Source organism: Flagellimonas rhodophyticola, assembly GCF_049332665.1.
GTDB lineage: Bacteria > Bacteroidota > Bacteroidia > Flavobacteriales > Flavobacteriaceae > Flagellimonas.
Window position 1 is genome coordinate 2225858 of the sequence record NZ_CP186326.1, and the last position, 230686, is coordinate 2456543.

The 230686-nt window shown below is 38.2% G+C and carries 185 protein-coding genes, 2 tRNA genes and 1 pseudogene (2 of these 188 cut by a window edge); 108 read left to right on the forward strand and 80 right to left on the reverse strand.

The genetic code is table 11. The features are described 5' to 3' along the window. A protein-coding gene (locus ACOKFG_RS10015; protein ID WP_422861168.1) for a DUF1223 domain-containing protein crosses the window boundary here: on the forward strand, nt 1-557 show its 3' portion. The gene continues 226 nt to the left of window position 1, outside the view; 557 of the gene's 783 nt are visible here — the last part of the coding sequence; the start codon falls outside the window, past its left edge; the stop codon is at nt 555-557. On the opposite strand, the gene ACOKFG_RS10020 is transcribed toward ACOKFG_RS10015, so the two are convergent. Genes ACOKFG_RS10020 through tsaD form a run of 3 tightly spaced genes read right to left on the reverse strand, consistent with a single transcriptional unit; the run spans nt 554 to nt 2647 of the window. Further along, on the reverse strand, nt 554-1258 hold the full coding sequence (locus tag ACOKFG_RS10020; protein WP_299484949.1) for a 16S rRNA (uracil(1498)-N(3))-methyltransferase: 705 nt from the start codon (nt 1256-1258) through the stop codon (nt 554-556). The two genes, ACOKFG_RS10015 and ACOKFG_RS10020, sit on opposite strands and share 4 nt — an antisense overlap. After that, a complete protein-coding gene (locus ACOKFG_RS10025) occupies nt 1259-1588 on the reverse strand; it encodes a TfoX/Sxy family protein (RefSeq protein ID WP_299484952.1) in 330 nt (109 codons plus the stop codon). A gap of 30 nt (nt 1589-1618) precedes the next feature. Beyond that, complete coding sequence (gene tsaD / locus ACOKFG_RS10030) at nt 1619-2647, reverse strand: tRNA (adenosine(37)-N6)-threonylcarbamoyltransferase complex transferase subunit TsaD (protein WP_298793830.1); 1029 nt, start codon at nt 2645-2647, stop codon at nt 1619-1621. A 102-nt stretch (nt 2648-2749) separates the two neighbouring features. Between tsaD and ACOKFG_RS10035 the strand changes: the two genes are divergently transcribed. The 4 genes from ACOKFG_RS10035 (at nt 2750) to ACOKFG_RS10050 (ending at nt 10233) form a co-directional block, all read left to right on the forward strand. After that, nucleotides 2750-7162, forward strand: a complete 4413-nt coding sequence (locus tag ACOKFG_RS10035; protein WP_422861169.1) for a translocation/assembly module TamB domain-containing protein — start codon at nt 2750-2752, stop codon at nt 7160-7162. 140 nt (nt 7163-7302) lie between these two features. Then, nucleotides 7303-8289, forward strand: coding sequence for a 6-phosphofructokinase (pfkA, locus tag ACOKFG_RS10040; protein WP_298793832.1), 987 nt, complete (start codon nt 7303-7305; stop codon nt 8287-8289). A gap of 20 nt (nt 8290-8309) precedes the next feature. After that, nucleotides 8310-9311, forward strand: a complete 1002-nt coding sequence (gap, locus tag ACOKFG_RS10045) for a type I glyceraldehyde-3-phosphate dehydrogenase (RefSeq protein WP_298793833.1) — start codon at nt 8310-8312, stop codon at nt 9309-9311. Nucleotides 9312-9381: 70 nt separating this feature from the next. Then, complete coding sequence (locus tag ACOKFG_RS10050) at nt 9382-10233, forward strand: N-acetylglucosamine kinase (RefSeq protein WP_422861170.1); 852 nt, start codon at nt 9382-9384, stop codon at nt 10231-10233. Here ACOKFG_RS10050 and ACOKFG_RS10055 read toward each other — a convergent pair. Together ACOKFG_RS10055 and ACOKFG_RS10060 are read right to left on the reverse strand one after the other, a co-directional pair. Continuing rightward, a complete protein-coding gene (locus ACOKFG_RS10055; RefSeq protein WP_298793835.1) occupies nt 10226-10606 on the reverse strand; it encodes a RidA family protein in 381 nt (126 codons plus the stop codon). The two genes, ACOKFG_RS10050 and ACOKFG_RS10055, sit on opposite strands and share 8 nt — an antisense overlap. A 25-nt stretch (nt 10607-10631) precedes the next feature. After that, nucleotides 10632-13274, reverse strand: coding sequence for a putative LPS assembly protein LptD (locus ACOKFG_RS10060; RefSeq protein ID WP_422861171.1), 2643 nt, complete (start codon nt 13272-13274; stop codon nt 10632-10634). 181 nt (nt 13275-13455) lie between these two features. Between ACOKFG_RS10060 and ACOKFG_RS10065 the strand changes: the two genes are divergently transcribed. The 13 genes from ACOKFG_RS10065 to ACOKFG_RS10125 all read left to right on the forward strand — a co-directional run bounded on the left by ACOKFG_RS10065 (nt 13456) and on the right by ACOKFG_RS10125 (nt 28048). After that, nucleotides 13456-14664, forward strand: a complete 1209-nt coding sequence (locus ACOKFG_RS10065; protein ID WP_422861172.1) for an N-acetylmuramoyl-L-alanine amidase family protein — start codon at nt 13456-13458, stop codon at nt 14662-14664. 67 nt (nt 14665-14731) lie between these two features. Beyond that, a complete protein-coding gene (locus ACOKFG_RS10070) occupies nt 14732-15697 on the forward strand; it encodes an MlaD family protein (protein ID WP_422861173.1) in 966 nt (321 codons plus the stop codon). A 3-nt stretch (nt 15698-15700) separates the two neighbouring features. Further along, entirely contained in the window at nt 15701-17023 is a 1323-nt protein-coding gene (locus ACOKFG_RS10075) for a 4Fe-4S dicluster domain-containing protein (RefSeq protein WP_422861174.1), read from the forward strand. Between the two features lie 10 nt (nt 17024-17033). Beyond that, on the forward strand, nt 17034-17819 hold the full coding sequence (locus ACOKFG_RS10080) for a (Fe-S)-binding protein (protein ID WP_422861175.1): 786 nt from the start codon (nt 17034-17036) through the stop codon (nt 17817-17819). After that, complete coding sequence (locus tag ACOKFG_RS10085) at nt 17820-18302, forward strand: ABC transporter ATPase (RefSeq protein WP_299484966.1); 483 nt, start codon at nt 17820-17822, stop codon at nt 18300-18302. It begins immediately after the preceding gene. 74 nt (nt 18303-18376) lie between these two features. Beyond that, complete coding sequence (locus ACOKFG_RS10090; protein ID WP_299484968.1) at nt 18377-18856, forward strand: DUF6252 family protein; 480 nt, start codon at nt 18377-18379, stop codon at nt 18854-18856. 367 nt (nt 18857-19223) lie between these two features. Then, entirely contained in the window at nt 19224-19802 is a 579-nt protein-coding gene (locus ACOKFG_RS10095; RefSeq protein ID WP_299484970.1) for a Crp/Fnr family transcriptional regulator, read from the forward strand. A 208-nt stretch (nt 19803-20010) separates the two neighbouring features. Then, on the forward strand, nt 20011-21090 hold the full coding sequence (locus ACOKFG_RS10100) for a zinc-binding dehydrogenase (RefSeq protein WP_299484972.1): 1080 nt from the start codon (nt 20011-20013) through the stop codon (nt 21088-21090). Nucleotides 21091-21276: 186 nt separating this feature from the next. Next, nucleotides 21277-21951, forward strand: a complete 675-nt coding sequence (locus ACOKFG_RS10105; RefSeq protein WP_299484974.1) for a ZIP family metal transporter — start codon at nt 21277-21279, stop codon at nt 21949-21951. Between the two features lie 253 nt (nt 21952-22204). Beyond that, nucleotides 22205-25117: a glycoside hydrolase family 3 N-terminal domain-containing protein gene (locus ACOKFG_RS10110; protein ID WP_299484976.1), complete on the forward strand. Its 2913-nt coding sequence runs from the start codon at nt 22205-22207 to the stop codon at nt 25115-25117. A gap of 29 nt (nt 25118-25146) precedes the next feature. Next, nucleotides 25147-26289: an N-acetyl-alpha-D-glucosaminyl L-malate synthase BshA gene (bshA, locus tag ACOKFG_RS10115; RefSeq protein ID WP_299484978.1), complete on the forward strand. Its 1143-nt coding sequence runs from the start codon at nt 25147-25149 to the stop codon at nt 26287-26289. A 69-nt stretch (nt 26290-26358) separates the two neighbouring features. Next, nucleotides 26359-26748 carry a hypothetical protein gene (locus ACOKFG_RS10120; RefSeq protein WP_299484979.1) on the forward strand — a complete coding sequence of 130 codons (390 nt, stop codon included), beginning with the start codon at nt 26359-26361 and terminating at the stop codon, nt 26746-26748. Nucleotides 26749-26869: 121 nt separating this feature from the next. Next, a complete protein-coding gene (locus ACOKFG_RS10125; protein ID WP_299484981.1) occupies nt 26870-28048 on the forward strand; it encodes an OmpA family protein in 1179 nt (392 codons plus the stop codon). A 103-nt stretch (nt 28049-28151) separates the two neighbouring features. Here the strand turns inward: ACOKFG_RS10125 and ACOKFG_RS10130 are convergent, their stop codons facing one another. From ACOKFG_RS10130 to ACOKFG_RS10145, 4 genes are all read right to left on the reverse strand, one after another. Further along, nucleotides 28152-29345, reverse strand: a complete 1194-nt coding sequence (locus ACOKFG_RS10130; RefSeq protein WP_299484983.1) for a hypothetical protein — start codon at nt 29343-29345, stop codon at nt 28152-28154. Continuing rightward, on the reverse strand, nt 29338-29937 hold the full coding sequence (locus ACOKFG_RS10135) for a DUF7151 family protein (protein WP_298789292.1): 600 nt from the start codon (nt 29935-29937) through the stop codon (nt 29338-29340). Before ACOKFG_RS10135 ends, ACOKFG_RS10130 begins: the two co-directional genes overlap by 8 nt. A 99-nt stretch (nt 29938-30036) precedes the next feature. Then, nucleotides 30037-31062 carry an ATP-grasp domain-containing protein gene (locus ACOKFG_RS10140; protein WP_298789293.1) on the reverse strand — a complete coding sequence of 342 codons (1026 nt, stop codon included), beginning with the start codon at nt 31060-31062 and terminating at the stop codon, nt 30037-30039. After that, the gene (locus ACOKFG_RS10145) at nt 31063-32424 is read right to left on the reverse strand and encodes a CoF synthetase (RefSeq protein WP_298789294.1); all 1362 of its coding nucleotides are present in this window, start codon (nt 32422-32424) and stop codon (nt 31063-31065) included. It lies immediately after the preceding gene. Nucleotides 32425-32827: 403 nt separating this feature from the next. Here ACOKFG_RS10145 and ACOKFG_RS10150 point away from each other — a divergent pair, with 403 nt between their 5' ends. Beyond that, nucleotides 32828-35209 (forward strand): fibronectin type III domain-containing protein, encoded by a 2382-nt coding sequence (locus tag ACOKFG_RS10150; protein ID WP_299484986.1) that lies wholly within the window; start codon nt 32828-32830, stop codon nt 35207-35209. Nucleotides 35210-35284: 75 nt separating this feature from the next. After that, complete coding sequence (locus ACOKFG_RS10155) at nt 35285-36658, forward strand: tyrosinase family protein (RefSeq protein WP_422861177.1); 1374 nt, start codon at nt 35285-35287, stop codon at nt 36656-36658. Between the two features lie 42 nt (nt 36659-36700). Here ACOKFG_RS10155 and ACOKFG_RS10160 read toward each other — a convergent pair whose 3' ends face one another. Beyond that, complete coding sequence (locus ACOKFG_RS10160) at nt 36701-37063, reverse strand: metal transporter (protein WP_299484990.1); 363 nt, start codon at nt 37061-37063, stop codon at nt 36701-36703. 9 nt (nt 37064-37072) lie between these two features. Then, nucleotides 37073-39307, reverse strand: a complete 2235-nt coding sequence (locus ACOKFG_RS10165; protein ID WP_298789298.1) for a TonB-dependent receptor — start codon at nt 39305-39307, stop codon at nt 37073-37075. Between the two features lie 186 nt (nt 39308-39493). Here ACOKFG_RS10165 and ACOKFG_RS10170 point away from each other — a divergent pair, with 186 nt between their 5' ends. Further along, on the forward strand, nt 39494-39868 hold the full coding sequence (locus ACOKFG_RS10170; protein WP_298789299.1) for a hypothetical protein: 375 nt from the start codon (nt 39494-39496) through the stop codon (nt 39866-39868). Between the two features lie 56 nt (nt 39869-39924). Further along, entirely contained in the window at nt 39925-41280 is a 1356-nt protein-coding gene (locus ACOKFG_RS10175) for a CoF synthetase (protein ID WP_299484992.1), read from the forward strand. Nucleotides 41281-41384: 104 nt separating this feature from the next. Here the strand turns inward: ACOKFG_RS10175 and ACOKFG_RS10180 are convergent, their stop codons facing one another. Further along, nucleotides 41385-42020, reverse strand: a complete 636-nt coding sequence (locus tag ACOKFG_RS10180; RefSeq protein WP_298789301.1) for a sugar transferase — start codon at nt 42018-42020, stop codon at nt 41385-41387. 323 nt (nt 42021-42343) lie between these two features. Here ACOKFG_RS10180 and ACOKFG_RS10185 point away from each other — a divergent pair, with 323 nt between their 5' ends. The 19 genes and pseudogenes from ACOKFG_RS10185 to ACOKFG_RS10275 all read left to right on the forward strand — a co-directional run bounded on the left by ACOKFG_RS10185 (nt 42344) and on the right by ACOKFG_RS10275 (nt 64823). Then, nucleotides 42344-44407 (forward strand): hypothetical protein, encoded by a 2064-nt coding sequence (locus ACOKFG_RS10185; RefSeq protein WP_298789302.1) that lies wholly within the window; start codon nt 42344-42346, stop codon nt 44405-44407. A gap of 218 nt (nt 44408-44625) precedes the next feature. Further along, nucleotides 44626-45783, forward strand: a complete 1158-nt coding sequence (gmd, locus tag ACOKFG_RS10190) for a GDP-mannose 4,6-dehydratase (RefSeq protein ID WP_298789303.1) — start codon at nt 44626-44628, stop codon at nt 45781-45783. Continuing rightward, nucleotides 45784-46872, forward strand: a complete 1089-nt coding sequence (locus tag ACOKFG_RS10195; protein ID WP_298789304.1) for a GDP-L-fucose synthase family protein — start codon at nt 45784-45786, stop codon at nt 46870-46872. Between the two features lie 70 nt (nt 46873-46942). After that, nucleotides 46943-48283, forward strand: a complete 1341-nt coding sequence (locus ACOKFG_RS10200; protein WP_298789305.1) for a flippase — start codon at nt 46943-46945, stop codon at nt 48281-48283. Nucleotides 48284-48470: 187 nt separating this feature from the next. Further along, entirely contained in the window at nt 48471-50321 is a 1851-nt protein-coding gene (gene asnB, locus ACOKFG_RS10205; protein WP_422861178.1) for an asparagine synthase (glutamine-hydrolyzing), read from the forward strand. A 472-nt stretch (nt 50322-50793) separates the two neighbouring features. Beyond that, nucleotides 50794-51081, forward strand: a pseudogene (locus ACOKFG_RS10210) (CatB-related O-acetyltransferase); the annotation flags it as partial. Between the two features lie 4 nt (nt 51082-51085). After that, entirely contained in the window at nt 51086-52243 is a 1158-nt protein-coding gene (locus ACOKFG_RS10215; protein ID WP_298789307.1) for a hypothetical protein, read from the forward strand. Nucleotides 52244-52420: 177 nt separating this feature from the next. Then, complete coding sequence (locus ACOKFG_RS10220; protein WP_298789308.1) at nt 52421-53431, forward strand: O-antigen ligase family protein; 1011 nt, start codon at nt 52421-52423, stop codon at nt 53429-53431. Nucleotides 53432-53525: 94 nt separating this feature from the next. After that, nucleotides 53526-54407 (forward strand): hypothetical protein, encoded by an 882-nt coding sequence (locus tag ACOKFG_RS10225; RefSeq protein ID WP_298789309.1) that lies wholly within the window; start codon nt 53526-53528, stop codon nt 54405-54407. A gap of 3 nt (nt 54408-54410) precedes the next feature. Then, nucleotides 54411-55529, forward strand: a complete 1119-nt coding sequence (wecB, locus tag ACOKFG_RS10230) for a non-hydrolyzing UDP-N-acetylglucosamine 2-epimerase (protein ID WP_298791615.1) — start codon at nt 54411-54413, stop codon at nt 55527-55529. Continuing rightward, nucleotides 55529-56743 (forward strand): UDP-N-acetyl-D-mannosamine dehydrogenase, encoded by a 1215-nt coding sequence (gene wecC / locus ACOKFG_RS10235; protein WP_298789310.1) that lies wholly within the window; start codon nt 55529-55531, stop codon nt 56741-56743. The genes wecB (ACOKFG_RS10230) and wecC overlap by 1 nt, the downstream gene beginning before the upstream one ends. Before the next feature lie 17 nt (nt 56744-56760). Then, complete coding sequence (locus ACOKFG_RS10240) at nt 56761-57837, forward strand: glycosyltransferase (protein WP_298789311.1); 1077 nt, start codon at nt 56761-56763, stop codon at nt 57835-57837. Nucleotides 57838-58152: 315 nt separating this feature from the next. Then, the gene (locus tag ACOKFG_RS10245; protein ID WP_299485003.1) at nt 58153-58500 is read left to right on the forward strand and encodes a CatB-related O-acetyltransferase; all 348 of its coding nucleotides are present in this window, start codon (nt 58153-58155) and stop codon (nt 58498-58500) included. A gap of 20 nt (nt 58501-58520) precedes the next feature. Next, entirely contained in the window at nt 58521-59525 is a 1005-nt protein-coding gene (locus ACOKFG_RS10250; protein WP_298789313.1) for a polysaccharide biosynthesis protein, read from the forward strand. Beyond that, on the forward strand, nt 59525-59953 hold the full coding sequence (locus ACOKFG_RS10255; RefSeq protein WP_298789314.1) for a hypothetical protein: 429 nt from the start codon (nt 59525-59527) through the stop codon (nt 59951-59953). The genes ACOKFG_RS10250 and ACOKFG_RS10255 overlap by 1 nt, the downstream gene beginning before the upstream one ends. 4 nt (nt 59954-59957) lie before the next feature. Further along, nucleotides 59958-61100 (forward strand): NAD-dependent epimerase/dehydratase family protein, encoded by a 1143-nt coding sequence (locus tag ACOKFG_RS10260; protein WP_298789315.1) that lies wholly within the window; start codon nt 59958-59960, stop codon nt 61098-61100. Nucleotides 61101-61120: 20 nt separating this feature from the next. Continuing rightward, nucleotides 61121-62254 carry a non-hydrolyzing UDP-N-acetylglucosamine 2-epimerase gene (wecB, locus tag ACOKFG_RS10265; RefSeq protein WP_298789316.1) on the forward strand — a complete coding sequence of 378 codons (1134 nt, stop codon included), beginning with the start codon at nt 61121-61123 and terminating at the stop codon, nt 62252-62254. Further along, the gene (locus tag ACOKFG_RS10270; protein ID WP_298789317.1) at nt 62242-63444 is read left to right on the forward strand and encodes a glycosyltransferase family 4 protein; all 1203 of its coding nucleotides are present in this window, start codon (nt 62242-62244) and stop codon (nt 63442-63444) included. Before wecB (ACOKFG_RS10265) ends, ACOKFG_RS10270 begins: the two co-directional genes overlap by 13 nt. Before the next feature lie 134 nt (nt 63445-63578). Continuing rightward, nucleotides 63579-64823, forward strand: coding sequence for a GNAT family N-acetyltransferase (locus ACOKFG_RS10275; RefSeq protein ID WP_298789318.1), 1245 nt, complete (start codon nt 63579-63581; stop codon nt 64821-64823). A 47-nt stretch (nt 64824-64870) separates the two neighbouring features. On the opposite strand, the gene ACOKFG_RS10280 is transcribed toward ACOKFG_RS10275, so the two are convergent. From ACOKFG_RS10280 to ACOKFG_RS10290, 3 genes are all read right to left on the reverse strand, one after another. Next, entirely contained in the window at nt 64871-65650 is a 780-nt protein-coding gene (locus ACOKFG_RS10280) for a hypothetical protein (RefSeq protein WP_298789319.1), read from the reverse strand. A 230-nt stretch (nt 65651-65880) separates the two neighbouring features. Continuing rightward, nucleotides 65881-67215 (reverse strand): UDP-glucose dehydrogenase family protein, encoded by a 1335-nt coding sequence (locus tag ACOKFG_RS10285; protein WP_298789320.1) that lies wholly within the window; start codon nt 67213-67215, stop codon nt 65881-65883. Between the two features lie 246 nt (nt 67216-67461). Beyond that, the gene (locus ACOKFG_RS10290; RefSeq protein ID WP_298789321.1) at nt 67462-68490 is read right to left on the reverse strand and encodes an NAD-dependent epimerase/dehydratase family protein; all 1029 of its coding nucleotides are present in this window, start codon (nt 68488-68490) and stop codon (nt 67462-67464) included. A 326-nt stretch (nt 68491-68816) separates the two neighbouring features. Between ACOKFG_RS10290 and ACOKFG_RS10295 the strand changes: the two genes are divergently transcribed. Genes ACOKFG_RS10295 through ACOKFG_RS10310 form a run of 4 tightly spaced genes read left to right on the forward strand, consistent with a single transcriptional unit; the run spans nt 68817 to nt 75081 of the window. Then, on the forward strand, nt 68817-69950 hold the full coding sequence (locus tag ACOKFG_RS10295) for an aminotransferase class I/II-fold pyridoxal phosphate-dependent enzyme (RefSeq protein ID WP_298789322.1): 1134 nt from the start codon (nt 68817-68819) through the stop codon (nt 69948-69950). Beyond that, the gene (locus tag ACOKFG_RS10300; protein ID WP_298789323.1) at nt 69947-71893 is read left to right on the forward strand and encodes a nucleoside-diphosphate sugar epimerase/dehydratase; all 1947 of its coding nucleotides are present in this window, start codon (nt 69947-69949) and stop codon (nt 71891-71893) included. Before ACOKFG_RS10295 ends, ACOKFG_RS10300 begins: the two co-directional genes overlap by 4 nt. 13 nt (nt 71894-71906) lie before the next feature. Continuing rightward, a complete protein-coding gene (locus ACOKFG_RS10305; protein WP_298789324.1) occupies nt 71907-72671 on the forward strand; it encodes a polysaccharide biosynthesis/export family protein in 765 nt (254 codons plus the stop codon). A gap of 40 nt (nt 72672-72711) precedes the next feature. Further along, complete coding sequence (locus ACOKFG_RS10310; protein ID WP_298789325.1) at nt 72712-75081, forward strand: polysaccharide biosynthesis tyrosine autokinase; 2370 nt, start codon at nt 72712-72714, stop codon at nt 75079-75081. Here the strand turns inward: ACOKFG_RS10310 and ACOKFG_RS10315 are convergent, their stop codons facing one another. Together ACOKFG_RS10315 and mnmE are read right to left on the reverse strand one after the other, a co-directional pair. Continuing rightward, entirely contained in the window at nt 75082-75822 is a 741-nt protein-coding gene (locus ACOKFG_RS10315) for a CpsB/CapC family capsule biosynthesis tyrosine phosphatase (RefSeq protein ID WP_299485012.1), read from the reverse strand. Between the two features lie 74 nt (nt 75823-75896). After that, nucleotides 75897-77267 carry a tRNA uridine-5-carboxymethylaminomethyl(34) synthesis GTPase MnmE gene (gene mnmE / locus ACOKFG_RS10320; protein ID WP_298789327.1) on the reverse strand — a complete coding sequence of 457 codons (1371 nt, stop codon included), beginning with the start codon at nt 77265-77267 and terminating at the stop codon, nt 75897-75899. Nucleotides 77268-77426: 159 nt separating this feature from the next. Between mnmE and ACOKFG_RS10325 the strand changes: the two genes are divergently transcribed. Together ACOKFG_RS10325 and ACOKFG_RS10330 are read left to right on the forward strand one after the other, a co-directional pair. Next, a complete protein-coding gene (locus ACOKFG_RS10325; RefSeq protein ID WP_298789328.1) occupies nt 77427-78737 on the forward strand; it encodes a CoF synthetase in 1311 nt (436 codons plus the stop codon). Between the two features lie 419 nt (nt 78738-79156). Beyond that, entirely contained in the window at nt 79157-79516 is a 360-nt protein-coding gene (locus ACOKFG_RS10330; RefSeq protein ID WP_298789329.1) for a DUF4870 domain-containing protein, read from the forward strand. Between the two features lie 59 nt (nt 79517-79575). Here the strand turns inward: ACOKFG_RS10330 and ACOKFG_RS10335 are convergent, their stop codons facing one another. The 6 genes from ACOKFG_RS10335 to ACOKFG_RS10360 all read right to left on the reverse strand — a co-directional run bounded on the left by ACOKFG_RS10335 (nt 79576) and on the right by ACOKFG_RS10360 (nt 85603). Next, nucleotides 79576-80658: a hypothetical protein gene (locus ACOKFG_RS10335; protein WP_298789330.1), complete on the reverse strand. Its 1083-nt coding sequence runs from the start codon at nt 80656-80658 to the stop codon at nt 79576-79578. Between the two features lie 187 nt (nt 80659-80845). After that, nucleotides 80846-81964: a DNA polymerase III subunit beta gene (dnaN, locus tag ACOKFG_RS10340; protein WP_298789331.1), complete on the reverse strand. Its 1119-nt coding sequence runs from the start codon at nt 81962-81964 to the stop codon at nt 80846-80848. A gap of 110 nt (nt 81965-82074) precedes the next feature. Continuing rightward, nucleotides 82075-83739: a gliding motility-associated ABC transporter substrate-binding protein GldG gene (gene gldG, locus ACOKFG_RS10345; RefSeq protein WP_299485015.1), complete on the reverse strand. Its 1665-nt coding sequence runs from the start codon at nt 83737-83739 to the stop codon at nt 82075-82077. Further along, on the reverse strand, nt 83739-84470 hold the full coding sequence (gene gldF / locus ACOKFG_RS10350) for a gliding motility-associated ABC transporter permease subunit GldF (RefSeq protein ID WP_299485017.1): 732 nt from the start codon (nt 84468-84470) through the stop codon (nt 83739-83741). Before gldF ends, gldG begins: the two co-directional genes overlap by 1 nt. Next, entirely contained in the window at nt 84470-84772 is a 303-nt protein-coding gene (locus ACOKFG_RS10355; RefSeq protein ID WP_299485019.1) for an antibiotic biosynthesis monooxygenase family protein, read from the reverse strand. Before ACOKFG_RS10355 ends, gldF begins: the two co-directional genes overlap by 1 nt. Then, complete coding sequence (locus tag ACOKFG_RS10360; RefSeq protein ID WP_299485020.1) at nt 84773-85603, reverse strand: SAM-dependent chlorinase/fluorinase; 831 nt, start codon at nt 85601-85603, stop codon at nt 84773-84775. 122 nt (nt 85604-85725) lie between these two features. Here ACOKFG_RS10360 and ACOKFG_RS10365 point away from each other — a divergent pair, with 122 nt between their 5' ends. From ACOKFG_RS10365 to ACOKFG_RS10400, 8 genes are all read left to right on the forward strand, one after another. Then, nucleotides 85726-86679: a PhoH family protein gene (locus ACOKFG_RS10365; protein ID WP_298789336.1), complete on the forward strand. Its 954-nt coding sequence runs from the start codon at nt 85726-85728 to the stop codon at nt 86677-86679. A 6-nt stretch (nt 86680-86685) separates the two neighbouring features. Next, nucleotides 86686-87642, forward strand: coding sequence for a phosphoribosylaminoimidazolesuccinocarboxamide synthase (locus ACOKFG_RS10370; RefSeq protein WP_422861179.1), 957 nt, complete (start codon nt 86686-86688; stop codon nt 87640-87642). 94 nt (nt 87643-87736) lie between these two features. Further along, the gene (locus ACOKFG_RS10375) at nt 87737-87991 is read left to right on the forward strand and encodes a DUF4212 domain-containing protein (RefSeq protein WP_422861180.1); all 255 of its coding nucleotides are present in this window, start codon (nt 87737-87739) and stop codon (nt 87989-87991) included. Nucleotides 87992-87994: 3 nt separating this feature from the next. Beyond that, nucleotides 87995-89767 carry a sodium:solute symporter family protein gene (locus ACOKFG_RS10380; RefSeq protein ID WP_422861181.1) on the forward strand — a complete coding sequence of 591 codons (1773 nt, stop codon included), beginning with the start codon at nt 87995-87997 and terminating at the stop codon, nt 89765-89767. Nucleotides 89768-89990: 223 nt separating this feature from the next. Beyond that, nucleotides 89991-91898, forward strand: a complete 1908-nt coding sequence (acs, locus tag ACOKFG_RS10385) for an acetate--CoA ligase (RefSeq protein ID WP_298789340.1) — start codon at nt 89991-89993, stop codon at nt 91896-91898. A gap of 348 nt (nt 91899-92246) precedes the next feature. Beyond that, entirely contained in the window at nt 92247-93479 is a 1233-nt protein-coding gene (locus ACOKFG_RS10390) for a M14 family metallopeptidase (RefSeq protein WP_422861182.1), read from the forward strand. A 26-nt stretch (nt 93480-93505) separates the two neighbouring features. Next, the gene (locus ACOKFG_RS10395; RefSeq protein WP_298789342.1) at nt 93506-96739 is read left to right on the forward strand and encodes a SusC/RagA family TonB-linked outer membrane protein; all 3234 of its coding nucleotides are present in this window, start codon (nt 93506-93508) and stop codon (nt 96737-96739) included. 12 nt (nt 96740-96751) lie between these two features. After that, nucleotides 96752-98173 (forward strand): SusD/RagB family nutrient-binding outer membrane lipoprotein, encoded by a 1422-nt coding sequence (locus ACOKFG_RS10400; RefSeq protein WP_298789343.1) that lies wholly within the window; start codon nt 96752-96754, stop codon nt 98171-98173. Nucleotides 98174-98267: 94 nt separating this feature from the next. On the opposite strand, the gene ACOKFG_RS10405 is transcribed toward ACOKFG_RS10400, so the two are convergent. Genes ACOKFG_RS10405 through ACOKFG_RS10415 form a run of 3 tightly spaced genes read right to left on the reverse strand, consistent with a single transcriptional unit; the run spans nt 98268 to nt 101788 of the window. Beyond that, nucleotides 98268-99842 carry a D-aminoacylase gene (locus ACOKFG_RS10405; RefSeq protein ID WP_298789344.1) on the reverse strand — a complete coding sequence of 525 codons (1575 nt, stop codon included), beginning with the start codon at nt 99840-99842 and terminating at the stop codon, nt 98268-98270. A 53-nt stretch (nt 99843-99895) separates the two neighbouring features. Beyond that, nucleotides 99896-100759, reverse strand: a complete 864-nt coding sequence (locus tag ACOKFG_RS10410) for an aminotransferase class IV (RefSeq protein WP_298789345.1) — start codon at nt 100757-100759, stop codon at nt 99896-99898. 33 nt (nt 100760-100792) lie between these two features. After that, complete coding sequence (locus ACOKFG_RS10415) at nt 100793-101788, reverse strand: hypothetical protein (protein WP_298789346.1); 996 nt, start codon at nt 101786-101788, stop codon at nt 100793-100795. A 107-nt stretch (nt 101789-101895) separates the two neighbouring features. Here ACOKFG_RS10415 and ACOKFG_RS10420 point away from each other — a divergent pair, with 107 nt between their 5' ends. Together ACOKFG_RS10420 and ACOKFG_RS10425 are read left to right on the forward strand one after the other, a co-directional pair. After that, on the forward strand, nt 101896-103395 hold the full coding sequence (locus ACOKFG_RS10420; protein ID WP_299485028.1) for a PLP-dependent aminotransferase family protein: 1500 nt from the start codon (nt 101896-101898) through the stop codon (nt 103393-103395). A 231-nt stretch (nt 103396-103626) separates the two neighbouring features. Further along, entirely contained in the window at nt 103627-104157 is a 531-nt protein-coding gene (locus tag ACOKFG_RS10425; RefSeq protein ID WP_422861183.1) for an O-acetyl-ADP-ribose deacetylase, read from the forward strand. A 72-nt stretch (nt 104158-104229) separates the two neighbouring features. Here the strand turns inward: ACOKFG_RS10425 and ACOKFG_RS10430 are convergent, their stop codons facing one another. Genes ACOKFG_RS10430 through ACOKFG_RS10445 form a run of 4 tightly spaced genes read right to left on the reverse strand, consistent with a single transcriptional unit; the run spans nt 104230 to nt 114214 of the window. After that, nucleotides 104230-104523 carry a hypothetical protein gene (locus ACOKFG_RS10430; protein WP_422861184.1) on the reverse strand — a complete coding sequence of 98 codons (294 nt, stop codon included), beginning with the start codon at nt 104521-104523 and terminating at the stop codon, nt 104230-104232. Nucleotides 104524-104525: 2 nt separating this feature from the next. Further along, nucleotides 104526-110369, reverse strand: a complete 5844-nt coding sequence (locus ACOKFG_RS10435; RefSeq protein WP_422861185.1) for a DUF6443 domain-containing protein — start codon at nt 110367-110369, stop codon at nt 104526-104528. A 4-nt stretch (nt 110370-110373) separates the two neighbouring features. Next, complete coding sequence (locus tag ACOKFG_RS10440) at nt 110374-110835, reverse strand: hypothetical protein (protein WP_422861186.1); 462 nt, start codon at nt 110833-110835, stop codon at nt 110374-110376. A 10-nt stretch (nt 110836-110845) separates the two neighbouring features. Further along, the gene (locus ACOKFG_RS10445; protein ID WP_422861187.1) at nt 110846-114214 is read right to left on the reverse strand and encodes a hypothetical protein; all 3369 of its coding nucleotides are present in this window, start codon (nt 114212-114214) and stop codon (nt 110846-110848) included. Nucleotides 114215-114832: 618 nt separating this feature from the next. Here ACOKFG_RS10445 and ACOKFG_RS10450 point away from each other — a divergent pair. Beyond that, nucleotides 114833-115141 (forward strand): hypothetical protein, encoded by a 309-nt coding sequence (locus tag ACOKFG_RS10450; protein ID WP_422861188.1) that lies wholly within the window; start codon nt 114833-114835, stop codon nt 115139-115141. A gap of 74 nt (nt 115142-115215) precedes the next feature. Here the strand turns inward: ACOKFG_RS10450 and ACOKFG_RS10455 are convergent. Continuing rightward, nucleotides 115216-115289, reverse strand: a tRNA-Met gene (locus tag ACOKFG_RS10455). Nucleotides 115290-115423: 134 nt separating this feature from the next. Between ACOKFG_RS10455 and ACOKFG_RS10460 the strand changes: the two genes are divergently transcribed. Together ACOKFG_RS10460 and ACOKFG_RS10465 are read left to right on the forward strand one after the other, a co-directional pair. Continuing rightward, nucleotides 115424-115807, forward strand: coding sequence for an START-like domain-containing protein (locus ACOKFG_RS10460; RefSeq protein WP_298789356.1), 384 nt, complete (start codon nt 115424-115426; stop codon nt 115805-115807). Between the two features lie 54 nt (nt 115808-115861). Beyond that, nucleotides 115862-116707 (forward strand): aminotransferase class IV, encoded by an 846-nt coding sequence (locus tag ACOKFG_RS10465; RefSeq protein ID WP_422861189.1) that lies wholly within the window; start codon nt 115862-115864, stop codon nt 116705-116707. A 3-nt stretch (nt 116708-116710) separates the two neighbouring features. Here ACOKFG_RS10465 and ACOKFG_RS10470 read toward each other — a convergent pair whose 3' ends face one another. From ACOKFG_RS10470 to ACOKFG_RS10490, 5 genes are all read right to left on the reverse strand, one after another. Then, nucleotides 116711-117271 carry a YqgE/AlgH family protein gene (locus tag ACOKFG_RS10470; RefSeq protein ID WP_422862190.1) on the reverse strand — a complete coding sequence of 187 codons (561 nt, stop codon included), beginning with the start codon at nt 117269-117271 and terminating at the stop codon, nt 116711-116713. A 120-nt stretch (nt 117272-117391) separates the two neighbouring features. Then, nucleotides 117392-117664 carry an HU family DNA-binding protein gene (locus tag ACOKFG_RS10475; protein ID WP_073176939.1) on the reverse strand — a complete coding sequence of 91 codons (273 nt, stop codon included), beginning with the start codon at nt 117662-117664 and terminating at the stop codon, nt 117392-117394. Between the two features lie 176 nt (nt 117665-117840). After that, nucleotides 117841-118806 carry a methionyl-tRNA formyltransferase gene (fmt, locus tag ACOKFG_RS10480; RefSeq protein ID WP_422861190.1) on the reverse strand — a complete coding sequence of 322 codons (966 nt, stop codon included), beginning with the start codon at nt 118804-118806 and terminating at the stop codon, nt 117841-117843. Continuing rightward, a complete protein-coding gene (locus ACOKFG_RS10485; protein ID WP_422861191.1) occupies nt 118787-120673 on the reverse strand; it encodes a RecQ family ATP-dependent DNA helicase in 1887 nt (628 codons plus the stop codon). Before ACOKFG_RS10485 ends, fmt begins: the two co-directional genes overlap by 20 nt. Continuing rightward, nucleotides 120673-121236 (reverse strand): AAA family ATPase, encoded by a 564-nt coding sequence (locus tag ACOKFG_RS10490; protein ID WP_422861192.1) that lies wholly within the window; start codon nt 121234-121236, stop codon nt 120673-120675. Before ACOKFG_RS10490 ends, ACOKFG_RS10485 begins: the two co-directional genes overlap by 1 nt. An 88-nt stretch (nt 121237-121324) precedes the next feature. Here ACOKFG_RS10490 and ACOKFG_RS10495 point away from each other — a divergent pair, with 88 nt between their 5' ends. The 3 genes from ACOKFG_RS10495 (at nt 121325) to murA (ending at nt 123672) form a co-directional block, all read left to right on the forward strand. Next, complete coding sequence (locus tag ACOKFG_RS10495) at nt 121325-121612, forward strand: DUF493 family protein (protein ID WP_298789361.1); 288 nt, start codon at nt 121325-121327, stop codon at nt 121610-121612. An 83-nt stretch (nt 121613-121695) separates the two neighbouring features. Beyond that, entirely contained in the window at nt 121696-122349 is a 654-nt protein-coding gene (locus tag ACOKFG_RS10500; protein ID WP_298789362.1) for a DUF4290 domain-containing protein, read from the forward strand. 15 nt (nt 122350-122364) lie between these two features. Next, nucleotides 122365-123672, forward strand: a complete 1308-nt coding sequence (gene murA / locus ACOKFG_RS10505) for a UDP-N-acetylglucosamine 1-carboxyvinyltransferase (protein ID WP_422861193.1) — start codon at nt 122365-122367, stop codon at nt 123670-123672. Nucleotides 123673-123741: 69 nt separating this feature from the next. Here the strand turns inward: murA and ACOKFG_RS10510 are convergent, their stop codons facing one another. The 8 genes from ACOKFG_RS10510 to ACOKFG_RS10545 all read right to left on the reverse strand — a co-directional run bounded on the left by ACOKFG_RS10510 (nt 123742) and on the right by ACOKFG_RS10545 (nt 132760). After that, complete coding sequence (locus tag ACOKFG_RS10510; RefSeq protein ID WP_298789364.1) at nt 123742-124608, reverse strand: polysaccharide deacetylase family protein; 867 nt, start codon at nt 124606-124608, stop codon at nt 123742-123744. Between the two features lie 9 nt (nt 124609-124617). Further along, nucleotides 124618-126591 (reverse strand): tetratricopeptide repeat protein, encoded by a 1974-nt coding sequence (locus tag ACOKFG_RS10515; protein WP_298789365.1) that lies wholly within the window; start codon nt 126589-126591, stop codon nt 124618-124620. A gap of 163 nt (nt 126592-126754) precedes the next feature. Then, nucleotides 126755-127759 (reverse strand): pirin family protein, encoded by a 1005-nt coding sequence (locus ACOKFG_RS10520; protein WP_299485052.1) that lies wholly within the window; start codon nt 127757-127759, stop codon nt 126755-126757. A gap of 2 nt (nt 127760-127761) precedes the next feature. Next, nucleotides 127762-128646, reverse strand: a complete 885-nt coding sequence (locus ACOKFG_RS10525; RefSeq protein WP_299485054.1) for a VOC family protein — start codon at nt 128644-128646, stop codon at nt 127762-127764. Nucleotides 128647-128710: 64 nt separating this feature from the next. Continuing rightward, nucleotides 128711-130138: an amidohydrolase gene (locus ACOKFG_RS10530; RefSeq protein ID WP_422861194.1), complete on the reverse strand. Its 1428-nt coding sequence runs from the start codon at nt 130136-130138 to the stop codon at nt 128711-128713. A gap of 117 nt (nt 130139-130255) precedes the next feature. Further along, on the reverse strand, nt 130256-131566 hold the full coding sequence (locus ACOKFG_RS10535) for a cryptochrome/photolyase family protein (protein ID WP_422861195.1): 1311 nt from the start codon (nt 131564-131566) through the stop codon (nt 130256-130258). Further along, nucleotides 131566-132258, reverse strand: a complete 693-nt coding sequence (locus tag ACOKFG_RS10540) for an SDR family NAD(P)-dependent oxidoreductase (RefSeq protein WP_422861196.1) — start codon at nt 132256-132258, stop codon at nt 131566-131568. Before ACOKFG_RS10540 ends, ACOKFG_RS10535 begins: the two co-directional genes overlap by 1 nt. A gap of 4 nt (nt 132259-132262) precedes the next feature. Then, entirely contained in the window at nt 132263-132760 is a 498-nt protein-coding gene (locus ACOKFG_RS10545; RefSeq protein ID WP_422861197.1) for an SRPBCC family protein, read from the reverse strand. A gap of 206 nt (nt 132761-132966) precedes the next feature. On the opposite strand from ACOKFG_RS10545, the gene ACOKFG_RS10550 reads away from it, so the two are divergent. Then, a complete protein-coding gene (locus tag ACOKFG_RS10550; RefSeq protein WP_299172686.1) occupies nt 132967-133809 on the forward strand; it encodes a DUF2911 domain-containing protein in 843 nt (280 codons plus the stop codon). 47 nt (nt 133810-133856) lie between these two features. Here the strand turns inward: ACOKFG_RS10550 and ACOKFG_RS10555 are convergent, their stop codons facing one another. The 8 genes from ACOKFG_RS10555 to ACOKFG_RS10590 form a co-directional block, all read right to left on the reverse strand. Next, entirely contained in the window at nt 133857-135563 is a 1707-nt protein-coding gene (locus ACOKFG_RS10555; RefSeq protein ID WP_422861198.1) for a sodium:solute symporter, read from the reverse strand. Nucleotides 135564-135673: 110 nt separating this feature from the next. Next, a complete protein-coding gene (locus ACOKFG_RS10560; RefSeq protein WP_422861199.1) occupies nt 135674-138205 on the reverse strand; it encodes a PIG-L family deacetylase in 2532 nt (843 codons plus the stop codon). 103 nt (nt 138206-138308) lie between these two features. After that, complete coding sequence (locus ACOKFG_RS10565; RefSeq protein ID WP_422861200.1) at nt 138309-139256, reverse strand: septum formation inhibitor Maf; 948 nt, start codon at nt 139254-139256, stop codon at nt 138309-138311. A 35-nt stretch (nt 139257-139291) separates the two neighbouring features. Continuing rightward, complete coding sequence (locus ACOKFG_RS10570; protein ID WP_422861201.1) at nt 139292-139894, reverse strand: Maf family nucleotide pyrophosphatase; 603 nt, start codon at nt 139892-139894, stop codon at nt 139292-139294. Further along, nucleotides 139887-140414, reverse strand: coding sequence for a KdsC family phosphatase (locus tag ACOKFG_RS10575; RefSeq protein ID WP_422861202.1), 528 nt, complete (start codon nt 140412-140414; stop codon nt 139887-139889). Before ACOKFG_RS10575 ends, ACOKFG_RS10570 begins: the two co-directional genes overlap by 8 nt. Continuing rightward, nucleotides 140398-141159: a Rossmann-like and DUF2520 domain-containing protein gene (locus ACOKFG_RS10580; RefSeq protein WP_422861203.1), complete on the reverse strand. Its 762-nt coding sequence runs from the start codon at nt 141157-141159 to the stop codon at nt 140398-140400. The genes ACOKFG_RS10575 and ACOKFG_RS10580 overlap by 17 nt, the downstream gene beginning before the upstream one ends. Before the next feature lie 84 nt (nt 141160-141243). Beyond that, nucleotides 141244-141621, reverse strand: coding sequence for a hypothetical protein (locus tag ACOKFG_RS10585; protein WP_299485070.1), 378 nt, complete (start codon nt 141619-141621; stop codon nt 141244-141246). 80 nt (nt 141622-141701) lie between these two features. Further along, nucleotides 141702-142073 carry a hypothetical protein gene (locus ACOKFG_RS10590; protein WP_299485073.1) on the reverse strand — a complete coding sequence of 124 codons (372 nt, stop codon included), beginning with the start codon at nt 142071-142073 and terminating at the stop codon, nt 141702-141704. A 97-nt stretch (nt 142074-142170) separates the two neighbouring features. Between ACOKFG_RS10590 and ACOKFG_RS10595 the strand changes: the two genes are divergently transcribed. Continuing rightward, nucleotides 142171-142851 (forward strand): RNA polymerase sigma factor, encoded by a 681-nt coding sequence (locus tag ACOKFG_RS10595; protein ID WP_299172709.1) that lies wholly within the window; start codon nt 142171-142173, stop codon nt 142849-142851. Between the two features lie 233 nt (nt 142852-143084). Next, nucleotides 143085-146252 carry a cytochrome c biogenesis protein CcsA gene (gene ccsA, locus ACOKFG_RS10600; protein WP_422861204.1) on the forward strand — a complete coding sequence of 1056 codons (3168 nt, stop codon included), beginning with the start codon at nt 143085-143087 and terminating at the stop codon, nt 146250-146252. 3 nt (nt 146253-146255) lie between these two features. On the opposite strand, the gene ACOKFG_RS10605 is transcribed toward ccsA, so the two are convergent. Further along, the gene (locus tag ACOKFG_RS10605; protein WP_299485077.1) at nt 146256-147581 is read right to left on the reverse strand and encodes a M14 family metallopeptidase; all 1326 of its coding nucleotides are present in this window, start codon (nt 147579-147581) and stop codon (nt 146256-146258) included. A 230-nt stretch (nt 147582-147811) separates the two neighbouring features. On the opposite strand from ACOKFG_RS10605, the gene ACOKFG_RS10610 reads away from it, so the two are divergent. From ACOKFG_RS10610 to bshB1, 3 genes are read left to right on the forward strand one after another with little or no spacing between them, the layout of a single operon-like run. Continuing rightward, on the forward strand, nt 147812-149221 hold the full coding sequence (locus ACOKFG_RS10610) for an MATE family efflux transporter (protein WP_299485079.1): 1410 nt from the start codon (nt 147812-147814) through the stop codon (nt 149219-149221). A gap of 35 nt (nt 149222-149256) precedes the next feature. Further along, nucleotides 149257-150426 (forward strand): trans-sulfuration enzyme family protein, encoded by a 1170-nt coding sequence (locus tag ACOKFG_RS10615; protein WP_298789385.1) that lies wholly within the window; start codon nt 149257-149259, stop codon nt 150424-150426. A gap of 1 nt (nt 150427) precedes the next feature. Beyond that, nucleotides 150428-151150, forward strand: coding sequence for a bacillithiol biosynthesis deacetylase BshB1 (gene bshB1, locus ACOKFG_RS10620; protein WP_298789386.1), 723 nt, complete (start codon nt 150428-150430; stop codon nt 151148-151150). Here the strand turns inward: bshB1 and ACOKFG_RS10625 are convergent, their stop codons facing one another. Then, on the reverse strand, nt 151151-153238 hold the full coding sequence (locus ACOKFG_RS10625; RefSeq protein WP_298789387.1) for a tetratricopeptide repeat-containing sensor histidine kinase: 2088 nt from the start codon (nt 153236-153238) through the stop codon (nt 151151-151153). It lies immediately after the preceding gene. Nucleotides 153239-153549: 311 nt separating this feature from the next. On the opposite strand from ACOKFG_RS10625, the gene ACOKFG_RS10630 reads away from it, so the two are divergent. Then, nucleotides 153550-153625, forward strand: a tRNA-His gene (locus tag ACOKFG_RS10630). A 140-nt stretch (nt 153626-153765) separates the two neighbouring features. Here ACOKFG_RS10630 and ACOKFG_RS10635 read toward each other — a convergent pair. Continuing rightward, on the reverse strand, nt 153766-155325 hold the full coding sequence (locus tag ACOKFG_RS10635) for a M28 family peptidase (RefSeq protein WP_298789388.1): 1560 nt from the start codon (nt 155323-155325) through the stop codon (nt 153766-153768). Nucleotides 155326-155397: 72 nt separating this feature from the next. Next, nucleotides 155398-156240, reverse strand: a complete 843-nt coding sequence (locus tag ACOKFG_RS10640; protein WP_299485085.1) for an AraC family transcriptional regulator — start codon at nt 156238-156240, stop codon at nt 155398-155400. Nucleotides 156241-156371: 131 nt separating this feature from the next. On the opposite strand from ACOKFG_RS10640, the gene ACOKFG_RS10645 reads away from it, so the two are divergent. From ACOKFG_RS10645 to ACOKFG_RS10660, 4 genes are all read left to right on the forward strand, one after another. Beyond that, complete coding sequence (locus ACOKFG_RS10645) at nt 156372-157277, forward strand: dihydrodipicolinate synthase family protein (RefSeq protein WP_298791619.1); 906 nt, start codon at nt 156372-156374, stop codon at nt 157275-157277. After that, nucleotides 157278-158288 carry a 4-hydroxyproline epimerase gene (locus ACOKFG_RS10650; RefSeq protein ID WP_422861205.1) on the forward strand — a complete coding sequence of 337 codons (1011 nt, stop codon included), beginning with the start codon at nt 157278-157280 and terminating at the stop codon, nt 158286-158288. It abuts the gene before it with no gap. A gap of 2 nt (nt 158289-158290) precedes the next feature. After that, nucleotides 158291-159547 carry an FAD-dependent oxidoreductase gene (locus ACOKFG_RS10655; protein WP_298789391.1) on the forward strand — a complete coding sequence of 419 codons (1257 nt, stop codon included), beginning with the start codon at nt 158291-158293 and terminating at the stop codon, nt 159545-159547. Between the two features lie 71 nt (nt 159548-159618). Further along, nucleotides 159619-160542 (forward strand): hypothetical protein, encoded by a 924-nt coding sequence (locus tag ACOKFG_RS10660; RefSeq protein WP_298789392.1) that lies wholly within the window; start codon nt 159619-159621, stop codon nt 160540-160542. Nucleotide 160543: 1 nt separating this feature from the next. Here ACOKFG_RS10660 and ACOKFG_RS10665 read toward each other — a convergent pair whose 3' ends face one another. Both ACOKFG_RS10665 and ACOKFG_RS10670 read right to left on the reverse strand, forming a co-directional pair. Further along, nucleotides 160544-160939, reverse strand: a complete 396-nt coding sequence (locus tag ACOKFG_RS10665; RefSeq protein ID WP_299172776.1) for a VOC family protein — start codon at nt 160937-160939, stop codon at nt 160544-160546. A gap of 3 nt (nt 160940-160942) precedes the next feature. Then, the gene (locus tag ACOKFG_RS10670; RefSeq protein WP_422861206.1) at nt 160943-161578 is read right to left on the reverse strand and encodes an alpha/beta hydrolase; all 636 of its coding nucleotides are present in this window, start codon (nt 161576-161578) and stop codon (nt 160943-160945) included. 72 nt (nt 161579-161650) lie between these two features. Here ACOKFG_RS10670 and ACOKFG_RS10675 point away from each other — a divergent pair, with 72 nt between their 5' ends. The 15 genes from ACOKFG_RS10675 (at nt 161651) to ACOKFG_RS10745 (ending at nt 179760) form a co-directional block, all read left to right on the forward strand. After that, entirely contained in the window at nt 161651-162070 is a 420-nt protein-coding gene (locus tag ACOKFG_RS10675; RefSeq protein WP_422861207.1) for a PaaI family thioesterase, read from the forward strand. Next, nucleotides 162054-163115 (forward strand): chorismate-binding protein, encoded by a 1062-nt coding sequence (locus tag ACOKFG_RS10680; protein ID WP_422861208.1) that lies wholly within the window; start codon nt 162054-162056, stop codon nt 163113-163115. The genes ACOKFG_RS10675 and ACOKFG_RS10680 overlap by 17 nt, the downstream gene beginning before the upstream one ends. A gap of 54 nt (nt 163116-163169) precedes the next feature. After that, nucleotides 163170-164906 carry a 2-succinyl-5-enolpyruvyl-6-hydroxy-3-cyclohexene-1-carboxylic-acid synthase gene (gene menD, locus ACOKFG_RS10685; RefSeq protein WP_422861209.1) on the forward strand — a complete coding sequence of 579 codons (1737 nt, stop codon included), beginning with the start codon at nt 163170-163172 and terminating at the stop codon, nt 164904-164906. A gap of 27 nt (nt 164907-164933) precedes the next feature. Then, a complete protein-coding gene (locus ACOKFG_RS10690) occupies nt 164934-165275 on the forward strand; it encodes a DUF2853 family protein (protein ID WP_299172786.1) in 342 nt (113 codons plus the stop codon). Nucleotides 165276-165350: 75 nt separating this feature from the next. After that, nucleotides 165351-166181, forward strand: a complete 831-nt coding sequence (locus ACOKFG_RS10695; RefSeq protein WP_422861210.1) for a CvfB family protein — start codon at nt 165351-165353, stop codon at nt 166179-166181. Between the two features lie 152 nt (nt 166182-166333). After that, nucleotides 166334-166933 (forward strand): SPOR domain-containing protein, encoded by a 600-nt coding sequence (locus ACOKFG_RS10700; protein WP_298789400.1) that lies wholly within the window; start codon nt 166334-166336, stop codon nt 166931-166933. Between the two features lie 2 nt (nt 166934-166935). Continuing rightward, nucleotides 166936-167844 (forward strand): 1,4-dihydroxy-2-naphthoate octaprenyltransferase, encoded by a 909-nt coding sequence (gene menA, locus ACOKFG_RS10705; RefSeq protein ID WP_422861211.1) that lies wholly within the window; start codon nt 166936-166938, stop codon nt 167842-167844. Between the two features lie 31 nt (nt 167845-167875). Beyond that, nucleotides 167876-168631 (forward strand): response regulator, encoded by a 756-nt coding sequence (locus ACOKFG_RS10710; RefSeq protein ID WP_298789402.1) that lies wholly within the window; start codon nt 167876-167878, stop codon nt 168629-168631. Between the two features lie 549 nt (nt 168632-169180). Then, a complete protein-coding gene (locus ACOKFG_RS10715; protein ID WP_298789403.1) occupies nt 169181-171142 on the forward strand; it encodes a histidine kinase dimerization/phosphoacceptor domain -containing protein in 1962 nt (653 codons plus the stop codon). An 80-nt stretch (nt 171143-171222) separates the two neighbouring features. Next, nucleotides 171223-172275, forward strand: a complete 1053-nt coding sequence (locus tag ACOKFG_RS10720) for an o-succinylbenzoate synthase (protein WP_422861212.1) — start codon at nt 171223-171225, stop codon at nt 172273-172275. Beyond that, nucleotides 172266-173204, forward strand: coding sequence for a lysostaphin resistance A-like protein (locus tag ACOKFG_RS10725; protein ID WP_422861213.1), 939 nt, complete (start codon nt 172266-172268; stop codon nt 173202-173204). Before ACOKFG_RS10720 ends, ACOKFG_RS10725 begins: the two co-directional genes overlap by 10 nt. Beyond that, nucleotides 173185-174267 (forward strand): AMP-binding protein, encoded by a 1083-nt coding sequence (locus ACOKFG_RS10730; RefSeq protein WP_299172796.1) that lies wholly within the window; start codon nt 173185-173187, stop codon nt 174265-174267. The genes ACOKFG_RS10725 and ACOKFG_RS10730 overlap by 20 nt, the downstream gene beginning before the upstream one ends. 31 nt (nt 174268-174298) lie before the next feature. Further along, entirely contained in the window at nt 174299-175645 is a 1347-nt protein-coding gene (locus tag ACOKFG_RS10735; protein WP_422861214.1) for a M24 family metallopeptidase, read from the forward strand. A gap of 82 nt (nt 175646-175727) precedes the next feature. Then, nucleotides 175728-177530: a carboxypeptidase-like regulatory domain-containing protein gene (locus ACOKFG_RS10740; RefSeq protein WP_422861215.1), complete on the forward strand. Its 1803-nt coding sequence runs from the start codon at nt 175728-175730 to the stop codon at nt 177528-177530. Between the two features lie 49 nt (nt 177531-177579). Beyond that, nucleotides 177580-179760: a TonB-dependent receptor plug domain-containing protein gene (locus ACOKFG_RS10745; RefSeq protein WP_299485106.1), complete on the forward strand. Its 2181-nt coding sequence runs from the start codon at nt 177580-177582 to the stop codon at nt 179758-179760. On the opposite strand, the gene ACOKFG_RS10750 is transcribed toward ACOKFG_RS10745, so the two are convergent. Beyond that, complete coding sequence (locus tag ACOKFG_RS10750) at nt 179761-181389, reverse strand: acyl-CoA carboxylase subunit beta (protein ID WP_299485108.1); 1629 nt, start codon at nt 181387-181389, stop codon at nt 179761-179763. Between the two features lie 66 nt (nt 181390-181455). On the opposite strand from ACOKFG_RS10750, the gene ACOKFG_RS10755 reads away from it, so the two are divergent. The 3 genes from ACOKFG_RS10755 (at nt 181456) to ettA (ending at nt 184420) form a co-directional block, all read left to right on the forward strand. Further along, nucleotides 181456-182439 carry a Gfo/Idh/MocA family protein gene (locus tag ACOKFG_RS10755; protein WP_299485111.1) on the forward strand — a complete coding sequence of 328 codons (984 nt, stop codon included), beginning with the start codon at nt 181456-181458 and terminating at the stop codon, nt 182437-182439. 74 nt (nt 182440-182513) lie between these two features. Further along, nucleotides 182514-182690 carry a CAL67264 family membrane protein gene (locus ACOKFG_RS10760; RefSeq protein WP_168796318.1) on the forward strand — a complete coding sequence of 59 codons (177 nt, stop codon included), beginning with the start codon at nt 182514-182516 and terminating at the stop codon, nt 182688-182690. Between the two features lie 38 nt (nt 182691-182728). Further along, the gene (ettA, locus tag ACOKFG_RS10765) at nt 182729-184420 is read left to right on the forward strand and encodes an energy-dependent translational throttle protein EttA (protein WP_298789412.1); all 1692 of its coding nucleotides are present in this window, start codon (nt 182729-182731) and stop codon (nt 184418-184420) included. A gap of 7 nt (nt 184421-184427) precedes the next feature. On the opposite strand, the gene ACOKFG_RS10770 is transcribed toward ettA, so the two are convergent. Together ACOKFG_RS10770 and ACOKFG_RS10775 are read right to left on the reverse strand one after the other, a co-directional pair. Beyond that, nucleotides 184428-185111 carry a hypothetical protein gene (locus ACOKFG_RS10770; protein WP_299485113.1) on the reverse strand — a complete coding sequence of 228 codons (684 nt, stop codon included), beginning with the start codon at nt 185109-185111 and terminating at the stop codon, nt 184428-184430. A 66-nt stretch (nt 185112-185177) separates the two neighbouring features. Then, on the reverse strand, nt 185178-185933 hold the full coding sequence (locus ACOKFG_RS10775; RefSeq protein ID WP_299485115.1) for an MBL fold metallo-hydrolase: 756 nt from the start codon (nt 185931-185933) through the stop codon (nt 185178-185180). Between the two features lie 167 nt (nt 185934-186100). Here ACOKFG_RS10775 and ACOKFG_RS10780 point away from each other — a divergent pair, with 167 nt between their 5' ends. Then, nucleotides 186101-186988, forward strand: coding sequence for a hypothetical protein (locus ACOKFG_RS10780; RefSeq protein ID WP_299485116.1), 888 nt, complete (start codon nt 186101-186103; stop codon nt 186986-186988). Between the two features lie 76 nt (nt 186989-187064). On the opposite strand, the gene fumC is transcribed toward ACOKFG_RS10780, so the two are convergent. Beyond that, nucleotides 187065-188462: a class II fumarate hydratase gene (gene fumC, locus ACOKFG_RS10785; RefSeq protein WP_299485117.1), complete on the reverse strand. Its 1398-nt coding sequence runs from the start codon at nt 188460-188462 to the stop codon at nt 187065-187067. 139 nt (nt 188463-188601) lie between these two features. Here fumC and ACOKFG_RS10790 point away from each other — a divergent pair, with 139 nt between their 5' ends. Beyond that, nucleotides 188602-188775, forward strand: coding sequence for a hypothetical protein (locus ACOKFG_RS10790; RefSeq protein WP_190808553.1), 174 nt, complete (start codon nt 188602-188604; stop codon nt 188773-188775). Nucleotides 188776-188806: 31 nt separating this feature from the next. Here ACOKFG_RS10790 and ACOKFG_RS10795 read toward each other — a convergent pair whose 3' ends face one another. The 3 genes from ACOKFG_RS10795 to prfB form a co-directional block, all read right to left on the reverse strand. Further along, nucleotides 188807-189292: a hypothetical protein gene (locus tag ACOKFG_RS10795; RefSeq protein ID WP_298789417.1), complete on the reverse strand. Its 486-nt coding sequence runs from the start codon at nt 189290-189292 to the stop codon at nt 188807-188809. Nucleotides 189293-189396: 104 nt separating this feature from the next. Beyond that, entirely contained in the window at nt 189397-189738 is a 342-nt protein-coding gene (gene arsC / locus ACOKFG_RS10800; protein WP_422861216.1) for an arsenate reductase (glutaredoxin), read from the reverse strand. 44 nt (nt 189739-189782) lie between these two features. Next, nucleotides 189783-190878 (reverse strand): peptide chain release factor 2 gene (prfB, locus tag ACOKFG_RS10805; RefSeq protein WP_299485121.1). Its coding sequence is split into 2 segments (ribosomal slippage): nt 189783-190814 and nt 190816-190878, totalling 1095 coding nucleotides; the frame shifts between segments, so codons are not numbered across the junction. Between the two features lie 82 nt (nt 190879-190960). Here prfB and ACOKFG_RS10810 point away from each other — a divergent pair. Genes ACOKFG_RS10810 through ACOKFG_RS10820 form a run of 3 tightly spaced genes read left to right on the forward strand, consistent with a single transcriptional unit; the run spans nt 190961 to nt 195293 of the window. After that, nucleotides 190961-193363: a zinc-dependent metalloprotease gene (locus tag ACOKFG_RS10810; protein WP_422861217.1), complete on the forward strand. Its 2403-nt coding sequence runs from the start codon at nt 190961-190963 to the stop codon at nt 193361-193363. A gap of 29 nt (nt 193364-193392) precedes the next feature. After that, on the forward strand, nt 193393-194259 hold the full coding sequence (locus ACOKFG_RS10815; protein ID WP_298789421.1) for a glycoside hydrolase family 16 protein: 867 nt from the start codon (nt 193393-193395) through the stop codon (nt 194257-194259). Between the two features lie 5 nt (nt 194260-194264). Continuing rightward, entirely contained in the window at nt 194265-195293 is a 1029-nt protein-coding gene (locus tag ACOKFG_RS10820; protein ID WP_298789423.1) for a GntG family PLP-dependent aldolase, read from the forward strand. On the opposite strand, the gene ACOKFG_RS10825 is transcribed toward ACOKFG_RS10820, so the two are convergent. Then, nucleotides 195294-195620, reverse strand: coding sequence for a YbaB/EbfC family nucleoid-associated protein (locus ACOKFG_RS10825; RefSeq protein WP_298789424.1), 327 nt, complete (start codon nt 195618-195620; stop codon nt 195294-195296). 60 nt (nt 195621-195680) lie between these two features. Here ACOKFG_RS10825 and ACOKFG_RS10830 point away from each other — a divergent pair, with 60 nt between their 5' ends. The 3 genes from ACOKFG_RS10830 (at nt 195681) to ACOKFG_RS10840 (ending at nt 200317) form a co-directional block, all read left to right on the forward strand. Further along, on the forward strand, nt 195681-197825 hold the full coding sequence (locus ACOKFG_RS10830) for a S9 family peptidase (RefSeq protein WP_422861218.1): 2145 nt from the start codon (nt 195681-195683) through the stop codon (nt 197823-197825). A gap of 67 nt (nt 197826-197892) precedes the next feature. Further along, nucleotides 197893-198933: a PLP-dependent cysteine synthase family protein gene (locus ACOKFG_RS10835; protein ID WP_422861219.1), complete on the forward strand. Its 1041-nt coding sequence runs from the start codon at nt 197893-197895 to the stop codon at nt 198931-198933. 124 nt (nt 198934-199057) lie between these two features. Then, nucleotides 199058-200317, forward strand: a complete 1260-nt coding sequence (locus ACOKFG_RS10840) for an aminotransferase class I/II-fold pyridoxal phosphate-dependent enzyme (RefSeq protein WP_299172838.1) — start codon at nt 199058-199060, stop codon at nt 200315-200317. 51 nt (nt 200318-200368) lie between these two features. On the opposite strand, the gene ACOKFG_RS10845 is transcribed toward ACOKFG_RS10840, so the two are convergent. Both ACOKFG_RS10845 and ACOKFG_RS10850 read right to left on the reverse strand, forming a co-directional pair. Next, nucleotides 200369-201490: a GTP cyclohydrolase gene (locus ACOKFG_RS10845; RefSeq protein ID WP_422861220.1), complete on the reverse strand. Its 1122-nt coding sequence runs from the start codon at nt 201488-201490 to the stop codon at nt 200369-200371. A gap of 66 nt (nt 201491-201556) precedes the next feature. Beyond that, nucleotides 201557-202540, reverse strand: a complete 984-nt coding sequence (locus tag ACOKFG_RS10850; protein WP_299172844.1) for a transporter — start codon at nt 202538-202540, stop codon at nt 201557-201559. 86 nt (nt 202541-202626) lie between these two features. Between ACOKFG_RS10850 and ACOKFG_RS10855 the strand changes: the two genes are divergently transcribed. From ACOKFG_RS10855 to ACOKFG_RS10870, 4 genes are read left to right on the forward strand one after another with little or no spacing between them, the layout of a single operon-like run. Next, nucleotides 202627-202887 carry a DUF4834 family protein gene (locus tag ACOKFG_RS10855; protein WP_299172847.1) on the forward strand — a complete coding sequence of 87 codons (261 nt, stop codon included), beginning with the start codon at nt 202627-202629 and terminating at the stop codon, nt 202885-202887. 24 nt (nt 202888-202911) lie between these two features. Continuing rightward, nucleotides 202912-205344, forward strand: a complete 2433-nt coding sequence (locus ACOKFG_RS10860; protein WP_422861221.1) for a YfhO family protein — start codon at nt 202912-202914, stop codon at nt 205342-205344. After that, nucleotides 205344-206627 carry a glycosyl transferase family 1 gene (locus tag ACOKFG_RS10865; RefSeq protein ID WP_299172853.1) on the forward strand — a complete coding sequence of 428 codons (1284 nt, stop codon included), beginning with the start codon at nt 205344-205346 and terminating at the stop codon, nt 206625-206627. Before ACOKFG_RS10860 ends, ACOKFG_RS10865 begins: the two co-directional genes overlap by 1 nt. Next, nucleotides 206612-208072, forward strand: coding sequence for a polysaccharide biosynthesis C-terminal domain-containing protein (locus tag ACOKFG_RS10870; RefSeq protein ID WP_299172856.1), 1461 nt, complete (start codon nt 206612-206614; stop codon nt 208070-208072). The genes ACOKFG_RS10865 and ACOKFG_RS10870 overlap by 16 nt, the downstream gene beginning before the upstream one ends. Before the next feature lie 96 nt (nt 208073-208168). Here the strand turns inward: ACOKFG_RS10870 and ACOKFG_RS10875 are convergent, their stop codons facing one another. The 5 genes from ACOKFG_RS10875 to uvrA all read right to left on the reverse strand — a co-directional run bounded on the left by ACOKFG_RS10875 (nt 208169) and on the right by uvrA (nt 221889). Continuing rightward, nucleotides 208169-209395 carry a hypothetical protein gene (locus ACOKFG_RS10875; protein ID WP_422861222.1) on the reverse strand — a complete coding sequence of 409 codons (1227 nt, stop codon included), beginning with the start codon at nt 209393-209395 and terminating at the stop codon, nt 208169-208171. A gap of 112 nt (nt 209396-209507) precedes the next feature. Beyond that, on the reverse strand, nt 209508-211454 hold the full coding sequence (locus ACOKFG_RS10880) for an OmpA family protein (protein WP_298789445.1): 1947 nt from the start codon (nt 211452-211454) through the stop codon (nt 209508-209510). Between the two features lie 9 nt (nt 211455-211463). Continuing rightward, nucleotides 211464-212405, reverse strand: a complete 942-nt coding sequence (locus ACOKFG_RS10885) for a PorP/SprF family type IX secretion system membrane protein (RefSeq protein WP_298789447.1) — start codon at nt 212403-212405, stop codon at nt 211464-211466. Between the two features lie 27 nt (nt 212406-212432). Then, complete coding sequence (locus ACOKFG_RS10890; protein ID WP_422861223.1) at nt 212433-218834, reverse strand: DUF7507 domain-containing protein; 6402 nt, start codon at nt 218832-218834, stop codon at nt 212433-212435. Between the two features lie 277 nt (nt 218835-219111). Next, nucleotides 219112-221889: an excinuclease ABC subunit UvrA gene (gene uvrA / locus ACOKFG_RS10895; RefSeq protein WP_422861224.1), complete on the reverse strand. Its 2778-nt coding sequence runs from the start codon at nt 221887-221889 to the stop codon at nt 219112-219114. 248 nt (nt 221890-222137) lie between these two features. Here uvrA and ACOKFG_RS10900 point away from each other — a divergent pair, with 248 nt between their 5' ends. Next, on the forward strand, nt 222138-222719 hold the full coding sequence (locus tag ACOKFG_RS10900; RefSeq protein WP_298789451.1) for a sigma-70 family RNA polymerase sigma factor: 582 nt from the start codon (nt 222138-222140) through the stop codon (nt 222717-222719). A 244-nt stretch (nt 222720-222963) separates the two neighbouring features. Here the strand turns inward: ACOKFG_RS10900 and ACOKFG_RS10905 are convergent, their stop codons facing one another. Then, a complete protein-coding gene (locus ACOKFG_RS10905) occupies nt 222964-223629 on the reverse strand; it encodes an endonuclease III domain-containing protein (RefSeq protein ID WP_422861225.1) in 666 nt (221 codons plus the stop codon). A 55-nt stretch (nt 223630-223684) separates the two neighbouring features. Between ACOKFG_RS10905 and bcp the strand changes: the two genes are divergently transcribed. After that, nucleotides 223685-224137: a thioredoxin-dependent thiol peroxidase gene (bcp, locus tag ACOKFG_RS10910; RefSeq protein WP_422861226.1), complete on the forward strand. Its 453-nt coding sequence runs from the start codon at nt 223685-223687 to the stop codon at nt 224135-224137. Between the two features lie 54 nt (nt 224138-224191). Here bcp and ACOKFG_RS10915 read toward each other — a convergent pair whose 3' ends face one another. After that, a complete protein-coding gene (locus ACOKFG_RS10915) occupies nt 224192-225646 on the reverse strand; it encodes a TonB-dependent receptor (RefSeq protein WP_422861227.1) in 1455 nt (484 codons plus the stop codon). Between the two features lie 75 nt (nt 225647-225721). On the opposite strand from ACOKFG_RS10915, the gene ACOKFG_RS10920 reads away from it, so the two are divergent. Beyond that, nucleotides 225722-226498 carry an MBL fold metallo-hydrolase gene (locus ACOKFG_RS10920; RefSeq protein ID WP_422861228.1) on the forward strand — a complete coding sequence of 259 codons (777 nt, stop codon included), beginning with the start codon at nt 225722-225724 and terminating at the stop codon, nt 226496-226498. Between the two features lie 17 nt (nt 226499-226515). Further along, on the forward strand, nt 226516-227010 hold the full coding sequence (locus tag ACOKFG_RS10925) for a hydrolase (RefSeq protein WP_422861229.1): 495 nt from the start codon (nt 226516-226518) through the stop codon (nt 227008-227010). 242 nt (nt 227011-227252) lie between these two features. On the opposite strand, the gene ACOKFG_RS10930 is transcribed toward ACOKFG_RS10925, so the two are convergent. The 5 genes from ACOKFG_RS10930 to ACOKFG_RS10950 all read right to left on the reverse strand — a co-directional run. After that, on the reverse strand, nt 227253-227732 hold the full coding sequence (locus tag ACOKFG_RS10930) for a DUF1877 family protein (RefSeq protein WP_298789462.1): 480 nt from the start codon (nt 227730-227732) through the stop codon (nt 227253-227255). A 163-nt stretch (nt 227733-227895) separates the two neighbouring features. Continuing rightward, nucleotides 227896-228561, reverse strand: coding sequence for an alpha/beta hydrolase (locus tag ACOKFG_RS10935; protein WP_422861230.1), 666 nt, complete (start codon nt 228559-228561; stop codon nt 227896-227898). A gap of 9 nt (nt 228562-228570) precedes the next feature. Beyond that, nucleotides 228571-228894 carry a DUF4870 domain-containing protein gene (locus ACOKFG_RS10940; RefSeq protein ID WP_422861231.1) on the reverse strand — a complete coding sequence of 108 codons (324 nt, stop codon included), beginning with the start codon at nt 228892-228894 and terminating at the stop codon, nt 228571-228573. 4 nt (nt 228895-228898) lie between these two features. Continuing rightward, nucleotides 228899-230152: a dihydroorotase gene (locus tag ACOKFG_RS10945; protein ID WP_422861232.1), complete on the reverse strand. Its 1254-nt coding sequence runs from the start codon at nt 230150-230152 to the stop codon at nt 228899-228901. Then, nucleotides 230149-230686: the end of a BatA domain-containing protein gene (locus ACOKFG_RS10950; RefSeq protein WP_422861234.1), read on the reverse strand. Its footprint extends 1385 nt past the window's final position; only the last 538 of its 1923 coding nucleotides appear in the window; its start codon lies off the right edge, out of view — the gene reads right to left on this strand; the stop codon is at nt 230149-230151. Before ACOKFG_RS10950 ends, ACOKFG_RS10945 begins: the two co-directional genes overlap by 4 nt.

Sequence of the window (230686 nt, forward strand, 5' to 3'; positions counted from 1 at the left end):
TCGCGCTATCATACCATGTAGATTATTGGAATTATATCGGATGGGAAGATCCGTTTAGCAAATCCACTTATACGAAAAAACAAAGGGAGTACAATCAGAAGTTTCGATATAGAAGTAACTATACTCCACAGCTGGTCGTAAATGGCAGGGAACATTTTGTAGGATCCAATGCTGCAAAACTAACTTCCAAAATCACAACGTATAAAGACAGAAAAACTACCAACAATATAACACTCGATGGTATTGTGAAATCAGACTTTGGCATTTCATTCGATTTTAACCTGGAAGGCGATATTAAAGGAAGACAGCTTAGGGCTGTTTTGGTTTTGGATGAACGAACAACTTCGGTTAAAAAAGGTGAAAATAGGAACAGAACCTTAAAGAACAGTAACATCGTAATTGCAGAAAAATATATTCCCTTACAATCATCAAGGGGAAAGTCCTCTATCTCCATACCAAGCATTGCATCGAGGGGCGAAGATTTGACCTTAATTCTGCTTGTTGAGGCTGATAACCTTGATGTTACCGCTGCTGCAAAAGCCTCTATGAAGCTTTAATTGTTGATAATGGAAACCACAGAACAGGCTACTATGGCAGCGGTTTCTGTTCTTAAACGGGTATTGCCCAATGCAACAGGAACAAAACCTTTTTCTATTGCACCAGTGATTTCAGGAACGCTAAAATCTCCTTCGGGTCCTATTAGTATAGTAATGTCTTTATCAGCGGCTATGCGCCTTTTCAATTCCATTTTTTCGCCCTCATCGCAGTGTGCGATGAATTTTAAACCTTTGACTTCTTCATTAAGAAAGTCCTTGTAGGCAATTGGCGGATTCAATTTTGGCAAAAAAGTTTGTAGAGACTGTTTCATCGCTGATTGGACGATACGTTCCATTCGTTCCATTTTAATCGTTTTTCTTTCGGAACGTTCGCAAATTATTGGAGTTATTTCGTCCACACCGATTTCTGTAGCTTTTTCCAAAAACCATTCATAACGGTCATTCATTTTAGTTGGTGCCACGGCCAAATGCAGCTTATAGCGTTTAGGAACGCTCTTATCTTCAGAAATAATCTGGACTTTACATTTTTTAAGGTCCGCTTCAAGAATTTTTGCTTCAAAAAGATAACCCCTTCCATTTGTGATATGCAAAATATCACCTTCTTTCTTTCGAAGAACCTTTAGAATGTGTTTGCTTTCTTCTGCTGAAAAGAAAAATTGCTTAAAACTATTATCGAGTGTAGGATTGTAGAAAAGTTGCATTTATTTCAATTTACTTTTTGCATGCTCCAGACCCAGTTCCATCCATTGATGAAGTTGCTCTTCTGTCTTGAAACCTTCGGGCGACACGAAAATGAATTCTTTCATTGGTTTTCCGGTAAAATCCATAGGCCTTACAAATTCTTGCTGTAATACCTTTTCCATTTTGGAATGGATTACACGGACCATCAAATCGTTTTTAACAGGCCCAACGGTCATTTTTCCTTGATACAGAAAGGCCACACCTCCGAACATTTTCTTTTCGGTAAATTCTTCTGGAAAAAGTGAAGCCGAGCTACGGATTCTTTTCGCTAACTCTTCGTCATATGCCATACTCCAAATTTAAAGGTTAAGGTTCAAAAATCAATTTCCAATGGTATAACGTGCCTTTGCCGCAACCTTTTGGTCTGTGAATTGTCCATCAAGGAACTTTAAATACCCAACAATACCGATCATTCCAGCATTGTCGGTGCAATATGAAAATTTAGGAATGTAAGTTGTCCAACCCATTTTTTCTTCAGCCTCCTTAAGTCGTGCTCTAATTCCAGAATTTGCGGCGACACCACCGCCAATAGCTACTTGTTTTATACCGGTTTGTTGTATGGCAAGTTTTAGCTTATCCATCAAAATTTCCAAAATGGTATACTGAACCGAAGCACAAATGTCTTTAATGTTTTCTGATACAAAGTCTGGATTTTTTCTGGTTTCCCTTTGAATGAAATAAAGGATACTGGTTTTTAATCCGCTAAAACTGAAGTTTAGACCATCTACCTTGGGTTTTGGAAAAGGAAACGCTTTTGGATTTCCCTCCCGAGCATATTTATCCACCAATGGGCCACCAGGATAAGGCAGTCCCATAAGTTTGGCACTTTTATCAAATGCCTCGCCTACGGCATCATCTAAGGTTTCGCCAAGAACCTCCATATCAAAATAGCCATTAACTCGCACGATTTGGGTATGGCCCCCACTAATGGTCAATGCCAAAAATGGAAATTTAGGAGCTGTCATGGTCTCATCCTCAATAAAGTGGGCTAAAATGTGGGCTTCCATGTGATTTACCTCTATTAAGGGAATATCTAGTCCCAAAGCCAAGGATTTGGCAAAAGACGTTCCTACCAACAAGGATCCCATGAGCCCAGGACCTCTGGTGAAAGCTATGGCCGATAGTTGTTTTTTATCGATATTTGCCTTGGCCAAGGCTTGATGTACTACCGGAACAATATTTTGTTGATGTGCCCTAGATGCCAATTCTGGGACAACACCTCCATATTGCTTGTGTATTTCTTGTGTTGCCACAACATTACTCAATACTTTTGTATTGCATAAAACTGCTGCAGAAGTATCGTCACAAGAAGATTCTATTGCAAGAATGTAATTTTTTTCGATTGCCACTGATTTTGGAACAAAAATTGGTCGAGCAAAGGTAAAACATAAAGCCCTATCAGAAAACTTAGGAAAATACTGCTTCGTATACTATTGGCAATTCTGCTGATAATGGTCCTAGGTTCGCTGATTCTTTCCATTCCGGCTGTTCAAACAAAAATGGCCAAGTATGCCACGAAATCCCTGAACGAAGAATTCGGAACAAATATTCAAATAAACCGTTTAGGACTTTCTCTCTTTAATCTAAATGCAGGGATTAAAGGTATTTATGTGGAAGATTATAAAAAGGATACGCTAGTATATATCCGTAAACTTTCCACTTCTATTTTGAACATTCGGAATATGGTGAATGGAAAGATGGAATTTGGAGATATTGATGTTGAGGGGTTGTTCTTTAATTTGAAAACCTACATAGGAGAACGTGACACAAATCTTGATGTCTTTGTCGACAAATTGGATGATGGTAAACCACGGGCACCAGGCACACCTCCATTTTTTATGTCTTCGGATGAAATACAGATTTCCGAAGGAAGGTTTCGGCTTTCAGATGAAAATTTAGAAAATGAAGAAACCCTGAACTTCACCAATATGAAAGTCCAGGCCAGTGATTTTCAGATTTTAGGGCCGGATGTTTCTTTGAATATTGAAGACCTCTCCTTAATGAGTAAAAGGGGCATTGCCTTGGAACAACTCGCCACCAATTTTAAGTATACCAAGACACAAATGCGGTTTGATTCTTTGCGAATAAGGACCAAAGAATCTGAATTGAAGGGAGATATGACCTTTAACTACAACCGGGAAGACTTAGCGGAGTTTGTAGATAGAGTGCAGATTGAGGCAGATTTTGATGAATCTATCATTGCGATGAATGAAGTGAACAGTTTTTACAACGAATTCGGGAAGAACAAACAGGTTTCGCTCTCCGGTAGCTTTAACGGAGTGCTGAATCAGCTTAAAGTAACCGACCTTTTTATACAATCGGAAAACACGGGAATTCGCGGAGATTTTGAGTTTTACAATATGTTGAGCAAAGAAGCTCCTTTCATTATGAGGGCCGATATGAAGAATCTGACCTCAAGTTATTATCAACTTAGATCAATATTGCCCAATATTTTGGGTAAGAACATACCATCCTCCTTTCAAAAATTAGGTCAATTTACCATCCGCGGAGATGCTGAAGTAACTGAAACATCATTAGATGTGCAAATCAATTTGAATACCGATATCGGAAGTAGCTATACTGACCTTCAAATGACCAATATTCATACTATTGACGATGCCTCTTATATCGGTTTTATCTCACTTATCGATTTCAATCTTGGAAATTTTGTTGAGTACGAACAATTGGGATTGGCCACCTTGGATGTAAACGTGGAAGGAAAAGGGTTTATCTCAGAATATTTGAACACTGAAGTAATCGGGGAGGTATACAAATTGGAATACAATAATTATGAATACAATAACCTTCGGGTTTCTGGAATTCTTAAAGATCAACTTTTCGATGGTTCTCTTGTAAGTGGAGATGAGAACTTTAAGTTTGATTTTAAAGGATTGGCCGATTTTGGAGCGGACGAGAACAAATTCAACTTTATAGCGTCGGTGGACCATGCCGACTTAAAACGACTCAATTTTATTAATGATAGTGTTTCCATCTTTAAAGGGAATTTGAACATGGATATTGAAGGAAGCACTTTGGACAATATAATAGGGCAAGTCAGATTTTCGAATACCACCTATCAAAACAAGAATCAGACCTATTATTTTGAAGATTTCGCGGTGGCTTCCTCATTCGACCAGGATACCGTTAGAACTGTCGAGATAAACTCCCCCGATATTATCACGGGATTTGCCAAGGGAAAATTCAAGGTGAACGAACTTGGCCGTTTGGTTCAAAATTCAGTGGGAAGCATATACACTAATTACAAACCCTTCGAAATTTCAGAAGGCCAGGAATTGAACTTCAACTTTAAAATTTACAATAAGATTGTAGATGTTTTCTTCCCAGAGGTAATCTTTGGTCCCAACACTTTCATTCGGGGCAATATCGTCTCTGACGAAGGAGACTTTAAACTCACATTCAAATCCCCAAGTATTGCTGCGTATGGAAACGAGTTTGATAATATTGAACTCAAAATTGACAATAAGAACCCCCTGTTTAACACCTTCGTTTCGGTGGAGGACATGTCAACCATCTATTATGATGTAAAAGACTTTAACCTCATCAACACTACGCTAAAGGATACACTTTTCTTTAGAACGGAGTTCAAAGGAGGTCTAGGTTATGATGACAAATACAACCTAAACTTCTACCATACGTTCAATAAAGAGAACAAATCGGTAATAGGATTGAAAAAATCCGATATCAATTTTAAAGGAAATACCTGGGTTTTAAACAAGGACGCCAACAACAAGAACAAGGTTATCATCAATAGAACCTTGGATAGTATTCGAATCGAAGATGTTGTAATGGACAACGAAAACCGAGAACAAATTCGATTACGTGGAGAGTTGGCCGACTCGACGTACAAAGACTTAGATCTACAGTTCAAGATTGTTTCCTTGAATAAAATTACTCCAGTGATCGATAGTTTGAAGTTGGATGGGTCAGTCGATGGTTTTCTCAATATACTTCAGAAAGATGGAAAATATCTGCCCACCTCAAGTTTGAACGTTTCAGATTTTAGTGTAAATAACAGACGATTAGGGGATTTGGAAATTGGAATATTTGGAAACAATGATCTATCACAGTTTGGGGTAAGTACTTGGTTGAATCAAAATGGGCTCGAAAAAATGAGCATTAATGGAAAGGTGACCAATATCAACAACAAACGTGAGCTTGATTTGGCAGTTAACTTTACTGATTTCGATTTAGAACCTTTTAGTCCATTGGGAGAAGATGTTATTTCCAATATCCGGGGTAGTTTGGGTGGATTTGCCAAAATTACCGGGCCGGTGAATAATCCGTCCATAAACGGGAGTCTGACTTTAAATAATGCTGGGATTGGCATCCCATATCTAAATGTGGATTATGATTTTGCACCATATTCGAGAGTGCGTCTTTTTGATCAAACATTTTACTTTGAGAATATAGAGCTATCAGACGTTGTAGAAAATACTACAGCCACTTTGGATGGAACCATAAATCATACTGGGTTTGGTGATTGGTCATTGGACCTGGATGTGGATACCAAGAATGACCGTTTCATGATTTTGAATACCGGGTTTGATGAGGAGGCATTGTATTATGGTACAGGTTTTATAAATGGAACAGGAAGTATTTATGGGCCTACTGATGCCCTTAATATATCTGTGGATGCGTCCACTGCTCAAGGCACTGCGCTTAAAATCCCGTTAAGTGATGTCACCAGTATTGGAGATTATTCTTTCATCAACTTTATTGAAAAAGGGACCTCAGAATCGTTTAATGAAGAACGAGTACTTCAAGATTATCAAGGTTTAGAAATGGCCTTTGACCTTGTTGTTACGCCAGATGCCGAAGTAGAGATTGTTGTAGATCAGAATACAGGCAGCTCCCTAAAAGGAACGGGAGAAGGAATTCTTTTGATTGAGATCAATACAAATGGTAAGTTTAATATGTACGGAGAGTTTGTCGCCGTTACTGGAGAATATAATTATAGGTTCGGAGGTGTAATCGATAAGAAATTCCAAGTGCGTCCAGGAGGTACTATTCTTTGGGAAAGGGACCCATTGGCTGCACAGCTAAATCTTGAAGCTGTTTATGCATTGAATGCCAACCCTGCACCGCTTTTAGATAATCAAGGTTACACCGGAAGAATACCCACTGAAGTTGTGGTGCGACTTGATGGGGAGTTGGAAAGTCCCACCATCAATTTTGATATTGATTTTCCGGGAGCCAATTCAGTAATTCAATCGGAAATAGAGTACAGGCTTCAAGATCCTACCATAAAAGAAAGAAATGCCTTTTTCTTGTTGGCTCAAGGAACTTTTGTAAACGAGCAAACGGGAATCAACCAACAAGCAGTGACCGGTAACCTGATTCAAACAGCCTCTAGTCTATTAAATCAAATTTTGGCAGGAGAAAACGATAAGTTCAACCTAGGCGTTTCCTATGAGCAAGGCTATAACGACCCTAATGCCGAAATTTTAACCGAAGATAGAATAGGGGTAACTGTTTCTACCCAAATCTCGGATCGGGTTTTGGTCAATGGTAGAGTAGGGGTTCCGGTAGGTGGAGTTTCTGAAACTGTAGTGGCTGGGGATGTAGAAGTTCAGGTTTTATTGAATGAAGAAGGTACACTTAGTGCTAAAATATTTAACCGTGAGAACCAAATCCAGCAATTTTTAGCTGAGAGACAAGGATACACCCAGGGAGTAGGTTTATCGTACCAGGTTGATTTTAATAGCTTTAAAGAATTGATGCAAAGAGTATTCAGAAAAAAGAAAAAAGAAAAAGCCTTACCTGAGCCGGAACAATCCACCGAAATTATGGGAAAAGATAGTTTGATTCGATTTATCCCAAAGAAAAATACCATCAAAAAATAGGCTTTTCAACATTGTGATTTTCACAATTTTTCTACATATTTTTTACGAAAACGTTTGCGAAACACCTTGAAAACAAATTACTTAATAAGTCATTCAATAATTAAATAAAGTTTCCTAGTTTTGGGCTCTTAAAATTTTGAATGGCGAAAGAAATTAAGAAAATAGGGGTGTTTACATCAGGAGGAGATTCCCCTGGAATGAATGCGGGAATTCGCTCTGTTGTGCGTACTTGTGCCTATTTAAATATTGAATGTATTGGTATCTACAGAGGGTATCAAGGAATGATTGAAGGAGACTTTAAAACCTTGGATGCACGTAGTGTAAACAATATTATAAATAAGGGTGGAACAATCTTGAAATCCGCTCGTTGCGAAGAGTTTCGAACCAAAGAGGGTAGAGCTAAGGCGCATGAGCAATTGTTGAAGGAAGGCATTGATGCTTTTGTAGTCATCGGAGGAAATGGAAGCTTTACCGGCGCCCTATTATTCAACGAAGAATACAACTTCCCAATAATGGGTATTCCTGGGACCATTGATAATGATATTTTGGGATCCACCTATACCATTGGTTTTGATACAGCGATTAATACCGTTGTTGAGGTAATCGATAAGATTAGGGATACAGCTAGCTCACATAATCGACTTTTCTTCGTAGAAGTGATGGGCCGGGATGTTGGCCATATTGCGTTAAATGCTGGGGTTGGAGCTGGAGCTGAAGAGATTCTTATACCTGAACAGAACTTGGGACTCGAAAGACTTCTTGATTCACTTAAGCGAAGCAAGAAATCAGGGAAGTCATCTAGTATTGTGATTGTCGCCGAAGGCGATAAAATAGGAAAGAATGTTTTTGAACTTAAAGAATATGTCGAGGAACACCTGCCAATCTACGATGTCAGGGTATCCGTACTTGGGCATATGCAAAGAGGTGGAAACCCGACGTGTTTTGACAGGGTGTTGGCCAGCAGAATGGGCGTAAAAGCAGTAGAAAGTCTCTTGGAAGGAAAATCTAATTATATGGTGGGTATTCGTGACAATAACCTTATTCTCACACCTATAAGCGAAGCAATTAAAGCACATACAGAAGTGGATGAAGAGCTCATTCGAGTTTCTGATATAATGACAACATAACAAAAATTAAATACAGTAAAATGTCAAATTTAAAAATAGGAATTAACGGATTCGGTAGAATAGGAAGATTGGTGTTTAGAGCCACCGTAGAGAGAGATGACGTGGATGTGGTAGCTATCAACGATTTGTTGGATGTAGAGCACCTGAAATATCTTTTGGAGTACGACTCAGTTCATGGAAGATTCAATGGAACTGTAGAGATCAAGGATGGGAATTTGGTAGTAAACGGCAAAACTGTCCGTATTTCAGCCGAGCGTGATCCTAAGAATTTGAAGTGGGATGAAGTAGGAGCGGATATTGTTGCAGAATGTACTGGAATCTTCACTACGTTGGAGACTGCCCAATACCATATAGACGGTGGTGCTAAAAAAGTGGTTATCTCAGCACCTTCCAAAGATGCTCCAATGTTTGTAATGGGAGTAAACCATAATGAAGCAAAAGCATCTGATACTATTGTTTCAAATGCTTCTTGTACCACCAACTGCCTTGCTCCAGTGGCTAAAGTATTGAATGATAAATTCGGTATTGAAGAAGGACTTATGACCACGGTTCATGCTACAACAGCGACACAAATGACGGTTGACGGGCCATCAAGAAAAGATTACAGGGGAGGACGTAGTGCGCTATTGAATATTATTCCAGCATCAACCGGTGCTGCAAAAGCGGTAACCAAGGTTATCCCAGAACTTTTGGGAAAACTTACAGGGATGGCGTTCAGGGTTCCAACTGCTGATGTTTCCGTAGTTGACTTAACGGTAAGACTTGAAAAAGAAACTTCATACGAAGAAATTAAAAAGGCCTTCAAAGATGCTTCCGAAGGAGATTTGAAAGGTATTTTAGGATACACAGAAGAAGCCGTTGTCTCTCAAGATTTTGTTGGAGAGGCCAGAACCAGCGTATTTGATGCAGGAGCTGGAATGGAATTGAATTCCAAATTTTTCAAGATAGTTTCTTGGTATGATAATGAAACAGGGTATTCAAACAAATTAGTTGACTTGGCACAGCACGTAGCAAGTCTATAATTTAGTATCTTACAAATAAATCCTGGAGAGGAAGCCCTTTCTCTCCAGGATCCAACCTAAAACCTGATTTATGATATTGATTGTAGACAGTGGGGCGACCAAATCTGACTGGATTGCACTTAATGATAACGGAGATCAATTATTTCTTACCCAAACGTTGGGATTAAGTCCAGAGGTGCTTACAAGAGAGGTCATCGAAGATCGTCTTGCGAACAATTTTGAGCTTTCAAAAAATAAGGATGAAGTAAATCAGTTATATTTTTACGGTGCCGGATGTGGTACCGATCGCATGAAAAAGTTTCTAAAGGAAATCTTTAAGGACTTTTTTCCAAATGCGAAGGCGGAAGTAAGGGAAGACACTTTTGCTGCTATTTATTCTACTACCCAAATCGGTCATCAAGGAATCGTTTGTATTCTTGGAACAGGATCCAACTGTAGTTATTATGACGGACATCAATTGTTTCAAAAAGTAACCTCATTGGGCTATATTTTGATGGATGATGGAAGCGGTAATTTCTTCGGAAGGAAATTGCTCCGTGACTATTACTTCCACAAAATGCCACAAGATTTGGGCATCAAATTCGCCAAGGAATACAACCTCGAAGCGGATGTGATCAAAGAGCATCTATACAAGCAACCGAATCCAAATACGTATTTAGCCACATTTGCCCGATTTATCATTGAAAATAAGGAACACCCTTATTGCAGAGGTGTTATAGATAAAGGTTTACAACAGTTTGTAAACAACTACATCATGCAGTTTGAACTGGCCACAAAAGTTCCAATAAGTTTTGTAGGCAGTATTGCGTACTTTCTAAGGGAGGAACTTGCTACCGTACTAGAACGCAATGATTTAATCTTAGGTGTGATTCGACAAAGACCGATAGAAGGATTGGTCGAATTCCATAAAAAGACTATTTAATCGCAATCATAGAAATCTCAACGTTGACAAACTTGGGAAGATTTGCTACTTCTACAGTTTCTCTTGCTGGAGCTGTTTCTGCATCAAAATAACTGCCATAGACTTCATTGATTTCAGAAAACTGATGCATATCCTTAATGAAAATGGATGTCTTTATTACGTTCTCAAAGTTCATTCCAGCTTCTTCAAGAATCGCCTTTAAGTTTTCCATGGACTGTTGGGTTTCCTTTTTAATATCTCCCTCAACCAGCGAACCTGTGGAAGGATCTATTGGAATCTGTCCAGAAATGTAAAGCGTGTCTTTGATAAGTACAGCTTGGTTATAAGGTCCAATCGGTGCAGGAGCTTTTGGCGTATTGATTATTTTTTTCATACTGATAAGGTAAGTATTAAATAAACTATCTTCTAAAGGGTTGACTTCGATTTTCCCATTTAAGGTCGCTAAGTAGTGAGCTTTTTATCCCAATAAAAAAGTACCATCGCTCAAATCGACCAAAAGGGGTCCAATCGAAACTGAGACGGAAACTATCCAAATCCCTTTTAAAATTAAATCGTGTATCGGTAAAACCCTTGTTTTTTAAATCGTATCCAGAGTTAAACCCAACTTCCCATTTAGGAGTCAATTGTATATTGCCCGAAAACATCAAGGAATGGTTGGTAATCTCCCGCTGTCTGTTATTGTTGTTATAGGATGCAACATAGGTTAGGCGCATGTCCCAAGGCGTCTTGTTCGCGTAGAGTTCACTTTCGACCTCTTCATCTTCTTTTTTGTCCCTTCCCCTGTCAAAGAATGATTCATCGTCCCTGGCTCCTCTAAGCTCGAATGGATTATCGCCATAGTTTGGATTGTTCGACTCGGAGCCTTGGTCTTTTTTCTGCCCTCCTTTCTTGAACATATCACTATTCAATGAAAAGCCGGTATTTAATCGAGCCGATGTCAGGCGTACCAGTCCACCACCATTATTCACATTAAATGTGTTTATTCGACGTCCATTGTTATCAATGGCATACGGATCAAAACTCGCTGCAAAGTTGATGGGCACGTTCTTAATAATTTCTGTGGCACCACTGAGATTAATTGGACTCAGTTTTAAAGAATCTGCTTCAAAATTATAACTGGCATTCAGGGTAAGATTACTCAAAATACTGACTTTTCTTGGCTCTGTTGCGGTGGAATCCTTGTCACGAACTTTAGCCTCAAGCGTGTTTTGTAGCGAAAAACCTATCGAATTGCTTTTACCCAATGAGGGCCGTCCATAAATACTGGTTTCAAAAGGAGTGTATTGCACATCATCACCATCACCATCCGTATAGGTCTCATAAAACTGCTCAAAGGATGGAGCGTATGAATAACTTATGGAAGGTCGCATCACATGTCTAATGGCCTGTATCTTCCTATCTTCTCCAAAATTTACGGTTCCATAAAGGGTAGTTCCTATGCTGGCCCCTAAATTGTATCGGTTAAAGCGATCAAATCCAGGAATGGTATCTGTTACAACGGCCTGTTCTTCCTCGTCGAACCTACGACTTACAGTTTCGAGAGTCCAAACATCCTCATAACTACCACTTAAAGAGACACTCATGTATTTTGCAACCTTAAAGTTCGTGCTTAATGGAATTCTATGTCTTGCACCAATTCTAGCATCCTCGAACATTTTACTTGTAAAAAAGTCTTCTTCTGTTGTGGTAATACTGTTTTGAGCGTTTAAATCGTATTGGAAATTGATGTTTTGAATAATTCCCTTTTTTATTCCATCCCTTTTCGCAAATGGAAAAATCCGTTCCATACTTGTTTGAAGTGTCGGTAATGACATTTGTATGGCTTGCGTACGTGAGTTTTGGGTGTGCGTCAGCGTTAAACTGGCATTTACTGATGGATATTCTGGAAAGGTCTTCGAATAACTTATCGACGAAGCAAAAGTGTTGGTTTGGGAATTATTTCGGTTTATCTGATTCAGGGAATTGGTAAAGAACTGACTACTACCCAGGTTTACTGATGCCGAAAAACGCGAATTTGGATTGGATTTTGGATCTTGGGTATGCTGTATTCGAATATTATAGTTGCTTGTTCTGCTAAAATCATCAAAACCTTTCTGGCTTTGTATTAAATTTTCATAGTTAAAATTGATATTCCCCCGAAACTTATAGCGTTTGGTGTATATAGATTGTCCTCGAAACCCATAACTACCATTAGTGTAGAAATCTCCGGTGAGACTTAAATCCACATAATCACTAATCGGGAAATAATATCCTCCATTTTGCAAAAAATATCCTCGTTGCGGGTCATTACCAAAAGTTGGGAACAACAATCCAGCGACTCTTCCCGTTGTAAGTGGGAAATATGCAAAAGGTAGGGCGACGGGTGTCGGCACATCCACGATGTAAATGTTACTGAACCCTGCAATAATCTTCTTTTTTGGTACAAATTTGGCCTTACGGACTCTGATATAATAATCCGGGTCGACCGTATCTTTGGAGGTGGTAAGCTTACCTTCGCTTAAAAAATAGACAGAATCATTCTCTTTTTTGGTAACCTCCGCATACACCTTCATAGCATCTGAACCCAACTGGCCCAGTCCGGCTTGTTGCTCTGTTCGGGAGTTCCAAATAAGGGCTTTTTGTGTATCGAAGTTAAATCGGATGGAATCTGGACGCACTTCATTATCCCCCTGCTTGAAAAAGGGCAGCTGAGAATACGTTCCGGTTGAATCCCTAAGTCTACCCGCATACACCTCATTCTTAATGTAGTCCATTACAATGACCCCAGCCTTCAGTTCCGTGTCCTGATAATAAATTTCTGCCTCGTTGTACAAATAAATCTTGTTGTCTCCTTGGCTTAGTTTTACGTAATCTTTTGCTTTATATTTAATTTTATCAAGCAGCAATGGTTGTTTTCCCTGCACAGAATCAACTTGCGAAGAATCACGGGCTATTGAGTCATTTAGAATGTTTGGAGGAAGTAGCGGAGCTGTAATGGTATCTTGGACCACTTTAAGAGGCAAAGGCTTGATTAAATCCTCTTGGGCCGCAAGTTTTGCCATACCGCCAAGTAGAATAAATAGGAATACTAAAAGATGTTTGTTTGCTTGCAACGCGATAAATCCTATTTTTGTGGAAGTTTGGCTCAGTTTTTGGGACCAAACTTACATATATTTTTTGTTCCGATTATTGGGGATTACAATATTTTTAACCTTATAGGAATACCATAATTACACAGTTCTTATGAAAAAAAGTCAGTTAGGTTTTTTAATTTTCATCATCGCAGTCCTACCCCTGACTTCGTTTACCAAAAATGATACCCAAATACCTCCCAAAGACAAATTTGTGGTGGTTTTAGATGCTGGTCATGGCGGCCATGACCCTGGAAACTTGGGAAATGGTCATCTAGAAAAGAACATTGCACTTGCCATTGTACTCAAGGCAGGAGCAGAATTGGAGAAGGATCCAAGTATAAAAGTAATCTATACACGCAAGGATGACTCCTTTGTAGACTTATTTAAACGCGGTGAAATAGCCAATCAGTCCAATGCGGACCTTTTCGTCTCCGTTCATTGTGATTCCCATGGTTCTGATGCACATGGGGCAGGCACTTTTGTATTGGGACTACATAAGAATAAGCAAAACTTTGAAGTTGCCAAAAAGGAAAACTCGGTTATTTATTTAGAGGATAATTATGAGCAAAAATATGCCGAATACGATATTAATTCTCCAGAATCTGTAATCGGACTTACGATTATGCAAGAAGAATTTTTGGAGCATAGTATTATGTTAGGCAAGAAATTACAGGATAATTTCACCAAAAAACTGCGTAGAAAAGATAGAAAGGTAAAACAAGCTGGTTTCATAGTACTTCATCAAACCTTTATGCCCAGTGTATTGGTAGAGGCCGGTTTCTTGACCAACAAGAACGAGGGTTCCTATTTGAATTCCTCAAAAGGGCAGGGCGAAATGGGAAAAGCCATTGCAGATGCCATTATCACCTATAAAAATGATATTGCACAAGGGTTTGAGGCCAATCACACACCGGTTGTTATTGAAGATTCTTCCGGGGCGTTGCATACCACTACTAAACAAGAGCAACAGACACCTAAAAAGGAAGATAAGCCTGCAGTTGCTGATAATGCCAAAGCGTCTTCCGATACAAAAGCAGCCGAACCTAAAAACCCCATTACCAATAATGGTGTAGTTTTTAAAGTACAGTTGATGGCAAGCGCAAAGAATATTTCCCTAAGGGGAGAGAACTTTCGAGGGCTCGACGTCTTATCCAAAGAACCATATAAAAATCTTTATCGATATATGTATGGGAATGCAACCTCATACGATGCTGCTAAGAGACTAAAGTCCAGAGCAGATGCCAAGGGATATACCACATCCTACATCGTTGCGTACAAAAATGGAACTCGTGTTTCGTTGAAAGAAGTCCTTAAATAGGGATACGTTACATAGGTCCTTTGTAAAAAATATTCCTAATTTTGTTAGGAACAGTAAACCAAATTTTTTGAAACTATCAAGGGAAATCAAGACTGGGATTATAGTACTCTCAGGTATTGTAGCATTTATCTTTGGATTAAGTTACCTAAAATCATCCTCCTTATTTGAAGATACGAAGACATTGCACGCGGTCTATGACCACGTTGGGGGCATTCAATCCGGAACACAAGTAACCATCAATGGAGTTGTAGTTGGTAATGTGATTGGGATTAAGATAAAGAATGATAAGTTTCAATCCGTAGTAAAACTTTCCATTGACGACAAGTATAATTTCTCAGTAAATAGTAGTGCTGAAATTTATGATACGGGAATTATTGGAGGCAAGGGTATTCAAATTATACCGGTTTTTGATAACGCTGCAATGGTCAAAACAGGAGATACACTTAAATCGAGTATCAAACCTGGACTTACCGCTTTGGTGCAAGAAAAACTAACACCACTTCAATTAAAAGTTGAAGGGGCTGTTTCTCATGCCGATTCGCTGCTAATTAATGTTAACGATGTGCTTGATGATAGAACAAGAGTTGAACTGAGACAAAGTATTGCGGGGCTGAATGCACTGATAAGCTCTTTCAAATCCAGTGCGGATAAGTTGAACATCCTATTGGAAGCCAACAAAGGCCAATTGGACCGTTCGTTGAAGAATGTTGACAAGATCACGACGAACTTCTCTATGCTTTCAGATTCGTTGGCGAATGCTGGTTTGGCAAAAACTGTTGCTGACTTTCAGAAAACAGTTACCCGATTGAATGGTGTATTAGGTAAAATTGAACAAGGAGAAGGATCTTTGGGTAAGTTGGCGAATGATGAAAAACTTTATGAAAATTTAACCGAGGCTTCAAAACAGCTGGACCTTTTGTTACAAGATTTCAGGCTTAATCCAAAACGCTATGTGAATGTTTCTGTATTTGGAAAAAAGCAAAAAGACTACGAACTTCCAGAAAACGACCCTGCTGAACAAAACCAGAATTAATATATGGAGTATTTGCCCAATATTCTTTTTACCATAGCCTTGATAATAGGTGTTGGTTTCTTCACCAAGAACATAAAAAAGTTGTCTCGAAACATCAAATTGGGAAAAGATATTGATGTTAGTGACAACAAACCCCAACGTTGGAAAAATATGTTCAGAATAGCTTTGGGCCAAACCAAAATGGTGGTAAGACCGGTCGCAGGCATTATGCACATTCTGGTCTATGTTGGATTTATCATCATCAATATTGAGGTATTGGAAATCATTATAGATGGTATTTTAGGTACGCACCGCATATTTGCCCCGGTAGGAGCTTTATATGATTTTTTGATAGGTTCCTTTGAGATATTGGCACTCTTGGTAATTATCGCCGTTGTTGTTTTTTGGATTAGAAGAAACCTGATCAGACTTCAGCGTTTCATCAAACCGGAGATGAAAGGTTGGCCCAAAAAGGATGGAAACCTTATCCTATATATAGAATTTGTGCTGATGCTGCTGTTTTTGACAATGAATGCAACTGATTTCCAGTTACAACAGCTGAATGCGCCGCATTACACAAAAGCAGGAGCCTTTCCCATAAGTCAATTTTTAATGCCACTCTTTGATGGAATGTCGATTTCATCACTTGTATTGGTAGAAAGGACAGCTTGGTGGTTACATATCTTAGGAATTTTGGCCTTTTTGAATTATCTCTATTACTCTAAACACCTTCATATTCTACTGGCATTTCCAAATACGTATTATGGAAAACTAAAGCCACAAGGAGCATTTAACAACTTGGAAGCTGTTACCAATGAGGTAAAATTGATGATGGATCCCTCCGCGGACCCATATGCAGCACCCGCGGATGATGCACCAGAACCAGAAAAATTTGGCGCTTCTGATGTTATGGACCTAAACTGGGTCCAGTTGCTAAATGCATATACCTGCACGGAGTGTGGAAGGTGTACATCAGAATGCCCTGCAAACCAAACAGGAAAGAAATTATCCCCCAGGAAAATTATGATGGATACCCGTGATCGTCTAGAGGAAGTGGGTAAGAATATCGATGCCAATAAAGGTGAATTTGTTCCTGACGGGAAACAGTTGCTGGACGACTACATTTCAAAAGAAGAACTATGGGCCTGTACAACTTGTAACGCATGCGTTCAGGCGTGTCCGATAAGCATAGATCCCTTATCTATTATTGTTGAGATGCGGCGCTATTTAGTCATGGAACAATCTGCCGCACCCACAGAATTGAACAATATGATGTCCAATATTGAAAATAATGGAGCACCATGGCCGTATAACCAAATGGACCGCTTAAACTGGGTAAACGAATAAATCAGTTGCTATGAGTGAAGAACTTAAAGTAAAAACCATGGAGGAATTCATGGCTCAGGGTACACAACCGGAAATTTTATTTTGGGTGGGTTCTGCAGGTAGCTATGACGATAGGGCGAAAAAAATTTCCCGTGCTTTCGTGAAAATTCTGAATAGCGCCAATGTCGATTTTGCTGTATTGGGACCAGAAGAGAGTTGCACGGGTGACGTAGCAAAGCGTGCAGGCAATGAGTTTTTGTTTCAAATGCAGGCTATGATGAACATTGAGGTCTTAAATGGCTATGAAATAAAGCGCATTGTAACCTGTGACCCTCACTCCTTCAACACCTTGAAAAACGAATACCCCGGTCTAGGAGGAAATTATGATGTGGTTCACCATACCCAATTCATTAAAGAATTATTGGATGCCGGACGTCTATCCCTTGCTGGTCAAGAATACAAAGAAAAGCGAATCACATTTCACGACCCATGTTATTTGGGAAGGGCAAACTCGGTTTTTGATGCTCCTAGAGAAGTACTTAAAAAGACCAACGCCAATATTGTGGAAATGAAACGGCACAAAAAGACAGCACTATGCTGTGGAGCTGGTGGGGCACAGATGTTCAAAGAACCGGAGAAAGGAGATATGGATATCAATGTGCTACGCACAAAAGATGCTTTGGAGACCAACCCCAATATTATAGCAACAGGTTGTCCATATTGCAATACGATGATGACAGATGGGATTAAAGCCCACGAAAAAGAGGATGATGTCACCGTTTTGGATGTGGCCGAACTAATCGCAAATTCTATTTAAATGCTAGTTGATTTTAAGTCACTTCCGGACACCTCAAGAATTTGGATTTATCAATCAAATCGTGGTTTTTCAAGTGAGGAACTCGAAGAAATTGAACAAGCACTAGAACAATTTCTGAAAGACTGGACGGCCCATGGGAGTGAATTGAAAGCTGGTTTTGAAATTAAATACAATCGATTCCTGATAATTGGGTTAGACCAGACCTTGGCGGGAGCGTCAGGTTGCTCCATTGATGCCTCTGTGCATTTTATTCAACAGTTGGAACAAAAATATGATGTAAACCTTCTGGACCGCATGAATGTTTCCTTCAAACAAGGTGAATATGTAGCCTATAAATCCTTAAAGGATTTCAAAAAAATGGCTAAGGACAAAGCAATTTCCAAAAACACTATTGTTTTCAACAATTTGGTGGCCAATAAAATGGAGTATTTAGAGCATTGGGAGGTGCCTGCCAGTGACAGTTGGCATTCACGATTTATATAGCTCCAGCCGGTCTGAATATTCCTTTACGCAACCATTGCTACTAAGCTCCATCCTCTTTATAAACTTACCTAGCCATGAAGCGGATTTATTTAATTTCTGGGGTATTACTTTTTGTCTTTGGAGGGATTGTTTCCTGTAGCAAAGATGACGATCAAATAGAGGCTGATTTTATTGTTGCAAAAATAAACTCCGAAAATTGGAAAGGAATTCCGGAAGTGAATCTAAATATGGTCAATGACACTCTTATTTTATTAGGAGTTGGAAACGAGGAAGTGGTTGTTTTTAAGATTAAATTTAATGGTAAAGGAGTGTATAATTTGTCTGGAACTCAATCTAGTTATTACACAACTGTTGGTGGTGATGTTATTACCAGCTTATACATTTTAGAGGATGACCTAACATCTCAAATCACAATTTCAGATTATAGTTCAGAACAAAATATAATAAGGGGAAATTTTAAAATATCCCTTATACAAGATTGGAGTAATCCTGAAAATAATATTAATTCATTAAGTTTTACGCAAGGCGAATTTAAGGGCACTATCGTCAAATAAAATGTTTCTCAATATTACCTCGAATAGTAACCTTATAAAATACCGTGGCTGTAATTAAATAAGGACGGTATAACTTCTTTTTAGCGAACAATCAGTTTGTTGTAGACCTCCATTTTGCATTCATCTTCACTCATAACCTTTTTTCTCTAACCAACACGTGGTACGACTTTCGATTCACCCGCAAATAACACTATCTTTATTAGCATAAATCGGCCCTCACAATCACTGATAAGTTACTTTTCCTTCCATAGGCTCTAGCACATCAGTGTCTAAGATGGTAGTCCCTATTTCTGAGAAAAGCTCGAAATTCTGACTTACCATAGTTGTGTGGCTTTTATCGGCAAGTCTCAAAGAAAAACATAAATCGATGAGTATTTACACAGGAATATTGAACAATATAGCTAGATATGTTACACTATCTGATGACGAAACAGAACAGTTTATTTCAATATTAAAAACCACTAGAATAAAGAAAAGGCAATTTGTGATACAACCAGGGTTTGTATCTGAGTATAGAAACTATATTGTAGAGGGAGCGGTAAGAGTTTTTTATTTAGATGACCATGGAAAAGAACATACGGTAAGTATTGGAATAGAGGATTGGTTTTTTACAGATTTCCACAGTTATTTAACCAGAACTCCGGCGGAATACTATGCTGAAGCTCTTGAAGACTCCCTAATTTTACAAATGAAATATGAAGACGTTGAAGACCTTTGCAGTAGAATACATCCTCTATGTCAGTATTTCAGATTATATATAGAAAGGGCCTTATCCCATTCTAATCAACGAGTAATTACCAACATTAGTAAAACTTCTGAAGAGCGATATTGGGAGTACGTTAATAAATATCCTCAAATAGCAAATAGAATACCTCAGTATGTCTTAGCCTCCTATTTAGGAATTTCTCCAGAATCAATAAGCAGAATCCGTTCTGATAAGAAGTAAAATTGATTTATATCAATTTTACTTCTTGACAAAAGTCAAGCTTTTTTCTTAACACAGGTCATATTTATCTCTTCGCATATGACGCAATTTTGTCATGTCAATAATTAAAAATTTGGTTTTAAGGTTTATTCGACCGATAAATCTGTCAAGCTCAACCTTAATCCTAAAAATTGACAACAAATGTAGTTCAAACTAAAAATTCAAATACATGAAAGCAGTTGTTTATAAAGAAAGAGCAAAAATCGAGGTTGTGGATATACCTAAACCACAACTTTTAAAAGATGATGATGTTATCGTACGTATTACACTTGCAGGTGTTTGCGGAGCGGATTTGGAGTTTACCCAAAATGGACCTGAAATGGGCTTGTTTGAAGGGATGCGAATAGGACATGAATTCGTTGGTGTCATAGATCAAGTAGGAAAGGATATTCACACCTTAAAAGTTGGAGACCGTGTGGTAGCTTCAGCAATGTTTGTTGACGGAGATTGTTACTATTGTAAACGAGATTTACCTTCAGCATGTGATCATGGAGGTCTATTTGGAACACCACTTTTTGCTGAGCATGGAGGTGATGATATCCAAGGAGGTCAGGCCGAATTTATCCGAGTTCCTTATGGTAATACATCACTATTTAAACTTCCAGAGGGTTTAACTGGAGAGGAACACGATACCAAAGTTCTTCCATTGGGAGATAACTTTGCCACCGGTTACCATGGTGCATTAAATGCGAATATCAAAACAGGTGAAACGGTAGTGGTTATTGGCGATGGTGCGGTTGGTCTAAGCGCAGTAATGGCAGCTACGTTATTTGGTCCTTCTACTATTATTCTTGTAGGTCGTCACGATAGTCGATTAGAATTGGCAAAAACTATTGGAGCAACACATGTTGTAAATTCAAAAAACGAAGATCCAGTTGCATTCGTTAAATCACTTACGGAGGGAAGAGGTGCAAATTCTGTTATAGATTCAGTCGGTAATAAAACTGCTATTGCACAGGGTATGGAAATGACTCAGGCTGGCGCTTCGATAAGTGTTCTAGGATTTGGTCACCTTTATGAACCAGTAGAACAGCCTTACTCATCGGCCTTGTTTAGAAACATAACTATTCACACGGGTGTTGTAAACGTAGCTGCCTATATGGAAAAATTACTTCCTATAGTTGAAAGGGGTGTTATAGATCCAAGTAAAATCTTTACTGATATTTTACCATTGTCAGAAGCGGAAAAAGGCTATGATTTAATGCGTGACCGTTCATCGGGAACACTTAAAGTGGCTTTGCGGCCTTAATCCTTTCGGATTAAAAATTTACAATGACAGCAAATTGATGTGTCGAAAGACATTTTAAAACTTTTTTGGCACATCAATTTAGCAGCTTTTGAATGCGCTTTAAGGATATATGATAATCATATTTGCAAACCACTCCCATATAGCTAAAACGAATTACAAAACCCATCAATTACAAATAATAACCTGATGAATAAGTATTTACTCCCAGTTATTGCCATTGCTGTTGGTGTTATTATTGCATCTGTCACCAAAAAACAAAAATCGATAGGCACTAAACTCTTATTATCATTTAGTGGCGCATTTCTATTAGCATTAGCTCTTTTTGATTTATTGCCCGAAGTGTATCATCATTTAGAAGCCAAGCAAACTGGACTTTTCATAATGTGCGGTATCCTATTGCAAATTATTTTGGAGTTTTTCTCTAAAGGTGTTGAACACGGCCATGCCTATGCTAATAAAGAAGGAGAACAGTTTCCATGGATACTATTTATAAGTCTTTGTATTCATAGTTTTTTAGAAGGGTTTCCTATTCACCAAAATAATGATATGGTGTATGGTGTGTTGATCCATAAAATTCCAATAGCAGCATTGTTAACTACATTTTTATTTCAATCTAAGTATAGCAAAGTTCAGATTATTGGTTTTCTGGTGATATTTACCGCAATGACCCCTTTAGGAACCTACATATCTAATAATACGGTATTAGCTACTGAATATTTAGACATTGTTAATGCTATAGTAATCGGTATCTTTTTACACATTGCTACAACCATCCTATTTGAAACCGGTGAAGGTCATAAGTTTAATTTGTCAAAGCTGGTAGTTATATGTTTGGGTATTTCAATGGCTCATTTCATTTAAAGGTTCTAAAAGAATAGTAAAGAGTGGTTTGGCAGGAATTCTGCGCAGTTTTGGAAAGTGATTCCGTGGTGGCGGGAGCTTATAATTTTAGTTGAAAAAGTGAGGCAAATCAGCTACCACTCTTTATTAAAACAGAAGTATTCGTGCTCTTGGTTTATCTAAAATCTCCTTAATTTATCCTAATAATTGTGCATTCCTCGATGAAATGCAATATTTTTATTCGTTGTAAGTTCATGTCTTAGACAAGATATTTATGCGGATAAACCTTTACTTTCCCATTTTCTTATTGGTTTTATATAGTGTCCACGGTCAAAGAAACCCGTTGGTCACTAAAGATTCCTTGGTGCAATCTAATTGGGTGGAAGCCAAATATGATAGTATGTCGCTAGAGGAACGTGTGGGGCAGCTGTTTATGGTAAGTGTCGCTTCCAACCAAAATAAATCTGCAACCGATGCCATAAGAAAGCTCATTGTAGAAGAGCATATAGGGGGTGTCATTTTTTCGAGAGGCGGTCCGGTTAGACAAGCAAAGCTGACCAATAGCTATCAGGCAAGTGCAAAAATACCCCTGCTTATTGGAATGGATGCCGAATGGGGCCTTTCCATGCGATTGGATTCTACCTATGCGTTTCCATGGAATATGACCCTCGGAGCCATTCAAGACAGTTCTATTGTTGAAAAAGTGGGATATCAAATTGGCAAACATGCTAAACGACTTGGTGTACATATCAATTTTGCACCAGATATTGACGTAAACAATAACCCAAAGAACCCCATTATCGGAAATCGTTCCTTTGGCGAAGACCCTCTCAATGTTACCCAAAAAGGAATTGCTTTTATGAATGGGATGGAAGCGGCCGGGGTGTTATCCTGCGGGAAACACTTTCCAGGACATGGCGATACTGCAACGGATTCTCACAAATCACTTCCTGTTATCAATTCGACTAAACAACGATTGGATTCCGTAGAGTTGTATCCATATCGACAGTTGATAGGCAATGGATTGAGTTCCGTGATGGTAGCTCATTTAGATGTTCCTAATCTCGAAATTATGCAGGGATTGCCATCTTCACTTTCAGAACAAATAATTACTGGAGTTTTGAAAGAAGAAATGGGCTTTGAAGGCTTGATTTTTACCGATGCCCTCAATATGAAGGCGGTTTCTGAATTTGTTCCGGAAGGAGAAGTTGAACTTGAAGCTTTCAAAGCTGGAAATGATATGTTGCTCATGCCCGAAAATGTATTGAAAGCTAAAGAAAAACTTATTGAGGCATACACAAAAGGGGTAATCAGTGAAAATCGTTTGGCCTATTCCGTCAAGAAGATTCTTATGGCCAAATACAAGGCCGGCCTTCATGATTACGCTCCTGTTGATCTGGAAAATCTGTATGGTGACTTAAATGATGTTGAGAATGATGTTGTCTATGAGAATGCCATAGAGCATGCAATTACCACGGTCAAAAACAATTTCTCTTTACTTCCAGTCAAGAAATTAGAGAACAAAAAAATTGCATATGTGCAGTTTGGTGATGCTTCTGGGGAAACATTTTTAAAGACTTTGACCAAATACGCCAAGGTTACACGTATTAAGGCAATGGATGCTGCTGGTTATAAAAAAAGCCTAGCGGATTTTAATTTGGTCATTGTCGGGTTCCATAAGAGCAATGAAAGTCCTTGGAAATCCTATAAACTTTCGAAGAATGAATTGTTTTGGCTACACGAAATAGCAAATCTGCGAACAAGTAACACTATTTTAAGTGTTTTTGCCAAACCTTACGCGCTTTTGGATGTGCTTGATTTCAGAACAATAGATGGATTGATTATGGCCTATCAAAATAGCGATATGGCACAAGAAGCAGCAGCAGAGGTTATTTTTGGAGCTATAGGCGCCAATGGGAAGTTACCGGTGTCTGCCCATCCAGAATTCCCAGTGAACACAGGTACTTCATTAAAACCCTTGCAGCGTTTGGGTTATAGCATCCCAGAACGAGTGGGTTTAAGTTCATCACGATTGGCCGTTGTAGACACTTTGGTCAATGCCGGCTTGGATTCTTTGATGTTTCCCGGAGCGCAGGTATTAATTGCTAAAAAAGGAAAGGTAATTTACAATAAGAGCTTTGGTAAGCCTACGTATGATTCTGAAGAGAAAATCAAAGGCGACCATATTTATGACTTAGCTTCATTGACCAAGATACTATCAACATTACCCTTGATAATGAAAATGGAGGAAGAGGGTAAAATAGCATTGAACGATACCTTCAAAGAACTTATTCCGCAGTACGATTCCACGGAACTAAAAGATGTAACCGTACTCAAAGCGCTGTCGCATTATGGGCGTTTGCCTGCTTGGATCGCTTTTTATATCGATACATTGACCAAAAGTCGAAAACCTTCCAGCCAATTTTACAGGAATGCACCAACGGATGGTTTTTCATATAAGGTAGCTGATAATTTGTATTTGACGGATGCCTATAAAGATTCCATTTACAATAGAATTGGAAGACAGAGTCTAAAATCGAACCGATATCGCTATAGCGATGTGGCCTATTACGTTTTCAAAAAATATATTGAGGATACCTATGACCAGTCACTGGATAAATTGATTCAGGAATTCTTGATCAACCCTATGGGACTTGACCATACTGCGTTTAATCCACTGGAAAAGTTCCCGAAAGAAACTATCATACCTTCCGAAGAAGATAATTATTACCGCCACCAGACCGTTCAAGGCTATGTTCATGATATGGGAGCGGCAATGCAGGGCGGAGTTGGGGGACATGCCGGCTTGTTCAGCAATGCCATGGATGTGGCCAAAATCATGCAAATGTATTTACAAGGTGGAGTTTACGGAGGAAAACGCTTTTTGACAGACCGGACCATAAAGAAATTCAACACATGCTATTTCTGCCATAAAGATGTGCGACGTGGGGTTGGTTTTGATAAGCCCCAATTAAAGGATAGCGGACCAACCTGTGGATGCGTTTCAAGGAAAAGTTTTGGTCATAGTGGATTCACCGGCACCTACACATGGGCAGATCCTGACGAAGAATTGGTGTATGTATTCCTGTCTAACCGAACGTACCCGTCCTCAAGCAATACCTTGTTGATAAAATCGGGACTGCGGACTAGAATTCAGCAGGCGATTTATGATTCTATTATAAATTAGGCTTAAAATATTGCCTTAGATTTGTTCTTATGAAGATAGCTATAGTTTGTTACCCCACTTTTGGAGGTAGTGGCGTTGTAGCCACTGAATTAGGCATTGCCCTAGCCGAAAGAGGGCATGAAGTGCATTTTGTGACATACAAACAGCCGGTGAGATTAGGGCTTTTGAGCAACAATATTCACTTTCATGAGGTTCACGTTCCAGAATACCCACTTTTTCATTATCAACCTTATGAATTAGCCCTGTCGAGCAAGTTGGTGGACACAATTAGGCTGTATGGAATAGAATTATTACACGTTCATTATGCCATTCCGCATGCATATGCCGGATATATGGCAAAAAAGATGTTGCAAGAAGAAGGAATTTTTATTCCAATGATTACCACGCTTCATGGAACTGACATAACACTGGTTGGAAAGCATCCATTTTACAAACCAGCGGTGAATTTTAGCATCAATAAATCTGATGTGGTGACTTCGGTTTCAGAAGGATTGAAACAAAAAACTTTGGAGATTTTCAATATTGAAAAAGATATTGAGGTAATCCCCAACTTTATTGATTCATCAAAATACCAATCCGACTATACCGATTGCCAAAGGTCTTTGATGGCCAATGAAGACGAGAGAATCATTACACATATCAGTAACTTTAGAAAAGTCAAGAACATCCCAGACGTTATTCATGTTTTTTATAGAGTTCAGAAAGAAATTCCAGCTAAACTTATCATGGTTGGTGAAGGACCGGAAAAAGAATATGCAGAACAACTTTGTGATGATCTTGGAATAAAAGACAGGGTTGTGTTTTTGGGGAATAGCAACGAGATTGACAGAATCCTTTGCTTTTCAGACTTGTTTTTATTGCCGTCCAAATCCGAAAGTTTTGGTTTGGCAGCTTTGGAAGCAATGATTAATAAAGTCCCTGTGATTTCCAGTAATACCGGTGGTATTCCTGAGGTAAACAAACATGGAGTTTCTGGTTATCTTGCAGATGTAGGCGATATCGAAGAGATGGCATCCAAGGCAATGCATATTTTAAAAGATGACGATGTGCTTGAAGAATTCAAGAACAATGCCAATAAGGTGGCTTCTAAATTTGATATATTGAATATTTTACCGCTTTATGAAGAGGTATATGAAAAGGCCTTTAAATCCAGATTCAAGAACACTTTTTAATTTATGAAATACTTCCTGTTGATATCGTTTCTCTGTTTGGTTTCATGTAAGGCCCAAAAAGACACGAAAATGAATACCTCTGAAAAAGGAGATATGGAATTGATTGCAAGCGATGCTTACAGCGGCATTGATAACTACGAAGCATCTGTAATACAGGACTCCAAGTCATTGAATAAATTTTACGGGAGAATCAATCAGACAAGAAAACCTGGCCTGCCCGTACCTCAAGTTGATTTCTCCAAAAATGTTCTTTTGGTAATGTGTTTGGGAAAACAAAAAGGGGAAACAACCCCTTTACTCACAAAAACAGAAGAAGAGAATAATATTTTGATTACCATAGAATTATCAGACAAAACTAGCAGTTTGGAAGCTGAAAACTCTCTAATGTCCTATCCCTTTTATATTTATAAACTTCAACACACGTCCAAGGAGGTAAGCATACAAAAATCTGGATTTTAAAAGCGGTCTAATCAAGATTTTGACTTCTTATCGAAAATAAGAGCACTTCAAAGTACAAAGCAAAAAATTACCATAGGGTTGATTTAGCTTTGCCCTGAAAAGAACCTCAAATCTTATTCATATGAAAAGTGTAAAACCTCTTGTTGCGGCACTTATTTTATTTAGTTCCCTCAACCTAGTTGGTCAAGATGTCCAGCTCACAAAAAAAGATAGTATTGTATATAGTTATTGGTTGGTAACCTTGGGAACAAATTTCGTAGATGATTCTGGAGACGAATTCGGGAAGCTATTCGACCTTAGCGCAGGTTGGAACACTGTTCCATATCCCTCAAGGGCCAGTATTGGTCGTTATTTTGAAAACGGATTAGGGCTGGAAGCTATTGCTAGTTATAACAAGTACGATGCAGGAAAAATAGTGGACAATGCTGTGAATCCAGGAGATGTGGATTATTTCGGTATTGATTTTAGGGTAAGTTACGATTTGAATAAGATACTTGGAGAAATGGGCTTTTTTGATCCGTATGTTGGCATTGGCGTTGGTTATACAGATGCAAACAATCAAGGAAGGGGAACATATAATGCAGTTGTCGGTTTTAGAACTTGGTTTTCTGACCACTGGGGACTAGATTTTAATTCCACTGGAAAATGGGCTATGAACACCGAAAATGCCACTAACCATATTCAACATGCTGTTGGTGTTGCGTATAGATTCAATGTCAAGAAAGGGCTTTCAAGGAAAGGAGAAGAGAAATTGGCATTGTTAAAGGAATTGGAGGCCGAGCAGCAAAGAATTCAAGATTCCATCGCAGCGAAACAAAAAGCCGATGAGGAGGCCAGACTTTTGGCTGAGCGCTTGGATAGAGAGAAAGAAGCAGCACGACTAGCCGAGGTCGAGAAAGCAAAGAAAGATGCTGAAGACGCTAGGTTAGCCCAAATAAAAAGGGCAATTGATAAATTGTCCAACGTCTATTTTAAGCTAAATTCGTCCTACCTTACCACAAATGATAAAGTGATATTGGATAAGTTGGTGAACATAATGAAGAATACACCAAGTTTAGTGATAGAGGTAAATGCCCATACAGATTCCAGGGGAACAGATAAGTATAACCAGTGGTTATCTGAAAAGAGAGCGGAAAGAACTGTAAAATATATATTGTCTCAAGGTATATCTAAAGATAGAATTCAGCTTGACGCCTTTGGTGAAACCCGATTGACCAATGAATGTGAAGATGGAGTTAATTGTCCGGAGAGGAAACATAGTGAGAATAGAAGGTCGGAGTTTAAGTTGATCGCATATTAAAAGCGAATTACAAAGAAAATCTTGTTCGGTAAATACACTTGAAAAAGATTATAATTGACAAAGGGGGTTAATAACCCCCTTTGTCAATTAAGTAAATAAAACCTCATTGTTTTTTGTAGTCTGATAGCTCGGTTCTCATCGTTTTTTGATTTTCCATGAGTACTTTGTTTTGTTCTATTAGTTGTTTTATTTGCTTGTTCTGTTCTATGGTGTATAACGTCAATTCTTCAATCTTTTGAAGCAGTAAAGCGTCCATCTCGCCAAGATCTATGCCATCCTTCTCAATTTTTTTCTGTGAAGGGATATTGGGTAAATGCCCATTGCGTTTTATAAATCTATTTACATCCTCCAACTTGGGTAATTTGTAATTATCCCTAAAAACAAAGTCTGGCCAATCAACATTCAATCTTACATTTACACCCTCTGCAATAATACTTCCCAATACAGCCAACTGATATCCAGCAGGTACCGTTGCAGTTCCAATACCTACTGTGCCTTGGGTATAAGATATATCGTTTCCGTTTACATCCCACAAAGGCATCTCAATAGGTGTTCCATTTATTAAAAGTTGAGTTGCATTTACCGAACCAGAAACATCTAAAAGGAAAGCCGGGTTGGTGTTGCCAATACCGATGTTTCCAGTATTATAATAGGCGTCATTGCCTGCTGTGGCCCATGGAGACGTTTCTAACGGAGTCCCGTTAAGGAGTAATTGTGTTGCATTTACAGCTCCGGAAACGTCCAAAAGGAAAGCCGGGTTGGTGTTGCCAATACCGATGTTTCCAGTATTATAATAGGCGTCATTACCTGCTGTGGCCCATGGTGATGTTTCTAACGGAGTTCCGTTAAGGAGTAATTGTGTTGCATTTACAGCTCCGGAAACGTCCAAAAGGAAAGCCGGGTTGGTGTTGCCAATACCGATGTTTCCAGTATTATAATAGGCGTCATTACCTGCTGTGATCCATGGAGACGTTTCTAACGGAGTCCCGTTAAGGAGTAATTGTGTTGCATTTACAGCTCCGGAAACGTCCAAAAGGAAAGCCGGGTTGGTGTTGCCAATACCGATGTTTCCAGTATTATAATAGGCGTTATTGCCCGCTGTGATCCATGGAGACGTTTCTAATGGAGTTCCGTTAAGGAGTAACTGAGACGCATTCAAAGAACCGTTTACATCCAACTCAAATGTAGGATTGAGAGTCCCAATACCCACATTACCTGAAGCGGGAAACAGGTTCTGAGCACTTGATTCAATACCCAAAACCATGAATGCTACTATAATCAAACTATGCTTATTCATATTCTCTGATTTCAAATGAAAGATTATCGAAATTATCCTGGAAAAAATTGATTCCATTTTGTAATTCTAATCGAATACTATTCTCAGATAACACTTCTCCGCGAACATTAGTATGACTGCTTGGAGTGGAGTAGAAGATTACTGTCTTGGACAAGTCGATGGTTTTATCTAGTGTACCTATATAGATGCCAGCGGATTGTCGGACCCATGAAATATTCAATTCTAAAGTATTTATGACAATCGAGCTAGTAGGGTTTTCTGCGTTTGACTGACTAATTAATGCAACATAATTTGTAAACGGGAAGTCAGGCTCCACCAGATTGCAAATGAACTCCTCTTGAGTAATTTCTTCATTATCGAGTTGACCATTTCTATTCAAATCAAGGCCAGAACCAATCTTATAACCGCCATTGGGGCAATTGGTTCCCGGTTGTTCAACGACCACCTGTAGGGCACTGTTTAATCCATTAACTCCATTTGTGCCATTGGTTCCATCTTCACCGTCTTCTGGACTACATCTTGAAAAAAAAAGACCTATAGTAATAAACAAAGCTAAAAGAGATGTTGACTTAATTGTCTTTAATGCTTGCATTTGGTATAAATTTGTTATCGTAAAAAGCAATTATGATGTGTGGAATGCAAATCTACAAAACACCTATAAATGTCCTATTAACTAATGGGGTCAATATTTTCAATCTTCTGAAATTTTCATGAGGTTATCATATTTTGAAAAGGTCAACCCTGGTGCGAAATTATTGAATTTATCCACATCGGTTTGTCCATTTAGCCAGGAAATATAGATAGCGGGCGTATTAATTCCGGCTTCATGTGAAAATGGATAACCTCCACCAAATCTGGGATTCATTTCCAAATAGTAGATTTCATTTTTATGGACAAAGAAATCGCAATCCATATTCCCAACATGCTTGGTATTTTCAGCAATTATTTTCGCTGTTTCAGAAAATTTAGAATCTATTATTGATACGGCCTTATCTGTTTCTCCTGATCGCATTGCCAGTTTTTTACGTACAAATGAATCATAATGATTGCCTTCAAAATCGTTTAAAATATCGATCCCATATTCTTCGCCATCAATTTTTTCCTGGATAAGAATACTTTTTTCAATATCCTCTGAGCTTGCATTTTTTAATATCGATCTTTTTACTTTAATGTGTTGCAGGTTATAGGCCAGTTTAAGTTCTTTTTCATTTTCGGCTATATCAATAGAAATTGACGCACTTCCCCATCTGGGCTTAATGATTAACGGATAGATTAACTCTGAATTCTGAATTGCATCAAGAGCGTCTTGAATGGTTAAATATGTTTTTGGAGTGTTTACTCCAATGTTTTTGAAAAAAGTAAAAGTTCTCCACTTGTCAAAGGCAATTCCAATGGCATTTGGGTCAGAAATAATAATTTTGGCGCCCTGATTTTCAAGATCTTTTTTATGCTTCGATAAAATAGGCAACTCAAGGTCATTCAAGGAAATAACGGCATTAATTCTTTCTTCTTTTATTACTTTTTTCAAGGCAGGTATATAGGCAGGGTCATATATATTGGGAACTTTTCTGGCTATGTCAGCATCTACTAATGCGGGGGCTGAAAGTTGCATATCTACGGCAACAACATTTCCGTTTCCGTTTAGTGCTTCCTTAAAGTATTTAATGAGATAATTTCGTCGTCCAGCGCAGGTAAAAAGAATATTGGTGTTTTTCATCTAAAAAGTTGGCTTGGTAATAAAAGAACTATCCAATGCATTTTGCAGAAGCTGTTCCGAATACAAATTTCGTGTAATTTTTCTTTTTTTGGAACTCAACAATGGAATTTCATTAACGTATTCAACTGCTACTGCGGCATCGTCGCCAACAATTGATTTAAAAAGAGCTACTAGTTCGGTCTCTTGCAAAAACTCTTCTCTTACATTTATTTTAATAGCATATCCAGTTTTTTTGGTTTGGATAAACTGTATTTGCTCTATTTCTGGATATTGGGGCAAAATACCCATAAACTTAAAGGGACTTATCATTGTTCCCTTTGTGTTAAATAGGATATCGGCTTTTCTGCCCTCCACTGTTTCAAGTACCGGAAATGAATGGTTTTCAACATTTGTAACTGCTCCAATGTCTCCGGTATCATAGCGTATCATTGGTGTGGCATGATTATATAGGTCAGTTATGACAATGCGACCCAGTTCACCTGGTTTTGCGGGAACATCCTTCTTAAAATCCAAGATTTCCAGAATGTAGCTGGCCCAATTAACTTCAAAATAATTACTATCAATACTCTGTTGAGCTATTATTCCATTTTCAAAATTTGAATATCTCGACACCATTGGAGCATCAAAATAATGGGACATTTTATTTCTTACATGATTACTTAGGTTTTCTGACATCCCTATTATAGACTTAATATTACAATCAAGAGGTTTTGAATTTATAGAATCTAGGAAGTCACAAATTTTTTCTAACCCAGAAGGGTAAGCTAACCAGCCTTTGGGAGATTTGTCTTTTTGAAGCCTTTTTAAAAAGGATTCAATATAACTTGGATTAAGATTTTCAATATTGATTTGATGTACGTTCTGTATGAAGGCGGAAATCTTATTTTTCTTTAGATTTTTGTTCCATAATCTTAGATAAAGCAATTTATCTCCTAGTGTATACCCGGCTTTTCCTGCAAAATATATAGTATCCGCAGTGTTTCTATGTCTTTTCTGTTTAGTTTGATAAACCATAAAAGGTGTTCCTGTGGATCCACTTGTAAATATGGTATGCAGTTTGGTCTTTCTGGAAGATGCTATTTGGAACTGATTAAAATTTTCTTTTATGATATGCTTGTTAGTTACCGGAAAATCTTGAAGAGATTTGTAATTTTTAAAATTGCTATAATAAGGAGCTTCATGAACTACCTTGTTTAATAGGTCCTTGACTTTAGCTTCATTCTTTTTTTTAAGTAAATCAAATGAATTTTGACCAAGCAATAGCTGAATATCTTTTAATTCTTTTAAGATTTTTCTTCCTTTTAAAGTATCTAGAATCCAAAATGATAGGTATCTAAGCTTAGAAGGTAAATTGTTTATCATTGCAAAATGAGTTAAGTTCAGGTCTAAAAATTAAGGGGCATTAATTTTTAAGTTTTTTTGATTTTGTTTTAAATCATTACAGTATTGGAAACGTTTTGTTTTTTTGAGTCACATTTCATTTCAAGTATATACGTTGAAATTTGTGAAATGGTTTGTAAGTACTGATAATGTCAAGAATTTTCTGCTTTATTGTAACAACGCAAATTCCTCTTAAAAAGTGTAATAAAATATCGATTTTGCCCATTGGAATACACTTGTTTTTTTCATTCGGTAAAGACTAAAGTTTCAGTTGCAGTTTTTTTTTGCGTTTCATCGATATTTTATGTCAAAATAATCGATTGTTATACCTGTAATATACCTTTGTAATAATCTCCCGTTCATCAACCTTATAAACCTCGTACCGATGGTCAAAAAACTACTTCTATCTTCATTTCTTTTTGGAACTTTTATAGTATCATCTCAAAATTTACATACCCAGTCAAATGCAGCTTCTATTGAAAACGAATCTGATAGTACAACAGGCTGGACAGGTTTGGGAGTTATTAGTTCAGACAACACAGAAGCACAATCTGGTAACTTTGGTATAAGAGTAGAGTCTACTGCTAACAATGGAAGAACTTTGGAATACACTTTTAGCGCTACCGTGGGGGTGGATTACACGATCCGTATTTGGGCAAAACAGGGACCTCAGGTTTCTAACGGAAACAACCCAGCCTTTGCCAATTGGACCGGTTTTAATGGTTTTTCAACAACTACGATTGCTAGTGCGAACTGGGTAGAGTACGTTTTTAATGTTACTGCTACCAATGCAAATCCATTGATAAGGGTGTACACCAGCCCCTATCAATTGAGGTTTATTGCAGGTAATACAGTGATTATAGATAGTGTCTCCATAATGGCCGACGGAAGCGACACAGAGGCCCCAAGTGCGGTTTCCGATTTGTCTTCTTCAAATACGACGGATTCAAGCACCGATTTATCATGGAGTGCATCCACTGACAATGTAGGTGTCACCAATTATGAGGTCTTCCAAGATGGTGTCAGCATTGCCAATACGGGAACAACCACTAATTTTAATGTAACTGGCCTTGCTCCGAGTACCGGCTACAACTTTACGGTCTTTGCGGAGGATGCCGCAGGCAATACTTCCACAGTGAGCAATACTGAGGCGGTAAACACTCTTGCCGATAGCCAGGCTCCCAGCGCAATAACAGACCTGGCTTCATCAAATACAACGGAAACCACTACAGATCTATCTTGGTCAGCGTCGACCGACAATGTAGGTGTCACCAATTATGAGGTCTTCCAAGATGGTGTCAGCATTGCCAATACGGGAACCACGACCACATTTAATGTTACGGGTCTTGTGGCAGATACGAGCTATGATTTTACTGTTTTTGCAGAAGATGCCCAAGGAAATACTTCTACGGTAAGCAACACCGAAACCGTGAATACGCTTGCAGGTCCTGATACGGAAGCCCCAAGTGCGGTTTCCGACTTGTCTTCTTCAAATACGACGGATACAACAACCGATCTTAGTTGGAGTGCATCCACTGACAATGTAGGTGTCACCAATTATGAGGTCTTCCAAGATGGTGTCAGCATTGCCAATACGGGAACAACCACTAATTTTAATGTAACTGGCCTTGCTCCGAGTACCGGCTACAACTTTACGGTCTTTGCGGAGGATGCCGCAGGCAATACTTCCACAGTGAGCAATACTGAGGCGGTAAACACTCTTGCCGATAGCCAGGCTCCCAGCGCAATAACAGACCTGGCTTCATCAAATACAACGGAAACCACTACAGATCTATCTTGGTCAGCGTCGACCGACAATGTAGGTGTCACCAATTATGAGGTCTTCCAAGATGGTGTCAGCATTGCCAATACGGGAACCACGACCACATTTAATGTTACGGGTCTTGTGGCAGATACGAGCTATGATTTTACTGTTTTTGCAGAAGATGCCCAAGGAAATACTTCTACGGTAAGCAACACCGAAACCGTGAATACGCTTGCAGGTCCTGATACGGAAGCCCCAACTGCTATTGTTGACTTGACTGCTTCAGGTACTACTTCTGTAGGAACAAGCTTGTCTTGGTCCGCTGCTACTGACAATGTTGGTGTTACCAATTATGAAGTCTTCCAAGATGGTGTCAGCATCGCCAATACGGGAACAACAACTTCATTTAATGTTACAGGTCTTGTGGCTGATACGAGTTATGATTTTACGGTCTTTGCGGAGGATGCCGCAGGCAACACTTCTACAGTTAGTAATACAGAAAATATAACTACCCTCACAGGAGCAGGAATAGTTGACTATACTTCGGAAAATGCTAATCTAAACACTGTGGATTGGACGGTAAGGGATTTGTTTGCCGATCAGAACGTTGGGATCGGGACTACGGATACTCAAGGATATAGATTGGCTGTCGCAGGTAATGTTATAGCGGAAGGAGTAAAAGTTGAATTGCAAGGTAACTGGCCAGATTTTGTCTTCTTAAAGGATTTTGATTTGATGAAATTGGATGAAGTAAGAAGGTATATCAAGGAAAATGGACATTTACCAAACATCCCAAGTGCTGAAAAAGTGAAAGAAAATGGAATTGATTTGGGAGTAATGGATGCCAAATTATTGCAAAAAATAGAAGAGCTAACGCTTTATTTATTGGCCCAAGAAGCCGAGATGAAAAAAATGAAGGAGGAAAATGCAAAAATAAAAAGTATTTTGGCCAGATTAGATGCCCTAGAAAATCAGGGCAAGAATGAAGAGGCAAAAAACTAGGTTGTTACCGAGAACTATAGTATGTTTCTCTAAACAATATTCAAACTGAAAATACGTGCAGAAACTTTCTGTCTTATGAAAAAAAATTACCTTATAATTAGTTTCGCATTAGCCTTATTATTTGCGCAAATTTCCACAGCTCAAAGTATTCGAAAGAACTTTTTGGAAATGACGGATTATGAAAAGGCAGAATTGGTAAATGCATTTTATTTATTGCGTAATGGCCCTGATTTGTTTAACGATTTGGCTACATTCCATGGAGATTTTTTCAATTTCGATAACGATGTGGATCCTACACAATTGGATTTGCATTTTAATCTTCCTGGTGAACCGGAAAGGGAAATATTCTTGCCCTGGCACAGAAGAATGATGTTTGAAATGGAACAGGCAGTTCAAGATATCAATCCCGAAATAAGTTTGGCATATTGGAATTCCGCTGTAGATCAGTCAACAACTGGACCTTTATGGGATGATGACTTATTGGGTACTTTTGACGCCAATTGGTCTTTGGGACGCAACTTGGGCAGTAATGGTCCAATGCCAGTACCTGCTGATATAGTAAATTTATTGGCAGAAGCTGACTTCTTTACTTTTTCGAACAGATTGGAAAGACAGGCAGTGCATAGAGGAGCTCACGTTTGGACGGGCGGTGCGATGCCCACTCCATTGTCTCCTAGAGACCCAGTATTTTTCTTTCACCATTCCCATGTGGACAAGGTATGGGATGATTGGGAAGAAATTCATCAAAACTCTGCTTATATTACTACCTCCATGTTGCGTTATGATGGAACTTATGTTTTTGACGGAACGACTTTACCTTTGGTAGATCCTAACGATATTACCGATACAAGATCATTGGGTGTTTTTTATGCTGAAAATGGATTGGCAGAATTGGACAATTATATAGTTAGCAACACCTATAACTCTGAAGAGGTTTTCTACTATCAATTCAATATTGAAGCGGGTAATAACTTTTTGGTGCCTGCAGGAACCGTTAGTAGGTTTGAGTCGGTAAATGAAATTAATTTGACCCCTGGCTTCGAGGCTGCTCCTGGATCTTCCTTTCAAGCAATAATTGATACCCAAAATGCAGGTACAAGTAAATCTGGCCCCGTAAGGTTTGTTAAACCATATCCTTATTCCGAAGACTTGTTCAAGCCTATTGTATGGGAAGAGACCAATTCAACGGTCAATGATCAAAAAACTGTGATTATTGCAGCTCACCCTAATCCGTTTACAGAAAAAATAACAATAAACTTGAGCAAGCGTACAGATTGTGTTATTGAGGTCTTTAACATGATGGGAATGAAAATACGTGAAGAAGCTTTCCAAAATACCGATACTCTGATAATAAAGAACCTTTACGGGCTATCTTCCGGTTTTTATGTAATTAGAGTAACCAATGGCAATGGAGAATTGTTAGTTGCCAAAAGGGTAATTAAACTCTAAGAATTTAACAACTCTGCTAATTGGTTGATGTTGAAATGGAATTTAGTGCTTTCCGTGATCCATGTTAGAACTTTCGGGATTCCTGTATTGGCAGCAGGCGGGTAAATTATTATATACTTCATCTGTTGATTTAAAATCACCAGTATCATGGCCAACTTCAGCTATTTTTTTTTGAACAGATGAGATCGTGCACTTTCGCTCATCAATAATGGCCTTGAAAACTTTGGTGTCGGCATTCCATGATGCAAATTTCACACCCTGCATTTTAATGGCGGTCTTTTCAATCCGGTTTTTGCACATCCAACAGTTCCCTTTTACTTCAAAAGAAACAGACTTATTTTTATCTTGGCCGAAACCAAGAGTTATTCCTGCTATTATAAAAAATACTGCTATTATTTTTTTCATATCGTAAAATTAAATTTTATATCTAAACCCTGCATAATATGCTTTTCCCAAAACAGGTGCAAATAATAAGGTGCTGTCAAAAGAAGTACTAAATGGATTTTCGCTTGATAAAATTGGCATATCTTGAATAAAGTTATTCATATTTTCTCCTCCTATATAAACCTCAAACTTATTGGAGAACACTTTGGTTATCTGTGCATTGATTAGTACATAAGAAGGTGAATAGGAGGGAAGTTGAAATTCGATAGGGTTGTCGCTGGTGTTTGGAAGCCTCTGTTCTCCCAACCAATTGGATGTAAAGTCGAAACGCCATTGGCTATCATTCTTTTTTAAGGTCTCATAATTTAAGTTTACAAAAAAGCGATAAGAAGGTTGTAATGGTTTCTCGAGGGCACCATTAGTATAGTCGGTGGTCACATCAAAGTATTTGTAAGTGGCCCGTAGGTGAAAGTCTTGGAGCAATTCATAATTTAAATCAATTTGAAGACTGTTAGAGTAACTGTTTCCTTCTAGATTATAATACGAAATTTCCCTTGGATTTTCCCAATCCACAACAACTTGATCTATAAAATCGGTTCTATAAAAATCTATAGAAAAATCCAATACACGGTTCCATAAATAAAGCTTCTGAATGAAACTTAAACCATAATTCCATGCTTTTTCTGGTTCAAGACCATAATAATTTCCTCCTGTTCCGTCAATTGTTATTTGTCGCGAAGATGCAAAAAGTTGCTGATTTTCAGCAAATATGTTAGCTCCTCTTTTGCCCCTGCCGAAGGATGCTCTAAAACTGGCTTTGTCCCATAATGAATATCTTAAATGAAAACGAGGGGTAAAGAAATTCCCCAAATTATTATGGTTGTCAACTCTCAGACCAGCCACAAAACTTAAGTTTTCTAGATTATCATAGGTATACTCGAAAAAGGCTCCGATTGAATTATCCGTTCTATTAAAGGCGATTGAATTGACCGATTCATAGAAAGCATCATGCGTTAAACTAAGCCCTGTTTTAAATTTATGTTGTGTGCTACCAATAATACTGTTAAAAATTAAATTGGAATAGAAAGAACTATGATCGATATCATACTGGTTTAGACCATAAAAAGAATTCTGTTCATGGTTGCTATAAGCTGTTTGAAAACCGAAACTTTGATATGGTAGGTCTGGAAATACATAACCCAGTTTGGTAGATAGATCCAATCTGTTGGTGTTTATTTCACTTCCCCAGGCGTTAGTGGTTAGTTTATCTGTTTCCGGATTAAAATCAAGTTGTCCAATTTCTTTATTATCCACCAGGTATTGAATATTTGCATAACCCACCCATCCATTTTCAGGGTTGATGTATTGCCATCGGTTCATTACGTTTACCTGATCGGATAGAGGAGTATCCAAAAAACCATCAGCATTATTATCTATATAACCGTTTCTGAGATTAGCGTGTACATATAACCCCACTCCCAGTTTATCTGTAATATTATGGTTAAGCCTGGTGTTAAACTCATATCTTTCATAGTTGTTGGCGTATAAGTTCAGGAAAAATCGCTTGTCGGTAATAGGCTTTACAAGTTCACTATTGATATGCCCCGATATACTTTCAAATCCGTTAAGGACGCTACCGGCTCCTTTGGTGATTTGGATGCCTTCAATCCAAGATCCTGGAATAAAAGAGAGTCCGAAAATTTGCGAGGCTCCCCTAATGGATGGCATGTTTTCTTGTGTGAACATTAGGTAAGGGCTGTTAAGCCCCAACATTTGTATCTGCTTTGCCCCAAGCACGGCATCAGAGATGTTGACGTCGACCGAAGGATTGGTTTCAAAACTTTCCGAAAGGTTGCAACAAGCTGCCTTTAGCATTTCTCTGCTATCTACTGATACAACATTTTGGACTTTAAAAAGTGATTTTTGAAGAGGAGCCACCTGTTTTTCAACAACAACCTCCTCCAATGCTACAATAGAATGTAAAGCAATATTCCCCAAATTTGGCCTGTTAACCAATATGGTATCCGATCTAAATCCAACAGAACTGATGATTAGTCTTTTGGACTCACTGTTATATGGAATCGTAAAATTTCCAAGAGAATCTGTTGTTGTTCCCATTGTACTTGATAACCAGTATACGTTGGCATTTGGAAGAGCTTTGTTAGTTTTATCTTCATTATATTCCATCACTTTGCCAATTACATTGAATTGGGAGTAACATTGAATGCCTGCAAAAAGGAGGAAAAGAAATAATGATAATCTCATCCGTAAAAAGTGTGATTTATTTTTGTTTAAAACTAAGATTTTCAGAGCTCATAACTGGTTTGTTCCTTCCTTTTTAACAATGAAATGTAGTTCATAGATTTTTTTGGACTTTAACAGATTTAAAAATTGAATGGATTGCTTTAATGGTATTTTTAAATCAAACTTTGCTGCTGTTAAATAAATTAAATGGGTTTCATTAGAATCTGTGGATTTTGCTTGTTTTTGTTCGTATTCCAGAATCCTTTTTCAGATTTTGAAAATGTTACAACCCAAGGATGTAAGAATACCCGAATACGGGTTATAAATAATAGCGAGCATAGTTTTATAAGAGTTACTTTGTTTTCAATGTATTTTGGAGATTTAATGCCAAAAGATACTTCAGAGTACAGAAAACTAAATTATGATTCATTGAAGGACGACCCTCTGATTTATTGTGTGACGAACGAAAAAAATTACGGGAGGTATTTGGATATTCCCGGAAAGGACGTTAGACGCTTCACCTATGTTATTGATAGTCTAAGAAATCAAATCGTTTATGTAAGTTCACAAGTAGACGAATAGAATGGATAAATTGTTAAAACACTAACCAGAAGCTCAATAGATATATAAGTGGTATTATGCTAAAAGTATTGGAACAAGCTCGCAAAGCGGTATTTTGGATTTTAGATGCCTTAAAGGGAGGAGGAGTTAGGAAACATTATCGTGAAATACGACAGATTCAGAACAACCCCGACTCACGAAAATCGCGAGAAATTACTGAGGCCAGTCTCTCACAACTTTTAAAGCATGCAATAAATACAGTTCCACACTATTTCGATATTACCGATGCTGAACCTAGACTAGATATGTTTCCAGTAATCGACAAACAAACGGTTAGGGAGAAATTTGAACAATTTAAAAGTCAAGAATACGCTCATAGACATACTCATAGAGTTACAACTAGTGGATCAACAGGAAAACCCTTTAATATTCTGCATGATAAAAACAAAAGACAAAGAAATACTGCGGATACTATCTTTTTTGCAGAACGAGCTGGTTTTGAACTGGGGTCAAGAATATATTACCTAAGGTTATGGGATAAGCAATATAAAAAGAATAAGTATTTATCCTCGATTCAAAATATTTCCATGCATTCCGTGGATGATTTAAGTGATGACAATATTGCCCAGTTAATAAAAAAATTGGAACATGATGGCTCCACTAAAAGTCTTTTGGCATATACTTCCGCGCTGGATACTATATGTAATTATTTGGATAAAAATCATGCGAAACCTTTGGATTGCAAAATCAACTCTGCCATAGCAATTGCAGAAGCTATGGGAGAAGAAGTAAAAACAAAAGTCTATAAATACTTTGGGGCAGAATTATTGTCTCGGTATTCTAACAGTGAAAATGGAATACTTGCACAACAAAGATCTCGAAATTCTACAAGAAGTTTTGAAATTAACTGGGCCAGCTATCATATAGAAATACTTGATTTGAATACTGACAAGCCAACAACCCCAGGAGAGCCAGGGAGAATTGTTGTAACTGATCTTTTTAATTATTCAATGCCCCTTATTAGATACGACACGGGGGACGTGGGTGTTATGGATATAGATAAAGATTATGGTAGCCTATCATTTTCTAGAATAGAAGGGAGGAAGATGGATATGTTCACCAATACAAAGGGTGAATATGTTTCTTCGCACATTATTCACCATATTTTACAATTTGATGGGATAGAACAATTTCAATTTGTGGAAGAGGAAAATGATGTGTACGTTATCAAACTAAAAGTTTCGGAAGCTTTTGAACGCAGTTCTGAAATAGGAATTAGAGATAAATACATGGAGTATTTTGGAGATGATGCAAAAATCAGAATCAAATATGTAAATGACATTCCATTATTACCATCTGGTAAACGAAAATTGGTGCTTAATAAAGCCATGCAAAAACAGAAGGACCTAGCTTCTAAATCATTGACTCTTTAAAAGGCAATACACGGGAATTACTTTATGTCCATATGGGGTGTAAACTGCCTTTCAGACCTTTTATCTTCTATTTATTTTCCTCTGCAACTGAAATTTCCAGTTTCTCATCTTTCAGATAAATGCTGTTTATTATTTTTTCTTAGCTCATCAAAATCAATCATTCCAGATTCGGAATCAAGAGCCACATCATCACTAGCCAAAACTTTAAGCACTGTTTTGAATAAAATTTTCAAGTCTAACACAAAAGACAAGTTTTTTACATATTCAATGTCTTTTTGAAGTCTGTTGTCCCAATCCAATAAGTTTCTTCCTGAAATTTGCGCAAGGCCAGTCACTCCTGGCTTTACCGTATGTCTTATTTGTTCCTCCTTTGTATAGTATGGGAGATATCTTACCCTTAATGGTCTGGGGCCAATTAGGCTCATGTCCCCTTTGATAATACTTAACAGTTGCGGAATTTCATCCAACGAGGTCTTTCTTAAAAAAGTTCCAAACTTTGTTACTCTTAATTCATCAGGTAATAATTTTCCATTACTACCTTTCTTATCCGTCATTGTTTTAAACTTGAGAATGGGAAATACTTTTTCATTTTTACCAGGTCTGGGTTGTACAAAAAAAGGCTTACCGTTATTAACAAATAAAAGAATGAACCAAATGAACACGAACACGGGAAAAAGAACAGCGAAGCCGACAATGGAAAGAATGAGGTCCAATACCCTTTTTAAAAATAACTTATACATTATTACTTGAACAATTTGATTATAGTGAAGATTTCTTTGCGGTCTTTTAATAACTCATCAATCAATGTTTTTAGTATCATCATGTTTTAGAATCTGGATGCTGGACAATTACCAAAGCATAAAACATTCAAAAACTGGGTAATATCATCATGGCTTCTTAAAGAATGTTAAAATTCAACGTATTTCATCGATAAAACAACATTTCGGAAATCCAAAATATAAGTCTTTGCGTAAAGTTGGTGTATTTCATCGAATTTTTTCGTTTTTAGACGAATTAAGTTTGGACATGTATTAATTTTAAAACCCGAAATCTCCACTTAACTATGAAAATATCCTATAGTACCCCACTCTTGATATTATTACTAGCCTCTTTTACATTGGTTTTTGCGTCATGTAACAAAGATAGTGACCTTTTTTATGAATCCATTCTCGAACAGGAAGAGGAAATAGATGAATCTGATGTAACGGATGATGAAACTTCTGAAGACCCGGACGAAGACACAGGTGAAGAAACCGATGAGGAGACCGACGAGGAAACTGATGATGACAAAATTCCAGATGCCCCTGTCGATCCGACCGACCCAATAAACACCAATGAAATTGTTGGAGTTTATTATCCTGCATCATCTTCTGAAATATCTGATCCTGCCTACGCTAACCATAAAGCAATAATTTCCGAATCATTTGATTGCAGTGGTTGTACTTTTGCCGCCAATCAAACAATAGAACCAGCGGGAGGTGTCATAACAGGATCAAATATTGAGTTAAATGGCGCATTTATAGAGAATACTTTTAAACAAGCTTTCTCGCCCTCTACAACATTTAGCGAAGTTTATGCAGGTTCCAGAATAAGCCCTGAAATATTTGGAGCTACATCTGGAGACTCTTCAGATGACAATAATGCAATTGATGCAATGATAAACAATTGCTCTTTAGCTGTGGGTATTACTGATGGGTCTTATATCAAGAATCAACCATCTTATTATAGACGATCTGGAATATTTAATTGGAATATGAATGGTTCCGCTGTGAAAACAACAAGTGCTGCCAATTTCAATAATGTAAAAGTTTCAGTAGATTTTGTGTTTAATTGGGTGAATATTAGTCCAACCATTTATAATGGTGAGTTTGATGGAACAAGAAGTTATGGCAGGTTAATGTATTTGGACGGCCAAGAGCATTATGTTTTCAGAAATTTAAATATTCATGATTATTATTCTCCCACAACCGTAAGAGCTAAGGCTTTCCAAATAAACTTGAGACCTGTTAGCAAAGGTTTTACCTACGGGGAGTTTTCAGATGTTGTTATTAAAGATATAATAGCAGAGGGAGACGGTAATTATAATAATTCTCCAGCTGGTGTAGCAAAGGGATGGTCGTATGGAGTATATGAAATTGATTATGCTAATCCATTTACAGTAATTCATAAGGATAATAAAGTTTCCAACATAATAGGTGATGATGCTGAAGCTTTGTATATGATAAACAAAGCTGGTGGTAGTAAGTTGAATAGTGAAAGTAGGTTTATATTGGAAAGAGAAGATTATAGATATTGTTCAAGAAGAGCAATTAAGGCTAATGTTTCAAATGTAAGTGTTACTGACAGCTATTTTGAAGAAATACCGAATTCAATGTTTTCTGCCGCTCAGCAAATGGGTACTATGGTTGATTTTTTCAGCATTAGCAGCGGTTATATGATAAAAGATATTGTTTTTAAGAGAAATACATTGAAGTCCACATCAGATTCGGCTCATTACCATTTCCTATCACTTTCGGAAGTTGACGGAGCTGATATTAGTGAGAATGTTATTGAACACGCAAATGTTGAGAATTATGCCGGAATTAGACTAGGTTCTGGGACTTCAACTTATGAAGGAAAATTAAAAGATATAAAAATCACGAACAATCAATTCATTAACTGCGGAATACAAATATTACAAAGGTATGCACCTGTAAATAATCAACCAATCGATATAGATCGGAATACCTTTAACTATACTCCAAATACTAGTGATAGCTGGGGTCAACATCAATCCGCTTTAAGATTTAGTGCGAATAGCGGGTCCTATGGACATGTAAATTTCTCTAATTCAACCATTAATGTTAATCTTAGTAATTCCAGTAATATTTTTCACGGAGTTATATCAAGTCTTGGAGCAAATGTAATAGACTGTACGCTGGATAATATAAATATTGTTTACACTAATTCTGGAGTAAATAGGCCGTTTGGCTATTTGCAAGGAAATTTTGATAGCACAAATATGATCAAAGATTGTAGCCTAACAGGTGATAGTGGTGTTGATGCTATAGATGTGTCTGGAGGATCTCAATCAGTTCAAGTTGTAAACAGTTCTGACGATAATGGCAATCCAATAACAATAAAATAAATTTCTATTTAATTTTTAAGTAGAATTGTTTTGTTAAAATTATACAATGCTAAAAGTTAATTTATAAAATTAGAATAGGCATTTTGGTTATTTAATATATAAAGAGGGGAAGATATCTTCCCCTCTTTGCATTTTAAAAGCCTCACCCTTCAATCAAAAAAAATTATACTACGTTCTCTGTCTAAAAAAAATGCATTTCATACAATATTGCTTGTTATATGCTGTTTAATCCACATCTTTGCAACTTAAAACAAAATACCGTGGCAAAAAGAGCATTAATTACAGGTGTTACAGGACAAGATGGTGCATATCTTAGTGAATTTCTCTTAAAAAAAGGATACGAAGTTCATGGACTAAAACGACGTTCATCTCTTTTCAATACAGATCGAATTGATCACTTGTATCAAGACCCTCATATTGAAAATAGAAATTTCATTCTGCACTATGGAGATATGACAGATAGCACCAATCTAATTAGATTAATTCAAGAAATCCAACCGGATGAGATATATAACTTGGCTGCAATGAGCCATGTCCATGTTTCATTTGAAATACCTGAATATACTGCAAATGCAGATGGTATTGGTACGTTAAGAATTCTTGATGCCGTAAGGTTATTGGGGTTAGAGAAAAAGACGCGAATTTATCAAGCTTCCACTTCAGAATTATACGGAAAAGTGCAAGAGGTGCCACAATCGGAGACAACTCCTTTTTATCCTAGAAGTCCTTATGCTGTTGCCAAAATGTATGCATATTGGATTACAGTTAACTATAGAGAAGCATATGGGATGTATGCCTGTAATGGAATTTTATTTAATCATGAGTCGCCCATTAGGGGAGAGACATTTGTTACACGTAAAATAACAAGGGCCACGGCCAGAATAGCACTAGGATTGCAAAATAAATTTTATCTAGGGAATCTAGATGCCCAACGTGATTGGGGTCATGCCAAAGACTATGTTCGAATGATGTGGATGATATTACAACATGACCAGCCCGAAGATTGGGTAATTGCAACGGGAAAAACTACCACAGTTCGTGATTTTGTAAGAATGAGTTTTTCTGAAGTTGGAGTTGAACTAGAATTTAGAGGGGAAGGAGTTAATGAAAAAGGGTATGTTAAAGCATGTTCGAACCCCGAATTTCAATTAGAAATTGGAAAAGAAATATTGGCGGTAGACCCAAAATATTTTAGACCTACAGAGGTTGATTTACTTATTGGAGACCCTACAAAAGCTAATAAAAAATTGGGTTGGATACCTGAATACGACTTACAAGGTTTAATAAAAGATATGATGCAAAGTGATTTGAAACTGATGCAAAAGGACCAGTATCTTAAAAAAGGAGGGTATCAAATCTTAAATTACTTTGAATAGATGAACAAAAGTTCAAAAATCTTTGTTGCAGGTCATCGTGGACTTGTGGGGAGCGCAATAGTAAAAAACCTACGCGCCAAGGGCTACAACAATTTACTAGTAAGGTCGAGATTTGAACTTGATTTATTGGATTCCTTTTCTGTGTCAGAATTTTTTGAAATCGAAAAACCCGAATACGTATTTCTAGCCGCAGCAAAGGTTGGAGGAATTGTTGCAAATAATACTTATAGGGCGGACTTTATTTATGAGAATTTGATGATTCAAAGCAATATCATTCATCAATCTTATCGAAATAATGTAAAAAAATTAATGTTCTTGGGAAGCACTTGTATTTATCCTAAGAATTGCCCTCAACCGATGAAAGAGGACTACCTTCTTACAGATGTACTTGAATATACAAATGAGCCTTATGCAATGGCAAAAATTGCAGGGATAAAAATGTGTGAAAGTTACAACTTGCAATATGGCACAAATTTTATTTCTGTAATGCCTACCAATCTTTATGGTCCCAATGACAATTTTGATTTGGAAAAATCACATGTTTTACCTGCTTTGGTAAGGAAAATCTTGTTAGGTAAAGCACTGGAAGAATCCAATTGGAAATTCATAAAGAATGATTTGAAAGAATTACCTATTGAAAATGAAAATAGTTCATCATCTGAAAGTCATCTTCTAGGCGTTCTAGAAAAATTTGGTATATCAGTAAAAAATGATGAGGTAACAGTTGAAATATGGGGGTCTGGAAATCCGAGAAGAGAATTTCTATGGTCAGAGGATATGGCAGATGCATGTGTTTTTTTGATGGAAAAGCGAGATTTTAAGGACACCTATGACAAGAATACTAAAGAAATTAGGAATACACATATAAATATTGGTACTGGGAAGGATATATCTATTAAAGAACTTGCACTATTGATAAAACAGCATGTAGGGTTCAATGGGACTTTTTATTTCAATGAAGAAAAGCCTGATGGAACTATGGTTAAATTAACAGATGTATCCAAGCTGAACAATATGGGTTGGAGGCATTCCATTGAAATATCAGAAGGCATTAAGGCCTTATGTTCGCACTACCTTGAAACAGTTTAAAGTGCACACTTCATATATAGGTCGGATCTGGTGTATACTTCTTGGCGAAGTTTCTTTCATTCTAGCTTAAATGGTTTTGAAAAAAGCGGTTGGATTACTAAAAAACAACAAAGGATTTCTCAAGTACTTGAGAAATACCTCATGGTTAATGGGGGAAAAAGTGATTCGCTTGCTACTGGCACTAACGGTAGGTGTGCTTGTTACTCGATATTTGGGACCGCAAAAATTTGGGATTCTCAGCTATGCACAGAGCTTTGTTGGTCTTTTTGCCGCTTTCTCATCATTGGGGTTAGGTGACATCCTCGTTAGGGAACTAGTGAAATCCAAAGAAAAAAATAATGTTTTGCTCGGTACAGCCTTTGGGTTGCAAACAATGGGGTCGGTTTTTATAATGATATGCCTACTTACATTTATTTATTTTAATGATAATGAGCCAATCACAAATAAGATTATAGTTATTCTAGGGCTTATGACCTTTCTCCAAAGTTTTGGTGTTATAGCCCGTTTTTTTAATAGCCAAGTTAAAAGCAAATTTGGAGCCATACCAGGTCTGGTTGGGGTTTTCTTATCTGCCGTTATCAAACTTATATGTATTTGGCAGGAAGCTCCGTTAATCTATTTTGTCTATATCTTGGCTTTTGATGTGTTTTTTCTCATGGCTGGCCAACTTTATTTTTACTATAGGGCGGGTAATTCAATTTTTAAATGGAAATTTTCTTTTGAAACCGCAAAGAGTTTGCTTAGTGATTCATGGCCGCTGATACTCAGTAGTATTGTAATTTCTATTTATATGAAGGTGGATCAAATTATGATTCAAGAAATTCTGGATAATTCTTCCGTCGGAAAATACGCAGCAGCTGTAAGACTTAGCGAAGCTTGGTACTTTATTCCCACTATAATATGTACTTCTCTTTTTCCAGCAATAATTAATGCTAAAATCAAAAACAACGAGCTCTATTTATCTCGGTTACAAAACCTTTATGATTTAATGGTGATACTTGGCTTTGTAATAATAGTGCCAGTTTTGGTATTTGGGGATTGGGCTATCCTAATGCTTTATGGAGATGCATTTGACCAAACCGCTTCGGTACTTAAAATACATATTTGGGCGGGTGTTTTTGTTTTCTTGGGTGTTGCTAACCAAAAATGGTTTATTAGTGAAAACCTTCAAGCATACAATATAATTTGCTTGGGTATAGGAATGGTTACGAATGTCCTATTAAATCTGTTTTTAATTCCAAGATATGGTATTTACGGAGCTGCCTTTGCAACTCTTATTTCACAATTTGTTGCCTCTGTTCTAACTCCTGTTGTTTTTAGAAAGACAAGGTCTTCATTTTTTATGATGCTAAAATCACTGTTTTTAATAAATGTTTTTGAAAGGGTATTTAAAAATAAATCTCCCGTATAATCTTGATTACCTTCTATTTGTAGTTCGTTTTGGGAGTGATTGATTGTATATTTAAAGTCATAATATGATATATCACCGAATTAATTTCTGTCTTATTAGCTTATCATGGATATTTGCTCTCATATTTTATATAAACTGAAGGATTTTAAAAATAACTAAAAATTAACCCTAAATCAGTCTGTTACATATGTGTGGTATTTTAGGAACAGTTCCCGCGACTCCTTACGAATCATTTAAAAATTCTCTTGACACCTTAACTCATCGAGGACCTGACAGTTATGGAATAGAAAGCATTAATGATGCTGTTTCTCTTGGTCATCGCAGACTTTCAATTTTAGATATTTCTGCAAAGGGCCATCAGCCCATGCATGGTGATGATAATCGTTACACAATTGTATTCAATGGCGAGATCTATAATTTTTTAGAAATCAAAAAAGAGCTGTTGAACCTAGGACATAGTTTTAGATCCACCTCTGATACAGAAGTTCTCCTTAAATCCTATATACATTGGGGAGAAGAAAGTATGTTGAAGTTTAACGGGATGTGGGCATTGGCTATATGGGACAATCAAAAAAAGCAAATGTTTTTATCTCGGGATAGATTTGGGAAGAAACCTTTGTTTTATGCCTTTATAAACGGAAAGTTCATTTTCGCTTCTGAAATGAAAGCGATATTCCCATATTTTGACAAATTGGAAGTTTCGGATGATTTTAATTGGATGAAGAAGAACATCTTCTTTTATGAAGCAACCGATAAGTGTTTAATAAAGGGGATAAAAAGGTTTCCAGCTGGTTATAATGGTAATTTAAAAGATGGTAAACTAACTACATATAGGTATTGGAATACATTGGATCACCTGGTGGAAGTGCCCAAAACCTACGAGGAGCAAGTTGAACGTTTTCGTGAACTGTTTATGGATTCATGCAAACTTAGAATGCGTTCAGATGTTTCTATCGGGACTGCTTTGAGTGGTGGGCTTGATAGTAGCGCAACAATTGGTGCTATGGCCCATTTGTCAAAGAACAATAATAACTATGCCAAAGATTGGCAGCATGCATTTGTTGCCTCATTTCCAGGTACGCCATTGGATGAATCTCATTATGCTAAAATGGTGACTGATCATTTAGGGCTACAATCAACTTTTATAGATATTGAGCCTTTAGAACATTGGGGCAAGCTTGAAGAGTATTTTTACCTTTTTGAAGATTTATATATTACCTCTCCACTACCTATGATAATGCTCTATGGAGCTGTCAAAAAAAATGGAGTTACCGTAACCCTTGATGGTCATGGAGCAGATGAATTACTGAGTGGTTATCAACAAGGAACGTTGGAAAGTTTGTGGGATGCACGGTTTAATATGAAGAGGACCAAAGATATATTGGAGATATACCAGGGAAGTGTAAATGCAGATGAAGCCCAGTATACCAGAACAAGCAACTATAAGTTGTTCTACAACTATATGGTAAAGAAGGGAGCAAAAAAAATAATGGGAAAAACTATACCTTCTAGAGATCAGAACCATCCAAATTTTAAAAAACTGGATAACCTTACACAGTATCTTTATGCAATGTTTCATGAGAATATACTACCTACTTTACTCAGAAACTACGACAGGTATGCAATGATCAACAGTGTAGAAATTAGAATGCCGTTCATGGATCACCGTATAGTGAGTTTTGTCAACTCACTTCCATACTCTAGTAAATTGGGAAATGGTTATACAAAAAGGATTATTAGAGATGCTTTGGATCCCTATTTGCCAAAAGAAGTTACTTGGCGAAAATCAAAGATTGGGTTTAGTTCCCCAATTGTGGATTGGATGCAAAATGAACTTAGTGAATGGTTTATGGATAATATAAGTTCAAAGTCATTTCTTGAATCCAACTTAGTGGAAAAACCAAATATTTTAAGAGAGAGAATTACAAAAATTGTTACAAAAGAGAATAGCAATTTTACCCAGGCCCAAAAATGTTGGTCGGAATTTTCACCTTACATTTGGGAAAAAGCCGTTCTTAATAAGACGGTGAACAAATAGGTTGCAATGACTATAGATTTTGAATTGCAAAATAGCAAAGAATTGATTCATGGTTGGAAAATTAAAAAAATGGGTGCTCTCAAGCTCTTTTCTTACTAGAGCAGCTATTTTTTTTAGAAGGATTTATCTAAAGAGAAAAAAGGGTATTACCTATCAAAAAAACGCCTTTATTGGTTTTTCTGTGGTATGTGAGGGCAGCAATGGTTTTGGTAAGAATAGCTCAATAGTAGCTTCAAAAATTGGCTATGGCTCATACATTGCAGAAGGAGCAAAAATAGCTAAAACAAGTATCGGAAGGTATTGCTCTATTGGGCCAAAAGTCACTTGCATATTTGGAAAACATCCATCAAATACCTTTGTATCTACACATCCCTCATTTTTTGCATTGAAAACTCCTGTAGGATTTACTTATTCCGATAAGCAGTATTTTGAAGAATTTGCCGTTCCAAATAAAGATAACTATAGTATAATTATTGGAAACGATGTATGGATAGGGGCAAATGTATCTCTGATGGATGGAGTAAAAATTGGAGATGGAGCCATTGTTGCGGCGAATGCATTGGTAAATAAAGATGTTGAACCCTATGCCATTGTAGGTGGAGTGCCTGCTAAAATCATAAAAAAACGATTCAGGGAGGAGGAAATAGATTTCTTAGCAAACCTCAAGTGGTGGGACAAATCCAAGGAATGGATAAAAGAAAAAGCTTCACTTTTTAGAAATATCAATGACTTTATGGAACATCTAAATACTAAAGAATAACAAGATGAATATCCCTATTGTTGTTGTAGCCTATAATAGACCGAGGTCTTTGGCCAGATTATTACAATCTTTAGACGATGCAAAATATCCGCATCAGGATATTGATTTAATTATTAGTATTGACAAAGCCCAGAATAATCAAAGTGTTATAGACACCGCCAATAGGTTTAATTGGGAGAATGGAGAAAAGAAGGTAATTTGTCAAGAGACCAACTTAGGTCTAAGAAAGCATATTTTAAAATGTGGTGGACTAAGTATTGAATATGGCGCGGTAATAGTTTTAGAAGATGACTTGTTTGTTTCCCCAAATTTTTACTCGTTTACAGAGCAAGCTTTGCTTTTTTCAAAAAAGGAATCTGTTATCGGCGGAATTTCATTGTACAACCATCAACTTAATGTAAATACACGTGCCAATTTTTCCGCTTTGGAAGATGGTTATGATAATTGGTATTTTCAGTTTGCCTCTTCTTGGGGGCAAGCATGGACAAAGGATCAATGGAGTGGTTTTATCCAATGGTATAACAATAATCCGGATATTGAAAATAACATAAACGTTCCTGCTTATGTAAGAAGTTGGTCTTCGAAATCTTGGCTTAAGTATAACATTGCTTATTTGGTTGAAAAGGACCTGTACTTTCTATATCCAAAAATAGCATTGGCAACAAATTTTAGCGATGCTGGAACGCACGTTGGTAATGATAGTACTATTTACCAAGTACCGTTAGACTATGGTGTGGAAAGAAAATATAGATTTTCCTTCCTTAAAGATTCTTTATCGGTATACGATGCTTTTTTTGAAAACAAAAAACTTCATGAATCCCTTGAGGTCAATCAAAATGAATTGTGTATAGACCTTTATGGATATAAATCTGAAACAAGTCAACGATACGTTCTGACTTCCAAGCTTATGAACTACAAAATAATAAGTTCTTTTGGTAAATCTTTAAAACCGCATGAGGATAATATATTACGCTCGGTAGATGGGTTCGAACTTTTTTTATATGATACCAATAGTCCAGAACAAAACCTTAATAAACAGGACTTTGATAGAAAGGTAAGTTATAATTTCAAGCAGATGCCATATAAAATAATTAGAAGGTTGTTTTTAAGGCAATCTATTTTAAAGATTAAAAATCTATGGAAAAAAATAACAAAAAGATAATTCGAAGTGCTCAAAGAGATTAAAAAAATTGGGATACCTTTTGTGGCATTATTATTTCTGTATTTGCTAAACCCTTATGGATTAAATATTTACATAGGTTATTTATTAACGGGTCTACTAATTTTGCAAAAAGGATTTCTAATTAAAAACATAGACATAGGGTTTTTATTGTTGTTTATGTTTTCACTTGTCTATGCTGCTTTTTTTTCATTTGAACCGAAAGCCGGAAATCAGTATATCATTATTTATGCCTTAGCGCCTGGCACCCTTTATTTAACAGGAAAATACTTTGCGGATAAAATACATGGAAACCGAACAACTCTGGTTTTACTTTTGTTATGTGCCGGTTGTATTTTTTCCATATCTGCAATTCTATCGGTCTTTATGGATATTCTTCAAAATGGATATAACGTTGTTGACCGAAATTTACCAAATTACTGGACTGGGCAAATTATACCTGCCACAATAATGGGAGCTTATTTTACCATTGTCATGACCATACCTGCGTTATTGATACCAGAAATAAAGAAGCTTCCGTTTGTAATGAAAGTAGTACTTCTTTTGATATACATAATATCTATAGCATGTGTGCTTAGGATTGGTAGTAGAACTCAGTTGAGTATTAGTGTCATTACTTTGTTGATATCATTATTCTATGTAATGCCCAGACAGTCTTTTAAAAGAAACTTTTTCATGTTTTCTTTTTTTGCGGTAATAATTTTCTTTATTGCAAATACCGTAAGTTTTGATTTAGATCAGGATTGGCTTTCAGCTTTTGCCGGGCGGATGGAAGATGGAGGAGGTGAGGACATAGCCTCTGGAGGAGGCCGGACGGAAAGATGGGCAAAGTCCATGGAAAACCTATTTGAAAAACCTCTGGGTTGGAGCGAGCATGAATTTGGCCATGCCCATAATCTTTGGTTTGATGTATTAAGGATAGGAGGTTTTCTATCTTTCTTCTTGTTAATATCTTTTACTACCAATGCCTTTCTTTCTGTTAGAAAAGCCGTTAAAAAAAACAAATCGGCCTACGCTTTAAATAACTTAATGATTGTGTATACACTCTCAATTTGTATGGTTTTCATGGTTGAACCTATACTCGAAGGGATGTTCGACTTTTTCGCCTTCTTTTGCTTTTTTATCGGTGTGGTGAAAAAATATAATGCCGATTATCCTGTAATTGATTAGAGTCATCCAAAAATATATTCAAGCTTTGATACTTTACTGTATTTTTGCAGCGTTATTAGCATGAATTATACAACTACTGACCATTAACCCATTTATGCAAAAATTTGCAGTTCTTCTTACATGTTTCAACCGGAAAGAAAAGACGATTTCAGCTTTGAAGGCTCTAGAGAAAGCGTTTAATACTTCAGGAGGAAATTGGCAAATGTCAATTTATCTTACAGACGACGGTTCTACAGATGGAACCTCTCAAGCTGTGGTAGACAATTTTCCGGAAATCAACTTATTAAAGGGCACTGGATTTTTATATTGGGCTGGTGGAATGCGAAATTCTTGGAAAGAGGCCATAAAAGGTGATTATGATGCATACCTATTAATGAATGATGACACCAATATTTATGCGCATTTATTCGATTCTATAAAAAGAACACATGAATATAGTACCTCTAATTACAGAAAAGGGGGTATCTATATTGGCACAACGGTAGATACCGAAACCAAAAAGATTACCTACGGAGGTTCGATATTTGTAAATCGATTTTTAGCTAAAATGAAAAGGCTAAAGCCTCAAGAAAACCCTGTGCCATGTCAATTGGGCAATGCAAACATTATGTGGGTGAGTAGAAATGTGGTAGAAACCATTGGGATACTGTCAGAAGGTTATGTGCATGGAATGGCGGACTATGATTATAGTCTTAGAGCTGGCAAAAAGAAATTGCCAGTATTGATTATGCCCGGGGTTGTTGGGGAGTGTGTCAATGATCATAATGATCGTTATTTGAAATTTTTCAAACTGCCGTTAAAGGAAAGATTTAAAATGCTTAAAAATCCAATCGGTTTTGATTTTACATCGCAATCGTATCATATGAAAAGACACTTTCCTATACGATATCCCCTCTTTATAATGACCGGGTATATTAAGGTATTGTTCCCCAAGTTATATTATCATTTATTATATAAAAAAAGAAAGAGCATTTAAATGTTGAAAAAAAACCTTATTGTTTTTGGAACGAGACCAGAGGCCATTAAAATGGCTCCACTTGTTAAGGCTTTTGGTAAGTCAAAAGAATTTGAAACTAAAGTCTGCGTCACAGCACAACATAGAGAAATGTTGGACCAAGTTTTGGAGTTTTTCGAGATCACTCCGGACTATGACCTTGATTTGATGAAACCAGGACAAAACCTTTATGGCTTAACAGCTTCAATTATAACAAGTTTGCAATCCGTTTTGGAATCTTTTAAACCAGATTTTGTATATGTTCATGGTGATACTACTACTACAATGGCGACAAGTATAGCTTCATTTTACTCAGGGGCTAGGGTATGTCATGTAGAAGCCGGCTTACGTACGTTTGATAAATGGGCTCCTTTCCCTGAAGAAATTAACAGGAGAATTACTGGGCATGTTGCCGACTATCATTTTGCACCAACCGAGACCTCAAATAATAATCTAAAAAAAGAAGGAGTTGTAGAAGAAACCATAACCATTACAGGTAATACTGTTATTGATGCTTTACACGAAAGTGTAAATCGAGTTAAAACGCTCAACTCTGCTGAATTAACCAAGCTAAAAGAAACGATTTCTGAAGATAAAAAAATCATCCTTGTCACTGGGCATAGAAGAGAAAACCACGGGCAGGGCTTCATCAATATTTGTCAGGCACTAAAAGAGATTGCGGAGAAATTTGATGATGTAGAAATAGTCTATCCTGTTCACCTCAATCCTAAGGTGCAAAAGCCAGTATACGAATTGTTGGGTGATTTGGAGAATATTAAATTAATTGACCCGTTAGCTTATCCCGAATTTGTTTGGTTGATGAACGAGAGCCATATTGTAATTACAGATAGTGGCGGAGTCCAAGAGGAAGCCCCCAGTTTAGGTAAACCGGTCTTAGTGATGAGGGATACTACGGAAAGACCTGAAGCTGTTGAAGCAGGAACAGTAATATTGGTAGGTACCGATAAACAAAAGATAGTTTCTGAAGCAATTAAGCTACTTACCGATGAAGATAAATATAAGACCATGAGCAAATTACATAATCCCTATGGTGATGGTAATGCATGTGGACGCATAGTAGAATTCATGAAAAATAAAATATAGTGTCACAAAAAAAAGTTACAATGATGGGTTTGGGCTATATCGGCCTACCCACAGCGGCATTGATTGCTGGGAATAAAACTGAAGTTAATGGGGTTGATGTTAATCCAAGGGTTGTAGAGACCATTAATAGGGGTGAGGTACACATTGTAGAACCTGATTTAGATAAAGCTGTTGCTAAAGCTGTAAAAGAAGGCTTTTTGTATGCAAGCCTTGAACCAAAAGAAGGAGATACCTATCTAATTGTAGTACCGACTCCCTTTAAGGAAAAAAATGAACCGGATATTTCTTATGTTGAAGCCGCTACCAAAGCTATTTTACCCTTTTTAAAAGAAGGGGATTTATATATCATAGAATCTACTTCTCCTATAGGAACAACGGAAAAAATGGAACATTTCATTTTTACCGCTCGCCCTGAACTTAAGGGGAAGATATTCATGGCTTACTGCCCGGAGAGAGTACTCCCTGGTAACGTTATGCACGAACTTGTGCATAATGACCGTGTTATTGGGGGTATAGATGAAACATCTACACAAAAGGCAATCGATTTTTATTCAAAATATGTAAAAGGAAGTTTACATCCAACTAATGCGCGTACCGCTGAAATGTGCAAACTGGTTGAAAACTCATCTAGAGATGTGCAGATTGCTTTTGCAAACGAACTTTCCCTAATTTGTGATAAAGCGGATATTAACGTATGGGAATTGATCAAGTTAGCCAATAAACACCCCAGAGTTAATATTCTGCAACCTGGTTGTGGAGTAGGAGGGCATTGTATTGCGGTTGACCCTTATTTTATTGTATCTGATTATCCCATGGAATCAAAGATTATTGGTACTGCAAGGGAAATTAACAATTACAAATCTTTTTGGTGTGCTGAAAAAGTACAAAATGAAAAATTGAAGTTTGAGCTGGAACATGGATACAAGCCAAAGGTTGCTTTAATGGGGCTTGCGTTCAAGCCTAATATTGATGATTTAAGGGAATCACCAGCTAAATATATTGTTCAGAAGGTATTGCAAAACGCAAATAATGATGAATACTTTATAGTGGAACCAAACATTGATAGCCACAATGTTTTTAAAATCACAGATTATAGAACTGCGTTTGAAAAAGCTGATATAGTTGTTTATTTGGTTGCACATGATGAATTTAAAGAACTATCAAATGATACCACTAAAAAGATTATAGATTTCTGTGGTATCCTTGAAAAATAGGACGAACTCTAGATAATATGGCCAAAAAAGTTCTTTTTGTAACTTATAAACTGCAAAGTTATAGAATACCAATTTTAGATATAGTCGGTAGAGATTCGAATATTGACCTTACGGTACTTCACTCATCAAAAAAATCTGATTATAGCGGAGGGCATTTTGAAGAAAAAATTATTTCATTTAAAAAAACTGGAAACTTCACTTCTTATAATAAAGAATTTACAAACCTAATCGATGAATTTGACGTTATAGTTTGCATGTTTTATTTGTTCAACCTTTCTTTTTTAAAGTTAGCGCTAAAGAGAAACAGAAAGATAAAATTGATTTTTTGGGGTATTGGAGTACGCGCCTCATATAACTCGACATTCGATGCTCCAACAATAATGAATAATATTCGATATTTTTTAGCGAGACGCAGTGATGCAATGCTGTTCTATTCAGATTATGCACGGGATAAGTACATTAAGAAAGGATTAAACGAGAAAAAGCTCTTCGTTATGAATAATACTGTCGAGGTATTGAATTCTGAACAAAACACTGCCAGCAAGGATAAAATCATATTTATAGGGTCTTTGTATAAACAAAAGAAAATATTTGAGTTGTTGGAATCGTACAGAGAAGCTGTTAATGGGTTTGATAAAAAACCTTACGAACTTCACATTGTAGGGGGGGGACAAGAGTTTGAAACGATACAAGATTGGATTAAGGCCAATAAACTAAGTCAATACATAAAACTGCACGGGGCCGTATTTGAAGAGGAAAAACTGAGTAAGCTTTTTTCCACCGCGTATGCATGTATTTCTCCAGGTCAGGCAGGTTTGTCAGTGCTCAAGAGTTTTGGTTATGGAGTTGCCTTTATCACTCATGAGAATGCAATTACTGGAGGGGAAAGGTTAAATATAGTAAATGGGAAGAATGGGCTTTTGTTCAGTGATTTTTTAGAACTCCCAGAAATAATCATGGATATTTTTAAAAATCCAGAAGACTTTGTTGCTATGGGGAAGAATGCCAAACTATTTTACAATACAAATAGAACCCCACAAATTATGGCAAATGGATTTATTGATGCCGTAGATTATGTAACTACAAAAGCTTAAAATTTAAAAAAAAACTTCACGATGAAAGCTTACATAAAATCATTTTTTTCCTTGCGCAAAGTAAAATACCCATTGGTTTCTATCTTTTCATTTTGGACCAGAAATTGTGAGTTTCAAAAATCTTCTGAAATAAGAAGTTTTGCAGTCCTCAATAATTCTAGGATAGGAGCATATACCAGGATAAACTCCAATTGTAAATTAGTTTTGACCGTGGTTGGCAATTTTAGTGCAATTGGTAAAGGCTCAATACTTGGATTTGGTAGACATCCGTTAAATTATGTTTCAACACATTCGATTTTCTATAAAAAAAATCGAATGCGAAATGATTGGATAACGCCAATAGAGTTTAAAACCAATCTTCCTATTAAAATAGGAAATGATGTTTGGATCGGAAGAGATGCAAAGATTATGGATGGGGTCACGGTGGGTGATGGTTCGGTAATTGCTACCGGATCTATTGTAACAAAAGATGTTCCTCCATATGCAATAGTTGGTGGGGTACCAGCTAAGGTCATTAAATATAGATTTGATGAAGAAACTATTGAAAAGTTGTTGAAGCTTAAATGGTGGGACTTTTCTGAAGAAAAGATTCTCCAAAACAAGAACTTTTTTAATGAAAAAGATATTACGGCAGAAAAAATATCTGAATATTTCAACATCTAATAAACAAAAAATATAGTAATATGTTTACTGGAAAAACACTATTAATAACAGGAGGAACGGGGTCATTCGGGAATGCTGTTTTAGATCGTTTCTTGCAAACTGATATCGGCGAAATACGCATTTTTAGCAGAGATGAGAAAAAGCAAGACGATATGCGGAACCGCTTGAAAAATCCGAAAATAAAATTCTACATAGGAGATGTAAGGGATTATAATAGCATTCACCATGCTATGCATGGTGTGGACTATGTTTTTCATGCAGCTGCATTAAAACAAGTGCCATCATGCGAATTTTTTCCCATTGAGGCTGCAAAAACAAATGTTTTTGGAACTCAAAATACAATCGATGCCGCAGTGACCAATAAAGTAGATAAGATTATTTGCTTGAGTACAGATAAGGCAGCATATCCTATCAATGCTATGGGTATTAGCAAAGCTTTAATGGAAAAAGTTGCAGTTGCAGCTTCACGTAATATCCCAGAAGATTCGACCACTGTTTGTCTTACAAGATATGGTAACGTAATGGCATCAAGAGGTTCTGTGATTCCTTTGTTTGTAGATCAAATTAAAGAGGGGAATCCACTAACAGTTACTGACCCAAATATGACCAGATTTCTAATGTCTTTAGAAGATGCGGTAGATTTAGTATTATTTGCCTTTGAACATGGTAATCAAGGCGATCTTTTTGTAAATAAGGCACCCGCAAGCACAATTGGTGATTTGGCAAAGGCGGTAAAGCAAATTTTTAAGTCAGAAAATGACATAAAAGTAATTGGAACCCGGCACGGAGAGAAATTATATGAAACCCTTTGTACTAGGGAAGAAATGCAAAAAGCTCAAGATATGGGAGACTTTTATAGAATTCCTGCGGATAATAGAGACTTGAACTATAGTAGATATTTTTCAGAAGGTGAGCGAGATATTAGCAAAATTGAAGATTACCATTCACACAATACAAAACATTTAAATGGAGATGAACTTCAAAAGACACTTTTAAGGCTGGACTTTATCAAGGAAAATCTTTAATGACTGATGACTATATAATAGAAGGAGAAGTATTTGAGGACGAAAGGGGAAAATTACGTTTTGTTAACCGTTTCGATATGTCCGAAATTGTTAGGTTTTATGAAATTGCTCCAAAAAATGAACAAATAATACGAGCTTGGCAAGGACATGAATTTGAGAAAAAATGGTTCTACTGTTTATCAGGTTCTTTTATATGTAATATTATAAATATTGACAGTTTTGATAATCCCTCAGATGAGTTAATCCCAAAAAGGGTTGAACTCAACTCAGAGAACCCTCAAATATTGGAAGTGCCCAATGGTTTTGCTACAGGGATTAAGGCTTCTTCCAAAGATGCTAGATTACAGGTATTTTCAAACTTTGGATTGAAAGAGTCAAAAGAGGATGATTATAGATATCCTTTAGAAAAATGGCAAGCTGAATGGTAATAAAATGAAAAAGCATAAAATAGGAATAACAGGTCAAGCAGGTTTTGTTGGAAGCCATTTATATACAACTTTGTCGCTACGTGAAGATGTTGAGCTAGTTCCGTTTAAACGTTCTTTTTTTGAAAGTCCTGAGCAATTGGGTCAATTTACTTCAGAATGTGATACTATTGTGCATTTGGCGGCAATGAATAGACATGAAAACCCAAATGTTATTTATAATACCAATATAAAACTGGTTGAACATCTTATTGCGGCTTGTGAGGAAGCGGGTTCAACACCACATATTATATTTTCATCGTCATCGCAAGAAATAAAAGACAATCTTTACGGAAATTCAAAAAAAGAGGGTAAAAAAAGGTTTATAGCCTGGAACAAAAAGTGTGGCGGTAGATTTACATCATTGACCATACCAAATGTTTTTGGACCTTTTGGCAGGCCAAACTATAACTCCGTTGTATCCACGTTCTGTCATAAAGTGGCAAATGGTGAAGAACCCACAATAATTAATGATGGTGATGTGGGGCTTATTTACATCAATGATTTAGTAAAGATTTTTATCAACACAGCTTTTGGGGAACAGGCAGTTACTAAACTTGATGAAAATAGTTTTGAAGTAAAGATTGAACCCAATCACTATGTAAAAGTCTCAAGAATACTGGAATTACTTAACCAGTTTAAATCTGATTATATAAAAAATGGTGTTTTTCCAAATATGAAAGATTATTTTGAAAAGTCATTGTTTAATACTTTCAGATGCTATATCCCAGAGTCTCATTATCCAGTTAAATATACTAAACATACAGATCCTAGAGGTAGTTTTGTTGAGATTGCGAGAACGGAAACTTCCGGACAATTCTCGTTTTCCACGACAGTGCCGGGCATAACACGGGGCAACCATTTTCATACCAGGAAAGCGGAGCGTTTTGCAGTTATAAAGGGTAAAGCCAGGATACAGCTCAGAAAAATAGGTACGGAACGTGTCATTAACTATGATCTCAATGGTGATGAACCGGCCTATGTTGATATGCCAATATGGTATACACATAACATTACCAATACAGGAGATGAGGAACTAGTAACACTATTTTGGATAAATGAGCCTTATAATCCAGAAGATGCTGACACTTATTTTGAAAACGTAGAATAAAAAACGAAAAAAAGAGACCATTGAAAAGACTTAAAGTTTTAACCGTTGTTGGTACAAGACCAGAAATAATACGTCTTGCATGTGTTTTAAATGCATTGGACGCCAACGATGCCATAGAGCATACTTTGGTTCATACAGGACAGAATTATGATTATGAACTAAATGAAATATTTTTTGATGATTTTGGTATTCGTAAACCGGATTATTTTTTAAGTGCTGCAGGCAAAAATGCCACTGAAACAATAGGCAATATTTTAATTAAAATTGACCCTTTACTGGAAAAAATTGCTCCTGACGCATTTCTTGTGTTAGGTGACACCAATTCTTGCCTCTGTGCAATTCCAGCAAAAAAACGTAAGATTCCAGTGTTCCATATGGAGGCTGGCAACAGGTGTTTCGACCAAAGAGTGCCAGAAGAGACCAATAGGAAGATTGTGGACCACGTAGCGGACGTAAACCTTACGTACAGTGATATTGCAAGGGAATACCTTTTACGTGAAGGACTGTCACCGGATAGGGTTATAAAGACGGGAAGCCCTATGTACGAGGTGCTTCATCAATTTAAAGAAAAGATAGAAAACTCCAATGTTTTGAAGGATTTGGGGTTAAACAACGGAAAGTACTTTGTTGTTTCTTCCCATAGAGAAGAGAATATAAGCAATCCCAATAATTTCAATGGATTGATAGAATCCCTTAACCGTATTGCAGAAACATATGACTATCCAGTAATCGTGTCTACACATCCGCGTACTCGTAATATGCTGGATTCTAAAAAAGTAAAAACGCATAAGAACGTAAAATTTTTAAAGCCTTTGGGCTTTTCCGACTACAATGCATTGCAACTAAATTCTTTTGCGGTGTTGTCAGATAGCGGAACAATTTCTGAGGAATCTTCTATTTTGAACTTTAGGGCCTTGAACATTCGCGAAGCGCACGAAAGGCCAGAAGCTATGGAGGAAGCATCTGTTATGATGGTAGGTTTAAACCCCGAAAGAATATTGCAGGGACTAAAGGCTCTTGAAGTTCAGAGAAGAAGTCCTGAACGGAATTTTCGCGAAGTTGGTGATTATACGATGCCAAATGTGAGCGAAAAGGTGGTACGGATTATAATTTCCTATGTGGATTATATTAACCGGGTTGTATGGCAGAAGTAAAAAAAATCATTTTTGTGGCCTTGGGCTTTCCTAATGTGGCCATACGCAGGTACCTTTATTCTAATTTGATGCATGAGTTCCGTAAAAATGGACACGATGTTTTTGTAATAGCTGCTGATAATAATAGAAAAAAGTCAGAAATAGTTGAAGAAGGTGGAATTAAGATTCTTAGGGTTCCATCTTTGAAATTCTTTGGAACAAACAACATAATTAAGGGGCTTTCCAATGTTTTGTTGCCCTACCTCTACAAAAGGGCTCTTATTAAGCATAAAATAGATTTGGATTTTGATCTTATTTTTATGCCTACTCCGCCTATAACACTTATTGATGTGGGTTTTTGGCTAAAGAAAAAATCCAAAGGAAAATTGTATTTGATATTAAGGGATATTTTTCCACAAAATGCGGTGGATTTAAAGATGATGAAACCAAAAGGGTTTATCCATTCTTATTTCAGAAAGAAGGAGGTTAAATTATACACGGCATCAGATTTCATTGGCTGTATGTCACCTGCTAATGTTGATTATATCAAAAAACATAATACATACTTAGATTTTAGCAAATTGCATTTATTGCCTAATTGGGCGGACATTCAAGAAATAAGCGAGGTAACTGAGACAGCAACTAAGGAGGATTACGGTCTTAAAGATAAGATAATAGCTATTTTTGGTGGAAATATGGGATTACCACAAAAAATGGAGAACATTATCGATTTGGCCAAAAATTGTCAAGAAATAGAGGATTTGGTTTTCTTCCTAGTGGGCAAGGGTACTGAGCAAAAGAAGATTGCACGGATGATAGATACCTTAAAACTAAAAAATGTAATTTTTAAGGAACATCTTCCAAAAAATGAATACAATGATATTCTTAGACTTTCAGATATTGGACTGATTTCCCTCAGCGAAGATTTTACCATCCCAAATTACCCTTCAAAAGTACTGGCCTATTATCAATTTAAAAAGCCGGTTTTGGCCTCGGTTGATGTAAACACTGATTTTGGCAAAATGCAAGAAGAAATAAAGTGTGGTTTTTGGTCAAAAGCAGGTGATGTCGAAGCATTGAAAAAGAATCTTTTAAAACTGTATAATAACAAAAAGTTAAGGGAGGAACTCGGCCAGAATGGTTATGATTATATGATTAATAACCTAACACCTTCTCATGCCTATGATATTGCTTATAGCCATGTTCGATAAGATTAGGAATCCATTCCTTCCTTTACTCAAGGTTATGGAAGAAAAAGAATCGGGATTTATAACCTGTAATCAACTTTCTCAATATTGAACTTTGTATACATTAAAAGCTGTTATTAATTATTTAATTTGCTTACATGACCCACAATCCTTTCAATACTGACAGATTTGCCAAATCATGGCTTAAACATTTTAAGGATTCAATGCCTTCAAAACGTTTTGATTATATCAATGGAGTTAACTTTTATAAGGACAAGCACCTTCCTTTGTATATAAATGTTGGTAAAAATTTAACCAAAGGTTTTTACTATACCATAAATTCGGACAAGGTAGTTAACTCCAATAATGTCTTTCTTATACGGGATATACCCACATATTTTAATGTGCCAGAGTTGAAAGGTGTAAAAGGCTTGAAGGCAATTAAAGCAAGGCAGTACAATGGTTATTTGACTTATTTGGAAAAGTATTCCAATCTGGAGGATTTTATCATTGACAAGTATAATTCTTCTGGTAGAAATGTTTTAAGGAGACGTTTAAAGGGTCTAGAAACTAGTTTTGACATTAAGCATGAGGTTTTTTACGGAGCCATAGAACAAGATACGTACGATGTAATAATTGAGGAGTTCCATAGGCTGTTGATCAAAAGGTTTTCGGAGAAAAAAACAGAATATCACATACTAAAGAAATGGGATTATTTTAAGGAGATAATCTACTCAATGGTATTGAACAAAGAAGCAGTTTTGTATGTAATCTATGCGAATGAAAATCCAATAGGCATTTATCTGAGCATCTGCTTCAATAATGTTGTTTCAGGTGCAATACCTGTCTTTGATACAGATTATGCCAAATTTGGACTGGGAAATATTTTGACCCTGAAACAAATTGAATGGTGTATAGAAAATAAGATGGAGATTTTTGATTCTTCAAAAGGGGACTATGGCGAAAAAGAACGTATCAGTGATTTAAAATACTTCTTTGAATATCATATTTTATACAACCCAAGGTCCATTGCATCAAGTGTTTTGGCGTTTGGCATCAGTTCATTTTTTAAGTTAAAGCAGTTTTTGAGAGAAAAGGAAATACATTCTTTTTACCATAATCTAAAATTCAAGCTAAGTCTTGGGAAAGAGAGCAAAAATCCAAATCAAATAAAGTATGAATTTACTGAATCAGCAGCAGATACTTTTCAAAATGAGAATGTAGACCTAATTGATATTCAAGGCGAAGATTACCTTTTTCTAAAAAAAATGGTCTATAACTTTTTGTATAAAAGTCGTGAGCATGTAAAGGATGTTAAAATATATAAAGAGTCAGAGTTCCGAAACACTTATCATATTGTGGGAAAAAACAAAATGCTAAAAATAACGGAGGTTACGACTTAAAAAGTAGCAGTTTTGGTAATTAATTGTTTTAGGGAATATGGTTAGTCTTATTTGGTGTTAAGGCTATTGACCAAACTTTCATATTCGTTGTCTATTTCCTTGTCTTCATAAACGAAATGTTTGACCAAGCCTTTGTTTTGTTCAGATTTATCTGGTTTAGCTTCTTCGCCTATCAGATTTTCCATGGTCGGCAAGAAACTTTGTAAATCTTTGATCCATACATAATGAACATTTTTCAGCTTACCTGTCTTTTCTGTAAATGACATATAAAATTGTAACATTTTTGAAACAATTTCTTGCTGCTCTTGCTCATCGTAATTGAAAAAATTGGATAAATCCACGCCAACAATTTTTTTCCAAAAAAGCTCATTTGTCCAAAAATAATGTTGTCTGTATTTTTTTATCTGATACCAATGATTGATTACGGATGTAACCCAAGAAGCAGGTTTCCGTAAAATGCATATGTATGTTAACTCTTTGGCAATTGTATGATTGGCAAGTTCATCTATATAAGCGCTCCAGAACCCAGATGATTCAAGTTTTAGATCAAGCGTGTTTAACCTTCTAACAAAAAAGGCATCAAAATCTTCCGCCATGGTTTTTACAGAGGCATAGTGTATTGGTTCATGTGCTGAAATAGCATAATTAAAACACCCTGCCAGAAAAGTGGTGCCAGTTTTATAGGGAGAGATGCTGTAGATTGTTTTATTGTTCAATATTGCATTGTTCTCTTTAGAAAAACCTTTTACAATTTTTTTGGCTTTGATTTCTATTGCCGTTTTATGTAAAGGAGTTCGTACAATAAACTTGTTTATCTCTTTAATCATGCTTTTAACCTATTGTTTTCGTGTTCAAAATAGCAAAATAGTTTTGATATAATTATACAAAAGACGACAAGCAGTACAAAAGATAGATGTGAGACATATAAAAACGTGTCTACCGTTTTAACTCACCTATGTATGAACATTGAAACGTTAATGATGAATGACCAATTTTTTTCTTTTTGAACTAATTGGTTTAGTGGATATTAATTAATTCTTTTTTCATGAAACCTTTTCTAATTGTTATTTTTTCCAATTTGATAATAGGTGAACCCCAGTTCTTTAAGGCGTTCACTATCAAATTGATTTCGTCCATCAAAAACAATAGGCTCTTTCAAGGTATTTTGTATTTCCATAAAATCGGGTGAACGAAATTCTTTCCACTCGGTCAAAAGTAATAGAGAATCTGCTCCTTGTAATGCTTCATATTTGGTATCAGTATAAGAAATGCCTTCCAAATCCTTTAAATAGTACGTTTGTGCTTCGTGAATTGCTTTTGGATCATAAGCTTGGATTTTGGCACCTAAAGAAGCTAATTTTTTTATAATATAAATGGATGGAGCCTCTCGCATATCATCGGTTCCAGGTTTAAAAGATAACCCCCATACAGCAAAGGTTTTATTTGATAAGTCTTCACCGTAATGCGATATTACTTTGTTAGCTATTACAAATTTTTGCCTGTCATTTACATCTTCTACTGCATTCAAGAGTTGTGCGTCGTAGCCCTCTTGCTCCGCAGTTTTCTTAAGTGCTTTTACATCTTTTGGGAAACATGACCCGCCATATCCGCTGCCGGGATATATAAAACTATAGCCTATCCGGCTATCTGAACCTATTCCAATGCGCACTTTGTTCACATCTGCTCCAACCAATTCACAGATATTTGACACTTCGTTCATGAAAGATATTTTTGTGGCCAACATCGCATTTGCTACATATTTAGTCATTTCTGCGGAACGTACATCCATTACCAACATTCTATCCATACTACTCCTAAAAAATGGTGCATATAACCTGCGCATAGCCTCTGCTGTTTCTTTGTCCTCTGTACCGACAACGACCCTATCTGGTTTCATGAAATCACTAATGGCGTCTCCTTCTTTCAAAAATTCTGGATTTGACACTACATGAAACCGTATTTTTTTACCCCTCTTGTCCAATTCCTTGTTTATTACAGATCGAACCTTATCTGCAGTACCTACTGGAACAGTGGATTTATCGACAACAATGAGGGGTGTGGTCATATGTTGTCCAATTTCAGAAGCAACTTGTAACACATATTGTAAGTCGGCAGACCCATCTTCTCCCATTGGAGTTCCAACTGCAATAAATGCCATATTACAGTTATCCAAACATTCTTGCAATTTGGTATGAAAATTAAGAGTCTTGTTTGCAACATTGCGCTTTACCATTGCTTCCAGCCCAGGTTCATAAATTGGGACAATGCCATTTTTTAAGTTTTCTATCTTTTGCTCATCTATATCCACACAGGTAACTGTATTTCCCATTTCAGCAAAGCATGTACCAGTAACAAGGCCAACATATCCGGTTCCAACAATTGTTATTTTCATATTTTCACTTCTTTAATCACAAATATTTTCAAACTATTTTTTAAACAGGCTAAAGTTTGGGCAACATCAATTGAGTTTAAAAAATAAGATTATTGACGGTTCAATATTCGCATGCAAATATCCAACAAACTAGTTAATCGGTATACGGTTTTAGATAAACTTTTGATAAAACGGTTGAAATGTAATTTTGACGAGCTGTTGTTAGGAATTTTACCTGAGATTTTAGATTATAGGGTCAAAGTAAAATTAAGCGTTGTAATATTTTCGATACCATTCAATAAATTTCTTGACTCCTACATTTATTGAAGTATCGGGATGATAATTATAATCTCTTTCTAAGTCACTAACATCTGCCCAAGTCTCCTTTACATCTCCCGGTTGCATCGGTTTCATGATTTTAGTTGCTTTAACACCTATTGTTTTCTCTATTTCTTCAATGAAATCAAGCAATTTTACGGATTTACTATTTCCTATGTTGTATAAATTATAGAGGTTCTCTGGATTATAAGAAGAGGTGTAATTATCTTCAATGATAGGTGTCAATCCATTAATTATATCATCAATATATGTAAAATCCCTTTTTAAGTCACCACCATTAAATACTTCAATAGGGGCATTTTCAAGAATAGCCTTTGTAAATAAGAACATCGCCATATCTGGACGCCCCCAAGGACCATAGACAGTAAAAAACCGCAGTCCAGTGGTCCTAAAACCAAATAAGTGGCTATAGGTATGGGCCATCAATTCATTACTTTTTTTTGAGGCGGCATAGAGGCTGATAGGATTATCAACGGTATGGGAAATTTTAAATGGAACCTTTTTATTCAATCCGTAGACACTGGAACTACTGGCATACACCAAATGCTTGATTTTGTAGTTTCGACAACACTCTAAAAGATTAGAGAAACCGACAATATTACTGTTTATATATGCTGATGGGTTTTCAAGGCTGTAACGAACTCCTGCTTGGGCAGCAAGATTGCATACAACATCAAATTTTTCTGAATCAAATAAATTGGTAAGCTCACTACTTTCTTCCAAAGAAATATGCAGAAATTTTAGTTTATCCCCATGCCTGTCACTGGCAAAGATTCGACTGGATTTTTCAGCTTTTTCTTTCGATAAACCTAATTGCTCTAGTCTATTGAATTTAAGCGATGTATCGTAGTAATCATTAATATTATCTAACCCTACAACATGATGACCTATTTTTAACAATCTTTCACAAAGGTGAAACCCAATAAATCCGGCAGCTCCAGTAACTAGTATCTTCATAATATTATTTCGGTTTCAAATATCGAAAAATCACTAAATGTTGTTAATAATGGCCTTACCATCTCTGTATTTGGATTCACTTTCTTTAATGTGTGCAAAATAAAGAAAATGTTTAATTATTGATTATAACTTACCCCTAACTAGAACATGTTGTTAGACCTTTTATTTGGTCATTAACACTGGGAACAAGTATAAATTGAACCTGGTGCAATTTTACTCTTTTGGTTCTTGAACGAGTATTTCCAACTTATATCGAATTGTCATATCAAATTGATTGAAATTACTCTTTTAGAATTAGTTTTAACGGAAATTCCTCAAATTATCAAATGAAGATTGAAGTTCAAGAAAAAATATGGCTTTCTTCCCCTCACATGGGACCTACGGAGCAGTTATACGTTAAGCAAGCGTTTGATAGTAACTGGATAGCCCCTTTAGGACCTAATGTTAGCGGTTTTGAAAAAGATCTTGAAGATTACGTTGGAAATGATGTGAACGTGGCTTGTTTAAGTTCTGGTACCGGGGCAATTCATTTGGCTTTAGAGCTTTTAGGAGTGGGGAAAGGAGATGAAGTACTTTGTCAAAGCTTTACATTCGCCGCATCTGCTAACCCAATAACCTATTTAGGTGCTAACCCTGTTTTTATTGATAGTGAAACAGAAACTTGGAACATCTCTCCAGAACTTTTAGAAACAGCAATTGAAGATAGAATAAATGAAGGCAAAAAACCAAAGGCAATAATTGCTGTCCATCTATATGGGATGCCATATAAGATAAACGAGATCGTGGAGATTTCAAGAAAATATGATATCCCAATAATTGAAGATAGTGCAGAGGCTTTGGGGAGTATTTACCATGGCATCAGATGCGGAGGTTTTGGTGATATTGCAATTCTGTCGTTTAATGGGAACAAAATTATTACAACTTCAGGAGGTGGTGCATTGTTAAGTAAAAACAAGGAACTTACGGATAAAGCCGTTTTCCTTGCAACGCAAGCAAGAGATAATGCCCCTCATTATCAACATTCTCAGATTGGGTATAATTATCGCATGAGCAATGTTCTTGCTGGTATCGGTAGAGGACAGATGGAAGTACTGCCTGAAAGAGTTTTGGCAAGAAGAAGTAACCATCAATTTTATAAAGAAAATTTATCAGGAATTTCCAATATAGAGTTTTTGGATGAACCTGAAGGAAGTTATTCCAACAGATGGTTGACGTGCATTTTGACACCCTCTTTTGGGGTCCGTGAAAAGATTAGAATTGCACTTGGTAATGAGAACATCGAATCAAGACCACTTTGGAAGCCTATGCATTTGCAACCAGTATTTGAAAATCAAAAACATTACACCAATGGAGTAAGCGAAGATCTTTTCACTAGAGGCTTATGCTTACCTAGCGGTTCAAATCTGGGCCATGAAGAATTAAATCGAATATGTAATATCATTAAAAACCTACTTAAATGATAAGAAAGTACATTTTTGAGAATGACAAACATTATGCATCTAAGTGGACAGTACTCCTCATAGACTTATTAATTGTTGGCATTTCGTTTATTTTGGCTTATTTTATCAGGTTCAATCTTAGCTTCAATTTTGATGTTCAAAGACTATGGGTACAATTGCCGATAGTAATATTGTTGTTTTTAGGAGCTTTCCTGGTTTCCGGCAGTTATAAAGGGGTTGTTAGACATACTGGAATAAAAGATGTGTATGCCATTTTTAATGCTATTTGTTTGGCTAGTATTAGCACAATAGTCATTATTCTATTCAATAGATATACAGAATTGGTCAATGGGTTTACCATTCCATTATCAATCATTATTATTAATAGCTTGCTGACCTTTATAGCACTTACTTCTGCTAGATATGTTTTCAAGATTTCATATGAAAGCTTGGCTACCAGTAATGGGATTCCATCAAAGAATATAATTGTTTATGGCGCTGGAGAATCAGGTATAATCACATACAATACTTTGACCAACCATTCCAAGATGAAAGTTAAAGTCGTTGGGTTTGTGGATAATAATCTACAAAAAGTGGGCAAGCAGATTAATGGAGTCAAGGTTTATAACAAATCCATACTAAGCAAGGAATTCGTTAGATTTCATAATATAACTGAAGTTGTTTTTTCAATTCAGAGCATCCCGCCAAGAAAATTAAGAACCTTGGTTAATGAAATTGTTGACCTTCCCGTAAAAGTTAAGATTGTTCCTCCAGTAGAGGACTGGATAAATGGGGAATTGAAGGTTTCACAGATTAAACAAGTTCAGATTGAAGACCTATTGGACAGACCTCCAATTCAAATCAAAAACAGCAAGGTCATGAGGGACTTTGAGGATAAGGTCATAATGGTTACAGGAGGAGCCGGTTCCATCGGAAGCGAACTTGTTCGTCAAATTTGTAAATATAGCTACCAATCTCTTATTATCATTGATCAAGCAGAATCTGCACTTTATGATCTGCAACAAGAATTAAAACAAGCTGGGTTTCATAACTTCATTCCGGTTGTGAGCGATATAAGGGATAAGAATAAGATGAGGGCTTTGTTTGAAGAATACAAACCCAACAGGATCTTTCATGCCGCGGCTTACAAACATGTTCCCTTAATGGAACGGAATCCATATGAGGCTGTAAAAATCAACATAGCAGGAACTAAAAATATTGTTGATCTTGCAGTTGAGTCTAATGTAGAAAAATTTGTATTTGTATCCACTGATAAGGCAGTGAATCCAACTAATGTTATGGGAGCAACAAAACGTATTGCCGAAATGTACATCAGTTGCAGACAGCAGGAGGGCAAAACAAAGTTTATAACCACTCGATTTGGAAATGTACTGGGATCTAATGGGTCGGTAATACCACTGTTTAGAAAACAAATTGAAAAAGGAGGTCCTTTAACGGTAACCCATAAAGACATTACTAGATATTTCATGACAATTCCCGAAGCATCTCAATTGGTTTTGGAAGCTGGTGCGATGGGCAAGGGAGGTGAAATATTTATTTTCGATATGGGAGAATCTGTTAAGATTTTGGATTTAGCCAAAAATATGATTAGACTCTCAGGTCTTCATTACCCAGATGATATTGATATTAAAATAACTGGACTTAGGCCAGGAGAAAAACTTTATGAAGAATTGCTGGCTAATGGTGAAAATACCCTTCCGACCTATCATGATAAGATAATGATTAGTAAAGTACGGGATATAGATTATACCAAAACAAGGAATATGATTGACGAGCTTTGCATTTCAAATCTATTCTTTAAGGACAATGTTGTGCAATTGATGAAAAGAATTGTTCCGGAGTATATCTCCAACAATTCTGATTTTTGTAAATTGGACAATGACACGGAGAAGTCTAAAACTAGTGAAACTCCAAAATCAAAAATTGCTCAACTCAAAAGCTAAATACAAATATTTTATGATTTCAAAATTTAAATTGGCCGCTCTGTCTTTGCTATCCTTGCTAATTTTTTCATGTGGCCCGAAAAAGGATGTGGTGTACTTTCAGGACGCAAACCAATTTGAAACTCTTATAGACGATAACGCATTTACTACAAAATTCAAAGTTGACGATTTGATAAGTATTAATGTTTCAACATTGGATCCTGAAGCAAGTGCTCCTTTTAACTTATTCAGGGGATCTGAAGAAGGAGGAATAAGGCCAGAGCAAGTTAATTATTTGGTAGATAAAAATGGCGAGATAGACTTTCCTGTTATTGGTAAAGTAAAGATTGTGGGCTTGTCACCGGCGGAAACACAGGAACTGCTTAGGAATAAGCTGTCAGATTATCTTAAAAACCCTATCATAAACATTAGGATAAGAAATTTTACGGTAACAGTATTGGGTTCTGTAAATAGACCAGGCACTTATGCTGTTAACGGCGAACAAATTACAATAATGGAAGCTCTTGGAATGGCAGGTGATATCAATATAAAAGGAAGAAAGGACAATATTATGGTGATTAGAGATTTTGATGGCACCAAGGTGTACAACAGAATTAATTTAAATCAAAAAAATGCCCTGAAATCCCCCGTATATTACCTTACCCAAAATGATGTTGTTTATGTTGAGCCCAATCAATCCGGAAAAACCGCTTCCAATTTGGATCAAAGGGCGTCTATAGCTGTGTCAATAATATCTGTTTTGATAACTTCAACGGTTGTTTTACTGACAAGGAATTGAGTGTGATTTTTTTTAATAATTCCCCTAAATTTTAGTAGTAATGACAAGCGCTCCTGAATTAGACCTAAAAACCTTACTGGATATATGTATAAGAAATTGGAAATGGTTCTTGATTTCCACAGTTCTAAGTATATCCTTATCCGTCCTTTACCTGCGATACACCGTTCCAGAGTACAGCGCCACTGCGAAAATTCAAATTCTTGAAGATTCTAATCAAGCATCTGAACTTAGTGTATTGGATGATTTGGATATTTTTTCTTCAGGAAAGGCAAAAATTGAGGATGAAACTGAACTTTTGGCCGCAAGAGATAATTACATTCGAATTGTTAAAAAGCTAGATTTAAACATCCAATATTTCATATTGGGGAATATAAAGAACACGGAAATTTATCGAAAGGAGGATATTCCTTTTTCAATCAATTTTTTATCTAATGATTCTATTGTGCACAGCGCTAAGCACAATTTTTTCATAACAATTCGCTCCGGAACCTCATTCGGATATAAGGAGAGAGAAGATGAAGCAGAGAAGAAATATGATTTTGGGGATAAAATAAAAAGTCCGATTGGTGATATCATTTTAACACCAAAGAAAAAATTGCCCTTACATAAAGATCAACAACTACAGGTCTCTATAGTCCCCATTGAATATGTCGCTGATAGGTATAGAAAGAAAACCATAATTAATGCTAATGACAAGAAGTTTTCTAACATTATCAACATTAGTTTAACAGATCCAATAGAACAAAGGGCAGTTGACATAATTAATGAGTTGATCGGAATTAACAATACGAACGCCGTAACTGATAAGAAAGCCATTGCGGATCGCACAACGAAATTCATTAATGACCGAATAACGGAAATTTATTCGAGCTTGTCCACAGTTGACGAATCTGCCGAAAACTTTAAATCGAGTCGTGGAATTGCCGATTTGGGTTCACAATCCAATGTGAATTTTACCAGAAGCGCCGCAAGCGAGCAAGAACTGCAAAACGCAAACATTCAATTAAGCATTGCTGGTTCAATGAGAGACCTTATCGATGGTCAGGACGGTTACGATATTATTCCAGAAGTTGGGTTGTCTGACCAAGGTATTTCAAGTACCGCACAGCGCTATAATGAATTGGTAGCACAAAGAAATAGATTACTTGAAAGCTCGGGTGAGAAGAACCCAGTTGTTGTAAAATTGGATCAACAGTTAGAAGATTTAAAAAGGGGCATGCAGTCTAGCCTTAACAATGTGACAAACAATTTAAACCTTCAGGTAAACAGTTTAAGTAAGCAATTATCACAAATAAATTCTAGAATATATGCTGCTCCAGGTAATGAAAGAGCTTTAAGGGATATAACCAGAAGGCAGCAAACTACTGAATCACTTTATCTGTATTTACTGCAGAAAAGAGAAGAATCTCAAATCACATTCGCTTCTGCATCACCTAAGTCAAAGATTATTAATTCGGCCTATGGGTCTAATTTTCCAGTTTCTCCAAAAAAGAACGCAATTTATATGGCTTCTTTTATTTTAGGTTTATTGATACCCTTTTCAATAATTTACGCTAAAGACCTATTGGACAATAAGGTACATAATAAATTAAGTTTAGAGAAAACAATATCAAATAAAGCCCCGGTGTTGGCCGAACTTCCAAAAATTAAAAAGAAGGATAGTAAGCTTATTTCCAGCGTTGATCGCTCAGTGTTGGGAGAATCGCTTAGAATATTGAGGACCAACTTGGATTACATGTTGAAGAAAAATGTAAAACCAGGTAAAGGTGGGGTTATATTGGTGACGTCAAGCGTTCCTGGTGAGGGAAAAACATTCTTGTCTTCCAATTTGGCAATGGTTTTTGCAAGCACAAAAAAGAAAGTACTATTAATAGGGGCAGATATTCGAAATCCTAAGTTATATGATTTTTACTCAGATTTGAGTATCAACGTTAATGGAATAAGTAAAAGGAGAAAAGATTTAACCGGGTTGACAGAATTTTTGTATGACAATAAAGTGGAAATAAAAGAAATTATAACCCCAATCCATGTTAATGATACCAACGTCGATATTGTTTTTTCTGGTAAGATTCCGCCGAATCCTGCGGAGCTTTTGATGAGCAAGCGCTTTAAGGAACTTGTAGAGCATTGCTCTAGCATATATGATTATATAATTATAGATTCCGCTCCTCTTCTTCCAGTGACTGACACGTTATTGATTAATGAGCATTCCGATCAAACGGTTTATGTTACCAAAGCCGGAGCTACGGAGCAAAAGGTATTGGAGTATCCCATTAAATTATTAAAAGAGAAAAAGCTTAAGAATCTTTCCTTTGTGGTTAATGGGGTTAAAGATGCAAATTTGGGATACGGAGGTCAATATGGCTATGGCTACGGAAAGACCGTAAAAAAGTGGTGGAAGTTTTCCTAATCAGTAAAAGGTTTTAATAGTATGCTCCACTATAGGTAAGATTCTCTTCAATGTTTTGGAGGATACTTTAATTTCCTTAATTGCGTTTAAATGCTTCTGGTTATGGACATCGGAAGAACAAAAATCTATAAAACCATCGTTCAACAGTTTTAAAGCTATTTTTTGGATTTCACTCCCGTAATATCCTGAAAGTGACAAAAAATTAAGTTGAAACTGGATTCCTCTGGACTTAAGGTGTCCATAAACATCGTATTTTTTGTGGTAATAGATGTATCGCTCAGGATGTGCCAAAATTGGATAGTAGCTGTGCCGGGCAATTTCTTCAATTGCATTTTCAAAATTAAAAGAAGCTTGTAAGTATGACATTTCAACAAGTAGATAATCATTTTTTAGGGGCATTATCTCACCATTTTCAAGGATAGTTTCAAAATTATCGTCAATCATATGTTCAGCGGAAAAATCTAAGGAAGCAGAAACCATGTTTTGCTTGTCCAATTCCGCTTGTAATTTGTCATACGAACTTTTAATCGTTTCAGGAGTATTGGGATAATAATTATGCATTATATGCGGGGTACAAATAAAATTTGTGACCCCCAGATTTTTAAACCCATTGATTAACCCAATCGACTCATCAACCGTTTTGGCACCATCATCAATCCCCGGTAGTATATGGTTATGAATATCTACAAGTCCATGTAGGTAATCTGCCAAAAACACCTTTTTTTGGAAAAAACTGAACATGATTAAAATTTGGATGATAAAGATACGGCTTTCGGGCAAGTAACTTTACCATTAAGTTATTGGGATATCTCCTATTACTTTCCGATACAAAAATTTGAAAAAATATTACCCAACAAGTCATCCGAGGTCACGCTACCCGTAATCTCTCCAAGGTAAAAAAGTGCTTGGCGAATATCAATGGCCATTAAATCACTGGATAAGCCAACTTCCAATCCCTCTTTCACCTTCTGAATTTCTTTAAGGGCTTTGAGCAGTGAGTCATAGTGCCTACTATTGGTAACAACCGTTTCACCGCTGCTTAGTTTTCCTGAATCCACCAATGAAAGTAATTTTTGCTCTAGAAGCTCAATTCCAGTTTTCATTTTTGCGGAAAGAAAAATAGTATTTGGCAATATTTTTTTTATGGCATCAATTTCAGAACTATTCAGTATATCCATTTTATTGCAAATAGATAAAAGCTCCTTATTTGGATATTGACTTTTTATATTTTCATATTGCACGGTATTGGTATTCGACCCGTCAAAAAGAAAGATAATTAACCTCGCCTTTTCAACCTTATCAAAAGTACGTTCAATACCAATTTTTTCAACTTGGTCAGAAGTTTCTCGTATTCCAGCAGTATCGATGAACCTAAAATTGATTCCCTTAATACTTATCTGATCTTCGACTGTATCGCGAGTAGTCCCGGCAATATCACTGACAATGGCCCTTTCATCGTTCAATAATACATTCAAAAGGGTAGATTTACCAACATTGGGTTCGCCTACAATGGCAACGGGGATTCCATTTTTTATGACGTTGCCTAAAGCAAAAGAATCTATAAGTTTTTTCAAAACCTCACTTATTCGCTCAAGAAGTTCATTGAATTGCGTGCGATCTGCAAACTCAACATCTTCGCCAGAAAAATCCAGCTCTAGCTCTATTAACGATGCGAAATCCAAAAGTTCAGCTCGAAGTAGTTGAATCTCATTGCTAAAACCGCCTCTCATCTGTTGCATGGCAATCTGATGCGATGCCTCACTGTCACTTGCAATTAGATCCGCTACCGCCTCTGCCTGGCTAAGATCCATTTTGGCGTTTAAAAAAGCGCGCAAGGTAAACTCACCGGCGGAAGCCATACGACATCCCTTTCTCAAAAATAGTTGTACAATTTGTTGCTGAATATAAGGCGAACCGTGGCAAGATATTTCCACGACATTTTCACCAGTATAGGAATTTGGACTTTTAAAAATGGACACCAACACTTTATCTAAAGCTTTATCTCCATTCATAATATGACCCAAATGGATTGTATGTGTTTTTTGCATAATCAACTTCTTGCCTGAAATTGATTTGAAGTGAGAATCTACAATAGCAATTGAATCTGAACCTGAAATACGCAAAACGGCGATGGCACCAATACCTGATGGTGTTGCAAGAGCAATTATGTTATCCGTATTTGACATGGTGTCAAAAATACGAATTCATTTGCCGTAATAGAGTATTTCGCAGAATACGGGGAGTTATCCCAATTATGAAATGGGTAAACTATGAAATCTGAATTTTTTTGTAAAAACATTTTCTGGTTTCTGTCGTTAAATACATAGAATTGATAGAAGAATTTGATGAACAAACTATTACAAAACCTGCGACGCAGAGGCTATTGGTTTGTCGATTACCTTACAGGAAGTAAAACAAAAAATCATTTTTCCGAGATAAAAAACATCTTGGAAAATCCTGGAGGCAATAAAACCATGAAAATCAGAAAAAAGAGATTGGAGCACCTGCTGTCACATGCTGCCAGTACAACCCCTTTTTATGCAAAGTTTAAAGGCAATAAAGACCTTCATAACTTCCCGGTTATAAATAAGAATATAGTTCTCGATAATTACGATGACTTCAAATCTTCAGATTATAAAGACGCTCGTTTGCACAAAGCCTCGAGCAGTGGTTCAACAGGAATACCTTTTAGCATTTTCCAAAACAAGGTAAAACGTTCTAGGAACACAGCGGATGTAATTTACTTTTCCGAAATTGTAGATAGCTTGCTGGGCAACAGGTTGATCTATCTCAAGCTTTGGGACCATACCAATGTCAAGAAGAAATCAACAATGTTTTTGCAAAACATCCTTGCACATAATGTAATGGACTCATCAAATGAAGAAATCAAGAAGTTGTTATCACAGATTGCTAAAGACAAGTCAGACAAGAATATTCTTGGTTACCCCTCTTTTTTTGAAGAAATATGTAATTACCTCGACGTTCAGCAAGATTTACCGAGAATCAGTAATGTGAATTCCATTATATCCTTTGCTGAAAGTTTAAAAGATTTGGAAAGAGATCGGATGTCTAAATACTTTAACGCTCCTATTTTTGAACGGTATTCCAATCAAGAAAATGGGATATTGGCACAACAGACAAAGGATAGCAATGGGAATTTTATGCTAAACTGGGCAAGCTATTATTTTGAAATTTTGGAGTTGGAATCTGATGATCATGTGAAGAGCGGTGGTTTGGGCAGGATAGTGGTAACCGATTTGTTTAACTTTTCCATGCCGATGATCAGATATGATACCGGGGACATGGCCATATATGGAAAAGATGAAGCCGGATATCCATTTTTATCAAAAATTTACGGAAGACGAACTGATACCATATATAATACAAGCGGAGAAATTGTGTCGCCATTTATTTTTTACATGGTATTGGATTTTTCCACAATTAGACAATTTCAGTTCATTCAAAAAGACAAGACCGAATATCTTTTTAAACTTAATGGGAATCCACAGGATGTAGAAGAAGAGGAGATTATAAAATACTTCCGGAATTATTTAGGTGATGACGCAAACATAAAATTTGAATACGTCCAAGAAATACCATTGTTGTCTTCTGGCAAGAGAAAAAAGATTGTAAATGAGTTTATGGAATATGTTTAAGCAATCAATAATGCATTAAAAAAAAGTGGACAAATCATTACCCACTTTTTTTATAAGGTCATTTGTCATTTTAATAACCCGAAGAAGAACATTTGAATTTTTTCTGCTGTAATGCCTTCTCCACTTATTCTCTTTATGCTTACATCCTCTTTTATAGCACCTCCAAGAGCGATATCTCTTTTTGCTGATGCTTCCTACATTGTCATCACATTTTAACAAAAAGCAGGTAATGTGACAATGAAATGGGTATGGAAAATATCAATCACTACTTCTTCGGTTAAAATGTAAATTTTCAAAATTAAAGTACTCATTGAGTCCTTATAACTACCGATGTATTGAATTTTAAAAGACTAAGCCTTGAAATGTAACATTTTATAAAAAGTACACACTCATTTAATAAATCTTTAAATCAGTCAAAAATGGAAGTCATCAATCAAAATGTAGTTAGAAAGGATAATACGCTGTTGTCTATTGCACACCTTACACAGTTGTTGCATTACGTAACCGGGTTTGGTGGTTTTATTGTGCCGTTGATCATTTGGTTAACTTCCCGCAAAAGTGTTGAGGGAATGGACGAACACGGAAAATCCATAGTCAATTTTCAGTTGAGCTTATTACTGTATTTGATAATAAGTGTTCCGGCAATTTTATTGTTTGGACTGGGAATTCTGGGACTTATAGGTGTGGGAATCTTGGGATTTGTTTTACCCGTTGTAAATGCTATTAAAGCTGCAAATGGAGAAGCTCCTTCCCAGTTTTTAACGATTCCATTTATATAAAAAAAGCTAGGGTTTTATCCCTAGCTTTTTTATTAATTATATTATTCCAATTTAGAGATTTATTCTTCTGCACAAACTACAGCATGCGCAATTACGTATATATCTCCATCTAGGTCTTCTTGAATGCTATACTGTCCTGGAGCAACGGTTGGACTACCATCTTTTGTAGGGAACATGTCGTTACCTGCATAGGTATGTGTTTCACTTACAATATAAGAGTCATCAATGTTATAAGTAACAGTTACTTCACCATCCGAGTAAACTACATCAACAGTACCTACCAATTCTCCTTTACTGATATCGCATTGTCCAGCAGCAGCATAGATGTCATAGGACTCATCTGCACCTGGAGAAAGTGGTCCGATAGTCCAACCCCATCTACTGAAACCTTCATCCAAGAAACAAGTGTTTCCATCATTTCCCCTGGCGAAAGCAGTTTCACACGCAGGTTCGGGTTCGCATTCCACAGGAATAGAAATAAAAACAGGCTGTCGGTTATTGGTAGGAATCAAGATAATTGCCAAAAGCTGACCTTCTCCTGGTTCAAAACCTTCACCATTGGCGATTGCTTCATTAACAATTTCTTGTCCTTTTAGCTCGCTCCAATCACCTCCTAAAAATGCGCAGGCCGCACAATTATTATCGTCAATAAGTTCCCAAATAGCCCATTGAACATCTCCAAAAGTGTAGGTTCCTCCACTTGGACTGACTTGACCAATAAAGTTTTGATTAATGATCCAGTTCACCAAATCAAAGTTATCAGGGTTTTCAAATGCTCCTAACGGTAAATCTGCATAGCTGGAATATACATCGGCATCAAAGCATTCATCACCGCTTAATGACAAATCAACATCAATACACCAAGCTCCATAATCTCCGGCAAGTTCTGTGTCGTTTATGGTCAGATCAAAGTATACATTGTTGGCATCTTCACCTTTTGCAGTGGTACAAGCATTTACCAAAGCTGGTAAATCTGGGGTAAGATTTACCACACACACTTGATTCTCTTCTTTTTCCTTTTCAGGCTTTATTTTACCTCTACCCTCTATACCTCCAAGGGCCTCGGCATCCACGGGTTCGGTTTCACAAGAATAGAAACCAATTGTTGTTACAGCCAAAACGGCCAAAAGTAATTTTTTCATGTTTTTCGATAATTTAGTTAATGTTTTAGGTTGAGGAATTAACCAAATCTATCCATTGAGAACGAAAGAGTTAAAAATCGGCGTTAAAAAACCAAGAATATCGATATAATGCCACGGTCCAAATTGATTCGTAGGTAAATACAGTTTAATCCGGATTTGAAGTCAGAAGCGACTTACCTTCAGATAGTCAGTTGTTTAACATTACTGGCATTACAAGCATTGTTACATGTTCGCCTTCATCTAATCCATCAATAGGGGTAAGAATTCCTGCTCGGTTGGGTAAACTCATTTCCAATGATACATCATCCGAAGTTAAATTGTTGAGCATTTCAACCAGAAACCTAGAATTGAAACCAATCTGCATATCATCACCTTGGTAAGAACAAGAAAGTCTTTCTTCGGCCTTGTTGCTGTAATCTACATCTTCGGCAGATATGTTTAATTCAGCACCGGCAATTTTCAATCGGATTTGATGTGTAGTTTTATTGGAGAAAATTGATACCCTTCTAACTGAACTCAAAAACTGGTTTCGGGAGATGCTCAATTTGTTAGGGTTTTCCTTTGGAATAACAGCTTCGTAGTTAGGATATTTCCCGTCGATTAATCTGCAAATCAACTCGGAGTTGTCAAAAATGAACTTGGCATTACTATCGTTGTATTCGATAGTAACTTCTGATTCTGAACCTGATAAAATTCCTTTGAGTAAATTCAACGGTTTTTTCGGCATTATGAATTCAGCAACTTGGGAAGCTGTAAGGTCGTTACGTTGATATTTTACCAACTTATGGGCATCAGTTGCCACAAAAGTCAAATTCTCTGTGGAAAACTGGAAAAAGACACCACTCATTACCGGTCTTAGGTCATCATTGCCGGCCGCGAAAATGGTCTTATTGATAGCTGTAGCCAAAACATCACCTAAAAGGGTAGTGGAGCTAGGGTTGGATACTTCTATAGCCTTTGGAAACTCTGCTCCATCTGCATAAGCCAAAGCATATTTACCATGATTGGAGCTGATTTCTACAGTATTATTATCCTCAACAACAAAGGTCAACGGTTGTTCCGGAAAAGTCTTTAAAGTGTCTAATAATAACCTCGCGGGAACAGCTATTGCACCTTCTGCATCCGAATCTACTTCCAAAACAGAACTCATAGTAGTTTCCAAATCAGAAGCGGAAACAGTCAATTTGTTCTGTTTTAAGTCGAACAGAAAATTATCAAGAATAGGCAAGGTATTGCTATTGTTAATGACACCACCTAAAACCTGTAGTTGTTTTAATAAATATGTACTGGATACGATAAACTTCATCAAAGAAATTCTTTTAGTATTGATGCCCTAAAAGTTCGAATCGGGCGTATAAATCGGCAAAAACAAATATATTTTAAAACCCTTTAGCAAAGAAACAAACTTATTAACATCTAAAGCGCATATTTTCGTTTGCGATAGTAACCGAAGAAAATGCCTGCCAACAATGTCAAAAATACGGGAACCCCAATATTTATTAGCTGCCATTTGCTTTTTTGAGATGAGATTTTCTCAGCGTCCAACAAGGGAATGGAAACCCTCTTGTTTCGAATGTTTATAAGTCCGGTATCATCGAGAAGGAAATTGATACAGTTCACCAAAAATTCCTTGTTGCCATAAGAACTGTTGGTCCATTTATCGTAACCCAATTGAAGTGGTCTTCCGTTGCGGATTTGATTTTTTATGAGATCACCGTCCGAAATGATAATCATTTTATTTTCTATGCCTTCTTCCAATGAATTTTCAAGGGATAACGGTTTTACCCGATTCTTGTACATGGAACGGAAACTACCTTCGATTAAAACTGCCAATGGCTGATTACCATTAGTGTAAGATGCTTTGTCTGGTGGATTATTTAAAATATCCAGTCCAATCTGTCTTGGAGTACCCATGGTTTTTGAAAGGGGAGAGCTCAGCAGAAGGGCAGTTTTCTTATAATCGTTTTCCAAAATATCCATAGCGCTGGCAAATTGGTAACGGACTGCTTCAATGTTTGTATTTATGGGGTGGTTGTTTCTTGAAAAGACCATCGGATTGTAATACCAGGGAACGGGATTGTATTGTGAATCATTTCCTTCACCTGATGCCAGTACAATTTGAGTAAAATACAAATCGTTCACGAGAACAGGATTGATCCGTACTCCATAGTTGAAAAAGAAATCTTTTAAGTTCAACTCCCTGGGTATGGCCATTGCACTCCCTCCTCCGCTGAAAATGCTATCCACTTCCATGGCGACCTGATCTATTAGCCAAATAGACTTTCCGCCATTGATGACATATTGATCTAGAACATATTTCTCTTCATCAGAAAAAGCCTCCGTTGGTTTGGCAATCAATGCCAAATCAAAGGCTTTTAGTTGATCCAGCACTTTTTGCGGATTTGACGCTACGGAATCCAACGTAATTGCTCCAATATTATAGTAGTCTCGGATGGTAGTTAGGTAATCCGCAATATAGATGTCATCCAGTTCTCCATTTCCCTTAATCACAGCTACCCGTTTCTTTTCTGAGATATTCAATTTGGTAAAAGCATCCGCAAATGCATATTCCAACTGCTGTACGGAATTGTTTATTTTGTCCTCCATTGAAGAACCTAATTTATTCTTGAGAAGGGGCACCTTTTCTGTTTGATCATTATAGTTGACCATTGCCCAAGGGAAAACCAATTCTTGAGATACCTTTCCATTTTCTCGTATGGTGACATTGGCAGGAGTAAGACCTATTCGTTGCAAATCGGAGATGGTCTGTTGTGCTTGGGCCTCATCCGCCAACGGATTTACCAAGTTGAATTGAATATTCTTGTTTTGCGCTGCAAAGGATTCCAGTAGTTGCAAGGTTTCCACCTTTAATTTTGCGAACTCAGGAGGAATATTCCCATCCAACAAAACATCAATAATAACGGGAGTTTCGAATTTTTTGGCAGCTTCGATTGAAGGTTGTGACAATGTAAATCGCTGATCTTCAGTCAGGTCAAACCTTGCATAGAGAAAGCTGGAAATTACATTGAGAATAATCACCAAGACCAAAACTTTCGCTATTGAAATCAAGAACTTTCCCATTAGCGCGGTAATTGTTTTAAACGTTGAAAGGTGAGATATAGAAATAGGAGTGTTAGCGAAATGAAAAATATCAAATCCCGTGTATCCACAATCCCTCTGGCTATACTGTCAAAATGTGCTCTTGCACCCAAACCTCTGACAATTTGTTGCGTTTCTCCATCTGAAAATAGGGAGGAAACGGCTTCAAACCCATTGAATATTAAAAAACAAATAAGAATACCAACTATAAAAGAGATTATCTGGCTGTCAGATGTGGTGGATGCGAAAACACCTATGGACGTGTAGGCAGCAATCAAGAAGAAAAGCCCAAAATAGGACCCTAGAACGATACCTGAATCGAAATTCCCTTCTTCAATTCCTAAACTGGAAATTGCAAACACATATATAATCGTGGGTAGCACTGCAATAATGCAGAGGACAAAAGCACCCCAGAATTTGCCTAAAACCAGTTTCCAAATGGAAATGGGTTTTATAAGCAGTAATTCCAGCGTTCCCATTTTTCGTTCTTCTGAAAAACTTTTCATTGTAATTGCGGGAACTAAAAAGATAAATATCCATGGAGCCAACAAAAACAGGTTGCTCAAATCAGCAAACCCATACTCAAAAATGTTGAAGTCACCTTTAAAAACCCACAAAAACAATCCGTTGAGTAACAAAAACAACCCAACAATTAAATAACCTATGGGCGAAGTAAAAAAAGACCGAATCTCTCGTTTAAAAATCGCGAACATTAAATTGAGATTGAAGATTGTAATTTGTTGACACTCCAGGCTTCCGGTTTTGCAGCGAACAATAGTTTGGTTTTACCCCAAACATCTTTAAAAAACTCTGATTTTCTATAATATTCCAAATCTGACTCGTTATCCCAGAAACTATATGTGAAAAAAATACATGGATTTTTAAGGTCTTGATACAATTCTACCTTACTACACCCTTTAAAATTGGTAATCCCTGATTTTGTTTTCTGAAAGATTTGCTCAAAACTAGGAATATTTTCGGGTTTAAAAGTGAGTTTTACAATGCGTATCAACATTTATAAAAAATTTATGGTGACGGTATCCCTGTAATTTAGACCGAGCAGGGTAGAGGCGCCACCCACAGTGTTTAAATCACTTTTATAGATAGCAAGTTCCACATATCCGGCGGAATTGAAAAGTGCCAATGCATCCCCAGGTCCCTTGCGCTGTGGTTTTCCCAAATCAAAATTGATGATACCATTGTAGCTATTGTGAATCGAAGTTATTTTATTGGTTCGGGCTATCACTTCAAATTCGCGCCCATTGCGGTAGGCCTCAAAAAGATTTTTTTGAATATTGGTAATGACATTGCCATAGTTGTCTATATACACAACATTACCGGTGATTGTTTTACCATTGTTTGAAATTCTTGGTTCAAATTCGCGAAGCTCTTTTAATTCATTAAAAGCTTTCCCGATTACTTCCAAGGTACCACCTCGTGCAATATGACATGCCACTTGCACAAATACATTCATTACCGGAAATGAACTGGGCCTAAAATCTGGAATACTGATTTCAACAACCTTTTCGGGGTTTATTTCCGAAGTTATCAAAGAAATGACCCCATTGTTGGCACTGATGAAATAATGACCATCTACCTGAACCGCAATGTGGTGGTTTTCTGGAGATTGTTCAGAGTCTACACCAACGATATGAACACTGCCAGGAGGAAAAGAACGATACGCATTTTTTAATATATAGGCGCACTCTTGAATGTTGAACGGACTTATCTCATGCGAAATATCAACAATGGTAACATCTGGCAAGTTGTTTAGAATGGTCCCTTTTATTGCACCAACAAAGTGGTCCTTATGGCCAAAATCAGTGGTTAAGGTTATTATTGCCATGCAACAGTGTTGATATGTTTTTCCCGGTTCAAATCGATTTTTAGTTAAATTTGCGAGGTAAAATTAAGTAAAAAGAAAGAATAAAATTTCTTCAAAAATAACCTTTAAATACCCCGTTTTTATTGAACGAACTTATTATTGAACTCACGGAGATAAGCCCACAAGATTTCTTTGGGCAGCGGAATGAAAATATTGAGCTGTTAAAAAAGTACTTTCCCAAGCTTAAAATCGTTGCCAGAGGTAGCAAAATAAAAGTGTATGGAGATGAAGCGTTGCTAGAGGAGTTCGATAGACGTTTTGATATGCTTACCGCCCATTTTGCCAAATACAACAAATTGGATGAAAACTCTATTGAGCGAGTACTGACCAGTAATGGACAGGAAGATTATAGCTCATCCAAAAGTAGTGGTGATGTTTTGGTGCATGGTGTAAGTGGCAGATTAATCAAAGCTCAGACAGCTAATCAACGCAAATTGGTGGATGCCTGCAAAAAGGACGACATGGTTTTTGCCATTGGCCCTGCTGGAACCGGAAAAACGTATACAGGAGTCGCCTTGGCCGTAAAAGCCCTTAAAGAAAAACAGGTAAGACGAATCATTTTGACACGTCCTGCGGTTGAAGCTGGTGAAAATTTGGGTTTCCTTCCTGGAGATTTAAAAGAAAAGCTAGACCCTTATATGCAGCCGCTTTATGATGCACTTCGAGATATGATCGCTCCTGAAAAGTTGGATAAATATATCGAAGACGGAACTATTCAGATTGCACCCATGGCGTTTATGCGTGGTAGAACCTTGGATAATGCGTTTGTAATTTTAGATGAAGCACAAAATACCACCCACGCCCAAATGAAGATGTTTTTGACACGTATGGGTAAAAATGCCAAATTCCTTTTGACGGGCGATCCTGGCCAAATTGATTTACCACGCCGTGTAATCTCAGGTTTAAAAGAGGCCCTTTTGATTTTAAAAAATGTACAGGGCATTAGCATCATTTATTTAGACGATAAAGATGTGATTCGCCATAAATTGGTCAAGAAAGTCATTGCCGCATACAAAAATATCGAGCATACAAACTAATCAAGCATGCCAAACACATTAATGGATACCGATTTCCATTTCTCCGGACAACAATCGGTTTACAAAGGAAAGGTTCGAGAAGTTTATACACTTCAAAATGATATCTTGGTAATGATTGCCACAGATCGTTTGTCGGCCTTTGACGTAGTAATGCCCAAAGGAATACCGTATAAAGGTCAAATCCTGAATCAGATTGCGACTAAGATGATGCGAGCTACGGAGGATATTGTACCCAACTGGCTTATGGCGACTCCTGATGCAAATGTGGCCGTAGGCGTAGCCTGCGAACCTTTCAAAGTGGAAATGGTTATTCGGGGTTATATGTCTGGGCATGCCGCTAGGGAATACAAAGCGGGAAAAAGAATACTTTGTGGCGAGCCAATGCCAGAGGGGATGAAAGAAAATGATAAATTCCCAGAACCCATAATCACCCCAGCAACAAAAGCTGAAAAAGGAGATCATGATGAAGATATTTCCAAAGCCGAAATTCTGGAAAGAGGAATTGTCTCAGAAGCCGATTATGCCGTTTTAGAAAAATACACAAAAGCACTTTTCCAAAGGGGAACCGAATTGGCTGCCAAAAGAGGATTGATTTTGGTTGACACCAAATATGAATTTGGAAAAACGAAGGACGGTGAGATAGTACTTATTGATGAAATCCACACTCCGGATTCTTCCCGATATTTTTACACAGCGGGTTATGAGGAACGTCAGATAAAGGGAGAACCCCAAAAACAATTATCCAAAGAATTTGTGAGACAATGGCTTATTTCCAATGGTTTTCAAGGATTGGAAGGCCAAACAGTTCCAGAAATGAGCGACGAATACATAGAAACCGTTTCTGAGCGCTATATTGAGTTGTATGAAAGTATCACAGGAGAAACTTTTCAGAAGGCCAATGTGTCCAATATTCAGGAGCGAATAGGCACTAGTGTGTCAGACTATATAAAGACACTGCAGTAAATATCAATTTCAGACAGCATTTTGTGCGCTTCTTGAGCTTTCTTCGAGTAGTTGTTCCATATTTCATATATTTCAGAAATAAACCAACCTTGAAATGGACGCAGCACTACGCAAAAAATACTGGCGCGAAAACTTAAAGTATCTCGCCATCCTTCTCTCCATATGGTTTTTGGTCTCTTACGGATTTGGGATTCTTCTTGTTGATGAATTGAATACCATTCGTTTAGGAGGTTTTAAGCTAGGCTTCTGGTTCGCCCAACAAGGTTCCATCTACGTTTTTGTGATCCTCATTTTCATTTATGTCCGTTTAATGAATAAACTGGATAAAAAATACAGGGTAAACGAATAAGCTATGGGAATTCAAACTTGGACGTTTATCATCGTCGGAATCACTTTTGCATTATATATAGGAATTGCTATTTGGTCCAGAGCAAGCTCTACCAAAGAGTTTTATGTTGCCGGAGGTGGTGTCTCTCCCTTGGCAAACGGCTTGGCGACTGCAGCAGATTGGATGTCAGCAGCTTCTTTTTTAGGTATGGCGGGAATCATAGCCTTTTCCGGTTATGATGGTTCTGTATATTTAATGGGTTGGACAGGAGGCTATGTATTGTTAGCGCTCTTGCTGGCTCCTTATCTTCGAAAATTTGGAAAATTCACCGTACCTGATTTCATTGGAGATCGTTATTATAGCAATGTGGCGCGTACCGTAGCGGTTGTAGCTGCTCTTTTTGTGTCCTTTACTTATGTTGCCGGTCAAATGCGCGGAGTAGGTGTGGTCTTTTCTCGATTTCTTGATGTTGAGGTAAATACAGGCGTTTATATTGGGATGGCAGTGGTTTTGTTTTATGCCTTTTTAGGCGGAATGAAAGGAATTACCTATACCCAAGTTGCCCAATATTGTGTACTCATTTTCGCCTTTATGGTGCCAGCTATATTCATTTCCATAATGGCCACTGGAAATCCAATTCCGCAGTTTGGATTTGGTTCTGCTGGTGCGGACGGAGTTTACCTATTGGATAAGTTGGATGGATTGATGACAGACCTTGGATTCACAGCCTATACTGATGGCTCAAAGTCAACTATAGATGTATTTTTTATTACTGCGGCATTGATGCTGGGTACCGCAGGATTACCCCATGTTATTATTAGATTCTTTACTGTTCCCAAGGTAAAAGATGCACGTAAATCGGCAGGTTATGCGTTGTTGTTTATTGCAATTCTCTATACAACAGCTCCCGCTATAGCAGTGTTTGCCCGTACCAACTTGATGGAAACAGTTGAGAATACGCCCTATAAAGAAATACCTTCATGGTTTACCAAATGGGAAGACACAGGATTGATCGCTTGGATCGATAAAAACAGTGATGGAAACATTCAATACCTCCCTGGTGATGCCACAGAAGGGAAACCAATTTTTATTGATGCTAGAGGAGAACACGGACAACGTAGAATTTCAAATGCAAGCAATACAGCGAATGAATTGTATGTAGATCGTGATATTACAGTTCTGGCTAACCCGGAAATAGCAGGTTTACCCAATTGGATTATTGCTTTGGTTGCTGCAGGAGGTTTGGCCGCAGCTTTATCAACCGCCGCAGGACTACTTTTGGTAATTTCTACTTCAATTTCCCATGATTTGATTAAAAAACAGTTTGCTCCAGATATCTCAGACAAAAAAGAATTGCTAATAGCCCGACTTTCGGCAGTACTTGCAGTAATCGTTGCGGGATATTTTGGTATCAATCCTCCTGGTTTTGTGGCTTCAGTGGTCGCATTGGCATTTGGTCTAGCAGCTTCTTCGTTCTTCCCAGCCATTGTCATGGGTATTTTTAGCAAACGCATGAATCGGGAAGGAGCCATTTCGGGAATGATAGCTGGTTTGGGAATTACTTCCTATTATATCGCTAGGTTTAAATTAGGGTGGATTGGAGACCCGGAAAACAGCACTCCAAATGACTGGTGGTTTGGAATTTCACCAGAAGGTTTTGGAACTGTTGGAATGCTTTTTAATTTCGGTATAGCACTTGTGGTTTCTAGGTTTTATGCACCTCCTCCAGAGTCGGTTCAGGACATCGTGGAGAATATTAGAATTCCAAGTGGGGCAGGCGAGGCCATTGAACACTAAACATAAAAAATACTCCTTTACAATGAATTAAGCCTTTTTGACTCAAAAATGAAATCGTGAAAGGCCGTTATTGTAGTGCGGAAATCTCTGAGTTTATGTTATTCGTCGATGCAATTCTGTGAATAGCAGTGATAGGTATCACTTAGGTCGATAAACCTCTTAAAAATGAATTTGCAGCCTCTTTTTTGCTAAATTTAAAGCTCACAAATTTTGAGGACACCGCATGAGCAACTACCACATCAAACATCTGGAAGAGTACTTTCAGGTATATAGAAAATCAGTCAGAAATCCAGAGGCTTTTTGGGAAGAAATTGCAGAGGAACATTTTGTTTGGCGAAAGCGATGGGATAACGTTTTGGAGTGGGATTTTTCCAAGCCAGAGGTGAAATGGTTTGAAGGAGCAAAATTGAATATCACGGAAAACTGTTTAGATAGACATCTTCAAATTCGACGCGATAAAACGGCCATACTTTTTGAACCCAACAATCCAGAAGAGGAGGCCGAACATATTACCTACAAACAGCTTCACGAGCGTGTGTGCAAATTCGCAAATGTTTTAAAGGATAATGGAATTAAAAAAGGGGATAGGGTGGTAATTTATTTACCTATGATTCCCGAACTAGCAATTTCCATATTGGCCTGTGCCAGAATTGGTGCTGTGCATTCTGTGGTTTTTGCAGGATTTTCATCAACAGCGTTGGCAACTCGTATAAATGATTGTGATGCAAAAATGGTACTTACTTCCGATGGGTCGTACAGAGGCGGCAAAACTATAGACCTCAAAGGAATTGTAGATGATGCCTTGGAACAATGCCCTGGAGTTAACACGGTATTGGTTGCCAAAAGAACCAATGCAGACATACCGATGAAAAATGGGCGCGATCAATGGTTGCAGCCTTTACTGGACAGTGCCTATTCAGATTGTGCTCCCGAAATAATGGATGCTGAAGACCCTTTGTTTATTCTGTACACCTCTGGTTCAACAGGACGACCCAAAGGAATGATGCACACGACAGCTGGTTATATGGTTTATACGGCATTCACCTTTAAAAATGTATTCCAATACCGAGAGGACGATATATACTGGTGTACGGCAGATATTGGTTGGATTACGGGTCACTCATATATTGTCTACGGGCCATTGGTAAACGGAGCGACAACCGTAATGTTTGAAGGAGTGCCGTCCTATCCTGATTTCGGAAGGTTTTGGGAAATTGTTGAAAAACACAAGGTGACGCAATTTTATACAGCGCCCACAGCGATTAGAGCTTTGGCCAAAGAGAATTTGGATTTTGTTGCCAATCATAATCTTTCTAGTTTGAAAGTGCTGGGCACCGTGGGAGAGCCGATTAATGAGGAAGCATGGCATTGGTATAATGACCATGTGGGAGAGAAAAAATGCCCCATAGTGGATACCTGGTGGCAGACGGAAACTGGAGGCATATTGATTTCACCCATACCATTTTCAACTCCAACAAAACCAACATATGCAACCTTACCCATGCCTGGAGTACAACCTGCGTTAATGGATGAAAACGGAAAGGAAATAAAAGGTAATCAAGTCGACGGTCGACTTTGCATCAAATTTCCATGGCCTTCTATGGCCAGAACCATTTGGGGAGACCATGAACGGTACAAAGACACTTATTTTTCTGCTTTTAAAGGGAAGTATTTCACTGGAGACGGCGCTCTACGAGATGAGGTAGGCTATTATCGAATAACCGGTAGAGTGGATGATGTAATTATAGTTTCAGGACATAATTTAGGTACAGCACCTATTGAAGATGCCATCAATGAACACCCTGCGGTAGCTGAATCTGCTATTGTTGGTTTTCCGCATGATATTAAGGGTAACGCACTCTATGGATATGTTATTTTAAAGGAAACAGGAGAATCACGAGACCGTGACAATCTAAAAAAGGAAATCAACCAAATGATTACCGAACATATAGGTCCTATTGCCAAATTGAATAAAATTCAATTTGTGCCAGGATTGCCGAAAACTCGAAGTGGAAAAATCATGCGACGTATTTTAAGAAAAATTGCTTCAAAAGATACCAGCAATCTTGGGGATATTTCAACCCTGCTTAATCCAGAAGTTGTGGAAAAAATAATGGAGGAAGCTCTATAGTAAGTCAAAATATTTCTAAAAAATTGTTTTTTTAGAAATTAAGTGGATTATATAACTGCTAATTGGAAGACAATTGGAGTTGTGATTACTTTTTCAAATTCCGGAATTTACTTCCCTAGAATTGAGTAAATGAAATTCTGAATACCTTTCTTTTTGTAAATCAACATTCTTTATCAATATAAGCAGTTGTAAACAAAGTAAAAATACATCGGGATTTACCCTCCCATATTTCTTCCTCCAAATTGGTATGCTTTTAAACCAAGAATTGGTCTGTAGGCTGGATCAAAATTTAACTTTTCTTTATTATAACTAACTAGCTTAAAACCACTTGAATCCATGCTGAGCCACATGAGATTTTCTCGTCCTATTTTGGTCATAGGCCTTATTGTTTTTATAGTTTCTTGCTCAAGCTCTCGAAGTATAAAATTTCCAAATAAGGTAGACACAAAGGACAAACCAATAACCTTTCAGAATAAAAGGGTTGAATATGTGCCTGAAATGGAAATTTATGTCAGCAACGACTTTCCCAGTGCACGACTCAACGGTATAGGTATTAAGAATGATAGCACTATAGTTTTAAAAATAAAGCCAGAGAACACTCCAATAAACAACAGTGCATATTTTGCTTTTAAAACTTGGGGGAAGTCCTCAAGAACTACCTATTTCCAATTCGAATACCCAAAAGGTTACAAACATAGATATGTTCCTAAATATCAAATCGGTAACGGACTTTGGCAACAGGCCGATTCATTAATGTTGTCGAAAGAAGATAGCATCACCACTCTAAAGTTTAACATTTCCAAGGATACGGCCCTTATTGCAGCACAAGAGGTCATAAATACCCAAAAGGTCAAAGAATGGTATAGCTCGGTATCAAAAAAGCATGAGTCTGTATCAAGGTTGCATATAATTGGAAAAACCCATTTAGGAAGAGATATCCCAATGATGGACATCTATAACGGATCAAAAAATAACAAAGATATTATTGTATTGCTTACCCGGCAGCATCCTCCGGAGGTAACCGGTTTCTTGGCATTTCAAAGTTTTCTGGAAGCTCTTTTGGAGAGCGGAAAACTAACAAATGCTTTTCTTGAAAAATATAGGATTCTCGCCTTTCCTTTAATGAATCCGGATGGGGTGGATCTCGGACATTGGAGACACAATGCCGGAGGGGTAGATTTAAATAGGGATTGGAGTAAGTATCACCAACCAGAAATTTCAGCGGTCGTACATCAAATAGAACAGATTGTTCAAGAAGAAGGGGTAAAGGTATTGTTGGGTTTGGACTTTCATTCAACTTGGCATGATGTCTTTTACACCAATATTGAACGAGAAAGTACCAATTTACCAAGTTTTGTTTCAGATTGGTTTACCCAATTGGAAGCAAACATTCCTGATTATAAAGTAAATGAGAAAAGTGCTGTAAGCACTAGACCAGTATCAAAAGGTTGGTTTTTAAAGCGCTTCAATGCGGTAGGAATCACCTATGAGATAGGGGATGAGACCCCAAGAGATTTTATAACCCTAAAAGGAAAAGTATCAGCACATGAAATGATGAAACTACTAATTAATAACAACTAAATAGCAACTATCTAATTACTAAATCTATGAGAAAATCATTTTTTACGTTCCTACTGGCATGTTTTACGGTGGGGATTGGGCATTCCCAGATTTCAATTTCTGGTACAGTCTCCGATGACACAGGTCCGTTACCTGGGGCATCTGTTTTTGTCAAAGGAACTACCAATGGGACTACGACGGATTTTGATGGTAACTACACCATTGAAGTAAACCAAGGAGAGACACTTGTGGTCTCCTATATTGGTTATAGTACACAAGAAAGAACTGTGGACTCGGACACAACAATAAACTTTATCTTGGTACAAGATGCCGAGAGTTTGAAAGAGGTTGTGGTAACAGCATTAGGTTTTGTAGAACAGCGTGATAAGCTGGCATCTACTTATTCCAAAATTGACGCGGATAAATTGGTACAACCTGTGGAGAATAAAATTATTGATGGTATTGCAGGTAAAGCTGCAGGGGTATCAATAAACGCCACATCGGGTGATCCTGGTGCGGGTTCCAACATTCAGATTAGGGGGACAAGTTCATTAAGCGGATCAAGCCAACCTTTAATTGTTGTAGATGGTATTCCATTGAACAATGACAACCTTGCAGGATCGGGGGATGATGATCAATCAGCTGGTGTATCACAACAGTCCAGGTTAAACGATATTAACCCGGAAGATATCGAATCGTTTCAGGTTTTTAAAGGAGCTTCTGCAGGTGCCCTATATGGGTCAAGAGCTTTGAATGGGGTAATTGTAATCACCACCAAAAAAGGTAAAGCGGGTAAATTCAATGTTAACTACTCCACTGGTGTTTCTATTGATCAAATTTCAATTAAGCATCCTTTGCAAACCACTTTTGGACAGGGAAATGGAGGTAGCTTTGCTGCTGATGCCCAAAGATCTTGGGGGGATCGGATTTCAGAAAGAGCCGGTGGTGCTGACGATGTGGATACTTCCGGTCAATTCTTTGAATCCTTGGTTTCCGATAATATTATTTATCCCATTACCCAAAAGAACTCCCAGGAAATATTTACTGATAGAAACTTTGATCAGGTTTTCCAATCTGGTATAACCTATGACAACAAAATTTCCGTAAGCAGTGGAAATGAAAAAGGAACCTACTACATAAGTGCGGCTCATGTTAATCAGGAAGGTATAGTTAAAAGTAGTTTTTATAAAAAGACAAACTTTACAGTTAACCTCACACAAAACTTAACGGATAAGTTAAGAACAAATTTTAAGGCAAATTATGTACACACTGGCTCCAATAGAACGCAACAGGGTTCCAATACCGCTGGTCTCTATCTAGGACTTCTGCGTACATCACCGGATTTTGACCAATCCGATTATATCGGCAACTATCATAGCAGCTCAGGTTCTATTACTCCAAGTAGGCATCGTGGCTATAGAAGGTCCCTTGGAAGCAGTGATAATGTCATCTATAATAACCCGTTATGGACGGTTAAGGAACAAGAAAGTACGGCTAAAGTAAACAGATTGATAGGTACCGGAGAAGTTTCCTATCAATGGAACGACAATATAAGCACCTTGATTAGGGGTGGCGTGGATTTTTATGTGGACACAAGGGTTTACTTTTTTCCATACTATACCGCAGGCGCGGCAAGAAGGTTTGGTTTGTTAAATGATGAGACCATAAACAATGAGGAATTTAATGGAGACCTCATTACTAACTTCAACTACAAATTGACAAAGGACTTAAATACCAATGTCATTGTTGGTTTCGGTATTAATGATAGAAGACGTAAACGAATTTTTACAGAGGCAGACAATTTTATTGCCAACTTCAGGAACCCATTGGATGCTTCTGAGCTATCCGCAAGGGAAAATATAGGTTCTGAGACCACCAGAACCAGCAGACGAAACATCCGTTTCTATGGTACTGCGAATTTTGACTATGCAGACCAGTTGATATTGCAATTGGGTGGTGCCTATGAAAAACATTCTGTTCTACCATCATCGGACAATGGATTCTTTTACCCAAGTGCAGAATTGGGTTGGACCTTTACCAAGGCCTTAAAAGATTCAGGACCCTTATCATTTGGTAAGATCAGATTGGCATATGGCCAGGTGGCAAACGTGCCCATAGCACACAGGGAACAAACAGTTTTTGAGGTAGGTACTTTTTCCTCCTTCTCAGATGAGATTGCTTTGGAGAACTTCGGAGGTGGTTTTCAGTTGGACGAACGTTTAGGAAACTCCAACTTAAAACCTGAGATTAAAACGGAGTACGAAGTAGGTTTGGATTTGCGATTCCTAAGAAATAGAATAGGCTTGTCCACAACATATTACACTAATAAAACCGAGGATGTACTCTTAGACCTTGCTTTGGTTCCTTCTCTTGGTTTTGATGAGATCTATGCGAACGGGGCCACCATAGAAAACGACGGGCTTGAAATTGAGTTCAGATATGACTTCTTGAGAAAAGATGATTGGAGAGGTTCCATTGCCCTGAACTATAGTACCAATGAAAATATAGTAAGAGGTGTAAATGGTGAAGGCGAATTTATTCAAGAATTTTCAGAAGGTACATCCATAGAATCGGTTGCTATTGACGGAGAACCTCTAGGAGTCTTGTATACTCAAGGGGCCCTTAGAAATGCCGATGGAAGTTTGGTGTTGGACGCCAATGGATTTCCTCAGGTGGACACAGGTGGCAACTTGATTGTGGGTGATCCTAATCCTGATTGGAGAGGAGGTCTACAGTTTGACCTTTCATATAAGAATCTATCTCTGGCGGCATCTTTTGATACCAGTCAAGGAAATGACCTGGCACAGCGAACCCGATTTATTTTATCTTTCTTCGGAACACACTCAGATGTGGGTAATACCATTACCCTAACCGAAGATTTGGTGAATTTTGACGGGGATGTTTTCCCTGCCGGTTCCGTTGTGAGAGGTAATGTTGGAAATTTTGGCGGTGGGAATGTACTTCTTGATGAGGATTACTACACATCTCTATATGGTTTTGGAGATGGAAAGTTGAATGAATTTGCTGTAGAAGATGGAAGTTGGACCCGACTCAGGGAACTATCATTGACCTATACCTTAAATTCACAGAAATTCCAGAAGGCTACAGGCTTGAGTTCTGTGCAGTTTACGGCATCCGGGCGAAACCTGATTATCTGGTCAGATGTAGTCGGAATTGATCCTGATATTAACCAGTTTGGTGTGGGCAGGGCCCGTGGATTGGATTACTTCTCTAATCCTGGATCGAGAACGTATGCTTTTGGAATCAATTTTAATTTTTAAATGCAGGAAACTATGAAATCTATATATAAAATAATTTTATCATTGATTTTTCTAACATCGGCAACGGCATGTGACGATTACCTAGATGTAAATGAAAATCCAAATCAATTGGTGGAACTACCTTCGGGGGACCTAATGCTTGCCGGAACATTATTGGCCAATGCCCAGGTTCAACAAGGACAATTGGCTAGAACAAGTATGTATTACACAGGAGGTTTGATAGGCTTGCAATTGGTACAACAGACCTTATATAATTATGATTACACACCTGGAGACTCCAACGCCGTTTGGGGGCATTTGTACAATGGAATATTGGTTCAGAACAAAGAGATTCGTAGAATCTCCCCAGATGTGGGAATTTTGCAAGGAATCATTGACGTTAATGAAGCCATGGCCGTTGGTACAGCAGCATCTCTGTTTGGAGATATCCCTTACTCCACTGCAGTCCCTGATGACCCAGGTGTAAATTCAGAAGATCCAACGTTGGATGGACAAGCAGAAGTTTATGCTGCTTTGCAAACCTTGCTGGACAATGCCATTCCTAAATTACAGAATGGGTCAACAACTAGCGTTACCAATAGTCAGGACAATTATTTCGGTGGAGATGCTGATAGCTGGGTTACTGCGGCATATACATTGAAAGCTCGCTATTTCTTACAGACCAAGCAATATGCGCAGGCATTGGCGAATGTCGTAAATGGAATTAGCAGTAGCGCAGGAACAATGTCCTATAATCCAATTGGAGATGTTCCTGGTAACAGTAATATTCTCTTCAACTTTGTAAACAGTAGTAGAGCAGGGGATATGACGGGAGATGGAGCATTTTATAGGGATTTGATTGACCCAGCCAATGTTAACAGTAGAAATAATGCTAAAACTGATGAAACCGCACGAAGAAATTACTCTTACATAAGCGGAGATGGTGACCAGACTGGCGGAATTGATGATGCCACTACACCGATGAAATTGGTAAGCTATGAGGAAAACGTTCTCATCTGGGCGGAATGTTTGATAAGGGCGAACAATGATGTGCAAGGTGCAATCGATAAATTGAATGAGCTTAGGGCTTATCTGAATACAGGTGCTGCATTTAACCTGATCAATGGAGATGAGACCTTCCTATATGATGCCTATGTATTAGCAGATTTTGAAGCAGGAGGAATGGAAAATCCTGATAACATTGCTACCGATAGGGCAGTACTACGTGAAATCATCGAAGAAAGATATGTTACGGGCTATAGTACCTACATGCCTTTTAACGATGTAAGAAGATTGCGTGCGGAAACTGACCTTTTGGTACCTTTTCCTTTGAACAATACGACTACTACAGTTAATCCACAGCGTTTTCTGTATGCACAGGAAGAGATTAACAATAATGGTAATTTACCGAACCCGATACCGGATTTGTTTACGCCAACACCTGTTAATCAATGAGAAAGTTTAGTAGTTAGTTTTGAGTTAGCTTAGTTTTCTCATGCTTGAAAGGGATGCAATTTGCATCCCTTTTTTCTTTTGAAATAATTCCAAATTAATGTTTTTTTCGCAATACCTTACCTGCCTTCAAGCCTTTGAACTTTGACTCATCGATAGAAACTTGTCCATTGACCAACACAAAATGAATACCCTCAGGATATTGATGAGGTTCTTCGAATGTAGCCTTATCAATTATTGTATTGGGGTCAAAAATAACAAGGTCGGCCATCATGTTCTCTTTAATACTTCCTCTATTGGTCAACCCTAGAGAAGAGGCCGGTAGTTGCGTCATCTTATAAATTGCTTCTGGTAGTGTAATTACAGATTTTTCCCTTACATAATGCCCCAACACACGTGGGAAGGTACCATACCATCTAGGATGCGGGTGCCCTTGCCCTGGTCGCACAAGTCTCCCATCAGATGCAATCATGGTTTGCGGATGTTTCATGATTCGTTCAACATCTTCTTCATGCATAGCATGGTATATGCAAGATGCCCCACCATTCACTTGGGCTTCAATGACTAAATCGGCTCCATTTTCAAGGGTTGGTTCAAGACCTTTTAATTGGCACCAATACTCCAGTGTTTTTCCTTCCAGATTTCGATTCCATTTTACCTTGGCAAATTGAATTCGTTTTAAGTCTTCGCCACCTCTATCATTCAAAATGTTGAATATGATTCCAGATTTTATACTATCTCTCAATTCAGGATTTTGAACACGTTCTATAAAGGCTTCATTACCACCAGCCCTGGCCCAACCGGGAATAAGGACGGAAATACCGGTGTGGCTTGCATTATATGGATATTGATCCAATTTGATATCCAATCCTGCTGCACGTGCTGAATCCACCATGGCCAAGGTGACCGTACTTTTCCCCCACATTGGCTTTCCAATGGCTTTGTGATGGGTCAAAATAACCGGGATTTCAGCCTTTTCAGATATACTAATTGCTTCTTCTACAGCATCAAAGAGCCCCAAGCCTTCCTCCCTTAGATGGGATGTATAAATACCGCCCATTGAAGATGCTACTTTTGACAATTCTATTACTTCATCCACTTTGGAAAAAGCTCCGGGAAGATATTTGAGTCCAGTTGAGATACCAAAAGCACCTTCCTCCATTGCTTGGCTCACTTGTTCTTTCATCTTTTCCAATTCTTCTTCAGTGGGAGCCCTATTTTCCAATGCCATAACATTTTTCCGCACTTGATTGTGTCCGACCAAATATGCTATGTTCATTCCAACACCAATTTTATCCAAAGAGTCCAGATGAGTCTTAATGGGCCAGGGACTGCCCCCATCAGGGCCTCCCAAGGCGGTAGTAACCCCTTGTCGTACGTGACTTTCGCAATCGGATAAATTCAATATGGGATCTAAATGCGCATGCATGTCAATAAAACCTGGAGCAACCGCCATGCCTTTTGCATCAATTATGCGAGTCGCCTTAAATTCTGATAGGTCACCAATACCAACGATGACTGAATCCTTTATAGCGATATCGGCTTTAAACGCCGCACTGCCAGAGCCATCATAAATGTCACCGTTTAAAATAAGGATGTCATATTCCGGATTGTTACATCCGAGAAAAAGGACCACTCCGAAAATCAATTGAAATGCTACTTTACTTTTCATAATGTTAGTTTTATATGGAAATATCTTTGATAAATATATGGAGCAATGCGCACTTATAACGTTCCTTTATAGGTCCCCTTTACATCCAAAAATGCCTGTTGCAATTGCCTGGTAATGGGACCAATGTTGCCATCTGAGGTAAAGGAGTGTTCATCAATCCTACCTATTGATGCAACCTGGGTTGTTGTGCCCGTTAGGAATGCTTCATCCATTTTGGCTAGATTTTCTATAAGAACGGCCTCTTCCCTCACTTCAATAGCCATCTTTTCACATAACTGCAATACAATCTGTCTCGTAATACCATCCAATATATTAGTATCCGCCGGATGCGTATAAACAATATCGTTTTTTACAAAAAAGACATTACAATGGGACGCTTCTGTTATCCTTCCATATCTTATAAAGATAGCTTCGTACGATTCTTGCTCCGCTGCTTTGTCATTGGCCATTACGTTGCCTAGAAGTGAAGTTGTCTTTATATCGCATCTGTGCCACCTACTATCTTCTGTGGTGATTGCGTCAATACTTTTCTGGTTAATGTCCGGTAATGTCAATGGAATGGCATACATGACAATGGTTGGTTTGGCAGACTTTGGAAATGCATGTTTTCTAACAGCGACTCCGCGGGTAACCTGCATATATACCAAACAATCCACATCGCTTAGTTTGGAAGCGAAAAGTAATTTTTCAATTTCTTTAGGCAGTGTAGAAACATCAAAATCTAGATTTATTTTCTCAAGACAGCTTGCCAGTCTGAGTAAATGTTCCTTGCCATAAAAAAACGTTTTACCAATTTGAACCATTACTTCATAGATTCCATCACCAAACAAAAAGCCCCTGTCAAAAACTGATATTTGGGCTTCATTGTGTGGAACGATTTTTCCGTTTATGTATACTTTTTCAGGATAGTTGGCCATTTAAACAGCTAAAAATTTTGTTGTCGATTTCTTTTAATTTAGATATCCTGGGACACCAATAGTGGCCATTGTATGCAGTCCAGGAGCTGCTCTTAATATGCTTTTTACCGCATTTATGGTAATAGCGCATGTGGCAATATCCCCATTTATACCCGTATCAATTTCAGAGGTGAATGAAGGAACACCTTTTACCGTAATTCTATCATAGGACCTTGGTTCACCAACCGCGGCTTTGAAATGCATTTCTATTTTGCAGGTTCCATTCTGATAGCCGTGGGAAATCTGTTGTACCCCTCGCGCGTCACCTTTTTGAATTTCCATTGAAGGAGTTTTTAAATCATTCTCCGCAACTACCGGAATAAGGTCTTCCGTTACCTTATCAAGTTGAAGCCCTATGCTCTCGGCCAAGAAATATACGGATTCTTTGAGGCCTACGTGTCTAAGGGTGCCTTCAGCTTCTTTGGCTTTAAAGGAATTAAGGTCCAATCCGGCTCCGATTTTTTTCTGGAAAGGAATCCGTCTAGGGGTTGCATCCTGGATACGCTCGACCAAAATACTATCGATATTCTTGCAAACCGAACTTAGTACTGATGGTAAATAGTCCATTAAAAAGCCGGGGTTTACCCCAGTGCCAAGGCACGCTATGTTGTGTTTCTTACAAATAGCATCAATAGTTTTACTTGACTCTGGATTTTCTTCCCAAGGAAAAGAGAGTTCTTCGCAGGTAGACACTATAGGAATTCCTTGCTGTGCTACTTCTTCGATTTGAGTTTCCAGTTTTTTCACACTGGAAACTGTAGTTATGATAGCAACATCCGGTTTTGCCTTAAGTTTTTGCACTGCATTTTCAACGGAGTTCTCAACCAAGACATTGGAGGATTCCCCATTCATAAGCTTTCCAAAATCAGTTCCTTCCAATTGTTTGTCGATATCTACGGCTGCAACCGTACAAATGCTTTCTTTTTCTGAAATGTACCTACCAATTTGTTGCCCGAGAGGTCCTAATCCAATTTGTAATACTGTTATCATGTTTTTCTAAATGTTTAATATTTAGTCATTTAAAAGATATAAATCAATAATATAAAATGTTTTTCTACCTTTCCCATACCAATTTTTTTTTTCAATGCATTTCAATTTTGAAGACCAAACTCAATAGCTTACTTATATCCCACGGTTTTAATCCCAATAAAGGAAAGGATAGTCTATATATGAAGCTATCCAATGCGTTTATAAGTGCCATAAAGAAAAAGAGACTGGTAAAAGGATATCAACTGCCTCCAACCCGATTACTGGCCGAAGACATGCAAGTATCCCGCAGTACGGTAATCAAAGCTTATGAAATTCTTTGCATGGAAAATTATGTGTATGCGGTGCAAGGTTCGGGATATTATGTAAATGATATTAAGGACAAAAAGATCCGGTACAGTCTAAGGACGCAAAAAGGAATTACCCAATATCCCAAGATTTCGGAAAGAGCAGAACATTTCGGTTCCAACATATCCATAATGAACAGAGGGCATAACAAAGGCATTGCTTTTAGACCCGGTTTACCGCCATTGGATGTTTTTCCCGTTCGGCAGTGGCAAAATTTAACCAATAAATATTGGAAGGATATTCGATATTCCGATATGTCATACAGCCATACACTTGGCTTGGATTGTCTGAGACAGAACATTGCGGATTACCTAAAACTATATAGGAACATACAATGTGATTATTCCCAAATTATTATCGTAACGGGTTCACTGCATTCTTTGTCCATTATTGGGGATTTGCTTTTGAATAAAAAGGATGAAGTGGTTGTGGAAAACCCAACCTATGCCAATGCTCTGGCTGTTTTTAAAAGCCTAAAAGCCAAGATTATTCCCGCGGCTATTGATTCCGAAGGTCTGTCTTTGGATAGTTTGAGCCATGTTAAATTGAAAAGAGGCAAATTGATTTTCACTACACCTTCCAACCAATATCCTACTGGGGTTCAAATGAGCCTTAAAAGACGATTGGAACTTTTGGATTGGGCAGAAGAAAACAATATGATGATTATTGAAGACGATTATGATAATGAGTTTAGTAACTGGGAAACCCCAATTGCCTCGTTATATGGTTTGGACAAAGGCAATAGGGTTTTTTACCAAGGCACCTTCAATAAAATATTGCACCCCTCGATAAGATTAGGCTATTTGATTGCCCCTCCACATTATATCGATAGCATCAAGGCTATGTTTGAGCAATCATTACGATTTATTTCCCCTGCTACACAACGGGTCATGTCTGATTTTATCGAAAAAGATTATCTCAGCCAGCATTTACGTAAAGTGGTGCAAGTGGTCAAGGAACGCAAACAGTTTTTTGTGGACCAATTTCAACATGTTTTTGATGACACCTTTAAAATACAAGCCGCAAACCATGGACTGCATGTAATGGCCAAACTCCCTGAAAATGTGAATGATATCGAGGTTTCCAAAATGTTGATGAAAGAAGAAATTATCTCATTTCCTTACAGTAAGTATTTTATCAAAAAGAAAACGGAAAAGGGCCTGGTCATGGGTTTTTCTTCGGTAACCAAACCTATTATCAAACAAAAATTGGAAAAAATGTCAAGGGTTTTCTATGGATATCAATCCGATATGGTTTCATAAGAACGAGTGGCAAGTATGATATCTCTTACAATGAAAACATACCGCTAAAAACGCTTCTAGATTACCACATTGAAAGCAATAAGGGTTGTAAAGAAAAACCGGTAGCCGAAAAAATGGCTACTGTTTTTCAGTTGTTCAAAATTAGATGTCTGCGAAAACAACTAATTTACAACGTTATCCCTTTTAATCTAGACTTATTAGTTTTGATTTAGAAATTGCAGCAAGAAACAAATGAATATTAGACTAAAAAAAGGAGATATTACAAAATCAAATGTGGACGCTATCGTAAATGCAGCCAATACTTCATTACTTGGAGGAGGTGGAGTTGATGGTGCAATACATCGCGCAGGTGGTAATACAATTTTAGAAGAATGTCAAAAAATACGCAATAGACAAGGTGGGTGCAAAGTTGGGGAAGCTGTTATAACATTTGGTGGTAACCTATCTTGTAAATATGTTATACACACAGTAGGGCCTAAATGGAATAACGGCAAAAATAATGAAGAAAACCTTCTGCTATCAGCATACCTTAATAGTCTGCGATTGGCCTTAAATTATGATATAAGTACCATTGCATTTCCTAACATTAGTACAGGCATATTTGGCTTTCCAAAAGAAAGAGCTGCAAAAATAGCATTTAAAGCAATTAAAGAGTTTTGCGAGACACCTAAAAAAATAAGCGAAATTACATTTGTTTGCTTTGATGATGAAAATTATACTCTGTATAAAAAAAAAATAGAATCGTTCGACCCAAAGAAGTAGCGAGTTAAATCTCCCAACTACTTCTTTGGTCAACCTTTAGCTTGGAAAGAAGTGAAGAAATCTATATTTCCTTTATAAAATCAAACTTTCCAGTTTTTTAAAAGAACTTTCCAATTCTATTTTTTCATCTGGTGAATGCAGAACATTTAGCAACTCCTTTTGATTGTTATTGTCCCATACATGTATTCCTGTCCAACCCAAGCTCCAAAAATCAACTGTACCATCTTTTTTTTCTGAATTAAACTCGACTTGAATCAGAGAACCCAAATCCCCTTCTTCCTCGAACGATTTATACTTCAAATCATAGTTTTTAAAAAGTGGTGCAAAACTCTTTTTAAACCATTCTATATTTTTTAACTCTCCCATATTTATTTAGTTGCTAAAACCTTTGTTATATTTCGCACTTCAGGAAGCATTGCCCCTCCTTGTTTTTGTAATGAACTTTGCATTGCCTTGCTTGAATTAGGCCCTATGGTCTTAAACCAATTTGCTCTTCCTCCTTGTATAAGACTTGTTGCAGGAACTTGAAACTCCACATATACCGAACCCGCTTTAGCTGCGGTAAAAGAAGTACTCCCTCCTGTGGAAACAAAAGTTTGTCCGCCTGCACCTTCAACCATACGTCCCGTTTCCCTCATTACTGCCAATTCGTCTGCAGACATCCATCTTCCTACTGTAACCCATTTTGAACCAGCTCCCGCAGCACCTGCAACTCCTGCAGAAAAAGGAGTTCTAGCTCCGCCTACAGGGGCTCTGACTGGAAAGAAAATATTCCCAACAAAAACCACGCCATAAGAAATGAATAGATTCTTTGTCAGCATTGTGACTTCTGCATTGTGGTTACGGATAAAAGCGTTGTACGCTTCCGTTGTTTCGGCAACAATACCTCCATTTCTAGTAAAGGTAAAGCCCATTGCAGATAGCATATTTTCAATATCACCAACAGAGGCATCAGAACCCCCAACCCAGATTTTTCCTTGTCTTGTTAGGTCTTTGTTTCCATCTATTAATTCAACTCTTCCTGTTTTAAGGTCTAAATAGTGATTCTTGCATTCTTCACAATCAGCAGTCTGACCACTATTACTAGAAAAAGTACCATCATTATTGTTTGTCCATTTGGTTTTGCCATTACCTGATCTATTAAACAAATCCGTTACGAACTGTGTAGCATCAGCTCCACTTGGATCTGACCAGAACACGGGATTATTATCAAAAGCTGAGTATGTGGAATACTCAAAATGAGTAACAGGATCAATACTCGTCCATCGAGCAACTGCAGGATCGTATCGTCTTAAATCCATCTCGTACAACCCAGAAGTCTCATCTAGCTCAATCCCATTATACTTCCACCGATTCGCCACACTATTCCCTAGCGAAGAGGTGACCTCATTGTAACCTTTGTGTTTAAGGCCAAAGGGGTAGTAGTTGTTTTCCTCCACAATTTCACTTGCATCTACACTACCGTTATCATTGCCATCTTCATAGCTTAAGCGTATGTTGCCCAAATGGTCTTTATATTGGTATACATAGTTATAATCACTACCGTCTTTGTATACATACCCTTCGGGGTGGCTAAAAAACTGCAATGTCGTAGAGGTGGTATTCCCTGAATACACATAGTTACCAGCATATTCTGTCACAGAACTTCCCGCGGTCTTTTTTAATTTAACACCCGTGGCATCATAAATATACGAGATCGTTCCCCCGCCAAGGGTAACTGAAGTGGGTAAATTAAGGTGGTTATACCCAATATTCGATGAAATGCCCTTATTGGCATCAGTAAGCATATTACCGTTGGCATCATAGGTGTATTCGGTACTGGTATTGGCGCTATCGACAAAGCCATAGGTGTCGTTGCCATTGTCCAATACCTTGGTAAGCTTATTGCCGCTATCGTAGGTATACACCAGATTGTCCATGGTACCAAAGCTGGTGGCCCCAGCATTGGTATGCCCCTTACGAGTTAAGGTGAGGATATTGCCATTTTTGTCGTAACTAATACCACTAACATGGTAATTGGTACTATTGGCGGTTGCGGCCTCTATTCGGTTCAAAGCGTCGTAATCGTATCGATACCATCGCAGAGTGTTGTCGTTGGCCGTTTTCCACTCAGTTTCGGCAATATTACCATTGAACAAGGGGGTTCCACTATGATCGGCCGTGTTATAATTTAGATCAAAGGCAAAGAGATCCCCTCCCAGATTGTTGGGGTTGTTGATTTGTTTTAACCAACCGCGTACATTATACGAATAGTCGACCGTTTGAAGTCCACCCCCGGTCTCTTTGGAGATCAGTTGCCCGATTTCATCGTAATTGTTTTTTACCAAAGTTTCGGTGGTACTTCCAATGGTCTGTTTTTGCTCGACCAACCTACCCATATGATCATAGTCAAAGATATCGGTGGTTACTATGGCCGGATTGCTGTCCTTGGTATGAGTGGTCTTTGTCTCCAAGGGCTTACCAGGGAAGTCCAGTTTGGTTTCGACCAAATCGATAGTATTCAAATAATCGTTAATGCTTTTGGTCCAAATGGGTCTTTTCTTCAAATCATAACCGAACATGGTTGTAATCCAATCGTTGGTCCCCAAAACCCTAACTTTTGTTCCTGTAGCCAACCCTTTTACTGCAAGGGTAGTGGTCTGCCCTAATACACTTGATGGTAGACTCAATCCAGGTCTGTCAAATACATAGTCATCATAATAATTTATAGTGAATACCTGATTATAACTAGTAGGATAAGCGTCATTGCTATAGTACACATTTGTGCCTGCCAGGTTTAAAGCAGAGCTACGTTTTTCTTCATAAGTGGCTAAGGTATTATCAGCAGCATTTTGAAGTGCAGTTCTTGTACTGCTTGTATTGTCATCTCTTCCTGTGAAGATGACCCTTCCAAAGGCATCATATTTCGTAAAAAGCCACTGGTTCAAGGCCTTTAGGTTTTCATCTCTGGTCATAATAGGCCTGTCTAACTTGTCGTAAACAATTTCCTCCCATCCTTTGCCCGGAATTTTCTTTTCCACCAAACGGTTACGATGGTCATAAACATATTGGTAGCAAAGCTCCGAAAGCTCCGTAGCAGAGATACTGCTGTCATGTACCACCTTTGGTGGTAATACATAGGTAAGATTCCCATAGTCATCGTATACATAATAGGTGTCGTGTGCTCCACTGTTATAAGTTCGTTTAAGCACCACCCGGCCCTGTTTATCCGTAAACTCCTCCGTGGTATGATCTGTGCCGGAAGCCCAGTTTTCATCCTTGGTTACATTTTTGTAGAGCTCATCTGCTCCATAATATCCATCCGAAACAAGAGTAGGGGTATAGGTATTGTTGGCAAAGGCGAGGGTAACCCGGTATCGCCTAACCTCATTGGCCGTATTGTTTAGGTAGTCAAAACGTATGGTATGCCCATTGCCCATCTTCCAATCCTTGCCTGGTGCTGCTTGTTCCAACACACGGTTTAGCGGAGAAGCTTCGAGAGCTTTTTCAGCGTAGGCATTGATATCAGCTACATTACTTACTCCTGGAAAATCCGACGCATAGTTGTCCTTGTAATACTGTTGTATTTCGGTGGATACATCTCCTCTATAACTACCCAGGTTTCCTGTTGATTTATGATAGGGTAACCATTCCTTGTCTTGTCGACCGAAGGCATCATAACTCATGTGAGTGATTACATCTTCGTTCTTTCCGACGGTGAACATTTCTTGGAGTGGAATTTCATTACCATCTACCACTTCCAAAATGGGTTGGTAGAAGTATTGACGCACGTTTACATCAGTGCAGTAATAAAGATAACTGCGGAATCTAGAGGTAGTGGTGTCTGAGCGCCATTTGAACTCGGTACCATCAATGACCCGATTCCCCTGCATATCATATACCCCGCTGACTCCTGTATCCGTACTTCCATGGGTATACGGGTGTATGATTCCGACCAAAAGGTACCATTCCCCAAGTTGTGGTGGATCTCCGTACCAGAAATAGGGATTGCTGTTTGCGCTCCCGCTAAGGTTATTGACATTTTGTGTGCCATGGTATGAACTACCGTTGTTGGATTGGTCTCGTCGCATCCATACCATGTAGCGATAGGTCTTGGTCTTGTCCACATTGAAATAATCCGTATTCCACCCTCCATCGGAACCATGATCTGGCTCATTTCCGCACTGCCAAATCAAATCTGTCTCCCCAAAAGGATTTGGGCCATAAAAACGCTCATTTTCCGCAACTGTTCCATTTCTATTGAAAAAGTTGGTGCTTCCTGTTCCTACGGTCCAGTCCATGGTCCATTCGGCAGGAGTATTGGGACTTGCAGCCTTGGTTGCTGTACCCGATGCTTTTACCGAAACTTGTTGTGTGGTCCGGCCAAGACCGTCAAAATAACTCACGCTTTCCAATACATCGCTGTTTCGTTGTATACTGCTAGAAGAAGACATGGCCATCTGATAGCTACGGGTGCTTACATAGTTCTCATCACTTGGGGTGGGTGCCACATAATCACAGCCATTGTTGGATCCTGGTCTTTCAGGACATTGATCTGTAGAATTGTTGGCGTACCCTAAGGGTTTAAAGCTAGCATAAAGCGTAGTAGCTCCATCTCCAAAACCATCGCCGTCCGCATCACTGTAAAAGGTCTGTGGGGCAACATTGGTAATCATCACTGTGGTATCGTCATGGTCCGAACTGTTGGAGACGTAGCCTGAAGGCTGGGTACAGGCATTAGTTGTACTACCAGAATCACCATAACCATCTCCGTCCGTATCAGCATAGAAGAGAGGCCCAGCGGTTACGGTGACCTTTACAGAACCGGTATACTTGGTCTCTCCACAGGAAATAGCACGTCTCCTATACCAACGATCTATGGTAAGACCACTGGGAGGATCATAACTGGTGGAAGTACCTCCACTGATATTGGTCCAGCCACTGCTTCCGTTGTTTGAATATTGCCATTGGTAACTATAGTTACCGTCACCTCCTGAAGCAGTGCTGCCGTTTGAGATTACACTTGGGTTTTCACCACTGCATATGGTATGGGCGCCGGTGATGCTTCCTGCTGAAAGACTAGAACGAACGGTCACTTTAATGTTTCCGGTATATTTGGTCTGGCCACAAGAGATGACCCGTCTTCGATACCATCGGTCTGCCGTTAGCCCACTTGGTGGGTTGTACGTTGTGGAGGTTGCTCCGCTGATGTTTGTCCAACTGCTGCTTCCGTTGTTTGAATACTGCCATTGATAGCTGTAGCTGCCATTTCCTCCAGATGGTGATGAGCCATTGGACAAGGTACTAGGGTCTCCCGAATAGCATACTGTTTGTGTACCGCTTATACTTCCCGCTGAAAGGTTTGGATATACGGTGACCTTTACGCTACCTGTGTAGCTGGTTTGTGAGGCACAGGAAACCCTTCTTCGATACCATCTGGATGCTGTTAACCCTCCTGGAGGATTATAGGTTGATGAAGTGGCCCCGCTGATATTGGTCCAACCACTACTTCCGTTGCTCGAGTACTGCCACTGATAACTATAACTTCCACTGATTCCACCTGCGGAAGCGGAATTTCCCAAGGTAGAAGGGTTTCCACCATAACAAATGGTTTGTGCATTATTAATGCTTCCTGCGGTAAGATTTACCATGGACACATACCGTGACCCTGAAGAAGAACTCCAAACACCACTACTGTTTCGTGCCCGAATATAGTAGGTGCCCGTACCTTCGTTAGCTGTAAAGGTACTACCGCTGCCTTTTGAAGTACTGGTGCCACTGGAGCTTTTGCCTTGCCAATACCAAGTAACACCACTTGGCGGACTGCCGCTTCTAGTTAGTGTGGCTTGACCACATCCATTTGAAGTAATCGTCGGATTACCTGGTGTGGTAGGTGCTGGTTGCGTTACGCTAACGGATTTTTGCACAAAATGAGAGTTGTAAAAATAATCGACAACGTCAACACGCACGTAGCTGCTGCCAGTACTATTCCATTGCACCTGAATAGTGGTTGTTCCTGGATTAGTGGATGTCTGGATTGAACCTTGACTGCCCGTGCTCCAACTGGTCTGAAAAATGTTACTTCCTATTACCGAGTAGGTCTTGGTCTCTCCAAGAGATGCCCCTATTGGTCCGGACATACTATATTGTGCATTGATGGCCGTACCAAAGAAAATGGTTACTATAAAGCTCAAAAATGTCAGCTTTGCTATTTTTTTATGATAGAAATCCATATTCTTAGTTTTTTAGTTTTTTGAAATACCATTCAGGAAGCACTGGTTTTGCCTCACCACTTACAATCGGTTTAAGAATCAAGTGCGTTTGGGTAAGGCTTTGAATATTCAGCGGATATTTATTCCCACTCGGATCAACAATAACTAGACTGTTGTTATTGTCGGCAGCCCATGTTCCGGTGGACCTGCGGCCATCTGCCAGCTGTTGCGCGAAGCTACCATCATCACCAAAGAAGATTTTCCTTCCCCGATAAGCGGCTTCAAAGGTTGATTTTTGCTGTGGAACGCTATCAAATCGTGCCTTGGAAGTGCGTTCTATCTTGGTAACAGAAGAAGTATAATCAAATTCCCAAGTGCCAATAAGTGGATGTACTTCTTTTTTCTGAGCTAGAATGGCCGTGTTGCAGAATATTGCCAGAATCAGTATGGTGATATATTGCTTTAAATGTGCTTGTTTATTTTTCATGGCTTAGTTTTTAGTTTTGGCCTTTATAGTGATATTCATAATCGCTGACTAAATTGTTGTCAGCATCCCTGATTTCTTTGAGCCTATTGAAATCGTCATACTCATAATACATAGTATAGCCACTGGGGTCAGTAGTACTAGTTATACCAAGCAAGAGATCATAGGTGTAAGTAGTCACAAGAGCTGATGACATTGTGCTGTGATTCCTTATAAAACCTAAACTGGTTCTTAAATTACCCTCTGCGCCATTAACCCCGTATGTTCTATCATTGTCAGCATTTGATGCAGTTATAGCAGAATCAATAAGAACCTGAAGACTTGATGTAATCTGGGACGCTTGAACATTCTCTAATTTGGCTATGGGAAGTGTGCCACCGTATCCCCAGATATAATAGATATGCGACCCATTCGCCTGGCTTACTTCTATGGGATTTCCTCTGCTATCATAGCCATGGTAGATTAGTCTACTCTCCAATGGATTGGACGAGGAGTTGTAGATACCCTTTAAGGTTTTGACGGATTCCGGTAATACCAAATCGTTTCCAAGGTCGGAGAAGAGGGTTCTGTTTGTTGAGGTGGATACCACCGTTCCACCTGAATTTTTAACCTCAGTAACGGTTTGGACAGGAATACTTACTTGATGCAGATCAGTTGTTTTAAGTCTATCTATATTATTTTTCTCTTGAGTGGAAAGTGCGGGTAGCCCCAAAGCGGTTGAGGTATCCACATCATCCGGATAAAACATTTCTTGAGCTACGGTATAACCATCACTTTTTGTGGTCTCGGTACGTGTGGGTTGCAAGTGCGTTTCGTTGTCATAGAAAATGGAAGTGGTTTGTGTAACTTCATTACCACTTGCTTCTTTTGTTTTCTTAACGGTGGAGTTAACCAGCTTTGCACCCGTGAAGATTGGATACTCAAATACAAGAAAGCGTCCTGCTGGGCTTACTAGGTTTGGTACTGTGCAGTCCCCAGAAATCGATTTGTAATGCACGATCTTATACATTTTATAACTTTCATCATACTTTTTTATGGTATGTCCGGTGGTCTCTTTAGTGATATAGTCAGAGGCACCTTCTGCGTAAGTTGTTGCGGATGTATTTTGTCCACCCATCCAATCTTTTTTGAGCATCATTATGCCGCCTTGATAGGATGAAGGCGTTGGCATTATCGCATCTGTTTGAATATCATAGGTGTAGGTGGTTCTTCCTTTGCTATTGTCAGAGCCGTCCACAGATAGTTCATTAACTGAACCATAAACCACAGGACTTCCTCCATTTAAAGTCAGGTTCCGAACAGTCCCGCCATAATAAAACCTTCTTGTTGTACTATTGCTTAAGCATGATGAGGTTCCAGATCCGGCCCCTCCCCAACTACAAAAGGACCATTTTTCAATTTCAGTATCCAAATACTGCTCTTTGATAAACACTTCAGGAGTAATCAGGGTTTCATTGTTGTATTCATATTTTTTGGAAAAAGCCAAAACATTGTTCTCACTGAAGGATTTTATCTGTTGTATACGTAATCCCCCAGCAAGTTTGGTTACCTGAGTTTGCGTGGTACTTTCTTCCTTATAATCGATATCGGCTATCATATAGGCTGCATTATCAAATTCACTGGAGTTGGATGTTCCCTCGGCTTCTGCTTTTAAGGTATAAGTAACCCCTTTATCCAACCAGACTGGGGGGAAGGAAAAGTTAACTTCTGGGGGGCTCATGGGATATGAATAGGTTTGGGGATCAATTCTGTGATCAATCATATAGCCTGAACTTCCGACTCTTTGCAGAGTAATTCGGGGATAGACACCTGAAGTACTGTTTCGGTCAGATGCTTCAATCGTTACGGTAGCATAACCGGAATAGTTGGGGGTAAAAACCTCAGTATCCTCTAGATATACACCATCCCCAATTACATTTTGTTGACCAACCGCAAAGACATTTTTATTCTTTGTAATCAACGCAGCTTCGGTGGTTTCATATTCATGTGGTTCGTAGTTGAATTCGGTATATCCGCCAGTGGGATATGTAATTTTGTTGAGTATCCCAGCCTTCATGAATGAAGCATCTGGATTCCTGTCTGCAGTTCCAATATTATTCCCAAAATATTGATTGGGTTGAAGGGGAACCAAGGTAAGATTGGTGTTTTGTCCATTATAATATCCCCAAAAATCTTTGCCATTAGTTTCAATTGGAGGTAGCATGGTATTGTCATATCCGAATATGTGTTTTTTTGGGTTGAGCCCATTTTTATCCAGTTCATGGAGTTCTGTCAACTTTAAACGATAACGTTTTGCAGCAATCGGATTGGCCGGATAGACGGTACTATGGCTTGAATAGAAATAGTTATGTAAAAAACTAAAGCTTTTAATTACATCATAAGCTTGACTGTTTTTTTGGTATATTTCTACTTCGATTAACCTATCCTGTGATTTATCCTGGCGATCTGCTAATCGATTGAATACGACTTTTCCACTTGGGAAAATGATTTCCTTTATTCTTTTTGGATTTTGAGTGGTCTGAACTTGAGAGGATACGGTTCCTTGTCCCGAATGAACATTGGAGGAAATTGAAGGTGGGCATGTACTTAAATTAACGTCGTTACCTGTGCTCTCACTATAGTTGTATTGGTTGTTTGCAAAAGGAGTTCCGGTTTCATAGGTGTACGAAATTGAATCGAGTTTATTCTTTGAGGTAACTTTTGAAAGATGCCAAGAAGAGATATAATCTTGTTCGGTTCCTGTTCCCAGTGGATTTCCAAGACTGTATGTTACGGATTGCGTTCTTTCAATATCATTGAATTCATATGTAGCGCCTTCTTTTGTAACAATGGTAAAGGTGCCAGACGAGTAAGTTATATCGATAGGTGCTTGATCTATTAAACGTACATTTTTGCTTCTGTCAAAAAAGAACTTTCCAGAATATCCTGCAAAGTTGTAGTGATAGATGTCTGACTCAGTATCCCGTTGTCCTGAGGCCGCATCTTCATAGAAATCAAAATCGTATACCAAAGCATTCAATTCTGGGAGTGTGGATATCAGGAAACCAAAGCCTTCATCATCGGGTATGCCACGTGGGATTTTTGAGATGGATCCACCTGTGCTCAAAGACCATCCCAATCCAGCCCAAGAGGCAATTTGGTCTACCTGAATACCAGATGCATGGTAGGACAACGAAATTGGAATTTGAACTTCCTTAGCTGTAATGGTATAAAGGGGTATTGAAATATTTGGAACCCCGGTGTACATCCCAACGGGATATTCCCCATATTTAATGAACTCTTGTGCCTCCGGTGAAGGCGGAAGGTAATCTTGCACTTTTGTAATATCCTGTGCCCATGCTGCAGTAGCAAAACACAGAAAAAGTAAAACGGTGTTTTTCATTTTAAAAAGGATAAATGTTTTTTGATTTTAGGATAGTGATACCTCAACCTTTTTGTCAAGGCTCAACAGATAATACCCGTTACGGATATAAGAATTTAATACCAGCCTAAGTTTAATATAGGCATGTGAAGGACCTGAAGCTCAACAACTGTCGTCGCAGACTTATAAATTCTATTAAGAAATACTTGCTTAAGAGTTTAGGATGAATTCAATATGGAATTCGCGGCATTAAGAGCTATCTATAACCAACAAAAATAGATTGAAACCAAGTTGGCAGAAACATACGGAAACAGAGGTTGAAAATGGCATAATGCTAGGATTATATATTGGTTGTTACTGCATATTTGTAGGATACGTTAGTAAAAATTTGGAGTAAGAAAATTACTAATAAATATCAAACAAAACTTCAATGTTCATAACTTTTTTCCTACAATTTTATATCTAATAGTTATATCTAAAATTCCCCCCATCACCCCATTGACTGGTGGCATTCTATTACTTGCCTCGATAATATGGCATTGGTTCTTGTCATTAATACAACATTAACATTTTAAACGAAACCTCCTCAAGTTGACTCCGTAGGTAAGGCAAATCATTAATAATTAAAAACAAAAACAGATGAAAAAAACAACTAAACTATTGATTGGTCTTGGAGTTTTGGCCTTTACGGGCTTACTACTTGTTTCCGCCGATCATATTGATGCCCCGTCTTCGATGGGCACTACTGCGGACATAGCTGATTTCTATGCTTTTGAACCTAGCACAGATTCGGACAATACCGTTTTTGTGGTTGATGTGCAGTCAAACGTTCTTCCTGAACTCGCCTATGGCACTTTTGACGAAGATGTCCTTATCGAAAGCAACATTGATCTTGATGACGATTTGGTAGAGAATAGGAAAGATATTCCAAAGCAAAAACCTGCTTAATAAAACAATGTTTAGTTCTAATTATTCAAATAGAAATAAAAAACCCTAACCGTGAATCAGTTAGGGAATTGTTGTAGCGAGAGGGAGACTTGAACTCCCGACCTCAGGGTTATGAATCCTGCGCTCTAACCACCTGAGCTACCTCGCCATGGGTGTTTTTGCGGGTGCAAATATAAAGTTTAATTTTTGCCGAATCAAAATTCGTATTAATTTATTATTTGATATTTATTTTTATATCTTCCCGATTATTAAAAATGTCGAAAGGAAAAACCGATCATAAGAATGAGTGATAAGATTAAATTTGAAATAGAGTTCGTTATTCAGGCTTCACCACAGTTGCTTTATCAATACATTTCCACACCTTCAGGCCTATCAGAATGGTACGCCGATAATGTCAATTCACGTAGTGAGACATTTATTTTTATTTGGGACGGAGCTGAGGAAAATGCTACAATGCTGAAAAAGAAGAGTGATGAATTCGTGAAATTTGCTTGGGAAGAAAATGATGATGACAGCTATTTCGAGATGCGCATAATTGTAGATGAAATTACTAAAGATGTATCCCTTTTTATCACAGATTTTGCTGATGAAGATGAGGTTGATGAGGCCAAAATGTTATGGGAAAACCAAGTTTCGGACCTAAAACAAGTTCTAGGTTCAAAATAGTGGCATTCTCAACTAAAACGTATATTTGATCCCGATAAAAATCGGGATTTTTTTATGGTCAATTTCAACGGAGACATATCTTCTAACGATAAAGCATTCCTATCTTATGATAACAGAGGATTAAAATATGGAGATGCCCTTTTTGAAACGTTACGTTGTGTGAATGGCACCTTGTTTTTTTGGGAAGACCATTACTTTAGGTTAATGGCGTCCATGCGTATTTTGCGTATGGAGATTCCGATGAATTTCACCTTGGAATTTTTGGAAGAGGAGATTATTAAAACGGTCAGCGAAAACAACCTAATCAATAGTCCAGCAAGAGTTCGCATAACAGTTTTTCGAGATAGTGGAGGTCTATATAGCCCTACAACGAATGAAATATCTTATTTGATTGAAGTTGATGCAATGCATTCGCCTTTCTATCTAGCTCAAGATGAGGCTTATGAAGTAGAATTATTCAAGGATTACTATGTAAACAAGGATATGTTGTCCAATCTAAAGACTACCGATAAGATTCTGAATGTGGTAGCAAGTGTTTATGCCAAAGAAAATGGTTATCACAATTGCTTGTTGATCAACACCGACAAAAATGTTGTGGAAGCCATCAACGGAAATTTGTTTCTAGTAAAAGATGGAAAGGTTAAGACACCACCTTTGAGTGATGGTAGTTTGGATGGCATTGTAAGAAAAAAACTTTTGGAAATCCTGACATCTCTTGAGGAAACAGATGTAATCGAAGAATCTATTTCACCATTCGAGCTTCAAAAGGCGGACGAACTTTTTATCACCAATAGTATCCTAGGAATCGTTCCAATAACAAAATATCGTAAAAAAGAATTCCAAACAGATTTCAGCAAAAGTCTTGTTGGAAAGTTGAATGCAAGAGCCAGAGTAGGCTAGGTGCTAATTGAGCGAAGGGTTTTCTGGAGCGTTTGACCATAATAGATAATCCCCGCCCAATTCCAACATCTTTTCTTTCCAAAAGGCATTGGAAGATTTTTCCAAAATACTGCTCTCGTACTCGTTTTGGACCACAATCCATGACTTTGAGGAAAGCTCCTGATCTAATTGGCTGGAATCCCATCCAGAATAACCCAAGAAAAAGCGGATATCCTGTTCACTGATGGTTTTATTATTGATCAGCTCAATGGTTTTTTCAAAATTACCTCCCCAAAAAATACCATCCGAAATTTCAATGCTGTCATGAATCAAATGTGGCACTTTGTGTATAAAGTATAGATTGTCCTGCTCAACAGGCCCTCCATTAAACACCTTGAAAGGAACAGTGATTTCTGAGATAAGATCATCAATGGTATATTCCAAAGGCTTGTTTAATATAAAGCCAACGGAACCTTCATGATTGTGTTCAGCAATTAAAACAACAGACCGGCTAAAAGAAACGTCGCCAGAGAGCGTCGGCTCTGCAACCAGTAATTTTCCTTTTGTCGGCTTGTCACTTACCATATCCATGATTCTTATTACTAAATGTAATATATTATATGTTATTTACAAAACCTTGGATTGGTGCCAAATAAAAAAGCACTTCCGTTAGGAAGTGCTTCTATATATCAAAAAAACTATTGATTAGTTTACTGAACCACTCAATTCAGCACCTGCTTTGAACTTTACTACGTTCTTAGCTGCTATCTTGATGGTTTGCCCGGTCTGAGGATTTCTACCTTCTCTTGCATTTCTTCTAGATACTGACCAAGAACCAAAACCTACTAAAGAAACTCTGTTTCCTTTTTTAAGAGATCCTTCTACATTTCCCAAGAAAGATTCCAATGCTTTTTTTGCCGCTGCTTTTGTGATGCCTGCATCAGCTGCCATAGCATCGATTAATTCTGTTTTGTTCATAATGGAATTAAATTAATTGTTGTTAAAATAATTTTAATGCTCAACAAATTTATACGGATTTGCGTGCAACGCAAGTAAAACCAAGGGAAATCCAGCTTTTTGTTGATAACTTGAAAAGTTTGTTGATAAAGTCGAAAAAAAATAGGGGCATTTGTTAGCCTAGTGTTAGCAAGGGTTTAGCGAAGATGAGCGGATTTTTCAAGATTTAACCCATTCAAAACCTGTTTGATATCCATTTTTCTCTTACCTGGAAATTGCACTTCCAAAAGATATAGATAACCACCCTTAACGGCAACTTTCATTTCTTTTTTATCCCAAAACAACTTACCGATTGAATGGTCGTGTTCGACACTTTCTTTTTTGGTATGGTATATTTTGATGGTTTCTTCCTTTCCATCATTTATTAAAAAAGACCACGCAGCAGGATAGGGACTTAGTCCTCTTATATGATTATGGATTTGCTCCATAGAAGCATTCCAATCTATTTTACATGTTGTTTTATAGATTTTATGCGCAGGTTTCAGGTCTTCGGATTCTGCTTGTATTTCTGTGGGAACCGTACCCGCTTCAATTTGCTGGCAAGTTTCAACCACTAACAGAGCTCCAACTTCCTTCAATCTATTATGCAACGCTTCTGCGTTGTCCTCGGGCAGAATCTTTACTCTTTTTTGCTGTATAATTTTCCCAGTATCAATTTTATCATCAATAAAGAATGTGGTGACACCTGTTTCCGTTTCTCCATTTATAATGGCCCAATTTATGGGAGCCGCACCTCTATATTGTGGAAGCAATGAAGCATGAAGATTAAATGTGCCATATTCTGGCATTTGCCAAACAGCTTTAGGTAGCATCCGAAAGGCCACAACCACCTGCAAGTTGGCCTCGAGACTTTTAAGTTCCTTTAAAAAGTCTACATCTTTTAAATTGGTTGGCTGTAATACCTTTAATTTGTGTTTCTCCGCATACTGCTTTACAGCTGATGCCTGCATTTTTCTTCCACGTCCGGCAGGCCTATCTGGAGCTGTAATTACTCCAACTACATTGAAACCTGCTTCCAAAATACTGTGAAGGCTTCCCACCGCAAACTCTGGTGTACCCATAAAAACAATGCGTAAGGTATTTTTAGACGGCGGTGTATTCATTTCTATAATTAATTTGTATCAATTCCTCCTCCATTAATTCCTGTAGAGACTCCAAAACCACTGTTTCTTCCAACTTGGTCACTTCTACAAGTTGTCGTGATGTACGGGGCTTGTCCTTTATAAATCCTAGGAGGATGTCTCTAGAAGAATCCGTTGCATGTGTTATTCCTGTACAAATATCGCATACTCCGCATTTATTATTGATATGCTCACCGAAGTAATTTAGAACATATGCGCTTCGACAGGTTACAGTATTTTCAACATACCCCAACATTGCGGCTAAACTATGCTCTTTAACTTTGTTTAAATCTTGAATACGCCTTCCGAAAGGGTTTATAGTCCGGTCATCTTCCCTTGGCACCAGGAACGTTACTTCAATATCACTCGATACGCACTTGTAATCAACAATACTGTCAGCGTGTAGTTGTTGCAGGACTGTTTTGATCTGTTTTTCGGATGCGCCAGCTTTCTTTGAAATCAAATTTAGATTGATTTTGGTATCATATTCGGTAATTCCACCATAAGTGCGCAATATGGTTTGAATTATACGAGCCGAGTTTCGATGCTTTTCCAAGTAATTGAAAATCCCTTCTTTATTCGATATGAATCGTAAAGTGGTACGTTCATTGTAATTTTCGGAAAGGGCCAATACAGAATTCTGATCCAAAATTCGCAACCCATGATATGTCATATTTGGATTAAGCTCGTAGCGTTCGCAAAATGTATTGAACTCGAATTCCAAGACTTCCTGCACCCATTCACCATATGGAATTTGAAAGTAATTGTTTAGTTGACGATATAATTTTTTTACAAATGGGACATCTGGTAAATGAGCTAAAAATTGTTGTTTTGCTCTTTCCTTGTCCTCTTCAGATGTAAGTAAGATAGCCAAGGACGGCTTTCCATCTCTTCCTGCTCTTCCTGCTTCTTGATAGTAACTTTCCAAACTATCAGGAATTTGATAATGAACTACCAATCTTACATTGGGTTTATCCACTCCCATACCAAAGGCATTGGTAGCCACCATGATATGGACATCCTCTTTCAACCAAGCACTTAATCGGTTCTCTTTATCAGCTTTTGAAATTCCCCCATGAAAAAAAGTTGCCTTAAATCCGTTCTTATTTAAATAATCAGAAAGAAAAATGGTCATTCTGCGTGACCTCACATATATAATAGTACTTCCCGAAGCGGCACTAACAATACTCTTTAAATGGTACAGTTTATCCTCCGAAGATTTTACTTTGAATGTAATGTTAGAGCGGGAAAAGGAATCTTTGAAGACCTTAGGTTCGTTAAGTTGAAGGTTTTCCATAATATCTTTTACTACCTTTTCGGTGGCGGTGGCTGTAAGTGCTATCATCGGAGCATTGGGAGCCAATTCTTTTAATATTGAACAATCCAAATAAGCAGGTCTAAAATCATTACCCCATTGCGAAATACAATGCGCTTCATCAATAGCAACAAGATTTACGTTCATCTCACGTATCCTTTCTTGAATCATTGTTTGTTGCAATCGTTCTGGAGATAGGTATAAGAACTTGTAATTGCCATAGACACAATTATCAAGAAGGTTGCTGAGTTCTTCAAAGGAAATACCTCCCGTTAAAGCAACAGCTTTGATTCCTCGAGATTTTAATTGATGCACTTGATCCTGAATCAAGGCAACCAGTGGTGAAACTACAATGCACAGTCCTTCATTGGCCAATGCGGGCACCTGATAGCATAAGGATTTGCCGCCACCAGTAGGCATTAACGCCAAAACATCCTCCCCTTGGATAATGTTGTCTATGACTTTTTGTTGAGAACCTCTGAACTCGGGATATCCCCAATATTCTTTTAGAATGTTTTTGGTTGTTTGTTGCACTACATCTTATTAAGTGTTTCCAATACAAAAGACACTCTTTCAACCACAGGTTTTTTAGGAATAAGAATGGGATGATATCCGAATTGGATATAGGTATGCATCAAGGCATCATGAATTTTTTGTGCCTCGTCAAAAGTTTCTAATCGCTCATTATCGGAAACGTAGATTTCCTTCCATGGAGGTGCAATAAAAATAGCATCGTATTTATGTGCTTCACAGGCTGAGGTAAATTCATGATCATATTCTTGATTAAAAAAATCCATATAGGCCAGTACATCCGGGATTCCACGATCAAATACGTTTATGGAAGCTTCGGACGAAAGTGAATCTTTAAAATGATTGGCCCTACCGTACAATAGATCCTTATTAAATTGAAGCGCATCGTCCACAAAGACCAAAGGGTTTGAAACCATTTTTTCAGGGTCACCATCCATTTTTGCTTTGGAGGTCATGTCTCGAATGATTTCATGGAAACAATGGTGTCCTTTTTGTTCCAGGCCATTTACAATGGAAGTTTTTCCTGTTCCTGGGGCTCCGGTAATAACAACTTTGGTATTGCTCAAATAAAAATGTTTTGCACTACAAAGTAATGAAATAGGAGGAAGGAAAAAAAATTGTGCACTATCCCATATATTTGTATAAAATAGTAGCATGGAGAAGGAGAATCCGGAAGAATTTTATGCAAGACTCAAGGAACAGTTGTTGGAGAACACCAAATGGCCATCGAACTACTTATACAAGTTTATTGTTCCTACGGATAACGAGCGTATTAGTCAAATCAACAATATTTTTAACAATACTGGAGCTGTTATCGAATCGAAGAAGTCCAAAAAAGGGACATATACCAGTATTTCCATCACGGTTCACTTACAAAACCCTGATGAAGTAATTGCGAAGTATAAGGAAGTATCTAAGGTTGAAGGAGTAATTTCCCTTTAGAAGGGCTGATTGACATAATTTTCTTAATTTGCATGCGTTATCGGATAGACTTCCCGATAATTTAATTTCATAAACACTTTAGTTTGAATTTAGTAGAAAACTTAGAATATAATACGGAGCGTCCTAAACTCCACATTCCCGAATATGGAAGGCATTTCCAAAAAATGGTGGATCATGCTGTTTCTATTGCTGATCGCGAAGAACGGAACAAGGTAGCCAAATCCATTATTAGTGTCATGGGAAATCTGCAACCACATTTGCGTGATGTACCGGATTTTCAACATAAATTATGGGATCAATTGTTTATCATGTCCGACTTTAAGTTGGATGTGGATTCACCATTCCCCATTACCTCCAAAGAGGTATTGCAACAGCGTCCCGAACCACTTGAATATCCACAGAACCATCCTAAGTATAGATTCTATGGAAATAACATTAAAAGGATGATTGATGTTGCCATAAAATGGGAAAAGGGTGATATGCGATCTGGTTTGGAGTATGCCATTGCTAACCACATGAAAAAATGCTACTTAAATTGGAACAAGGATACTGTTGAAGATTCAGCAATTTTTGCCCATTTGAAAGAGTTGAGTGATGGAGAGATAGATTTGGCCCCACATGGTGAAAACCTTACTGATAGCGGACAGTTTCTTAAAAACCGTTTAGCCAAATCCAATAGAAATGGCAGTAATAATAAGAAAGGACAACGAAACTACAAGGGTAAAAAAAGATACTAAATTCCGAAGGAATTCATGGGAACATTTCGAATAGAGGGTGGTCGCCAATTACATGGTGAAATTACTCCCCAAGGAGCAAAGAACGAAGCACTTCAAATTCTTTGTGCCGTATTGCTTTCATCAGATAAAATAACAATAAATAACATACCTGACATCATCGATGTCAACAAGCTAATTGCTTTACTCGAAGATTTAGGGGTTAAAATCCAGAAAAAAGGGAAAGGCTCCTACACCTTTAAAGCTGATGACGTTAACTTGGATTACCTGCAATCAGACCAGTTCAAGCAAGATGGACGAGGTCTTAGGGGGTCCATTATGTTAGTGGGACCGCTGCTGGCACGATTTGGAAAAGGGTACATTCCCAAGCCAGGAGGAGACAAGATTGGAAGAAGAAGATTGGATACCCACTTTGAGGGCTTTATTAAATTGGGCGCTAAGTTCAGATACAATAAGGAAGAGTATTTCTATGGGGTAGAGGCCAAAAAGCTTAAGGGTACCTACATGCTATTGGATGAAGCTTCTGTGACCGGAACCGCAAACATTGTTATGGCTGCCGTACTTGCTGAGGGTACCACAACGATTTACAATGCTGCTTGCGAACCCTATCTACAGCAATTATGCAAGATGCTGAACAGAATGGGCGCAAAGATTTCCGGAATTGGTTCTAATCTCCTTACCATTGAAGGAGTAGAATCTTTAGGTGGCACGGAGCATACCATGTTACCAGATATGATTGAAATTGGCAGCTGGATAGGTTTGGCTGCAATGACAAAAAGTGAACTTACCATTAAAAATGTCAGTTGGGATGATTTAGGTCAGATTCCAAACGCATTTCAAAAATTGGGAATCAAACTTGAACGAAAAGGTGACGATATCTATATTCCTAAGCATGAAAATGGCTACGAGGTACAAAACTACATCGACGGTTCCATATTGACCATAGCCGATGCACCTTGGCCGGGATTGACCCCAGACTTATTGAGTATTTTATTGGTAGTGTCCATTCAGGCAAAAGGAGAGGTAGTTATTCATCAGAAAATGTTTGAAAGTAGGCTCTTCTTTGTCGATAAATTAATTGATATGGGTGCCAAGATTATTCTATGCGACCCACACCGCGCCACGGTCATAGGTCATAATTTTAAATCGACCCTCAAAGCCACAACCATGGTTTCACCTGATATTCGAGCTGGAGTGTCATTACTTATCGCAGCCTTATCGGCCAAAGGAACTTCCACTATCAATAATATTGAACAAATAGACAGGGGTTACGAGAATATTGATGAGCGATTACGAGCTATAGGTGCCAGTATTGTGCGTGTCTAATAGTGCTGTACGTTATTGAAAATATCTTATTAAGAATGGGGGGATGGGACAGCAACAAATCCTTGATTTTCACTGATTCATGACGCTACCGACATCTTTCCAGGTTACCAACTGCGCACCACTTTTTTCTAGTTGAGATCTAAGCCTCTCGCTTGTAAAAGCATCAAAATCAATTTGTCGCCATTCGGACCCAAAGTTGGGGTGATTTATTGTAACTCCTTGCATTTCAGCATCATCAAATGCCGGATGGATTAGAATGATGTTCAATCCCGACACCAGTTCATCAAAAACGTTGTGATAATACTCTAGAAGCTTGCCTTTTTCAAAGTATTCAAAGTTGCCAAAATGCACTTTATCAACTAGTAAATCATTTCGGGCAATATTTTCATCGGCTTCCAAACCTGCCATTTCCATTAGCTCATCGTTTAGCAGAACTGGCAAGTTGTATTTTTCTCCCAACTCCTTATAAATTTGCAAAAATTCAGGTTTTGCACCAATACTGTACATGTGGGAATCTAGGTGGGTAGGTTTCAATCCATAGTTCAGGGCTTTCTCTATTTGAGCGGTAAGTTCCTTTCTGACTTCTTCAGCTATGGCATTATTTCTAACCCCATCCCTGTTTTTAAAAAAATGTCCGTTTTCATCTACTAAACTGGAAACTTCAGAAATGGGCAAAACTGGACCGAATTTGTAATTCTCCCATTCACATGTTAAGGTCAAATGAACGCCGTTGTCTAAATCAGGATTATTTTTTGCAAAAACGGAAGCCTCATAAAACCAAGGGCAGGGAACCATAATGCTATACGAATTCACTATACCTTTTTGGAGGGCCTCAAACGTCGCTCTATTCTCTGAATGACATAGGCCAGCATCATCAGCATGTATGATAAGCAATTTTTCATCTTCTTGAAAACCCAATCTTCTGGATAAATTCATTCTGTAATTCTAATTTTTAGGTATCAAAATGGTGACTCTTGTACCTGTAACGGTTCCGTCATTTAAGCTCTTAATATTTATCAATTCTTCGGCAGATAGCCTTTTTAATTTTTCGATTCTTTCTGCTGTGATTGACATTCCCCTAGAGGGCATATTTGGTCTTTTGTTTGTGGTCTTTGCATTTATTCCGACACCATTGTCTTCAATTATACATTCCACATATTTCATTTTGTCATTAAAGGTTATTGAAAGCTCTTTCTTTCCTTCTTTGGGCATGAGCCCATGTAGTATGGCATTTTCCGCATAGGGTTGCACTAGGAGCATGGGCATCTCATGCTCATTAATATCCAGATTTTCATCAATCGTAATATTATAACTGAATGCATTGTCAAAACGTAATGACTCCAATTCCAAATATATTTTAAGAAGTTCAATTTCCTCTTTGAGCACCAAATTGATGTTGACCGAACTCTCAAGTACCTGCCGAAGTAGTTTCGAGAATTTGGAAAGGTATTTTAGGGCATTAATCCTATCATCAGAATTGATAAGATGTTGAATTGAATTTAAAGAGTTGAAGATGAAATGTGGATTCATTTGGGCACGTAGCATCTGCTTCTCCAATTTAAGGTTCATTTCCTGAATGACTTCCTTTTGCTCGGAAATCAATTGGTTTTTATCCTGCAACAGGATATTGGCCCTTTTTTTGGTCCTAAACCTAAAGTAGAGCAGTCCGGCAGATAACAACAACAAGAATGCAATAATGGAAAGGTAGAGCATTCTTTTATTGTTGAGTGCTACCCTTGTGTTCAGCAGTGCTAGTTCTAGCTCATTTTCCTTTATTTCCTTATCCTTAAGATATACCTCATGTTGTATCTGCAGGTTTTGTATTTCCCTGACCTTTGTCTCATTAAGCAGACTGTCCTTATACACCATGGTCTGGTTCAGATGATAAATGGCCCTGGGCAGTTGACCCGACTCTTGAAATATGGTATAGGCCAGTTCATGGGCATCGCTTTTTTGTTTATAGGGTCCTGCCATGTTTGTGAGCGATTCCAAGTTCTGGTTGGAATAATTAATGGCATCATCATATCTTTTTTGATGTAGCCTAAGTTCAGCAAGGCGATAATAAGCCTCAGCAATCTCCTGTTGTAAGGAAAGCTCTTTTGCAAGTTGAAGGGATTTCAAGAAATAGTCCTCGGCCAATTGCCATTTCTTGAGATTTAAATAGCAAGCACCAGCATTGGCGTATTGTAACGCCAGACGTGTCTTTTCTCCCTGTTCTTCATAGTAGGCAATAGCCGCCAAAAATTTATCCAATGCAGTTTTATAGTCTTTATTATCAAAATCTATAACTGCTAGATTAGACAAAACAGAATTTTCATAATGTGCCCGTTCAGCTTCAGGTGCTACTTCAAGTGCTTTATGATAACTTTCTATGGCTTTATCCTGTTGATCCATTAAATCATATAAAATCCCCAAATTTATATATGTGTCTGATTTATCAGTATCCAGTTGAAGTGAATCTGCAAGTTTTAAATCCTTTAGGTAGTATTCTTGGCTTGTTGAATAATCTCCAATACGTTTGTAAACAATGCCCAATGAACCATAATTCATACTTATATCCTCAAATTCGTTGTGTTCCTCAGCTAAAGAAAGAGATTGTTTAAAATAACTTAGGGATTCAGCATAATTACCGGCCATGCCATTGCTTACGCCAATAGCATACATACCCTTGATTTCTCCACGCTTGTAGTCAATCTCTTTTGATTTTTCGATACTCTGTTTATAGAGTTGAATAGCCTTTTGCGGATTAGTTTGTCTTGTATAGTTACCCTGCCAACGTATCAAATTGACCATGGTGGTATCATCGGCAGTCTTCATGAGGTTCTTAAGACTGTCGATTTTTTGTGTTTGGGCAGAACAAATACTTGAAACCAGCAATATGGTTGTTAAGACTTTGAATAGGAGTGAAAACGACCTCATAAAAAGTAGTATTTCAAATAGGTACTATTAAACTTAAACATTATCCCTATTAAAATGAGGTTTCTGGGAAAAGATGTATAAAACTAATTATTAACTATGCAGGCAAACAATTTAATTTCTACCCTGATAGAATTCCGCAAAAATTCGAATTAGAAATTCATGTCTAACCCTTTTGTTCCAATGTGCCATCCGGATACAATGCAAAACGCCCTTTTGCCTTGTCATGTACATTATCGGGGTAGGGCCAAGGCCAACCGCCAAATTGTGTCAATCGGTATTCCTCCATGGCTTGCTGTATTTCTTCTTCCGAATTCATTACAAAAGGACCATATTTGGCAACAGGTTCGTCAATGGGCTTCCCTTGTAACAATAAAAAGTGAGCTTTCTTAGCTCCAATTTTGATAGAAGTATCCTGTGACGGATCCAACGCTATACCATAATTTGGGTTTACTTTTTGATTACCAATCTGTATTTCTTCACCTTCATAGAAATAAAGTGTCCGAGTCACCAAAGTATTAGAGCTTGGCAATGTATATTCGGAATTCGCTTCTATATGGATGTTCCAAATGGCCACTTCATTTTCAGCTTTGGCGGCCCAAGAGTTTGGCGCTGGATCATTGGCTTGACGACCTTTATAATTTCCAGCAATTACTTTAATCTGGGCATTATCTTCATTGATCACGGGGATATCTTCATGCCACAACATTTTAAAATGGGGTTCAACAAACTTATCCACTTTGGGCAAGTTCAACCAAATTTGAAACAATTCTAAAGGATTGTCATTTTCGGTGTTGAGCAATGGGAACATCTCAGAATGTTGTACCCCACGCCCTGCAGTCATCCATTGTACATCTCCCTCGCCAAAACGTCCAGCCGCTCCCAGAGAATCGGAATGGTCACAGTAACCTTTGTTTACAATAGTAATGGTTTCAAACCCTCTGTGGGGATGGTATGGAAAACCTGGAATGGTTTGTCCGTGGTACATGCGCCATCCATCTTTTATAGTAAAATCGTTACCCATATTTCTCCCTTTGAGTAATTCAGGATTCGGTCCCATTTGTTCATTGCCCTCAGGATAGTGGTCTAAATGATAAACACAGAATAAAAAGGGGTCTTGGGTCTGCCATGGAAAACCTAATGGGAATGTTTGAAGAACAGGGTCGAGCATATTTAATGTTTTGCCGTATTAATTTCAATCCAGTAACCTTCGGGATCCTGAATGTAAATTTGTTTTACACCATCAGCTCTATCGGTTACGGAACCTTTATTGCCTGGCCAATCGTAAAAATCAATGTTTTTGGACACCAATCGCTCTATTAAACTTTCCAAATCACTCACTGCCAAACACAGATGCATACTTTTGTTTTTCTCGAATTCCGCGAAATCCTTTTTAATCAAATGCAGTTGTGAGTTGCCGTACATATTGAACCACCTAAAACCAGGTTTGTTCTCGGGGTGCGGAATTTCTTCAAATCCAAAAACTTCCCTGTAGAAGTCACCTGTTTTCATCAAATTGGTCACCACTAATGATTGATGATCGAAGGTAAAGTTGAATTGTGATTGTTTCTTTGAAACGAATTGAGTTTTTAGGTAAACTTGTTTCCATTCCCCATTTTCAAAATTACCTACCGTAAAATTATAGCTGTTTTCGTCAACAAATTCCCAATAATCAGTGACTACAGATTCTCCGTAGGAATACGTATAAATGATATCTTTCCCCTTTGTCTTGACTGTGCCCTCGGTGGTTCCTCCAAAAATATCGAACTCCCAAAACCTTATGGTATTACTTTCCTTATCAAATTTCCGGATTCCATGGTTCCTATCACCATAAGTAGTTTGCTTTTGATTGGTAAAACCTTTTGATTTGGAAATAATCAGAGCACCTTCCAAGTCATATTGAAAGGTTATTTCTTGTTTGAATTTAGTGCCATTTCCCCAATCTCCTTCTGCAAACCAGGTTTTCCCGATTAGATTTTCAAATACTGAAAGCGGTTCTTGTCCTTGGCCTTGGAGAAAAACACCCAAGGCCAAAAACAATACTATTTTTTTTATCATTTTCTAATTATTATGCACAGATTTGGTTTTGCTCTTTTTTATTAAAATGAAATAGCTATTTTTTTTAGTTGCTCCCTATTGGCGGAGGGCCGTCAATCATTGCTTCGTATTTCTCATCTCCTTTTCGGGTCTTAAATTCTTCTTTGACCTTATCGATAAGTTTTGGGTTTTCAAAAAGGTCCGCCATGGTCATGGCCATAGCTTTTGAGGCATACACCATGCCCTTATGCCCAATGCTCATTCCTCCACAAGCTACCACGGCCCAAGAATGCCATGGAGTGTCTTTTGGAGCAACGGTAACACTTAAATTGATATTTGGTACGTTCCAGCTAACGTCCCCTACATCCGTTGAACCGCCCCCAGGATTCTTTTCTGTCTCTCTTAAGGCTTCGATTTGGCTATCCATTCCCACCTCAGGTTTTCCTGTTGCTTTTTGAATTGCTTTTCCGAAAGCTATTTCTTGGTCGGTATAGGTGATTGGTCCTAAAAGCTCTAAATTTTTCTGCATGATATCACCTCCGGCGCGGTTTACCAATACCTCATAAATACCAGACACCAATGTAATTTTATAATCGACATCGGCCATAATAGCTGCGCCTTCTGCCATTTTTTTGACACGTTCATAGGTCGGCAGCATTATTTTTCGTTTGGGGTCGCGTACACGTACCCATATTTTTGAGTAGTCAGGTACAACATTGACCACTTGTCCACCATCTTGAATATGATAATGAATACGAGATGTTGGTCTAATATGTTCCCTGTAGTAGTTCATACCAGTGGTGTAGATTTCCAATGCATCGGATGCACTTCGACCGTTCCAAGGATCTGCCGAAGCATGTGCTGCTTGTCCGTAAAATTCAACAATGAAATCAATCAAAGAAAGCCCACTTTGCACATCAGCCTCAATATTTGCGCCTGGGTGCCAGCTGACGTTTACATCAACATCATCCCATAGACCAGCTTCTACCATCCATACTTTGGCAAAATATTTTTCTTCCGCAGGAGTCCCCAGGAACTTCACTGTTCCTTTCAGCTTTCCAGCTTCAATTTGTTCTTTGATGGCAATGGCAGCCCCTAAACTAGCCGCACCGAACATATTATGTCCACAGCCATGACCTGGAGCTCCATCTATCCTTGGGTTCTTGGCGGGTTCTGTTTTCTGGGAAAGTCCTGGCAAGGCGTCAAATTCTCCCAAAACACTTATGACCGGTTTTCCTGAGCCATAGGTAGCTGTAAATGCGGTTGGGATATCCGCTACTCCGCGGGTTACTTTTAATCCATTCTTTTCGGCATAATCTGCCAGCACTTCTGCAGATTTGGATTCGTTGAAAGCTGTCTCGGCCAATGCCCAAATAGAATCACTAATTTGGATTAGGTTTTCTTTGTGGGACTCAACAGAAGCAATAATTGCTTTTTTGTTTGAACTTAGTTTTTGCGCAGTAAGGTTGAGCGAAACCAGACATAGCAGTACTAGGGTGGTGAATCGTTTCATGTTATATAATTTGAATTAGTCCGAATTGTGGAGGTAAGTATTTCTTGGGCTCCATCTACATCTTTTCAGCTATCTACCCTCAAAATAAAACCGGGTACTAAAAATACTGAAAAAGCATCAACCTACGGCTTCTTTGTAAACTTTTAAGCAGCGTTCACGAGCCATTTTATGATCAACGATGGGAAGGGGATAGGTAAGCTCTTGAAGGTCAGGCACCCACTTTTGAATGTAAGTCTTTTGGGAATCAAATTTATCGATTTGGGTAGTGGGGTTGAAAATTCTGAAATATGGAGCAGCATCCACACCACTTCCGGCGGCCCATTGCCAGTTACCAACATTACTTGCCAAATCAAAATCCAATAATTTTTCAGCAAAATAGGCCTCTCCCCAGCGCCAATCGATTAGGAGGTGCTTGCAAAGGAAGCTTGCAACAATCATGCGAACACGATTGTGCATGTATCCCGTGGTATTCAGCTCTCGCATACCAGCATCAACAAAAGGATATCCGGTTTTCCCCAACTTCCAAAGTTCAAATTCTTGCTCATTGTTTCGCCACACAATCCTATCATACTTGGGTTTAAATGACTTGCTAATGGTGTGGGGAAAATGCCAAAGGATTTGCATAAAAAACTCCCTCCAGATTAGCTCGTTCCAGAAAACCTCATTTTCCTCGGATATAGCTTTCTTCATTATTTTTCGAATAGAAACTGTGCCAAAACGAAGGTGTGGCCCTAACATGGACGTTCCTGATTCTTTAGCAGGGAAGTTTCGTGTGCCTTCATAATTTTGAATTAATCCAGAAGTAGTATTATAATCGGCAACAAGGATCTGGGATAATTCAAAACCGATATCCCTTAAGCTAAGGTTTGGTAAATCGTTGGATTTATGAAGTTTTTGAAAATGGGCTAAGGTATCGAAGTTAGAAAGGTGTAAATTAGGATTAAACTTCTCCTTCCATCTATTTTTATAGGGAGTGTATACGACATACGGATTACCATCATCCTTGACCACTTCGTTTTCTTCAAAAACTACTTGATCCTTAAAGGAATGAAAAGGGATGTTGTCCTTCGTCAATAATTTTTTGATTTCAGCATCTCTCTTAATGGCATATGGTTCGTAATCATGATTCGTAAAAACGCCCTTGATATCATATTTATGCTGTAATTGAATCAATACAGAAATGGGATTGCCATGGTACATTGCTACCCCACTCTTAAATTTGGATTGGAGCTCGTTGTGCATTTTTTGGAGCTGCTTGTGTATAAACGACACCCTAGGATCATTTTTGGGTAACTTCTCCAGAATTTCAGTATCAAAAATAAATATGGGGAGTACCGGATAATCACCTTGCAGTGCATTATAGAAACCGGTATTGTCATCCAATCGTAAATCACGTCGAAACCAAAAAAGACAAACTTTAGGCTTCATTAGTTGATGTTTAAGGTTGATATACCTCCATCAACAGCCAGCACTTGACCAGTCATCCAGGTACTTTTATCACTCAGTAAGAAAGCGGCCAAATTAGCAATATCAGAAGCATCTCCATACCGTTTTAAGGGATGTCTAGCTGACATCAATTCCTTTTTTCGATCGTTGCTTAACAAGCGTTTTGCCAAAGGTGTATCTACTAATGAAGGAGCAATGGTGTTCATTCGTATATTGGGAGCATATTCTGCAGCCATTGCTTTGGCGAACCCTTCGATAGCTCCCTTGCATGCAGCAACACTTGAATGAAAGGGCATCCCTGTTCCTACTGCAACGGTACTGAAAAATACCATGCTAGACCCTTCTGCCATTTGAGGAAGTATTTTTTTGACCACTTTGACCATGGCAGTAAAATTTAAATGCATATCCGCTTCAAAAGTGTCTATGGAAAGCATTTTAAACGGTTTTAAATTGATGCTTCCGGGAAAATAGGCAAATCCGTGGATGCTGACAGGAAGTAAGGATACGTCCAAATCATCTTGAGAAACATCAAATGGTATGTGGGTAACATCCAATCCTTGTAATTCGCCAATAGTTCGTGAGGCAACGTAAACGGTATACTCCTCTATTAGAATTTTCACTAGTTCCAATCCAATTCCGTAGGAACCGCCAATAAGTAACATATTTTTTTTCATACCTCTAAATGGCTTTGATTTCAAGTGTACTCGTCTCACCATCAATTTTTCCGAAAAGCTCAATCAACTTTTGCTCCCGATACTGAAATATACTTCTCAATTGTTTTTCTACCAATATGGGATGCGTGAGTTGGCCAAGCAATCCAAACGGTAACTTATAATCGATGATATCCTCCATCCGTACACCATCTTCAATTTCTTCAATAAAATGTTTATGATGCCACAGGGCGTAAGGACCGAAACGCTGTTCATCAACAAAATATCGTCCTTCCACCATATGGGTAATTTCAGTAACCCACTTTGTACTAATACCGGGGAAGGGATTCACCTTATATTGGATAATTTGCCCAGGAAACATGGGCTTATCAACCTCAGATAGAATATGAAAACCCATATGATCCGGAGTTATCTCCTTTAAGTTTTTTGGGTTTTTCAGAAAATCCCAAGCCTCTTGTTTTGAGATGGGCAGGGTTTGCACTGCAGAAAGTTGATATAAACGCATAACCAGTTTTTTCAAAAATAACCTAAATTGTTTAATTTTTAATTAAAATAGTTAAACAAAATAAAGTTTATCTTCTCATGCAAATCGGAAAATTGTTATTACTACCATATCTATTGATATCCCATTTTCTTTTAAGGGTTTATTAACAAGTCAGCCGTGCCTTTATTTTTAGCTTTGTTTCACTAACAAATCTAAAATTCTTACAAATGAAAAAACTAGCATTATTTGCGTTTGCTGCTATGCTCGCTGTTTCCGTTGAGGCACAGTTGCAAACTCCTCAACCCAGTCCTTCCTCTTCGATGAAACAGACTGTTGGACTAACCGAGGTTGAAGTAGAATACTCCCGACCATCTATGAGAGGCCGAAAAATCTTTGGCGGACTTGAAGCATATGGTGAGCTATGGAGAACAGGTGCAAACAAGAACACAACTATCTCTTTTAGTGATGACGTTACTATTGATGGTCAAGAAGTAAAAGCCGGTACTTATGCAATTTTCACAAAGCCAGGTCAAACCTCTTGGGAAGTCTTTTTCTATTCGGACGCTAATAATTGGGGCACGCCTAGAGAATGGGACGACAGTAAAGTAGCTGCTAAGACTACAGTTGAGGTATATCCGTTGCCTGTGGATATTGAAACCTTTACTATAACCATTGACGATGTTCACAACAATGGAGCGGCTCTAGGCATAATGTGGGAAAAGGCCTATGTAGGCGTAAAGTTTGAAGTACCTACTTTGACAAAGGCACAAAAGAGTATTGAAACCGTAATGGCTGGACCAAGTGCCAATGACTATTATTCTTCTGCTTCTTATTATTTTGAAGAAGGCAAAGATTTAAACAAAGCCAAGGAGTGGATTGCCAAAGCCGTTGAGTTGAGACCAGATGCTTTTTGGGTGATGCGCAGACAATCCTTGATTTTGGCGAAAATGGGAGATAAGAAAGGTGCTATCGCAGCAGCTAAGCAATCTCTTAAGGTTGCTGAAGAAGCTGGAAATGCGGATTATGTGAAACTAAACAAGGATTCCTTGAAAGAATGGGGAGCACTATAAACGTATTCCTATAAATTATTGAAACCCGCGTTTATCGCGGGTTTTTTTTATGTCTTTAATGGAGGCTTTCTAAGGAAACTATCGAAGCTTTCAATCAACATGGAAAGGAAAATAACCAGCAGGCATCCAAAAGCATTAAGCCATAAATAGGACATCCAATCCATATACCAGCCGATGATAACAATTACTTGTGTTACCAGCGCAGCTATAAATACAGCGTTTCCTTTTACAAACTTGAAGAAAAAAGCCAATAGGAAAATACCCAGCACATTTCCGTAGAAAATGGAACCGATAATATTCACCAATTGGATAAGATTATCAAATAAGTTCGCAACACAAGCTATAATTATGGCAATTACCCCCCAAAGAAGGGTAAAACCTTTTGTGGCCAGCACATAATGCTTATCGTCTTTTTCTTCTTTTTGATTTCTTTTATACAAGTCGAGGGCCGTAATAGTTCCCAGTGCATTTAATTCTGAAGCGGTAGAGGACATTGCAGCAGAAAGAATAACAGCCAAGAGCAATCCAATCAATCCCGTGGGTAAATTGGTCAAGATAAAATGTATGAATACATAGTCTTTATCATTCGTCTCCACGGAATTATCAGCCTGAGAAATTAAGGTTTTGGCGGTATCCCTGTTTGCTTTTTCCTTTTCATTGATTTTGATAATATCTTGTTTAGCCTGTTGAATAGCATTGTATTCCTTTAAAGCTAAGGCAGTAGAAAATGCACCTTGGGCCATTTTCTTTTCCTGCTCAAGTTCTAGATGTCCTTGCTCCAACAACCTATAATCCTCAACATATTCCGACTCCATAACAGCTTGCGTAGCTGCCGGGTTGAAATTAAGAGGGGAGGGGTTATATTGATAAAAGACAAATACCATTGTACCTACCAACAGAATAAAAAACTGCATTGGAATTTTCAAAATTCCATTGAAAATCAAACCTAGTTGACTTTCCCTAACCGATTTTCCAGATAAATACCGTTGCACCTGACTTTGGTCAGTTCCAAAATAAGCCAGAGCTAAAAAGAACCCGCCGGTGATACCACTCCAGAAGGTATAGCGATTATTGGTATCCAGACTAAAATCCAAGATTTGCAATTTGCCATTGGCTCCAGCAATTTTTAGTGCTTCTCCAAAGGAAACTCCGGACGGAAGGGAACCCAAAATAAAAAAGAAGGCAAAGAACATGCCTACCATTATAATGAACATTTGCTGTTTTTGAGTAACACTGACGGCTTTTGTTCCTCCTGAAACGGTATAGATAATGACTAAAATTCCAATAATGATATTCAACGTACGTAAATCCCACCCTAAAACTGCCGATAAAATAATTGAGGGAGCAAAAATGGTAATTCCCGCTGCCAATCCACGTTGAATCAAAAACAGAATTGCAGTTAAACTTCGGGTTTTTAAATCAAACCTACCTTCCAACATTTCATAAGCGGTAAACACCTTCAGTTTTCTATAAATTGGGATGAATACCAAACAAATAAATATCATGGCCAATGGCAGGCCAAAATAGAATTGAACAAAACCCATTCCGTCATGGAAAGCTTGCCCAGGAGTGGATAAAAATGTAATAGCGCTAGCTTGAGTGGCCATAACCGATAGACCAATAGTCCACCATTTGGCATCATTGCCTCCCATCACATAATCCGTAACATTTTTACTTCCCCGGGTTTTCCATACCCCGAAGCCTACGATAAAGAGCAATGCACTGCCCAGAACAATCCAATCTAATGCACCCATTAAGCTGCTAGTTATTTTGTGTCATTATGAAGTAGAAAATCAAGATGTAAACAATGTTCAAGAGAAGTACGATAGTGTACTCCTTCTTCCACGACATCTTATTTTCCATATTATCCTTTGACATTACTTTCAGATTTTACTTCACTTTTACCTATTGAAAGCATGTTAGCGAAAAGTTTATAAGCTCCTGAAACTCCTGCTGGTAATTCCCTGAAAAAACTCAATCCTGTATAGATGTAGTGTCCTTCTCCATGTGGTGCTACCAGCAAACTACCTTCGGTTTGAGCTTCTCCTTCATCCCCCATAGAGAGTATTGGGGTAAAATCTGAACTCCATTCTTTTGGGAAATACAAGCCTCTTTCCTGTACCCATCCATCGAAATCAGTTTCTTTAATGGTATTGGGGAAATTTACCAATGAATGGTCGTTTGCCACAATACTAACTTTGGCAGTTTCATCCGTAACACGGTCTCGAGATAGGGTAAGATTGTAGGGAGCGATGTTCTCAAACTGTTTGCTCCATCGCCCAGCAGTATTGTATTGGACCACAAGATTGCCGCCTCTTTCAACATAATCGAACAGGTGCGGTTGCTTAAATTTTAATTCTTCAACAACATTATAGGCTCTAATCCCTACAACCACAGCATCATATTTGTCGAGTGAGCCCGCCTGGATAGTTTCGGGATCAATGGTATGGACTTGATATCCTATTTGTTTTAGACTCTCAGGAACTTTGTCCCCAGCACCCATGATATACCCAATATGTTCTCCGGACTTTTGGATATTCATACGAACAACCTTTGCTTCGGAGGGTAGCAAAATGGATTGCTTTGGAACATGGTCATAGGTGATTTCAACGAGTTCTTTAGTATGGACTTGGCCATCAATTTTAACCATTGGGGAAATTTTACCTTCACTATCTTCAACAGGAGGAGTAACCTTAAAAATAACGGATTGTTCTTGTCCTTTTTGCTCGATTGAAAATGAAATACTTTCCGGAGAAATATGCCATCCTGCTGGATGTTTTAAAGAAATCTCACCTGAAACATTGTTTTTACCGGCTTTAACGCTTACCAAAACATCCTTGGTTTTAGAATCAGAGAAAATCAGGACTTTCTCTGCAATTGAAGATGTGACCTCAGGCAACACAACAAAGGGCTCATACAATTCCCCTTTATCCGGTTTTGAAAAGCGACGAATCACAGGTTTTTGGAATCCAATATCAATACCATCGATGGTCAAAATGAATTCCGCATGAAACGGACTTGGAGTTTCCGGCTTGCCAATCATCTTTGGGTCTGTGACTGTATACATCCCCAGACTTCCGGTTTCGTTCAACCAATAGGGGCCTGAATTGGAAGTTGTCTGTGGTACAGTAAATTCAAATTCTATGTTTTCTTTGGCATTGTTGCTCAAAGCTTTGTTTGGATTCAGCTTATGACTTGCTCCAATTACATTGATTTCTTTTAAAATAATGGACTGGTTACTTCTATTCAACGCTTCCACATTAATTTTAACGTTACTTCCTGAAGTTGTGGAAGCTGATTCTGCATTGGCTTCCAAATAAAGACCGGAGCAATCCAAAATAATGGATTTCAATTCTTCCGACTTCAGTGTTTTCCAGTGCTCATCCTCAACATTTTGAAGTAGTTGATATGCCTTAACCAATTCTGGGATGTGTTTGGAAGGATTAGAAAAATCAAAATCTTTTTCAACTTGATATAAAATATCACCAACAGCTTTTCCTCCTTTTACTCTTGACCATGAGGTGTCGATACCATCAAAAAGATTGTTGCTTGATGGAAGGTCACCTTTCAATAGCTCAACATATTCATCCTGGGAACCGCGCGTAGTTACTCTACCGAAACCTTGGCAAAGGTGTTGACTACTGGCCATGGATGCTATTTCGTTATTGGAAAGTCCTAATTCAGGATAAAAAACGCCCACATCCAATTTTAGCATTTTTGATTTATCGGCTTTTTCAAAGTTCTCGCGACTTCCATAGAACCACCAAGAAGTGTTAAAAAATACTCTCCTAGGTTGCCAAGTGCTGGTACTTTGCAATTGGTTCGGGTATGAATTGGGGTCATTGGCAAGATCAAAAGCTTCAACACTCAACATTGCGGAAGAAGTGTGATGTCCGTGTGTAGTTCCAGGTGTTCTATGATTAAAACGATTGATGATTACATCCGGTTTTAAATTACGGATGGCCCATACCACATCGCCTAAAACCTCTTTTTTGTCCCAAATACGAAGTGTTTCATTAGGGTGTTTGCTGTAACCGAAGTCGTTTGCCCTAGTAAACCATTGTTCACCTCCATCAACTCTCCGAGCGGCCAAGAGTTCTTGTGTTCTAAGAACACCTAAAAGCTCCCGCAATTCGGAACCTATAAGATTTTGTCCTCCATCACCCCTTGTCAGGGATAGGTAGGCCGTTCTGGCCTTATCATGGTTGGATAAGTAAGAAATAAGCCTTGTGTTTTCATCATCTGGATGGGCTGCAATGTATAAAGCAGTGCCCAAAAAATTTAATTTTTGAAGATTATGATGAATTTCAGCAGATGAGGGTTTGTTCGGCCCTTGGGCAAAGGAATTTGAAACGACTGCAGTTAAAGTCAGAACACTGACCCAAAAGTTTCGCATACAACGGTTTTTAGTGGTTGCTCCAAATATAGAAAGATTCAAACCAGACCGGATGCTATTTAGAACATCTTTAACAGGGTATGTTTAGGACAAACAAGAGCTTTTATAGCCCTAAACTATCCCGAAGCACAACATCATCATTGCCATTCTGCCCCCAGTAAGCTGTCTTGAGGGACTTTATTTTAGTGGCACGTGTGGTGAGAACTTTTGCTTTTGGTCCAAAGCCACTTTTAAACTCCTCGGTCCAACTTTCAATTGCATATGGAAATTCCGAGGTGAAATTAATGGTCAAGGTTCTTTCAAGTTCAGGATAGGTCATTGTGTAACTGCTAATTCCATCCTGCGAAGTTAAACTTGCATTGACATTATATGCCTTGAGCTCTTTATGGCGAAGACGAACATATTCCAATGAGGGAATCATTGTGATATCCCCGGTTGGCAAATCTGAAGGGTTGATTCTGATTTTATTCCAAATTTCGTTTTCCAGGAGGTTTTTTTCAAGGGAAATGTTTTGGTCCGCTTCACTTTCAAAATAGGAGTGGGAGGTAAACTCAAATTTTTCCCGATTGTTGATTTGTGAGTATACATGCCCGCACCATTCTTGAACCGATAAGCTGCTTTTGATAGCATGTTGATTGTCATAAACGGGATAAAATGTACTTCCCATAACGGAATATGGATAAATACCAGTGAGGTATTTCTTTGTGGAATTTAATTTTAACACAGAAACATTCTCAGGATTGCTTCTATCTGCTTTAACCTGTTTTTCTGGCAAAAAGGGCTCTGTAACGTAAATCAAGACTGAATGACCATCTCTAATCTCACCATATCTGGCTTGTTCAAGTTTATAGGATGTGATCTCCGCATTTCCGCTGTACCAGTACTTTTTAAAATCTTCGGAAGGTTGCTTTCTTGGTTTAATAGCCTTGGTAATAACAGGCTCATCATTCAAAGCCATTTCCTTATTCGAAGCTTTGCTTTTATCAATACATGATGAAAGCACCAACAATAGTCCAATTGCTATCAATTCAAAGCGAATCACCTTTTTCATATCACGAGATTTTACGTAAAGTTACATATACCGTTTTAGGAAACCATATCCATTAACGTTTTGTAAACTAAATGGGTAGGTAAACCAACCACGTTGGTGTACGAGCCTTTTATTTCAGAAATACCTATCATGCCAATCCATTCCTGTATACCATAGGCACCAGCTTTGTCAAATGGTTGACACCTTTTGATATAATAGTTGATTTCTTCATTACTAAAATCCATAAACTTCACTAATGTCGTGGCGCTTACCGTTTTTTGAAGATTTAAGGTGGTAAAGCATACTGAGGTGATTACTTCATGCCAATCTCCCGATAGTTTACTCAGCATTTGGTAGGCTTCGTTTTCATTAGATGCCTTTGCCAGAGATTCATTGTTGAACCAAACCACGGTATCCGAGGTAAGCACAATTTCATTTTCCTCAAGTTCTGGTTTAAATGGAGTTGCCTTTAATTCTGCTAGATAGTTCGAAATTTGTTCTCCTTTCAGATTTGCTGGGTAAATTTCTTCAACAGGTTTTGGCCGCACCTCAAACGCTAATCCTAAATCTTCAAGAAATTGCTTCCTTCTAGGAGAGCCGGAACCAAGAATTAGTTTATGGTCTTTTAGTTTTTCTTTTAGTGGATTGTTTTCAGCCATTTTTTGCACTGAAGTTGTCATTCCAGTCCCCACGTACTTTAAGCACTTGTTCAATAATATCTCGAACGCAACCATCTCCACCGTTCTTATGGGAGACGTAATCTGAAATTGCCTTGACTTCGGCAACTGCATTTTGTGGTGCCGTAGCTAGTGCTACCTTTTTCATCGGAGGAATGTCAGGCAGGTCATCTCCCATATAAAGCACATTCTCTGCATCAATATTATAGACATCCAAATATTCATCCAAAGGCTCTTCCTTATGATGAGCACCCAAATAAATATCAGTAACGCCGAGACCTTTTAAACGTTCTTTGACCCCTGCATTGGTTCCTCCGGAAATCACACAAACGTTATAGCCTTTTTGAATGGCGGTTTTAACAGCATATCCATCCTTGACATTCATTTTCCGGAGCATCTCACCATCAGTTGTAATGAGTACCGAGCCATCAGTAAAAACCCCATCCACATCAAAGACAAAGGTGTTTATATTGCTCAATAGTTCTTTATAATTTTTCTTCATAGTTTTCTGTAATGGCTTGACTTAATATAGTGTAAAGTTCGGCATGTTTTTTATTTTTCAGTAATCTCAGATGGTTTTTTATACTTTCTGTATCACCTCTTTTGGCAGGTCCGGTTTGGGCCTCCATTGGAGACATTTGCTGAATTTTTTGCGCCGTTTCTTGAATTAAAGGTTGTAAAAGTGAAAATGGGAGTCCTTCTTCCCGGCAGATTTCTTCTCCTATATGATAGAGGTGATTTGTGAAATTATTGACAAAAACGGCCGCAAGGTGCAATTTTTTACGCTGTTCGGAATTAACTTGGTATACACTTTGGGAAATTTGGCCAGCAAGCTTTTGCAAGAGGTCCAGAGAAGTTTTTTGGGCTGCTTCCAGACAGACAGGTATGTCCTTAAATGATATTGGCCTACCCATGCTAAAAGTTTGAAGTGGATAGAAGACCCCTTTGTTCGGAGTAGGGATGCAATTCATTGACATTGCTCCCGAAGTATGCACTACAATTCCATTTTTGGTTGAAAGAGATTCCGCAACTTGGAAAATGGCATTGTCATTGATGGCAATAATATGGACATCGGCAGCTTTAACTTCTTGAATGTTGGAGCATGTCTCTACATGTCCGTTGAATCTCTTTAGTTTTTCTGGATTTCTACCGTAAACCTGGACAATCTTAACTTGTGGTGCATCCAGAAAAGCATCAAAAAGATGTTGAGCTACATTACCTGTTCCAATAAGACTAATGGTATACATGGCTCAAAAATAGCCAACCGCAAACAAATGGATAAGAAAAGCCATCAAATTTTGATGGCTCAACTGTTTAGGATAAAAAATTGCTCAGGCGCATGCCACAGTAACATCATGGCGATGGGCATTTCCAGTAGTGGATTCTATCGTAATCTGATTGTTGTTTTGCAATGTGGCAAAATGAGTTGTGGTTAGTTTGACTTTGTGATCATGACCTGACCCACCTTGAATAGAATATTCCTTTTCGACCCCGGCTGCTACATCCGCCTTAGATACAATTAGGGTATGGCCATGATTGCTGGTAATGGTAATCGCGTTTGCCCCATTTTCGAAACAATCTCGAGCACTTGGATCAATATTCGGATCTCCGTTGGCACTGTCATCATTTGAGCAACTTAATGCTGAATATGTCGGAACAGCCACAAGGAGTGCCCCAACACTTTTTTTGATAAAACTTTTTCTGTTCATTTTCATAGGATTTGTTTTTTTAATTTATAAGATACTGATAATTAATGAAATAGAGATGTTTCATTAAAGATGAATTATGGTTATACTGTTTTATCAGCATACAATTTGACCAATACAAATGCACCTACGGCCATGACCAAATCTCGAACTGCTACATCTAGAAAACTACCACTAAAGATTAAAGTTAATGCTATGGCAATAAGCCAGAACATAACAACCAATCCTCCAATTTTGGGTTTTACAAGAACTAGTATTCCTGCGACGACTTCAATGATTCCAACAATCATCATAAAGGTTGCCGCTTGAAGAGATAACGCACTTAAAAAACCTTCGGAAACGTACTTTCCCCATTCGGTTAGCAGGTTAACAAACTTATCTAACCCAGCAACAATAGGTACCAGGCCATAGGTGTACTTTAATACTGTTTTTGCTAATGAAATATTAGACTCCATAATTTTAGTTTTAATTTTAGATAAGTGATGTTCAAAAAGGTTACAAAATTTTGTAACTATTTGACAAACATGCTATCTAAAGACAAAGCATAGTCGTATGGAGCCTAAACCTATTGGGAAGTTCAAATACCAAAAGTTGACCGATTCCGAAATCATCAAACGTATTTTGGCTGGTGAAAGGGAGCTCTATGAAATCCTTTTAAGAAGAAATAACCAGAAGCTTTTTAGGGTGATACGAAGCTATCTAAAAGATGAAAGTGAGGTGGAGGATATTATGCAAAACACGTATTTGAAGGCTTTTGAAAAGCTATATCAATTCAAGCATTCATCCACATATGGGACTTGGTTGATACGAATTGGAATCAACGAAGTATTAGCAAGATTGAAAGAGAAAGGGAAGGTGGTTGATCTCTATCAAAGGTCATCGGAAACAAAACAGAATTCCATTTTGGAAATACCGGACAAAACGCAATTGAACCCTGAAAAGCGCATCATACGAAATGAGGCAAAACAGCTTTTGGAAAACGCAATTGACACTTTAGAAGTCAAATATAGAACGGTTTATGTGCTAAAGGAGATTGAGGAGATGTCTATTACCGACATTTCCGAGTGCTTAAACATTTCCAAATCCAATGTAAAAGTCCGTTTGCATAGAGCTAAAAATACCCTTAAAGAAAATTTGTACGAGTTAACCGCAAACAAAGGAGATGTATTTGGGTTTGGTTTTAGTAGATGTGATAATATAACAGAGCATGTTATGGAAACCATTCTTGGTTAACAAAGATTACCGCTATGAAATAGAAGATAATAGTGTCTTCCAATTGCCCTGATCAAGTTTGTTTAGACATAGGTACGGAACTTGTATTGGGGCAATTTCCATACTTTACTGATTTTCTTCCTAATTCCGCCAATCTAAAACAACTCAAGAATCACAAATAATGGGTTGAAAGATTGTATGGATTTTAAGCTTTTAGTAGCTACCTTTGTGGCCTTTAAATTAGACTTCCTATTATGCTGGAAAAACTTTCCAACACCCTGTTCTCGACACGATTGATGGCCATTCTTTTTTTAGTATTCGCAACAGCGATGGCATTCGGAACTTTTGTTGAAAGTTGGTACAGCACCGAAACTGCAAGGATATACATTTACAATGCCACCTGGTTCGAGGTAATCATGGTGTTTTTTGTGATCAACTTTGTTGGAAATATTTTTAGATACCGGCTCTTAAGTTGGAAAAAGTGGCCTGTTCTCCTCCTGCATATCTCGTGGATTCTTATCATTTTAGGTGCATTCGTTACACGGTACATTAGCTATGAAGGGATGATGCCTATTCGCGAAGGGAATACTGAGAATCGATTTTATTCTGATAAAACCTACCTCACTGTTTTTGTTGATGGAGAGATTAATGGTGAAAGCAAACGAAGGGTACTGGAAGATGACATGATCGTTACTTCAGAAGGAAAGCGTTCGAGCCTTCCTTGGAAATCAGATTTTAACGGTCAAGGGTTTACCATTGCTTATGTCGATTTTATCGATGGAGCAAAAGAAGGATTAATCCCTGATGAAAATGGCAACGAATATCTAAAAATTGTTGAAGCAGGCGATGGACAGCGTCATGAGCATTATCTGGAAAGTGGAAAAGTGGCAAGTATCCATAACGTACTTTTTTCACTGAACAAAGAAACCTCCGGAGCCATAAATATTTTCTCAGAGGGAGATGATTACCAAATTAAATCGCCATTTGAAGGAAGTTTTATGCGGATGGCGGATCAATTCCAGGGAGAAGTTCAAAATGATAGCCTTCAATCCCTGCAATTAAGGTCTCTCTATTCCATGGCAGGAATGCAGTTTGTGATTCCAGAGCCCATTGTTAAAGGAAGCTATGGTGTTATAAAAGCCCCAGAAAATGAAGTTACAGAGGCCACTCAAGATGCCTTGGTGGTATCTATAACTGCCAATGGAGAAACTAAAGAGCAAAAACTACTAGGAGGGAAGGGCACTTCCAAGTTTTCTGATAAGATTAAGGTTGGTGGATTGGATTTTTCATTGAGCTATGGTTCTAAAGTTTATGAATTGCCTTTTGCTATTAAACTAAATGATTTCATAGCCGAAAAGTACCCTGGGACAGAAACAGGTTATGCATCTTTCATGAGCCGAATAACCGTTGATGATGAGCGGCCTTTCGACTACGATATTTACATGAATCATGTTCTAGACCACCAAGGGTATCGTTTTTTTCAATCAAGCTTTCATCCAGATGAAAAGGGAACGATTTTGTCTGTAAATCATGATTTTTGGGGAACATGGATAACCTATATAGGTTATTTCTTGCTGTATATTGGTTTAATGGGCATTATGTTTTTTGGAAAAACAAGATTTAGAGACCTACAGCAAGCTCTGGAGAAAGTGAAAATCAAAAAGGCAGCGTTATCCTTGATATTATTTTTGGCAACGGGGGTGGCTTTTGCCCAAGCAGAAGGTACAGAAGGACATGAACATTCCAATTTGCCATCAAAAACACAAGTTGATTCCATCATCAACGCTAACATTGTCTCTCAAGAACATGCCGAGAAATTTGGGGAACTCGTAATACAAGATGAAGGGGGGCGAATGAAGCCTATCCACACTTTTGCTTCTGAGGTTTTACGAAAATTAAGTGGAAAAAACACCTATAACGACTTAGACGCTAATCAAGTGTTCTTGTCTATGATGATGAACCCGGGCGTTTGGTACAACACCGAGTTTATCACCTTGGCTAAAAGGGAGAACGATAGTATCCGTAAGATTATAAATGTTCCCAAAGGAACCGAATATGTTAAGGCCACGGATTTTTTCGATGCCAAGGGAAACTTCAAGATGAAGTCATATGTTGAAAAAGCCACTTCAACAACCAATCCATCAAATTTTGAAAAAGATTTTAAAAAGGTATTTGAAAGATTAAACCTGCTGGATATTGCTTTGAGCGGGCAGATAGTCAAGATATTTCCATTATTGAATGACGAAAACAATAAGTGGATATCTGCTATCGAATATCGGTCTGGCCAATACCAGGTTTCGGATTCATTGTACTCCAATTTCATCAAGAATGCAATGCCATTTTATCTGGGGACTTTGAAAAGCTCAATTGCCTCGGGAGATTACTCCCAATCAGACAAATTGTTGGAGGCCTTCAAGCAAAATCAGAAGAACAATGGTGCTGAAGTCTTGCCAGATGATAAAAAGGTAAAAGCAGAAATTTTATATAATAAACTGGATATATTCAATAGGTTGTACCAGTACTATGCACTTGTAGGAGTTTTGCTTTTTATCATTCTAATTCTTCAAATCTTTAAAGAAAGGGAAATCCTGAAAGCAGCGGCCTATTTATTAAAAGGTACCATCATACTATTCTTTATATGGCATACGGGAGGTTTGGTGATGCGCTGGTATATTTCGGGCCATGCCCCCTGGAGCAATGCTTATGAAAGTATTCTATATGTGGCATGGGCTACTATGGGTATCGGATTGGCTCTGGGAAGAAAAAGTGAACTCACAATTGCTGCAAGTGCTTTTGTTACATCTATGTTATTGTGGATAGCCCACCAAAGTTGGGTAGACCCAGAAATTGCAAATCTGCAGCCTGTTTTGGACAGTTACTGGTTAATGATTCATGTTGCCGTAATTGTCGGTAGTTATGGGCCTTTGACGGTCGGCATGATTCTAGGGGTGGTTTCTTTACTGTTGATCATATTGACCACAAAGAAGAATAAAGAGCGCATGGAACTCAACCTCAGGGAACTGATTGTAATCAACGAGCTTTCGTTGACCGCAGGTTTAGTAATGCTAACCATTGGCAACTTTTTAGGTGGTCAGTGGGCAAATGAAAGCTGGGGACGTTATTGGGGCTGGGACCCTAAAGAAACCTGGGCCTTGATCTCAATCATGGTGTATGCTTTTGTACTGCATATGCGATTGGTGCCTGGTCTTAGAGGTAAATGGACCTTTAGCTTTGCCAGTATTATTGCCTTTGCTAGTATTATGATGACCTATTTCGGGGTCAATTTTTACTTATCAGGACTTCATAGTTATGCTAGCGGAGATAAGGTAATTACACCGACCTTTATTTGGTATACCGTGTTGGGGGTATTTATTTTGGGAGGAATAAGCCTCTGGAGATATCGTGTCAACTACTCAAAATAATTATTATTCAAGCAAAAGGTGCATTAATTCCTCAGCGGCAACTTTTCCTTTTTCCTTTAAAAAAGGTCTTGGTGTATCATCACCTAATTCAAATACAATAGATGGCATTTGATGATTCACAAAAAAGTAAGTCCGAGATACCATAGTCGGGTCTAATTTATCAGAAGCCTTGACATTGGTTTTTTTCTGCGGTAATCTTTTACTGATTCGTTCTATCCAATCAAAAACGATTTTTCCTTTTTGGCCTGTAACCAGGGTATCTAGCGGATAGTAAATGTCATCCCAAGTAGAGTGAAAGTCTGCGCCGAAAACAAATTTATGCCCTTCCTTGGCTTTCTGATTTAAAAAGTCCCGAACACTTTTGGTTTCAGGTTGATTGAAATTTTGCCAATCCCTGTTCAAGTCAATACCACCCATATTATGTCTCCAGTGCCCATTGTCAACGCCATCCGGATTCATTAATGGAACAACGAAGACCTTGTGCTTCGTTCTGAACTTTTTTGCAAGCTCACTTTCTCCTGATATTGTTTCTATAAAGGATTTCATGGCGAGAAAACCTGTCACCTCCGGCGGGTGTTGTCTTGAAATGATCATAAGCGACTTTTTGGAATCGGTCTCACTTATTTCTAACAAGTGCATTGGCCTTTGTTCCGTCGTTTTTCCAATAGAACGGGTGGATATAAATGGTTTAACCGCTAATGAATCTATCCACTCTTTGACCCTGCCCGTTGTGTATAGTTCTTGAGCTGTGACCCATAAGGGTTCTTTTTTGATTTCTAATTTCAATTCAACGGATTCTGGTGCAGCTTCTATTCCAAAAGTCCCAACACCTGGATTAATAACCTTTAGCGAAGTGCTGTCAATGAGTTTAAAGTGGATTCCATCCGTACTCAATTTTGGATAATAACGACTCCGTGAATCCTGGTACAACAATTTCACGGTAATTTCCCTTGGGTTTTCCGTCCAAATTTTAAAAGCATACCAAGGACTTACATTAATGGGAGTGTTTTCAGCAGTGATCCAAACGGTATAGTGGTCATTTCCGTCAAAGGCAACCCCATTTAATCGAGCCCCATCAAAATCGTTGGTAAAAAAAGTAGTTTCATTATCGAAAGACCATGTACCTTTCCATTGCTTTTGCACAGGTCTGTTCACTGTTGGCACAATAGGACTTGGTTTCTGCCCTTGATATCCCGTTTCCTTATTGGCATCGGTTTCCTGCACTGGTGCGACAACAGTCTTACATCCAAGCAAAACAATGGCGGATGTCATCAATATTGTGTGTGAAATATGTTTTATACGGTGATTTTTAGGTTTTGATGTCGGCATTTGAATGTTTTTAAATTGGCTGTGAAACTTTGAAATTTAAAAATATTGTTTGAATAATTTATCCAAAACGGGTTTGTATTATTTTTTTTAGCATCTTTGTGCCATCATGAAGTTATAAGAATTATGTACGTAATAGATGTCACCAAGGGCTTTACGCCAAAAAAGTAACCGAAAACACCTCTTCGGTACTGTGACATTTCACTCTTTTTTTATTCATAATTCTTATTATAATGACAAATTCAAATAAATCTTCTTTTAAAAAATTCATCAATTATTTCTGGATAGCAGTAACCGGAAAAGAAACTGATTTCACTTCTGGTAGTATTCGCAAGGCGATATTTATGCTGTCCATTCCCATGATTTTGGAAATGTTGATGGAATCCATTTTTGCCCTTGTGGATATAGCTTATGTCTCACAAGTAAGCGTAAATGCAGTTGCTACCATTGGATTGACGGAATCCGTAATTACACTCATATACGCCTTGGCCATTGGTTTAAGTATGGCTGCTACTGCGGTAGTAGCGCGCAGAATTGGTGAAAAAGATGTTCAAGGAGCAAGAATTGCTTCTGTCCAGGCCATTGGTTTGGGAATTCTTATATCAATCGTTCTTGGTGTAGTTGGGATTCTATTCGCCAAAGAAATCTTGGCTTTGATGGGAGGTGAGCCCGACCTCATTGAAGAAGGATATGGGTATACCAAATTATTGATAGGTGGTAATATTACCATCATGTTGTTGTTCCTTATCAACGCCATCTTTAGGGGAGCAGGTGATGCCTCTATTGCCATGTGGACATTGGTGCTTTCAAATGGACTCAATATTATTCTAGATCCTATTTTTATTTTTGGATGGGGACCGATTCCAGAGTATGGGGTTATGGGTGCTGCTATCGCGACCAATATTGGTAGAGGTACGGCTGTCTTGTTTCAATTGGGAATCCTATTTTTTGGTTGGAGTAAGATCAAACTTGCAGCAAAGGATCTAGTCATGAATGTTACCGTGATGGTGAATCTTATCAGAGTATCCCTCGGTGGAATAGCTCAATTTTTAATTGGGACCTCCAGTTGGGTGTTTTTGATGAGAATCATGTCAGAATTTGGTAGTGAGGTGCTAGCAGGGTATACCATCGCTATTCGGGTAATTATGTTCACCTTGATGCCGTCATGGGGAATGAGTAATGCTGCGGCAACTTTGGTTGGGCAGAACCTTGGTGCGCAAAAACCTGATAGGGCGGAGAAGTCTGTGTGGATAACAGGTAAGTATAATGCCTATTTTATGGGCGCTGTGTCATTGGTGTATCTTTTCTTTGCCAAGTCGATTATTTCGGCATTTAACAATGCTCCAGATGTTGTGGAGAATGGGGCCTTATGTCTACAGGTGATAGCTGCGGGCTATGTTTTTTATGCCTATGGGATGGTAGTTTCGCAAGCATTTAATGGAGCAGGGGACACTAAGACTCCAACCAAGATAAATCTAATATCGTTTTGGTTGTTCCAATTGCCTGTCGCGTACATTTCTGCGTTAGTTTTGGGTTGGGGTTCCATGGGTGTTTTTATTGCAATAACAACTGCTGAAGTGCTGTTGGCTGTGATTGCTATATTGTGGTTCAAAAAAGGAGATTGGAAGCGCGTTCAAGTATAAGTGGTTTCGTATCTTTAGCTTAAAAATTTGCCATAATGAGCAACTCTAAAAAAGGAATGAATACCATTTGTACCCATCTAGGTGGGGTTAAGGATGATAAATACAAAGGAGCGGTTTCTCCCTTGTATATGAGTACCTCCTATGCATTTGAAGATGTCGACGTAAAGCGCTATCCCAGATATTTTAATACACCCAATCAAGAAGCGTTATGCAAAAAATTAGCGGCCTTGGAGCATTCTGAGGCTGCTCTTATATTCGGAAGCGGAATGGCGGCTATAAGCACCGCTTTAATAACCTTTTTGAAAGCTGGCGACCATATTGTTCTTCAACAAACTTTATATGGTGGAACATATAATTTTGCGGTAACTCAGTTTGAAAAATTCGGAATCGAATATTCCTTTACCGACGGATGGAACGTAGCTGATTTTGAACGGGAAATCAAACCAAATACCAAGGTAATCTACATTGAAACACCTTCAAACCCGCTGCTCACCATAACTGATTTAAATAGTATTGCCCAGCTATCCAAAAAACAAGGGGCAATTTCTATAATTGACAATACGTTTGCCAGCCCCGTGAATCAAAATCCCGCAGATTTTGGTATAGACGTTATTTGTCATAGCGCAACAAAATATATGGGCGGGCATTCCGACATATGTGCAGGAGTTGTGGCTTCTTCCAAAGAAAATATGGATAAGATTTTTAGCACGGCAATTTGTTATGGAGGTAGTTTGAGTGATTATACGGTTTGGTTACTCGAAAGAAGTATCAAAACCATGGGATTGCGTGTAAAGGCCCAAAATACCAATGCAATGGAAATGGCGAGGTATTTGGCCGATAATAAAGATGTAGAAAAGGTTTATTATCCTGGACTTGAAACCCATCCTGGTCACGAACTGGCAAAATCCCAAATGAAGGATTATGGTGGAATGTTATCCTTTGAATTGAATCCTGAAATTGATGTGTCAAGCTTCTTCAAACAGTTAAAACTTATAAAACCATCAATGAGTCTGGCAGGAATTGAAAGTACAGTGCTTTCTCCAACAAAAACATCTCATGCCTTGATGAGTCCAGAGGACCGTCAAAAACAGGGCATCAAAGATTCATTGATTCGATTTTCACTTGGCATAGAAGAAATGGATGACCTAATTGAAGATTTAGAGCAGGCCATTGCCAAAGTAAAATCCATGACAGTACCGGTGTAATATGAAGTTAGACATTTTAGTTTTTGGGGCGCATCCTGATGATGTGGAACTGGGTGCCGGAGGCACTATTGCCAAAGAAGTTTCAAGAGGAAAAAAAGTTGGTATCATAGATTTGACCCGTGGGGAACTTGGAACCAGAGGGTCGGCCGAGATTCGTGATAAAGAAGCGGAAGAAGCAGCTAAAATACTTGGAGTTTCGGTACGTGAGAATATGGAATTCGCAGATGGTTTTTTTGTAAATGATAAAGAACACCAACTGGAAATCATCAAAATAATTAGAAAATATAAACCTGAGGTGGTGCTTTGCAATGCAATTGATGATAGACATATCGACCACCCTAAAGGAAGCAAATTGGTCAGTGATGCTTGTTTTCTAAGTGGGTTGATTAAAATCGACACCAAAATGGAAGGAGAGGATGAATGGCAAGAGGCATGGAGGCCTAAAGTGGTGTATCATTTTATTCAATGGAAGAACCTAGAGCCGGATTTTGTGGTAGATGTATCAGGATTTATCAACAAAAAAACGGATTCAATTTTGGCCTATAGTTCACAATTTTACGACCCTAAAAGCAATGAGCCTGAAACACCCATAAGCAGTAAAAATTTTATTGATAGTGTAATCTACAGAGCTAGGGATTTGGGGAGACTTGTTGGCGTAGAACATGCTGAAGGTTTTACAGCAGAACGTTACGTGGCTGTTGACAACTTGGATAATCTAATATAATCAACTGGCTTGCTGGTACTTTTTTTCTGCTTTTGGAACGGTAAAATAAAAGGTTGTGCCCTTGCGGAGCACACTTTCAACCCATATTTGTCCATTATTCTTTATAATCATTTCCTTACAGAGGGAAAGACCTAACCCGGTTCCTTTCTCATTATTTGTTCCATAGGTCGTGATATTCGTTGTGTCTTCAAATATTTTTTTCTGAATCTCTTTGTTCATACCAATACCGGTATCCCGAATCATCACCTGCCACATATCACGTTTTTCCTCGGCCTCAATAGTGATCAACCCATTATCTGGAGTAAATTTAATGGCGTTGCTAAGAAGGTTCCGAATTACAATATCTATATGATGCTGATCTGCCCATATTTGAGGATTGTCAGGCATCTGATTCATAATCTTTATGGTTTTGCTTGCGGCTACTTCCGACAGTAAATTCACGTTGGCACAAACTATTTTGTCCAAAAAGATACGTTTTGGTTTTGTGGCAACGCCATTTAATTGGGTTTGTCCCCATGACAACAAGTTGTTCAAAGCAAAAGATATGTTCTCAACATCAGATTTTAGTTTTGGAATAAAAGATAGAAATTCGTTTTTTCCAATTTCACCATCAGTGAATAGCTTTAATATTCCCTGTAAAGCACCTATCGGACCTCTAAGGTCATGTCCAATAATGGAGAAAAGTTTGGTTTTTGTTCGGTTTATTTCATTTAGTTCGGCTTCCCGCTCACTTACCACAACTGATTTCTCTTTTAATTCCCTATTCAACCTTTTAAGGGTTTTTTCATTTCGGCGTACTACAAATATGATAATGCTAAGAATTAAGAGGATGATTACTGCAAAATAGATGTAGTTCCGTTGTTTGGCCAATGCCATTTTACTTGATGCTATGAGCTCTCTTTTCTCTTGCTGATATTCCATCTTCGTTTCCAGTAAGGCAAGGCTTTGCTTATTTTTATCTTTAAAGAGAGAATCTGAAAGTTTTTTGAACGACTCCAAATAGTCCAGAGCGGCGGTGTCGTCTTTTCTTTTTTTGTGCAACTTGTATAAAGTTTCCGAGCAATCTATCTGACCTTGAATTGAATTTATCTTCTTGGATAACCTTAAACCTTCACTGGCATATACCATTGAAAGACTATCCCTTTCTAAGCCAAGATAAACTTTGGCCATCCCATTCATCAATTGTATTTTTTCCCGATCATCTTGAAGCTGTTCTTTATGTAACATGTTACTTTGATCGTACCAGTAAAGAGCCCATTGGTATTTTTTTTGCTCCAGATAGATACTTCCCTTTACCTCATAGGCATAAGCCAACCAATCATAAATTTTATGTTTTTCGAAAGTTGTAATGCTTTTGTTGATATTGAACATGGCATATTCAAAGTTCCTAGCATCCTTGTATAGTGATGCCATATTACTCTGGGTTTCGGCATGAATTACCTCATTGCCAAGTTCATTGTTTACCGCTTGAACTGTGTCATAGAAAACGAGAGCATTTTTAAAATCTTTCTGCTCAGAATATAGGCTTGCAATACTCTCATTTAAAATGGACAACATTTTTTTATTGTTAGATTGCTTTGCTAAATCTATGCCTTTGAGATATAGCGTTAAGGCCTCGGCATAATTCCCACTATAACTATATACGTGTGCTAGACCATTTATAATGTTCAGTTCTGATTGTATATTCCCAACTTTCCGAGCCAGTTGAAGTGCTTTTTTAAAAAAGGATATTGCTTTTTTTCCATCTCCTTGATCTGAAAAGTAACTCCCTAGAGCTTCTAATGCACTAATCTTACCATAATCAAAACCTGCGGCCTCACTTAGCTCTAAAGCCCTGTTGGAAATTGCATATGAACTATCATTGTTGATATAACGGTATGAAAAAGCTAGATTGACCAACAATTTAATATGGGTTGTGTCCTTTGGATTGAACCGATTTGTGGTTTCTAAGTGCTTTAGTCTGAAAACTAAACTATCCTTCTTGCTTTGCTGTCCATATATGGATGCAGTAAAGAGAATAGCGCAGAAACACAAAATTATTTTTGTAGTAATGGGGTAAGATGCTAAGAAAGACTTACTCAGGAACATGGGCCATAATATCTGTATAGTAAAAATAAATTCTGAGAGACAGTCGGAAAATTAATTGTTGTGAACACCCAAAAAATGTGTGTTTTAACTGTTAAATGAGACATTTTCGATGGCAGATATATAGAAAAGCCTATTGTACAGGGTTTTGCGAGCAACATTCAACGATTAATACATTTTTAAATCAATGAAGTTGAATGAATATTTTTAATGCGAATGGAGTCGTTATATGTATTTGGATTTTTTATTTGAGGTAAAACCTAATTTCTTTTGATGGAATTAAGAAAAATAGGTATTTTTGCCTCCGCTTAAATGGTGGTTGTAGCTCAGTTGGTTAGAGCATCGGTTTGTGGTACCGAGGGTCGCGGGTTCGAATCCCGTCTTCCACCCAAAAAGCTCCTCCGAAAGGTAGGAGCTTTTTTTATTCCGAAAACTGGTATATAGGTCTTTCTTGGAGGTTTCGGAAATAAAAATCAAACAAAAAAGCCCTCTTTAAAAGAAGGCTTTTTTGCGTGTAGTGTTAGCGTCATTTACTTCGTCGGTTTGTCGACAACAACTTTTTCAGCTCTATTCGCCACTTCCCACGCCGTATAAAAAACAAGACGTGTTCTATTTTCTAAAAGGTCGTAATTTATCTTATCGGGAGTATCTCCAGGGCGGTGATAGTCAGCATGGGTACCGTTAAAGTAAAAGATTATCGGAATGTTGTTTTTAGCGAAATTATAATGATCACTTCGGTAATAAAAGCGGTTCGGATCATTTTCATCATTGTATTTATAATCCAATTCAATATTGGTGTACTTTGCATTTATTTCTTCGGACAAATTATGCAAATCGGTACTTAACTTGTCGGAACCTATAAGATAGATGTAATTTCGGTCTCCTTCTCTTTTAGGGTCAATTCTACCGATCATATCTATATTTAAATTAGCAACGGTTTGTTCCAATGGTAGGATTGGGTCTTGATCCGTATAATACTGTGATCCTAAAAGCCCCTTTTCTTCACCTGTCACATGTAGGAAAACAATGGAACGCTTAGGTCCATTTCCTTTGTCAGAAGCTGATTTAAAAGCTTGTGCAATCTCTAAAAGAGCTACACTGCCCGAACCATCATCATCAGCACCGTTGTTTATTTCTCCATTGGCAGAAATACCAATATGATCTAGGTGGGAAGAAATAACGACATACTCTTCAGGTTTTTCTGTTCCTTTGATAAGTGCTATCACATTTTCGGAATCAATCTTATCATTGGTACTTTTCACCTCAAAAGAAATTTTGGAATTCACAGTCTTTGGGGTATGATCTTCATCAATATCCGACTTTAAAGCGATGACTGAGTTTTTGTTCATCAAAATCATAAAATCATCATCCTGGTCTTGTTTTAAGGACATTTTGCCACTCTTGTTGTTTTTCATGAACTCAAAATATCTCTTGAATCGAGGAAAATTTTGGTCATCATAATACAACACTCCAGCAGCTCCTTTTTCCCTTGCCAAAACGGTCTTTTTGCCTATGGCATCAGACATATCGCTCCAAACTGACTTTTCATCCGACCCGGAAATAACATAGGTGCCATCTGCATTGACAGGTTCCCCTGCTTTTATCAATACCAATTTTCCCGCGACATCCATTCCTTTGTAATCAGAATAGTTATTTTCTTCAATACCATAACCCACATATATCAATTGGTTATAACTTCCATTCGCTGCAGAAAAAGTAAGCACATCCGTTCCCAACTCAAAGGTTTGACCGTCTATTGAGATACCTCCTTCAGGGACTTTTCCAATTTCCAAGGGGACTTTTTGAAAATAATCACCATCAGATTTCGCAGCCGGAACGTTTATGGCCTCGTACTGAGCTTTTAAGTAAGCAATGGCCTTTTTCTGTCCAGGTGTTCCAGTTTCCCTTCCTTCAAAATCATCAGAAGCATAAATATAAAGATGCTCTTTTAAATCCTCTTGGGTTATGCTGTTGGCATAAGGAATAGGATCTGCAATGGTATTGGATGTTTCAGACGTCTTATCAACGGTTTTCTGGGCAGAATTGCAAGAGAAAACCAAACCTGCAACTAACAGCAGTAATTTTTTCATTGGGCTTTTTTAGCGGATAATTCGCCAAAAATAATGAAAGAAATGTTATTCAATGTTTTAAGTTGAAATGAATTAACTCAGCGATAGTACGAAACTTGATGGACTAACACCTTTAATCTGTTTAAACTTTCTATTGAAATTTGAAATGGAGTTGAAACCGGCTAAATGGGCAATTTCCAATACGGAAAGGTCCTTGTTGTTGACCAACAACTGACTGGCATGCTCCACACGGATTTCAATGAGAAATTTAAAGAAGGTCTTATTCGTTCGTTGTTTAAAAAAACGACAAAACGCATTTGGTGTCATATGCACCAGTTCCGCCACATTTTCGAGCTTTATTTCCTGGTCAAAGTTCTGCATGACAAAATCGAAGACGGAACGAAGCCTTTCACCATGATCATCGGATATTTCTTTCGGATAAGTAAAGTTGGAAAGCTTTATTTTCTGTTGTTTACTTAATTCCTTCAGCAGTTTTAGTAGTGATAGGAATCTTGAAAAATGGTCAATCTCGACCATGGATTTCATGGTTTCCTGAACGAAAAGATCATGACGGTTCAATTTAAATCCAGATTCTGAATACTTAAAAAAACTTTTTAGAGTATCCATCTCGCGAAGTTGAAAGAAATATTCTCCGAAGGAAGTCTTTGTAAAGAAAATTGAAATCATATATGAATCTCTATTGCTTTCGGAGCTTTTAAATAAATGTGGAATCCCACTACCGATGACAAAAAAATCTTCATCCTCATACGAGTGCACATTACCACCAACAATCAATTTTCCTTGACCTTTAACAATTAAACTTAATTGTATTTCCTCGTGTTGATGCAGCTTGTCATAAAAGACAGGCCCTCTATCGCATTGTACAATTAAATGCTCTCCAGGCTTTTTCGGTATTTTGAATGCATATATTTTCATGTCATTCAAAATTACCTAAAATTTAATTCTATTTTTATAGAATAGGGTAATATAATACCATTTATGGATAATTTTTAGTGAAAGCCTACAGAATCGATAAGCTATTTTTGGAGTAAAATATAGTAACTATGATATCATTTGAATGGACAGGTGTAATGCCAGCCGTAACAACAAAGTTCTCTGATGAAGACACATTAGATCTGGAAATGTTTTCAAAAAACATTGAAGCACAACTTGATGCCGGGGTCAGTGGCATAATTTTAGGCGGAACGCTTGGAGAAGCTAGCACCTTAAACGAAGATGAAAAACGTGTCTTGATAGAACATACAGTAAGCTTGGTAAACGGGAAAGTCCCTGTAATCATGAATGTTGCTGAACAGTCAACCAAGAATGCCATAAAAGCTGCTGAGAATGCCGAAAAGCACGGAGCAAGTGGACTTATGATGTTGCCGCCAATGCGATACAAATCCACAGATTATGAAACAATGGCTTATTTTGAAGCTGTTGCAACGAGTACATCATTGCCCATAATGGTCTATAATAATCCAGTTGATTATAAAATTGAGGTGACTTTGGAGATGTTTGAGCAATTGTTAAAACAAGACAACATAAAAGCGGTAAAAGAATCCACAAGGGACATTACCAATATTACTAGAATAAGAAATACTTTTGGAGACCGACTGAACATTCTTGGAGGAGTAGATACGTTGGCCATGGAAAGTCTTTTGATGGGAGCTGATGGATGGGTTGCCGGATTGGTCTGTGCTTTTCCAAAAGAGACCGTAGCTATTTATAAATTAGTAAAGGCGGGCAGGGTAGAAGAGGCTACAGAGATTTACCGTTGGTTTATGCCGTTGTTGGAGTTGGATATCAACCCGCAATTGGTTCAAAATATTAAATTGGCAGAGGTTGCCACCGGAATCGGAACCGAAAATGTAAGACCTCCACGTTTGTCGCTTCAGGGCAAAGAACGTGAACGGGTTTTGGCCATTATTAAAGAAGGAGTTCAAACTAGACCAGAAATTCCAAATGTATAAATGAGTGTACACACTTTTAGATGTATAGATGCGCATACCTGTGGAAATCCGGTTAGACTTGTTGTGGAAGGTGGTCCCAAATTAAATGGGGCTACAATGGAGGAAAAAAGACAGCATTTTTTAAAGGAATATGATTGGATACGGACCGGGTTAATGTTTGAGCCGAGAGGTCATGATATGATGAGTGGAAGTATATTATATTCACCACATGACCCGGAAAATGATGTTGCTGTTCTTTTTATTGAAACCAGTGGTTGTCTTCCTATGTGCGGCCATGGTACTATTGGCACAATCACCATAGCTTTGGAAGAAGGACTTATCAAACCAAAGATTCTTGGGAAAGTTAAGATGGAAACTCCAGCCGGATTGGTTGAGATTGAATATCATCAAACAGATAAGAAAGTTGAATGGGTTAAGTTGACCAACGTTAAGAGTTACCTGGCTGCTGAAGGGTTAACAATAGACTCATCTGTTTTAGGTGAGCTGGTTTTTGATGTTGGTTTTGGCGGAAACTTTTATGCAATAGTAGATCCCCAGTTGAATTTTTCAGGAATTCAAGATTATACGGCAACGGAATTGATAACCCATTCTAGGGAAATCAGAAAGAGAATCAATGAAAAGTACCCAACGCTTTTTATACATCCAGAAAACCCAAACATCAACCATGTTTCACATATTTTATGGACAGGAAATCCTATTGATGAAAGTTCTTCGGGTAGAAATGCTGTTTTTTATGGCGACAAGGCTATTGATCGTTCACCTTGCGGCACTGGGACTTCTGCCCGCATGGCGCAACTCTTTTCAAAAGGAGAATTAAAATTAAATGAAGAATACGTGCACGAAAGCTTTATAGGCTCTAAATTTGTTGGAAAGGTAGAACAAGTGACCACCTTAAATGGAAAAAAAGCAATAGTTCCTAGTGTGAAGGGTTGGGCAAAAATCTATGGCAGAAATACAATAACCATAGATACTGACGATGACCCTTACGCACATGGGTTCCAAGTGATATAAACATGAGTACCAATAAAAAAGTAGTTGTGGTGGGCGGAGGAATAATAGGCCTGTCCACAGCCTATTTTCTTCACAAGGAAGGGCATCAGGTTACTATTTTGGATAAATCGGCGATGAATACGGGAGCCTCTTACGTAAATGCCGGATATATAACCCCCAGCCATATCATTTCCTTAGCGTCACCTGGAATGATTTCTAAGGGAATCAAGTACATGTTCGATTCTTCAAGTCCTTTTTATATGAAACCCAGATTGAATATGGATTTCATTAAATGGTCTTGGTATTTTAAAAAATCATCAACCAAATCCAAAGTTGAGAAGGCCATGCCTGTTATCCGAGACATCAACTTATTGAGCCGAGAGCTTTATGAGGGAATGAAAACTTCAGGTGAATTGGGAGATTTCCACCTTGAAAAGAAGGGATTGCTGATGATGTACCAAACCGAAAAAGAAAGAGACCATGAGCAGTATGTCGCCAAAAAGGCGGCAGAACTTGACTTGGAGGTAACGCATTTGGACAGAGAGGGACTCAAAAAGGTAGAACCGAACATTGAACTCAATGCTAAAGGAGCTTTCCATTACGAATGTGACCGTCATACTACTCCAACCCAATTTATGGAACGTATGATTAACTACCTTTCCAAAGCAGGAGTATCTATATATAAGAATGAGGAGGTGGTTGATATAGTATCAAAAGGAAATACCATTACTGAGGTAAAAACAAACAAAAGAAATTATAGAGTAGATGAAGTGGTCTTCGCTGCAGGGTCATGGAGCTCTCATCTTTCCAGGAAACTAAAAATGAACCTTTCGCTTCAAGCCGGCAAGGGGTACCGGATTAATGTTGAATCGCCAACCAATATATCCATGCCTGCAATATTGATGGAGGCTAAAATGGCGGTGACCCCAATGCAAGGATTTACGCGATTTGCTGGAACCATGGAATTTTCAGGCATCAATCATACAATTCGTAGAGAGCGTGTTGACGCTATCGCAGCTGGAGCAGAACGATATTACAAAGGATTAAAGATTCCTGAAGAAGCTAAAAGCAGTGCCCAATGTGGTTTGCGACCTGTAACTCCGGACGGATTGCCCTATATAGGAAGAACAGAACAATTTCCTAACCTGATTATCGCAACAGGTCATGCAATGATGGGATGGAGTTTAGGGCCAGCTACTGGGAAGTTAGTAACAGAATTAATTTCAGATAAAAAGCTGTCTTTGGATATTGAACCCTTTGCTGTAGAGCGTAAATTTTAGATTGGCACATTTTATGCAGTTTGAAGATGGAATGTTTTCATAATTGTTTCATTTAGGAGTAACTTTATACTATGCTAAAAAACTACATCTGGATTCTCTTTTTGTTTTTAAACCTAAACTTGTTTTCCCAAGAAATACAAATATTTAGGGTACAAGACTTTGACCTTAAGGGGAAGGTGCAATCTTGTTTGGTAATTACGGATTATGGTCGGGAACTTTTTGAATTTAATGAACAGGGACTGCTGACCAGAACCGTAACCCAGTATAACAAAACAGATCAAGATATTACCTATTACCAATATGAAGGGGAGGAATTGATCGAAAAAAGGATGGAGAGTTATAAGAACAACGTATTGGATGCCGCCACTTCTATGGCCAACTTTTATACCATTGATACTGTTTCAAACAAAAAGATATCTGAGAAAATCATCTCCTATGATAAGGAATTTCTGGAGCTCCAAGAATATGTTTTTGATGACACCGATAGATTGGTGAAAATTGTTACTTCAAATGCCCATGGTGTAGACGAGACTGTTTTAGAATATGCCAGCTATAAGGATGAAAGCACAGTGAGCCAAATAGTGAACGAAGTAATGGAGAAATCCGTTCGCACATCGGAAAGAAAAACGACTCAGGGAACCCAAAAAGCTGTACTGACCAAAGAGTATATTGATGGGGAACCCAACATTGCTTATGAAGAAATTTTTGATGAAACTGACAAACTGATTTCGAAGGAAACATTTAATTATGACATCGCTAAAAAGGAATTTGTTTCCGGTGAAAAGAAGCAATGTCTGTATGATGCTGATGGAATGCTTTCAAAAGTAGTGACCAAGACATCAAATGCTGAATCGTTTAAAGAGTACATTTTTCAGTTTGATAATAATGAAGAAAAGAATTGGATCAAACAGATTATTACTCCAGATAACAGTTACATTACTCGTAGAATAGAATATTATCCTACAGAACAAGTTCAAGAAGAGCCCAACGAGTAAATCAATTCATTTGTAGTAAGTCCCACAGATTGCCGTACAGGTCTTCAAAAACCACTACCGTTCCATATTCTTCCTCACGCGGTTGTTCTTTAAATACAACCCCATTAGCTTTCATGGTGTTATAATCATTCCAGAAATTATTGGTATGCAAAAAAAGAAATACCCTACCTCCAGTTTGGTTTCCAATGGCCTGCTTTTCTTTATCATTTTTAGCTTTACCCAGTAAAATATTACAACCGGATTCATTTGGCGTGACCAAAACCCATCTTTTTCCATCACCTAAGTCGATATCTGCGGAAAGTGTAAAGCCCAATTTTTCGGTATAAAAGGCAATAGCTTCATCGTAATCTTGAACCACCAAGGTAACATGCATCACATGTCTTTCGCTTGTTTTCATGTTTTAAAGTATGTTTTGTAGGATTTCCGGTTTTAGCTCATGCCCCCCTTTAAATGTCGTTATTTCACAGCTGTCACCAAATAAGGTCTTTAGCTTAGCTTTCTCTTTTGCCAACCTTTCGTCTTGAAGAAATTCATCAGAATCTCCATAAATAACGTTGACGCTGGTGGTTCCCCAATCAATAAAATCTAAATGTTCCTTTTGGAGTTCATTGGGAATTCCGCCGGCATAAAGAATAAGCTGTTTGCACAGTATCTTTCTCTTCACCATCCACCGCAAAGCCACAGAAACCCCTTGCGAGAAACCGAAAATGACCAAATTGCAATCTGAAGGTATGGTCTCAGCTTCTAAAACTGCATCTACATATCCAAGCACATTTTCTGTTTCCAAAGCAGTATTTTCCTTTGTAAGCCAGCTGGCCCCAACATATCTATATTCATTCTTAAGGTAGTATTTGGAGGGCGCTTGAGGGGCGATTATATAATTCTCATCCGAATTGAGCCCTTCGAAGTAACGAACAAAAAAACGACTTAGATAGCCAATTCCGTGGAAAACAATCCAGACATTCTTAGTATTTGGTGTTAAACTGTTTAAGGTTATATAGGTGTTTTTGGAAGTATACGAAACAATCTTTTCCATAGCGTTCATTTTGTCTTTAAGACAACGTTCAATATTGCAATAGCTTTGTGTAATTTTACGAAAAATAGAAAGATGAGTCAGGATAAAGAGAAAATTCTATCCATATGCAATGCAATATCCAAAGGTACCTTAATGGAAACCTTGGATATCACCTACATTGATGCCGGAGATAATTTCTTGGTAGCTAGAATGCCTGTAACACCCAAAGTGCACCAACCTGATGGGGTTTTGCACGGGGGAGCCACCGTTGCTTTAGCGGAAAGTGTCGGTAGTGCAGCCTCACATATCTTTATGGATACGGAAAAATTCTATGTCCGTGGTATTGAAATCTCGGCAAACCACGTTAAAGGGATTAAGGAAGGTTATGTTTATGCCAAAGCCACTATTCTGCATAACGGACGCACAACCCAACTTTGGGAGATCAAGATAACAAATGATGCGGGCAACCTGATTTCTAACTGTAAACTCACGACCATTGCCCTCCCTAAATAAGAAAACCTTCTCAGAACTTATAAATAAGTCGGGTCTGCATATTGAGCAAAAACTTCCATTTGTTCTATACAGAAAACCGAAGGAGCAGCAGGTCATAGGAATTTTTCAATCCGATGGTGAACTAAATTCGGTGGTTGACTTCAAAGAAAGTGGATTTGTTTTTGCTCCGTTTGATTCAAAAGAAGATGCTTTTTTGATTCGACCCGATGAGGTAATCGTCTCAAGTTTTCAGAGAAATGGTGAAATAGGAGCATCAAATTTTAATGAGACTTCTGAAGGAAAAGAAGCACACATAAAACTTGTCGAGAACGGAATCAAAGAAATCATAAAAGGAAATCTTCAAAAGGTAGTATTGTCTAGGGTAATCGAAGTCCCATACTCCAAAAATCCGAAAGAAATCTTCACCAGTCTTTTAAATAATTATCCCAATGCGTTCTGCTATTTGTTTTATCATCCTAAAGTAGGAATGTGGTGTGGTGCTACACCGGAGACTTTGTTGCAAGTAAAGGAGCAACAACTAAAGACCATGTCTTTGGCGGCCACCTTACCCATTAGCAATGCTGAAAAACCTATTTGGGGTTCTAAAGAAATAGAGGAACAACAGATGGTTTCGGATTATATTCAAAAACGACTCGCCAATAAAATGGATTCCTTGGAAGTGGGGAAAGCTGAAACCATTAAAGCTGGTAAATTGTGGCATTTAAAATCCGAGATCACGGGACATCTTTCCAATAAAACTGATCTCAGGGAAATTCTAGAAGCCTTGCACCCAACTCCCGCCGTGTGTGGCATTCCGGTAGAAGCCGCCAAGAACTTTATTACTAAAAATGAGAATTATAAACGGACCTTTTATACTGGTTTTTTAGGAGAATTGAATTTGGGTACGCAAACCGAAACGTCTCTTTATGTAAATCTTAGATGTATGGAACTAAAAGAAAAAAAGGCAGCCATTTTTGTAGGAGGGGGGATAACACTTGCCTCTAACCCTGATCGGGAATGGGTTGAGACCCAGAACAAAAGCCGTACCATGCTCAATATTCTTTAATTTCATTGACCTGATTTTGGGGGAATATCGTTTTGCGATGTATTTTTGTATTCCATGACGTATTCCAATATTCCCTCTGCACAAACATTGGTTCTTTATTTTAAATCAAGAGGGATAAAAAATATTGTGATTTCCCCGGGGTCTCGCAATGCTCCACTAACCATAAGCTTTACCAAGAATCCTTTTTTTAGTTGTTTTAGTGTTGTGGATGAAAGATGTGCGGCTTTCTTTGCTCTTGGAATGTCCCAGCAGTTGCAACAGCCTGTAGCTGTAATTTGTACCTCTGGCAGTGCGCTTTTGAATTATTATCCCGCCGTGGCCGAAGCATTTTATAGCGATATACCACTTGTAGTAGTTTCAGCAGATCGGCCTCCTTATAAGATTGACGTTGGAGATGGACAGACCATACGACAGGAAAAGGTTTTTGAAAAGCATATAGCCTACAATGCTAACCTCAAACTCGATGTTTCACACGCAACAGAAACGATTGCTGAATTCGACCCTGACCATCTGAACGCATCACAAGCAGAGATGCAAAAGTATAATGAAGCTGAGTTGAATCAGGCATTGCATGTTGCAGTTGAAGAGCAAGCGCCGGTGCATATTAACGTTCCATTTGAAGAACCACTATATGGCACCATCGAAGATTGCCAAATTCAAATATCCGAACCTTCAAAGGAGGTAGCAAAGGAAATGGACTTGGAAAATTTGGGGGAAATCAGAACCACATGGAATCAGAGTCAACGAAAAATGGTTTTGATAGGAGTTAACCAACCGGATAGTATTGACCAAGATATATTGGAAAAATTGGCGACGGACGAAAGCGTTTTGGTGTTTACCGAAACGACTTCCAATGTTCACCATTCCAACTTTTTTCCAAGTATTGATAGTATTATAGCTCCCATTGAAAAATCAGAAAACAAAGAAGAATTGTTTGATGCGCTTCGGCCTGAAGTGCTGCTAACCTTTGGAGGGCTAGTTGTTTCAAAGAAGATAAAAGCCTTTTTACGTAAATACAAACCCAACTTCCATTGGCATATTGATACAAAAAAGGCCTATGATACTTTTTTCTGCCTATCTGAGCATATCAAGCGGGATCCAAACGATTTTTTGAAAACGATTCTCGCGAACAAGACCGTTGTCAGCGACTATCAAAAACGTTGGAATGATGTAAAAAAACGATACGAAGAAAAGCGTCAAGAATACGCAGACCGGATACCATTTTCCGATTTCAAAGTCTTTGACCATCTTCAAAAAAATATACCCGAAGGATATCAGGTACATCTTGCGAATAGCTCAACCGTGCGCTATACCCAACTTTTTCCGATGCATCCTTCGCTAAAAGTATTTTGCAATAGAGGAACCAGCGGTATTGATGGAAGCACCTCCACAGCTGTAGGGGCTTCGATTCATAATAAAAATCCAACACTTTTAGTTACTGGTGACCTAAGCTTTTTCTATGATAGCAATGGACTTTGGAATGCATATGTAAGACCAGATTTCCGAATCATACTCATCAATAACTCTGGCGGTGGGATTTTTAGAATATTACCCGGCAAAGAAGATTCTGAGGAATTTTCAACTTTTTTCGAGACACATCATGGGCAAAATGCGGAAAGCTTAGCAAAAATGTATGGTTTTCAGTATCAAAAAGCCGATAATCTATCAGATTTAAAAGGTCATTTGGAAGATTTATATGTGAACTCGGGACATCCCAAAATTTTAGAAGTTTTCACCCCAAGATTGAAAAATGATAAGATTTTGCTTGACTACTTCGATTTCATATCTTAGATCTACTTTAAAAATACCTAAATAACCATGAGCAAAAGAGATATACTTATTGAAAAATATGCAGCCGATATTCAAGACAAATTCGGTGAGCAACCCAATATGGATTTGTTGACCAAGGTCACTGTAGGTTTGGGCCCATCAATATATAATTTGGACTCTTCGCGAGTTTCGGGTTCAAGCGAAAAGGAATTGGAAACGGTCAAAAACAATTTTCTTATTGGAAAATTAGGCCTTGCGGACAGTTCAGAACTATTAGATGCAGTAAATGGCATCATCGATAAATATGGGAGATCCGATAAAAACAAGTATAGAGCTGTAATTTATTATATGTTGACCAAGCATTTCGATAAGGAATCTGTATACAACTAAACAACCCCAACCTCTAAACGAGCTACCTTAGGGTGGCTTTTTTTATACCCATATTTTACATCTACCTTTGCGCCCATGATAGAATTGGGAAACTATAACACTTTAAAAGTGTTGCGAAGTACAAGTGTGGGACTGTTCTTGGGAGATGATGAAGGAACCGAAATTCTTTTGCCTAACAAATACGTCCCTCACGATTTTCAAATTGATGCAGACCTCGAGGTCTTTTGCTACTTGGATAACAATGAAAGACCCATTGCAACTACTTTGAAACCGTATGTGTTTCGAAATAATTTTGCATTTCTAGAAGTTGTAGAGGTTAGTTCGTTTGGAGCCTTTGTGGATTGGGGATTGGAAAAACATTTATTGGTGCCATTCAGGGAACAGAATGGGAGAATGGAGGAAGGCCAAAAGTATATCGTCTATTGCTACTTGGATGAAGAAAGCTTTAGATTAACCGGTTCTGGAAGAATAAATAGGTTTTTATCCAATAATGAGCTCAACTATGAACCTAACCAAGAGGTGAACATGTTGGTCAGTAGAAAAACACCACTTGGATGGGAGGTAATCATTGAAAATAAGAATAAGGGGTTAATCTTTGAGACAGATGTTTTTAAGCCCATTGCCACTGGAGACCGGTTAAAGGGATATATCAAAAATATAAGAGAGGATAACAAGATTGACGTGGCATTGCAACCCATTGGCGCCAAAATGTTGGAACCAACGGCGCAGATGATTTTTGAAAAACTTCAACAGAATGAAGGGTTTTTGCCATTTCACGATAAAACTTCTCCAGAAATAATTAAGGCGGAGTTACATTTGAGTAAGAAATCGTTCAAAAAGGCGATTGGAACCTTATATAAAGAAAGGAAAATTAGCATTGAACCTGACGGAATCCGTTTGGTGTGATTTCCAAACGCAAAGGCAAGCGGCAGTTTTACTAATTATTTGCGGGCGTTTAGTTTTTTTCTTTCGCTAAAAATTTTACATTTGTAGAGAGCGGATTAACTCCTTGAAAGCTATATCCTTAGCATGTTGTAAGAAATTAAAACTAGCCTAATATGCCCTTTATAGAAGAAAGTGATTTGTTGGACCTACACAAGGATATTGACAAGGCCCAAATAATCAACGAAAGACTCCTAGATCAGATAAAATACAAGAACAAGGACCTTAAGAAAATAAGATTACAAAGAAACATTCTTTTAGGCTTTACCACTTTGTTTGTTGTAGGTACTTTGGCCATTACTTCATTTACTGCGGGATTAAGCAGCAAGAACTCTTTTGAGCATCAAAACAATTTGTTGGTTTCCATTGACAGTTTGGATGCAATTAAAACTCGAATTGACAATCTTAAATCGCAAAATGAAGAATTGAGTTTGGTTCGTGAATTCTATTTGGCAAAGGCATTTTTAGATAAGGAAACTATTTATTCTGTTCAGGTAAAATCATTTGTTGATAATAACGTTACACTGGCTTCTGAAGCGTTGACCAATACATTGTTCGTAAAGACGAATCCATTTTATGCCTATTCCCTTGGAAACTTTGAAACCTTGGACGAAGCCCAATTGTTTAGAAAGCAACTGGTGAATATGGGCTTTAAAGATGCTTTTGTAGCATCCTACCAAGATGGAAAAAGGGTTAAAATTGAAGATCCCTATTAATTTTGGCCAACATTAAGGCTTGGGTGCAAGCTGCTCGACTTCGCACATTACCTTTATCATTATCTGGTATACTAGTAGGAACCTCATTAGCTATTATTGAGGGTTTTTTCAATAGCTCCATATTTGTTTTGGCCTTGCTTACTACAGTGGCCCTTCAAATTACTTCCAACTTTGCTAATGATTATGGTGATGGGGTAAAGGGAACCGATGCTGACGATAGAATTGGACCGGCAAGGGCACTTCAAAGTGGCTTACTCTCGAAATCAGCTTTGAAGAAAGGAATTATCATTTCTGTGATCATCAGTCTTCTTCTTGCGCTTCTCTTGATTTATGTCTCTTTTGGAATGGAAAACCTAAAACTCATAATTGTCTTTATTGTTTTAGGCATATTGAGCGTTTGGGCCGCACTTCGCTATACCATGGGTTCTAATCCTTATGGATATAGAGGATTGGGTGACGTATTTGTGTTTTTGTTTTTTGGATTACTGGGTGTTTTGGGAAGTATGTATTTATATACAAGAGCATTGCAGTGGGATTCTATTTTGCCGGCAATTACTATAGGGTTTTTATGTGTTGGGGTGTTGAATCTAAACAATCTAAGGGATGTAGTATCCGATGAAAAACATGGAAAACGAACCCTGGTGGTCAAAATGGGATTTAAAAATGGTAAATGGTATCATTTCTCTTTAATAATGGTAGCATTTGTGGCACTCCTGACCTTCACATGGGTTAAGAACATACAACTACAACAAGCATTTTACATACTAGCCTTCTTACCTATATTAATTCATCTCAAGAAGGTAATGTCAACAAAAGAACCCATAAAACTTGACGGGGAACTCAAGAAATTGGCATTAAGCACCTTTTTGCTATCCGCACTGTTCTTTATGGCAGTTAAGTTTTTTTTGTAATTTTGAAGTAACCCACTAAACATTAATCGACTTGGAACACCCTATTAAAATTCTAATTGTAGAGGATAATGTAATTATTGCAGACGATATGCAATCGATGCTTGAAGAAATCGGGTATGAGATTGTTGACAATGTAATTGTATATGAACAGGCTGTAGATGTGCTAAAGAACAATCATGTTGATTTGGTGCTCATCGATATTATCCTAGCCTCAGACAAAACAGGTATCGATCTTGGAAAACATATCAGGGATGCATATAACATCCCATTTATTTTTGTAACCTCCAATTCTGACAGAGCAACTGTTGAGAACGCAAAAACAGTTAAACCTGATGGATATTTGGTAAAACCTTTTGAACAACAGGATTTGTATACCTCTATCGAGATTGCTCTTTCCAACTTCAACTATTCTAGAAAAGAGAAAACAAAGGAGATTGCAGGTAACGAAGGTGATGCCTTTACATCCAACTCTGTATTAAAAGATTCGATCTTCGTAAAAAAACAACATTTGTATTACAGGATTCAGTTTGGTGATATTCAATTCATCAAAGCTGATAATGTGTATTTAGAAGTCAATACGGTAGATAAAAAGTTTCTTGTTCGATCTCCACTCAAAGATTATTTGGAGAAGCTTCCAAAGAATAAATTCTATAGAGCACATAAGTCCTACATTGTAAATGTGGACCATATTGATGCGATAAACTCGAAAGATATTATGATCAATAATAACCTGATTCCGATTTCAAAGGATTTCAAGGAATTCATTATCTCATCAATGAACAGCTAGAAAAGCATACATACCTAATACTAAAAAGTGCCTTGTTTCGAGGCACTTTTTTTATGTTACAATTCCATTTTAGACAATGACCACAACTTTTTGGGTGTTCACAACAATAGTTTTCTACTCAGATAAGACACCTATACTTTAGCAGTGTTATTAGTTCAGAAAAGTAATTTTTTCATTTTCATATAGTGTTCTCGTAAAAGGGTCTTGTTCGAAAGAATAGGGCCTTTTTTGATTATCAAGGTAATAATGCGGATTGCAGATTCCATGAAACGCAAAAAACATCGATAAAGTGCTTTTTGCATACACCTATGTTGTTTTCACAACAGAAATTGACACTTTCACAACAATAGTGAATAAGTCAGATATCAAGCATTTAATTTTGTTGGTAAACCTACGTTCTAATATTAGAATGGTCACTTAAAAACTTGTCAGGTATATAGGTGTTTGGCATTGGGGCATTCAAACCGAAAATAGGTTCATTTTCAAAAAATGAAACAATAAATAGCGACAAGCTTTTTAAATTTTGTCGCAGATACCTTTGGTAAATAGATGATAGAATATTTCAAAAAAATAACCTCAATATTCTTTTTCATTTTTCTATTGGGCGCTTCCGCACAAACCTTGAAAAGTGACGAAATAAGTGCATTAAAAGAATTCCAGGCAGCCAACGGTTCCTCAAACAGGTTCGAATCTTTTTTTAGTTCAGTTGACAGATACAATGTCAACTCTGCCTATGATTGGTTGGATACGTTAAAAATCTACCTTGCAAACGCCCAAAAAACGAACGATACAATTGCGGCACGACTATATATGGTAATGCAGACCCAAGTTTACAATGATTTGGGTGAATACGACAAAAGTACCGCATTGGCCAAAGAGCTTTATGCACTTAAAGATTCGTTGGATTCTGATTCAAGAAAGATCGTACTTGAAGTTTTGGACGATAATTATGCCAACCTTCAATTGTATGATAAGCAAATTGAAGTGCGTAAAGAAAAACGTGAACTTGGCTTAACAGATAACGTTGCTTTCTATGATATCTACAGCAACTTAGGTTTGCACAGAAAAGCTAGAAACCAATACATAATGGAGGTCAAGCCTACCATAGCCGATAACGATTCCTACGGTTTGGCAAAGTATCATAATAAGGTTGGGAACTACTTAAGACTTGATAATTCTGCTCCTACAGCGGTAAGTGAACTTAAGAAGGCAAAAGCGTATCTAGACGTTTTTATTAATGATATATCCGCACAAAAGACCGAAGAGCAAATATTTGAGAGTGAATTGCTAAAAGCAGAAATAGAAGGTAACATTGGGAAATGCCATGTACTACTTGGAGAATATGATGAAGCGATACCTTTATTGGAGTCAAGTATTGAAGCCCTATCATCTGCATCGGATACCCATTATAAAAATGAAGTTATTGAAAACACTTTGAACTTAGCGGATGCCAACCTACAACTTGAAAAGTATTTGGCGGCAAAAAGAAGCTTGGATAGTGATTTCAACAATATCAACCTGCTACAAAACATAAAGCGAAATAGTTTGTTGGCGGCCTATTACGACAAAGTTGAAAATTTTAAAAACGCGGCAACTTATTATAAGCGCAACGAGAGAATAAAGGACTCATTATCCCAAAAGCAATCTTCAATCATTAAACAGCAGCTGGTAACCATAGTTGCAAATGAAGATTTGGAGAATTCCCAACGATTGATTGACGAACAAAAACGTATCAATGAATTGGCTCGAAGCGAAATGAAGGCGAAAGATGAGCGAATCAACCTGGTTTTCATTTCCTTGATTTTCACACTTCTTGGTTTTGCGGGATTGGTCTATGCGTACTTAAAAAGTATTAAAAACCAACGCTTGATTGCAGAACAAAAGCATATCATTGAAAATGCCCTAGTAGAAAAGGACTCATTGTTAAAAGAAATTCACCATAGAGTAAAAAACAATCTCCAGATGGTGTCCAGTTTATTAAGCTTGCAAACCAAGAATACTCGAAGTAAATCTGCTATAGAGGCATTAGAAGAAGGTAAGAGTAGGGTAAAGGCCATGGCACTTATTCACCAGAAGCTTTATCAAAATGATGATTTATCCGTTATAGAAATGCAGGGTTATATTGAGAGCTTGATCAATAGTGTACAATCCGTTTATAAAAAAGGAGGACATAACATTAGTATAACCATTGATGCTGAAGGAACCGAATTAGATATTGACCGAGCCATTCCATTTGGACTTATTTTGAACGAGCTTGTTTCCAATTCTTTCAAGTATGCTTTCCCAGAAAATGATGAAAATGGGAAGATTTATATCCACCTCCGAAAAAATGGAGAGCAAGGTTATTTTGAATATACTGATAACGGTATTGGACTTCCAGAAGATACCGAAGAGCGAACACACTCCTCTATGGGAATCCGTCTTATGAACCGATTGGTGAACCAATTACAGTCAAAACTTAACATCGATAAGGCTGATGAAGGGGTCCGGTTCTGGTTTAACTTCAGTTGACACGGCTATTTCCAATTGCTCGCGAAGGAATAACTGATATCCTATTTTCATTCAAATTATAACTAAATTTGGACAACCACATGAAGGCTGTCTATAAAAAGTATATTCTTGATTTTAAGATCCCAAGTGGAACTTCCCGTGGTGTTATGACCCAAAAAGAAACATGGTTTCTTATTCTAAACGAGAATGGAAAATATGGTATTGGGGAATGCGGAATCTTAAGGGGCTTGAGTGTTGACGACGTTCCCGATTATGAAGAAAAGCTTTCATGGGTCTGCGCTAACATACAATTGAGTCTGGAAGAGTTGCTTGTTCAACTAACTAATTTTCCGTCTATTCAATTTGGCTTGGAACAAGCTTTTTTATCCTTTCAATCTGAAAATCCTTTCCATCTTTTTCCTTCAGAATTCACCGAGAATGAATCTCCCATTTCCATCAACGGATTGATTTGGATGGGCAATGAAACCTTTATGCTCTCACAATTAGAACAAAAATTAAAACAAGGTTTTCAATGCATCAAAATGAAGATTGGTGCCATCGACTTTAAAAAGGAATTGGAAATCCTAAAGTCGATTCGCGACAATTTCACCGTAGAAGAAATAGAACTACGGGTGGATGCTAATGGAGCTTTTTCTTCGACGGAAGCACTGGCTAAATTGGAAATACTGTCCAAATTCCAGATGCATTCCATTGAGCAGCCCATAAAACCCGGAAATTGGGAAAAAATGGCAGAACTATGTGCTAAAACCCCATTGCCGATAACACTGGATGAAGAATTAATTGGCATTTTTGATGTAACGGAAAAGCAGCGCATGCTACAAACCATAAAGCCACAATACATTATTATAAAACCTAGTTTGGTCGGTGGATTCAGAGGCTCAGAGGAATGGATAAATTTAGCCAGGAATCAACAAGTAGGGTGGTGGGCAACAAGTGCTTTGGAAAGCAATATTGGGCTCAATGCCATTGCGCAATGGACGTATGCTATGCAGACAAGCATTCCCCAAGGTTTAGGAACCGGAAGCCTTTATACCAACAATTTCGATAGTCCATTAGAAGTTGCAAATGGAAAGTTGTATTATCGGGCTTCCAAACAATGGAAAACTAATTTAATAGAAGAATTATGTATATAGAACAAGGATATAAAGGCAGCATTGGACTGTGGAAGTACTTTGTAATTCCTGTATTGTTTATCGGTTTCATGGGTTTAAATTATGTAGCAACAGTTACGTCTCCAGTTAGTGTAGAAGATGCAATGCAGCAGATGATTGACCAATTGGGATCCAATGTTGTTTTGATTATACTTTTGGCACCTTTGGCAGTTGGTCTTTTTGTTGTTTTAGGATGGACATATTTGGTACATCAGCAATCCATTACATCTTTGACCACCTCACGGAAAAAGATAGACTGGAAACGGGTCATGTATGCATTTTCTCTTTGGGGAGGGCTGACTGCTTTACTAACAGGAATAGATATTTACTTTTCCCCAGATGATTATATATTCAATTTGGATTGGTCTAAATTTATTCCTCTGGCCGTAATTGCTATCGTTCTCATTCCTTTACAGACAAGCTTTGAAGAATATTTATTCCGTGGGCATATGATGCAAGGACTGGGAATCATGGCCAAAAATCGTTGGGTCCCATTGGTAGTGACGTCGGTGCTTTTTGGGCTGATGCATATTGCAAATCCGGAGGTTGAAAAATTAGGAATGGGTATTATGGTGTATTATATCGGTACCGGATTTTTTCTTGGGATTATGACCTTGATGGATGAAGGCCTGGAGCTGGCATTAGGATTTCATGCTGCGAACAACCTTATTACTGCACTTTTGGTCACGGCAGACTGGACAGCTTTTCAAACACATTCAATTTATAAGGATATTTCTGAACCGGCTTTGGGATGGGATGCTCTAATTCCTGTTTTGGTTATCTTCCCCATACTACTGTTCGTTTTTGGTAAAAAATACGGTTGGAAAAATTGGAACCAAAAACTGTTTGGAAAAGTATTGACAAAAGATGAATTTACAGCTCTAAATACTAGTGAATCCAATTTGGCGTAAAACACATTCTGACTTTAGATTTAATGGTGTTCATTATGAATTTGATGAGCTTCAAGAAGTTGGATATAGTCTTGTAAAAGAAGGAGAGTCTTATGAAATCGCTATTGGGGAGTTCCTACTTGACTGGTCGACGGACAAAGAAACCTTAGAAGTTTTTACCTCGGGCTCTACGGGAAAACCCAAAAAGATTAAGCTATATAAGTTGCATATGGTGAATTCCGCCATAGCCACTGGAAAATACTTCGGATTGTCATCAAAAGATTCAGCGCTTATGTGTCTACCTTGCTCTGGAATTGCGGGAAAGATGATGTTGATGCGTGCTATGGTGCTGGGATTGGAACTAAAATCTGTTGAACCTTCTTCAAATCCAATGTTTGGTGCTACTACCAATTTTGATTTTTCGGCAATGGTCCCTTTACAGGCAGAGAATTCTCTAAAACAACTCTCTCAAATAAAAACTTTAATCATTGGAGGCGCACCCATTTCAAAATCTTTAAAAGAGAGCTTGATTACGGTTCCTAATGCAGTTTTTGAAACCTATGGGATGACTGAGACGGTTACGCATATAGCAGCCAAAAGATTGAATGGTTCAAAAAATGACACTATAAACAATCCTTTCGAAGCGCTTCCGAATATTACCCTTTCTAAAGATAATCGGGATTGCCTTGTGATTAACGCTCCAAAGCTTTCAGACGAAGAAGTTATTACCAATGATATCGTGAATTTAACCACCGAAACCAGTTTTGAATGGTTGGGTAGATTTGATTCCATCATAAATTCTGGTGGCATAAAGCTCATTCCGGAACAAATAGAACGGAAACTTTCAACAGTAATCGACGCTCGCTTTTTTGTAGCAGGTCTTCCGGATACGTCTTTAGGACAAAAGTTAGTGCTACTTGTTGAATCAGTTGATATATCATCGGAAGAATTACTTACTAAGATTAAAGATTTAAAAGGTTTGGATAAGTATGAAATTCCGAAAGAAGTGTTTGCTCTAAAACAATTTTTTGAGACTAAAAGTGGAAAAATTCAACGCAAGAAAACACTACTTCAAATAAGCTAAGTTTTGTAAATTCAGCAAATAAATCACTTTCATGACAAGAATAGCACTTTATCTACTCCTAGTATTACCTTTTACCGGATTTACCCAACAGATATTGCCAGAAGAGCAACGAGCTAGGGTAGTCGACGAAATATTGGAAGAACGGTTCAATTCGTTGCTTCCAAACCTCATGGATGATACAGGGATTGACATGTGGATTCTTATTTCGAGGGAATATAATGAAGACCCCGTTTTGAAAACAATGTTACCTGCCACTTGGTTAAATGCAAGGAGAAGAACCATTCTTTTGTTCTACAGGGATAAGGCAGCTGGAAGCATTGATAAGTTGGCTGTGGCAAGATATAATGTCGGTAAGAGTATTCAATCAGCATGGGATAAGGAAAAGGAACCCAATCAATGGAAAAGATTGATGCAACTTATTGAGGAAAGAAATCCAAAACAGATAGGGTTGAATTTTTCAAAAGACCACAATATCGCAGATGGACTGGACAAAACGGATTTCGATGAATTTATGGCCAATCTGCCTAAGAAATATCAATCCAAAGTAGTTTCTGCAGAACAGTTGGCGGTCAGGTGGATAGAAACAAGAACAGAACGAGAGATGATTATTTATAATCAACTTGTAGACATCACCCACGATATTATAGCCGAAGCCTTTTCCGAAAAAGTGATTACTCCAGGTGTAACTACTACAACCGAGGTAGAGTGGTGGATGCGTCAAAAAGTAACCGACTTAGGATTGGAAACCTGGTTTCATCCAACAGTGGATGTACAGCGTACTAGCGAAAAATTGGTTGGACATTTATACTCATTTTCAGGCAGACCAGATGATTTGACCATTCAACCCGGTGATCTTTTACATTGTGACTTTGGAATCTCTTATTTACGTTTGAATACGGACTGTCAGGAATTGGCTTACGTTTTAAGACCCAATGAAGATGGTGCTCCAAAGTTTTTGGTTGATGCCCTAAAAGATGGGAACAGCGTCCAAGACTTTTTGACAGCCAATATGATAAAAGGCAGAACTGGAAACGAAATTTTGGCTAAATCCCTACAACAAGCCAAGGAAGCCGGACTTCGCCCCGCAATTTATACACATCCATTGGGAAGTTACGGTCATTCTGCTGGCACCACAATTGGTATGTGGGATTCTCAAGGAGGTGTGATGAAAGATGATGGTGAAAACTACCCCTTAAACCCAAACACGGTTTATGCCATTGAATTGAACACCACGGTTCACATTACGGAATGGAATAGAGATATTCGTATAATGTTGGAAGAAGCGGGTTTTTTTGGAACAGATGGGTTCAGATACGTTAATGGAAGACAAACTGAACTTTTACTTGTTCCAAGGGTAAAAAAACAACTGGGACACTGAAAATCTGACACTTACTTCTAATTTTTATAATTTTTTAACGATATAATTTTCTAACTTAAGGGTGAAATCAAAAATCGTCGCCATGGTCAAGAAAATTATTCCCTATCTGTTTTTACTTTCGGTTGCTATAACCTTTTCTCAAACATCAAACAAAAGAATAAGTGGTTTCATTACTGATGGATACGGTCCATTGGAAAATGTAAGTATTGCAATAAAGGATACCGAAAAAGGAGTTAAATCGGAAGAGAACGGTAGTTATGTTATTTATGCAGAGGAAGGCCAAACCCTTGTTTATAGTTACTTGGGAAAGCAGAACATCGAAATTATCATTGAAGATGTGACCTCTTTTTTGAATATAACGATGTACGATGATATCCAAGAATTGGATGGTGTAGTGGTTACGGAAAGAAAGAAAAGAACCCGAAAAACACTTTTAGAAGAATACCACAGCAACAAGAATATTGTTAAAACGGCCTTTGGTATTTTGGATAAGGAACGTTCCGGATTTTCAATGCGAGTTATAGATGGAGACCAACTAAATCTGGCCGGACAAGATTTTATTGATGCGCTCCAGTCTTGGGTGCCAGGTGTACAGGTGTTCAGGCCAACAACCTTTAGACCAGGAGGCGGGGCTCTTGGCGGGAATGGGGTAAGACCTACAGACCTGACGATTCCTATTGTATTTTTACCACGGGCGCGACGTTCCTTTATGAGGCCTGTTCCGGCCATTTTCGATGTGGACGGTGTAGTTTATACCGATGCACCAACCTTTATTCAGGTACAAAATATCGAAAGAATTGCTGTTATTGAATCCCTTGGAGCTTCTAATCGCTATGGTAGCATGGGCATTGGAGGAGTAATCATTATCAATACAAAATGGGGAAATCCAAACAAAAGAGAACCAGGAACCAATAAACCCTATGATCATGCCAGGCTAAGAAACAACTACTTTGATTCAAGCAGTCTGGTCAATAGCGCTCAAATACCTATGCCGAAATATTTGGAAAAATTGAATGGTGCAATAGATGAAAAAGAGGCAGAGCATATTTATCAGGATGAAATAGCGTTGTACCCCCAGTCACCTTACTTTTATTTGGATGCCCGTTCGTTTTTCAAGAGTAATTTTGAGAGCAACCAGCTAATAGCTGACATCACTAATACTATTGAGGAAAAATTTGGAACCAATCCTACAATTTTAAAGGCATTGGCCTATATGTTGGAGGAAGAAGGTGAATTTGAGAGAGCATTGGAACTTCAAAAGAAGATTTTTATACTACGACCTCATTATGTTCAGTCTTATATGGATTTAGCTAACGCATACACAAACTTGGGAGATGTTGATAATGCTGCAACCCTGCACACGCGTTATAATTATCTCATTGAAAAGTCGTTCTTTACAGCTTCTGACACTTTTGGCCCCATTATACATAAAAACTTCAGAAACCTACTCGAACAAAATAGAGGTGCCCTAGAAGAGAAGTATGTCTTGGAAACTGATGAACAGGACTTCAAAGGTCTGCGCCTGGTTTTTGAATGGAATGATAGCGAAGCAGAATTTGAATTGCAATTTGTAAGTCCAGAAAATCAGTTTTATACCACTAGTCATACACTTCAGCATAATGCAGAAAGAATACAGGAAGAAAAAGAAAAAGGATTCTCCACAGAAGAGTATCTGGTTTACGGTCCTATTGATGGAAATTGGAATGTTAATGTCAAGTATCTTGGGAACAAAAGTGCAACTCCTTCCTATATGAAGGCTACCATTTACCACAATTTTGGAACCGATAATCAACGTAAAGAAGTTAAAGTCTTTAGATTGGCGACCAAAAATGCGAATTTGGCCCTATTGAGAATTAATAACGGAACCACAAGTAAATCCAATTAGATGTATTTGTTTAATTAAAATACCATAAAAGATTGTCTTATAAGTAATTATGAAAAATAACCAAAATCCTATCAAAACCGTATTTGCGATTGTTTTCGCTTTGACTTTATCAGTTAGTTGGGCACAAGACCAGAAGAAAGTAAATATCTGTTGGGATGTATCCAATTCAATGGATAACAGAAATTTAGATAAAGAGTTCTACTTTTTGGACGCTTATTTTAAGGACGTTAAAGATGCTAAGGTCGCATTATTGACTTTTAGTAATCAGGTAATGTCTAAGGATGAATTTGAAGTTAGTAGTGGTGATTGGCAAGAAATAAAAGAGAAATTAAAGAATGTCAATCATGATGGAGGTACCTTTTTTGGGTCATTGGAAGATTATGCCAAAGGAGGCGATATTCTGCTGTTCACCGACGGCAAACAGACGGTAGGCGGCACCACACCCAGCTTTGATGGCGAACTTTATATTATCAATGGGAAGAAAGACTTTGACAGGGCCAGTCTTAATCTTCTGGCCATAGTGAACAATGGGAACCTGATTAATCTAACGGAGAAAAGAGATTTAAAAAGTAAATCAAACGCTCGAATTTATACTGGAAATATCTATAAGGGGACGGTAGGTTTGGCAAGCGCCGAAATATATGTAAAAGGAAACCAAAGTGAGCTGTCAAAATCGGACGAATCCGGGGCCTTTAAAATTAATGCTGTTGCGGGTGATACCTTGGTGGTATCTTACGGGAAAGACAAAGGAGAACAGGTTCTGGGTGATAATTTGTCCATTGACTTTTCCTTTAAGGACAGTGGAATTCAGCTAGATGAAGTAGTGGTTACAGACGAGGCGAAAGTTGAAACAAGTGAAATAACCACGGCCTATGGTACAGAAAGTAAAGAGAAACTCGGTTACGCGGTTCAATCCATTACGGATAAAGAAATATCGGATGTGGCAACCACAGGGAACAATGCAATTCAAGGAAAGTTTTCTGGTGTTAAATTAGGTCAAAATGATGATTTAAGTCAAATCATTATGCGCCCCAGTAATTCCATCCTCGGAAACAATTATGGACTGATTGTAATTGATGGTATTCCAACTAATCGCTCAAACTCAAGTGTAGGTAATGGCAGCATTGCGAACACGAACTTTATTGATCCACGAAACATTGCGGAAATCACGGTGCTGAAGGGTTTGGCAGCTACAAATCGTTTTGGTAGCATGGGAGCCAATGGAGTATTGTTGATTACCACGAAAACCGCTCAAGTTGTTGGCCCTAAGGGTGAAAAAAGGGACTTGGCCCGATTGACCAACAATGTTTATGATGGAAAGATAAAAGTCAATAGTAAGACTTTGGTAACCCCATACCTTAAGGAGTTAAAAAAAGGGAAAAATGTTCAAGAAGCGTATAACATATATTTGGCGCAGCAAGGTAAATATCCAGACACACCGGAGTATTTTTTGGATGTGTATTCTTTCTTTTACAGTGCCAATGCTGACCTGGCCAATAGAATATTGACGAATATTCTGGAAAAGGAACTACCCAGCTACAATGAACTTAAAGGAATGTATCTAAAAGCCTCCGAATTTGGAAACTATGACTTGGCATTATCTGCTGCCGACCGTATGCTTGAAATGTTTCCAAACAAAATTCAACCGTATTTGGATGTTGCTATGGCCAATAAGATGGCAGGAAACCATCAAGAGGCGTTGAACATGTTCAACAAGATTATAAATGGGTCTGCCAATCAGGGATTGAATTTTCTGGGTATTGAAAAAGTAGTTGGCACGGAGATAAGGAATTTAGTCAATAAAAAGAGAAATCAACTAGACTTAAGTAAAGTTGACCAAAAATATACAAACAACCTGACCTATAATGCACGCTTGTTTTTGGACTGGAACAATACCGATGCCGAGTTCGTAATACAGATGGTTAATCCTCAGAAAAGGTTCTTCAATTGGGAACATACAGAAACAGGAGATCGTGCGCGAATATTAAATGAGTTACAACATGGTTTCAGTACCGAACAATTTGAGATTGTTGGGGCGGAAACGGTTGGTGATTGGATTTTGAACGTGACTTATCTGGGAAACAGGACATCAGGTAGTAAAATGCCAACATTCTTAAAATGCACAGTTGAACATAATTTTGGCAAACCAAACCAAAAGAGTGAAGAATTCCTTGTTCGACTCCAAGAACCTGGAGATGAGCAACAGTTGGCCAAATTTACAGTGCAATAATTACACCTGAAGTACGCCCATATTAAACTGTTTTTCAATAGGCGAATGGTCAGCGGCTTCAATGCCCATGGAAATCCATTTTCGGGTTTCCAGAGGGTCTATAATGGCATCCGTCCAAAGATGGGAGGCTGCATAATAAGGGGATATTTGGTTGTCGTAGCGTTGTTTGATTTTATCAAATAACTCTTGTTCCTTTTGGGCATCTAGTGTTTCACCATTTTTCTCAAGCGAAGCCTTTTCAATTTGCAATAACACTTTGGCCGCAGAATTTCCGCTCATCACAGCGAGTTCAGCACTAGGCCATGCAACAATTAACCTGGGGTCATACGCTTTCCCACACATAGCATAATTTCCGGCTCCATAACTATTACCAATGACAATAGTGAATTTTGGCACCACTGAGTTGCTTACTGCATTTACCATTTTGGCACCATCTTTTATAATTCCTCCATGCTCACTTTTGCTACCCACCATAAATCCGGTAACATCTTGTAAAAACACCAAGGGAATTTTCTTTTGGTTGCAATTGGCAATAAAACGGGTGGCCTTATCCGCAGAATCCGAGTAGATGACACCACCGAACTGCATTTCCCCTTTTTTCGTTTTTACCACTTTTCGTTGATTCGCTACAATACCGACGGCCCAGCCATCGATGCGAGCGTAGCCGGTTAAAATGGTTTTGCCATAACCTTCCTTGTACTGATCAAATTCTGAATTATCCACCAACCGTTTTATTATCTCCAACATATCATACTGATCTCCTCGAGAGGCAGGTAGAATTCCATACATGTCTTCTGGATTTTCAATAGGAGCTTTTGTTTCAATTCTATTGAATCCTGTTTTTTCAAAATCACCAATTTTACCAACGATACGCTTAATCTTGTCCAAGGCATCTTTATCGTCCTTGGCTTTATAATCCGTTACTCCGCTTATCTCCGAGTGCGTTGTTGCTCCACCTAAAGTTTCATTGTCAATACTTTCACCAATGGCCGCTTTCACCAAATAACTTCCAGCTAAAAAGATGCTTCCTGTTTTGTCAACGATCATTGCTTCATCGCTCATTATCGGCAAATAAGCTCCGCCAGCTACGCAACTTCCCATTACTGCAGAAATTTGAGTAATACCCATACTACTCATTTTGGCATTGTTTCTAAAAATGCGACCAAAATGTTCTTTGTCAGGAAAAATTTCATCTTGCATGGGTAGATACACTCCAGCACTATCTACTAGATAGATAATTGGCAATTTGTTCTCCATGGAAATTTCCTGGGCTCTCAAGTTTTTCTTTCCCGTAATGGGAAACCAAGCTCCTGCTTTTACAGTGGCGTCGTTGGCTACAATTACACATTGTTTTCCTTGGACGTATCCGATTTTAACAACAACCCCTGCGGATGGGCATCCTCCATGCTCAGCATACATACCTTCTCCGGCAAAAGCTCCAATCTCAATACATTGCGAGTCCGTATCCAACAAATAATCAATTCGTTCCCGGGCGGTCATTTTGCCTTTTGCGTGATGCTTTTCAATTCTTTTTTTTCCGCCACCAAGTTTTACTTGGGACAATTTTTTTCTAAGCTCGGCAAGCTTTAGTTTATTGTGATCTTCGTTTTTATTGAAGTTAATATCCATAGTTAATAAGCCAATTTCAACGTGCTGTTAAAGATAAGGAGTTATAATCATTACTTTTGATTCTATATGAAAAGTAAAATAAAATGGGGCATTATTGGCCCAGGAAATATTGCAAGAAAGTTCACTTCCGATTTAAAGATGGTTGAGCAAGCATCTGTGGCAGCGGTAGCTTCTAGAAATTTGGAAAGAGCTCAAGGTTTTGCAAATGAGTTTCAAATCCCTAACGTATTCGATAGTTATGATGCTTTGTTTGCTTCCGATGAAATTGATATTGTTTATATAGCAACTCCGCACAATTTTCATAAAGATTTGTCCATAAGAGCCATGGAACATGGAAAGCACGTGCTCTGTGAAAAACCTTTGGGAGTAAATAGGGCAGAGGTTGAGGAAATTATATTGGCAGCTAAGAAAAATAAGGTTTTTATGATGGAGGGACTTTGGTCACGTTTTAATCCATCCATCGCAAAAGCGAAGCAGCTTGTTGATACCGGAGAGATTGGACAAGTGTCCTACGTGAATGCTGATTTTGCATTTTATGGATTGGACCGAGGTGAGGATTCAAGAATTCTAAATCCTGATTTAGCTTCTGGCTCTTTGTTGGATATAGGAATTTACCCCATTTTTTTGGCTTATTTGATTTTGGGTATGCCAGAAGAAATTAAAGCTTCGTCCAATTTTCATCCTAACGGTACAGAAATACAGACCTCGATGATTTTTCAATATTCGGATGCACAAGCAGTTCTGTATAGCGGATTGACCAGTAATTCAAAAATGGAAGCCAAAATATCGGGGAGTGAAGGGGAAATAACCTTATCATCTCGTTGGCATGAAGCGGATGGATATACTTTGGTCAAACAGAATGAGTCGCAAGAAGTTGAATTACCAAGAACCGGAGTAGGTTTTGTCCATGAGATTTTGAAAGTGCATGATTGTCTGAACAACAACATGTTGGAATGTGATTTATGGACACATCAAAACAGTTTGGATTTGGTTGAACTTATGGATACTATCAGAAAAAAAACCGGAATCAAGTTCCCTTTCGAAACATAAAGAACCCTGTACTTCTAGGAATATTTCTTTTTTTTACGATATTTGATTCTTTACCAAACCAACTACATATGGGAATGAATAAAAATACCGTGCTTGCATGGGCAACATGGATAATGATTTTTGTGGGACTTGGAATGATTGCTTTAGGCGCATTTAAGTATGATGAAGTGGCAGGTTATGGATTTGCCGCTGTAGGCATCGGTTTTTTCGCCATAGCATGGGTTTTCAATGCTCTCAAGGGTCGCGTATAATCTTCCAATACATAACATAACAAACATATTACAACCAAATGTCAGACGATAAGAAAGTCATCTTTTCAATGTCTGGGGTCACCAAAACGTTTAAAACGGCGAACACCCCAGTCTTAAAAAACATATATCTCAGCTTTTTCTACGGAGCTAAAATTGGAATATTAGGACTGAATGGTTCCGGTAAATCCACGTTACTGAAAATAATCGCGGGGGTAGACAAGAACTACCAAGGGGATGTTGTGTTTTCACCAGGATATACCGTGGGTTATTTGGAGCAGGAACCCCAATTGGATGAAGAGAAGACGGTTCTGGAGGTTGTAAAAGAAGGAGTAGCTGACACCGTTGCAATTCTGGACGAATATAATAAGATCAACGATATGTTTGGTCTTCCTGAAGTTTACGAAGATGCAGATAAGATGCAAAAACTGATGGACAAGCAAGCTCAACTTCAAGATCAAATTGACGCGGCCAATGCCTGGGAACTTGATACTAAGCTTGAAATAGCTATGGATGCATTGCGTACACCGGAATCTGATAAAAAAATCGGAGTGCTCTCAGGTGGAGAACGAAGAAGAGTAGCCCTTTGCCGCTTGTTACTGAAAGAACCGGACGTTTTGCTTTTGGATGAACCTACCAACCACTTGGATGCCGAATCTGTACACTGGTTGGAACATCATTTAGCACAATACAAAGGAACAGTGATTGCTGTCACGCATGACCGTTATTTCTTGGACAACGTAGCCGGTTGGATTTTGGAACTGGATAGAGGAGAAGGGATACCTTGGAAAGGAAACTACTCTGGATGGTTGGATCAAAAATCAAAACGTTTAGCCCAAGAAAGCAAGCAGGCTTCCAAAAGGCAAAAGACACTTGAACGCGAGTTGGACTGGGTCAGACAAGGAGCAAAGGGTAGACAGACCAAACAGAAAGCTCGCCTTAAAAATTATGATAAACTTCTGAGCCAAGATCAAAAGCAGCTGGAGGAAAAACTGGAGATTTATATTCCTAATGGGCCGAGATTAGGAACAAATGTGATTGAGTCCAAAGGAGTAAGCAAAGCTTATGGGGATAAACTGCTATATGAAGACCTGAATTTTAACCTTCCACAAGCGGGAATTGTTGGCATTATAGGTCCAAATGGGGCAGGTAAGACCACCATTTTCCGGATGATTATGGGAGAAGAAACTCCAGACAAGGGAGAGTTTTCCGTTGGCGATACTGCAAAACTGGCCTATGTGGACCAAAGTCATTCCAACATAGACCCGAACAAAACTATTTGGGAAAATTTCAGTGATGGACAAGAGCTTGTGATGATGGGTGGAAAGCAAGTAAACTCAAGAGCATACCTAAGTCGTTTTAATTTTTCCGGTAGCGAGCAAAATAAGAAAGTAGATATGTTGTCTGGTGGAGAACGAAACCGACTTCACCTGGCCATGACTTTAAAAGAGGAAGGAAATGTCTTGCTATTAGACGAGCCAACCAACGATTTAGATGTAAACACACTTCGAGCCTTGGAAGAAGGTCTTGAAAATTTTGCAGGTTGCGCCGTAATCATTTCCCACGATAGATGGTTTTTAGATAGAATATGCACACATATCCTTGCCTTTGAAGGAGATTCCCAAGTTTATTTCTTCGAAGGGTCATTCTCCGATTATGAGGAGAACAAAAAGAAACGCCTGGGAACAGATATTATGCCCAAGCGTATCAAATACAAGAAATTAATTCGGTAAGGAACTGCTAATTTTCTTTTTCAAGAGCTTTTATTCCTTGTTCTAATAGTTTTTTAGCTTCCAAGAGATATGTCCTTTGATGTGCTGCTAAACTGTTAGGGTTATTTTCTTTTTCCTCAGTTTCAGAATTGAAGGATTTAGAAAACTGAACCAATTGATCAATCGCTTTTTCGGTGGATTTCAATTTATCTTTTGCATGTTTGTCAAAAACTTTAATCATTTCCATTTCCATGGACATTTTATCGGTTTCTTCCTCATTGGCATAGGCTTCGTTCTCGATTGTGCTGTTATCACTGTCTTCTACCACAGTGGTTGATGTGCCAAGAGTACATTCATCCAAAATGGTAATCAATTCATTGATTTGCTTCAAAGCTTTTTTGGAAAAGAATCTTCCAGCGTCCCAATCTACAGGCTCAATGGCTTTGTCAAGAGTTTCTAAAACATCCAAAGTTTTGTCCTCCGTTTTGGCGCAATCACATTCTTCCATAAAGGATTTGGATTGTTCCAATGCTTTTCTTGCCCGTTCTGCATAGTACATCTGGTGCTCAAAGTTGGTAGCGCCCAATGCTTTTTTTGAATGACTTAGGCCATAGGTGACCTTTGCATAATAATTATCACATTGGTTGGAAAAAGAGGTATTTATTGCAAAAATGAATGCAAATACGAATAAAACACAGGATTTGGGAGCCATGGTTTAGTATTGATTTTGGTTAAGTCTTCTAGATTAACGTCAATAATGGCCCAATATTTTATAAGGTTAGAAATCATCCTTGGGATACCAATCCAGCTGAATCACTTTAATGTTTGAATTTCCATTGTTGACAAGGGTCTTGAATTTTTGTACATCACTCACATTCGGACGCCCACGGTAATGATATGGGTAGATTTCCTTAGGTGCGAATTCCAAAACAGCTTCGGCAGCACTTTCCTCGGTCATGGTATAGGGCAAGTTCATGCAGATAAAGGCTTTGTCAATGTTTTTCAAGGTGCGCATTTCAGGAATATCTTCCGTATCACCTGAGAAGTACAAGCGCTCTCCTCCAATATTTAGCACATAGCCATTGCCACGACCTTTGGTATGGAACTTTAAAGCTTCGGTTCTTAAATTGTACATGGGGATGGCTTCAATCAGTATACCATAACGTTCTTTGGTGTCTCCATTATTTAAAACATCGATTTGGGGAGTGAATTCATCCGGGATTTTATCCGCTACTGCTTTAGGGACTATAATCTTTGCTTTTTTGGTATCAAGTTCCTGAAGAGTCTCCAGACTGAAGTGATCTCCATGCACATCTGTAATTAAGATCAAGTCTGGTAATTTTCGGTTTTCAAACATTTGTTTCCCGCCAACGGGGTCAATATATATAGTGATATTATTCCATTCCAAAACAGCAGTAGCATGTTCTATCGGAGTGATTTTGATAGCATTAGAGGGTTCAGTTTGCGCATTTATCTTCTTCGCAAAGAGCGCAAAAAATAGTACTAGGACTATTGTTGAAATTTTTTCTTTCATTTTTCTTAAATATTCTATTTCGCTTAAAATTAATGGTTTAGGTGGACTTTGGTTAGTTTTTTTAACAAATTTTATCGTATAAAAATCCAAAAGAAAAACTTAAGCGTATATAATCCAAACGCGATTGATTAAATACTTTAAACTGAGGATCAATTAATTAAAAAGTTATGACTGAAACAAAAAGTAACAACGGATTAAAGGTAATAGCTGGCTTGCTTGGGGTGGTTCTTTTAGGAACTATAATTTATACTGTAAGCCTTTACCAAGATAAGAAGAAGACCACTACAGCACTTACTCAAGAAAAAGAGTTGGTTGTTGAAGATTTGAACAGCTTAAAGTCTGAGTATGACAAAGCTATTCTAGAAAGCAATGCGACTAACGAAGAGTTGGTAGCTGCTAGGGATAATATTGCAAAATACATTGATTCTGTACAGGGAATGAAAGCTGATATTGCTTCCTTATCAAGATACAGAAGACAGGTAAGTGTTCTTAAAGCTGAAAGAGAAAAATTATTGAAGCAAGTTGACTCTTTGACTACTTCCAACACTTTGTTGGCCATGGAAAGAGATAGCACATTTGCTGAGTTGGAGGCACAAACTGTATTTAACGATTCATTGGTTGTGCAAAACACACAATTGGCTGATGCTGTTGAAAGAGGTTCTGCGCTTAGCCTATCAACCTTCACAGTTGATGCTGTAAGAGAAAGAAACAGTGGTAAATTGGTTTCTACTTCCAGAGCTAAGTCTACTGACAAATTCAAAGTTTGTTTTACAGTTGCAGATAACGTAATTGCTGAAGCTGGTGATAGAGAGTTCTTTATCGAAGTTTTAGATCCTCAAGGAAATGTTTTAGGAGATAGTTTTTCTAAATCTACAGAAGAAGGAGCTTCAATTACATATAGTAAGGGAACTAACTTTTACTATGAGAACAGTACTCTAGATGTTTGTGACTATATCAATAAGCCTGCATCAGATTTCCAAAAAGGAAACTATATGGTCAATGTTTATGACAATGGTCTAAAATTATTGGGAACTTCTAAGTTCACTTTGAAATAGCATACACTATCCATATTTATAAAAAAGCCCGGTTGCATTTTGCACCGGGCTTTTTTCTTCTATAATTTCTTAGAATCTATTTTAAACTACCGACCATATCTTCTGGTTTTACCCATTCGTCATATTCTTCGGCGGTAACATAACCCAGATTAATGGCTTCATCCCGCAATGTAGTTCCATTTTTATGTGCGGTATTGGCTATTTCCGCTGCTTTATAATATCCAATTTTGGTATTCAATGCAGTCACCAACATCAAAGAGTTGTTCAACAATGTTTTAATCACCTCATGGTTTGGCTCAATCCCGGCTGCACAATTTACGTCAAAACTAACGCAAGCATCCCCAATCAATTGAGCAGATTGCAAAATATTTGAAGCCATCATAGGCTTAAATACGTTTAGTTCATAATGACCTTGTGTTCCTCCAACACTTATGGCCACATCATTACCCATCACCTGTGCACATACCATGGTTATGGCCTCACATTGTGTAGGATTGACTTTCCCCGGCATTATTGAACTTCCTGGTTCGTTGGCGGGAATTATGATTTCTCCAATTCCCGAACGTGGTCCGGAGGCCATCATACGGATGTCATTGGCAATCTTGTTCAAGGAAACAGCCAATTGTTTCAGGGCACCATGGCTTTCCACAATAGCGTCGTGGGCAGCTAAAGCCTCAAATTTGTTATGAGCAGTTACAAAAGGTAGTCCCGTAAACTCAGCGATATACTTCGCAACAAGAACGTCATACCCCTTTGGTGTGTTCAAACCGGTACCAACAGCAGTTCCACCTAGAGCTAATTCACTCAAATGATCCAAAGTGTTTTTTAAAGCTTTTATTCCATGATCTAATTGGGAGACATAACCTGAAAATTCCTGACCCAAGGTTAGGGGGGTAGCATCCATTAAGTGGGTTCGCCCTATTTTGACAACATTTTTAAACTCCTTCGATTTTTTATCCAGTGTATTTCTTAACTGTTGAACACCAGGAATGGTGACCTCCACAATTTTCTTGTAGGCTGCGATGTGCATTCCAGTGGGGAAAGTGTCATTTGAAGATTGGCTCTTGTTAACATCGTCATTGGGTTGAATGGTTTTTTCACCTTCACCGATTTTCTTTCCAGCAATTTCATGAGCTCTATTGGCAACAACTTCATTGACATTCATATTGCTTTGGGTTCCTGAACCTGTTTGCCAAATTACCAAAGGAAACTGTTCATCATGCTTTCCTGAAAGAATTTCATCGCAAACCTGCCCTATTAAATCTCTTTTATCTTGAGGAAGTACGCCCAACTCATGATTAGCAAAGGCTGCAGCTTTCTTTAAATAGGCGAATCCATAAACCACATCCAATGGCATTGATGCTGGACTACCAATTTTGAAGTTATTTCTAGACCTTTCGGTTTGTGCTCCCCAATACTTATCGGCAGGTACTTTTACCTCGCCCATGGTATCTTTTTCTATTCTAAAGCTCATGTTGTGTAATTTGAATATACAAATTTAGGGGTTCGGGCATTCATACACATAAAACATGACGGTTATTGAACATTTTTTTGAGGGAGATTTGCTTTTTTTATTGAAATGAAGGTATCTTTGTTCAACAAAAGGAAAAACAATGTTCGATTTTGACCAATATTTAGGCTTTTTAGCTTTTTTGACCATCTTGACCATCGGTTTCTGGCTGATGATTTTCTTGCTAACCTTTGTAGTGCCTTATTGGTTATTCGGCAACTTGATGGAAATGTATAAAGAAAGACGTGAGGCCAAGCGCGCCAAGCGAAACGAATAATAAAAAAAAGAGGCCTATAAAGCCTCTTTTTTTATTCCTTTGATTTCTTCTTCTTTTTCTTCTTCTTTTTCTTCTTTTTGGCCTTGAATTGATTTTCCTGAAGTTCTACAAAAGCCAAATATTTATCCTCTGGAAGCCCAGCTTTTAATTCTTCATCCTGAGTATCCCTTATTTTTTCATATTCTTCTTTTGCCTTATTGGGTTCCAATTCCAATATACTCAACTCTATACGTTGTTGAACAGATTTTACCAATGTGGTGCGCACAACGGCTTCCTCAAAAGGATTCAATTCTAATGTTTCTGTAATAGAAGGCATTTGTTCATCCACGATTTCCTCAGCGGTCTTAGGTTCTACTTCCTTGGGAGGAGTTTGCGTCTGTGGTATTATGCTACCACCTTGTCTACCACGATTGCCATAACCATATCTATTGTTCCCATATCCGTATTGTGCCATTAAAGAATCGGTGAAAAAAATTCCAAGAAGTACAAATAGTAGAAGTGTATGTTTGTTTTTCATAATCGTTTAATTCGATATTCCAGTTAACAGCCGGATAAAAGTCTATTTAATAGACTGTTACAGCTACAAAGATGTCCAAAAACTTTTAAAAATGCGATTATTGCCTATAATAATGCATCAATATTCTCCGAAGGCCTGCCTATTACCGCTTTTTTTCCCTTGATGATAATCGGTCGTTCTATGAGCTTCGGGTTTTCAACCATTGCATTTACGATGTCTTGGTCCGACAGTTTTTTTCCTTTATATTTTTCTTTCCAAATAGATTCGTTCTTACGAACCAATTGTTCAGGAGTAATACCCAAATAGGAAATGATATTTTCCAGTTCCGCTGCCGTGGGAACGTTTTCCAAATATCGTACCACTTCGAAGTTTTCTCCTGTTTTTTCCAAATATTCCAATCCCTCTCTTGATTTTCTACACCTTGGATTGTGGTAAATTTTTATCATTTTTAATGCTATTATTAGTGAAACTATAAATGCTAACCCTTACCTCATTCCTCTTTCTGGCCCATCATCATTAGAAAAGCCTTTAAAAAAGCATTGATTTCCCCATCCATTACAGCATCCACATTTCCGGTTTCCTCTGCTGTGCGAACATCTTTGACCAATTTGTAGGGGTGCATCACATAATTTCTGATTTGCGAGCCCCATTCAATTTTCATTTTTGTTGATTCAATCTCCGCTCTTGCCTCTTGCTTCTTTCTTAATTCTATCTCATAAAGCTGGGACTTAAGCATTTTCATGGCAGTTGCCCTATTATCATGCTGTGACCTTGAGTCCGAACACGAAATTTGGATACCTGTGGGTTTGTGAACTAATTGGACCTTAGTTTCAACCTTGTTTACATTTTGACCTCCCGCTCCGCTGGAACGGGCTGTGGTTATTTCAATATCTGCTGGATTTACTTCAATTTCAATAGTGTCATCAACCAATGGATATACATAAACAGAGGCGAAAGAAGTATGTCTTTTCGCATTACTGTCAAAAGGAGAGATACGAACCAAACGATGTACTCCATTTTCTCCCTTTAACCATCCAAAGGCAAATTCACCTTCAATTTGGAGTGTAACCGTTTTTATACCGGCCACATCACCTTCCTGATAGTTAAGCTCTTTGACCTTATAGCCATTTTTTTCGCTCCACATCAAATACATACGCATAAGCATAGAAGCCCAATCACAGCTTTCTGTACCTCCGGCGCCAGCAGTTATTTGAAGTACTGCGGTAAGTTCGTCACCCTCTTCAGAAAGCATATTCTGGAATTCGAGGTCTTCAATGGCCAATTTGGCATTATCAAAATGGGAAACCACCTCTTCTTCAGAAATCTCTCCGGCCTGTTGAAATTCCATTAGCACCTCAAGATCACCCACAAGAGATTCGGCCGAATTGTAATTTTCGACCCAGTTTTTCTTCGATTTCAAGGCTTGCATTTGAACTTGGGCCTTTTGTGGATCGTCCCAAAATCCTGGAGCAGCGGTTTTCTCCTCTTCGTTTTCTATTTCAATAAGTTTGGCATCAATGTCAAAGATACCTCCTTAACGCACCAAGGCGCTCAATAAGATCTTTTTGCTGATCTGTGGTAATCATACAAATTATTTGAGGCAAAAATACGATTCCAGTATAGTCAGGCAACGAAAATTATATAATTTTAGCAAGAACTCTATTCAATATGAAAAAATATACTTTTTACCTTCTTGCATTTCTGTTTGTATCTCATTTCTCAAATGCCCAAAACTTTGAAAAGACCAAGAGCTTTCAAAAATTCAATGGCTATTTCAACTTTTATTATGACGACGCTACGGACAAGGTCTTTTTAGAAGTCAATGAATTGGAGAAAGACTTTCTATACGTAAATTCTTTAAGCAGTGGGATTGGGAGCAATGATATAGGATTGGATAGGGGACAGCTTGGTAACGGGCGGGTTGTGTTTTTTAGTAAGGCAGGAAACAAATTGTTATTGGTCCAACCCAATCTAAAATTCAGGGCAATTACCCAAAATGCACTGGAGAAAAAATCGGTGGAACAGGCTTTTGCCAAATCTGTTTTACATGGTTTCAAAATAGAAGAAGAGTCCAAAGGAAATTATTTGATTGATATATCAGATTTTTTAATGCGTGATGCCCATGGAGTTTCCAATAGACTCAAAAATACCAAACAGGGTTCTTACAGCTTGGACGCATCGAAAAGTGCCTTTGCTTTTGAAAGAACCAAAGCCTTTCCCAAAAATGTTGAATTTGATGTGACCCTTACCTTTAAAGGAAATCCAGAAGGTGATTGGATTCGCTCCGTTGCCCCGACCCCTTCTTTGGTTACCGTGGCGCAACATCATTCGCTTATTGAACTGCCTGATGACGGCTATGAAAAAAGAGAATTCGACCCTCGTTCCGGTTCCAACCTGTTTTCGTACTATGATTATTCGACTCCGGTTCAAGAACCCATCTTAAAAAGATTCATAACAAGACATCGATTAAAGAAAAAAAATCCAAATGCAGATGTTAGCGAAGCTGTGGAACCAATTATATACTATTTGGACAATGGAACCCCAGAACCAGTTCGCTCAGCTTTATTGGACGGTGGAAGATGGTGGAATCAAGCTTTTGAGGCCATTGGATATAAAGATGCTTTTCAACTTAAGATTTTACCAGATGATGCAGACCCTTTGGATGTTCGGTATAATGTAATTCAATGGGTGCACCGTTCAACGCGCGGTTGGAGCTATGGGATGAGTGTCAAAGACCCTAGAACTGGGGAAATTATGAAAGGACATGTAAGCTTAGGAAGTTTACGAATTAGGCAAGATTTTCTTATTGCACAGGCACTTATGGACAAGCCTTTTGCGGAAAGAAACGATAATTATCAACCAATGCTTGAGATGGCTTTGGCCAGGATTCGACAATTGTCTGCACATGAAATTGGTCATACTCTGGGTTTTGCCCACAATTTTGCAGCAAGTGCAAATGGTCGGGCATCAGTAATGGATTATCCACATCCCCAGTTTACCTTGGAAGGGGATAAAATCAGTTTCAACAATGCATATGATACAAATATTGGGGAATGGGATAAAGTTACCGTGGCGTATTCCTATTCAGATTTCGCCAATAACACAGACGAAAAAGAGGCTTTAAATGGCATTTTGGCAAAAGCTCAAGCTGATGGGTTACGCTATATTAGTGATCAGGACGCAAGACCTAGAGGTGGAGCGCATGCTTTAGCACATTTGTGGGATAATGGAAGAAACCCCTCACAGGAACTGGAAAACGTGCTGAAAATCAGAAAAATTGCAATCGATAATTTTTCCATGGATAATATTAGAAAGGGAGAACCTAATTCTGTGTTGGAGGATGTCTTTGCTCCTTTATATTTCTTTCATAGGTATCAGACCGAAGCAGTATCCAAATTAATTGGTGGCTTGGATTATAACTATGCGGTTAAAGGAGATGGACAACGCACGGTGTATCCAATTAGCCAAACAAGCCAAGAAAATGCGCTAAAGACTATTTTGAATACGTTGAACGCAAAAACAATAGCTATTCCAAAGGAAAAGCTGGAGCTTTTTCCACCAAGGGCCATTGGTTATGGTAAATCTCGAGAATCCTTTAAAGGAAGAAGCGGTGTTGCTTTCGATGCCTTGTCTGCCTCGGAAACTGCTGCAGATATGTCACTTGGTCTTTTATTGCATCCTGAGCGTGCTTCTAGATTAATCCAACAAAAAAGTTTGGACAAAGACCAAATCGGTTTATCAGAACTATTCGAAAAATTGATCGAAGGTACTATTCAAGAAACTCATAAAGATGCTTATTTGAATGAGGTTCAGCAAACCATCAACTTCAGAGTATTATATCATATTATGAATTTAGCAGCTCATAAAGAGGTTCATCCGCAAGTAAATGCCACTGCCAATAAGACCTTGAAATCGCTAAAAGTGTATTTGTTGAGTAACGGTAGGAATTCCATCGCTGCTGAAATGGTAAGGAGAATAGATGCATTCACCAAATCACCAGGAAGCTTTAAAGTTATTCCTGCTCCAAAAATCCCTGATGGATCTCCGATTGGGATGGATTGCATGGATTAAATGATAAACAGCACTTACAACTTATAAGAATGAGACAAGCTTTAACGTACGGAACGTTTATTATTGGTTTAGTAGTACTTTCTTTTGCTGCTTGTGGAGGAAAATCTCCTTCCAAGAAAAACATAAACACCACTTTTGAGGACCCGAATGAAAGTGACTTCAGCACATTAATTTGGTCTGATGAATTCGAAGGAGAGGGAGTAATTAATCCTGAAAAATGGTTTTTACAGACGCAGCTTCCCGAAGGAGGTAGCTGGTGGGGTCTGCTGCAACATTATACCAATCGTGAAGAGAACGCGTATTTGAAAGATGGATATCTTCATGTTGTTGCGAAAAAAGAGGAGTTTGAAGATCAGGGAGAAACCAAACAGTACACTTCTGCACGACTCAACTCTAAATTTGCCTTTACCTACGGAAAAGTGGAGGTAAGAGCCAAAATGCCGGAGGGAATAGGAACTTGGCCAGCAATATGGATGTTAAGCAAGAAAATTGATGAGGATGGTGCCTATTGGGATAAGGAATACGGGGTCGTCAAGTGGCCCAATTGTGGAGAAATAGACATACTTGAACATTGGGGAAAGAACCAAGATTATGTGTCCAGTGCCTTACACAATGGCTCCAGCTATGGATACAATGTTAAAAATGTTGGCGGTCAGCAAATCAAAGATGCGTCGAGTGAATTTCACACCTATCTGCTGGAGTGGACCGAAGAGAAAATTGTTTTTAGCGTTGATGGGATAGAACATTTTCGATACAATCCACAGTTAAAAAACCAGGACACATGGCCGTTCGATTCTGATTATTATTTCATTTTTAATATTGCCATTGAGTCAGATATTGACCCAGAATTTGTGGAAAGTCCAATGGTTGTAGATTACATTAGAGTATATCAGTAAAGCTTATGGAAATAAACCTGATCAGTGATACCGTTACCAAACCTACTTCTGGAATGCTAGAAGCTATAATGACAGCAAAAGTAGGGGATGATGTTTTTAAAAATGATCCTAGCGTCAATGCCTTAGAGGAAAAAGTGGCTAACTATTTTGGAATGGAGGCCGCCTTGTTTTTCCCAAGCGGAACTATGGCCAATCAAACTGCGATTAAATTGCATACGAATCCTGGGGAACAGCTCATTTGTGACAAATATGCACATGTTTACAACTACGAAGGCGGAGGGGTAAGTTTCAATAGCGGTGTTTCCTGTAAACTTGTGGATGGCCAAAGAGGCATGATGACTGCTGAACAGGTAGAACAGTCTATTAATCCACCTGATTTTTACCACAGTCCGTTGACAACCTTGGTCTGTATTGAGAATACTACAAACAAAGGTGGTGGAGCTTGTTGGGATTTTAATGAGCTCAAAAAAATCAGGACGATTTGTCACGAAAACAACCTCAATTACCATTTAGATGGAGCCAGACTATGGAATGCATTGGTCGCCAAGCAAGAAAATCCAAAAGATTATGGAAGCTTGTTTGATTCTATCAGTGTTTGTTTTAGTAAAGGCTTAGGTTGTCCAGTTGGTTCTGTCTTGGTGGGTAATACGAAGTTGATTGATGATGCCCTCCGAGTCCGAAAAGTATTGGGAGGTGGTATGAGACAATCTGGATTTTTAGCGGCAGCGGGAATATATGCTTTGGACAATCATGTTGACCGGCTCGCAAATGACCATAAAAAAGCAAAAGAAATAGGTGCGGTTTTAGAAAAGATGGGATGTATTCAAAAAGTGGAGCCTATTGAGACCAATATCATCATTTTTGAATTGGATGAATCTAAGATGACCTCTGAGAGTTTTCTGTCTGAACTGAATAAACGAAACATTTCAATTATTGGAATGGGGCAAGGAAAACTGCGTATAGTAACGCACTTGGACTACACAGAAGAGATGCATTCATACTTTTTAACAGCGCTTGAAGAAATCAGCGCATAATTACTTGAACAAAGAGTCCATTCCAGGTATATTGGGCATACCCTCCTTTGCAACGGCAGATAATTCAGCTTCATTTACACTAGTGGCCTTTTCTATGGCTTTATTTAGGGTCAAGACCAGATAATCTTCCAATTGTTCTTTGTCATGTAAAAGGCTGTCGTCTATAGAAATCGACTTAATTTCTCTATTTGCCGTAATGGTGATTTTTAGCAGTTCGTCAGAAGAGCTTTCATTAATCAGAACTGTATTCAAACGCTCTTTAGCGGCCTTTACCTTTTCTTGGGTTTCCTTAAGTTTACCCATCATTCCCATAATATCTCCGAACATAATTTCAAATTTGAAGTAAAATTGAGTTCAAAAGTAATAATTTGGCACAAATCAAAATCGATGAAACACCCTATTTTTAGAAGTAGTTTTTTCATAGTATGTCTTATTTTTGCGGGCTCTTGTCAAAATAGTAAAGAAAAGCAAATGAGTACGATACCTCCAATAGCAAAGAAGAAGCCCACCAAACTCGAAAAACATGGTGATGTAAGAGTCGATGACTACTATTGGATGAACAATAGAGAGGATCAGGAGGTTTTGAACCATTTGAATGCGGAGAATGACTATTACAAGAAAATGACCGCGCATACAAAAACCTTCCAAGATTCACTTTTTCTTGAAATGAAGTCCAGAATAAAAGAAGATGACTCCTCAGTACCCTATAAGTTCAATGGATATTGGTATATCACCAAATACGAAACCGGACAAGAGTATCCAATCTATTTAAGGCGCGAAAACGAGATGGACTCAGCTGATGAGTTAATGTTCGATTGCAATGTAATGGCCAAAGACCATGAATTCTTCAATTTGAGAGGTATTTCTATCAGTCCAGATAACAACCTTGCCGCTTTTGCTACGGATACCGTGTCTAGAAGACAATACACTATTCAAATAAAGGACCTTAAAACAGGTGAGGTGTACGATGATAAAGTGGAGAATACAACAGGAAGTTCTGTTTGGGGAAATTATGGAAAGACACTGTTCTATGCCAAAAAAGACCCGGTCACTTTACGTTCCGATAAAATCTACAGACATACTTTGGGGACATCAGAAGCTGATGATGTTTTGATCTTTCATGAAAAGGATTCTACTTTCAACACCTTCGTGTATAAAACCAAATCCAAAAAATATCTGGTCATTGGTTCAGTGAGTACGTTGACTTCTGAATATCGCATTTTAGATGCAGACAATCCTGAAGGTGACTTCAAAATATTTTCCGAAAGGAGTAGGGGGTTAGAGTATTCGATTGCACATTACAATGGCAATTTTTTTGTGCTTACCAATAAAGATTCCGCGACCAATTTTAAATTAATGAAGGTCTCGGATGAGAATACTAGCTCGGAGTTTTGGGAAGAATTCATTCCACACAGGGAAGGCGTACTTCTTGAGGATGTCGACATTTTTAAGGACTACTTCGTGCTCTCAGAGAGAGAAAATGGGTTGAACAGGCTCAAAATTGTTCGTTGGGATACTTCCGACAGCTATTATTTGCCTTTTGAGAGTGAAACATATGTAGCTGGGACTTCTGTCAACTTAGACTTTGATACAAAGGAACTACGGTATTACTATAATGAAATGGGTGCACCTTATGCGATCATCGATTTCAATATGGAAGAGAAAACCAAAAAAATACTTAAGGAACAGGAAGTTTTAGGAGGTAAGTTTGATAAGGATAACTATCGTACGGAACGATTATGGGCTACGGCACGAGATGGAGTAAAAGTTCCTATCTCGTTGGTCTATCATAAAGATGTTAAGTTTGACGGGACAAGCCCATTACTTCAATATGCGTATGGCTCGTATGGTAGCACTATCGACCCATATTTTTCATCCATTAGATTGAGTTTGTTGGACCGTGGGTTTATATATGCCATAGCACACATTCGTGGAGGCGAATACTTGGGGAGACCTTGGTATGAGGATGGCAAACTGTTGAATAAGAAAAACACCTTTACTGATTTCGTCGATTGTTCCAAGTTTCTGATTGACAGCAACTACACTTCTCCATCTCATTTGTATGCTAGCGGAGGTTCAGCTGGTGGGCTTTTAATGGGCGCAGTGGTCAATATGGCCCCAGAATTATACAATGGTGTTATTGCCGCTGTACCTTTTGTGGATGTGGTAACCACCATGTTGGATGATTCAATACCCCTAACCACCGGTGAATATGACGAATGGGGAAATCCTAATGAAAAGGAGTATTATGAGTATATGAAATCGTATTCGCCTTATGACAATGTAGAGGCCCAGGAGTATCCAAATATGTATGTTTCCACAGGGTTACATGATTCACAGGTACAGTATTGGGAGCCTGCCAAATGGGTAGCAAAGCTCAGGGAGCACAAAACGGACAATAATTTGTTGTTCTTGGATACTAATATGGACGCAGGGCACGGTGGAGCTTCAGGTAGGTTCGAATCCTTGAAGGAAACGGCAAAGGAATACGCTTTTATCCTTGATTTGGAGGAAAAAACACCTTTAAAATAAAAAATACTATTTTTGTGCCTGATAAATCGGGAAGAAATTCAAGATTCATCCTTACCTAAACCCAGTTATGAGAAAACAGATAAATGCGAATAGCAATATTCTTGATTTAATTGGAAATACACCCCTCGTAGAGCTTAACAAAATTGCAGAACCACTTACTGGTAATTTTTATGCTAAAGTGGAATCTTTTAACCCAGGCCATTCCTCAAAGGATAGAATTGCGGTTTACATTATAGAAGAAGCTGAACGTAAAGGCATACTTAAACCAGGAAGCACAATTATTGAGACCACATCAGGAAATACAGGTTTCAGTTTGGCTATGGTGAGCATTGTAAAAGGATATAAATGTATTTTGGCGGTTAGTTCAAAATCATCTCCTGATAAGATAGACATGCTTCGTTCCATGGGTGCCAAAGTATATGTTTGTCCAGCACACGTTAGCGCTGATGACCCACGGTCATATTATGAAGTGGCAAAGCGACTACATGGCGAAACCAAGGATTCCATCTACATCAATCAATATTTCAATGAGCTTAATATAGAGGCTCATTACCAGACAACAGGTCCGGAGATTTGGAAACAAACAAATGGAGCTATAACCCATTTAGTAGCCTGCAGTGGTACCGGAGGAACAATTTCTGGTATAGCTAGGTATTTAAAAGAGCAGAATCCAGAAGTTAAAGTCTTGGGCGTTGATGCCTATGGTTCGGTGTTGAAGAAATATCATGAGACCGGGGAGTTTGACCACAATGAAGTGTATCCATATAGAATTGAAGGATTAGGCAAGAATTTGATTCCTGATGCTACTGATTTCAATTGTATTGACCGCTATGTGAAGGTTGCAGATGGCGAAAGTGCCCATATGGCAAGAAAAATAGCGCATACCGAAGGTATGTTTGTTGGTTACACCAGTGGCGCTGCAATGCAGGCACTGTATCAACTAAATACAGAAGGGGAGTTCTCTGAAGATAGCAATGTTGTTGTGATTTTCCCAGATCACGGTTCAAGGTATATGAGCAAGGTGTACAGTAACGAATGGATGGAAAACCAAGGTTTTTTCGATATTCAGAACGTTGAAACCCCAGAAAAAATAGAATACATAAAGTAACTACTAACTTATCTTAAATAACGGAACGACAATGATTTACATTGTCGTTTTTTTATATAGGTATATTAGTTATGTGAGCTTACCAAAAATATATATTTTTGCAGTTGAATCAATTTTAAGGTAGATGAGAGATTTATTTGATAGAATCATTGAGAATAAGGGGCCTTTAGGAAAGTGGGCTTCACAGGCAGAAGGCTATTTTGTGTTCCCAAAGTTGGAAGGTCCTATTTCAAATAGAATGAAATTCCAAGGAAAAGAGGTTATTACCTGGAGTATCAATGATTACTTAGGATTAGCGAATCTACCTGAAATTAAAAAAGTTGATGGAGATGCCGCATATGAACATGGAGCAGCATTTCCCATGGGAGCCCGCATGATGAGCGGTCATACCGACTATCATGAACAATTGGAGCGGGAGTTGGCTGCTTTTGTGAATAAGGAAGCTTCATATTTATTGAATTTTGGATATCAAGGCTTTATGTCAGTAATAGATGCATTGGTTTCAAAAGATGATATTATTGTTTATGATGTGGACTGTCATGCCTGTATTATTGATGGCGTACGTTTGCACATGGGGAAACGATTTACTTTTAAACATAATAATGTAGAAAGTTTAGAGAAAAATCTCGAACGCGCCACCAAAATGGCCACAGAAACTGGTGGAGGTATCTTGGTTATTTCTGAAGGAGTTTTCGGTATGCGCGGGGAGCAAGGAATTCTTAAGGAAATTGTTGCCTTAAAAGAAAAATTTAAGTTTAGACTACTTGTAGATGATGCCCACGGCTTCGGAACTCTAGGAGCAACGGGCGCAGGCGCAGGTGAGGAACAAGGGATACAAGACGATATAGATGTGTATTTAGCCACATTTGCCAAGTCAATGGCAGGAATCGGTGCTTTTGTAGCCGCGGACCAAGAGATTATTGAGTATTTGAAATACAATCTTCGGTCTCAGATGTTTGCCAAGTCACTTCCAATGGTATATGTCAAAGGAGCATTGAAGCGTTTGGATATGCTGCGTACAATGCCGGAACTTAAAGCAAAACTTTGGGAGAATGTCAATGCCCTTCAAAATGGACTTAAAGAGCGTGGTTTTGATATCGGAACTACTTCGAGCTGCGTAACCCCGGTTTATTTGAATGGTAGTATTCCAGAAGCAATGGCTTTGGTAAAAGACCTTCGTGAAAATTACGGAATATTCTGTTCTATAGTGGTTTACCCAGTTATACCTAAAGGATTAATTCTACTTAGAATGATTCCTACAGCCACGCATACAATGCAAGATATAGAAGAAACTTTGGTTGCTTTCTCTGCAATTAGGGAACGTTTGCAGAATGGAACCTATAAAAGATTGTCCGCCGCTGTAGCCGCTGCAATGGGAGAGTAGCGTAATTTGGCTTTGGATAAATTAAATTACCTCTTCTTCAAAACAAGGGAACTAAACTAGATTCTTACGGTAAGTTCGTCTTCTTTTATGGGTAACAGGGTCAAAGTGTTTCCACATTTGCCGAATGGCAACATTTTCCTCTAATTCTGGAGTCCGAATACAGTTTATAATGCCCTTTTCTTGAAAGGTTCTATAATATTCGTTGAAAATAATTGCGTTAACACCTTTATTTTGATATTCTGGGTGAATGCCTATGAGATAGAAAATTACATCCTTACTGTGTTTCTTTGCCTTGAGCAAATGAAAAACCCCAGTAGGGAAGAGTTTACCCTTCGCTTTTTGCAGTGCTTCAGAAAATGACGGCATTACGATAGCGAAAGCAACCAACTGATCATTCTGATCAACGACAAACTTGATATATTCAGGATTAATAAAGCTGATATATTTCTTTTTAAAGTACTCTTTTTGAACATCTGTAATCTTTACAAAGGAGGAGAGTACCGAATACGAATCATTGAACAAATCAAACATCTTATCCACCCAAGGCATAATTTCCTTACTATTTGTAAAGTTCAGCTCCCGTAGGCCATATCGCTTTTTTATTAGAATATTCGCCTTGTAAAAATCTTTTGGGTCAGCATTCGCAAACAGGAATTTGTTCTCTAAGTATTCCTTTTCCTTTTTAAAGCCATGCTCTTCGTAATGTGATTTATAATAGGGGTGGTTATACCAAGTAATCATGTTTCCAATATGGTCAAACCCTTCTGTGAGTACTCCAACTTTGTCCAAATTTGAAAAACCTACGGGCCCCTCCATATAGTCAAGTTGATTCTCTTTTCCGATTTCTGCTACTTTATCCAGCAGCGCTTTGGAAACCTCAAAATCATCGATAAAATCAAACCAGCCAAATCGCATTTTTTTGATTTTCTGTTCGTTGATTTCCAACCAATTGATTATCGCGGCTATACGACCGACCAGTTCACCATTTCTATACGCTAAAAAGAAAGAAGCCTCAGCATTTTCGAAAACTGGATTTTTTGTAGCGTCAAAGGATGCTATTTCATCATTGATTATTGGAGGAACCCAATAGGGTGAGTCCTTGTACAGTTGAAATGGTAATTTTACGAATTTCTTTATGTCAGCTTTAGAAGTTGCCTGCTTTAGGGTGACCATACTTTGAATTTTGCAAGGTCAATAATAGGAATATTATCATCAGAAGAAAAATGATATTGCCTAAACTTAGAAATCTAATTTTTTCTTATCCTTTTTACTCTTTTTTTTACGTTTCTTTTTGACATCTTTTTTACGGATTTTTCCATTCTCACCTGCTTTTTGATCTTCAATGGGAACAAGAGTGTCTTTATGGAAGTCCAATCGGTAAGAAAAACCAAGAACAGCAAAAATTCTGGAAGGTGAGTTTTGAAAACCTGAACCCATATGCAAATCAGCCTGGAAGTTTTCGCTAACTAAATAAGCTACCCCCGTTCGGAGTAAAATATCTTTATATCGATCACTGGTAATACCCTGATTTTCTACAAAAACACTCCACTTTGGGTTGGCAAAAGCGTGCGTAACTGAAACGGCATAGCTCAATTCAGGAAAATCTGTGCCGATTCGGTCGTAGGCAAAATTGGATATGAGCACAAACCTTGGTGAAAGACGACTTTGGGTCGCAATGGCCCCGCGATATGAAATGTTTGGATCACCTACATAAAAGGGATTGTCACCTAATGTAAAAGTTGCACCTCCATAAACGGAAACTGCTGGAATCAGGTTTTTCCACTGGAAGACATTATTGGCCCTCCAACTATACAGATTGGGTTTATTATTTTCTGGATTTTTAAATGGATCAAAAACTAGAAACTTTAATCCCACCCGATTTCTTGAAAAATCGGTTCTTCTCTCAGTTGCGCCAGTATTGGTAAAGGTCAGGTTCTGCGAAATAAATGATCCTTCATAGTTTATCTCGAGAGATTCAAAAAGCAATCCGTATCGCAATGAAATATCTGTACCTAAGATATTCGAATCTGTTCCAAGGTTTGCATTGTCCCTTTGTTCATAAAGCAATCCTATTTCAGCCTGTATCACATTTTTTCCAACGGCATAGGCACTAACTGCTCGCCCGGGCCTATTGGAATTGATTACATCCGTGTATTGTGCATTAACCAAAAAGGGGAAAATACATAGAAATAATAGGGTCTTTTTTAAAAGGGAGAAATCCATATAACCGATTTTTAATACTATTTTAAGATACTTTCAATTGATTTGCGGGACTAACAATGTAATTTTGATTCAATAGCTGTTGTTATATGGTTTTATTACAAACGATTTTAGTACTCATATTAGTATACTATGCATTCAAATTACTTGCAAAGTGGTTAGCACCCAAACTGTTCAATTATGCAGTTAAAAAGACCCAGCAACGATTTGGAGATGCATTTGGGGGATATCAAGATTTTGGACAGGATACCAACAACGAAGGAGAAACCAACATTTCTAAAAAGCCCTTTAAAAAATCTAATCCGTCAAAAAAAGTTGGAGAATATATAGATTTTGAAGAAATTGACTAATATTTGTCTATTCAAAACCTATCCATGAATCTTTCCGCAAAAGCAATTATCACTAATGTTTGTGTAATAGCTTTCTTTATCGTCGCATCTCTGGTATATTTTTATCCGGTTCTTCAAGGGAAGGCAATTTTTCAATCCGATATTGCCCAATATAAGGGCATGGCCAAGGAGCGTAACGATTATAAAGAATTAACCGGAGAAGAATCGTATTGGACCAATAGTGCTTTTGGTGGTATGCCCACATATCAATTAGGAGCGAATTATCCGCATGACTACATTAAAAAATTAGATCGATTGATTCGGTTTCTGCCCAGACCCGCAGATTATCTTTTCCTCTATTTTATTGGATTTTACATCTTAATGTTGTGTCTCAAGGTTGAATATCGGTTGGCAATTTTGGGGTCTTTGGCCTTCGGTTTTTCCACATACCTCATTATTATTCTTGGAGTAGGGCATAATGCCAAAGCCCATGCACTGGGTTATATTCCCATGGTTTTAGGCGGTATTGTTTTGGTGTTCCGGAAAAAATATTTGCCCGGCTTCATCCTTACGGCTTTGGCGATGGCGCTGGAAATCAGTGCCAACCATTATCAGATGACCTATTATTTTATGCTCCTAGTTTTGATTTTGGGATTGGTACGGTTGATTTACGCCATCAAGGACAAAGAGCTGAAACATTTTTTCGCCTCCGTTGGGATTTTGATTTTGGCTGTGGCACTTTCTATTGCCACAAATGCCACCGGACTTTTGGCCACGAAGCAATATGCGGACTGGAGTACAAGGGGAAAATCAGAACTGACCATCAATCCAGATGGAAGCAACAAAGTCGCAGAAAGTGGCTTGGACAAAGAATATATAACACAATACAGTTATGGTATTGCGGAGTCACTTGATTTGTTTTCACCAAGATTGTTTGGAGGCTCCGGTAATGAAGATTTAGGTAAAGACTCCAAGGTATACGAATATCTCACTGGCCAAGGGTTGTCGCCATCAAGAGCATTAGAGCTTTCCAGTGGACTTCCATTATATTGGGGAGATCAACCCATTGTTGCCGCTCCAGCTTATATTGGTGCCATTATCATATTCCTATTTGTATTGGGCATGTTTGTGGTAAATGGGAAAAAGAAGTGGTGGCTGTTGACAGGAGCTGTTCTGGCATTGCTGTTGTCGTGGGGGAAAAATTTTCCGGCCCTCACGAATTTTATGATTGATTATTTCCCCTTATACAACAAATTCCGCGCTGTTTCCTCAGTTCAGGTAGTATTGGAGCTATGCCTGCCCGTACTCGGGATTTTGGGTGTTAGGGAACTATTCAGGAATAAATTGAAGCAATCCCAAAAACTTCGAGCGTTGAAATTGAGTTTTTTCATCGTACTAGGTCTAGTAGTTCTAATCTTTTTGATGAAAGGATTTTTTGATTTTGTTGGACTTCGTGATGAAACCTATAGAGGCTATTTTGGCGATGAGTTGATGACCATGATTCAACGCGACCGTGAAGCAGTTTATATAAGTGATACTCTTCGTTCGTTGATTTTTGTTGCTTTGGCAGCCGTAGCACTTTGGTTTTTTATCAAGGATAAGATTGGAAAAAACCTACTTGCTATAGTATTGGGCGCGTTAATTTTGTTCGATTTGGTGGGTGTAAACCTTAGATATGTAAATAAGGATGATTTTGTGCGTCAACGAAACGTCAACACCCCATTTCAAGCAGGTCAACTAGATGATTTAATTCAGCAAGACCCGTCCAACTTTAGAGTATTCGACCCACAGGAAGGTCTCAATGGAGCAAGGACTTCTTATTTTCATAAATCGATTGGAGGATACCATGCAGCAAAACCTAGACAGCTGCAGGATTTATTTGAGCATCATCTGTATCAGAACAATTTGGAAGTGTTGAATATGCTAAATGTCAAGTACATTGTTCAACAAGATGAAGATGGCAATAGTTTTCCAGCAGTAAATGATAATGCCAACGGAAGTGCTTGGTTTATTCAGGATGTCATTGCAGTAAATACAAGAAATGAAGAAATTCAAACACTAAAAGATTTTGATTCGAAATCCCAAGTGGTGGTGAACACCCAATTGAACCCAACCGTAACCAAACTGAGTTATGAGGTGGATTCACTAGCTTCAATTGATTTGATTGAGTATAGGCCTAATTACCTCAAATATCAATCCCAGAGTAATAATATTGGTTTTGCAGTGTTTTCGGAAATGCACTATCCACATGATTGGCAAGCCTACATTGATGGAACGGCAACTCAACATTACAAAGTAAATTATGCCTTAAGAGGCGTCAAAGTTCCTGCCGGTAAGCATGAGATCGAGTTCAAATTTCAACCCGAGATTGTTGAAACAGGAAGTCAAATAAGTTTGGGGAGCAATATCCTACTTGGATTAATTATCCTTGGAGGTTTGTTGTTTTCCGTCCTACCCAAAAAAACCAAGGAAGCATAATGCGCAAGATTTTGGTCATAGCATACTATTGGCCACCTGCCGGTGGGCCAGGGGTACAACGGTGGCTAAAATTTGTCAAATACCTCCCGGAATTCGGAATTAACCCCTTGGTTTATGTTCCGGAGAATCCAACCTACCCCATAATTGACAAAAATCTCGTCAAGGAAATCCCGAAGGATGTCAAAATCATAAGGCAACCCATAAAAGAACCCTATGCTTCGGCAAGTATACTTTCAAAGAAGAGAGCCAAAACTATAAGCTCTGGTGTGATTCAAGAAAATAATCCGTCAATTGTCGAAAAACTAATGCTTTGGATTCGTGGTAACCTGTTCATTCCAGATGCTCGCAAGTTATGGGTCAAGCCATCTATTAAATTCTTGTCAAATATTATTGAAGAAGAAGGTATTGACACTATTGTCACGACTGGCCCTCCACATAGCATGCATTTAATTGGTCTGGGATTGAAGGAGAAACTTGGTGTTCATTGGATAGCTGATTTTCGAGACCCGTGGACCTCGATTGGGTATCATAAAAAGCTTCGTTTGACCTCAACATCCCAGAAAAAACACAAATTGTTGGAAAGACAGGTGCTAAACAATGCTGATAAGATTGTGGTTACAAGCCTTACCACGCAAGAGGAGTTTAGAGGTTTGACATCAAAACCCATTAAAGCTATCACCAATGGTTTTGAGGAAGTGTCTAAAGTAGAAGCTTTGGACGATGACTTCACTATTTCCCACATCGGGTCGTTGCTTACGGGTAGAAATCCGGCAGTTCTATGGGAAGCGCTTAAGGAATTATGTATGGAAAATGATTCGTTCTGCGATTCATTAAAAATTCAATTGGCTGGTGTGTTAGGTGAAGAAGTTTTGGATTCTATTGAAGCTTATGGGCTTGGAAAACATGTAGCCAACTTGGGTTATCTTTCCCATGAAAAGGTTTTTGATATTCAACAAAAATCCCAATTACTATTGTTGTTGGAAATTGATTCAGAAGAGACCAAAGGTATTATCCCAGGTAAATTATTTGAATATCTGAATGCCAATAGACCTATTCTTGCTCTGGGACCTGAAGGGTGGGAGGCAGGAGAGATGGTGAAATCGACCAATGCCGGAGTTTTTTATGGAAAAAAAGATAAAAAGGAGCTAAAAACTGTACTTTTAAACTGGTTTGAGGCATTTCAAAACGGGGCATTGCATTGTGATTCAAAAGGAATTGAGCAATATCACCGAAGAGCACTTACCAAGCAACTGGCAAATTTCATTCAATGGGAATCGTCTTAAAGCAATCCTTTAAAAATACGGTAGTCACTTTTATTGGTTTTGCATTTGGCGCCATTAATACCTTGTTTTTATATACCAATATTCTCGATTCGAAATACTATGGCTTGGTCACCTTTATTTTGGCTACTGGTGCTATTCTGATGCCGATAATGGCTTCTGGTGCACATAATGCACTGGTAAAATACTACAGTGCACAAACCGATAGATCCAAAAACGGTTTTTTTACCCTTATTCTATTTTCGCCATTGTTGGTTATACTGCCCTTGACCCTATTGGCTTGGTGGGCACATACTGAGATTGGAGATTTTCTTTCTATAAAAAATGCACTTGTAAAGGATTATTTATGGTACTTATTTCTGGTTGGGGTGGCCATGGCATATTTTGAGGTGTTCTATGCATGGAGCAAGGTGCATCTCAAATCTGTTTTTGGCAATTTTCTTAAGGAAGTCTTTGGCAGAATTTGCGCTTCCATTTTATTGGTGCTTTTGTATTTGGATATTATCACATTGGACTTCTTTTTAAAGGGAATTGTTGGCATACAGTTGCTTAGGACTTTACTTATGAAATTTTATGCCTATACCTTACACAGACCAGTTTTGAGTTTTAAGTTTCCAAAAGAAGCAAAAACCATTGTGGGTTATGGTTTGTTAATGGTAGTTGGAGGTTCTGTTGCTCTAGTTCTATTGGAAATAGATAAGGTGATGATAAACCAGTTCAAAGCCCTAGAGAATGTGGCTTATTATGGCGTAGCGGTTTATATCGCTACAAGTATCATTGTTCCGGCAAGGGCAATGAATCAGATAACATATCCCTTGACAGCCAATTATTTGAATGAAGGAAATCTGTTTGAATTGGAAAATCTGTATCGAAAGACTTCACTTACAGCATTTATTGCTTCGGGAATATTGTTTGTTTTGATTGTTTTGAATATCAGTGATTTGTTTCTTATGCTCCCGGAGGAATATAGAGATGGTTTTTCCATCATTGCCCTAATTGGTGTTGCAAAAGTTCTGGACTCTCTTCTTGGCAACGTTAATGCCATGTTATATTATTCCGAGTATTATAAATGGGTATTGGTACTAGGGGTATGCTTTGCTGCAGTTACGATTTTACTCAACCTATGGTTTATTCCTTTATACGGAATAGAGGGTGCAGCTTTGGCAAGTTTCATCTCGATTTTTCTTTTTAACCTATCTAAATTGATTTTTATAAAATTGAAGTTTGGTTTTTTTCCTTTTTCCAAAGCTACCTTCAAAGTTCTTGCGACTTTACTTTTGTTACTGGCACTTTTCAATATGCTTCAGTTTCCATTTCATCCTATTGTCAATATTGTTTTAAAATCGATATTGATAGGAGCAATGTATTTGGGAATATTGTTTCGTTTTGAGATTTCGGAAGATGTAACTGGATTGCTATCTAAATGGTTGAGGAGGAGGGAGGACTAAGAGATACTAGTACCGAATCCTTGTACTATTAAAAAGAACCCCGTAGCGGATAAATCCAACTACGGGGTAAACAACTAACCAACCTAAAAACTATCTTTACTGCACTCTTCTGGTACTTCTTGATGGTGTACCGTTGGTGCCACTTCTTTTATAATTTGTATTTCCAGAGTTTCTTTTCACCGTTGTATTTGAACTTCTAGAAACTGTTTTTCTCGGAACACTGCTTTTTCTTGTTACTGACCTACTTGTACTTTTTCTGCTCTGCGGCTTTTTGTACGTATTCGAGGTACTTCTTGTAACTGTTCTGCTTCGCGGTGTCGTGGTTACTTCACGCTTAGTAACTGTTCTACTATTTGGACGTTTTGTAACCTCTCTCTGCGTCACCGTTCTGCTATTTGGTTTTCTTGTTACCTGTCTTTGGGCAACAGTTCTACCGTTATTGCTTCGTGATACAGTATTTCCTCTTCTATAATCACTCTGCTTAACTGTTCTGCTTGCAGCTGAACTCCTTTTAACTCGGTTGTCAGAACGACTTACAGCATTTCCTTTTCTATAATCGTTGTTGTTGTATCCAACGTTTCTATTGCTTCTTCCATAATCTGCTCCATTTCTTCTTACACTGTTGTTACGTCTCGTAACTCTTTTATCATTTCTATAGATATTATCTCTTCTATAACTTCTATCATTTCTATATGTCTTACCAACGGAAGCATAAGCTCTTCTGTGGTTATACCTGTACGGTCTGTAGTAGGTATAGCGTATAGGTGAGTAATACCTTCTATATGGTCTGTTATACACGTTACAAAAGGATACTGCCGGTCTAGCAAAATACCTATGGAACGGTCTGTACACATAATGTCTGTTATAAATGTTTATGAATCCGGTATAGTGGCTAAATGCACCTCCGTTATAAAAAACATTCAATCCTCCAACTCTGCGAACTCGACCATTTCTGTACCATACATCTACACCTCCAACTTGAGATACACGTCCGTAATAATCATAGTAAATAGGAGTATTTTCGACTTGGATTACAGCACCATAATCGTCATACTGAACAAAAGGATTATAGTTATATCCTGAATTGAATGTAATGCCAACATTACCAATTCTTGCACCAACTCCCACGTTAACCTGATTATCGATGTAAAAATCGAACTCTCCATCAGGGTAAACTGAAAAAGTTACCCCACCTTCTACGAAGATGAAAGAGTTTCCGTATCGATAAGCACTTGAAACAAATGCCTTATCTTCCATGTTGGCCGCTGTAGCGCTTGGAACTCCCAGCAAGACCGCTGCTATAATGAGTACTAACTTTTTCATACTATCTAATTTAAATTCTGAATGCAACTATTTACATTCGAAAAGTAAATACCAAACAGCGTGCCAAAAAATTATATTAATTATATGTATTTGTTAATCAGTAAGTTAAAAATCAATCTTTGATTATGAACATTGACCTTCTATTCAACTGATGTTGATCATCTGAACATTTTACCCCGTTCGAGCATTCATTCAACAATTGGGTTTCTCCATAACCTTTTGATGTAATTCGGCTTGGGTCAATACCTCTTTTAATCAACCATTGTCTTGAAGTCCATGCTCGCTTTTTTGAGAGTTTCCTGTTGAAATCATCACTTGACCTTGAATCGGTATGGGACTCAATATGAATTTTAAGCTGGGGATACTCTTTCATGGCCTGGAGGATTTTAGCTAATTCTACCTCTGCAGCCTTACTTAAAGTATATTTTCCATAGTGAAAGTAGATAGGCTGGAGGTTTAGTCGACATCCTAAATCATCAATTGCGCAATCCGGAGGTGTCAACTCTAAGTTTATTTCTATTGTGTGTGACCCTTGGGGTGTTACAAGATTTTTCTCAGTCGGAGTATATTCTTTAAAGTTACTTTCTCCTCTCACAGCATATTGCTTGTTGCAATCCACTAAATCTTCAAATAGATAGGTGCCATCGGCATTGGAAATGGTCTGGGAAACCTCCACATTGTTCTCGTCAAGTAGTGTTATTGTGGATTCATTTATGGACAAACCAGTTTTAGCGTCCAAAACCAACCCTGCTATATTGATTGTTCCACATTTTTCCCAAACCCTGTAAATATCATCGGATATACTACCGGCATCACCATCTCTATTGGAAGAAAGGTATCCAATTTGCTTTTCTTCGTTCAGTATAAATCCGAAATCGTCCTTATTGGAGTTTATGGGCTGTTTAAGATTGGTAACATGTACAAACTCACCATCACCCGTTAAGGAAATGGCGAAAATGTCCAGCCCTCCAAGTCCTAGATGTCCATCACTCGAAAAATAGAGATTATTCTTTTGGCCTACAAAGGGAAAAGTTTCTCTTGCTTCGGTGTTAATTTCTGGTCCAAGATTAACCGGAATGCCATAGATATTATTACCTACAATGTCAACATACCATATATCTGAAGCCCCATGGGTTCCTCTCATATCCGAAGAAAAATATAAGCGACTCTCATCTGTGCTTAAAGCCGGGTGTGCAACAGAATAGGAATCGTCATTAAAAGGTAATTCCAAAACGTCTCCCCAAGATCCATCTTCTCCTTTTTGAGCTTTATATATTTTAAGGGTAACGAGTTTTTCTTTGTTCCGTTTTTTCTTTCCATTGATATAATTGTTCCTTGTGAAATAAATGGTATTGCCATCTTTTGTGAATACAGCAGAAGACTCATGATAAGGTGAATTGATATCGCCTAGCAATGGAGTAGGTTTAGATAGTTTCCATTCTTTATCAATTGTTGCTTCGTACAGATCCAAATATGGTAATCCATTCCAATCATGTGTTTTACCGCCTTTTGGGTTCGCAGATGATGAAGCGTATACAATTTTATCTCCATGGAAAGAAGGACCAAAATCTGAACTAGTTAGTGTGTTGGTCACATTTTCTACTTCGAATTTTTTGGATTGAAAGTCAACGAGGCTATCAAGCATCGGGTAGCTTTCCACAAAATTCTTTGCAACTCCAGAGCTTGCGGATAAAGAAGCAAATTGTCCCATCATCTTTTTTGACATATGGTACTGACCTATACTTTTGTATGTCTGTGCGGCCCTATAATAATAATCGGGTTCCAACCCATTTGGGTATTTATATATAAGCTTTTGATACCACTTGGACGCTTCTCCATATTCACCATTAAAATAATAGGTGTCTCCAAGTTTTTTATACAGTTGAGAAGATTCATAACCCGACTCTGCTACCTTCAAATATATCTTTCGAGCATCAATAAAGGCATATTGGTCAAATTCTTCATCCGCCTTTTTTAATTTGTTTCTTTGCCCATAGGCAGTGCAAACAGCCAAAATAAAAAGGAGAAAAATATTGAATAATGTTGATTTTTTTTTCATTTATTCATGTTAAAAGAATCTGGGAATCAAAACTTTATCAGACTTATGGAATATGTCAAATCTTAAGAAGGCCTCGTATGATCCATCGCTATAGGCTTCAATATCTGTTGATTGATAATCATATGCTATTCCTGCAAAGATTGACCTGGAAATTTGAAAGCCAGTCATTGCACTTATTGATGCATCCCATCGGTATGAAGCACCCAACACAAACTTTTCGTTTAGCATAAAATTGGCTGATATATCCAATTGTAATGGGGAACCGCTTACAGTTTTTACTAATGTGGCTGGTTTAAATTTTAAATTTCTATTTAAGTCAAATACGTGGCCCAAAATCAAAAAATAATGCAATCGTTCTACCGCAATGCTGGCTACTTCTGAATCTTCAAGAGTATTTTCGTCAAAGTGGGATGTATTCATGAAATTTGGTACGGACAGTCCAGCATAAAACCGCTCTGTATTAAAATAAAGACCGGCACCAACCTGTGGTTGAAGTTTTTGGTCGATATTATTTTGAAAGTTAGGATCATTTGAATCTGCCAAATCCAGTTTGTTGAAATTAACATCAAGAACATCAATACCTCCTTTGAGTCCAAAGGATAATCTCCCAGTTGCAGAAATATCTATAGTGTATGAATAATCAACGGTAACGTTGGATTCTACGGCAGGTCCAATCTCGTCATGAACAATGGATAATCCCAATCCCATGCTGTTATAAGGACCTATAGGGGCATTGGCTGTGAAGGTAAAAGTTTGTGGAGCTCCTTCGAATCCAACCCATTGTGTACGACCTAATATGCCAAAACTAAGTGTTTCCCTGGTTCCAGCATAAGCCGGATTTATAACCTGGGTGTTGTACATATACTGGGTGTATTGAGAGTCCTGTTGTGCGATACCATAAAAAGTGAATATGGCAAATACTGCCAATGTAAAAACTTTCCTTTTCTGCATAAATCATTTTTTTTAGGTCAAGAAACTCTAGTTCCTATTGATATAGAGATAGCCACTGTAGTTTTCCTCGCCCGGATTTTCGGCTAGAAAAGACAGTATGTAGAAGTACGTTCCACTAGGTAATTCTTTATCTCCTGCAATGGTCGCTCTACCAATGGAAATCCCATTGAACAAATTACTTCCTTCTCCATATTCTTCTACTTCGTAGACCATTACCCCCCACCGATTATATATTTTTAAGGTATTGTTCGGGTAACGTTCTATACCTTGGATTCTAAAGAAGTCATTGATACCATCACCATTTGGAGTTATTCCGGTAAAAATCTTAAAATCAGAATCACTAATGGTGCCTCCTAGGCAAGCTTCTATGACTGATACCCTAGTAAGATTATCTCTGGTAAATAAATCACTGTCGGAAATATCGTTGACAATAAAATTTTCTTGCCCTACTACATTTGCGGTTATTGTCGCCTGATTTTCAACGAACCCTATATTTAAGTCTTCTTGGGTTATTCCATAAACGACGGTGTATGTCCATTCTTCATCTACCTCCAGGATGTCGTTGTCATTGTCATCACCGGAAAGAGGCCCCTCTATCGGGTTTTCAAAAAGATCATCACGCAGGAGTAATCCGGTCAAGGGCTGATTTCCTAAATTGGCTATTCTAAATGTATATCGAATACTCTCTAAGCAACCATCTTCATTTAAATCAATAAGTACTCCTGTTTTCACCAACCCTATTCCGGCCGAAGTATTGATGCAAGCTCCAATAACGGATATACTTGTTAGGTCATCCAAGGTATATGTGCTTTGATGTGAAAAATCCGTAATAAAAGTATCTGGTAAATCGGTACGGTAGGCCGTAACCATGGCCTGATTTTCTATAAAGGCCCTATCAATATCTTGTTGGACTATGGGACGCACCAGATTATAATTCCATTGTTCTCCAACATTCAAAATTTCATCTTCATTGAGGTTACGGCTATTAGGTTCCGTAAGGGTAATGCCCAAAAAGAAATCCTCTAAAAGGATGTTTTCAAGAGCAATGTTCCCTAAGTTCTCAACAGTGAAGAAATAAAGGACTGAATCGTTGCAATTGTCACCATCAGAATCAAATAGACTAGCCGTTTTTATCAATCCTATAGAAGCCGTGTCATTGAGGCATGCGCTTGATACATCAGTGCTGGTAGTATTAGAATCGGAAGTCACATTAGTAGTGTTTCCAATGGGTTGCACTGAAACGTTGGCTTGATTGAACCGAAGTTGTGGGGAGTTATCAATATCAGTCTGGGTTATAAAGTAGGTGGCGGTAAAAACCCAATCTTCCATCTGGTCTATTTCGTTGTCGTTATCAAGATCACCCGGGTTAGGAGTAGGGGCAGTAATAGTATTGCCCAAATCGTCTGTTAGTACAATTTGACCCAAATCTTCACTGCCAATGTTGCTCACCGTATAGGTGTAAATTATCCTATCATCACATCCATCATTGTTGCTATCTGAAAGGGAATCTAAAAGAGTTACGGATACAGCCGCAGAAAAGCTAGCACAGGCGCTGGAGAGATCTATGTTATTTTGGTCATTGTCCGAAACCTGGAAAGTACTGCCCAAAGGTTCCGCAATAACCGTTACACCACTAATCAATGGGGTATTGGCGATATTCTCTGGTGTAATATTGTAGGAACCGGTATAGATCCATTCTTCACCTACCTCTAAAATACCATTGGTATTGATGCTTTCGTCGTCTGGCCCGATCACTGGACTTGGCAATTGGTCGTCCGTGAGTACAACGGTGTCCAGATCTACTTGCCCAGAGTTGGTGACCACGATTCTAAAGTCTATGGTATCCGGGCAATTGTCCATATTATTATCTGAGAGATTAGGGGTCCTGGTCAAGGTGATAGCAGCAGTGTTCGCACAGGCCCCGGAGACATCATTATCGTTGTCTTGATCTAAGTTAGGGGCAGAGGGATGCGAATCGTCCGATACTTGAAAGGTACTACCTATATGTTGCGCTGTGACATCAGCTCCACCAATCACATTTATTCCATCAATATCTGTCTGGTCAAGATCATAACTCCCAGTATATTCCCAAGTTTCACCGCTGTCCAGAATAATATCTCCGTTTCCATTTGAAGAAAGGGTTGGGGCATTGACCAACAGATCGTCATTAACCACAACATTTTCCAAAGGTGCATTTCCTGTGTTGGTCACTTCAATGGTTATAGCGATGCGGTCCGTACAGTTGTCCCCATCACCACTATCCTCCAAAACGGTGTTTCGTATTATCGAAATGCCTACAGTATCGTCACAGGCACCTGAAAAAAGAATTTCATTGTCAGCATCATCTGCTGGGTCTGTGGGATGGGAAAAATCCTGTACGGGAATATTCCCCACAACGGACAGTGCATCTACAACAGCCCTGCTAAAAACATCGCCACCATCAACATCTGTTTGGCTTATGTCATAGAAACCGGTATAGGTCCATTCTTCACCCACCTCTAAGATGCCATTAGTGTTGATGCTTTCGTCGTCTGGTCCAACGACCGGGCTGGATAATTGATCGTCAGTGAGTATCACCGAATTCAAATCCAAACCTCCAGAATTGGAAACAACTAGGATAAAATCAATTTGGTCATTACAGCCGTCCGTATCGGTGTCAATCATTTGCAGGACTCGAGTTACTGCAATGGATGGACCATCGGCACATGCTCCTGGAATGGGAACAACCGTATCTCCAACATCGGTTTCGTCAATGGGATGGGATTCATCCATGATAAAAACTGCTGTACCAACAGGTTGTGCCGTGACCCTTGCTCGCCCTGTTACACTTCCAAGTGTTGCGTCCGGTTCAGTGATGTTATAAATACCAATTCCATCATATTGCCAAGTTTCACCAATTTCCAATACACCGTCGGCATTACCGCTTTCAAGAAATGGTCCTGCAGTAATATCATTAAGTTGATCATCATGCAGCTCCGTAATGTTAAGATTCATACCACCAAGGTTATGTATGATAAGTGTATATTCTATTTGGTCGTCACAGCCATTTAAATCGCTGTCAATTAAACCCGTATCTATTTTGGTCAGTCCTACGGCCACGGTATCAAAACAGGTTCCGGTGACATTCGTTACGGTGTCAGCATCATCATCAAAAAGGGTAGGGTGGGAAAGGTCGGAGATTTGGATTCCAACAGCAGGAACCGCAAATACCTCTGCTTGCCCTGTGACATCACCATTGTTGTTGATGATATCCGTTTCTAAGATGTCGTAGTTTCTTTGATATACCCATATTTCATTAGGCTCTAAAATACCATTGCCGTCATCCCCGGAACTAGGTCCGGGTATATCGTTACCCAATTCAGAATCATTGACAACAATTGTGGTCAAATCCACATTGCCCTCGTTGGACACCCGAATGGTATATTGGATGGCATCAAGACAACCATCAGCATCAGTGTCAATCAAGCTATTGACATCCGCTTCTTTTATGATTCCGATGGCTGCAGTATCTGCACAAGTTCCTGTTACATCAGTGAATGTGATACTTTGATCGGTGAAATCAGTGGGATGGGATAATTCGTCAGGAACCTGCGTAAGTGATCCAACAATGGTCGTAAGAAGGGTTGCTTGATTTTCCAGCGGAGAATTATCAATATCGTCTTGAAGAATATCATATCTGGAAGTATAAACCCATTCTTCCCCAATATCAAGTTGGTTATCGCTATCTACATCGCCATTATTTGGGTTGGGTAAACTTATAAGGTTGGTTAGGTTATCAACTAGAGATGCAATATTCAAGTCCACATTTCCCGAATTACGGACTCTGTAGATATAATCGATTGCATCAGGGCATGTATCCGCGTCGGTGTCTACGGGCAAGGCCGCCGAGGTCAATAGCATTTCGACCACAGGATTTTGACAAGATGTTAGATCGGCAACTGTGACATCAGCAGACAGGGGGTCGCTTGGATGTGAGTCATCGGTTAACGGAATCAATGTGTTTTGGACGACTGCGTTGACCGTGGCCTGGTTTGTTACAGCCCCAAGGTTCAGTTCGCCCTGCGTGATATTATAGGTGGATGTGTATGTCCATGTTTCCCCAGCTTCTAAAACATCATTACTATTGGCATCCCCATTTGGTCCGGCAATAGGATTTCCGAGGTCATCGGAGAGCACTATATTCACCAAATTAACACTACCGGCCCTTGTTACTTCGTATTGATATTCCAGGGAGCCGGTACAAGCCCCCGGATTGTTAACGCTTAAAATCAGGGAGATACCTGCGTTAAAGGTATCACAGGCCCCGGAGACATCTATTGAGGTCAAGCCCGCCGAAGATTCATCTGTGGGATGTGACTGGTCGGAGGTAGGTGTTCCGGAACCGACAATGTTTGCGGTGGCAGTGGCCTGATTATCCAAGACCATATTGGCAATATTATCTTCTGTGATGTCATGGGTAGCTGTGTAGAACTGCGTTTCCCCCACATCCAATATACCATTGTTGTTGGGGTCGGTGACAAGGACTATGGTATTAGTCAAAATATCGGTCGCACCAACGGTGTCCAGGTCAACATTGCCCTTATTGATGACCTCATAGGTATAGATCACAACGTTATCGCAATTGTCGTTGTCGGTGTCATCAGTACTGCCGGAGAGCAGTACGGCCAGCTCCGGGGATTGGCAAGATGTTAAATCGGTAATCGTGACATCATCGTCTTGGGGGTCTGAGGGGTGGGAATCATCGATAACCGGAATCAACGTGTTTTCAACAACTGCGGTGACCGTGGCCTGGTTTGTTACAGCCCCAAGATTTAGTTCATCTTGTGTAATGTTATAGGCCGTTGATGTGTATGTCCATGTTTCCCCATCTTCCAAAACATCATTATTATTGTCATCACCAGTAGGTATTGTAATTATAATATTTCCCAGATTATCTGTGAGTGTTATGTTCTGTAAATTAACACTGCCCGCCCTTGTCACTTCGTACAGATATTCCAGAGAGCCAGTACAGTTAAGATTGATATCTCTTAATATCAGGGAGATGCCAGCATCAAAGTTGTCACAGGCCCCGGAGACATCTACTGAGGTCAGCCCAGCCGAGGATTCATCGGTGGGATGTGACTGGTCGGAGGTAGGTGTTCCGGAACCGACAATGTTCGCGGTGGCAGTGGCCTGATTGTCCAAAGGATTGTTGGTAATATTTTCTGGTGTGATGGGATGAGCAGACGTGTAGGTCCATATTTCCCCGGCATCCAATATATTATTGTTATTGAGGTCGCCCAGATTAGGGTTTGCAAGTATTGGAGTAGTACTCAGATCATCGGTAATCGAAATCATATCCAAATTAACGTTGCCCTTGTTGTTTACTTGGTAGGTATAGACCACAACATCATCGCAGTTGTCGTTGTCCGAGTCGGCAGTGGTACCGGTCAGCAGTACGGCCAACTCTGGGGATTGGCAGGATATTAGATCGGTAACCGTGAAATCATCGGACAGGGGGTCGCTTGGATGTGAAAAATCAGTAATGATGTCTCCTGTTGCATCGATTTCCACATATACTTCGGCTTGATTCTGTACCTCTCCTTGTTGTATGTCATCTTGGGTTATGGTATAATATGCATTGAATCCCCAAGTTTCCCCAGGACTCATCTTACCATCACCGCCGCTATCAAAGATGGGACCGCTAATGGAACTACTAGCAAGAAATGAGTCATTAAGTTGTACGTTTAGAAATTCATCTGGCCCCAAACTTTCATTGATAACAGTAAAAGAATATTCGATGGTAGTGCAAGGCGCAAAACCTGCTGGATTCAAATCTCCTGTTTTTACAAGTGAAACCCTGGGTTGGCATTCGCTGATATTTGTTATGGTATCGTCATCCGCCAAAGGGTCACTTGGATGGGAAGAATCCATGACTCCTTGTCCTCCCCCATTAGGCAAAGCAGTTACCGTGGCTTGATTTGCGATGACCTGCCCTGCAACCCTATCAATACTACTTATAGTGTAGCTAGCGGTATGGGTCCATATTTCACCCACATCTAAAAGGTTATCATTGTCAATGTCTCCTGGATTGTTGGACAAATCTATGTCAACCCCCAACACAAGATCTTCTATATGCACAAACTCTAAAAGTTCCCCATTGGTACTCTGGTTGGTTACATAATAAGTATAATCAATAGTTGTGCAGGGTTGGATTCCGGCTCCGCCAGGATTTAACACTCCTTCTTTTACCAAACCAATTCTTGGAACATAAAAAGCTGTAGAATTGTTGCTTGATTCCTTTAAAGTTGAACGATGTATCGATAAAGTTTTGGGATTGTTGGTATTGAAAACGGGTTTAAAACTTGTAGCAACTAAAAAGAAGGGTACAATTAAAAATGTAATGGGATATTTTTTTATTTGCGCCAAATGGGAAGTGTAGGAGAACATACGATTAAGACATTGATTTAACAGCTATAATTTCACACCATACTTTTCTGGTTTAACTAAAGAGCAAAGCATTAAAGAGTTCAATCAATGAAAATAGGATAATGGAAAAAGGATGACAGCTACAAATTCACAAAAACCGGTTGGTATTTGATAAAAGTGAGGTTTGGATTGACGCCATTTTTGGACGGAAGCAACACAATTCAAGTTTAAAACCTTAAAAAACAGTTTTAGACTTAAACCATCGAAATTTTATCTCAATGGAAATTATAACTTACTGTTATAGTTTGGATTGTAGATATTTAGCGGTAATTGACCTCGGATTTTGAATCAGTTCTTCCGGAGTACCTTCAGCAACTAAATGCCCACCATTTTCTCCACCTTCGGGTCCAAGGTCGATGATATAATCTGCACATTTGATCAATTCAATATTGTGTTCGATTACGATTACGGAATGTCCTTTTGCAATTAATTCATCAAAGGATTTAAGAAGTTTTTTAATGTCGTGAAAATGAAGTCCGGTAGTAGGTTCATCAAAGATGAACAAGGCTTTTTCTTTGGTATTTCCTTTCACCAAAAATGAGGCTAACTTTATACGTTGCGCTTCACCACCTGAGAGAGTAGAGGAGGACTGACCCAATGTTACATACCCTAGGCCTACATCTTGAAGCGGCTGTAACTTGGTAACAATTTTGGTTTGTTCATGGGTTTTAAAATGGTCAATCGCCTCGTCAATGGTCAAGTTTAGGATATCATCGATATTCTTTCCTTCAAATTGAACCTCCAGTATTTCTTTTTTAAAGCGTTTCCCAGCACAAACATCACATTCCAAATGCACATCGGCCATAAACTGCATTTCTACAGTGATTTCCCCTTCTCCCTTACATTTTTCACATCGACCCCCGTCAACATTAAAAGAAAAGTGTTTTGCCTGATACCCTCGAAGCTTGCTTAATTTTTGCGAGGCAAACAAAGCCCGAATGTCATCATAGGCCTTAATATAGGTAACCGGATTTGAACGCGAAGAACGCCCGATGGGGTTTTGATCTACAAACTCCACATGTTTAATATGGGAATATTTACCTTCTACTTTAGAAAATTGACCAGCTTTTTCACCATAACCGCCAACTTTCTTTAATATGGTAGGATACAGAATTTTTCTAATCAAGGTACTTTTACCGCTTCCTGAAACTCCAGTAACCACCGTAAGCATATTTAAAGGAAAGGCGACATTTATGTTCTTCAGGTTATTTTCACGAGCACCTGTGATTTGGATAAAGTGTTTGGAATTGCGACGTTCAGTGGGAACTGCAATTTCTTTTGTGCCATTCAAATAATCTGCCGTCAAAGAATTAGCCTTTAAAATAGTGTCTAAACTTCCGGTGGCCACAACTTCACCACCCAAGGTTCCAGCTTCTGGACCTATATCGATGACTTCATCAGCGGCTTTCATAATATCTTCATCATGTTCAACTACAATGACGGTGTTGCCCAGATTGCGCAGAGATAACAATACTTCAATAAGGTTTTCGGTATCTTTTGGGTGTAAACCGATGCTTGGCTCATCCAAAATATACATGGACCCCACCAAACTACTACCTAAGGACGTTGCCAGATTGATACGTTGACTTTCACCTCCTGAAAGTGTATTGGACTTTCGGTTTAATGTAAGATAACTGAGTCCCACCTTGCTAAGAAAATCAAGTCTTGTACTTATTTCTTTAAGCAAGCGCTTTGCAATGGTACTATCATGCTCAGATAACTGCAACTCCTCAAAAAAGGGGATTAGCTTCTTTATCGGCTGTTCAATCAATTCGGAAACGGAGTGTCCGTCCACCTTCACATAATTGGCTTCTTCGCGTAATCGTTTTCCCCTGCAAACAGTGCACTTGGTCTTTCCACGATAACGAGAGAGCATCACCCTGTTTTGAATCTTATAACTTTTCTCCTCCAACTGTTGAAAAAAGGCATGAATCCCTGTGAAGTGTTCATTGCCATCCCACACCAATTGTCTTTGTTTCTCGGTTAACTCAAACCAAGGCTTATGAATAGGGAAGTCAAATTTATATGCAGAATTAACCAATTGATCTCTGTACCAACCCATACTTTCTCCCCGCCACGGAAAAACGGCATTTTCAAAAATTGATAGCGCGGTGTTTGGAACGACTAGGTCTTCATCAATTCCGATAACATCTCCATATCCTTCACACTTTGGACATGCTCCATAAGGATTGTTGAAACTAAACAAGTGTACATTTGGTTCTAAAAACTTTAGGCCATCCAGTTCAAACTGATTACTGAAAGTCCGAGCTTGCTCATCCTCGAGATTTTCGATGGAGCATCGTCCTTTGCCCTCGAAGAAAGCATTGTCTATTGCATTTGCCAATCGATTGTAAAAATCTTCATCGTCTTTTACAATGATTCGGTCCACCACCAAATCAAATTCTCTGCCGATGTCTTTTGGTGCATTCTCTATGCGTAGGACTTCTCCTTTATATTTGATTCTCGCATATCCCTGTTTGGAAAAAAGCTCAAGAGATTTAAGTGTATCCCTATCTTCTTGAATTGTAATGGGAGCTAAAAGCAATAGTTTGGCTCCTTCATTGAGTGTCTTAATATGGTCAATAACATCACTGACTGTATTCTTTTTAACTTCCTTTCTGGATATGGGTGAAATGGTCTTACCAATCCTGGCGTACAATAATTTCAAATAGTCATAAACCTCTGTTGTGGTTCCAACCGTTGACCTAGGGTTAGTGGAGTTTACTTTTTGTTCAATTGCAATGGCTGGAGCTATACCTTTAATATAATCTACCTTTGGTTTGTCCAGTTTACCCAAAAACTGCCTAGCATAGGAGGAAAGGCTCTCTACATACCGTCTTTGTCCTTCGGCATACAAGGTATCAAAGGCTAGACTTGATTTCCCAGAACCGGAGAGTCCTGTAATAACCACAAGCTTGTTCCTAGGAATTACAACATCGATATTCTTAAGGTTATGTAGTTTGGCACCTTTTATGATGATATTCTTCTTAGGATCAATGTTCTGAATTGCGGTCATATGTTAAAATTAGGGTTCCAAAGATACAATACCCGGCACTTAATACGTATATTGTATCAGTTAACATCTAAAAATGCCCAAATCACAACATAGTTTTTTTACCGGCATACTGTTTTTCTATATTTGATGTGTAATTAAAAAGCTGATAGGCCTATACAGAAATAATTACTTTTTTAAAATTAAGCTAATAACTCCAAGTCTTTCTTGTAAAAGGAAGGACCCTAGTTTTAAACCAAAAAGTAATTTGTATGGAACTACAGATTGATGACTCGATATTAGTTAAGAATTACATTGCCGGAGACGAAAAGGCACTTGAAAGTCTTATCAACAGACATAACCAGAGAATTTCCAGTTTTATTTACTCTAAAGTATTAGATAGGGACGTTGCTGAGGACATCTTCCAGGATACCTTTATTAAAGTGATCAAGACCCTAAAAAGAGGTACTTATAGTGAAGAGGGTAAATTCTTACCTTGGGTAATGCGAATTGCACACAACTTGATTATCGATCATTTCCGTAAGAACAAAAGAATGCCCAAGTTCGAAGGAAACGATGATTTCAATATCTTCTCCGTAATCAAGGATGATAAGTTAAATGCTGAGAAGCAAATCATAAAAGACCAGATTGATAGCGATTTGACCCTTTTGATTGACGAATTACCAGAAGACCAGAAAGAGGTACTGATCATGCGTATCTATAAAGACATGAGCTTCAAGGAAATATCCGAAAACACTGGTGTTAGCATCAATACGGCTCTGGGAAGAATGAGATATGCCTTAATCAACCTAAGAAAAATCGTAAACAGAAATAATATCGTTTTAACGAATTAATCTGCATTCCATCGAACACAGCAATATTTCCATATTAGTGGCGTTATCTAATTGTAACATTAATGCTAGAATATGGAAAATATTTACTCTGAAGAACAAAAAACCGTTAAATCGGTAAAAGCTAGACGAGAAACTATAGATTTCTTACTTAGCTACTCAAAATCGATTAAAGTAGTCGATTACAAAAAACACAAATTTGAGGTAACTTTAAACTAGGAACTTCAAGAACAAACAAAAAGAGCCGCTAATTGCGGCTCTTTTTGTTTTTATAATACTCGTTTAGAACAGTTTTTCTCCCTATTGTTTTGGTTATGATGTCCTTTTCCATGTCCCAACCACGGGCAGGGGAATATTCACGACCGTACCAAATAATCTGCAAGTGCAACTTGTTCCAGATTTCTTCTGGGAATAATCTTTTGGCATCTCTTTCTGTCTGTACCACATTTTTTCCATTACTGAATCCCCAACGATACATCAATCTATGAATATGTGTATCCACCGGAAATGCAGGAATTCCAAAGGCCTGAGAAACTACAACACTTGCTGTTTTATGCCCTACAGCGGGTAATTCTTCCAACAATTCTATTTCCTTAGGAACTTCTCCATCATATTTTTCAATCAATATTTCAGAAAGTCCATGTATTCCTTTGGACTTCATTGGGGACAAACCCACCGGCCTTATGATTTCTCGAATCTCCTCTACGGTAAGTTTTACCATATCAAAGGGGTTATCCGCTTGTTCAAATAGTAAAGGAGTTATTTGATTTACCCTAACATCTGTGCTTTGAGCCGATAATAACACGGCAATCAACAATGTATAAGGGTCTTTGTGATCTAATGGGATGGGGATTGTTGGATAAAGTTTATCCAAGGTCTCAATTGTAAAGTCTATTTTGTCTTGTTTCGTCATTTTTTGTTTAACTTTGAAATGAATACATTAAACAATTTAAACACATTACATACATATGAATACCTTAAAAGTAGGGGATAAAGTACCTGAATTTTCAGCAAACGACCAAGATGGGAACACGATTAATCTTTCCGATTTTAAAGGAAAAAAATTAGTGGTGTTTTTCTACCCAAGAGCAAATACACCAACATGTACAGTGGAGGCCTGTAATATCAGGGATTATTACGGTGAATTGCAACAAGCTGGTTACGAAATTTTAGGAGTTAGCGCGGACACTGAAAAAAAACAGACAAATTTTAGGAACAAATTTAACTTTCCTTATCCTCTATTAGCCGATATGGACCATACAGTCATCAATGCTTTTGGGGTTTGGGGACCAAAGAAGTTTATGGGCCGTGTTTTTGATGGTATCCATCGAAACACATTTATTATTGATGAAAACGGAGTGGTGGAAAAGGTCATTGATAAGGTAAAGGCCAAGAGTCACGCAGCCCAAATACTGGAATAGACATAAAAAAGGCCCATTATAAAATGGGCCTTTTAAGTTCTTTGTATTGTTATATTAAGCTTTTTCTGGTAAAGCTTTTTTCTTGGCAAATAATTGTTTCTCCTTAATCATTTCGGCAATACCTTCTGGCAGCATATCCTCCCAGCCTTCTTCACCATTAGTGATTCGTTTTAGCACTTCTCGCGAAAATATGTGCATAATATCAGGGTCATAATCGATGATGTCCATTACCTTCCCGTTGTATTTAAAGAACTTATACAATTCTTTCATTCTTGGATGGACTTTGACATTGTTACTGGTCATGATTTGCCCAGTAGCTGCATCTTTCATTGGATACAGATAAACTTTCAAATCTTTAAAGAATAATTTTCCGAAAGCCTCAAGGATACCGCCACTTAGATCACGGTAATATTTTTCATCAAATACATCGACCAAATTATTGACACCCATCGTCAATCCGAGTTTAGCTTTGGTATAATTATTAAAATATTCAACAAGCTTGTAATACTCTTGGAATTTAGAAATCAGAACGGTGTGCCCAAGCGAACATAGGAGTTCGGCGCGATCCATAAAATCTTGTTCATCAATTTCACCGGCTGCCTTGAGGTTTGATAACGTAATTTCAAAAACTACAATGGTGTTTTCGTATTCAACAGTCTGTTCTCTAATGAAAATGTCATAGGACTTCTGGAACATATCCATGTTTACTTTGGTAACAGGACGAAAACTACCTCGCAAGGCCAATATATTTTTCTTGTAAAGGGCTGCTGCTGGCAACAGGTTGTTCCCATCGGGGCCAAACATCACGGCATCCGTCATGTCGTTTCTAATAAGCTGCAGACTCATTAATCTATTGTCCACATCCTTAAAGTTAGGCCCGGTAAAGTTGACCATATCTATCTCTATAGTGTCATGATCAATATGGTCGTAAAGATATTTCAGTAATTTTTTGGGCTTATGAAACTTGAAAAAAGCTCCATAAATAAGATTTACCCCTAAGGTGCCCAAGGTTTCTTGCTGCAGTCTGGCTTCGTTTTGCTTAAAACGCACATGCAGTACAATCTCATCATGTTCTTTCTGCTTTGGATCTAATTGAAAACGAATTCCTATCCAACCATGTCCCTTGTATCTTTTGGAAAAATCTATGGTGGCTACAGTATTTGCGTATGAGAAAAACAAATAATCCGGATTATTCTCTCGGCTGATACGCTCTTCTACCAGTTTCATTTCATGCGACAACATCCGTTTTAGTCTGGCCTGGGTAACATACCTACCATCATCTTCGGAACCATAAATGGCATCGCTAAAGGATTTATCATATGCGCTCATCGCCTTTGCGATAGTTCCTGACGCACCTCCAGCCCTAAAAAATTGCCTCGCTGTTTCCTGTCCGGCTCCTATCTCGGCAAAAGTGCCATAAATATTAGGGTTTAAGTTTATTCGAAGCGTTTTAGCCTTTATAGAAGGGATATTTTCAAAAGCATGTGGATTGTTAGGTGCAGTGGCCATAACCTGGATTTTATTAAAACAAAGTTACACTCTTAATCAAATCTATTAAATAAATAAGTTATAATTTTGATTTTAATGGATGATGTGATGACCATTACTTTTTTGGGAACAGGAACCTCCCAGGGAATACCTATAATTGGAAGTGACCACCCTGTCTGTTTAAGCAACGACCCAAAAGATAAAAGACTACGAGTTTCAGTACTGATTTCATGGAATAGTTTTAATTATGTAATTGATTGTGGGCCAGATTTTAGACAGCAAATGCTTAGCAATCCAATCCCGAAATTAGACGGAATTTTGTTCACTCACGAACACGCAGATCACACTGCTGGTATTGATGATATTAGACCCTTCTTTTTTAGACAAGGTGATATTCCAATCTATGCACATGAGCGCGTTGTGCAATCCCTTAAAAGACGGTTTGATTACATTTTTGCGGATGAAGATAGATATCCTGGAGCCCCAGCGGTTAAAATTAACCTTGTTGAAAAAGATACAGCAATTCCTTTAAATGGGGTTACTGTTATTCCCATTGAAGCATACCATAATAGATTGCCCGTACTTGGGTATCGTTTTGGGGACTTTGTGTACCTCACTGATGTAAAACGCATGGAGAAGGAGGAAGAGGATAAAATTAGCGGAGCAAAAGTTTTAGTAATCAATGCCCTTCGTAAAGAACCCCATTATTCACATTTTAATTTGGACGAAGCATTGGTCTTTGCAGAAAGAGTAGGTGCAGAAAGAACCTATTTCACCCATATAAGCCATATGTTGGGATTTCATTCCGAAGTTGAAAAGGAACTTCCGAAAAATGTTTTCTTGGCGTACGATAACTTACGATTAACGATTTAAAAATAAAATTTGAATAGATGAAAAGTAAGATCTTCTTGTATTTATTTGTGTTTGCTGCATTGATAGTCCTATATCAATTTATTAGTGCTGGTAATTTTCAAAAGAGTATGAATTCGACCATTCAAAAATTGGAGAGTGAAGTAACCGAGTTAAAGGATTCTTTAGAACAGTCACAATTGAAAATACTCGACATCCAGTACTTTTCCTTGGAAAACAATGATGATGCGCTGGCGTATTATGACCATTTGAACTTAAAGAACCCCGTTCGATATATAGAAGATAAACTTTTGGAGACCAATGAGAAAAAGGGAAATAATCCTTTAGTTCCCTATGATGGAATGGAAAGTGATTTTAAAATCAACAAAATCAAAGTGCTGAACCATAAATGGATATTGGCCGATTTCTCTGATGGAAAATATTGGGGAGATTTGGTCATCAAATACGAACTTAAAGATGACCTTGGGGTTGACTTTACCCTAATGGACCATTTACTGTACACACGAAGCAATTAATGAAACTAGCATTGTTACCTCAAGCGTAATGTCATCCTAAGCTTGTCGAAGGATTGTCGAAGTGCTATCAATGGAAAGGTGTCATTGGTAAAAAAAGCGATTGCATTTATCGGTTGGGCTTAGGTTCGTTGCCGTGATTCGTCCGAAGGACAATCCAGCCGAACCTAAAGATAGCTTTTTGCGCGTGATTTTCGTTTAGGAAATCCGCAAGCAATGAATTTCAGCCTTTTTTGTACGCAGTTTTATGTCCGATTTATAACTATTCCGTGCTCGAATTTGGCGGCTTTTGAAAAGGCTGACTTAAAGGTCCGGATATGAAAACCTATGTATTCCCAAAAATTTTCATCGTCCCATTCGGAAAGTCTTTTAGCAAGATAAATCTCATTTTCAATCATTTTTTTCATGTCCCGATACTCCCTAAGGCCATCAGTATTTATTGAAAGAAATAACTTGTCCATTAGTTTTACGACGTCAGATTTAATAAATCTTCCGTCCAACGCATTAAATATTTTGTCTTTGGACGAATCGGTTTCTTTAAGTAAAAATCTCGTTATGTCCCAACCTTTGTCCATTGGAAAAACGATATCATTTTCCTTATGATACTTACCATAAATAAATGAATAGTTTTCACTAAGATATTCCTCCAGTTTGTCAAAATCCATATTAGCGAACTCTTCAATTTCATCATCAGAAACCCTGTATAATTCCCATACCATTCCCATATTAGTTCAAAAATTGGAGTTTTATTGAAATTGCGTACAACGGCTAAGATATCGTTCGTTTTAATGAGCTATATCGACCGATAAGTGAAGTTCGGAAAATTTCATTCAAGATTCAAATGACAATTGATGGATATCGGTTTTTATAAATCTTGAAAGAGGATGATTAAAATGAAATATGTCGCTTTAACCAATCTCGAAACGAATAGAAATTTTGTTGCGAAACCCCATGTCCGATGGGAAACTCTTCATAGGTGTGCTTTATCCTAAGTTGATTGAGGAAAGCTGGAGTTTTTTGCGCCCATTCCAAAGGAATTACTTGGTCTACTTGTCCATGTGAAGCATAAATATTGAGGGTACTATGATTCTTCTCTTGATACCCCTCAATAAGAATTTTTTCATTGATATAACCGCTCAAGGCCACAACATTCTTAATCTTCTCTGGAAAGGAAAGTGCAACAGAATAACTTAATATGGTGCCCTGGCTAAAGCCCAAGAGTGTAACATTTTCTGTATCCAAATTATAGGCGTTGCAGGCTTCATCAATAAAAGCAACTATTTTATCCCTTGAAATTTTTGCCTGCTCATCATCACTCCATTTGCCATATTCCGCATCAAAATTAATGGCGTACCACGCATGTCCAAAAGGTTCCAAGTCATAAGGCGCCTTAACAGAGATTACGTACAGTTCTTCAGGAAGTTCGGAAGCAAAAGAGAACAGGTCTTCTTCGTTACTTCCATAGCCATGAAACATAAAAACTGAAGGTACTTTTCCGGATGTAATGGAGGAAGGTCGTTGTAGGTATTCCAATGATAATGGGGTGGGGGACATTTTAATAAATTATGGAATAAAGGTAAACCATTTTTGAAAATGTTCACCGATAATAGGAAGCGGTTTCATTTTGCCATTAAGGGCCTGAAGGAAACCATAGCCCCAAATAATAAGATATACCAAATACAATCCAAGGGATGCGTAGGCAATTCCAGTAAACGTAAGCACAATAGCCATGGCATGAAAAATCAGGTGGATGCCGAAGGCCTGGCGCGTATGGAAGCGAGCAAAGGCATTTTTAGGCTCAATATTCATTGTTATGGCTATCAGGCTTCCAACTATCGTTAAATAGGCAATAATGGCTGTGGTCCTTCCGGAGTTTGTCTTGCTCAATGTACTAGATGGTAATTTGGTTATTATTTACGACCCCATAAACTTTTCCTTTTTGAGAAGCTCCGAGGAACATACTGTTTTTTGAAGTTGACAGAATACTATCCATATTAAACTCCGATTCAAAATCAGGGTCAAATAGTGTTAAACACGCCTGACATCCTTCTTTTATTTCTGGTGTTGCAAGACCAAATCGCTCTCGCCCTGCAGTTAGGAGTCTTATGGTATCATCCAGGTCGAAAAGTTGGCTTAAACTTCCAAAAGCTGATTCTAACCCAATAGTTCCGTTGCCTGCATTATCAAACTCAACCCGTTTTTCTTCAATATCCAAAGGAAGGTGATCTGTGGTTACAAAATCTATGGTTCCATCTTTGAGGCCTTTAATAAGAGCTCTGCAATCTGCACTGCTGCGCAATGGTGGGGATACCTTATAGGCTGTATCAAATTCGTTTAAACTTTCATCCGTATGCGTTAGGTTATGCACAGCGACGCTACAGCTAACGTCCAATCCCTTCTTTTTGGCATTGGCAATCAACTTTACTGAACCTGCCGTGGATATCGTGGGTATATGTAATTTCCCCCCAGTATACTCCAATATGAATAGATCTCTGGAGATTTGAAGTTCCTCTGCAAGATTAGGAATCCCTTTTAACCCAAGTGAGGTAGAGGTTTTCCCTTCATGCACAATTCCTTTGCCTTTGATTTGATTGTCCATTGGAAAAGAGAACACCAGACCATCAAAGTTTTGGGCATACAACAATGCTATTTTTAGAAGATTTGGGTTGGCAATCTGTTGTTTGAAGTCGTAAAAGGCTACGGCACCCGCATTTCGCATATCAAACAGCTCCGCCAAATCTGTCCCTTTTGCATCTTTAGTCAAGGTTCCCAGTGGATGAAGGCGAGTGGAGCTTCCATTTGCTCTTTCCTTAAGAAAAACAATATCAGAACTAGTGTCCGGAACCGGTTTGGTATTCGGATTCAATATAACATCCGCAAAACCACTTTGGCTCGCAACTTTAAGTCCGTTGGCAATGGTTTCCCTTTCCTCGTAACCAGGCTCTCCGAAACTTACTCCAGAATCAAACCATCCAATGGAAACATGGAGGTTTTTTTTATCTACTACTTTACTATTTGAAGGTGGATCAATAGAAGAGGCAATCTTTTCAATAACCCCTTTTTTAATGAGGATATCCCTTTTTTTAAGGTGCAACGCCTTGTTTTCAGGTGATATGATCTTGGCCGACTTCAGCAGCATGTTCATGTAATGAATTTTTGAATGATTACTTCGATGAGCGCCAGAAGCAGCGCTAAAATAACAAACCATTTCCAATATGCGGTAATAGTGTCTTCTGATTGCAGATGGTCAAAAAGTGCGGGAACAGAGTTTTGCACATTAATATGGTCCAAATTGGATAGGTCCATATAATTGAGTTCACTCTCCTCACGTGGGTAGTTGAAACTGATATTCCTTAGGAATTCCCCATTATTTAAAATATCAAATATGCCATCGGTGGTAGGGTTTTCATCAAACTCTAGATGTACCTTGTTCGGAAAGTTTTGCTGTAGAGGAATAAACGAATTCCCTTGTTTGGATACACTTAAAATATTATCACTTCCCAATTGGGTTGCAATGTCTATTGTCCCACTTTCTCCTACAGTATGGTAAAGGTCTGATGATTTTAGGCTAAAAACACCCATATTATAAAAGGTTGGGACAATCAACGGAGAGTTTTTAAAATTGGAATTTTCAATATTTAAAGGGGCCGTAAAAAGGTAGAAACCGTCATTTCCTATT

Coding starts and splice junctions, on each gene's coding strand:
- ACOKFG_RS10440 (WP_422861186.1), bottom strand. CDS start 110,835: ATGAAAAATAAACAAGCACATTTAAAGCAATATATCACCATACTGATT.
- ACOKFG_RS10935 (WP_422861230.1), bottom strand. CDS start 228,561: ATGTCCCCCACCCCATTATCATTGGAATACCTACAACGACCTTCCTCC.
- ACOKFG_RS10290 (WP_298789321.1), bottom strand. CDS start 68,490: ATGAAGATACTAGTTACTGGAGCTGCCGGATTTATTGGGTTTCACCTT.
- ACOKFG_RS10580 (WP_422861203.1), bottom strand. CDS start 141,159: ATGTATACCATTAGTCTTATTGGAACAGGTAATGTAGCTCAACATCTT.
- ACOKFG_RS10055 (WP_298793835.1), bottom strand. CDS start 10,606: ATGAAAAAAATAATCAATACGCCAAAAGCTCCTGCACCGATTGGACCT.
- ACOKFG_RS10715 (WP_298789403.1), top strand. CDS start 169,181: ATGATAGAATATTTCAAAAAAATAACCTCAATATTCTTTTTCATTTTT.
- ACOKFG_RS10860 (WP_422861221.1), top strand. CDS start 202,912: ATGAATCTTTCCGCAAAAGCAATTATCACTAATGTTTGTGTAATAGCT.
- ACOKFG_RS10615 (WP_298789385.1), top strand. CDS start 149,257: ATGAGCAACTCTAAAAAAGGAATGAATACCATTTGTACCCATCTAGGT.
- ACOKFG_RS10060 (WP_422861171.1), bottom strand. CDS start 13,274: ATGGCAAAACTTGCGGCCCAAGAGGATTTAATCAAGCCTTTGCCTCTT.
- ACOKFG_RS10100 (WP_299484972.1), top strand. CDS start 20,011: ATGAAAGCAGTTGTTTATAAAGAAAGAGCAAAAATCGAGGTTGTGGAT.
- mnmE (WP_298789327.1), bottom strand. CDS start 77,267: ATGTCAAATACGGATAACATAATTGCTCTTGCAACACCATCAGGTATT.
- ACOKFG_RS10275 (WP_298789318.1), top strand. CDS start 63,579: ATGACCCACAATCCTTTCAATACTGACAGATTTGCCAAATCATGGCTT.
- ACOKFG_RS10915 (WP_422861227.1), bottom strand. CDS start 225,646: ATGGCCACTGCACCTAACAATCCACATGCTTTTGAAAATATCCCTTCT.
- ACOKFG_RS10065 (WP_422861172.1), top strand. CDS start 13,456: ATGAAAAAAAGTCAGTTAGGTTTTTTAATTTTCATCATCGCAGTCCTA.
- ACOKFG_RS10450 (WP_422861188.1), top strand. CDS start 114,833: ATGAAAAAAACAACTAAACTATTGATTGGTCTTGGAGTTTTGGCCTTT.
- ACOKFG_RS10530 (WP_422861194.1), bottom strand. CDS start 130,138: ATGAAACGATTCACCACCCTAGTACTGCTATGTCTGGTTTCGCTCAAC.
- ACOKFG_RS10835 (WP_422861219.1), top strand. CDS start 197,893: ATGAGAAAACAGATAAATGCGAATAGCAATATTCTTGATTTAATTGGA.
- ACOKFG_RS10885 (WP_298789447.1), bottom strand. CDS start 212,405: ATGCAGAAAAGGAAAGTTTTTACATTGGCAGTATTTGCCATATTCACT.
- ACOKFG_RS10105 (WP_299484974.1), top strand. CDS start 21,277: ATGAATAAGTATTTACTCCCAGTTATTGCCATTGCTGTTGGTGTTATT.
- ACOKFG_RS10675 (WP_422861207.1), top strand. CDS start 161,651: ATGAGTCAGGATAAAGAGAAAATTCTATCCATATGCAATGCAATATCC.
- ACOKFG_RS10410 (WP_298789345.1), bottom strand. CDS start 100,759: ATGGCCAACTATCCTGAAAAAGTATACATAAACGGAAAAATCGTTCCA.
- ACOKFG_RS10095 (WP_299484970.1), top strand. CDS start 19,224: ATGAGTATTTACACAGGAATATTGAACAATATAGCTAGATATGTTACA.
- dnaN (WP_298789331.1), bottom strand. CDS start 81,964: ATGAAGTTTATCGTATCCAGTACATATTTATTAAAACAACTACAGGTT.
- ACOKFG_RS10300 (WP_298789323.1), top strand. CDS start 69,947: ATGATAAGAAAGTACATTTTTGAGAATGACAAACATTATGCATCTAAG.
- ACOKFG_RS10240 (WP_298789311.1), top strand. CDS start 56,761: ATGGCCAAAAAAGTTCTTTTTGTAACTTATAAACTGCAAAGTTATAGA.
- ACOKFG_RS10200 (WP_298789305.1), top strand. CDS start 46,943: ATGGTTTTGAAAAAAGCGGTTGGATTACTAAAAAACAACAAAGGATTT.
- ACOKFG_RS10315 (WP_299485012.1), bottom strand. CDS start 75,822: ATGTTCAGTTTTTTCCAAAAAAAGGTGTTTTTGGCAGATTACCTACAT.
- ACOKFG_RS10890 (WP_422861223.1), bottom strand. CDS start 218,834: ATGTTCTCCTACACTTCCCATTTGGCGCAAATAAAAAAATATCCCATT.
- ACOKFG_RS10470 (WP_422862190.1), bottom strand. CDS start 117,271: ATGGTAAGTGACAAGCCGACAAAAGGAAAATTACTGGTTGCAGAGCCG.
- bshB1 (WP_298789386.1), top strand. CDS start 150,428: ATGAAGTTAGACATTTTAGTTTTTGGGGCGCATCCTGATGATGTGGAA.
- ACOKFG_RS10725 (WP_422861213.1), top strand. CDS start 172,266: ATGTATATAGAACAAGGATATAAAGGCAGCATTGGACTGTGGAAGTAC.
- ACOKFG_RS10380 (WP_422861181.1), top strand. CDS start 87,995: ATGGGAATTCAAACTTGGACGTTTATCATCGTCGGAATCACTTTTGCA.
- ACOKFG_RS10660 (WP_298789392.1), top strand. CDS start 159,619: ATGCTAAAAAACTACATCTGGATTCTCTTTTTGTTTTTAAACCTAAAC.
- ACOKFG_RS10520 (WP_299485052.1), bottom strand. CDS start 127,759: ATGCTCGACCCTGTTCTTCAAACATTCCCATTAGGTTTTCCATGGCAG.
- ACOKFG_RS10745 (WP_299485106.1), top strand. CDS start 177,580: ATGAAAAATAACCAAAATCCTATCAAAACCGTATTTGCGATTGTTTTC.
- ACOKFG_RS10270 (WP_298789317.1), top strand. CDS start 62,242: ATGGCAGAAGTAAAAAAAATCATTTTTGTGGCCTTGGGCTTTCCTAAT.
- ACOKFG_RS10465 (WP_422861189.1), top strand. CDS start 115,862: ATGGTCAATTTCAACGGAGACATATCTTCTAACGATAAAGCATTCCTA.
- ACOKFG_RS10150 (WP_299484986.1), top strand. CDS start 32,828: ATGGTCAAAAAACTACTTCTATCTTCATTTCTTTTTGGAACTTTTATA.
- ACOKFG_RS10550 (WP_299172686.1), top strand. CDS start 132,967: ATGAAAAAACTAGCATTATTTGCGTTTGCTGCTATGCTCGCTGTTTCC.
- gldF (WP_299485017.1), bottom strand. CDS start 84,470: ATGTTCGCGATTTTTAAACGAGAGATTCGGTCTTTTTTTACTTCGCCC.
- bshA (WP_299484978.1), top strand. CDS start 25,147: ATGAAGATAGCTATAGTTTGTTACCCCACTTTTGGAGGTAGTGGCGTT.
- ACOKFG_RS10110 (WP_299484976.1), top strand. CDS start 22,205: ATGCGGATAAACCTTTACTTTCCCATTTTCTTATTGGTTTTATATAGT.
- ACOKFG_RS10390 (WP_422861182.1), top strand. CDS start 92,247: ATGAGATTTTCTCGTCCTATTTTGGTCATAGGCCTTATTGTTTTTATA.
- ACOKFG_RS10510 (WP_298789364.1), bottom strand. CDS start 124,608: ATGAATTTATCCAGAAGATTGGGTTTTCAAGAAGATGAAAAATTGCTT.
- ACOKFG_RS10475 (WP_073176939.1), bottom strand. CDS start 117,664: ATGAACAAAACAGAATTAATCGATGCTATGGCAGCTGATGCAGGCATC.
- ACOKFG_RS10525 (WP_299485054.1), bottom strand. CDS start 128,646: ATGATAAAAAAAATAGTATTGTTTTTGGCCTTGGGTGTTTTTCTCCAA.
- pfkA (WP_298793832.1), top strand. CDS start 7,303: ATGGCGAAAGAAATTAAGAAAATAGGGGTGTTTACATCAGGAGGAGAT.
- ACOKFG_RS10335 (WP_298789330.1), bottom strand. CDS start 80,658: ATGAAAAAATTACTTTTGGCCGTTTTGGCTGTAACAACAATTGGTTTC.
- ACOKFG_RS10795 (WP_298789417.1), bottom strand. CDS start 189,292: ATGAAAAACAAACATACACTTCTACTATTTGTACTTCTTGGAATTTTT.
- ACOKFG_RS10920 (WP_422861228.1), top strand. CDS start 225,722: ATGGATGATGTGATGACCATTACTTTTTTGGGAACAGGAACCTCCCAG.
- ACOKFG_RS10125 (WP_299484981.1), top strand. CDS start 26,870: ATGAAAAGTGTAAAACCTCTTGTTGCGGCACTTATTTTATTTAGTTCC.
- murA (WP_422861193.1), top strand. CDS start 122,365: ATGGGAACATTTCGAATAGAGGGTGGTCGCCAATTACATGGTGAAATT.
- ACOKFG_RS10085 (WP_299484966.1), top strand. CDS start 17,820: ATGCTAGTTGATTTTAAGTCACTTCCGGACACCTCAAGAATTTGGATT.
- ACOKFG_RS10605 (WP_299485077.1), bottom strand. CDS start 147,581: ATGCCGACATCAAAACCTAAAAATCACCGTATAAAACATATTTCACAC.
- ACOKFG_RS10775 (WP_299485115.1), bottom strand. CDS start 185,933: ATGAAAGAAAAAATTTCAACAATAGTCCTAGTACTATTTTTTGCGCTC.
- ACOKFG_RS10735 (WP_422861214.1), top strand. CDS start 174,299: ATGACAAGAATAGCACTTTATCTACTCCTAGTATTACCTTTTACCGGA.
- bcp (WP_422861226.1), top strand. CDS start 223,685: ATGAATACCTTAAAAGTAGGGGATAAAGTACCTGAATTTTCAGCAAAC.
- ACOKFG_RS10130 (WP_299484983.1), bottom strand. CDS start 29,345: ATGAATAAGCATAGTTTGATTATAGTAGCATTCATGGTTTTGGGTATT.
- ACOKFG_RS10295 (WP_298789322.1), top strand. CDS start 68,817: ATGAAGATTGAAGTTCAAGAAAAAATATGGCTTTCTTCCCCTCACATG.
- ACOKFG_RS10090 (WP_299484968.1), top strand. CDS start 18,377: ATGAAGCGGATTTATTTAATTTCTGGGGTATTACTTTTTGTCTTTGGA.
- ACOKFG_RS10285 (WP_298789320.1), bottom strand. CDS start 67,215: ATGAAAATAACAATTGTTGGAACCGGATATGTTGGCCTTGTTACTGGT.
- ACOKFG_RS10120 (WP_299484979.1), top strand. CDS start 26,359: ATGAATACCTCTGAAAAAGGAGATATGGAATTGATTGCAAGCGATGCT.
- ACOKFG_RS10255 (WP_298789314.1), top strand. CDS start 59,525: ATGACTGATGACTATATAATAGAAGGAGAAGTATTTGAGGACGAAAGG.
- ACOKFG_RS10555 (WP_422861198.1), bottom strand. CDS start 135,563: ATGGGTGCATTAGATTGGATTGTTCTGGGCAGTGCATTGCTCTTTATC.
- ACOKFG_RS10330 (WP_298789329.1), top strand. CDS start 79,157: ATGGAAGTCATCAATCAAAATGTAGTTAGAAAGGATAATACGCTGTTG.
- ACOKFG_RS10820 (WP_298789423.1), top strand. CDS start 194,265: ATGGAAATAAACCTGATCAGTGATACCGTTACCAAACCTACTTCTGGA.
- ACOKFG_RS10025 (WP_299484952.1), bottom strand. CDS start 1,588: ATGGCATATGACGAAGAGTTAGCGAAAAGAATCCGTAGCTCGGCTTCA.
- ACOKFG_RS10020 (WP_299484949.1), bottom strand. CDS start 1,258: ATGCAACTTTTCTACAATCCTACACTCGATAATAGTTTTAAGCAATTT.
- ACOKFG_RS10515 (WP_298789365.1), bottom strand. CDS start 126,591: ATGAGGTCGTTTTCACTCCTATTCAAAGTCTTAACAACCATATTGCTG.
- ACOKFG_RS10135 (WP_298789292.1), bottom strand. CDS start 29,937: ATGCAAGCATTAAAGACAATTAAGTCAACATCTCTTTTAGCTTTGTTT.
- ACOKFG_RS10700 (WP_298789400.1), top strand. CDS start 166,334: ATGCCCTTTATAGAAGAAAGTGATTTGTTGGACCTACACAAGGATATT.
- asnB (WP_422861178.1), top strand. CDS start 48,471: ATGTGTGGTATTTTAGGAACAGTTCCCGCGACTCCTTACGAATCATTT.
- ACOKFG_RS10430 (WP_422861184.1), bottom strand. CDS start 104,523: ATGGGAGAGTTAAAAAATATAGAATGGTTTAAAAAGAGTTTTGCACCA.
- ACOKFG_RS10140 (WP_298789293.1), bottom strand. CDS start 31,062: ATGAAAAACACCAATATTCTTTTTACCTGCGCTGGACGACGAAATTAT.
- ACOKFG_RS10740 (WP_422861215.1), top strand. CDS start 175,728: ATGGTCAAGAAAATTATTCCCTATCTGTTTTTACTTTCGGTTGCTATA.
- ACOKFG_RS10395 (WP_298789342.1), top strand. CDS start 93,506: ATGAGAAAATCATTTTTTACGTTCCTACTGGCATGTTTTACGGTGGGG.
- ACOKFG_RS10840 (WP_299172838.1), top strand. CDS start 199,058: ATGAGAGATTTATTTGATAGAATCATTGAGAATAAGGGGCCTTTAGGA.
- ACOKFG_RS10850 (WP_299172844.1), bottom strand. CDS start 202,540: ATGGATTTCTCCCTTTTAAAAAAGACCCTATTATTTCTATGTATTTTC.
- ACOKFG_RS10540 (WP_422861196.1), bottom strand. CDS start 132,258: ATGAAAAAAAATATGTTACTTATTGGCGGTTCCTACGGAATTGGATTG.
- ACOKFG_RS10360 (WP_299485020.1), bottom strand. CDS start 85,603: ATGGCAATAATAACCTTAACCACTGATTTTGGCCATAAGGACCACTTT.
- ACOKFG_RS10945 (WP_422861232.1), bottom strand. CDS start 230,152: ATGAACATGCTGCTGAAGTCGGCCAAGATCATATCACCTGAAAACAAG.
- ACOKFG_RS10155 (WP_422861177.1), top strand. CDS start 35,285: ATGAAAAAAAATTACCTTATAATTAGTTTCGCATTAGCCTTATTATTT.
- ACOKFG_RS10425 (WP_422861183.1), top strand. CDS start 103,627: ATGAATATTAGACTAAAAAAAGGAGATATTACAAAATCAAATGTGGAC.
- ACOKFG_RS10355 (WP_299485019.1), bottom strand. CDS start 84,772: ATGTTGATACGCATTGTAAAACTCACTTTTAAACCCGAAAATATTCCT.
- ACOKFG_RS10880 (WP_298789445.1), bottom strand. CDS start 211,454: ATGAAAAAAAAATCAACATTATTCAATATTTTTCTCCTTTTTATTTTG.
- ACOKFG_RS10690 (WP_299172786.1), top strand. CDS start 164,934: ATGAGCAAAAGAGATATACTTATTGAAAAATATGCAGCCGATATTCAA.
- ACOKFG_RS10245 (WP_299485003.1), top strand. CDS start 58,153: ATGCGAAATGATTGGATAACGCCAATAGAGTTTAAAACCAATCTTCCT.
- ACOKFG_RS10250 (WP_298789313.1), top strand. CDS start 58,521: ATGTTTACTGGAAAAACACTATTAATAACAGGAGGAACGGGGTCATTC.
- ACOKFG_RS10640 (WP_299485085.1), bottom strand. CDS start 156,240: ATGAAAATATATGCATTCAAAATACCGAAAAAGCCTGGAGAGCATTTA.
- ACOKFG_RS10570 (WP_422861201.1), bottom strand. CDS start 139,894: ATGGCTGAAAACAATCCACTAAAAGAAAAACTAAAAGACCATAAACTA.
- ACOKFG_RS10035 (WP_422861169.1), top strand. CDS start 2,750: ATGGTCCTAGGTTCGCTGATTCTTTCCATTCCGGCTGTTCAAACAAAA.
- ACOKFG_RS10175 (WP_299484992.1), top strand. CDS start 39,925: ATGCTAAAAGTATTGGAACAAGCTCGCAAAGCGGTATTTTGGATTTTA.
- ACOKFG_RS10160 (WP_299484990.1), bottom strand. CDS start 37,063: ATGAAAAAAATAATAGCAGTATTTTTTATAATAGCAGGAATAACTCTT.
- ACOKFG_RS10865 (WP_299172853.1), top strand. CDS start 205,344: ATGCGCAAGATTTTGGTCATAGCATACTATTGGCCACCTGCCGGTGGG.
- arsC (WP_422861216.1), bottom strand. CDS start 189,738: ATGATAAAAATTTACCACAATCCAAGGTGTAGAAAATCAAGAGAGGGA.
- menD (WP_422861209.1), top strand. CDS start 163,170: ATGACGTATTCCAATATTCCCTCTGCACAAACATTGGTTCTTTATTTT.
- ettA (WP_298789412.1), top strand. CDS start 182,729: ATGTCAGACGATAAGAAAGTCATCTTTTCAATGTCTGGGGTCACCAAA.
- ACOKFG_RS10400 (WP_298789343.1), top strand. CDS start 96,752: ATGAAATCTATATATAAAATAATTTTATCATTGATTTTTCTAACATCG.
- ACOKFG_RS10050 (WP_422861170.1), top strand. CDS start 9,382: ATGATATTGATTGTAGACAGTGGGGCGACCAAATCTGACTGGATTGCA.
- ACOKFG_RS10830 (WP_422861218.1), top strand. CDS start 195,681: ATGAAACACCCTATTTTTAGAAGTAGTTTTTTCATAGTATGTCTTATT.
- ACOKFG_RS10260 (WP_298789315.1), top strand. CDS start 59,958: ATGAAAAAGCATAAAATAGGAATAACAGGTCAAGCAGGTTTTGTTGGA.
- ACOKFG_RS10170 (WP_298789299.1), top strand. CDS start 39,494: ATGGGTTTCATTAGAATCTGTGGATTTTGCTTGTTTTTGTTCGTATTC.
- ACOKFG_RS10535 (WP_422861195.1), bottom strand. CDS start 131,566: ATGAAGCCTAAAGTTTGTCTTTTTTGGTTTCGACGTGATTTACGATTG.
- ACOKFG_RS10560 (WP_422861199.1), bottom strand. CDS start 138,205: ATGCGAAACTTTTGGGTCAGTGTTCTGACTTTAACTGCAGTCGTTTCA.
- ACOKFG_RS10875 (WP_422861222.1), bottom strand. CDS start 209,395: ATGAAAAAGTTAGTACTCATTATAGCAGCGGTCTTGCTGGGAGTTCCA.
- ACOKFG_RS10575 (WP_422861202.1), bottom strand. CDS start 140,414: ATGAAGAAAAATTATAAAGAACTATTGAGCAATATAAACACCTTTGTC.
- ACOKFG_RS10670 (WP_422861206.1), bottom strand. CDS start 161,578: ATGGAAAAGATTGTTTCGTATACTTCCAAAAACACCTATATAACCTTA.
- ACOKFG_RS10185 (WP_298789302.1), top strand. CDS start 42,344: ATGAAAATATCCTATAGTACCCCACTCTTGATATTATTACTAGCCTCT.
- ACOKFG_RS10215 (WP_298789307.1), top strand. CDS start 51,086: ATGAATATCCCTATTGTTGTTGTAGCCTATAATAGACCGAGGTCTTTG.
- ACOKFG_RS10760 (WP_168796318.1), top strand. CDS start 182,514: ATGAATAAAAATACCGTGCTTGCATGGGCAACATGGATAATGATTTTT.
- ACOKFG_RS10695 (WP_422861210.1), top strand. CDS start 165,351: ATGATAGAATTGGGAAACTATAACACTTTAAAAGTGTTGCGAAGTACA.
- ACOKFG_RS10145 (WP_298789294.1), bottom strand. CDS start 32,424: ATGATAAACAATTTACCTTCTAAGCTTAGATACCTATCATTTTGGATT.
- ACOKFG_RS10665 (WP_299172776.1), bottom strand. CDS start 160,939: ATGAAAACAAGCGAAAGACATGTGATGCATGTTACCTTGGTGGTTCAA.
- ACOKFG_RS10930 (WP_298789462.1), bottom strand. CDS start 227,732: ATGGGAATGGTATGGGAATTATACAGGGTTTCTGATGATGAAATTGAA.
- gldG (WP_299485015.1), bottom strand. CDS start 83,739: ATGGGAAAGTTCTTGATTTCAATAGCGAAAGTTTTGGTCTTGGTGATT.
- ACOKFG_RS10755 (WP_299485111.1), top strand. CDS start 181,456: ATGAAAAGTAAAATAAAATGGGGCATTATTGGCCCAGGAAATATTGCA.
- ACOKFG_RS10220 (WP_298789308.1), top strand. CDS start 52,421: ATGTTTTCACTTGTCTATGCTGCTTTTTTTTCATTTGAACCGAAAGCC.
- ACOKFG_RS10375 (WP_422861180.1), top strand. CDS start 87,737: ATGGACGCAGCACTACGCAAAAAATACTGGCGCGAAAACTTAAAGTAT.
- ACOKFG_RS10655 (WP_298789391.1), top strand. CDS start 158,291: ATGAGTACCAATAAAAAAGTAGTTGTGGTGGGCGGAGGAATAATAGGC.
- ACOKFG_RS10750 (WP_299485108.1), bottom strand. CDS start 181,389: ATGGATATTAACTTCAATAAAAACGAAGATCACAATAAACTAAAGCTT.
- ACOKFG_RS10545 (WP_422861197.1), bottom strand. CDS start 132,760: ATGCGTTTATATCAACTTTCTGCAGTGCAAACCCTGCCCATCTCAAAA.
- ACOKFG_RS10900 (WP_298789451.1), top strand. CDS start 222,138: ATGGAACTACAGATTGATGACTCGATATTAGTTAAGAATTACATTGCC.
- ACOKFG_RS10415 (WP_298789346.1), bottom strand. CDS start 101,788: ATGATAACAGTATTACAAATTGGATTAGGACCTCTCGGGCAACAAATT.
- ACOKFG_RS10305 (WP_298789324.1), top strand. CDS start 71,907: ATGATTTCAAAATTTAAATTGGCCGCTCTGTCTTTGCTATCCTTGCTA.
- ACOKFG_RS10370 (WP_422861179.1), top strand. CDS start 86,686: ATGCCAAACACATTAATGGATACCGATTTCCATTTCTCCGGACAACAA.
- ACOKFG_RS10810 (WP_422861217.1), top strand. CDS start 190,961: ATGAAAAAATATACTTTTTACCTTCTTGCATTTCTGTTTGTATCTCAT.
- ACOKFG_RS10325 (WP_298789328.1), top strand. CDS start 77,427: ATGAACAAACTATTACAAAACCTGCGACGCAGAGGCTATTGGTTTGTC.
- ACOKFG_RS10780 (WP_299485116.1), top strand. CDS start 186,101: ATGACTGAAACAAAAAGTAACAACGGATTAAAGGTAATAGCTGGCTTG.
- ACOKFG_RS10075 (WP_422861174.1), top strand. CDS start 15,701: ATGGAGTATTTGCCCAATATTCTTTTTACCATAGCCTTGATAATAGGT.
- ACOKFG_RS10590 (WP_299485073.1), bottom strand. CDS start 142,073: ATGGAGTCTAATATTTCATTAGCAAAAACAGTATTAAAGTACACCTAT.
- ACOKFG_RS10595 (WP_299172709.1), top strand. CDS start 142,171: ATGGAGCCTAAACCTATTGGGAAGTTCAAATACCAAAAGTTGACCGAT.
- ACOKFG_RS10165 (WP_298789298.1), bottom strand. CDS start 39,307: ATGAGATTATCATTATTTCTTTTCCTCCTTTTTGCAGGCATTCAATGT.
- ACOKFG_RS10905 (WP_422861225.1), bottom strand. CDS start 223,629: ATGACGAAACAAGACAAAATAGACTTTACAATTGAGACCTTGGATAAA.
- ACOKFG_RS10825 (WP_298789424.1), bottom strand. CDS start 195,620: ATGTTCGGAGATATTATGGGAATGATGGGTAAACTTAAGGAAACCCAA.
- ACOKFG_RS10855 (WP_299172847.1), top strand. CDS start 202,627: ATGGTTTTATTACAAACGATTTTAGTACTCATATTAGTATACTATGCA.
- ACOKFG_RS10815 (WP_298789421.1), top strand. CDS start 193,393: ATGAGACAAGCTTTAACGTACGGAACGTTTATTATTGGTTTAGTAGTA.
- ACOKFG_RS10635 (WP_298789388.1), bottom strand. CDS start 155,325: ATGAAAAAATTACTGCTGTTAGTTGCAGGTTTGGTTTTCTCTTGCAAT.
- ACOKFG_RS10180 (WP_298789301.1), bottom strand. CDS start 42,020: ATGTATAAGTTATTTTTAAAAAGGGTATTGGACCTCATTCTTTCCATT.
- ccsA (WP_422861204.1), top strand. CDS start 143,085: ATGCTGGAAAAACTTTCCAACACCCTGTTCTCGACACGATTGATGGCC.
- ACOKFG_RS10585 (WP_299485070.1), bottom strand. CDS start 141,621: ATGAACAGAAAAAGTTTTATCAAAAAAAGTGTTGGGGCACTCCTTGTG.
- fmt (WP_422861190.1), bottom strand. CDS start 118,806: ATGAATACACCGCCGTCTAAAAATACCTTACGCATTGTTTTTATGGGT.
- ACOKFG_RS10720 (WP_422861212.1), top strand. CDS start 171,223: ATGAAGGCTGTCTATAAAAAGTATATTCTTGATTTTAAGATCCCAAGT.
- ACOKFG_RS10280 (WP_298789319.1), bottom strand. CDS start 65,650: ATGATTAAAGAGATAAACAAGTTTATTGTACGAACTCCTTTACATAAA.
- ACOKFG_RS10790 (WP_190808553.1), top strand. CDS start 188,602: ATGTTCGATTTTGACCAATATTTAGGCTTTTTAGCTTTTTTGACCATC.
- ACOKFG_RS10310 (WP_298789325.1), top strand. CDS start 72,712: ATGACAAGCGCTCCTGAATTAGACCTAAAAACCTTACTGGATATATGT.
- ACOKFG_RS10610 (WP_299485079.1), top strand. CDS start 147,812: ATGACAAATTCAAATAAATCTTCTTTTAAAAAATTCATCAATTATTTC.
- ACOKFG_RS10870 (WP_299172856.1), top strand. CDS start 206,612: ATGGGAATCGTCTTAAAGCAATCCTTTAAAAATACGGTAGTCACTTTT.
- fumC (WP_299485117.1), bottom strand. CDS start 188,462: ATGAGCTTTAGAATAGAAAAAGATACCATGGGCGAGGTAAAAGTACCT.
- ACOKFG_RS10650 (WP_422861205.1), top strand. CDS start 157,278: ATGAGTGTACACACTTTTAGATGTATAGATGCGCATACCTGTGGAAAT.
- acs (WP_298789340.1), top strand. CDS start 89,991: ATGAGCAACTACCACATCAAACATCTGGAAGAGTACTTTCAGGTATAT.
- uvrA (WP_422861224.1), bottom strand. CDS start 221,889: ATGACCGCAATTCAGAACATTGATCCTAAGAAGAATATCATCATAAAA.
- gmd (WP_298789303.1), top strand. CDS start 44,626: ATGCTGTTTAATCCACATCTTTGCAACTTAAAACAAAATACCGTGGCA.
- ACOKFG_RS10445 (WP_422861187.1), bottom strand. CDS start 114,214: ATGAAAAACACCGTTTTACTTTTTCTGTGTTTTGCTACTGCAGCATGG.
- ACOKFG_RS10925 (WP_422861229.1), top strand. CDS start 226,516: ATGAAAAGTAAGATCTTCTTGTATTTATTTGTGTTTGCTGCATTGATA.
- ACOKFG_RS10565 (WP_422861200.1), bottom strand. CDS start 139,256: ATGAAAAAGGTGATTCGCTTTGAATTGATAGCAATTGGACTATTGTTG.
- ACOKFG_RS10225 (WP_298789309.1), top strand. CDS start 53,526: ATGCAAAAATTTGCAGTTCTTCTTACATGTTTCAACCGGAAAGAAAAG.
- ACOKFG_RS10460 (WP_298789356.1), top strand. CDS start 115,424: ATGAGTGATAAGATTAAATTTGAAATAGAGTTCGTTATTCAGGCTTCA.
- ACOKFG_RS10195 (WP_298789304.1), top strand. CDS start 45,784: ATGAACAAAAGTTCAAAAATCTTTGTTGCAGGTCATCGTGGACTTGTG.
- gap (WP_298793833.1), top strand. CDS start 8,310: ATGTCAAATTTAAAAATAGGAATTAACGGATTCGGTAGAATAGGAAGA.
- ACOKFG_RS10845 (WP_422861220.1), bottom strand. CDS start 201,490: ATGGTCACCCTAAAGCAGGCAACTTCTAAAGCTGACATAAAGAAATTC.
- ACOKFG_RS10405 (WP_298789344.1), bottom strand. CDS start 99,842: ATGAAAAGTAAAGTAGCATTTCAATTGATTTTCGGAGTGGTCCTTTTT.
- ACOKFG_RS10495 (WP_298789361.1), top strand. CDS start 121,325: ATGGAGAAGGAGAATCCGGAAGAATTTTATGCAAGACTCAAGGAACAG.
- ACOKFG_RS10770 (WP_299485113.1), bottom strand. CDS start 185,111: ATGGCTCCCAAATCCTGTGTTTTATTCGTATTTGCATTCATTTTTGCA.
- ACOKFG_RS10625 (WP_298789387.1), bottom strand. CDS start 153,238: ATGTTCCTGAGTAAGTCTTTCTTAGCATCTTACCCCATTACTACAAAA.
- ACOKFG_RS10080 (WP_422861175.1), top strand. CDS start 17,034: ATGAGTGAAGAACTTAAAGTAAAAACCATGGAGGAATTCATGGCTCAG.
- ACOKFG_RS10435 (WP_422861185.1), bottom strand. CDS start 110,369: ATGGATTTCTATCATAAAAAAATAGCAAAGCTGACATTTTTGAGCTTT.